The sequence below is a fragment of the Candidatus Mycobacterium wuenschmannii genome (genome assembly GCF_030252325.1).
GTDB classification, from domain to species: Bacteria; Actinomycetota; Actinomycetes; order Mycobacteriales; family Mycobacteriaceae; genus Mycobacterium; species Mycobacterium wuenschmannii.
In genome coordinates this window covers 1,309,973-1,540,658 of the sequence record NZ_CP126981.1, presented here as the reverse complement: position 1 = coordinate 1,540,658, position 230,686 = coordinate 1,309,973, and the positions used below count along the sequence as shown (strand labels likewise).

General features: G+C 68.1%; 217 protein-coding genes, 2 tRNA genes, 1 other RNA gene and 2 pseudogenes (1 of these 222 only partly in view). 145 read left to right on the top strand and 77 right to left on the bottom strand.

Features of this window, described 5'->3' with window-relative positions:
- Positions 1-23: 23 nt before the first annotated feature.
- The 5 genes from kasA to aceE form a co-directional block, all read right to left on the bottom strand.
- A complete protein-coding gene (gene kasA, locus PT015_RS07475; protein WP_285189995.1) occupies positions 24-1,274 on the bottom strand; it encodes a 3-oxoacyl-ACP synthase KasA in 1,251 nt (416 codons plus the stop codon).
- Positions 1,271-1,573 (bottom strand): meromycolate extension acyl carrier protein AcpM, encoded by a 303-nt coding sequence (acpM, locus tag PT015_RS07470; protein WP_285189994.1) that lies wholly within the window; start codon positions 1,571-1,573, stop codon positions 1,271-1,273. Before acpM ends, kasA begins: the two co-directional genes overlap by 4 nt.
- Before the next feature lie 100 nt (positions 1,574-1,673).
- On the bottom strand, positions 1,674-2,582 hold the full coding sequence (locus PT015_RS07465; protein ID WP_285189992.1) for an ACP S-malonyltransferase: 909 nt from the start codon (positions 2,580-2,582) through the stop codon (positions 1,674-1,676).
- A gap of 128 nt (positions 2,583-2,710) precedes the next feature.
- Positions 2,711-4,009, bottom strand: coding sequence for a PucR family transcriptional regulator (locus tag PT015_RS07460; RefSeq protein ID WP_285189990.1), 1,299 nt, complete (start codon positions 4,007-4,009; stop codon positions 2,711-2,713).
- 40 nt (positions 4,010-4,049) lie between these two features.
- Positions 4,050-6,839 (bottom strand): pyruvate dehydrogenase (acetyl-transferring), homodimeric type, encoded by a 2,790-nt coding sequence (gene aceE / locus PT015_RS07455; RefSeq protein ID WP_285189989.1) that lies wholly within the window; start codon positions 6,837-6,839, stop codon positions 4,050-4,052.
- Between the two features lie 218 nt (positions 6,840-7,057).
- Between aceE and PT015_RS07450 the strand changes: the two genes are divergently transcribed.
- The 6 genes from PT015_RS07450 to PT015_RS07425 all read left to right on the top strand — a co-directional run bounded on the left by PT015_RS07450 (position 7,058) and on the right by PT015_RS07425 (position 10,045).
- On the top strand, positions 7,058-7,627 hold the full coding sequence (locus tag PT015_RS07450) for a hypothetical protein (protein WP_285189987.1): 570 nt from the start codon (positions 7,058-7,060) through the stop codon (positions 7,625-7,627).
- A gap of 14 nt (positions 7,628-7,641) precedes the next feature.
- Complete coding sequence (locus PT015_RS07445; protein ID WP_285189985.1) at positions 7,642-8,121, top strand: hypothetical protein; 480 nt, start codon at positions 7,642-7,644, stop codon at positions 8,119-8,121.
- 110 nt (positions 8,122-8,231) lie between these two features.
- Entirely contained in the window at positions 8,232-8,657 is a 426-nt protein-coding gene (locus PT015_RS07440) for a DUF3052 domain-containing protein (RefSeq protein WP_285189983.1), read from the top strand.
- Positions 8,657-9,118, top strand: coding sequence for a peroxiredoxin (locus tag PT015_RS07435; RefSeq protein WP_285189981.1), 462 nt, complete (start codon positions 8,657-8,659; stop codon positions 9,116-9,118). Before PT015_RS07440 ends, PT015_RS07435 begins: the two co-directional genes overlap by 1 nt.
- 44 nt (positions 9,119-9,162) lie before the next feature.
- A tRNA-Val gene (locus PT015_RS07430) sits at positions 9,163-9,237 on the top strand.
- A 13-nt stretch (positions 9,238-9,250) separates the two neighbouring features.
- On the top strand, positions 9,251-10,045 hold the full coding sequence (locus PT015_RS07425; protein ID WP_285189980.1) for a thioesterase family protein: 795 nt from the start codon (positions 9,251-9,253) through the stop codon (positions 10,043-10,045).
- Here PT015_RS07425 and PT015_RS07420 read toward each other — a convergent pair.
- Positions 10,026-10,418 carry a lipocalin-like domain-containing protein gene (locus tag PT015_RS07420; RefSeq protein WP_285189978.1) on the bottom strand — a complete coding sequence of 131 codons (393 nt, stop codon included), beginning with the start codon at positions 10,416-10,418 and terminating at the stop codon, positions 10,026-10,028. The genes PT015_RS07425 and PT015_RS07420 overlap by 20 nt on opposite strands.
- 101 nt (positions 10,419-10,519) lie before the next feature.
- Between PT015_RS07420 and PT015_RS07415 the strand changes: the two genes are divergently transcribed.
- Positions 10,520-10,819 (top strand): hypothetical protein, encoded by a 300-nt coding sequence (locus PT015_RS07415; RefSeq protein WP_285189976.1) that lies wholly within the window; start codon positions 10,520-10,522, stop codon positions 10,817-10,819.
- Here the strand turns inward: PT015_RS07415 and PT015_RS07410 are convergent.
- Positions 10,808-11,812: a zinc-binding dehydrogenase gene (locus PT015_RS07410; protein WP_285189973.1), complete on the bottom strand. Its 1,005-nt coding sequence runs from the start codon at positions 11,810-11,812 to the stop codon at positions 10,808-10,810. The two genes, PT015_RS07415 and PT015_RS07410, sit on opposite strands and share 12 nt — an antisense overlap.
- Positions 11,813-11,818: 6 nt before the next feature.
- On the bottom strand, positions 11,819-12,217 hold the full coding sequence (locus PT015_RS07405; protein ID WP_285189972.1) for a VOC family protein: 399 nt from the start codon (positions 12,215-12,217) through the stop codon (positions 11,819-11,821).
- A 103-nt stretch (positions 12,218-12,320) separates the two neighbouring features.
- Here PT015_RS07405 and PT015_RS07400 point away from each other — a divergent pair, with 103 nt between their 5' ends.
- On the top strand, positions 12,321-12,464 hold the full coding sequence (locus PT015_RS07400) for a hypothetical protein (protein ID WP_285189970.1): 144 nt from the start codon (positions 12,321-12,323) through the stop codon (positions 12,462-12,464).
- Positions 12,465-12,467: 3 nt separating this feature from the next.
- Here PT015_RS07400 and PT015_RS07395 read toward each other — a convergent pair whose 3' ends face one another.
- Positions 12,468-13,283 carry an oxygenase MpaB family protein gene (locus PT015_RS07395; RefSeq protein ID WP_285189968.1) on the bottom strand — a complete coding sequence of 272 codons (816 nt, stop codon included), beginning with the start codon at positions 13,281-13,283 and terminating at the stop codon, positions 12,468-12,470.
- Between the two features lie 34 nt (positions 13,284-13,317).
- Between PT015_RS07395 and PT015_RS07390 the strand changes: the two genes are divergently transcribed.
- Positions 13,318-14,262, top strand: a complete 945-nt coding sequence (locus PT015_RS07390) for a cobalamin biosynthesis protein (protein WP_285189967.1) — start codon at positions 13,318-13,320, stop codon at positions 14,260-14,262.
- Here PT015_RS07390 and PT015_RS07385 read toward each other — a convergent pair.
- Genes PT015_RS07385 through PT015_RS07375 form a run of 3 tightly spaced genes read right to left on the bottom strand, consistent with a single transcriptional unit; the run spans position 14,234 to position 16,180 of the window.
- Positions 14,234-15,046 (bottom strand): SURF1 family cytochrome oxidase biogenesis protein, encoded by an 813-nt coding sequence (locus tag PT015_RS07385; RefSeq protein WP_285189965.1) that lies wholly within the window; start codon positions 15,044-15,046, stop codon positions 14,234-14,236. The genes PT015_RS07390 and PT015_RS07385 overlap by 29 nt on opposite strands.
- Positions 15,046-15,471: an arsenate reductase/protein-tyrosine-phosphatase family protein gene (locus tag PT015_RS07380; RefSeq protein WP_390888007.1), complete on the bottom strand. Its 426-nt coding sequence runs from the start codon at positions 15,469-15,471 to the stop codon at positions 15,046-15,048. The genes PT015_RS07385 and PT015_RS07380 overlap by 1 nt, the downstream gene beginning before the upstream one ends.
- A gap of 55 nt (positions 15,472-15,526) precedes the next feature.
- Entirely contained in the window at positions 15,527-16,180 is a 654-nt protein-coding gene (locus PT015_RS07375; protein WP_285189961.1) for an HAD-IA family hydrolase, read from the bottom strand.
- 60 nt (positions 16,181-16,240) lie between these two features.
- Between PT015_RS07375 and cobC the strand changes: the two genes are divergently transcribed.
- The 6 genes from cobC (at position 16,241) to PT015_RS07345 (ending at position 21,956) form a co-directional block, all read left to right on the top strand.
- Positions 16,241-17,260, top strand: coding sequence for an Rv2231c family pyridoxal phosphate-dependent protein CobC (gene cobC / locus PT015_RS07370; protein ID WP_285189960.1), 1,020 nt, complete (start codon positions 16,241-16,243; stop codon positions 17,258-17,260).
- Positions 17,257-18,387 carry a Nif3-like dinuclear metal center hexameric protein gene (locus PT015_RS07365; RefSeq protein ID WP_285189958.1) on the top strand — a complete coding sequence of 377 codons (1,131 nt, stop codon included), beginning with the start codon at positions 17,257-17,259 and terminating at the stop codon, positions 18,385-18,387. The genes cobC and PT015_RS07365 overlap by 4 nt, the downstream gene beginning before the upstream one ends.
- Positions 18,384-19,118, top strand: coding sequence for a zinc ribbon domain-containing protein (locus tag PT015_RS07360; protein ID WP_285189954.1), 735 nt, complete (start codon positions 18,384-18,386; stop codon positions 19,116-19,118). The genes PT015_RS07365 and PT015_RS07360 overlap by 4 nt, the downstream gene beginning before the upstream one ends.
- The gene (locus PT015_RS07355) at positions 19,115-20,194 is read left to right on the top strand and encodes a bifunctional RNase H/acid phosphatase (protein WP_285189952.1); all 1,080 of its coding nucleotides are present in this window, start codon (positions 19,115-19,117) and stop codon (positions 20,192-20,194) included. Before PT015_RS07360 ends, PT015_RS07355 begins: the two co-directional genes overlap by 4 nt.
- Before the next feature lie 31 nt (positions 20,195-20,225).
- Complete coding sequence (locus tag PT015_RS07350) at positions 20,226-21,131, top strand: DMT family transporter (protein WP_285189950.1); 906 nt, start codon at positions 20,226-20,228, stop codon at positions 21,129-21,131.
- 66 nt (positions 21,132-21,197) lie between these two features.
- Complete coding sequence (locus PT015_RS07345) at positions 21,198-21,956, top strand: STAS domain-containing protein (RefSeq protein WP_285189948.1); 759 nt, start codon at positions 21,198-21,200, stop codon at positions 21,954-21,956.
- Here PT015_RS07345 and PT015_RS07340 read toward each other — a convergent pair.
- Positions 21,953-22,669 carry a 2OG-Fe(II) oxygenase gene (locus tag PT015_RS07340; protein ID WP_285189945.1) on the bottom strand — a complete coding sequence of 239 codons (717 nt, stop codon included), beginning with the start codon at positions 22,667-22,669 and terminating at the stop codon, positions 21,953-21,955. The genes PT015_RS07345 and PT015_RS07340 overlap by 4 nt on opposite strands.
- 78 nt (positions 22,670-22,747) lie before the next feature.
- On the opposite strand from PT015_RS07340, the gene rnpB reads away from it, so the two are divergent.
- An RNA gene (rnpB, locus tag PT015_RS07335) (RNase P RNA component class A) lies at positions 22,748-23,138 on the top strand.
- Between the two features lie 5 nt (positions 23,139-23,143).
- Here rnpB and PT015_RS07330 read toward each other — a convergent pair.
- Complete coding sequence (locus PT015_RS07330) at positions 23,144-24,601, bottom strand: CYTH and CHAD domain-containing protein (RefSeq protein WP_285189944.1); 1,458 nt, start codon at positions 24,599-24,601, stop codon at positions 23,144-23,146.
- 42 nt (positions 24,602-24,643) lie between these two features.
- A complete protein-coding gene (gene panB / locus PT015_RS07325) occupies positions 24,644-25,492 on the bottom strand; it encodes a 3-methyl-2-oxobutanoate hydroxymethyltransferase (RefSeq protein ID WP_285189927.1) in 849 nt (282 codons plus the stop codon).
- A 183-nt stretch (positions 25,493-25,675) separates the two neighbouring features.
- Here panB and PT015_RS07320 point away from each other — a divergent pair, with 183 nt between their 5' ends.
- From PT015_RS07320 to PT015_RS07285, 8 genes are all read left to right on the top strand, one after another.
- Entirely contained in the window at positions 25,676-27,067 is a 1,392-nt protein-coding gene (locus PT015_RS07320; RefSeq protein WP_285189924.1) for a WS/DGAT/MGAT family O-acyltransferase, read from the top strand.
- A 49-nt stretch (positions 27,068-27,116) separates the two neighbouring features.
- Complete coding sequence (locus PT015_RS07315; RefSeq protein WP_285189922.1) at positions 27,117-28,682, top strand: alpha/beta hydrolase; 1,566 nt, start codon at positions 27,117-27,119, stop codon at positions 28,680-28,682.
- 81 nt (positions 28,683-28,763) lie between these two features.
- On the top strand, positions 28,764-30,275 hold the full coding sequence (locus PT015_RS07310) for an alpha/beta hydrolase (protein ID WP_285189920.1): 1,512 nt from the start codon (positions 28,764-28,766) through the stop codon (positions 30,273-30,275).
- 48 nt (positions 30,276-30,323) lie between these two features.
- A complete protein-coding gene (gene glnA / locus PT015_RS07305; protein WP_285189916.1) occupies positions 30,324-31,661 on the top strand; it encodes a type I glutamate--ammonia ligase in 1,338 nt (445 codons plus the stop codon).
- 59 nt (positions 31,662-31,720) lie between these two features.
- Positions 31,721-34,693, top strand: coding sequence for a bifunctional [glutamine synthetase] adenylyltransferase/[glutamine synthetase]-adenylyl-L-tyrosine phosphorylase (locus PT015_RS07300; protein WP_285189914.1), 2,973 nt, complete (start codon positions 31,721-31,723; stop codon positions 34,691-34,693).
- 64 nt (positions 34,694-34,757) lie between these two features.
- A complete protein-coding gene (locus tag PT015_RS07295; protein WP_285189912.1) occupies positions 34,758-35,426 on the top strand; it encodes a PaaI family thioesterase in 669 nt (222 codons plus the stop codon).
- Complete coding sequence (locus PT015_RS07290; RefSeq protein ID WP_285189910.1) at positions 35,423-36,283, top strand: TIGR03619 family F420-dependent LLM class oxidoreductase; 861 nt, start codon at positions 35,423-35,425, stop codon at positions 36,281-36,283. Before PT015_RS07295 ends, PT015_RS07290 begins: the two co-directional genes overlap by 4 nt.
- A 33-nt stretch (positions 36,284-36,316) precedes the next feature.
- The gene (locus tag PT015_RS07285; RefSeq protein WP_390888006.1) at positions 36,317-37,429 is read left to right on the top strand and encodes an epoxide hydrolase family protein; all 1,113 of its coding nucleotides are present in this window, start codon (positions 36,317-36,319) and stop codon (positions 37,427-37,429) included.
- A 3-nt stretch (positions 37,430-37,432) separates the two neighbouring features.
- On the opposite strand, the gene PT015_RS07280 is transcribed toward PT015_RS07285, so the two are convergent.
- Together PT015_RS07280 and PT015_RS07275 are read right to left on the bottom strand one after the other, a co-directional pair.
- Positions 37,433-37,846 carry a DoxX family protein gene (locus tag PT015_RS07280; protein WP_285189907.1) on the bottom strand — a complete coding sequence of 138 codons (414 nt, stop codon included), beginning with the start codon at positions 37,844-37,846 and terminating at the stop codon, positions 37,433-37,435.
- Positions 37,847-37,862: 16 nt separating this feature from the next.
- A complete protein-coding gene (locus tag PT015_RS07275; protein WP_285189905.1) occupies positions 37,863-39,317 on the bottom strand; it encodes an aldehyde dehydrogenase family protein in 1,455 nt (484 codons plus the stop codon).
- A gap of 171 nt (positions 39,318-39,488) precedes the next feature.
- On the opposite strand from PT015_RS07275, the gene PT015_RS07270 reads away from it, so the two are divergent.
- Positions 39,489-39,929, top strand: a complete 441-nt coding sequence (locus PT015_RS07270; protein WP_285189904.1) for an NADAR family protein — start codon at positions 39,489-39,491, stop codon at positions 39,927-39,929.
- A gap of 181 nt (positions 39,930-40,110) precedes the next feature.
- Positions 40,111-40,452: a hypothetical protein gene (locus PT015_RS07265; protein WP_285189903.1), complete on the top strand. Its 342-nt coding sequence runs from the start codon at positions 40,111-40,113 to the stop codon at positions 40,450-40,452.
- A 69-nt stretch (positions 40,453-40,521) separates the two neighbouring features.
- Here PT015_RS07265 and glnA (PT015_RS07260) read toward each other — a convergent pair whose 3' ends face one another.
- Positions 40,522-41,958 (bottom strand): type I glutamate--ammonia ligase, encoded by a 1,437-nt coding sequence (gene glnA / locus PT015_RS07260; protein ID WP_285189901.1) that lies wholly within the window; start codon positions 41,956-41,958, stop codon positions 40,522-40,524.
- Between the two features lie 196 nt (positions 41,959-42,154).
- Between glnA (PT015_RS07260) and PT015_RS07255 the strand changes: the two genes are divergently transcribed.
- A complete protein-coding gene (locus PT015_RS07255; RefSeq protein WP_285189900.1) occupies positions 42,155-42,625 on the top strand; it encodes an RDD family protein in 471 nt (156 codons plus the stop codon).
- Positions 42,626-42,689: 64 nt separating this feature from the next.
- Here PT015_RS07255 and PT015_RS07250 read toward each other — a convergent pair whose 3' ends face one another.
- The 5 genes from PT015_RS07250 to sucB form a co-directional block, all read right to left on the bottom strand.
- Positions 42,690-43,445: a DUF4191 domain-containing protein gene (locus tag PT015_RS07250; protein ID WP_285189898.1), complete on the bottom strand. Its 756-nt coding sequence runs from the start codon at positions 43,443-43,445 to the stop codon at positions 42,690-42,692.
- 26 nt (positions 43,446-43,471) lie between these two features.
- Positions 43,472-44,419 (bottom strand): lipoyl synthase, encoded by a 948-nt coding sequence (gene lipA, locus PT015_RS07245; protein WP_285189895.1) that lies wholly within the window; start codon positions 44,417-44,419, stop codon positions 43,472-43,474.
- A 29-nt stretch (positions 44,420-44,448) separates the two neighbouring features.
- On the bottom strand, positions 44,449-45,123 hold the full coding sequence (gene lipB, locus PT015_RS07240; RefSeq protein WP_285190985.1) for a lipoyl(octanoyl) transferase LipB: 675 nt from the start codon (positions 45,121-45,123) through the stop codon (positions 44,449-44,451).
- A gap of 89 nt (positions 45,124-45,212) precedes the next feature.
- On the bottom strand, positions 45,213-46,121 hold the full coding sequence (locus tag PT015_RS07235; protein ID WP_285189893.1) for a TIGR01777 family oxidoreductase: 909 nt from the start codon (positions 46,119-46,121) through the stop codon (positions 45,213-45,215).
- A 12-nt stretch (positions 46,122-46,133) separates the two neighbouring features.
- Positions 46,134-47,936 (bottom strand): 2-oxoglutarate dehydrogenase, E2 component, dihydrolipoamide succinyltransferase, encoded by a 1,803-nt coding sequence (sucB, locus tag PT015_RS07230; RefSeq protein ID WP_285189892.1) that lies wholly within the window; start codon positions 47,934-47,936, stop codon positions 46,134-46,136.
- 382 nt (positions 47,937-48,318) lie between these two features.
- On the opposite strand from sucB, the gene PT015_RS07225 reads away from it, so the two are divergent.
- Both PT015_RS07225 and PT015_RS07220 read left to right on the top strand, forming a co-directional pair.
- A complete protein-coding gene (locus PT015_RS07225; RefSeq protein WP_285189890.1) occupies positions 48,319-48,684 on the top strand; it encodes a hypothetical protein in 366 nt (121 codons plus the stop codon).
- A 27-nt stretch (positions 48,685-48,711) separates the two neighbouring features.
- Positions 48,712-49,446, top strand: a complete 735-nt coding sequence (locus PT015_RS07220; RefSeq protein WP_285189888.1) for a hypothetical protein — start codon at positions 48,712-48,714, stop codon at positions 49,444-49,446.
- On the opposite strand, the gene PT015_RS07215 is transcribed toward PT015_RS07220, so the two are convergent.
- Positions 49,443-50,999, bottom strand: coding sequence for a leucyl aminopeptidase (locus PT015_RS07215; RefSeq protein WP_285189885.1), 1,557 nt, complete (start codon positions 50,997-50,999; stop codon positions 49,443-49,445). The two genes, PT015_RS07220 and PT015_RS07215, sit on opposite strands and share 4 nt — an antisense overlap.
- An 89-nt stretch (positions 51,000-51,088) precedes the next feature.
- On the opposite strand from PT015_RS07215, the gene PT015_RS07210 reads away from it, so the two are divergent.
- Positions 51,089-51,982 carry a hypothetical protein gene (locus tag PT015_RS07210; protein WP_285189882.1) on the top strand — a complete coding sequence of 298 codons (894 nt, stop codon included), beginning with the start codon at positions 51,089-51,091 and terminating at the stop codon, positions 51,980-51,982.
- On the opposite strand, the gene PT015_RS07205 is transcribed toward PT015_RS07210, so the two are convergent.
- A complete protein-coding gene (locus PT015_RS07205) occupies positions 51,955-53,052 on the bottom strand; it encodes an adenylate/guanylate cyclase domain-containing protein (RefSeq protein ID WP_285189880.1) in 1,098 nt (365 codons plus the stop codon). The genes PT015_RS07210 and PT015_RS07205 overlap by 28 nt on opposite strands.
- A gap of 55 nt (positions 53,053-53,107) precedes the next feature.
- Between PT015_RS07205 and gcvT the strand changes: the two genes are divergently transcribed.
- Positions 53,108-54,202, top strand: coding sequence for a glycine cleavage system aminomethyltransferase GcvT (gene gcvT / locus PT015_RS07200; protein ID WP_285189877.1), 1,095 nt, complete (start codon positions 53,108-53,110; stop codon positions 54,200-54,202).
- 22 nt (positions 54,203-54,224) lie between these two features.
- Complete coding sequence (locus PT015_RS07195; protein WP_285189875.1) at positions 54,225-55,331, top strand: branched-chain amino acid aminotransferase; 1,107 nt, start codon at positions 54,225-54,227, stop codon at positions 55,329-55,331.
- Position 55,332: 1 nt separating this feature from the next.
- Here the strand turns inward: PT015_RS07195 and PT015_RS07190 are convergent, their stop codons facing one another.
- From PT015_RS07190 to PT015_RS07175, 4 genes are read right to left on the bottom strand one after another with little or no spacing between them, the layout of a single operon-like run.
- Entirely contained in the window at positions 55,333-56,061 is a 729-nt protein-coding gene (locus PT015_RS07190; RefSeq protein ID WP_285189874.1) for an adenosylcobinamide-GDP ribazoletransferase, read from the bottom strand.
- Positions 56,058-57,104: a nicotinate-nucleotide--dimethylbenzimidazole phosphoribosyltransferase gene (cobT, locus tag PT015_RS07185; protein WP_285189873.1), complete on the bottom strand. Its 1,047-nt coding sequence runs from the start codon at positions 57,102-57,104 to the stop codon at positions 56,058-56,060. The genes PT015_RS07190 and cobT overlap by 4 nt, the downstream gene beginning before the upstream one ends.
- Positions 57,101-57,640, bottom strand: coding sequence for a bifunctional adenosylcobinamide kinase/adenosylcobinamide-phosphate guanylyltransferase (locus tag PT015_RS07180; protein ID WP_285189871.1), 540 nt, complete (start codon positions 57,638-57,640; stop codon positions 57,101-57,103). The genes cobT and PT015_RS07180 overlap by 4 nt, the downstream gene beginning before the upstream one ends.
- Positions 57,640-58,245, bottom strand: a complete 606-nt coding sequence (locus PT015_RS07175) for a DUF3043 domain-containing protein (protein ID WP_285190984.1) — start codon at positions 58,243-58,245, stop codon at positions 57,640-57,642. The genes PT015_RS07180 and PT015_RS07175 overlap by 1 nt, the downstream gene beginning before the upstream one ends.
- Before the next feature lie 157 nt (positions 58,246-58,402).
- On the opposite strand from PT015_RS07175, the gene PT015_RS07170 reads away from it, so the two are divergent.
- Together PT015_RS07170 and PT015_RS07165 are read left to right on the top strand one after the other, a co-directional pair.
- Positions 58,403-59,470: a glycerate kinase family protein gene (locus PT015_RS07170; protein WP_390888005.1), complete on the top strand. Its 1,068-nt coding sequence runs from the start codon at positions 58,403-58,405 to the stop codon at positions 59,468-59,470.
- 61 nt (positions 59,471-59,531) lie between these two features.
- The gene (locus PT015_RS07165) at positions 59,532-59,888 is read left to right on the top strand and encodes a HesB/IscA family protein (RefSeq protein ID WP_285189867.1); all 357 of its coding nucleotides are present in this window, start codon (positions 59,532-59,534) and stop codon (positions 59,886-59,888) included.
- Positions 59,889-59,892: 4 nt separating this feature from the next.
- On the opposite strand, the gene PT015_RS07160 is transcribed toward PT015_RS07165, so the two are convergent.
- On the bottom strand, positions 59,893-60,531 hold the full coding sequence (locus PT015_RS07160) for an Rv0361 family membrane protein (RefSeq protein WP_285189866.1): 639 nt from the start codon (positions 60,529-60,531) through the stop codon (positions 59,893-59,895).
- A gap of 131 nt (positions 60,532-60,662) precedes the next feature.
- Here PT015_RS07160 and PT015_RS07155 point away from each other — a divergent pair, with 131 nt between their 5' ends.
- A complete protein-coding gene (locus tag PT015_RS07155; RefSeq protein WP_285189865.1) occupies positions 60,663-61,640 on the top strand; it encodes a carbohydrate kinase family protein in 978 nt (325 codons plus the stop codon).
- Positions 61,641-61,646: 6 nt separating this feature from the next.
- Here PT015_RS07155 and asnB read toward each other — a convergent pair whose 3' ends face one another.
- Complete coding sequence (gene asnB, locus PT015_RS07150) at positions 61,647-63,596, bottom strand: asparagine synthase (glutamine-hydrolyzing) (protein WP_285189863.1); 1,950 nt, start codon at positions 63,594-63,596, stop codon at positions 61,647-61,649.
- Positions 63,597-63,836: 240 nt separating this feature from the next.
- Between asnB and ctaC the strand changes: the two genes are divergently transcribed.
- The 4 genes and pseudogenes from ctaC (at position 63,837) to PT015_RS07130 (ending at position 66,968) form a co-directional block, all read left to right on the top strand.
- On the top strand, positions 63,837-64,829 hold the full coding sequence (ctaC, locus tag PT015_RS07145) for an aa3-type cytochrome oxidase subunit II (RefSeq protein WP_285189862.1): 993 nt from the start codon (positions 63,837-63,839) through the stop codon (positions 64,827-64,829).
- 9 nt (positions 64,830-64,838) lie between these two features.
- Entirely contained in the window at positions 64,839-65,258 is a 420-nt protein-coding gene (locus PT015_RS07140) for a cytochrome c oxidase subunit 4 (RefSeq protein WP_285189860.1), read from the top strand.
- Between the two features lie 197 nt (positions 65,259-65,455).
- Positions 65,456-66,354 (top strand): annotated as a pseudogene (locus tag PT015_RS07135) (MmpS family transport accessory protein).
- Complete coding sequence (locus tag PT015_RS07130) at positions 66,354-66,968, top strand: DUF2561 family protein (protein ID WP_285189859.1); 615 nt, start codon at positions 66,354-66,356, stop codon at positions 66,966-66,968. The pseudogene PT015_RS07135 and the gene PT015_RS07130 overlap by 1 nt, the downstream one beginning before the upstream one ends.
- Positions 66,969-67,054: 86 nt before the next feature.
- On the opposite strand, the gene qcrB is transcribed toward PT015_RS07130, so the two are convergent.
- Genes qcrB through ctaE form a run of 4 tightly spaced genes read right to left on the bottom strand, consistent with a single transcriptional unit; the run spans position 67,055 to position 71,404 of the window.
- Positions 67,055-68,758, bottom strand: a complete 1,704-nt coding sequence (gene qcrB / locus PT015_RS07125) for a cytochrome bc1 complex cytochrome b subunit (RefSeq protein WP_285189857.1) — start codon at positions 68,756-68,758, stop codon at positions 67,055-67,057.
- A complete protein-coding gene (qcrA, locus tag PT015_RS07120; protein WP_285189855.1) occupies positions 68,755-69,933 on the bottom strand; it encodes a cytochrome bc1 complex Rieske iron-sulfur subunit in 1,179 nt (392 codons plus the stop codon). The genes qcrB and qcrA overlap by 4 nt, the downstream gene beginning before the upstream one ends.
- Positions 69,930-70,763: a cytochrome bc1 complex diheme cytochrome c subunit gene (qcrC, locus tag PT015_RS07115; protein ID WP_390888004.1), complete on the bottom strand. Its 834-nt coding sequence runs from the start codon at positions 70,761-70,763 to the stop codon at positions 69,930-69,932. The genes qcrA and qcrC overlap by 4 nt, the downstream gene beginning before the upstream one ends.
- A gap of 29 nt (positions 70,764-70,792) precedes the next feature.
- Positions 70,793-71,404, bottom strand: a complete 612-nt coding sequence (gene ctaE, locus PT015_RS07110; RefSeq protein WP_285189851.1) for an aa3-type cytochrome oxidase subunit III — start codon at positions 71,402-71,404, stop codon at positions 70,793-70,795.
- 131 nt (positions 71,405-71,535) lie between these two features.
- Between ctaE and trpD the strand changes: the two genes are divergently transcribed.
- Positions 71,536-72,612, top strand: coding sequence for an anthranilate phosphoribosyltransferase (trpD, locus tag PT015_RS07105; protein WP_285189849.1), 1,077 nt, complete (start codon positions 71,536-71,538; stop codon positions 72,610-72,612).
- On the opposite strand, the pseudogene PT015_RS07100 reads toward trpD, so the two are convergent.
- A pseudogene (locus tag PT015_RS07100) lies at positions 72,550-74,367 on the bottom strand (DEDD exonuclease domain-containing protein); the annotation flags it as partial. The gene trpD and the pseudogene PT015_RS07100 sit on opposite strands and share 63 nt — an antisense overlap.
- 106 nt (positions 74,368-74,473) lie before the next feature.
- Between PT015_RS07100 and PT015_RS07095 the strand changes: the two are divergent.
- From PT015_RS07095 to PT015_RS07080, 4 genes are all read left to right on the top strand, one after another.
- On the top strand, positions 74,474-74,725 hold the full coding sequence (locus tag PT015_RS07095; protein WP_285189847.1) for a hypothetical protein: 252 nt from the start codon (positions 74,474-74,476) through the stop codon (positions 74,723-74,725).
- 131 nt (positions 74,726-74,856) lie between these two features.
- Positions 74,857-75,978, top strand: coding sequence for a peptidoglycan hydrolase RipC (gene ripC, locus PT015_RS07090; RefSeq protein ID WP_390887949.1), 1,122 nt, complete (start codon positions 74,857-74,859; stop codon positions 75,976-75,978).
- A gap of 37 nt (positions 75,979-76,015) precedes the next feature.
- Positions 76,016-76,774 (top strand): hypothetical protein, encoded by a 759-nt coding sequence (locus PT015_RS07085; RefSeq protein ID WP_390887948.1) that lies wholly within the window; start codon positions 76,016-76,018, stop codon positions 76,772-76,774.
- A gap of 9 nt (positions 76,775-76,783) precedes the next feature.
- Positions 76,784-77,917, top strand: coding sequence for a glycosyltransferase family 4 protein (locus PT015_RS07080; RefSeq protein WP_285189846.1), 1,134 nt, complete (start codon positions 76,784-76,786; stop codon positions 77,915-77,917).
- On the opposite strand, the gene PT015_RS07075 is transcribed toward PT015_RS07080, so the two are convergent.
- On the bottom strand, positions 77,914-79,716 hold the full coding sequence (locus PT015_RS07075) for an AMP-dependent synthetase/ligase (RefSeq protein ID WP_285189845.1): 1,803 nt from the start codon (positions 79,714-79,716) through the stop codon (positions 77,914-77,916). The two genes, PT015_RS07080 and PT015_RS07075, sit on opposite strands and share 4 nt — an antisense overlap.
- Before the next feature lie 146 nt (positions 79,717-79,862).
- Between PT015_RS07075 and PT015_RS07070 the strand changes: the two genes are divergently transcribed.
- The 5 genes from PT015_RS07070 (at position 79,863) to PT015_RS07050 (ending at position 83,314) form a co-directional block, all read left to right on the top strand.
- Positions 79,863-80,261 carry a polyketide cyclase / dehydrase and lipid transport gene (locus PT015_RS07070; RefSeq protein WP_285190981.1) on the top strand — a complete coding sequence of 133 codons (399 nt, stop codon included), beginning with the start codon at positions 79,863-79,865 and terminating at the stop codon, positions 80,259-80,261.
- A gap of 114 nt (positions 80,262-80,375) precedes the next feature.
- A complete protein-coding gene (locus tag PT015_RS07065) occupies positions 80,376-80,813 on the top strand; it encodes an SRPBCC family protein (RefSeq protein ID WP_285189843.1) in 438 nt (145 codons plus the stop codon).
- A 2-nt stretch (positions 80,814-80,815) separates the two neighbouring features.
- Positions 80,816-82,069 (top strand): ArsA family ATPase, encoded by a 1,254-nt coding sequence (locus tag PT015_RS07060; protein WP_285190980.1) that lies wholly within the window; start codon positions 80,816-80,818, stop codon positions 82,067-82,069.
- Positions 82,066-82,443, top strand: a complete 378-nt coding sequence (locus PT015_RS07055) for a hypothetical protein (RefSeq protein ID WP_390887947.1) — start codon at positions 82,066-82,068, stop codon at positions 82,441-82,443. The genes PT015_RS07060 and PT015_RS07055 overlap by 4 nt, the downstream gene beginning before the upstream one ends.
- A gap of 130 nt (positions 82,444-82,573) precedes the next feature.
- A complete protein-coding gene (locus tag PT015_RS07050) occupies positions 82,574-83,314 on the top strand; it encodes a lysophospholipid acyltransferase family protein (RefSeq protein ID WP_285189840.1) in 741 nt (246 codons plus the stop codon).
- A gap of 4 nt (positions 83,315-83,318) precedes the next feature.
- On the opposite strand, the gene PT015_RS07045 is transcribed toward PT015_RS07050, so the two are convergent.
- On the bottom strand, positions 83,319-84,632 hold the full coding sequence (locus PT015_RS07045) for a glycosyltransferase 87 family protein (RefSeq protein ID WP_285189839.1): 1,314 nt from the start codon (positions 84,630-84,632) through the stop codon (positions 83,319-83,321).
- A 77-nt stretch (positions 84,633-84,709) separates the two neighbouring features.
- Here PT015_RS07045 and PT015_RS07040 point away from each other — a divergent pair, with 77 nt between their 5' ends.
- From PT015_RS07040 to PT015_RS07030, 3 genes are read left to right on the top strand one after another with little or no spacing between them, the layout of a single operon-like run.
- Complete coding sequence (locus PT015_RS07040) at positions 84,710-85,597, top strand: hypothetical protein (RefSeq protein WP_285189837.1); 888 nt, start codon at positions 84,710-84,712, stop codon at positions 85,595-85,597.
- 6 nt (positions 85,598-85,603) lie between these two features.
- Complete coding sequence (locus PT015_RS07035) at positions 85,604-86,116, top strand: polyadenylate-specific 3'-exoribonuclease AS (RefSeq protein WP_285189835.1); 513 nt, start codon at positions 85,604-85,606, stop codon at positions 86,114-86,116.
- 45 nt (positions 86,117-86,161) lie between these two features.
- Complete coding sequence (locus PT015_RS07030) at positions 86,162-87,550, top strand: class II 3-deoxy-7-phosphoheptulonate synthase (RefSeq protein WP_285189834.1); 1,389 nt, start codon at positions 86,162-86,164, stop codon at positions 87,548-87,550.
- A 51-nt stretch (positions 87,551-87,601) separates the two neighbouring features.
- Here PT015_RS07030 and PT015_RS07025 read toward each other — a convergent pair whose 3' ends face one another.
- Positions 87,602-88,813, bottom strand: coding sequence for a protein kinase domain-containing protein (locus tag PT015_RS07025; protein ID WP_285189832.1), 1,212 nt, complete (start codon positions 88,811-88,813; stop codon positions 87,602-87,604).
- A 79-nt stretch (positions 88,814-88,892) separates the two neighbouring features.
- Between PT015_RS07025 and PT015_RS07020 the strand changes: the two genes are divergently transcribed.
- Positions 88,893-89,297: an Rv2175c family DNA-binding protein gene (locus tag PT015_RS07020; protein ID WP_285189831.1), complete on the top strand. Its 405-nt coding sequence runs from the start codon at positions 88,893-88,895 to the stop codon at positions 89,295-89,297.
- Here PT015_RS07020 and PT015_RS07015 read toward each other — a convergent pair.
- Positions 89,291-90,805 carry an alpha-(1->6)-mannopyranosyltransferase A gene (locus PT015_RS07015; protein WP_285189829.1) on the bottom strand — a complete coding sequence of 505 codons (1,515 nt, stop codon included), beginning with the start codon at positions 90,803-90,805 and terminating at the stop codon, positions 89,291-89,293. The genes PT015_RS07020 and PT015_RS07015 overlap by 7 nt on opposite strands.
- A gap of 5 nt (positions 90,806-90,810) precedes the next feature.
- Positions 90,811-91,860, bottom strand: a complete 1,050-nt coding sequence (gene idsA2, locus PT015_RS07010) for a bifunctional (2E,6E)-farnesyl/geranyl diphosphate synthase (protein WP_285190979.1) — start codon at positions 91,858-91,860, stop codon at positions 90,811-90,813.
- A gap of 221 nt (positions 91,861-92,081) precedes the next feature.
- On the opposite strand from idsA2, the gene PT015_RS07005 reads away from it, so the two are divergent.
- Positions 92,082-92,972 (top strand): mycobacterial-type methylenetetrahydrofolate reductase, encoded by an 891-nt coding sequence (locus PT015_RS07005; protein ID WP_285189828.1) that lies wholly within the window; start codon positions 92,082-92,084, stop codon positions 92,970-92,972.
- 2 nt (positions 92,973-92,974) lie between these two features.
- Here the strand turns inward: PT015_RS07005 and PT015_RS07000 are convergent, their stop codons facing one another.
- Positions 92,975-93,607, bottom strand: coding sequence for an LppM family (lipo)protein (locus tag PT015_RS07000; protein WP_285190978.1), 633 nt, complete (start codon positions 93,605-93,607; stop codon positions 92,975-92,977).
- 127 nt (positions 93,608-93,734) lie between these two features.
- Entirely contained in the window at positions 93,735-94,334 is a 600-nt protein-coding gene (locus PT015_RS06995) for a GNAT family N-acetyltransferase (protein WP_285189826.1), read from the bottom strand.
- 214 nt (positions 94,335-94,548) lie between these two features.
- Here PT015_RS06995 and PT015_RS06990 point away from each other — a divergent pair, with 214 nt between their 5' ends.
- The 25 genes from PT015_RS06990 to PT015_RS06870 all read left to right on the top strand — a co-directional run bounded on the left by PT015_RS06990 (position 94,549) and on the right by PT015_RS06870 (position 123,150).
- A complete protein-coding gene (locus tag PT015_RS06990) occupies positions 94,549-94,950 on the top strand; it encodes a DUF3040 domain-containing protein (RefSeq protein ID WP_285189825.1) in 402 nt (133 codons plus the stop codon).
- Positions 94,951-95,248: 298 nt separating this feature from the next.
- Positions 95,249-95,680: a division/cell wall cluster transcriptional repressor MraZ gene (gene mraZ, locus PT015_RS06985; RefSeq protein ID WP_285190977.1), complete on the top strand. Its 432-nt coding sequence runs from the start codon at positions 95,249-95,251 to the stop codon at positions 95,678-95,680.
- Positions 95,655-96,857, top strand: coding sequence for a 16S rRNA (cytosine(1402)-N(4))-methyltransferase RsmH (gene rsmH, locus PT015_RS06980; protein WP_390887946.1), 1,203 nt, complete (start codon positions 95,655-95,657; stop codon positions 96,855-96,857). The genes mraZ and rsmH overlap by 26 nt, the downstream gene beginning before the upstream one ends.
- Positions 96,854-98,044, top strand: a complete 1,191-nt coding sequence (locus PT015_RS06975) for a hypothetical protein (RefSeq protein ID WP_285189822.1) — start codon at positions 96,854-96,856, stop codon at positions 98,042-98,044. Before rsmH ends, PT015_RS06975 begins: the two co-directional genes overlap by 4 nt.
- Positions 98,041-99,948: a peptidoglycan D,D-transpeptidase FtsI family protein gene (locus PT015_RS06970; protein WP_285189821.1), complete on the top strand. Its 1,908-nt coding sequence runs from the start codon at positions 98,041-98,043 to the stop codon at positions 99,946-99,948. The genes PT015_RS06975 and PT015_RS06970 overlap by 4 nt, the downstream gene beginning before the upstream one ends.
- A 72-nt stretch (positions 99,949-100,020) precedes the next feature.
- Entirely contained in the window at positions 100,021-100,167 is a 147-nt protein-coding gene (locus PT015_RS06965; RefSeq protein WP_285189820.1) for a hypothetical protein, read from the top strand.
- The gene (locus tag PT015_RS06960) at positions 100,164-101,771 is read left to right on the top strand and encodes an alpha/beta hydrolase (RefSeq protein WP_285189818.1); all 1,608 of its coding nucleotides are present in this window, start codon (positions 100,164-100,166) and stop codon (positions 101,769-101,771) included. The genes PT015_RS06965 and PT015_RS06960 overlap by 4 nt, the downstream gene beginning before the upstream one ends.
- Positions 101,768-102,082, top strand: coding sequence for a hypothetical protein (locus PT015_RS06955; RefSeq protein WP_285189815.1), 315 nt, complete (start codon positions 101,768-101,770; stop codon positions 102,080-102,082). Before PT015_RS06960 ends, PT015_RS06955 begins: the two co-directional genes overlap by 4 nt.
- On the top strand, positions 102,048-103,667 hold the full coding sequence (locus tag PT015_RS06950; protein WP_390887945.1) for a UDP-N-acetylmuramoyl-L-alanyl-D-glutamate--2,6-diaminopimelate ligase: 1,620 nt from the start codon (positions 102,048-102,050) through the stop codon (positions 103,665-103,667). The genes PT015_RS06955 and PT015_RS06950 overlap by 35 nt, the downstream gene beginning before the upstream one ends.
- Positions 103,664-105,175 carry a UDP-N-acetylmuramoyl-tripeptide--D-alanyl-D-alanine ligase gene (locus PT015_RS06945; protein ID WP_285189812.1) on the top strand — a complete coding sequence of 504 codons (1,512 nt, stop codon included), beginning with the start codon at positions 103,664-103,666 and terminating at the stop codon, positions 105,173-105,175. Before PT015_RS06950 ends, PT015_RS06945 begins: the two co-directional genes overlap by 4 nt.
- Positions 105,172-106,254, top strand: a complete 1,083-nt coding sequence (gene mraY / locus PT015_RS06940) for a phospho-N-acetylmuramoyl-pentapeptide-transferase (RefSeq protein WP_285189811.1) — start codon at positions 105,172-105,174, stop codon at positions 106,252-106,254. Before PT015_RS06945 ends, mraY begins: the two co-directional genes overlap by 4 nt.
- Positions 106,251-107,708, top strand: a complete 1,458-nt coding sequence (gene murD / locus PT015_RS06935) for a UDP-N-acetylmuramoyl-L-alanine--D-glutamate ligase (protein ID WP_285189809.1) — start codon at positions 106,251-106,253, stop codon at positions 107,706-107,708. Before mraY ends, murD begins: the two co-directional genes overlap by 4 nt.
- Positions 107,709-107,714: 6 nt before the next feature.
- Positions 107,715-109,247: a putative lipid II flippase FtsW gene (gene ftsW / locus PT015_RS06930; protein WP_285189807.1), complete on the top strand. Its 1,533-nt coding sequence runs from the start codon at positions 107,715-107,717 to the stop codon at positions 109,245-109,247.
- Positions 109,244-110,476, top strand: coding sequence for an undecaprenyldiphospho-muramoylpentapeptide beta-N-acetylglucosaminyltransferase (gene murG, locus PT015_RS06925; RefSeq protein WP_285189806.1), 1,233 nt, complete (start codon positions 109,244-109,246; stop codon positions 110,474-110,476). The genes ftsW and murG overlap by 4 nt, the downstream gene beginning before the upstream one ends.
- Positions 110,473-111,912: a UDP-N-acetylmuramate--L-alanine ligase gene (gene murC / locus PT015_RS06920; RefSeq protein WP_285189804.1), complete on the top strand. Its 1,440-nt coding sequence runs from the start codon at positions 110,473-110,475 to the stop codon at positions 111,910-111,912. The genes murG and murC overlap by 4 nt, the downstream gene beginning before the upstream one ends.
- Complete coding sequence (locus PT015_RS06915; RefSeq protein WP_285189801.1) at positions 111,909-112,859, top strand: cell division protein FtsQ/DivIB; 951 nt, start codon at positions 111,909-111,911, stop codon at positions 112,857-112,859. The genes murC and PT015_RS06915 overlap by 4 nt, the downstream gene beginning before the upstream one ends.
- A gap of 41 nt (positions 112,860-112,900) precedes the next feature.
- Positions 112,901-113,251 (top strand): hypothetical protein, encoded by a 351-nt coding sequence (locus tag PT015_RS06910; protein ID WP_285189800.1) that lies wholly within the window; start codon positions 112,901-112,903, stop codon positions 113,249-113,251.
- Between the two features lie 266 nt (positions 113,252-113,517).
- Positions 113,518-114,666, top strand: a complete 1,149-nt coding sequence (gene ftsZ / locus PT015_RS06905; RefSeq protein ID WP_285190976.1) for a cell division protein FtsZ — start codon at positions 113,518-113,520, stop codon at positions 114,664-114,666.
- A 45-nt stretch (positions 114,667-114,711) separates the two neighbouring features.
- The gene (gene pgeF / locus PT015_RS06900; RefSeq protein ID WP_285189799.1) at positions 114,712-115,419 is read left to right on the top strand and encodes a peptidoglycan editing factor PgeF; all 708 of its coding nucleotides are present in this window, start codon (positions 114,712-114,714) and stop codon (positions 115,417-115,419) included.
- Positions 115,416-116,258 (top strand): YggS family pyridoxal phosphate enzyme, encoded by an 843-nt coding sequence (locus PT015_RS06895; protein ID WP_285189798.1) that lies wholly within the window; start codon positions 115,416-115,418, stop codon positions 116,256-116,258. The genes pgeF and PT015_RS06895 overlap by 4 nt, the downstream gene beginning before the upstream one ends.
- A gap of 12 nt (positions 116,259-116,270) precedes the next feature.
- Positions 116,271-116,912: a cell division protein SepF gene (locus PT015_RS06890; RefSeq protein ID WP_285189797.1), complete on the top strand. Its 642-nt coding sequence runs from the start codon at positions 116,271-116,273 to the stop codon at positions 116,910-116,912.
- A 106-nt stretch (positions 116,913-117,018) separates the two neighbouring features.
- Positions 117,019-117,312 (top strand): YggT family protein, encoded by a 294-nt coding sequence (locus PT015_RS06885; protein ID WP_285189795.1) that lies wholly within the window; start codon positions 117,019-117,021, stop codon positions 117,310-117,312.
- Positions 117,313-117,562: 250 nt separating this feature from the next.
- Positions 117,563-118,381 (top strand): DivIVA-like cell division protein Wag31, encoded by an 819-nt coding sequence (gene wag31, locus PT015_RS06880; RefSeq protein ID WP_285189793.1) that lies wholly within the window; start codon positions 117,563-117,565, stop codon positions 118,379-118,381.
- Positions 118,382-118,459: 78 nt separating this feature from the next.
- Entirely contained in the window at positions 118,460-118,771 is a 312-nt protein-coding gene (locus tag PT015_RS06875) for a hypothetical protein (protein ID WP_285189791.1), read from the top strand.
- A 302-nt stretch (positions 118,772-119,073) separates the two neighbouring features.
- Positions 119,074-123,150, top strand: a complete 4,077-nt coding sequence (locus tag PT015_RS06870; protein WP_285189790.1) for a cation-translocating P-type ATPase — start codon at positions 119,074-119,076, stop codon at positions 123,148-123,150.
- On the opposite strand, the gene PT015_RS06865 is transcribed toward PT015_RS06870, so the two are convergent.
- The 3 genes from PT015_RS06865 to PT015_RS06855 form a co-directional block, all read right to left on the bottom strand.
- Positions 123,099-123,755 (bottom strand): phosphoribosyltransferase, encoded by a 657-nt coding sequence (locus PT015_RS06865; protein ID WP_285189789.1) that lies wholly within the window; start codon positions 123,753-123,755, stop codon positions 123,099-123,101. The genes PT015_RS06870 and PT015_RS06865 overlap by 52 nt on opposite strands.
- A 68-nt stretch (positions 123,756-123,823) precedes the next feature.
- Positions 123,824-124,048, bottom strand: coding sequence for a ribosome modulation factor (locus tag PT015_RS06860; protein WP_285189788.1), 225 nt, complete (start codon positions 124,046-124,048; stop codon positions 123,824-123,826).
- A 357-nt stretch (positions 124,049-124,405) separates the two neighbouring features.
- Positions 124,406-124,491 (bottom strand) — tRNA-Leu (locus PT015_RS06855).
- Positions 124,492-124,585: 94 nt separating this feature from the next.
- Here PT015_RS06855 and PT015_RS06850 point away from each other — a divergent pair.
- The 3 genes from PT015_RS06850 to PT015_RS06840 are packed head-to-tail and all read left to right on the top strand — an operon-like array spanning position 124,586 to position 127,105.
- Positions 124,586-125,941 (top strand): M20/M25/M40 family metallo-hydrolase, encoded by a 1,356-nt coding sequence (locus PT015_RS06850; RefSeq protein ID WP_285190975.1) that lies wholly within the window; start codon positions 124,586-124,588, stop codon positions 125,939-125,941.
- Between the two features lie 25 nt (positions 125,942-125,966).
- Positions 125,967-126,497, top strand: coding sequence for a YbhB/YbcL family Raf kinase inhibitor-like protein (locus tag PT015_RS06845; RefSeq protein WP_285189787.1), 531 nt, complete (start codon positions 125,967-125,969; stop codon positions 126,495-126,497).
- Positions 126,498-126,511: 14 nt separating this feature from the next.
- Entirely contained in the window at positions 126,512-127,105 is a 594-nt protein-coding gene (locus PT015_RS06840) for an alpha/beta hydrolase (protein WP_285189785.1), read from the top strand.
- Here PT015_RS06840 and PT015_RS06835 read toward each other — a convergent pair whose 3' ends face one another.
- Genes PT015_RS06835 through PT015_RS06825 form a run of 3 tightly spaced genes read right to left on the bottom strand, consistent with a single transcriptional unit; the run spans position 127,106 to position 129,479 of the window.
- On the bottom strand, positions 127,106-128,173 hold the full coding sequence (locus tag PT015_RS06835) for a quinone-dependent dihydroorotate dehydrogenase (protein WP_285189783.1): 1,068 nt from the start codon (positions 128,171-128,173) through the stop codon (positions 127,106-127,108).
- On the bottom strand, positions 128,170-128,436 hold the full coding sequence (locus PT015_RS06830) for a DUF5703 family protein (protein WP_285189780.1): 267 nt from the start codon (positions 128,434-128,436) through the stop codon (positions 128,170-128,172). The genes PT015_RS06835 and PT015_RS06830 overlap by 4 nt, the downstream gene beginning before the upstream one ends.
- Entirely contained in the window at positions 128,433-129,479 is a 1,047-nt protein-coding gene (locus PT015_RS06825) for a YncE family protein (protein ID WP_285189778.1), read from the bottom strand. Before PT015_RS06825 ends, PT015_RS06830 begins: the two co-directional genes overlap by 4 nt.
- A 138-nt stretch (positions 129,480-129,617) precedes the next feature.
- On the opposite strand from PT015_RS06825, the gene PT015_RS06820 reads away from it, so the two are divergent.
- The 10 genes from PT015_RS06820 to PT015_RS06775 all read left to right on the top strand — a co-directional run bounded on the left by PT015_RS06820 (position 129,618) and on the right by PT015_RS06775 (position 137,025).
- Entirely contained in the window at positions 129,618-129,932 is a 315-nt protein-coding gene (locus tag PT015_RS06820; protein ID WP_285189776.1) for a hypothetical protein, read from the top strand.
- 73 nt (positions 129,933-130,005) lie between these two features.
- Complete coding sequence (locus tag PT015_RS06815) at positions 130,006-130,836, top strand: undecaprenyl-diphosphate phosphatase (protein ID WP_285190974.1); 831 nt, start codon at positions 130,006-130,008, stop codon at positions 130,834-130,836.
- Between the two features lie 43 nt (positions 130,837-130,879).
- Positions 130,880-131,572: a histidine phosphatase family protein gene (locus PT015_RS06810; protein ID WP_285189775.1), complete on the top strand. Its 693-nt coding sequence runs from the start codon at positions 130,880-130,882 to the stop codon at positions 131,570-131,572.
- Between the two features lie 61 nt (positions 131,573-131,633).
- The gene (locus tag PT015_RS06805) at positions 131,634-132,221 is read left to right on the top strand and encodes a DUF3090 domain-containing protein (protein ID WP_285189774.1); all 588 of its coding nucleotides are present in this window, start codon (positions 131,634-131,636) and stop codon (positions 132,219-132,221) included.
- Positions 132,205-133,020, top strand: a complete 816-nt coding sequence (locus tag PT015_RS06800) for an SCO1664 family protein (RefSeq protein WP_285189772.1) — start codon at positions 132,205-132,207, stop codon at positions 133,018-133,020. Before PT015_RS06805 ends, PT015_RS06800 begins: the two co-directional genes overlap by 17 nt.
- 3 nt (positions 133,021-133,023) lie before the next feature.
- On the top strand, positions 133,024-133,530 hold the full coding sequence (locus PT015_RS06795) for a DUF2505 domain-containing protein (protein WP_285189771.1): 507 nt from the start codon (positions 133,024-133,026) through the stop codon (positions 133,528-133,530).
- Between the two features lie 22 nt (positions 133,531-133,552).
- Entirely contained in the window at positions 133,553-134,323 is a 771-nt protein-coding gene (locus PT015_RS06790) for a 3'(2'),5'-bisphosphate nucleotidase CysQ (protein ID WP_285189769.1), read from the top strand.
- Positions 134,324-134,444: 121 nt separating this feature from the next.
- Entirely contained in the window at positions 134,445-135,698 is a 1,254-nt protein-coding gene (gene mshC, locus PT015_RS06785; RefSeq protein WP_285189767.1) for a cysteine--1-D-myo-inosityl 2-amino-2-deoxy-alpha-D-glucopyranoside ligase, read from the top strand.
- Positions 135,699-135,714: 16 nt separating this feature from the next.
- Positions 135,715-136,593 carry an SDR family oxidoreductase gene (locus tag PT015_RS06780; RefSeq protein WP_285189765.1) on the top strand — a complete coding sequence of 293 codons (879 nt, stop codon included), beginning with the start codon at positions 135,715-135,717 and terminating at the stop codon, positions 136,591-136,593.
- Positions 136,594-136,623: 30 nt separating this feature from the next.
- On the top strand, positions 136,624-137,025 hold the full coding sequence (locus PT015_RS06775; protein WP_285189763.1) for a hypothetical protein: 402 nt from the start codon (positions 136,624-136,626) through the stop codon (positions 137,023-137,025).
- On the opposite strand, the gene PT015_RS06770 is transcribed toward PT015_RS06775, so the two are convergent.
- Positions 137,022-137,900 carry a PAC2 family protein gene (locus PT015_RS06770; RefSeq protein ID WP_285189761.1) on the bottom strand — a complete coding sequence of 293 codons (879 nt, stop codon included), beginning with the start codon at positions 137,898-137,900 and terminating at the stop codon, positions 137,022-137,024. The genes PT015_RS06775 and PT015_RS06770 overlap by 4 nt on opposite strands.
- A gap of 278 nt (positions 137,901-138,178) precedes the next feature.
- Here PT015_RS06770 and metH point away from each other — a divergent pair, with 278 nt between their 5' ends.
- The 6 genes from metH to PT015_RS06740 all read left to right on the top strand — a co-directional run bounded on the left by metH (position 138,179) and on the right by PT015_RS06740 (position 146,543).
- Entirely contained in the window at positions 138,179-141,928 is a 3,750-nt protein-coding gene (metH, locus tag PT015_RS06765) for a methionine synthase (protein WP_390887944.1), read from the top strand.
- Positions 141,929-141,987: 59 nt separating this feature from the next.
- Positions 141,988-143,412 (top strand): sugar porter family MFS transporter, encoded by a 1,425-nt coding sequence (locus PT015_RS06760; RefSeq protein WP_285190973.1) that lies wholly within the window; start codon positions 141,988-141,990, stop codon positions 143,410-143,412.
- A gap of 27 nt (positions 143,413-143,439) precedes the next feature.
- The gene (locus PT015_RS06755) at positions 143,440-143,721 is read left to right on the top strand and encodes a phosphoribosyl-ATP diphosphatase (protein WP_285189759.1); all 282 of its coding nucleotides are present in this window, start codon (positions 143,440-143,442) and stop codon (positions 143,719-143,721) included.
- Positions 143,721-144,602 (top strand): ATP phosphoribosyltransferase, encoded by an 882-nt coding sequence (hisG, locus tag PT015_RS06750; protein ID WP_285189758.1) that lies wholly within the window; start codon positions 143,721-143,723, stop codon positions 144,600-144,602. Before PT015_RS06755 ends, hisG begins: the two co-directional genes overlap by 1 nt.
- Before the next feature lie 94 nt (positions 144,603-144,696).
- Positions 144,697-145,176 (top strand): DUF4126 family protein, encoded by a 480-nt coding sequence (locus tag PT015_RS06745; RefSeq protein WP_285190972.1) that lies wholly within the window; start codon positions 144,697-144,699, stop codon positions 145,174-145,176.
- Positions 145,173-146,543: an FAD-containing oxidoreductase gene (locus PT015_RS06740; protein WP_285189757.1), complete on the top strand. Its 1,371-nt coding sequence runs from the start codon at positions 145,173-145,175 to the stop codon at positions 146,541-146,543. The genes PT015_RS06745 and PT015_RS06740 overlap by 4 nt, the downstream gene beginning before the upstream one ends.
- 4 nt (positions 146,544-146,547) lie before the next feature.
- Here the strand turns inward: PT015_RS06740 and PT015_RS06735 are convergent, their stop codons facing one another.
- A complete protein-coding gene (locus tag PT015_RS06735; protein WP_285189756.1) occupies positions 146,548-147,432 on the bottom strand; it encodes a RecB family exonuclease in 885 nt (294 codons plus the stop codon).
- Positions 147,433-147,507: 75 nt separating this feature from the next.
- Between PT015_RS06735 and trmI the strand changes: the two genes are divergently transcribed.
- Positions 147,508-148,392, top strand: coding sequence for a tRNA (adenine(58)-N(1))-methyltransferase TrmI (gene trmI / locus PT015_RS06730; protein ID WP_285189755.1), 885 nt, complete (start codon positions 147,508-147,510; stop codon positions 148,390-148,392).
- Here trmI and PT015_RS06725 read toward each other — a convergent pair.
- From PT015_RS06725 to PT015_RS06715, 3 genes are read right to left on the bottom strand one after another with little or no spacing between them, the layout of a single operon-like run.
- Positions 148,351-148,644 (bottom strand): DUF503 domain-containing protein, encoded by a 294-nt coding sequence (locus PT015_RS06725; protein WP_285189753.1) that lies wholly within the window; start codon positions 148,642-148,644, stop codon positions 148,351-148,353. The two genes, trmI and PT015_RS06725, sit on opposite strands and share 42 nt — an antisense overlap.
- A gap of 6 nt (positions 148,645-148,650) precedes the next feature.
- Complete coding sequence (locus PT015_RS06720) at positions 148,651-149,190, bottom strand: hypothetical protein (protein WP_285189752.1); 540 nt, start codon at positions 149,188-149,190, stop codon at positions 148,651-148,653.
- 10 nt (positions 149,191-149,200) lie between these two features.
- Positions 149,201-149,680, bottom strand: a complete 480-nt coding sequence (locus tag PT015_RS06715; protein WP_285190971.1) for a hypothetical protein — start codon at positions 149,678-149,680, stop codon at positions 149,201-149,203.
- A 174-nt stretch (positions 149,681-149,854) separates the two neighbouring features.
- On the opposite strand from PT015_RS06715, the gene arc reads away from it, so the two are divergent.
- Positions 149,855-151,681, top strand: a complete 1,827-nt coding sequence (gene arc, locus PT015_RS06710; RefSeq protein ID WP_285189750.1) for a proteasome ATPase — start codon at positions 149,855-149,857, stop codon at positions 151,679-151,681.
- Positions 151,682-151,743: 62 nt separating this feature from the next.
- On the opposite strand, the gene PT015_RS06705 is transcribed toward arc, so the two are convergent.
- Positions 151,744-152,367: a hypothetical protein gene (locus PT015_RS06705; RefSeq protein WP_285190970.1), complete on the bottom strand. Its 624-nt coding sequence runs from the start codon at positions 152,365-152,367 to the stop codon at positions 151,744-151,746.
- A gap of 239 nt (positions 152,368-152,606) precedes the next feature.
- On the opposite strand from PT015_RS06705, the gene dop reads away from it, so the two are divergent.
- The 6 genes from dop to pafA all read left to right on the top strand — a co-directional run bounded on the left by dop (position 152,607) and on the right by pafA (position 158,343).
- Positions 152,607-154,115, top strand: coding sequence for a pup deamidase/depupylase (gene dop / locus PT015_RS06700; RefSeq protein WP_285189748.1), 1,509 nt, complete (start codon positions 152,607-152,609; stop codon positions 154,113-154,115).
- Between the two features lie 103 nt (positions 154,116-154,218).
- Positions 154,219-154,413: a ubiquitin-like protein Pup gene (locus PT015_RS06695; protein WP_068917438.1), complete on the top strand. Its 195-nt coding sequence runs from the start codon at positions 154,219-154,221 to the stop codon at positions 154,411-154,413.
- Complete coding sequence (prcB, locus tag PT015_RS06690) at positions 154,410-155,297, top strand: proteasome subunit beta (RefSeq protein WP_285189746.1); 888 nt, start codon at positions 154,410-154,412, stop codon at positions 155,295-155,297. Before PT015_RS06695 ends, prcB begins: the two co-directional genes overlap by 4 nt.
- A complete protein-coding gene (prcA, locus tag PT015_RS06685) occupies positions 155,294-156,052 on the top strand; it encodes a proteasome subunit alpha (protein ID WP_285189745.1) in 759 nt (252 codons plus the stop codon). The genes prcB and prcA overlap by 4 nt, the downstream gene beginning before the upstream one ends.
- A gap of 10 nt (positions 156,053-156,062) precedes the next feature.
- Positions 156,063-156,914 carry a DMT family transporter gene (locus PT015_RS06680; protein ID WP_285189743.1) on the top strand — a complete coding sequence of 284 codons (852 nt, stop codon included), beginning with the start codon at positions 156,063-156,065 and terminating at the stop codon, positions 156,912-156,914.
- 70 nt (positions 156,915-156,984) lie between these two features.
- Positions 156,985-158,343, top strand: a complete 1,359-nt coding sequence (gene pafA, locus PT015_RS06675; RefSeq protein ID WP_285189741.1) for a Pup--protein ligase — start codon at positions 156,985-156,987, stop codon at positions 158,341-158,343.
- Positions 158,344-158,352: 9 nt separating this feature from the next.
- Here pafA and PT015_RS06670 read toward each other — a convergent pair whose 3' ends face one another.
- Positions 158,353-158,793, bottom strand: a complete 441-nt coding sequence (locus PT015_RS06670) for a TetR/AcrR family transcriptional regulator (RefSeq protein ID WP_390887943.1) — start codon at positions 158,791-158,793, stop codon at positions 158,353-158,355.
- A 336-nt stretch (positions 158,794-159,129) separates the two neighbouring features.
- Between PT015_RS06670 and PT015_RS06665 the strand changes: the two genes are divergently transcribed.
- The 7 genes from PT015_RS06665 (at position 159,130) to PT015_RS06635 (ending at position 166,326) form a co-directional block, all read left to right on the top strand.
- Positions 159,130-159,405: a WhiB family transcriptional regulator gene (locus PT015_RS06665; protein WP_285190968.1), complete on the top strand. Its 276-nt coding sequence runs from the start codon at positions 159,130-159,132 to the stop codon at positions 159,403-159,405.
- Positions 159,406-159,467: 62 nt separating this feature from the next.
- A complete protein-coding gene (locus PT015_RS06660; RefSeq protein WP_285189739.1) occupies positions 159,468-160,463 on the top strand; it encodes a helix-turn-helix transcriptional regulator in 996 nt (331 codons plus the stop codon).
- Entirely contained in the window at positions 160,460-161,434 is a 975-nt protein-coding gene (locus PT015_RS06655) for a helix-turn-helix transcriptional regulator (RefSeq protein WP_285189737.1), read from the top strand. Before PT015_RS06660 ends, PT015_RS06655 begins: the two co-directional genes overlap by 4 nt.
- Positions 161,435-161,481: 47 nt before the next feature.
- Positions 161,482-161,715, top strand: a complete 234-nt coding sequence (gene tatA / locus PT015_RS06650) for a Sec-independent protein translocase subunit TatA (RefSeq protein ID WP_285189735.1) — start codon at positions 161,482-161,484, stop codon at positions 161,713-161,715.
- Between the two features lie 39 nt (positions 161,716-161,754).
- Positions 161,755-162,693, top strand: a complete 939-nt coding sequence (gene tatC, locus PT015_RS06645; RefSeq protein WP_285189733.1) for a twin-arginine translocase subunit TatC — start codon at positions 161,755-161,757, stop codon at positions 162,691-162,693.
- Positions 162,694-162,700: 7 nt separating this feature from the next.
- A complete protein-coding gene (locus tag PT015_RS06640) occupies positions 162,701-165,454 on the top strand; it encodes a DEAD/DEAH box helicase (RefSeq protein ID WP_390888003.1) in 2,754 nt (917 codons plus the stop codon).
- A 68-nt stretch (positions 165,455-165,522) separates the two neighbouring features.
- Positions 165,523-166,326 (top strand): DUF4333 domain-containing protein, encoded by an 804-nt coding sequence (locus PT015_RS06635; RefSeq protein ID WP_285189730.1) that lies wholly within the window; start codon positions 165,523-165,525, stop codon positions 166,324-166,326.
- Position 166,327: 1 nt separating this feature from the next.
- Here PT015_RS06635 and PT015_RS06630 read toward each other — a convergent pair whose 3' ends face one another.
- Positions 166,328-167,278 (bottom strand): 5'-3' exonuclease, encoded by a 951-nt coding sequence (locus PT015_RS06630; protein ID WP_285189728.1) that lies wholly within the window; start codon positions 167,276-167,278, stop codon positions 166,328-166,330.
- Between the two features lie 250 nt (positions 167,279-167,528).
- On the opposite strand from PT015_RS06630, the gene PT015_RS06625 reads away from it, so the two are divergent.
- Genes PT015_RS06625 through PT015_RS06615 form a run of 3 tightly spaced genes read left to right on the top strand, consistent with a single transcriptional unit; the run spans position 167,529 to position 170,414 of the window.
- The gene (locus PT015_RS06625) at positions 167,529-168,596 is read left to right on the top strand and encodes an IS110 family transposase (RefSeq protein ID WP_449247814.1); all 1,068 of its coding nucleotides are present in this window, start codon (positions 167,529-167,531) and stop codon (positions 168,594-168,596) included.
- 14 nt (positions 168,597-168,610) lie between these two features.
- On the top strand, positions 168,611-169,732 hold the full coding sequence (locus PT015_RS06620; RefSeq protein ID WP_285189727.1) for a M24 family metallopeptidase: 1,122 nt from the start codon (positions 168,611-168,613) through the stop codon (positions 169,730-169,732).
- 16 nt (positions 169,733-169,748) lie between these two features.
- Positions 169,749-170,414 (top strand): GNAT family N-acetyltransferase, encoded by a 666-nt coding sequence (locus tag PT015_RS06615; RefSeq protein ID WP_285189726.1) that lies wholly within the window; start codon positions 169,749-169,751, stop codon positions 170,412-170,414.
- Positions 170,415-170,418: 4 nt separating this feature from the next.
- On the opposite strand, the gene PT015_RS06610 is transcribed toward PT015_RS06615, so the two are convergent.
- The gene (locus tag PT015_RS06610) at positions 170,419-170,832 is read right to left on the bottom strand and encodes a F420-dependent biliverdin reductase (protein ID WP_285189725.1); all 414 of its coding nucleotides are present in this window, start codon (positions 170,830-170,832) and stop codon (positions 170,419-170,421) included.
- 35 nt (positions 170,833-170,867) lie between these two features.
- On the opposite strand from PT015_RS06610, the gene PT015_RS06605 reads away from it, so the two are divergent.
- Positions 170,868-171,617: an SDR family NAD(P)-dependent oxidoreductase gene (locus tag PT015_RS06605; RefSeq protein WP_285189724.1), complete on the top strand. Its 750-nt coding sequence runs from the start codon at positions 170,868-170,870 to the stop codon at positions 171,615-171,617.
- Between the two features lie 3 nt (positions 171,618-171,620).
- Here PT015_RS06605 and PT015_RS06600 read toward each other — a convergent pair whose 3' ends face one another.
- On the bottom strand, positions 171,621-173,111 hold the full coding sequence (locus PT015_RS06600) for an HNH endonuclease signature motif containing protein (RefSeq protein WP_390888002.1): 1,491 nt from the start codon (positions 173,109-173,111) through the stop codon (positions 171,621-171,623).
- 52 nt (positions 173,112-173,163) lie between these two features.
- Here PT015_RS06600 and PT015_RS06595 point away from each other — a divergent pair, with 52 nt between their 5' ends.
- Positions 173,164-173,544: a PPOX class F420-dependent oxidoreductase gene (locus PT015_RS06595; RefSeq protein WP_285189721.1), complete on the top strand. Its 381-nt coding sequence runs from the start codon at positions 173,164-173,166 to the stop codon at positions 173,542-173,544.
- On the opposite strand, the gene PT015_RS06590 is transcribed toward PT015_RS06595, so the two are convergent.
- Entirely contained in the window at positions 173,541-174,233 is a 693-nt protein-coding gene (locus PT015_RS06590) for a dienelactone hydrolase family protein (RefSeq protein ID WP_285189720.1), read from the bottom strand. The two genes, PT015_RS06595 and PT015_RS06590, sit on opposite strands and share 4 nt — an antisense overlap.
- Before the next feature lie 66 nt (positions 174,234-174,299).
- Between PT015_RS06590 and PT015_RS06585 the strand changes: the two genes are divergently transcribed.
- From PT015_RS06585 to PT015_RS06565, 5 genes are all read left to right on the top strand, one after another.
- Positions 174,300-174,776 carry an FxsA family protein gene (locus tag PT015_RS06585; RefSeq protein ID WP_285189719.1) on the top strand — a complete coding sequence of 159 codons (477 nt, stop codon included), beginning with the start codon at positions 174,300-174,302 and terminating at the stop codon, positions 174,774-174,776.
- Between the two features lie 83 nt (positions 174,777-174,859).
- Positions 174,860-176,389 (top strand): amidohydrolase, encoded by a 1,530-nt coding sequence (locus PT015_RS06580; RefSeq protein ID WP_390888001.1) that lies wholly within the window; start codon positions 174,860-174,862, stop codon positions 176,387-176,389.
- The gene (lnt, locus tag PT015_RS06575) at positions 176,382-178,490 is read left to right on the top strand and encodes an apolipoprotein N-acyltransferase (protein WP_285189716.1); all 2,109 of its coding nucleotides are present in this window, start codon (positions 176,382-176,384) and stop codon (positions 178,488-178,490) included. Before PT015_RS06580 ends, lnt begins: the two co-directional genes overlap by 8 nt.
- The gene (locus PT015_RS06570; RefSeq protein WP_285189713.1) at positions 178,487-179,272 is read left to right on the top strand and encodes a polyprenol monophosphomannose synthase; all 786 of its coding nucleotides are present in this window, start codon (positions 178,487-178,489) and stop codon (positions 179,270-179,272) included. The genes lnt and PT015_RS06570 overlap by 4 nt, the downstream gene beginning before the upstream one ends.
- A gap of 96 nt (positions 179,273-179,368) precedes the next feature.
- Entirely contained in the window at positions 179,369-180,538 is a 1,170-nt protein-coding gene (locus tag PT015_RS06565; RefSeq protein WP_285189712.1) for a hypothetical protein, read from the top strand.
- A gap of 1 nt (position 180,539) precedes the next feature.
- Here the strand turns inward: PT015_RS06565 and rbpA are convergent, their stop codons facing one another.
- Positions 180,540-180,884: an RNA polymerase-binding protein RbpA gene (rbpA, locus tag PT015_RS06560; protein ID WP_285189710.1), complete on the bottom strand. Its 345-nt coding sequence runs from the start codon at positions 180,882-180,884 to the stop codon at positions 180,540-180,542.
- A 142-nt stretch (positions 180,885-181,026) separates the two neighbouring features.
- Between rbpA and PT015_RS06555 the strand changes: the two genes are divergently transcribed.
- From PT015_RS06555 to PT015_RS06530, 6 genes are all read left to right on the top strand, one after another.
- Positions 181,027-181,365 carry a hypothetical protein gene (locus PT015_RS06555; RefSeq protein WP_285189708.1) on the top strand — a complete coding sequence of 113 codons (339 nt, stop codon included), beginning with the start codon at positions 181,027-181,029 and terminating at the stop codon, positions 181,363-181,365.
- Positions 181,366-181,598: 233 nt separating this feature from the next.
- Positions 181,599-194,000: a type I polyketide synthase gene (locus PT015_RS06550; protein ID WP_285189705.1), complete on the top strand. Its 12,402-nt coding sequence runs from the start codon at positions 181,599-181,601 to the stop codon at positions 193,998-194,000.
- 3 nt (positions 194,001-194,003) lie between these two features.
- Positions 194,004-196,622: an NAD-dependent epimerase/dehydratase family protein gene (locus PT015_RS06545; RefSeq protein WP_285189704.1), complete on the top strand. Its 2,619-nt coding sequence runs from the start codon at positions 194,004-194,006 to the stop codon at positions 196,620-196,622.
- A 19-nt stretch (positions 196,623-196,641) separates the two neighbouring features.
- Positions 196,642-198,147: a carboxylesterase/lipase family protein gene (locus PT015_RS06540; protein WP_285189702.1), complete on the top strand. Its 1,506-nt coding sequence runs from the start codon at positions 196,642-196,644 to the stop codon at positions 198,145-198,147.
- Between the two features lie 27 nt (positions 198,148-198,174).
- Complete coding sequence (locus tag PT015_RS06535; protein ID WP_285189701.1) at positions 198,175-200,184, top strand: DUF7064 domain-containing protein; 2,010 nt, start codon at positions 198,175-198,177, stop codon at positions 200,182-200,184.
- Positions 200,185-200,221: 37 nt separating this feature from the next.
- Entirely contained in the window at positions 200,222-200,695 is a 474-nt protein-coding gene (locus PT015_RS06530) for a gluconokinase (RefSeq protein ID WP_285190967.1), read from the top strand.
- Here the strand turns inward: PT015_RS06530 and PT015_RS06525 are convergent.
- The 4 genes from PT015_RS06525 to PT015_RS06510 form a co-directional block, all read right to left on the bottom strand.
- Positions 200,685-201,161, bottom strand: a complete 477-nt coding sequence (locus PT015_RS06525; protein ID WP_285189700.1) for an RDD family protein — start codon at positions 201,159-201,161, stop codon at positions 200,685-200,687. The genes PT015_RS06530 and PT015_RS06525 overlap by 11 nt on opposite strands.
- A gap of 64 nt (positions 201,162-201,225) precedes the next feature.
- Positions 201,226-202,263 (bottom strand): DoxX family protein, encoded by a 1,038-nt coding sequence (locus tag PT015_RS06520; RefSeq protein WP_285189699.1) that lies wholly within the window; start codon positions 202,261-202,263, stop codon positions 201,226-201,228.
- A gap of 67 nt (positions 202,264-202,330) precedes the next feature.
- Positions 202,331-202,843, bottom strand: a complete 513-nt coding sequence (locus PT015_RS06515; protein WP_285189698.1) for a DUF6328 family protein — start codon at positions 202,841-202,843, stop codon at positions 202,331-202,333.
- A 32-nt stretch (positions 202,844-202,875) separates the two neighbouring features.
- Positions 202,876-203,457 carry a TetR/AcrR family transcriptional regulator gene (locus tag PT015_RS06510; protein ID WP_390887942.1) on the bottom strand — a complete coding sequence of 194 codons (582 nt, stop codon included), beginning with the start codon at positions 203,455-203,457 and terminating at the stop codon, positions 202,876-202,878.
- A gap of 71 nt (positions 203,458-203,528) precedes the next feature.
- Here PT015_RS06510 and PT015_RS06505 point away from each other — a divergent pair, with 71 nt between their 5' ends.
- A complete protein-coding gene (locus PT015_RS06505; RefSeq protein WP_285189697.1) occupies positions 203,529-204,206 on the top strand; it encodes a class I SAM-dependent methyltransferase in 678 nt (225 codons plus the stop codon).
- Here PT015_RS06505 and PT015_RS06500 read toward each other — a convergent pair.
- Genes PT015_RS06500 through PT015_RS06490 form a run of 3 tightly spaced genes read right to left on the bottom strand, consistent with a single transcriptional unit; the run spans position 204,203 to position 207,262 of the window.
- Positions 204,203-205,279, bottom strand: coding sequence for a prenyltransferase (locus tag PT015_RS06500; protein WP_285189695.1), 1,077 nt, complete (start codon positions 205,277-205,279; stop codon positions 204,203-204,205). The genes PT015_RS06505 and PT015_RS06500 overlap by 4 nt on opposite strands.
- Positions 205,266-205,997 (bottom strand): class I SAM-dependent methyltransferase, encoded by a 732-nt coding sequence (locus tag PT015_RS06495; protein ID WP_285189694.1) that lies wholly within the window; start codon positions 205,995-205,997, stop codon positions 205,266-205,268. The genes PT015_RS06500 and PT015_RS06495 overlap by 14 nt, the downstream gene beginning before the upstream one ends.
- Positions 205,991-207,262 carry a glycosyltransferase family 4 protein gene (locus PT015_RS06490; protein WP_285190965.1) on the bottom strand — a complete coding sequence of 424 codons (1,272 nt, stop codon included), beginning with the start codon at positions 207,260-207,262 and terminating at the stop codon, positions 205,991-205,993. Before PT015_RS06490 ends, PT015_RS06495 begins: the two co-directional genes overlap by 7 nt.
- Positions 207,263-207,474: 212 nt before the next feature.
- Here PT015_RS06490 and PT015_RS06485 point away from each other — a divergent pair, with 212 nt between their 5' ends.
- From PT015_RS06485 to PT015_RS06460, 6 genes are all read left to right on the top strand, one after another.
- A complete protein-coding gene (locus tag PT015_RS06485; protein WP_285189693.1) occupies positions 207,475-208,035 on the top strand; it encodes an isochorismatase family protein in 561 nt (186 codons plus the stop codon).
- Positions 208,032-208,829, top strand: coding sequence for a ketosteroid isomerase family protein (locus PT015_RS06480; RefSeq protein WP_285189692.1), 798 nt, complete (start codon positions 208,032-208,034; stop codon positions 208,827-208,829). The genes PT015_RS06485 and PT015_RS06480 overlap by 4 nt, the downstream gene beginning before the upstream one ends.
- Positions 208,830-208,995: 166 nt before the next feature.
- The gene (locus PT015_RS06475) at positions 208,996-210,249 is read left to right on the top strand and encodes an ABC transporter substrate-binding protein (RefSeq protein ID WP_285190964.1); all 1,254 of its coding nucleotides are present in this window, start codon (positions 208,996-208,998) and stop codon (positions 210,247-210,249) included.
- 26 nt (positions 210,250-210,275) lie between these two features.
- On the top strand, positions 210,276-211,187 hold the full coding sequence (locus tag PT015_RS06470) for a carbohydrate ABC transporter permease (RefSeq protein ID WP_285190963.1): 912 nt from the start codon (positions 210,276-210,278) through the stop codon (positions 211,185-211,187).
- A complete protein-coding gene (locus tag PT015_RS06465) occupies positions 211,178-212,020 on the top strand; it encodes a carbohydrate ABC transporter permease (RefSeq protein ID WP_285189691.1) in 843 nt (280 codons plus the stop codon). Before PT015_RS06470 ends, PT015_RS06465 begins: the two co-directional genes overlap by 10 nt.
- A gap of 3 nt (positions 212,021-212,023) precedes the next feature.
- A complete protein-coding gene (locus tag PT015_RS06460; RefSeq protein WP_285189690.1) occupies positions 212,024-213,106 on the top strand; it encodes an ABC transporter ATP-binding protein in 1,083 nt (360 codons plus the stop codon).
- A 9-nt stretch (positions 213,107-213,115) separates the two neighbouring features.
- On the opposite strand, the gene PT015_RS06455 is transcribed toward PT015_RS06460, so the two are convergent.
- The 3 genes from PT015_RS06455 to PT015_RS06445 are packed head-to-tail and all read right to left on the bottom strand — an operon-like array spanning position 213,116 to position 216,231.
- Positions 213,116-213,910 (bottom strand): sensor domain-containing protein, encoded by a 795-nt coding sequence (locus PT015_RS06455; protein WP_285189689.1) that lies wholly within the window; start codon positions 213,908-213,910, stop codon positions 213,116-213,118.
- Positions 213,911-213,966: 56 nt separating this feature from the next.
- Positions 213,967-214,629 (bottom strand): sensor domain-containing protein, encoded by a 663-nt coding sequence (locus PT015_RS06450; RefSeq protein WP_285189688.1) that lies wholly within the window; start codon positions 214,627-214,629, stop codon positions 213,967-213,969.
- Positions 214,630-214,680: 51 nt separating this feature from the next.
- Entirely contained in the window at positions 214,681-216,231 is a 1,551-nt protein-coding gene (locus PT015_RS06445; RefSeq protein WP_285189686.1) for a sensor domain-containing protein, read from the bottom strand.
- A gap of 82 nt (positions 216,232-216,313) precedes the next feature.
- Between PT015_RS06445 and PT015_RS06440 the strand changes: the two genes are divergently transcribed.
- The 5 genes from PT015_RS06440 to PT015_RS06420 all read left to right on the top strand — a co-directional run bounded on the left by PT015_RS06440 (position 216,314) and on the right by PT015_RS06420 (position 221,887).
- On the top strand, positions 216,314-217,894 hold the full coding sequence (locus PT015_RS06440) for a S53 family peptidase (RefSeq protein ID WP_285189685.1): 1,581 nt from the start codon (positions 216,314-216,316) through the stop codon (positions 217,892-217,894).
- On the top strand, positions 217,891-219,846 hold the full coding sequence (locus PT015_RS06435) for a zinc ribbon domain-containing protein (RefSeq protein WP_285189683.1): 1,956 nt from the start codon (positions 217,891-217,893) through the stop codon (positions 219,844-219,846). Before PT015_RS06440 ends, PT015_RS06435 begins: the two co-directional genes overlap by 4 nt.
- An 86-nt stretch (positions 219,847-219,932) precedes the next feature.
- Positions 219,933-220,571 (top strand): DUF5642 family protein, encoded by a 639-nt coding sequence (locus PT015_RS06430; RefSeq protein WP_285189681.1) that lies wholly within the window; start codon positions 219,933-219,935, stop codon positions 220,569-220,571.
- Between the two features lie 14 nt (positions 220,572-220,585).
- A complete protein-coding gene (locus tag PT015_RS06425) occupies positions 220,586-221,392 on the top strand; it encodes an acyl-CoA thioesterase domain-containing protein (RefSeq protein ID WP_285189679.1) in 807 nt (268 codons plus the stop codon).
- Between the two features lie 27 nt (positions 221,393-221,419).
- Positions 221,420-221,887: a VOC family protein gene (locus PT015_RS06420; protein ID WP_285189677.1), complete on the top strand. Its 468-nt coding sequence runs from the start codon at positions 221,420-221,422 to the stop codon at positions 221,885-221,887.
- On the opposite strand, the gene PT015_RS06415 is transcribed toward PT015_RS06420, so the two are convergent.
- From PT015_RS06415 to PT015_RS06405, 3 genes are all read right to left on the bottom strand, one after another.
- A complete protein-coding gene (locus PT015_RS06415) occupies positions 221,868-223,562 on the bottom strand; it encodes a hypothetical protein (protein WP_285189675.1) in 1,695 nt (564 codons plus the stop codon). The genes PT015_RS06420 and PT015_RS06415 overlap by 20 nt on opposite strands.
- 189 nt (positions 223,563-223,751) lie before the next feature.
- Positions 223,752-224,195: a nuclear transport factor 2 family protein gene (locus tag PT015_RS06410; protein WP_285189673.1), complete on the bottom strand. Its 444-nt coding sequence runs from the start codon at positions 224,193-224,195 to the stop codon at positions 223,752-223,754.
- Between the two features lie 495 nt (positions 224,196-224,690).
- Positions 224,691-224,927, bottom strand: coding sequence for a hypothetical protein (locus tag PT015_RS06405; RefSeq protein ID WP_285189671.1), 237 nt, complete (start codon positions 224,925-224,927; stop codon positions 224,691-224,693).
- Positions 224,928-225,084: 157 nt separating this feature from the next.
- Here PT015_RS06405 and PT015_RS06400 point away from each other — a divergent pair, with 157 nt between their 5' ends.
- The 3 genes from PT015_RS06400 (at position 225,085) to PT015_RS06390 (ending at position 228,021) form a co-directional block, all read left to right on the top strand.
- Positions 225,085-225,225: a DUF2256 domain-containing protein gene (locus PT015_RS06400; protein WP_313825838.1), complete on the top strand. Its 141-nt coding sequence runs from the start codon at positions 225,085-225,087 to the stop codon at positions 225,223-225,225.
- Positions 225,226-225,388: 163 nt separating this feature from the next.
- Entirely contained in the window at positions 225,389-227,074 is a 1,686-nt protein-coding gene (locus PT015_RS06395) for a GMC family oxidoreductase (RefSeq protein WP_285189669.1), read from the top strand.
- Positions 227,075-227,145: 71 nt separating this feature from the next.
- Complete coding sequence (locus tag PT015_RS06390) at positions 227,146-228,021, top strand: alpha/beta fold hydrolase (RefSeq protein WP_285189667.1); 876 nt, start codon at positions 227,146-227,148, stop codon at positions 228,019-228,021.
- Here the strand turns inward: PT015_RS06390 and PT015_RS06385 are convergent.
- Positions 228,002-228,373: a DUF1761 domain-containing protein gene (locus PT015_RS06385; protein WP_285189666.1), complete on the bottom strand. Its 372-nt coding sequence runs from the start codon at positions 228,371-228,373 to the stop codon at positions 228,002-228,004. The two genes, PT015_RS06390 and PT015_RS06385, sit on opposite strands and share 20 nt — an antisense overlap.
- Positions 228,374-228,434: 61 nt before the next feature.
- Positions 228,435-229,046, bottom strand: coding sequence for an LGFP repeat-containing protein (locus PT015_RS06380; protein ID WP_285189665.1), 612 nt, complete (start codon positions 229,044-229,046; stop codon positions 228,435-228,437).
- Between the two features lie 123 nt (positions 229,047-229,169).
- On the opposite strand from PT015_RS06380, the gene PT015_RS06375 reads away from it, so the two are divergent.
- Entirely contained in the window at positions 229,170-229,607 is a 438-nt protein-coding gene (locus PT015_RS06375) for a GNAT family N-acetyltransferase (protein ID WP_285189663.1), read from the top strand.
- Positions 229,608-229,632: 25 nt separating this feature from the next.
- Here PT015_RS06375 and PT015_RS06370 read toward each other — a convergent pair whose 3' ends face one another.
- On the bottom strand, positions 229,633-230,686 hold the 3' portion of the coding sequence (locus PT015_RS06370; protein ID WP_285190961.1) for a PPE family protein. It continues 545 nt past the right edge of the window; the window shows 1,054 of its 1,599 coding nt (coding positions 546-1,599); the start codon falls outside the window, past its right edge; it ends in the stop codon at positions 229,633-229,635.

Genomic DNA, 230,686 nt, shown 5'->3' with positions numbered 1-230,686 from the left:
CGAACGCGCCTTTCGTGAAATTGTCAGTACCGCCCGAAGGCCAAAGCGACGTTGTGTCCGCCGAAGCCGAACGAGTTGTTGATGGCGTACTGGTATTCGCCATAACGCGGCTCGCCCGCAACGACGTCCAGGTCGATCTCGGGGTCGGGGGTGGTGTAGTTAAGTGTCGGCGGAATGACGCCATCGCGCAGTGCGAGAACCGTCAGGATCGACTCCAGTGCGCCGACGGCGCCGATGGAGTGACCGAGCGCGCCCTTGGGTGCGTAGACCGCGGCCTGCTCGACACCCGCGACGCGGATGGCGTTGGCCTCGGCGGTGTCACCGATCGGGGTGGCCGTGGCGTGCGCGTTGATGTGGTCGACGTCCTTGGGGGACAAGCCCGCCAATTCCAGCGACCGCGCCATCGCACGTCCGGCGCGAACACCGTCGGCGGCCGGAGCCACCATGTGGAACGCGTCCGACGTGATGCCGGCACCCATCAACCGGGCCAGCGGCTTGGCGCCACGGGCCTTGGCGTGCTCCTCGGTCTCGATGATCATCATCGCGCCGGCCTCGCCGAACACGAAGCCGTCACGGTTCTTGTCGAACGGACGAGACGCGCCCTCGGGGTTCTCGTTGTTCGTCGACATCGCGCGCATCATCGAGAACGCCGCGATCGGCAGTGCCTCGATGTTGCCCTCGACGCCACCGCAGACCGCGAAATCGGCGTCGCCCATGACGATCTGGCGCCATGCGTGTGCGATGGCCTCCGAGCCCGACGAACAGGCCGATACCGGCGTGACCACCCCGGCGCGGGCGCCGAGTTGCAGGCCGACGACGGCGGCGGCGCCGTTGGGCATGATCATCTGAACCGCGAGCGGGGACACCTTGCGGGGCCCGCCCTCGTTCATGAGGTCGTAGGTCTCGACGATCTTCTCGGCGCCACCCAGCCCGGTGCCGATCACGACCGCGAAGCGGTCGGGGTCGACCTCGGGGCTGCCGGCCGACTCCCACAGCTGTCCGCTGAGGTGCTTGGCCAGCCGCTGGACGTAGGACATGCGTCGCAGGTCCAGTCGGCCCATGTGGTCGTCGACGGCCTCTTTGAGGTGCCCGCCGATTTTCACCGGCAGGTCCCACTTCGTGACGAACTCGTCTTCGAGCACGCGGATGCCGGATTCTCCGGCGAGCAGACCCTTCCACGTGCCTTCGATGTCCGGCGCGATCGATGTCGTCGCCTCGACGGCGGTTACCACAACATTGGGGTAACCGCCGTTAGCAGTGGAAGGCTTCGTCACTTGCTGTCAGCCTCGAACTTGGCCCGCAGCGCCTGAGCGGCCTCGGGGTTCTCTTCTTCCAGCTTCTGGATGTAGTTGACGACGTCACCGACGGTGCGCAGACCGGCAAGGTCCTCGTCCGGGATCTTCACGCCGTACTTGTCCTCGGTCTGCACGGCGATCTCCACCATCGACAGCGAGTCGATGTCCAGGTCGTCGACGAACGACTTCTCCGGGGTGATCTCCGAGGGCTCGATACCGGTGACCTCTTCGATGATCTCGGCGATACCGGCGATGATTTCTTCCTGGCTGACGGACACGTTGTGTTTCCCTTCGTAATGTGTTGTGTACTGCTGATTTACCTGTTGTATGCGGTTGTGATGGCGGACGGATTGTGAATTGGCTTGGTAGCCAAAGGGTTTAGAGCTGGGCCAAACCGTCCAGGTCTGCGGGGGTCTTGACGGCGTGCGTCGGTGTCCCACGAAGTTCCCGCTTGGCGATGCCGGATAGAGCTCCCGCCGGTGGGAACTCGACAATCGCCGTCACGCTGCGCTGACGCAGCGTCTCGGAGCACAGGTCCCAGCGCACGGGCCGGGTCAGTTGTGCGACAAGCTTTTCCATCGCGTCGGCGGCCGAGCTCACCGGCTGGCCGTCGCGGTTCGACAGCAGGACGGCTGTCGGCTCGGAGGTCGAGATGTTCTGCGCCGCAGCGCTGTAACCCTCGAGGGCCGAAGCCATGAACTCGGTGTGGAACGCGCCGGCGACGCCCAACGCGCGCACGCGGGCCTTCTCGGGCGGGTCTTCGGCGAGCTTGTCCAGCGCGCTCAGCCGGCCGGCGGCCACGATCTGGCCGGCGGCGTTGCGGTTGGCCGGGACCAGGTCGAGCTGTTCGAGACGGGCGAGTACCGCGGTCTCGTCGCCGCCGAGCACCGCCGACATGCCGGTGGGCTCGTTGGCGCACGCCTTGGCCATCTCGGCGCCGCGGGTCGCGGCCAGCGCGACGGCGTCGTCTGCGGACAGCACGCCGGCGATCGCGTAGGCGGCGATCTCACCGACCGAGTGGCCGGCGACGATCACTTCGTTGTCCGCGGGCAGGCCGCGCGACGTCAGCTCCTGGTACGCGAGCAGCGTGGCGGCCACGATCAGGGGCTGGGCGATCGCGGTGTTGGTGATCTCCTCGGTCGAGGCGGTGGTGCCGAGGCGCACCAGGTCCAGGCCGCTGGCCGTCGACCACGACGCCAGGCGGTCTGCGGCGCCCGGCAATTCCAGCCACGGCGACAGCATCCCCTCGGTCTGCGACCCTTGTCCGGGCGCGAGCAACGCAATCACGTTATTAAGGGAACACTGTGAAGACGTCTTTGCGCCGTGTAAAGGATTATGAACCTTGTCTTATGTTTTTGTGGAAACTCCACAAAAAGGCACGCGATGCGACGTGTTCGATATCCCGCCGCAATCTGTTACCCGGCTTCGGCCGTGCCCGACGGCGCGACCAGGTCCTTTTCGATTCGACGCGTGACGGGCGTCACGATGTTGCCGGCAGTGCTGGACTGCTGTGCCTGGTAGGCGAGGTGTCCGACGGTCGCGGCAACCCGGAGGACGTAGGCGTCGCGCGGCAGCGTCGGATCGCGCCCGGTGAAGTCGGCGATGCGGCGCAGTCGGTAGCGGACGGTGTTTGGATGAACGAACAACTTGCGGGCACAAGCCTCGATCGCGCCGCCACAATCCAGGTAGGCGTCCAGGGTCTCGGTGAGGGTCGGACCGGCGTCGCCGAGCGGTCGCATCACGTCGGTGTGCAGCGCCGCGATCGCCGCCGCGTCGCCCATCAGCGCCCGTTCGGGGAGCAATTCGCGCGCCAACACGGGCCGTGGCGCTCCCCGCCAACCGGCCACCGCGTTCATGCCGGAGATGGCTTCGCTGGCGCTGTGGTAGGCCGCCGTCAGCATCGGCGCCGTCGGCCCTATCACCACCGGCCCATCGGAAAAGGCATCCAGCAGGGCACCGAAGACCTTCTCGGTCGGCGTCAGCTGACCGGACACGATGGCAACCAGGTAGGTCCCGTGCACATCGGTGAGCGCGGCGCGACCGTGCCGGGCGGCGATGTCCCGGACGTCCTGGCTGGCGTGGGTTTCACGGCCCGGCGCCGGCGTCCCCACCACGACAGTCGCCGGCGCGGTGGTGTCCCAGTTCAGCGCCGCGGCGCGGGACAACAGCTCCGGTCCGGTGTCGCCGCGCACCACCGCGTCGACGACGGTCGCCTCCATTCGGCTGTCCCACGTGCCGCGCGCCTCGGCGGCGTCGGCGTACGCCGTCGCGGCGCTGAAGGCCAGGTCGCGGCTGTACTTGAGGATCCCGACCGTCAACGCGGTCAACTGCTCGTCGGACCGGGCCAGCAGCGGGGCGACCTCCTCGAAGAACTCCAGGGTCACGCGGATCATGTCGACCGAGTGCCGCAGCGGCATGCGCTGCGTCAGGTCCTGCGGCATCAGCTCGAACGCCTTGGCGGTGTAGTTGACATTGCTGCTCGGGTCGGTCATCCACTCGACGAAGTTCGCGACGGCGGTCTGCACCACCAGCGCCAGGCTGGCCCGCTGCGAGGCCTCGAGTTCCGCGAAGAACGGCAGCCGGTCCTGCATGGCGCTGACCGCCTCGGTGGAGAATCGGCCGGAATACTGCTTCAACCTGCGCAGCAGCGACTCCGGGACGCTGTCCAGCAGGTCCAGCGTCGTGCGGGGCGTCGGAAACTGCTTGTCAGCCATCCCTAAAAGCTACGCCGCTTTTATGGATGATTTCGCCAACTCAGGCGCTGCCGGTGTCGACGTAGGACACCTGCGCGGCTTGGACGTCGTCGATGCGGTACTGCCGCGCGGCCGCGACCGGCACCGATGGGTCGATCTCCCCGTCGCGGGCCAGCGCCTCCAGCACCGCGACGACCTGCGACTCGGCATCGGTGTTGAAGTAACGCCGGGCCGCCGGCCGGGTGTCGGAGAAGCCGAACCCGTCGGTGCCCAGCGTGACGTAGCTGCCCGGCACCCAGGGCCGGATCTGCTCGGGCACCGCGCGCATCCAGTCCGAGACCGCGACGAACGGGCCGGTCGCCTTGGATAGCGCCTGCGTCACATACGGTTCGGCGGCGGGCTGGTCCGGATGCCGCAGGCGCTGCTTCTGGATCGCGACGCCGTCGCGGTTGAGCTCACTCCAACTCGTCACCGACCACACGTCGGCGGCGACGTCCCATTCGGCGGCCAGCATCTCGGCGGCCTGCACCGCGGCGGGCATCGACACCCCCGACGCCAGGATGTTGGCGGAATTGGTCCGGCTCTGGCCGGCCCGCTGGTAGCGGTAGATGCCCCGCAGCACGCCCTCGGGGTCGAAGTTCTCCGGCTCCGCGGGCTGCAGGTACGGCTCGTTGTAGATCGTCAGGTAGTAGAAGACGTTCTCGGCGTTCTCGCCGTACATCCGCGCCAACCCGGCCTCGATGATGTGGGCGATCTCGTAGGCGAACGCCGGATCGTAGGACAGCACAGCGGGATTGGTGGCCGCGAGCAGCAGCGACTGACCGTCCGCGTGCTGCAGGCCCTCGCCGGTCAGGGTGGTGCGACCGGCGGTGGCGCCCAACAGGAAGCCGCGCGTCATCTGGTCGGCGGCGGCCCACAGGTTGTCGCCGGTGCGCTGGAACCCGAACATGGAATAGAAGATGTAGATCGGGATCATCGGCTCGTTGTGCGTCGCATACGACGTACCGGCCGCGATGAAACTGGCTGACGAGCCGGCCTCGTTGATGCCCTCGTGCAGGATCTGACCGACTTCAGATTCCTTGTAGGCCAACATGAGCTCGGCGTCGACAGCGGTGTAGAGCTGGCCGTTGCGGTTGTAGATCTTCAGCGACGGGAACCACGAGTCCATGCCGAACGTGCGGGCCTCGTCGGGGATGATCGGGACGATCCGATCACCAATTTCTTTGTCCCGCAACAGTTCCTTGAACGTGCGGACGGTCGCCATCGTGGTGGCGACCTCCTGGTGGCCCGACCCCTTCTTCAGCGGCGCATAGATGTCGCGGCCGGGCAGTCGCAGGGTCTTGGTCTTGGTACGCCGGTCGGGCACGAAACCGCCGAGCGCATGGCGACGTTCGAGCAGGTAGCGGATCTCCGGCGCCTCGGGGCCGGGGTGGTAGTACGGCGGCAGGTAGGGATCCTGCTCGAGTTGCTCATCGGTGATCGGAATCCGGATCGCATCGCGGAAGTCCTTGAGGTCTTGCAGCGCAAGCTTTTTCATCTGGTGGGTGGCGTTGCGGCCCTGGAAGTGGGCACCCAGCGAGTAGCCCTTGATGGTCTTGGCCAGGATCACCGTCGGCTGACCGTGATGATCGACGGCGGCGCGGTAGGCGGCGTACACCTTGCGGTAGTCGTGGCCGCCGCGCTTCAGATTCCAGATCTCGGCGTCGGTCATCGGCTCGACGAGCGCCTTGGTACGAGGGTCGCGGCCGAAGAAATGGTCGCGGACGTAGGCGCCGTCGTTGGCCTTATAGGTCTGATAGTCACCGTCGGGCGTGGTGTTCATCAGGTTCACCAGCGCGCCGTCCCGGTCGGCGTGCAGCAACGCGTCCCATTCGCGACCCCACACCACCTTGATGACGTTCCAGCCGGCGCCCCGGAAGAACGACTCCAGCTCCTGGATGATCTTGCCGTTGCCGCGCACCGGGCCATCAAGACGCTGCAGATTGCAGTTGATCACGAACGTCAGGTTGTCCAAGGCCTCGTTGGCGGCCACCTGGATGAGGCCGCGGCTCTCCGGCTCGTCCATCTCGCCGTCGCCGAGGAACGCCCACACGTGCTGGTCGGAGGTGTCCTTGAGGCCGCGGTCGTGCAGGTAGTGGTTGAACCGGGCCTGATAGATCGCGTTCATGGGGCCCAGGCCCATCGACACCGTCGGGAACTCCCAGAAGTTCGGCATCAACCGCGGGTGCGGATACGACGGCAGCCCGCCGCCGGGATGACTGTGCTCCTGCCGGAAGCCGTCCAACTGGTCGGCCGACAGTCGGCCCTCGAGGAACGCGCGGGCGTAAATGCCCGGGGAGGCGTGGCCCTGGATGAAGACCTGATCGCCACCACCGGGATGGCTCTTGCCGCGGAAAAAGTGGTTGAACCCGACCTCGTAGAGCGCCGCCGACGACGCGTAGGTCGAAATGTGGCCGCCCACACCGACTCCCGGACGCTGGGCGCGGTGCACCATGATCGCGGCGTTCCACCGGATCCAGGCCCGGAAGCGACGCTCGACGTCCTCGTCACCGGGGAACCAGGGCTCCATCTCGGTCGGGATCGTGTTGACGTAATCGGTCGACGTCAGCGACGGCAGCGCCACTCGCTGCTCGCCTGCGCGCTCCAGCAGCCTCAGCATCAGATACCGCGCCCGCGCCGGACCCTGGCGCTCGAGGAGTTCGTCGAAGGACTCCAGCCACTCGGCGGTTTCCTCCGGGTCGATGTCCGGCAGGTAGGACGCGACGCCCTCGCGGATCACCCGCACGCGGTCGGGTTCGCTTGTGCCGGTTGGATTCTTGGCCAGATCGTGGCGGACGAACTCGGTGGTCAACGCACTACTCCTTTGTAGGCGGCTGACCGGCTTGTGGCTGATCGAGCCGTCGCGGATTGACGTCTTCGGTGATGTCGTGATGCTGCGACCCCTGTGGGGGTTGCTCCTATCGTGCCGCACCCACCGCCGCGCCGCGTACCCCGTCGGCGAACACGCCCGGGACGCCCGCGGCACCGCGGGCACGACGCCCGTCCTGCTCACCCGGTAACGTCGAAATTGTGCTGTTCGGATGGCGTGCTGACCCGGTGTTCTCGCGGCGACTGCGGATCGGCAGCCGGGCGGCCGGCTGCGTCGCGACCGTGCTGATGGCCGTGGTCGGCTGCACGACCATCAGCGACGGCGCTCCGACCGCCGACACCGCGATGGCCCCGGCCTACCGGACCTCGGTGGCCCAGTCGATCTCGGCCTCGTCGGCGACATCGAAGGCCCGCGCGGCCAAGCGAGCGGGGAACAACGCCTGCATCTCGTTCGCGGAGGGCGCCAAGGACGCGACGGAGAAGTTGGAGAACTTCATCGACGTCCACAACAGCGGCGCCAGCGACGAGTCCGCCGAGTCGTCCGCCAGGGACGCCCTCAACCACAGCGTGGACCTGTTGGCCGGCAACATCGGCGACGACATGCTCTCGCCCGACCTCCGCGACTCGTTGAACGCCTACCTCGACGCCGCCCGCGATGTAGCGACCAAGCTTGTTCCCGACCCGGAGCCGTCGGTGCTCAACGATGCGATCCACGGGTTGCGCGACGCCGTCGACAAGGCGAAGCGGACCTGCATTCGGTCGTCGAGATAGGCGGACAGCCGTCGGTGGAAGGTGCTCCATCCCAGCGCCGCCGGGTTGCGATGGTCGCCGCGATCGTGGTCGCCGCCGTCGCGCTGGGTGTTGCGATCATGACGACCGTCCACCTGCAGAAGCGCCAGCAGGCCGCTAGGTCGGCGGCCGCGGCGCCGCCGTCGAGCAGCGCATGCGAGGCCTTCGCCGCCAGTTCGCGCGATGCGGTCGACCGGCTGAATGCCTACATCGAGGCGGTCAACCAGGGCCGCGACACCACAGCCGTCGAAGCTCCGGCCGTCGAGGTTCTCGAACGCAGCGCCGACGACACCGAGAACAAGGCCCGTGGGGCCCTTTCTCAGTCGGTCCGTGAGGGGCTCAACGCCTACACCGACGCGGCCCGCGACGTCGCGGGTGCCATCCGGACCCATGCCGGGCGCGATGAGTTCAACAAGCGGGCCGCTCAGCTCACCGACACCAAGAACGAAGCGGTCAAGCGTTGCCAGGCTTCATGACGAGTTGTCATGTGTGCGACGCTACGTACTGTGCGACGATGGATTCCGTCGCGCGGCGCGTCGACCATCGACCGCACCGACAGGTTTGGCACTGACAAGGAGGTCGCACGGTGGTGGCCGCGGATGACGCCCCGAGCTTTGCCCGCAAGCTGGGCATCCAACCAGGGCAGGTTGTCCAGGAGTGGGGTTGGGACGAGGACGTCGACGACGACATCCGTGCCGATGTCGAAGATGCGTGCGGCGGCGAGTTGCTCGACGAGGACACCGACGAGGTCGTGGACGTGGTCCTGCTGTGGTGGCGCGACGACGACGGCGACCTGGTGGACACCCTGATGGACGCGATCGCCTCGCTGGCCGACGACGGCGTGATCTGGGTGCTGACCCCGAAGACCGGCAAGCCCGGTCACGTGCAGCCCGCCGAGATCGCCGAGTCGGCGCCCACTGCCGGCCTGATGCCGACATCGTCGGTCAACCTCGGTGACTGGAGCGCGAGCCGTCTGGTGCAACCGAAGTCGAAAGCGGCCGGGCGCCGCTGATGCTGCCGGTGGGTAGCCCCGCACCGGACTTCACCCTGCACGACCAGAACCGGCAGCCGGTCACCCTCAGCGCCTTTCACGGCGCGAAGGACGTGCTGCTGGTTTTCTTCCCGCTGGCGTTCACCGGTATCTGCCAAGGCGAGCTGGACGAGATTCGCGACCATCTGCCCGATTACGAGAACGACAGCCGCGCGGTGCTGGCGATCTCGGTCGGCCCGGCCCCGACCCACAAGGTGTGGGCCACCCAGAGCGGCTTCCTCTTTCCGGTGCTGTCCGATTTCTGGCCGCACGGTGCCGTCAGCCAGGCCTACTGCGTCTTCAACGAGGACGCCGGCGTGTCCAATCGCGGCACGTTCGTCATCGACCGCTCCGGGACCGTCCGGTTCGCTGAGATGAAGCAACCCGGCGAAGCCCGTGACCAGCGGCTGTGGGTCGACGCGCTGGCGGCGCTGAACGCCTGATCGTTTTGGGGCCGGGGCCGACGGACGGTATCTTTGCCCGGCACGGGCGCGTAGCTCAGTGGTAGAGCTCTGGTTTTACACACCAGCGGTCGGCGGTTCGATACCGTCCGCGCCCACCAGGAAGTAGGTCCGATGCCCGCTTTAGCGCCGACGCCGTTCTTCGTCTCCGATGGCGACCGCTTCGTTCCCAACCAGGTTGCGCAGGGCGGCTGGGGTCCCACCCTCGGCGGGCACGTGGTCGGTGGGCTGCTGGCCAGAAGCATCGAAGGCGAGCGGGCCGACCCGGACCTGGTACCCGCGCGTCTCACCGTCGACATCCTGCGCCGGGTCGCTGCCGAACCCGTTGAGGTCACGGCGAATGTGCTGCGCACCGGCCGGCGCAATCAATCCATCGACGCGACCATGACGCAGGGCGGCGAGGTGGTGGCCCGGGCGTCGACGCTGTTCCTGCGGCGCAGTACGCAGCCCGCGGTCCTGCCGTGGACGACAGACATCGCCATGCCGCCGATTCCCGAGGAGCCCGTGGAGTTCGACGATTCCGCGCCGATCTTCATCGCACCGTTCGGTGGCGGCGACGGTCCCAACCCGTGGCAACACCTGGGCCCGCGCTTCGCCTGGATTCGGCACATCCACGCACTGGTCGACGGCGAGGAGCCGAGCCCGTTCGTCTGCGCGGCGATGGCGGTCGACGTCACCGCATCGTTGACCGGTTTCTCCGAGGACGGTCTGGGATTCATCAACGCCGACTACACGATGACGCTGAGCAGACTGCCCGACGGCCCTTTCATCGGACTGGCGGCGCTGACCCACTACAGCGACGCCGGCATCGGGACGGGAAGCGCCAGCCTGTTCGATGTTCACGGCCCGATCGGCTCCGGCCTGACGACGGCCGCGGCCAACCCGAATTTCATTGGGGCAGTGGGCTAGCGCGCTTCCACTGCAGCCGACTGTCGGTCGTCACGCCGGCGTCGTCGGTCCGGCTCGCCGACAGGGTCAGCACATCGCCGTCGATGGCGGCATGCCGAAACTGGGGCTGCGCCAACAACTCCGGCAGCATCGAGATCGTGACGTCGTGGTGCAGCGTCGAGGATTTTTCGTCGACCGAGAAGCGTCCGCCGTAAGAGATGTAGCCCGCCATGTCCGAGTCGGCGAGCTGAGCCGACATGTGCCCGTCGGCGGTGTAGAGAATCAATCCCCGCGGTGACATGCCGAGCGGGTGGCGGTCTTCGCCGGTGGTCGCGTCGCGCGCGACGAACGAGACCAGCTCCCATGCGCCCAACACCTCGTCACGCAACGTCACGGTCGTGACGATACTGACCGGCGATCTGAACTCGAGATGGCCTTCGGGTGACGTCCTGCGATTCGGAGTGCCGGCCGGCGCCGACCGGGTATGAATCAGGCGTGAGCAACCACCACGTGAACCTGACCCAGCAGGAGAACTCGCTGATCGCCGAGAGCCATCCCGATGCTTTGGAACGGATGGACGAGAAACAGTTGAGGGATCTGCAGGGTCGGCTGCGGACGGTCCGCGACAAGAACTTCAGCATGCTGCGACGGCAGGGTGCGGCCCGGGTGGAGGCTGAGGGTGCGCGCGGCGCGGCCCAGCCTGCCAACGAGCGGCGCAACGAGAAGGTCGAGGTCATCGACGAGGCGCTGGCCCGGGTGGAGCAGCGCCTCGCGCTCGCCGGCTCAGGGGACTAGCACGACCTTGCCGACGTTCTCGCGCGCCGCCAGAATCCGGTGTGCCTCAGCCGCTTCGGCGAATGGCACCGCCGCGTGCACGACCGGGGATGCGGTGCCGTCGGTCAGCGCGGCCGTCAGCGGTCCGATCCACGGCTCGAGCGTCCCGCGGTCGTCCCACAGCCGCAGCATGTTGATGCCGACGACGGTCTTGGAGTCGCTGATCTGGGAGACTAGGCTCAGCCCGCGCAGCATCGCCAGCGCCTGCGGGGCCGCGCGCAGCAGCGATCGCTTCTCGCCCTGCTGCAACGCCGAAAGCCCGTATGCGACAAGGCGTCCGCCCGGCCGCAGCAGGCCGAACGACCGCTTGAGTGATGTGCCGCCGAGGCCGTCGAGCACCATGTCGTACGGCCCCAGGCCCTTCCACCAGCCGTCGCGACGGTAATCGATCGTCTTGTCGACCCCGAGGGCCGTGAGCTGTGCGTGCTTGCCGGGCGACGCGGTGCCGTGCACCACCGCGCCCGACGCCTTGGCCAGTTGAACTGCCGCGATGCCCACGCCGCCGGCCGCGGCGTGTATCAGCACGTGCTCGCCCTCGCGCAGCGAGCCGTAGCCGACCAGAGCCGCCCACGCGGTGGCGTAGTTGACCGGCACCGCGGCGCCCTGCTCGAAGCTCATCGAATCCGGCAGCGGCACAGTGTCGTTGGCGCCGGCGTTGACGATCTCCGCGTAGCCGCCGAAGCGGGTTCCGGCCAGCACCCGCTGGCCCACTCGCGTGGGGTCGACACCGTCGCCGACCGCCTCGATCGTCCCGGCCACCTCGTAGCCGACGACGCACGGCAGTTTGGGCGCATCGGGGTAGAGGCCGACGCGGGCCAGATGGTCGGCGAAGTTCACCCCCGCCGCGCGCACCGCGATGCGCACCTGCCCGGCAGCGGGCGGCGGCGGATCGGGACGCTCCTGCACCCGGAGCACGGACGGTGGGCCGTGCTTGGTGATGACGACCGCGCGCATGGCTGCTTATTCTGCCGGGGGAGCGAAGAACTCGAGCGCGATGCCGTCGGGATCGCGAAAGCTAAGGCCCGAGCCGTAGGGGGCGTCGACGATCCCGCCGTGCTGAATCCGCAGTTCGCCCAGGCGATCCATCCAGGTCTCCAGTTCGGCTCGGCTGGCGCAGCCGAAGCCGACGTGGTCCAGGCCCACCCGGAATTCGCTGAAGCGCTCGTTGGGTGCAGGATGCTCATGCTGATGAATGCCGAACAGGGTGCCACCGTCGAGCAGCCACACCTGGTGCCGGAATCCGCCGGCGGTCCGCTCGTCGATGATCGGGTCGGCGTCGAACAGCTGCCGGTACCAGGGTCCGCTGACCGACATATCGCGGATGGTCAGCGCGACGTGATTGAGTGCCGGGAATGCCATGGAGCGAGTGTCCCCTCATAGTGTGTGGCCTAGATCACTTACTGGCCAGTAGGGTGGCGAGCGCCACATTTACTTCGTCCCTCTAATTAGTCATGCTTGATACATGACTTCGCAGCTGACTGAAGACCGCTCTGACGTCCTCCCCAAGGACTTCGACGTCAACACCGGCCCCGTGTGGTTGCAGCCGTGGTTTTGGCTGGCCGTCGTGGGCTTTATCGGCATGATCGCCCTAACCATCACCATCTAGGCGTCACACGATTCGCCGACCCAGGCGGGCGCGCAAGCGCATGTCCCACAGGTAGAGCCGATAGCCGAGAATCCACGCCTGATGTGGAATCAGGCGGTCGGCCACCCGCAGGGCCGTGAGCAACCACTCGAACCGTCGCTGCTGGGATTCTGACCACCCCAACCGCATCAAGCTGCGGAACTCCGGAGGCAGAAAGCCCGTCGTCGCGAACAGATTGAAGGGTCCGGCGAGCGCGCGCAGCGGCCAGGGCAGGAATTCCATCGCCGCCACTCCGCGTAGGTGGTCGCGTACCGGGGGATCGATGCGCAGATCCTCGAGCGAGCGTTTCCAGTAGTCGTCGAACGCCACCCGATCGGGCGGCCACATCGATTCGCGCACCTGCAGCGTCGTGCCCAGCGTGCGTGCGTCCTGATAGACGGCGTCGGCCGCCGCCTCCTCGAGCGGGCCGAACAGAGACTCGTGCTGGTCGACGAAGTAGCGATACAGGCAGGCCGCGACCCACAACTGCAGCTTTGGGTCGAAGGCGTTGTAGGACACCGGACTCGACGCCGTCGACCGCACCTGGCGGTGTGCGGTGTCGACGGCCGCGCGAATCAGGGCACGGTCCGATTCGGTGCCGATCGTCGCGACGGCCAGATACGTCCCGGTGGTGCGCGCCCGCTTGAACGGGTGCTGGTAGACGTTGCCGCTGTCCACCGGGCTTTCCAGGACGCCATAACCGACGCCGGGCAGCGACAGTTGCATGATCACGTTCGCGGCCGGCAGCAGAGTGGCCGCGGGGTTCAGCAGGTCGGCGACCCGCGTGACGTGACGCTTCATCAGCCGAGTAGACCACGTGTGAGACGCTGCCGGAGTGCTTGGCACCGCGCGGCGTACCCGACTCATAGGTGTGCTGCTGGGCTATCTGGCCGACGTGCTGCTGGCCGACCCACGCTCATGCCACCCCGTCGCCGGATTCGGCGCTGCGGCAAGCTCCTTGGAGCGGGCCACCTATCGCGACAACCGGATGGCGGGCGTCGTGCATGTCGGGGTGCTGGTGGGCGCCGTGAGCCTGGCCGGCGCCGCCGTCGAGCGACGTAGCCGGCGGGTGGGCGCGGCGATCGCGACCGCCGTGGCGACCTGGATCGCGCTGGGTGGAACCTCGTTGGCGCGCGTCGGGTCGCGGATGGGCGACCTGCTGGGCCGTGGCGATCTCGACGGCGCGCGCACGCTGCTGCCGTCGTTGTGTGGCCGCGATCCGGCGACGCTGGATGCCGACGGGTTGACCCGAGCCACGGTGGAGTCGTTGGCCGAGAACACCTCCGATGCGCAGGTGGCCCCGCTGCTGTGGGCCGCGGCCGGCGGTGTGCCCGGCGTGCTCGGGTATCGCGCCGTCAACACCCTCGATGCGATGGTCGGCCACCGATCGCCGCGCTACGCCCGATTCGGTTGGGCCGCCGCACGATTGGACGACGCGGCCAACTATCTCGCGGCCCGCGTCACCGCGGCGCTGACGGTCGTGTGCGCTCCGATCGTCGGCGGGTCGCCGCTGGGGGCGGTGACGGCGTGGCGGCGCGATGCGGGCCGACACCCCAGCCCCAACGCCGGCGTCGTCGAGGCGGCCTTCGCCGGGGCGCTGGGTGTGCGACTCGGCGGCCCGACCCAGTACGACTACGAGTTGCAGATCCGGCCGGTCCTCGGCGACGGCCGGGCGCCGACGGTGGCCGATCTGTCGCGCGCCGTTCGCCTTTCGCGCGCGGTGCAGATGGGCGCGCTGGCAGTGGCAGCGGTCAGCGTCGCCGCCCGTAGCGGTCGGTGAGCTTTTCCTCGACGGTCGTCGGCTTCGTCACCGGCTGCCCGGCCTTCTCGGCGCGGCGGGCCCGCACCTCGGCATAGACGAAGTAGCCCAACAGGATCGGCGCGATTACGCCGAATGTGATCCATTGGATGCCGTACGACAGGAACGGGCCCGCGTCCAGGTGCGGCAGCGCGAGCACGCCGAGCCCGCCGGGTTGGTCGTCGACGAGTTGCAGATATTGCTTGGTCAACGAGGTGCCGGTTAGCGTGCCGATCTGGTCGGTGCTGATCGAATAGACCTGTCGCACACCGTCGCTGACGAATGACTGCTTGTCCAGCACCGGCCCCTCGGAATCGCGCAGCCGCCCGGTGATGTGCACCGTCCCGGGCGGCGGCGCGGGAATCGGCGGCACCCGCGAGCCGGGCAGCGGCCGCACGTAGCCGCGGTCGACGAGCACGGTCGGGCCGTCGTCGACGACGAACGGCAGCAGCACCTCCATCACCTGATCGCCCTCGGCGACCCGCAACCGGGCCACCACCTGCTTATCCGGCTCGTAGTGCCCGGACGCCGTGACCCGGCGCCATTGGCCGTCGGGGGCCGTCGAATCCTGATGTGGCAGAAGCGTTGTCAGCGCTATCGGGTCGGTCGTCAGCGAATGCTGGATCTGGTCGTTCTCCCGCGACGTCTTGGCGTTCTTGCCGAGTTGCCACGGCGCAAGCACGCTGAAGCACAAGTAGGTGAACGCGACCACGACCACGGCCAGCGCGATCCAGCCCGGCCGCAGCACGAAGGCCAGGCGCCGCATCAGCCGCTCCCGAATTGCTCGTCGACCCAGGTGTGCAGGCCGGGCAGCGACGCCTCGATCGCGGCGAAGGTGATCTCGAAGTCGCGGTTGTCGCCGTAGTACGGATCGTCGACATCGAGAACGTAAGCGCCGGAACGGGGGTCGAAGGACCGCAGCATCCGGATCCGCTCGGCGTCGACGCCCATCTGCTGCAGTAGTGGAACGTGATTGCGGGCCAACGCGATCACCATGTCGGCGTTGATGTGGTCGATGTCCACCTGCGCGGCGCTGTGGTCGGTGGGGTAGCCGTGCGCGCGCAGCACCCGGTTGGCCCGCTCGTCGGCGCCTTTGCCGATGTGCCAGCCCGCCGTTCCCGCGCTGGTGACCCGCACGGCGCCGTCGAGTCCCCGCTCGCTGATCTGGTGGGCGAACATCTTCTCCGCCATCGGCGAGCGGCAGATGTTGCCGGTGCAGACGAAGGTGACGTGCAGCTTTGGCAGTTCAGACACCCAACGCCTTTCGCAGTTCGTCGATCGTCTCTACGTGCACGGCACCGCTGGGCCCGTCATCGAAATCATCGCGGCCGTAACCCCACCCGACCACCACCGCGTCGAGGCCGTGCGCGGCCGCGCCCTCGACATCGTGGCGGCGGTCGCCGACCATCAGCACCCGTTCGGGCAGCGGCCGCAGTTGCGTCAGGGCGTGCGCCAGCACGTCGGCCTTGGCGGCCCGGGTGCCGTCGACGCTGGCGCCGGCGATGACGTCGAAATGCCCGTCGAGGCCGAAGTGTTCCAGGATGCGTTGCGCGGTGGGCTCAGCCTTGGAGGTGGCCACCGCCAGTCGCACGCCGGCGGCGCGCAGGTCGGCCAGCAGCGGGGCGATCCCGTCGAACAGGCTGTTGATCGCCCACCCGCGGGTGGTGTAGTCGGCGCGGTAGGCGGCGATCGCCGCATCCGCATGCTCGCCGAGGCCCATGGCCTCGAAGGTGTGGTGCATCGGCGGTCCGACGATCCGGCTGGCCAGATCGCCGTCGGGAACGGCGGCGCCGATCTCGCCGAGCGCGTGGCAGAAGCTGGACACGATGCCGTCAGCGGAGTCGGTGAGTGTGCCGTCGAGATCGAAGATCACCAACGTTGCCGAAACGGTGCCTGTCACGTCGCTATTGTCCTCGATCCCGATACCCGGCCGCGCCGCGAGGTCGTTACTGTTTCCAATGTGGCGATTTCCGGGGCGCGCTATCACGGCGATCAGGCCGCCGAACCCGGCATGCTCGATTTCGCGGTCAACGTCCGGCGTGCACGGCCGCCGGAATGGCTGACCGCACGGCTCGCTGCCCGGTTACCTGACCTGGGCCGATACCCCTCCGCCGGCGACGAGCGCGCCGCCGTGGCGGCCGTCGCGGCCCGGCACGGCCGTGCGCCCGACGAGGTCGTGCTGCTGGCCGGGGCCGCCGAGGGCTTCGCGCTGCTGGCCAACCTGCGGCCGCGCCTTGCCGCGCTGATCGCGCCGTCGTTCACCGAACCCGACGCGGCGTTGACGGCGGCCGGCGTGCCGGTGCGCCACGTCGTGCTCGACCCGCCGTTCGGACTGGCCGGCGCACACGTGCCCGCGGAGGCCGACCTCGTCGTCGTCGGCAACCCGACCAACCCGACCGGGGTGCTGCACACCCGCGCGCAGATTCTCGCGCTGCGCCGGCCCGGACGGATCGTCGTGGTGGACGAGGCGTTCGCCGACGCGATCCCGGGCGAGCCCGAATCGCTGGCCGCCGAGTCGCTCCCGGACGTCGTGGTGCTGCGCAGCCTGACCAAGACCTGGGCGCTGGCCGGTCTTCGCGTCGGCTACGCGATGGGCGCCACGGACGTGCTCGCCCGGCTGACCGCCACCCGGCCGCACTGGCCGCTGGGCACGCTGCCGCTGACCGCCGTCGCCGCGTGCTGTGCTCCCGCCGCGGTTGCCGAAGCCGAGACCGGCGCGCGGGAACTGGCCGCCGTGCGTACCGAGATGGTGGCCGGATTGCGGTCGGCCGGCGTCGAGGTTGTCGACGGCGTGGCGCCATTCGTGCTGTTCACTGTCGCGGATGCGGCATTGATGCGAAAACATCTGCACGGCAAGGGAATCGCCGTGCGACGCTGTGACACGTTCGTCGGCCTGGACGGGGAGTATCTGCGCGCCGCGGTCCGGCCGGAATGGCCGGTGCTGGTCGAGGCGATCGCCGAGAGTGGGGTGGCGCGATGACAGTGCGGTTGGGCGCGGTGATCGAGGCGCTGGACGCCGCGTACCCGCCCGCGCTGGCACAGTCGTGGGATTCGGTCGGCCTGGTCTGCGGCGACCCCGACGACACGCTGAGTTCGGTCACGATCGCCGTCGATGCGACCGCCGCGGTGGTCGACGCGGTGCCCGATGGCGGATTGCTGCTGGCCCACCACCCGCTGCTGTTGCGCGGCGTCGACACGGTGGCCGCCGACACGGCGAAAGGCTCGTTGATCCACCGCCTGATCCGTTCCGGGCGTTCGCTTTTCACGGCGCACACCAATGCGGACTCGGCGTCGCCGGGCGTATCCGACGCGCTGGCCGCCGCACTCGGGCTGACCGTCGAGGACGTCCTGGAGCCCGCACCCGCGCGTCAGGAACTGGACAAATGGGTGATCTTCGTGCCGCCGGAGAACGCGGATGCGTTGCGGGCGGCCATCTTTGCCGCCGGCGCCGGGCACATCGGCGACTATTCGCATTGTGGGTGGAGCGTGCAGGGCGTCGGGCAGTTCCTGCCGCACGACGGGGCCAACCCGGCGATCGGCCGCGTCGGCGCGGTGGAACAGGTGGTGGAGGACCGGATCGAGGCGGTCGCATCGGTGCGGGTGCGCCATCAGGTGCTGGCTGCGATGCGCGCGGCGCATCCCTACGAAGAGCCGGCATTCGACGTGGTGGCGCTGCAACCGCTACCCAGTGGCACCGGGCTGGGCCGCATCGGCTCATTGGATCGACCGGAGCCGTTGCACGCGTTCGTGTCTCGCGTCTCGTCCGGTCTGCCGCAGACGTCGTGGGGGGTGCGTGCCGCGGGTGACCCGGAGGCGACTGTGTCGCGCGTTGCGGTGTGCGGCGGTGCAGGCGACTCGCTGCTGGAGGCGGCGGCCGCTGCCGACGTGCAGGCCTACGTCACCGCGGATCTGCGCCATCATCCGGCCGACGAGCATCGTCGCGCCTCCGACGTCGCGCTGATCGATGTCGCGCATTGGGCCAGCGAATTCCCGTGGTGCGAGCAGGCCGCCGACGTGCTGCGCACGGCGTTCGGCGCCGCCCTCGCGGTCGATGTGTGCCGGATTCGCACCGACCCATGGAACGTCTGCGGGGGAGAGGGAGCATGAAAGCCGAAGTCGCACAGCAGCGCTCGCTGCTCGAAGTCGTAGAGCTGGACGCGGAGCTGGCCAAGATGAACCACCGCGCCGGCCACCTGCCGGAGCGCGCCCAGATCGAGCGCATCCAGGCCGAGCAGATCGCCGCCGGCGACCGGTTGGGTGCGCTGCAGATTGCGTTGGCGGACTTGGACACTCAGGTCTCGCGATTCGAGTCGGAGATCGACGGCGTGCGCCAGCGCGAGGATCGGGATCGCGGGTTGCTGCAGACGATCGCCGACTCCAAGCAGCTGTCCGAGCTACAGCACGAGTTGGACACCTTGCAGCGCCGCCAGTCCAGCCTGGAGGACTCGCTGATCGAGGTGATGGAGCATCGCGAGCAGTTGCAGAACCAGCAGGCCGCCGAGCAGTCCGTGATCGAAGGTCTGCAGTCCGATCTGGGCGCCGCTCAGCAGGCGGTCGACACCACGCTGGCCGACATCGACCATCACCGCCGCATGCATGCGTCGCGGCGCGACGAACTCACGTCCGCGCTGGCCCCGGATCTGTTGGCGCTCTACGAGCGGCAACGCTCGGGCGGCGGGCCCGGGGCGGGGCTGCTGCAGGGCGGTCGCTGCGGGGCGTGCCGGATCGAGATCGACCGCGGCGAACTGTCGCGAATCTCAGCGGCCGCCGAAGACGAGGTGCTGCGCTGTCCGGAGTGCAGCGCAATCCTGTTGCGCATCAAGGGCATCAACCGGTGAAGGTGATCGTCGAGGCCGACGGTGGATCGCGGGGCAACCCGGGGCCGGCCGGCTACGGATCGGTGGTGTGGAGCGCCGACCGGTCAGTCGTGCTGGCCGAGAGCAAGCAGGCGATCGGGGAGGCCACCAACAACGTCGCCGAATACCGGGGCCTGATAGCGGGTTTGGCAGAGGCCGCGAAACTGCATGCCACCGAGGTCGCGGTGGCGATGGACTCCAAGCTCGTCGTCGAGCAGATGTCCGGGCGCTGGAAGGTCAAGCATCCCGACCTGGCCGCGTTGCACGCCGAAGCCCGCGGCCTGGCGGCCGGATTCGACCGGATCAGCTACGCGTGGATTCCGCGGGCCGAGAACGCGCACGCCGACCGGTTGGCCAACGAGGCGATGGACGCCGCGGCCGGCACCTCAGCCCCGGCCGTAGGTGACAAGGCATCCGGCGCCCCGGGTTGGACCGGCGCGCAGGGCGCCGCCACCCGGTTGCTGTTGCTGCGCCACGGCCAGACCGAATTGTCCGTGCAGCGGCGCTATTCCGGCCGGGGCAACCCCGCGCTGACCGCCCTGGGCCGTCAGCAGGCCGACGCGGCGGCGGCGTACCTGGGGTCGCGCGGCGGCGTCACGGCGGTGATCAGTTCGCCGCTGCAGCGCTGCCAGGAGACCGCGGCCGCGGCCGCCAAGCGTTTGGGCCTGGACGTCGCGACCGACGACGACCTGATCGAGACCGATTTCGGTGGGTGGGAGGGCCTGACCTTCGCCGAGGCCGCCGAGCGTGATCCGGAGTTGCATCGACAGTGGTTGCGCGACACCAGCACGGAACCTCCGGGCGGCGAAAGCTTCGACCGTGTCGACGAACGGGTCGCGCGGGTCCGCGATCGGATCGTCGCCGAGCACGGCGGGCACACGGTGGTGGTGGTGTCGCATGTCACCCCGATCAAGATGCTGCTGCGCGAGGCGCTCGACGCCGGGCCGAGCATCCTGTACCGGCTGCACCTGGATCTCGCATCGCTGAGCATCGCGGAGTTCTATCCCGACGGCGCCTCGTCGGTCCGGCTGGTCAACCAGACCGGGTATTTGGGTTAGAGATCTACGGCATCCGGGTAGTGGGGCAGGCGTGGACTGGTTAGCGTCGCACGCCCTGGCCATCGGATCGGCTTTACTGGCAGCCCTTTTCGCCGCGGTCGGCATCGTCGTGCGGCAGCGCGCCATCCAGACGGGAGCCGACAACCAAGCGGAGGCGGGCGCGATCGTCACGTCGTGGGTGCGGCAACCGTCGTGGTGGCTGGGCACCGTTGGGGCGATCGGCGGATACGTGTTCCAGGCGCTGGCGCTCGCGCACGGATCGCTGTTGCTGGTGCAACCATTGCTGGTGTCGTCGTTGTTGTTCGTGCTGCCGCTGGGCGCGCGGTTCTCCCATCAGCATGTGCGGGCGCGTGATTGGGGTTGGGCGGTGCTGCTGACGGCCGCGCTGACGGTCTTCGTTCTGGTCGGTCAGCCACGCGAGGGGCACTACCGGGCACCGGTGCCGGCCTGGAGCGTCGCGCTCGGCACCTCGGTCCCGGTGGTGCTTGTCTGCGTCCTGCTCGCGCGCCGCGCGACCGGTCGACGCCGGGCCACGCTGCTGGCCGGCGCTGTCGCGGTGCTGCTCGGCATGGTCGCGGTGTTGACCAAGGTCAGCACGCATCGCCTGGCCGCGCATGGGTGGCACGGGTTGTTGACGGTGCCCGCGCCCTACCTCTTGGTGGCGCTGGCGGTCACGGTGACCGTCTTGCAGCAGTCGGCTTTTCACGCCGGTGCGTTGCAGGCGTCGGTGCCGATCATGTTGGTGGGTGAGCCCGTGGTGGCGGTGCTGCTCGGCGTCGTGATACTCGGCGAGTACCTGATCGTGCGAGGTCCGGCCGCGGTGATCCTCGTTCTGGCGGTCGCCGCAATGACGGCGGCGACGATCGCGCTGGGCCGGGATTCGGCGACGCCCGATTCGGCGGACGAATCATCTACCCGCCCGGAAATGGCCCGGTAGAAACACAATCCGCGAGTATGCTCTCGCGTCACAGTCTTCCTTGTGTCAAGTAACCGGCGAGGGACGATGTTCACTAGTACGGTCGACGCGCAATCCGATGCCGCAGTCATGCGGCTGTCCGGAATCCTGAATGCGCGTACGTATCAGGAAATCCGGGACTCTGTCGTCAAGGTCGCTGTCGACGAGGCGAGAGCCGTGATTGTCGACGTCAACAACCTCGACGTCCGGGACGGCGAAAGCTGGGCGGTGTTCACCAGCGCTCGGTGGTGCGTCCAGCAATGGCCGGAGGTCCCGATTGTGTTGGTGTCGTCCGACCCCGCCGTCCGCGCGCGATTGACGGCTCTGTCGGTGGCCCGCTATGTCCCCGTCTATGACACGGTGGCCGCCGCGCACGAAGCGCTCGGTGACGGAACGTGCCGCTACCTGCACCGCGCCCGGGAATGGTTCGAGCCGAGTCCCTGCAGCGTGAATACCGCGTTGCTGTTCGTGCACGAGCACCTGCTGGCCTGGTCGATGCGGGACCGGGTGCCGGTCGCCAGCACGGTGGTCACCGTCTTCGCCGAGAACGCGCTGGCGCACACCCGCGCCGGCTTCGATATCCGACTCGAGGGCACGGATGACGAGGCGATCGTCGCGGTGTCCGACTCGAGTCACGCGCTGGCGGTTCGACAGGAACGGCCCCCTGGCAGCTGCCCCGCCAGTCTGGACATCGTGTCCTCGCTGTGCCGCCGCTGGGGCAACACGCCTACAACAACGGGAAAGACGGTCTGGGCGCGGATCGGTCCGAACGACACTTTCGCCGGAATCACCCGGCCGCGGCGCTAGGCCGCGTCGTGAAAGATCAACCCGAGCGCATGCCGCTGCCCGGATCGCACGACGGAGATGCCGTGCCGCACCGCCGCGGCCGACCAACCCCGCACCGACCGCACCGGGCGGTCGCGGGTGGTGAACAGGTAACCGTGACCCTGCGGTAATTGCGTTGCGGTACCGCGTGATTGGGCCCGCGCCCGCTGCTCGACGAGCATGAACTCACCGCCGGTGAACTCACTGTCCGGATCGCTGAGGTTGATCACCACCTGAAGCGGAAAAACCAAGTCGCCGTACAGGTCCCGGTGCAGTGCATTCCAGTCGTCGGTGCCGTAGCGCAACATCAGCGCAGTCGACCGGGTCTGGCCGGCGGCGTGGCAGGTCTGCAGCCAATCGTCGAGCGTGTCGGGCCAGGGCGCGTCGCGGCCCAGCTTGGTCCACCAATCCCGGGCGATCGGCAGCAGCCGCGGGTACAGCGCCTGCTTGAGTTGCTCGATCGGCTCCGGGTAGGGCGCGTGAAAGTAGCGGTACCGGCCCGACCCGTAGCGGCGTGGACCCATGTCGACGGTGGACCGGAACAGCCCGTCGTCATCGAAAAGGCCGCGCAGGCGTCGGGCCTCGGGCGCGGTGAGCAGCCGCGGCAGCAGTGCGCCACCGAAGTCGCTGACGGTGGCCGTGATTGCGTCCCAGTCGCCGGCCTCCACGCGCTTGGACCATCGATCAGACGCCATGACCTGTAGACGATAGAGACAACCGGAATGTGAGGTCCGGGTATCGGCGCCGGCCGTTGTGTACGGTGTTAGCGCGGACGAGTTGGCTGGGCGGCCGCGGCTCGGGCTCTTGCAGCGCCGAGTCGAGGAAAGTCCGGACTTCACAGAGCAGGGTGATTGCTAACGGCAATCCGAGGCGACTCGCGGGAAAGTGCCACAGAGAACAAACCGCCACCCTCGCGGTGGTAAGGGTGAAACGGTGCGGTAAGAGCGCACCAGCATTCCGGGTGACCGGGGTGGCTAGGCAAACCCCACCCGAAGCAAGGTCAAGAAGACCGCATTTCGGTGCGGTCGCGCAGGTGTCTGAGGGCGGCTCGCCCGAGCCTGCGGGTAGACCGCTCGAGGCACCCGGCAACGGTGTGTCCAGATGGATGGTCGCCGCCGCGTCCCCGACGCGGAACAGAATCCGGCTTACAGGCCAACTCGCCCGCCCCGTCAGAGCTTGCGCGCGGCCTTCAAGAGCCGGGTCAAGGTCGGCTCGAGTTGGCGACGACTCTCGACCGCGAGATCGGCTTCGCGTTGATAGAGCAGCCCGTAGGTGAAGGTGTCCTCGCCGGCGGCGTGCGCGGCTTCGGCCTGCTGGGCCAGGTGCTCGCGGCTGACGACGCTGTCCTGGTGGTCGCCGAGCAACGACTGCAGCTTCTTGGCCCGCTTGGACACCTTCTTCGCGCCGGTGGCGTCAGCGGTGTAGCGAAGACGCTTGGCGCGCTTGCGAATTCGGTGGATCGCCTCGTCACGGTCCGGGCCGGCGTGCGTATGCTCCGCTTTCTTGGCGGCCTTACGGACCTTCTTGCCGACGGTCGCGACGGTCGCCTGCGCCGGCTCCGAGTGCTCAACCGGTGCCCTGGCGACCAACGCATCGAGCAGGTCGAGCAGACGGAAGTAGCGCGGTAACCGCATGGCGGCCAACGCATGTCGTAGGCCGCTGCGGTAGCGCTGATCGGCGCCGTCGACCAGGCGGTGCCGGATCGGGCCGCGGACCAACTCCGGCGGCACCGCATCGAGCGCGTCGCGGTAGCGCTCGGCCAGCACCTCGGCGTCGCGCGCCACCCCCAGGACGGTGCCCAGTTCGCGAAGCTCGCCGATCACCGGCGCACTACCGTCGAGGCCGAAGGACTCTGGCGACGCCTGCAGCAGGCTGCGGATTTTGCGGGCCGTCACGCGCATCTGGTGCACCGCGTCGTCGGCCTCGGCGCGCACCGCGCGGTCCCACTCCAGCAGTTCGCCCGTCTGCTCGGCCAACGCACGGCGCAGCGGATCGGAGGGCAGGGCCGTGGGCGAGGTGTCGAGCACCCGGGCCAGCTTGGAGCCGTGGCCGGCCGGCTTCGCGCCGGCGCCCAGCAAGCGATCACACAGCCGGTCCAGTAGATCGGCGCTCGCGCCGTCGCCGACCAGTTCGAGCTCCCACTCCCGCCAGCGCTGCTGGGCGGTCTCCCCGTCGGGCCCGCGGCCCGCGGTCACCTGGTCGTCGCAGAACTCGGCGAGCACGGCGTCGTCGGCGCCGTGCAACCACGTCACCTGACGGGTTGTGCCGATCCGCGCCACCGGGCCGACCGGTTGGTCGCGCACGATGGCCAGCACCACATCCAGCAACTCGGCCGGGGGCTCGTCGCCGGCCAGCGGCGCCCGCACCTCGGTACGGGCGTCGGGGCCGGCCGGCAGCTTCAGATGCCAGCCCGCGTCGTGGCCACCGGTGCGACGCCGCAGCGTGACGCGATGCGACGCCAGCGCGCGCTCGGCCGTGTCGAAGTACACCGCGTCCAGCGTCTGCGTCTCGGCGCGCGCGACCCGTGCGACGCCGTGGACATCGTCGAACGACGGCGGCCGCGTGGACGCGTCGACGTCGAACTTGCGCTCGACCTCGAGGTAGCGCTGGGCGGCGTCGGCGGACATGGCGGTAAGCGTGCCACGCCTAGACGACGGCTAAACCAATAGCTAGAAGCTGTGCTCGTCGTCGGGGAATGCGCCCGATGCGACCTCATCCGCGTACTGCGTTGCCGCGCGGTGCAATTCGCCGCCGACATCACCGAAGCGCTTGACGAACTTGGCGGTCTTGCCGCTGGTGAGACCGGCCATGTCCTGCCAGACCAGCACCTGGGCGTCGCAGTTGCGGCCCGCGCCGATTCCCACCGTGGGAATGGTCAGCTTGCCGGTGATCTGGGTGGCCAGCTCGGCGGGCACCATCTCCATGACCACGGCGAACGCGCCGGCCTCGGCGACGGCGATCGCGTCGTGGATGGTCTGCTCGGCGGCGTCGCCGCGGCCCTGCACCCGGAAACCGCCGAGGGTGTTGACGCTCTGCGGGGTGAACCCGATGTGGGCCATCACCGGAATGCCGGCCGCGGACAGGGCGGCGATCTGCGGGGCAACCCGCTCGCCACCTTCCAGCTTCACCGCGTGCGCGCCCGCTTCCTTCATGAAGCGGATCGCCACCTCGAGTGCGGCAGCGGGGCCGGCCTCGTAGCTGCCGAACGGTAGGTCGGCGACCACCAGGGCGTGCGGGGCGCCGCGCACCACGCCGCGCACCAGGGGGATGAGTTCGTCGACCGAGACCGGCACGGTGGTGTCGTAGCCGTATACGACGTTGGCGGCGGAGTCGCCGACCAGCAGCACCGGGATGCCGGCGTCGTCGAAGACGCGGGCGGAGGAGTAGTCGTAGGCCGTGAGCATCGCCCACTTGTGGCCTTCGGCCTTCATTTTCTGCAGGTGGTGAATGCGGGTCTTGGCCCGTGGTGCATCGTTCTGCGACGAGGAGTGGGCACCATAAACAGTCTGTTCAGACATCATTGTCCCTAGTGGTGGTCGGTTCGATCCTCGAGGCCCATCCGGGTCCCCGGGTTCGTCTGACCTGACCAGTGTGCCACCTGCGGCCCTCCGCGTGGACCACCGGCCCAGTGGACTTCCTCACACCGGTCCCCATCGGCCGATTCGGGTACCGCCCCTCGGTGCCGGACATACCATCGGCCCATGCAGCGCCTCAGCGGACTCGACGCCAGCTTCCTGTATCTCGAAACCCCCGCCCAGCCGTTGCATGTCTGCTCGATCCTCGAGCTCGACACGTCGACGATGCCCGGTGGCTACACCTTTGACCGGCTCCGTGACGAATTGGCATTGCGTATCAAGGCAATGCCGGAATTCCGCGAGAAGCTGGCCGACAGCACCTTCAACCTGGATCACCCGGTGTGGGTGGAGGACAACGACTTTGACGTGAGCCGGCATCTGCACCGGATCGGCCTGCCGCCGCCGGGCGGCCGGATCGAGCTCGCCGAGATCGCCGGCCACATCGCCTCGTTGCCGTTGGACCGGACGCGGCCGCTGTGGGAGATGTGGGTCATCGAGGGCGTCGCGGGCACCGACGCCCAGCAGGGCGGCCGGCTGGCGGTCATGACGAAGGTGCACCACGCCGCGGTGGACGGCGTGACGGGCGCCAACCTGATGTCGCAGCTGTGCAGCACCGAGGCCGACGCGCCCGCCCCGGATCCGGTCGACGGCGTCGGTGGCGGCAACGAACTCGAGATCGCGCTGACGGGTGCGGTGAAGTTCGCGGCCCGGCCGCTGCGGTTCGCCAATGCGCTGACCGACACCGCGTCGACCGTGGTCAAGACGGTGCTGCGGGCCCGCAGCGGCCAGACCATGGCACCCCCGTTCGCGGCGCCGCGGACCGCGTTCAACGACACCATCACCTCGCACCGCAACATTGCCTACGCGCAGTTGGACCTCGAGGACATCAAGAAGGTCAAGGACTACTTCGACGTCAAGGTCAACGACGTGGTGATGGCGCTGGTGTCCGGCGTGCTGCGCCAGTTCCTGATCGACCGCGGCGAACTGCCCGAATCGTCGCTGGTGGCCATGGTCCCGGTCTCGGTGCACGGGAAGTCGGATCGGCCCGGGCGCAACCAGGTTTCGGGCATGTTCTCCAGCCTGCAGACCCACATCGCCGACCCGGTCGAGCGCATCAGGGCCATCGCTGACGCGAATTCGGTTGCCAAGCAACATAGTTCGGCGATCAAGGCCACGTTGTTGCAGGACTGGTCGCAGTTCGCCGCGCCCGCGGTGTTCGGGATGGCGATGCGGGCGTACGCGCGCACCAGCCTCACCAAGCGCATCCCGGTGCACAACCTGGTGATCTCCAACGTGCCCGGGCCGCAGGTGCCGCTGTACTTCCTCGGCAGCGAGGTCAAGGCCATGTATCCGCTGGGTCCGATCTTCCAGGGCTCGGGGCTCAATATCACCGTAATGTCGCTGACCGGCAAACTCGACGTCGGCATCATCGCCTGCCCCGAACTGCTGCCGGACCTGTGGGAGCTGGCCGACGACTTCGCGGTCGGAATGGAAGAACTGCTGCTCGCGACACGTTAGACGCCCCATCGCCCCGGGCACTTCGTCGGCTCATGGCAGCATGTGTGCCATGGGGACCCCTCGCCGCGGCAAGTTCGCGCGCACGATGCTGCTCTGGACCGTGCTTGCGGTGACGACCGTGACGCTGGCCAGCTGCACTCAGGTGGTCAAGGGCCGCGCGGTGATGTACGGGCCCAAGGTCGGCCAGCCGATCGAGTGGGGACCGTGCCGGGTCGCCGGTGGCAATGGTGCGCCCGCGAAGCTGCCCAGCGGCGTGCAGTGCGGCAAGCTCGCTGTGCCCGTCGACTACCGGCACCGCACCGGGGACGCGACGACGCTGGGGCTGGTCCGCTTCCCGGCGACGCGGGACAAGATCGGTTCGCTGGTGATCAACCCCGGCGGGCCGGGGGAGTCGGGCATCGAAGCCGCGGTGGGGCTGGTGGCCTCGTTGCCGCCGCAGATCCGGGAACGCTTCGACCTGGTCGGGTTCGACCCACGCGGGGTGGCGACGTCGCGGCCGGCGGTCTGGTGCAACTCCGACGCCGACAACGACCGGTTACGCAAGGAGACCGGCGTCGACTACAGCCCGGCCGGTGTCGCGCACATCGAGCAGGAAACCAAGGAGTACATCGACCGCTGCATCGCCAAGATGGGCAAGAAGTTCCTCGCCAACGTCGGAACCGACAACGTCGCGCGCGATTTGGATGCCATCCGGGAGGCGTTGGGCGACAGCAAGCTGACGTTCCTCGGCTACTCCTACGGCACCCGGATCGGCTCCGCGTACGCAGAGGCCTTCCCGAAGAACGTCCGCGCGATGATCCTGGACGGCGCGATCGACCCCAACGCCGATCCCGTCGAGGCGGATCTGCGGCAGGCCAAGGGTTTTCAGGACGCCTTCAACGACTACGCCAAGGACTGCGCCAAGTCGCCGACCTGCCCATTGGGCACCGATCCGGCGAAAGCCGTTGACGTGTACCACAATCTGGTGTTTCCGATGATCGACAAGAACAACCCGATGCGTGGCATCCCACTGAAGACCAAGGACGGCCGCGGGCTCAATTACAGCGACGCGATCATCGGCACCATCATGGCGCTCTATTCGCCGACGTTCTGGCATCACCTGACGACCGCGCTGACCGAGCTGTCCCGCCACCGCGGCGACGTCATGCTCGAGCTGGCCGACCTCTACATGCGGCGCGACAAGCACGGGCATTACAGCAACTCCACCGACGCCCGCGTCGCGGTCAACTGCGTCGACCAGCCACCGGTCAAGGACCGGGCCAAGGTCATCGACGAGGACCGCCGCTCGCGGGAGGTCGCGCCGTTCATGAACTACGGCACCTTCACCGGTCACGCCCCGCTCGGCACCTGCGCGTTTTGGCCGGTGCCGCCGACCAGCAAGCCGCACACCATCTCGGTGCCCGGCCTGACGCCGACGTTGGTCGTGTCGACCACGCACGACCCGGCAACGCCGTATCAAGCCGGCGTCGACCTGTCCAAGCAGCTCAACGGCGGACTGCTCACCTTCGACGGCACCCAGCACACGGTCGTCTTCCAGGGCAACAGCTGCATCGACGACTACGCGACGGCCTACCTCGTCAGCGGCACCGTGCCGTCCAAAGGGGCCAAGTGCTAACGGCACTGCGCCGATAACGAGACCAAGGTGTGACCAATACCGATCACGGCCCGTGGCCGACGCATGCCACGATTGACCCCCATGTGGCGCATGAGACCGATGAGCCCTGCGCTGTTTTCCCTCATGCTCACGACGGCGGTGGCCGCGATGCCGCCGGCCGGCGCGACGCCCGGGTTTGACACCGTTGCGCCGCAGCTGAATTGGGGGAGTTGCAGCCAGGTCATCAAAACCCCCGCAGACGTTCCCAGCGCGCAGTGCGGCGTTGTCGACGTCCCGGTCGACTACGCGAATCCCGCTGGCGCGCAAGTGCACATCGCGGTGATCCGGGTACCCGCGACCGGCCCGCGGTTGGGCGCGCTGCTGGTCAACCCCGGCGGCCCGGGCGCCTCGGCGGTCGACATGGTCGCCGCAATGGGCGGTCAGCTGACAGGCTCGGAAGTCAGCCGGCGCTTCGACCTGGTCGGCTTCGACCCCCGCGGCGTGGGCCACTCCACCCCGGGCGTGCACTGCCAGACCGACGCGGAATTCGACGCGTACCGCCGCGAGCCGATGGTCGACTACAGCCCCGCGGGTGTCGCGCACATCGAGCAGATCTACAAGCAGATCGCGCAGCGCTGCGTTGCCCGCAACGGCTCGGCGTTCCTCGAGAATGTCGGAACCGCTTCTGCCGCACGCGATATGGATGCGGTGCGCCAGGCGCTCGGTGACGACCAGATCAACTACCTGGGCTACAGCTACGGCACCGAACTCGGGACCGCCTATGTCGAGCGGTTCGGCGACCACGTCCGGGCGATGGTCCTCGACGGGGCGATCGACCCGAGCGTCGGCCCCATCGACGAGCTGATCCACCAGCAGGCCGGCTTTCAGACGGCATTCAACGACTACGCCGCCGACTGCGCCCGGTCGACCGACTGCCCCTTGGGCACCGACCCGAATCAGTTTGTCGCGCGCTATCACCAGCTGATCGACCCGCTGGTGACCCGGCCCGCACCGACGTCGGAGAACCGTCCCCTCGGCTACTCCGACGCCCTGACCGGAACCATCAACGCGCTGTACACGCCGCAGTTCTGGAAGTTCCTCACCAGCGGACTGCTGGGTCTGCGGCGCGGCTCCGATCCCGGCGACCTGCTGACGCTGGCCGACGAGTACTACGGCCGCGACGCGCACGGGCACTACAACAGCTCGCAGGACGCGTTCAACGCGATCCGCTGCGTCGACGCCCCCGAACCGACCGACCCGGCGGCCTGGGCCGACGTGGACCGCCAGATCCGGCAGGTCGCGCCGTTCTCGTCCTACGGCCACTTCACCGGTCACGCGCCGCGCGACCTGTGCGCGCTGTGGCCGGTCCCGCCCACGTCGTCACCACAGCCTGCCGCACCCGTGGCGCCGAACAAGACCGTCGTCGTCTCCACGACGCACGACCCCGCCACGCCGTATCAGGCCGGCGTCGATCTGGCCCGTCAACTCGGGGCCAACCTGATCACCTTCGAAGGCACCCAGCACACGGTGACCTTCACCGGAAACGACTGCGTCGACGGCGCCGTGACCCGCTATTTGGTGGACGGCATCGCGCCGGGAAACTTACGGTGTTAGGCCGCGCCGGTAACACAGATTTAACGCTGCATGCATACTGTTCCAGGTATGGATCGACAAAAGGAATTCGTGCTCCGCACGCTGGAAGAACGGGACATCCGATTCGTCCGGCTGTGGTTTACCGATGTGCTCGGTTTCCTCAAGTCTGTCGCGATCGCGCCCGCCGAGCTTGAGGGCGCCTTCGAAGAAGGCATCGGGTTCGACGGGTCGTCGATCGAGGGCTTCGCCCGCGTCTCGGAATCCGACACCGTCGCGCATCCGGACCCGTCGACCTTCCAGGTGTTGCCCTGGACCACCCGCAGCGGCCACCACCACTCGGCGCGGATGTTCTGCGACATCAAGATGCCCGACGGCTCGCCGTCGTGGGCCGACCCCCGCCACGTGCTGCGTCGTCAGCTAGGCAAGGCCAACGACCTCGGTTTCTCCTGCTACATCCACCCCGAGATCGAGTTCTTCCTGTTGGAAGCCGGCCCGGAGGACGGGTCCGAACCCGTCCCGGCTGACAACGCCGGCTATTTCGACCAGGCCGTGCACAGCGCGGGCAACTTCCGCCGGCACGCGATCGACGCGCTGGAATCCATGGGCATCTCGGTGGAATTCAGCCATCACGAAGGTGCTCCCGGCCAGCAGGAGATCGACCTGCGCTTCGCCGACGCGCTGTCGATGGCGGACAACGTGATGACGTTCCGCTACCTGATCAAAGAGGTCGCGCTGACCGAGCGGTCACGAGCGACCTTCATGCCCAAGCCTTTTGGCCAATACCCCGGCTCCGCGATGCACACCCACATGAGTCTGTTCGAGGGTGAGGTCAACGCCTTCCACAGCCCGGACGACCCGCTGCAACTGTCCGACGTCGCCAAGTCGTTCATCGCCGGCATCCTCGAACACGCCAGCGAGATCAGCGCCGTCACCAACCAGTGGGTGAACTCCTACAAACGGCTGGTGCTCGGCGGGGAGGCGCCGACCGCGGCGTCGTGGGGCGCGGCCAACCGCTCTGCGCTGGTGCGCATCCCGATGTACAGCCCGCACAAGACGTCGTCGCGCCGCATCGAGGTGCGCAGCCCCGACTCGGCCTGCAACCCGTATCTGGCGTTCGCCGTGCTGCTGGCCGCCGGGCTGCGCGGCGTCGAGAAGGGCTACGTGCTGGGCCCGCAGGCCGAGGACAACGTCTGGGACCTCACGCCGACCGAACGACGCGCGATGGGTTACCGCGAACTGCCGTCCAGCCTCGACGAGGCGCTGCGCGCGATGGAGGGCTCCGAACTCGTCGCAGAAGCGCTGGGGGAGCACGTGTTCGACTTCTTCCTGCGCAACAAGCGCACGGAGTGGGCGAACTACCGCCGCCACGTCACGCCGTACGAGTTGAAGACCTACATCTCGCTGTAGCCGATGCCGGTAATTAGGACCCAGCCAGATCGAAAGCCATCTGCGCTACCGTCGAAGACGTGAACCAGCCAGTGACAGATCGGCCCAAGGTCCCCAGCCTCGGCCGGCTCGGGTTGGTCGACGACCGGGCGAGCGCGAATGTGGCGCAGCTGGGTTGGAACACCGAAGAACACATCGACGTCCTGTGGTCGTTGTCGCGCGCGCCCGACGCTGACGCCGCGCTGTGTGCGACGGTCCGGCTCGCCGAGGCGCTCGGCGACGGCTGGGCTGAACTGAACGACGCGCTGGCCGCGGACCGTTGCCTGCGCGGCCGGCTGTTCGGCGTTCTCGGGTCGTCGCTGGCGCTGGGCGACCATCTGGTCGCGCACCCGTCTTCGTGGCACTTGTTGCAGGGCAACGTGAAGCTGCCGTCACCCGAGCGACTGCGGGCCGCCTTCGCCGAATGCGTCGCCGAACCGCCCAGCGCCACGGGCTCGGTGGTGTGGCGGCTGCGCGCGCTGTACCGCGACCGGCTGCTGGTGTTGGCGGCGCTGGATCTGGCGCCGACGGTCGAGAACGAGCCGGTGCTGTCGTTTCGCGAGGTGGGCGCCCATCTGGCCGACCTCGCCGACGCCGCGCTGGGTGCCGCGCTGTCGGTCGCGGAGACCACCGTCTGCGGTGACGACACCCCGCCCCGGCTGGCAATCATCGCGATGGGCAAATGCGGTGCGCGCGAACTGAATTACGTCAGCGACGTCGACGTCATCTTCGTCGCCGAGCCCGCCGACCCGACGTCCGCGCGGATCGCCGGCGAATTGATGCGGCTGGCGTCGGACGCCTTCTTCCAGGTGGACGCCGGGCTGCGGCCGGAGGGTCGACACGGCGAGCTGGTCCGCACCCTGGACTCGCACGTGGCTTACTACCAGCAGTGGGCCAAGACGTGGGAGTTCCAGGCGTTGCTGAAGGCCCGGCCCGCCGCCGGCGACGCGGAACTCGGCAAGCAATACATCGACACCTTGATGCCGATGGTCTGGAACGCCTGCGAGCGTGAGGATTTCGTGCCCGAGGTGCAGGCGATGCGCCGCCGGGTCGAGCAGCTGGTCCCCGCCGACGTCCGCGACCGCGAGCTCAAGCTCGGCCGCGGCGGGCTGCGCGACGTCGAGTTCGCGGTGCAACTGCTGCAGCTCGTCCACGGCCGCAACGACGATTCGCTGCACGTCGCTTCGACGGTCGACGCGCTGGCCGCGCTGGGCGCCGGGGGCTACGTCGGCCGTGACGACACCGCGAACCTGACCGCGTCCTACGAGTTCCTCCGGCTGCTCGAACACCGGCTACAGCTGCAGCGGCTCAAGCGCACCCACATGCTGCCGGCGCCGGAGGATGACGAGGCGCTGCGCTGGCTGGCCCGCGCCGCCCACGTCCGTCCCGACGGCAGTCATGATCGGCTGGGCGTGCTGCGCGACGAGCTGAAGCGCCACCACATGCGGGTGTCGAAGTTGCACGCGAAGCTGTTCTACCAGCCGCTGCTGGAATCGCTTGCGCCAGAAGGCCTGGAGTTCTCCCAGGGCATGACGCCGGCGGCCGCGGAGCGTCAGCTGGCCGCGCTGGGCTACGAGGCCCCGCACAGCGCCCTGACCCATCTGGCCGCCCTGATCAACCAGAGTGGTCGCCGCGGCCGGGTGCAGTCGGTGCTGCTGCCCCGCCTGCTGGACTGGCTGTCCGACAGCCCCGATCCCGACGGCGGGCTGCTGGCCTATCGCCGGATCAGCGAGGTGATGGTCTCGCAGCGCTGGTATCTGTCCACGCTGCGTGACAAGCCGGCGGTGGCCAAGCGTTTGATGCACGTGCTGGGCACCTCGGCTTACGTGCCGGAGTTGCTGATGCGTGCGCCGGAAGTCGTGCAGAACTACAGCGACGGGCCATCGGGTCCCAAGCTGCTCGAGGTCGAGCCGGGCGCGGTGGCCGGTGCGCTGGTGGCATCGGCGAGCCGACAGACCGACCCGGTGCGCGCGATCGCGATCGCACGTTCGCTGCGCCGTCGTGAGTTGGCCCGCGTCGCGTCGGCGGACCTGCTGGGCATGCTCGACGTCACCGACGTCTGCGCGCTGCTGACCGAGGTGTGGGTCGCGGTGCTGCAGGCCGCGCTGGACGCGGTCACGCGCGCCAACCTGCCGGACAGCGGCGTCGCCCCGGCCGCGATCGCGGTGATCGGGATGGGCCGACTCGGCGGTCGCGAACTCGGCTACGGGTCGGACGCCGACGTGCTCTTCGTCTGCGAGCCGGCCGACGGCGTGCAGGATTCCGACGCGGTGAAGTGGTCGGTAACGGTGGCCGAGCAGATCCGCGCGCTGCTGGGCACCCCCAGCGCCGACCCGCCGTTGGAGGTCGACGCCAACCTGCGGCCCGAGGGCCGCAGCGGGCCGCTGGTCCGCACCCTTGCTTCCTACGAGGCCTACTACGGGCAGTGGGCGCAGTCGTGGGAGATCCAGGCGTTGCTGCGGGCCGACGCGGTCGCCGGTGACGCGGATCTGGGGCAACGGTTCCTGCACATGGCCGACAAGATCCGCTACCCGTCCGGCGGAGTGTCGGCGGAAGCGGTGCTCGAGATCCGGCGGATGAAGGCCCGCGTCGACTCCGAGCGGCTGCCCCGCGGAGCCGACCCGAAGACCCACACCAAGCTGGGGCGCGGGGGACTGGCCGACATCGAATGGACCGTGCAGCTGCTGCAGTTGCGCTTCGCGAGCGAGATCGAGGCGCTGCACAACACCTCGACGCTGGAGAGCCTCGACGCCGCCGCGGAGGCGGGCCTGATCGCAGGCGAGGACGCCGACCTGCTGCGTGAGGCATGGCTGACCGCCACCCGGGCTCGCAACGCGCTGGTGCTGGTTCGCGGCAAGCCCACCGATCAGCTGCCCGGACCCGGCAAGCTGCTCAACACGGTCGCGGTCGCCGCCGGCTGGGCCAAGAACGGCGACGGCGGCGAATTCCTGGACAACTACCTGCGCGTGACCCGCCGCGCAAAAGCCGTGGTGCACAAGATCTTCGACGAGTGACACGGCCCCGGTCGCGCGCCTTCCCATGCCTCGGTGTTAGGAAAGACGTAACGGTCGGTTGCCGATGTCGGCCCGCCACAAGCGCCAGGAGGCGGGCTTGGACGCGAATATCCCCTACGAGGTGATGAGCGCCGACGAACACGATCGGCTCGCGGCGATCTACGGTCCGCTCACCGCGGAGGTACGGGATCTGATCGACGCGGCGCTGCGGACCGAAGCCGAACCCGAGCGCATCGACGCGGCGCGTGCGGCGATCCGGGCCGCGACCGAGGCCCTGCGCACCCGGCAGCGCGATGAGGTCCGAGTGGTCCGGCACGCCGTCGGGGGACGACCGGTGGTGTGGGGCAACGCGGTGATCGGGTTGCGCAACGCGATCGCACCCCCGCTGGTCATCCAGCACGACGACGACGGCTCGTGCTGGAGCGAATTCACGCTCAACACCGCCTACGAGGGCCCACCCGGCTGGGTGCACGGCGGCGTGTGCGCGCTGGTACTCGACCATGTGCTCGGCGAGGCGGCCAGTTCCGGGCTGACCAAGCCGCTGTTCACCGGCACGCTGACGCTGCGCTTCGTCCGCGGCACCCCGCTGGGCGCTCTGCGGGCCTGGGCGGCCGTCGAGCGCACCGAGGGCGTCAAATCCTTTGTCTCCGGCCATCTTTCCGACGCCGACGGGGTCACGGTCGAAGCGGAGGGCATCTTCATCACCCCGTCGTGGGCGCGGGCCGCCGAATGAAGTTCTACGTCAGCAGCGCGTTTCTGGACACCAAAGAGATCGTCGAGGTCGCCAAGGTAGCCGACGAACTCGGCTACGACGGCATGGCGATCCCGGACCACATCGTGAATCTGGAAACGCTCAACACCCCATACCCGTACACCAAGGACGGCCAGCGGCGCTGGCAACCGTTCACCGAATGGCCCGACCCGTGGGTGCTGGTCGGGTCGCTCGCACAGGTCACGACGCGGCTGCGATTCGTCACCACGGTCTACATCCCTGCGATGCGCAACGCCTATGCGGCCGCCAAAGCCATTGGCACGGCGGCATATCTGGCCGACGGCCGAGTCGAGTTGGGCATCGGTGTGGGCTGGTGCGAGGAAGAGTTCGACCTGATGGAGCAGCCCTTCGCCAAGCGGGGCAAGCGCACCGACGAGATGCTCGACCTGATGCGGAGGCTGTGGTCACCGGGCTGGACGGAATTCGACGGCGAGTTCTATCAGACGCCCAAGCTGGAGATGCAACCGACGCCGCCGCGAATCCCGATCTATGTCGGCGGGCTCAGCGAGATCGCGTTGCGCCGCGCGGCCCGCTACGACGGCTGGATCGGCGACCTGATCAACACCGAGCAGGCGCTCACCGCGGCCGCCCGGATTCGCGAGCTGCGGGCCGAAAAGAGCTTGGGCATGGACGATTTCACCATCCTGACCCCGCTCACCGATGCGTTCACCGCCGAGCACTACCAGCGGGCCGAGGACGCCGGCATCACCGGGATCCTGACCATGCCGTGGATGTTCTACTCGGGGCCGGACGCCACGCTGGCGCAGAAGGTGGACGGCATGAAGCGGTTCCGCAAGGACCTCGGCCTCGACGGCTGAACACCGGCCTGCATGATGAAGGCTATGTCGGACATCAGGCCATACCGCATCGACGTTCCCGCCGCCGTTCTCGAGGACCTGCAGCAGCGTCTGGCGCGCAGCCGCTGGCCGGAGGCCGAGACCGTCGACGACTGGTCCCAGGGCATCCCGCTGAGCTACACCCGCGAGCTGGCCTCGTACTGGGCCGACGGGTACGACTGGCGTTCGCGCGAGGCTGCGCTGAACACTTTCGACCAGTACGTCACCGAAATCGACGGTCTGGACCTCCATTTCATCCATCAACGCTCGCCGCACGAGTGCGCGCTGCCGTTGGTGCTGACGCACGGCTGGCCTGGCTCGGTGGTCGAGTTTCACAAAGTGATCGAGCCGCTGGTCAACCCGCCGTCCGGCCGCGCTGAGGACGCGTTCCATGTGATCTGTCCGTCGCTGCCCGGTTACGGTTTCTCGGGCAAGCCGACCGATACCGGGTGGGGCGTGGAGAAGATCGCCGAGGCGTGGGAGACGCTGGTCGGCCGCATCGGCTACGACCGGTACGGCGCCCAGGGCGGCGACTGGGGTGCGGCGGTGACGACGCAGATCGGCCGCAACGGCGGGCGCTGCGTGGGCATCCACCTGAACATGCCGATCGCGAAGCCGGTGAAAGACGCCGAGTTCAGCGAGGAAGACCAGCAGGCGTTGGCCGCGTACGTCGAGCACCGCAAGTGGGGCACCGGCTACTCCAAGCAGCAGTCCACCCGACCGCAGACGCTGGGCTACGGGCTGGTCGACTCGCCGGTGGGACAGATGGCGTGGGTCGTCGAGAAGTTCTGGGCGTGGGCGGACTGCGACGGGCATCCCGAAAAGGTGCTCACCAAGGACGAATTGCTCGACAACGTGATGATGTACTGGGTCACCGGAAGCGGCGCGTCGTCGGCCCGGCTGTACTGGGAGAGTTTCAACCGGTTCGTCAGCGACGGCCGTGTCGACTTGCCTACGGGCGTCGCGTCATTCCCGAAGGAGATCCTGCGCACCCCGCGAGCCTGGTGCGAGGCGGCCTACAACATCACGCGCTGGACGACGATGCCGCGCGGCGGGCACTTCGCCGCGTTCGAGCAACCCGATCTGTTCGTCGACGACGTCCGCGCGTTCTTCGCGACGCTGCGTTAAGTCCTAGCCCCGCAAGCGGCTTCGCCGTCGGCCCTCGAGTCCGTAGGGCCCGCCACCGGAAAACACCAGCAGCAGGAACGCGAAGCAGAACATCACCGACTCTTCGCCGTGGTTGTTGATGGGAAAAAAGCCCATCGGGAAGTGCGCGGTGAAGTAGGCGAACGCCATCTCCCCGGAGGCCAGGAACGCGGCGGGACGGGTGAACAGACCCAGGGTGATCAGCGCGCCGGTGACGAGTTCGATCCAGGCCGCGTAGAAGGCCGGCCACTCCCACATTGATGCGACGTGTCCCGCCGCCGGCCAACCGATCACCCCGGACAGGCCGTGGCAGAGGAACAGCAGCCCGAAGATGACCCGGAACACCGACAACACGATCGGCAGGTACCCGTTGAGCCGGGCCTCGAGGTTGTGCGCCATGCGCAGACGATAACGCCTACAACTGGATCCAGGCCGACTTCGTCTTCATGTACATGTCGATTCCTTCTTTGCCGAATTCGTGGCCCCAGCCGGACTGCTTGTGACCACCGAACGGCACGTCGTGGTCAAAGACCAACTGGCAGTTGACCTGTACGCTGCCGGCGTTGAGTCGCTTGAGCATCCGGTGGGACCGGCCGACGTTCTGCGTCCAGGCGGTCGCCGCCAGGCCGTAGGTGGTGTCGTTGGCCAGCGCAATGCCCTCGTCCTCGTCGTCGAACGGCAGGATGGTGACCACCGGCCCGAAGATCTCCTGCCGGTACAGGCGCGCGTTGGTGTCGACTCCTGTGAGCACCGTCGGGTGGACGAAGTAGCCCTTGCGGTCCAGTCGGTAGCCGCCGGTGACGACCTCGACGCCCTCTTTCTTGCCCTCGTCGATGAAACCCATCACCCGGGTGAGCTGCTTCTGGCTGATCAGGGGTCCACTGACACAGCCTTCCTCGCTGGGCGCGCCGAGCTTGAACGTGTTGGCCATCAGTGAAATGCCTTCTACCACACGGTCATACACGCCGCGCTGGGCGAAGATGCGTGATCCGCAGACGCAGCCCTGGCCCGAGTGCACGAAGATGCCCAACGAGGCCATCAGCAGGGCCTTGTCCATGTCGGCGTCGTCGAAGATCAGCACCGGCGACTTGCCGCCGAGTTCGAGGGTGACCTTTTTCAGGTTGCCGGCCGATGCCCGGACGATCTCCTTGCCGACCTCGGTCGAGCCCGTGAAGGCGACCTTCTCGACATCTGGGTGCGCGGTGATCGCCGCACCCGCCGTGTGGCCGTACCCGGTCAGCAGGTTGGCGACGCCTTCGGGCACGCCGGCCTCGTGGATCAGCCGGTCGAGCAGAAGTGCCGAAAGTGGCGTCTCCTCAGCGGGTTTCACGAGCACGCTGCAGCCCGCGGCCAGCGCCGGGGCCAGCTTGGCGCACGCGTTGAAGATCGGCCCGTTCCACGGAAAGATCAGTCCCACAACGCCGTACGGCTCCTTGAGCGTGTATGCGTGCATGTCGACGTAGGCGTCGGTGGCGATGCCGTCGGTCTTGACGTCATAGGCGACGCCGTTGATCTTCGAACACCAACCGGCGTAGTAGCGGAAGAACTCCGCACACGTCGACATCTGCAGCGTCGCTTGCAGCAGCGGCATGCCGGTGTTGAGCGAATCGAGTTGAGCGAACTCCTCGGCGTGCTGCTCGATCAGGTCGCCGATCTTCCACAGGACCTTGGCGCGTTCGCGGCCGGGAAGTTGCGACCACACGCCGGCCTGGAACGACGCCTTGGCCCGCGCGACGGCCTCGTCGACCGCATCTTGGCCGCAGTCGGTGAACTCGGTGATGGTCTCTTCGGTGGCGGGGTTGATGACGGGGATGACGTCCCCCGTGCCGGGCCGCTTGCGGATGTCGTCCAAAACTGTCTGCAGCGCCATCAGATCCCTTCCATACCGTGCACGTCGAATGCTGAGCACCTGCTTAGCATCGCTGACAATACCCGGTCAATACCGCGCCCGAGCGACGGCGTCCTGTCGGTGCCGGGAGCTATCCTGGACGCCGCAATCAGACGTCGCCCGACGCCGCCCCTACGACAGAGAGAGGAGAACTTGATTGATCAATTCCGTGGATCCACATACTTTCTCAGCAACTTCTACCGGCACCCCGTGCACATCGGTGACGACGTCTACCCGACCGCGGAGCACGCCTACCAGGCGCTGAAAGCCGACGACCCCGCCGATCGCGCCTGGGTGCTGGCGTCGGAGACCCCGCTGATCGCCAAGCGGCGCGGACGCAAAGTCCGCGTGGTCAGCTATTGGTCGGACATTCGCATTCTCGTCATGGAGCAGGTGCTCGCGGCGAAATTCAGCGATCGCGACCTCGCCGGTCAACTCATCGCCACCCATCCGCACACGCTCGTCGAGGGCAATACCTGGCACGACCAGTTCTGGGGCGACTGTCATTGCGGTCGCTGTCCCGGCGACGGCGAGAACATGCTCGGCGTCGTGTTGATGGAACTTCGCGACGAGCTGCGGCAAGGACCGGCCTAGGTTGCGCATCGTGGGCAGATTCCAGCATCCGGATGCCAGGGAAATCCCTGTATCTCTTCCCCGCTTAAGGCCGTACCCTCGCACAACATCACACCTACATACTTCATATGGCGGACCTACCGATTGTCGGCAGAACTGCCCATCGACACAGGGAGAAGCGATGCTCAACTCACATCGTTTTATGGCGGCGGCCGTGGCACTGATCGGGCCGGCAATCGGGCTCGCGACGACGGCTTCTGCGGCGCCGCCTCCCGACGGCGCCTACGTCCTAACCGTGACCGGGTCGACCAATCCCGCCAAGGCCAGCGTGGGTTCCTGGCTGGACATGAACCTGTCGTCCTGCGGCGAATCCTGCGTTCACGCCGACGGCGATGTAGGGCCGGTGGACCTGCACCCGCAAGGTTCGATGTGGAGTGGAACGTGGGGTCGGGGCGCCAAAGTCTGGTTCGACGAGAACTCCTTGGCCGGTGGCATAGACTCCGCGGACGGTGTGCATGTCGACACGCAGATGCGGCACGCCTGACTCTGAGCTCCCTCAACACAAAAGGCGCGGACGCTCGTCTGAGCGCCCGCGCCTTTTGAGACGTCTGATCTAGCAGTCGTAGTACAGCGAGAACTCGTACGGGTGCGGCCGAACCTGCACCGGCAAGATCTCGTTGTCGCGCTTGTAGCTGATCCACGTCTCGATCAAGTCGGGCGTGAAAACGCCTCCCTCGGTGAGGTATTCGTGGTCCTCTTCCAAGCGATCGATCACTGCCGACAGCTGGGTCGGAGCCTGCGGGATGTTCGCAGCCTCCTCCGGCGGCAGCTCGTAGAGGTCCTTGTCGACCGGCGTCTGCGGCTCGATCTTGTTCTTGATGCCGTCCAAGCCGGCCATCAGCATCGCCGAGAACGCCAGGTACGGGTTACCCGACGAGTCGGGGCAACGGAACTCGAGGCGCTTGGCCTTCGGGTTGGTGCCGGTGATCGGGATACGCACACAGGCCGAGCGGTTGCGCTGGCTGTACACCAGGTTGATCGGCGCCTCGTAACCCGGCACCAGACGCTTGTAGGAGTTCACCGTCGGGTTGGTGAACGCCAGCAGCGACGGGGCGTGGTGCAGCAGACCGCCGATGTAGTGGCGCGCGGTGTCCGACAGGCCGGCGTAACCGGTCTCGTCGTACATCAACGGGTTGCCGTCTTTCCACAGCGACTGGTGGGTGTGCATACCCGAGCCGTTGTCGCCGAACAGCGGCTTGGGCATGAACGTGACGGTCTTGCCCTCCTGCCACGCGGTGTTCTTGACGATGTACTTGTACAACTGCATGTCGTCGGCCGCGTGCAACAGCGTGTTGAACTTGTAGTTGATCTCCGCCTGGCCGCCGGTGCCCACCTCGTGGTGGCCCTTCTCCAGTGAGAAGCCGGCAGTGATCAGGTTCTGCAGCATTTTGGCGCGCAGGTCGACGTAGTGGTCGACGGGAGCGACCGGGAAGTAACCACCCTTGGGGCGCACCTTGTAGCCGCGGTTCGGGCTGCCGTCCCGCTCGGTCGGTTCGCCGGTGTTCCACCAACCGGAGATCGCGTCGACCTCATAGAAGGTGCCGTTGATGTTCGAGTCGAAGGCGACCGAGTCGAAGATGTAGAACTCGGCCTCGGCACCGAAGTACGCGGTGTCGGCGATGCCGGTGCTCTTCAAGTAGTTCTCCGCCTTGCGGGCGACGTTGCGCGGGTCGCGCGAGTACGGCTCGAGGGTGAACGGGTCGTGCACGAAGAAGTTCAGGTTCAGCGTCTTGGCCTGAGTGAACAGGTCGATATGCGCCGTTCCGGTGTCGGGGAGCAGCAGCATGTCGGATTCGTGGATCGACTGGAAGCCGCGGATCGAGGAGCCGTCGAACGCCAGGCCCTCCTCGAACACGCTCTCGTCGAAGAACGAAATCGGAATCGTGAAGTGCTGCATGATGCCGGGCAGGTCACAGAACCGAACGTCGACGAATTCGACCTTCTCGTCTCTGGCCAGTTTGATGATGTCGTCGGCCGATTTTTCGGACACCGAAGCGCTCTCCTTTGCTGCGTGCTTCGAACCACTTGTGGTCGTTTATGAGCTTTCCGTTACGTGGACGTAATTGAAAACCCGGTCAGACGCTATGGACGCAATGTTGCGTGAGTCAAACCTTGTGTTACATCTGCGTTAAGCCGCAGCCCATCGCGTTTGTGAGCCTGGCCAGACCTGACCTTATTGTGGGGTTATGACGGCCAGCAACCGCCCCCCGGGAATCGGCGACTCGGAATCTCCACAGGGCTATTCGGGCGAGTCGTTGGGTCTGCCGCAGAACGGGCCTGGGTCCATCGTCGGGATGGGTCGACGGCTGCTGGCGCTGTTCGTCGACTGGCTGATCGCGGTCGGTCTGGCCGGTCTCGCGGTTCCGTTCGGTCTCGCGCACAATCCGGCGTATTCGATCAGTGGTGCCTGGGTCAACATCGCGACCGTCATCTGGCTCGCGCTGGGCATCATCGGAGTGCGGCTATTTCAGTTCACTCCCGGGCAATTCGCGCTGGGGGTGCGGGTGGCCTCGGTCGACAAACGGCAACTGGTCGGGCTGGGCCGCGCGACGGTGCGCGGGCTGCTGATCGCGTTCGTCATTCCAGCGCTGTTCGTCGACACCGACGGACGGGGGATTCAGGACCGGGTGACGGCCACCGCCGTCGTGCGGCGCTGACTATGGCGCCGCTCCTCCTCAGGACCCCCTGCATCGTCGTGCGGCGCTGACTATGGCGCCGGCGCTAACTACGGCGCCGGGCCGTCCGCTGCACGCCCTTCATCTTCGCGCCCGCGGGCATCGGGCCCTTGGGCATCGCGGCGGTGCCGGCCCGTGAACCCAGCGCGGCCAGCCGCGACTCGAGCGAGTCCATCTGCTTGACGGTGATGTTGGCCGGCAGCTTGGTCAGGTGGCGTTCCAGCTTGGCCAGCGGCACCTCGCCGTCACCGTTGCCGACGATGAAGTCGTAGATCGGGACGTCGCCGACAAGTCGCGCAGTGCGCTTCTTCTCTTGGGCGAGAAGCGGTTTGACCCGCCCCGCCGAGCCTTCGCCGACCAGGATCACGCCCGGGCGACCGAGCACCCGGTGCACGGCGTCGAGGTGCCCGGTAGCGGCCACGCCGGGGGTGACGCGCCACTTGCCGCGCAGGTTGTCCAGCGCCCAGGCGGCCGCCCCGGCCTGACCCTCGGCCTTGCCGTACACCGACTTCTGTGCGCGGCGGCCGAAGATGATGAACGCCACCAGCACGCCCAGCACGACACCCAGTACGGGCAGCGAGACGATCGCTAATCCGCCGGACCACAGGCCGATCGCCACGGCGATGCCGACGATCAGCAGGAAAGCGCCGATCATGTACGGCAGCAGCCGCTTGTCCTCTTGTCGCTGGATGTTGAACGCCTGCCAGAGTTGGCTGCGGCGTTCTCTACTGGCGGCCTTGCGAGCGGCTTTCGCCTCGGCTCGGGCGGCCTTGGTCGGCTTGGCGCCGCGGGATCTGGCCATAATGGCCAAGAATACGGAAGGCCGCGTCAGCCCGGCTGTGCGGTGGGCGTCTGCTGCCGGCGCTGGCTGGCCTGCTGGTAGAGCCGGCCCGCCCGATACGACGAGCGCACCAGCGGTCCGGCCAGCACCCCGGCGAACCCGAGTTGCTCGGCGTAGCGCTCGTAGGTGACGAACTCGTCGGGGTGGACCCAGCGGTCGACCGGGTGATGCCGCGACGTCGGGCGCAGGTACTGGGTGATCGTCACGATGTCGCAGCCGGCCGCATGCAGGTCTTCGAGCGCCGACCGCACCTCGTCGGGGGTCTCGCCCATGCCGAGGATCAGGTTGCTCTTGGTGACCAGTCCGAAGTCGCGCGCCGCGGTCAGCACGTCGAGGCTGCGCTGATAGGTGAACGCCGGACGGATGCGCTTGAAAATGCGCGGCACGGTTTCAACGTTGTGCGCCAACACTTCTGGGCGCGATTCGAAGACCTCGCGCAACTGGTCGGCGTGGGCGTTGAAGTCGGGAATCAACAACTCCACCCCGGTCGACGGGTTGAGTTGTTTGATGGCGCGCACGGTCTCGGCGTAGAGCCAGGCGCCGCCATCCGGCAGGTCGTCGCGGGCCACCCCGGTGACCGTGGAGTAGCGCAGGCTCATCGCCTGCACGCTCTCGGCGACCCGGCGCGGTTCGTCGCGGTCGAGCGGCGCGGGCTTGCCCGTGTCGATCTGGCAGAAGTCGCAGCGGCGGCTGCAGACCCCGCCGCCGATCAGGAAGGTGGCCTCGCGGTCTTCCCAGCACTCGTAGATGTTGGGGCAGCCGGCTTCTTCGCACACGGTGTGCAGGCCCTCGCGGCGGACCAGCTTCTTGAGGTCGGTGTACTCGGGCCCCATCCGCAGCCGGGTCTTGATCCACGGCGGCTTGCGCTCGATCGGGGTTTCGGCGTTGCGCACTTCCAGGCGCAGCAGCTTCCGACCTTCGGGGGTGACGGTCACGGAGTCGATGCTACGCGGGCGGCGGTGTGTCAGCCCCGGGCGACGATGCGCGCCGGTACGGCGGGCTGAGGAACCGGACTGTTGGACGAGCCGACCGCAAGCAGGCCGTCCAGGGCGTCGCACACCGCGTCGGCGACCGCGGCCCGGACGTCGTCGACGCTGACCCGGCGCCCCAGTTCTGCCGAGAGCGACGTGACGCCGGCGTCGCTGATGCCGCACGGGACGATGTTCGCGAACGCGCCGAGGTCGCAGTCGCAGTTGAGCGCGAAGCCGTGCAGCGTGGTCGACCGCGACACCCGCACGCCGATCGCGGCGACCTTGCGGTCCGGCCGGCCGGCCTCGGCGGGCACCCACACGCCTGAGCGTCCGTCGACACGGCCGACGCGAAGGCCGGTGTCGCTACACACCTTGATCAGGGCTTCCTCGATGCGCCGGACGTAATTGACGACGTCGAGCGGCTCGGCCAGCCCGATGATCGGGTAGCCGACGAGTTGGCCCGGGCCATGCCAGGTGATTTTGCCGCCGCGGTCGGTGTCGACGACTGGGGTGTCATCGGCGGGTCGCTCCTCGGCGGCGGTGCGACGTCCCGCGGTGTAGACCGACGGGTGTTCGAGCAGCAGCAACGAGTCGGCGCCGCCCGCGATCCGGGCTTCGGCCAACTCCTGCTGCAGATCCCAGGCGACCCGGTAGTCGACGCTGTCCATCTGGCGGACATCGACGGGCGCCTCGCTCGAGCGGATCGAACTCACCTGCCCGACGGTACAACTCGAAGCTGGCGACAACCTGACAGGCGTCAGGCGACATCACGCGTCGCGGTGGCGTACCGCAACGCCTCGCCGACGGTGTTGTGGTGAAACTCGAAGCCCGCCCGCTCCAACGCGCCCGGGATGACCCGTTGCCCGCTCAGCAGCGCCTCGTCGGCGAACTCGCCGAGCGCCGCGCGCACCGCGAATGCGGGTGCCATCAGCGGGGTGGGTCGGCCGACCGTACGGCCCAGTGCCGCAGTGAATTCCGCGTTCGTCACCGGGGCGGGCCCGGTCAGGTTCACCGGCCCGGACAGGCCCGGTTCGGCGAGCGCGAACTGCAGCGCGCGCACGGTGTCGTCCAGGCTGATCCAGGACATGTACTGGCGGCCGCTGCCCAACCGGACGCCGAGGCCGACCGAGAACAGCGGCCGCAGTTGCCGCAGGGCACCGCCCGCCGCAGCCAGCACGACGCCGGTACGGGCCAGCACCACTCGCGCGCCGGCCGCAACGGCGGGCGCGGTGACCGCTTCCCAGTCCACACACAGCTGTGCGAGGAAACCTTTTCCCGGAGGAGCGGTTTCGTCGACCGCACGATCCTTGGTGTTGCCGTAGTAGCCGACCGCGCTGGCGTTGACGAGCACGCCGACGCCGGCTTCGGCGACGGCAGTGGACAGCACCTCGGTCGGGGTGATGCGGCTGTCGCGCAGATTCTGCTTGAACGCGCCCGACCAGCGCCGCCCGGCAACGTTGACGCCGCACATGTTCACTACGGCGTCGACGCCCTGCAACGCGGCGGTGTCGAGTTCACCGCTGTCGGGATCCCAGTGCAGTTCGCCGGCGTTGGCCGGGGCGCGGCGCACGATCCGCAGAACCTGGTAGTCCGCGCTGCGTAGCGCCGTGACCAGGGCCGAACCGATCAGGCCGGACGAGCCTGCGATGGCGACGGTGGCGGTCACGCGTCGAGCCCCCTACAACCCCAGATCGGCCTCGAATGAGCCTTCTTCGAGCCGATGTTTGATGGTGGTGACGAAGCGTCCGGCGTCGGCGCCGTCGATCAGCCGGTGGTCGTAGGTCAGCGGCAGCAGCGCGACCGACCGCACACCGATCGATTCGTTGCCGTTGTCGTCGACGACGACCCGGGGCCGCTTCACGATCGCCCCGGTGCCCAGCATCGCAGCCTGCGGCGGCACCAGAATCGGCGTGTCGGTGAGGGCGCCCTGGCTGCCGATGTTGGTGATCGTGAAGGTGCCACCGGACAACTCGTCGGGCTTGAGCCGGTTCGACCTGGCGCGCTCGGCGATGTCGGCAATCGCGCGGGCCAGGCCGGCCAGCGACAGGTCGCCGGCGTTGTGGATCACCGGCGAAAGCAGGCCCTGCTCGGTGTCGACCGCAAAGCCGAGGTGCTCGGCGTCGTAATAAGTGATCTCTTTGGTGCCCTCGTTGTAGCTGGCGTTGACGTTCGGGTGCGTCTTGAGCGCGTCGATGACGGCGCGCGCGATGAACGGCAGGTAGGTCAGGTTCACGCCCTCGCGCTCGGCGAAGGCGCTCTTCGCCTTGGCGCGCAGCGCCACGATGCGGGTCATGTCGACTTCGTGCACCTGCGTGAGTTGCGCCGTCGCCTGCAGCGACTCCCGCGTCTTGTTCGCGGTGATCTGGCGGATCCGGCTGGCCTTCTGCGTGGTTCCACGCAGATGCGCCAGCGCGGGCGCGGGCGTCGGGGCGCTCGGCTTCGGCGCGGCCGGCGCTGCCGCCGGACTTGCCGGGGCGGCCGGCGCCGCTGCGGGTTGCTTCTTCTGCTCGGCGGCGGCCAGCACATCCTGCTTGCGGATGCGTCCGCCGACGCCGGTGCCGTTCAGCGTGCCAAGGTCAATGTTGTTCTCGGCGGCCAGCTTTCGCACCAGGGGAGTGACGTAGGGGGCGCCGTCGCCCGATGCGGCCGGCTGCGGCGCGGGCTCGGGAGCCGGGGCCGGTGCGGGAGCCGGGGCGGGGCGGGCGCAGCGGCGGGTGCCGGAGGGGCGGGCGGTGCCGGAGGGGACGGCGGAGCGGGCGGTGCCGGCGGAGCGGGCGGTGCCGGGGAGCGGGGGTGCGGCTTGCGGCGCGGGCGCAGCGGGAGCGACGGCCGCGGTGGTGGCGCCGGTGCCGATCCGCGCCAGCTCGCCGCCGACCGCGACGGTGACGTCTTCCTCGGCGGTGATGCTGATCAACGTGCCCGCGACCGGCGACGGGATCTCGGTGTCGACCTTGTCGGTGGAGACCTCCACCAGCGGCTCGTCGACGTCGACAGAGTCGCCGACCTTCTTCAGCCAGCGGGTGACCGTGCCTTCGGTGACCGACTCGCCGAGTTCGGGCATCAGGACCGGCTTGGAGTCGCCGTCCGCGCCCTGACCGCCGGCCGCCGGTGCGGCGGGTGCGGGCGGCTCCGCCGCCGGCTGAGGCTCGGGAGCGGCCTGCGGCTCGGGTTCCGGCTGGGGCTGGGGCGCGGCCTGCGCAGCCGGCTGCTCCGCCGGCTGGTCGCCGCCCTGTGAGCCTTCCGAGGCGTCGCCGATCACGGCCAGTTCGCCGCCGACCTCCACGGTGTCGTCTTCGTGGGCGACGATCTTGGTCAGCACTCCCGCTGCGGGCGAAGGGATCTCGGTGTCGACCTTGTCGGTGGAGACCTCCAGCAGCGGTTCGTCGACCTCGACGGTGTCGCCTTCTTGCTTCAGCCAGCGGGTAACAGTTCCCTCGGTCACGCTCTCACCGAGTGCCGGCATCTGCACTGAGAAGGCCATCTGACGTCGACTCCTCGATTGGTGGGTCGGTGGGCGCGGGTCGACCTCTGGCTTACCACAGCGCGGTAGACCGGAGCTGCACCCGTGATTACCGAAACCATCCTGTCACTGCGGTGGCGTCGGCACACACCCAGGGCAAGCTGGTGACGCCCGAATTCCGCGAGCGCAAGCAGTGGAGAAAGCCATCTCGGCGTTATGTGAGCTACATCTCATTCGAACCTACTCTGAGAACAACTCACATGGTCAGCTCGTGGGACTGTGTCCAATTTGTTGGACTTTAATTCCATATCCGCGGAAGTGTGTCGGCCAGAAAACGCGAAATAATCGGCATTTAACGAGAATGGGATTCCGGAAAGCCGAAAACTTGGATATCTTGTTTCTCGTGTATCCCGATGACAGCGGCAAGGAACTTGCCACCGTGCTCTCGTATCTGGCAGGTCGCTCCCTGAGTAGGGAAGAGATCTGGACCGCGATGGAACTTCCCCGTTCCACGTATTACGACCAGTTGGACAAAGGCACTCTGATCACCGCCGACAATCTACGGGTCGCCGCGGCGAACCTCGGCATCAATCGTGCCGAGCTGCTGACGCGCTATCGGTTCATCGAGCCCGACGAGGTCACCGCTCTCGCCGAGGAGATTCGGGGTGGCTCGCAGATGCACGCCGTGGCCGGCGGAAACGTCAAGACGCTCACGGCACCGACCAAGATCGCGGAGTGGCGTCCCCGCTCCGACGCGCCGCCGCTGTAAAGCTTTCTCTTCGTACGAGGTACTGCCGTGGCACTTAGCGCTCTCATCTTCATCACCCTGGCCTGCATCGGGTGGAGTCTCTGGATTCGACGTCTCACGTGGCATTCCCGTTGGGAGGTCGCGGCGACGATCAACATCGCCCTGCAGGGACTCACCGTTCTGCTGATGTCGCCGTTCACCGCTGAAACGCTCGGGGTCGCGTTGCACGACCTGACCGGCGTTTGGAATCTGCAGAACTACCTGGGTCACGACTGCTACATCGTCGCGGCGTCGGCCATCGTCTACAACGCGCTCGGCCGGATCACCGATGACCACACGCTGCAGAAGTCCTTCAAGCAGTACGTGGAACGTCCTGCCACACTGTGCATTCCGCTACTGCTGGCGACGTTCACTCTCAGCCGCGGCAGCAAGACCTATGCGCGCGATTTCTTCGCGTTGCCCACCGACTTCTGGCTGAGCGTCTACTGGATCCTGCTCTGCGGGACCCTGATCTACCTGCTCGGGTTCGGCTTCCGCGCAATGCTGGTGCTGCGCAAGGACCCGCGCTCGACCAACATCGCCACCCTGTACCTGCTCGCCTGCGGCAGCGGTATCGCGGCCTGTTCGGTCCGCATCATCACCGCGTTGGTGCCGGCGGTGCAGGGCCCGGTGGACGCGGCGCTGGTCTGGTTCTTCGCCTGCGCCTGTGGCGCAGGCTTCGCGGTCACCTCCGCCTACTCGTGGAAGCAGAAGGTGCGCTGGTTCAGTAACGCCGCGGGCTAGCCGTTCGCGGCGATGTCCTCGAGCACCGCGAACATGGTGCGCGTCGGAACTCCCGTGCCGCCCTTGGGCGTGTAACCCCACGGGCCACCGGTGTTGTAGGCCGGAGCGGCGACGTCGATGTGCGCCCAGTCGACGCCCTCGGCGACGAACTCGCGCAGGAACACTCCCGCCACCAGCATCCCGGCGAAGCGCTGCCCGCTGATGTTGGCCAGGTCGGCCACCGTCGACTTCAGGTCGTCCTTCAGTTCATCGGGAAGTGGCATCGCCCAACCGTTTTCGCCGACCTGCCGGGACAGGTCCGCGACCCGGTCGCGAAACTCGTCGCTGCCCATCACGCCGGGCGTGCGCGCGCCAAGTGCGACGGTCTGTGCGCCGGTCAGCGTCGACGTCTCGATCAGGTAGTCGGGATTGTCCTCGCACGCCCGCACGATGGCGTCGGCCAGGATCAGCCGCCCCTCGGCGTCGGTGTTGAGCACCTCGACGGTGGTGCCGCCGTACTGCGTCAGCACGTCGCCGGGGCGCTGAGCCGTCGCCGAGGGCATGTTCTCGGCCATCGGCACCGTGGCGATCACGTCGATCGGAAGTTCGAGTTGGGCGGCGAGCGCGACCGTCGCGATCACCGCGGCGGCACCGCCCATGTCGGACGTCATATGGTGCATCGACGCCGCGGGCTTGATCGAGATGCCGCCGGTGTCGAACGTGACGCCCTTGCCGACCAGCGCGACCTTCCGGGCCTGCTTGGGCTTCTTGGCCAGCCGCGACCCGCGGTGGGACAGTCGCACCAGGCGCGGCAGCCGCGACGAGCCCTGCCCGACGCCGACGATGCCGCCGTACCCGTTCTTCTGCAGAGCCTTATCGTCGAGGATCTCCACCTCGAGGCCCACTGACTCACCCAAAGCCTTTGCCCGACTGGCGAATTCGGCGGGGAAGAGATGGCTCGGCGGGGTGTTGACGAAGTCGCGGGCGGTGGCCACGGCGGTCGCGACCGCCGCAGCGTGCGTCGCCTGCGCCTTCGCGGCCTTGTCGCCGGACAGCGCCGTGATGGTGCGCAGTCCGGGGTCCTTGGGCGCCGTCTTGTCGGTGCGGAACGCGGTGAACCGGTAGCTGCCCAGCACCAACCCTTCGATCGTGGCCTCAAGGGCCCCGTCGCCGGGCAGCGCACCCAGCGTGGTGATCGCGGCGTCGGCGCCGCCCAAGGCCCGTGCCGCCGATCCGGCCGCCCGGCGGATCAGGTCCGCGGGATATTCGTCACGCTGCTTGCCGAGCCCGATCGTGAGCACGCTGCCGAGCGGCAACGACTTCACCACCAAGCGATGCACCTGCTCGACCGCGCCGGTGGCGTTCAAAGCCTTGAGAGCATCCTCGATTTCGGTGATCGCGTCCTTCGGCAGGAACCCGTCGGCACCGGCGGTCGCGGCGCCGGGTTCGTCGTTGACATCCTCGGGACCCGATGACACCACCGGGACGATCAGCACGGCCGACTTGGCGCCGCGACGGGGCAGCGCGGACGCGACGGAGACAGCGGGGGCCAGGTATCCGGGTTGAGTGCTCACGAATTCAACCCTAACGACCGCCGCATTCGGTCGCCCGCCGCCCGTGTTTCGACCCTGCTCACGGCGTCGTTACGACTATTATTTCGGCGATGCCGACGGGACAACTTGCCGATTCGTGCGTGCTGTGGACTGGCTTCGACATATCGATCGTGGCAAGGAATTATGCGCAATTGGCCGGTGTGCTGGCCGGGTTCGCGTTCGTGGTCATCAACCTCGTGCTCGACCGCGGCTACCGGCGTCGCGGCGACGGAAAGCCCCGCGGAGTCCACGAGATCGAGCACGAGACGCTGACGGGCGTAGCGCTGATGAGTGCGTTCCTGGGCCTGTTTCTGTCGGCCATTCAATACAGCCTGCTGGCCGGTGAGAATGGCTGCTCGCTGACCGGGGGCCGGGCATCGTCGGCGGAATTGTTGGGCGCCATTTCTTTTGTGGCGTCGGTCTACATGCTGCTGTACGCGGTCGTGCAATTCGTCTCGGGTGCGGCCGGCGCGCTCGCCAAACACTGCGTCTTCATTGTCGCCGTGCTGGTTCCGCCGATCGGGGTGTTCTTCATCGAGGCGACGCTGTCGGACCTGGCGCTCGCGCTGGCCGACCAGAAGACTCGCGAGCCCATCGAACCGTTGTGGAGCGACGCCAACAACCTCGGGGTGCCGATCGCACTGACGGTGCTGGTGGTGTGCGCGACGACGTGGTGGATCGGACGCGCCCGAAGGGCCTCGGAGACACCGTCGAGCCCGCGCGTGCAGAAGTTCCGGACCGTCCTGCCCTACATCACCGTGATCGTGGTGGTTGCGGATGTGATGTGCGCATTGACGGTGCTGCCGGTGCGAAACCCCGCCGCCCATCTGGCACCGGCGCAGGCCTGGCTGTGGGTGGGTATTTTCGCGGCCCTGCTGATGACCCAGAGCGTGGCGCTGTCGCTGCAGACCGGCGTCGAGGTCGCCTACCGGGAGCCTCAACCCGCGGAGCGGCCCAGCTCGTAGGCGACGACCGGTGCGTCAAAACCCTTGAGTTGCAACGGTTCCTGCTCCACGACCGGCCAATCGGGGATGCGCTTGTAGACGTCTTCGGTGATCAGGATCTGTCCCGGCGCCGCGGCGGCGACCAGACGCGCGGCCAGGTTCACCGCGTTGCCGAAGTAGTCGCCGCTCAGCGTCAGGATCTCGCCGAAGCCGAGACCCGCCCGAACCTGCAGTCCCTCCTCGCGGGCCCGCGGGTGGTCGACGAGGTCCAACGCCGCGCGTGCCAGCCGCTCCGGATCGGAGCTGACCCACATCACCGCGTCGCCGATGAACTTCACGATCCGGCCGCCGTCGGCGTGCACGATGTCGCTGACCGTCGCGCCGAATTCGTTGAGCAGGGCCGACAATTCGGCGGGAGTGAGCGCCTGCGTCAGCGCGGTGAAGCCGGACAGATCGGCAAAGCCGACGCCGCATTCCAGGCCGGCCGTCGGGCCGCGGGCCATGCCCTCGATGAAGGTGCGGGTGCTGACCAGATGGTGGCGGTGGATCGCATCGATCATGGCCCCGATCCGGGGGACGAACGCGGCGGCGCCCCGATAGGCCTGCGCCGTCGCGCGCTCGTCACCGCTGTAGCCGAGCCACATCTCCGGGGTGCTGGTCCGGATCATCGAGGACGCGGCCTCGGCCAGCCGGGCAACCGACGCACCGAGCACCCGCAGGAATCCGTCGGCGGCGTCGTCGCCCATGTCGCGCCGCATGGCGATCCAGGTGGCGAGGCTGTCGACGTCGGCCTGGCTCAGCATCGGCGTGTCCGGGTCGGCGACGGTCAGGCCGAGCATCGACCAGCCGTAGACGACGTCCTGCACGCTCACGCCGATCGACTCCGCGGCGTCGCGCAGCGAGTAGTCCGGTGGGCCGGACCGCAGCAGCACGTCGCCGGCCAGCCCGAAGAGGCGGCCGTTGCGTTCGGCCTCGGCCATCTCGGCGACCGAGAATCCGAGGCCTGCCAGGTATTCGAGCAGGTCGGCCCGTTCGCGTGGCTCGGCGATGCCGGCAGCCTCGATGGCCTCGAAGTCCAGCGATTCGACCACCGGCCCAGTGTGCCAGTGCGGGCAGTCGGCAGGGCTCGCATTAGGGTGAAATGTCGTGAGCGACCTGTTGCATGGACCCCTGGCCGACCGCCACCGCGAACTCGGCGCCAGCTTCGCCGAATTCGGGGGATGGCTGATGCCGGTCTCGTACGCCGGGACCGTCGCCGAACACACCGCCACCCGCGACGCCGTCGGCCTCTTCGACGTCAGCCACCTGGGCAAGGCATTGGTGAAGGGACCCGGCGCCGCGGCGTTCGTCAACTCCGCGCTGACCAACGACCTCGATCGCATCAGGCCGGGTAAGGCGCAATACACGTTGTGCTGCAACGAATCCGGCGGTGTCATCGACGATCTGATCGCCTACTACGTCAGCTCCGACGAAATCTTCCTTGTGCCCAACGCCGCCAATACCGCCGCGGTGGTCGCTGCGCTGAAAGCCGTTGCGCCACCGGAGCTGACCATCACCGACGAGCATCGGTCCTACGCGGTGCTGGCGGTGCAGGGCCCGCGCTCGAGTGAGGTGCTGACCGGTCTGGGACTGCCCACCGACATGGACTACATGGGCTACGCCGACGCCGATTTGGCGGGCGTGCCGGTGCGGGTGTGCCGCAGTGGCTACACCGGCGAGCACGGCTACGAGTTGTTGCCGCCGTGGGACTCCGCCGGTGTGGTGTTCGACGCGCTGCTGGCGGCCGTGCAGAAGGCCGACGGGCAGCCGGCCGGCCTGGGAGCGCGCGACACGCTGCGCACCGAGATGGGCTATCCGCTACACGGGCACGAACTCTCGGCGGACATCTCGCCGCTGCAGGCCCGCTGCGGCTGGGCGATCGGCTGGAAGAAGGACGCGTTCTTCGGCCGCGACGCGCTGCTGGCCGAAAAGGAGTCCGGCCCACCGCGATTGCTGCGCGGCCTGCGCGCAGTCGGTCGCGGGGTGCTGCGGCCCGACCTCAACGTGCTCGACGGCGACACGGTCGTCGGCGTCACCACCTCGGGGACTTTCTCGCCGTCGCTCAAGGTCGGGATCGCGCTGGCGCTGGTCGACGTCGGGGCGGGCATCGAGGACGGTCAGCACGTCACGGTCGACGTGCGAGGCCGCGGCCTGGAGTGCGAGGTCGTCAAGCCGCCGTTCATCGACGCAAAAACCCGCTAGCGCCCGGTTATACAATCGCGTGATGACCAGCGGAGTGCTCGAGTTCACGGTGTCGCCCGCCGCCAACCCGGCCACCGACGACGCCCGGCGTGCGATCCTCGCCGACCCCGGATTCGGCAAGCACCACACCGACCACATGGTCTCGATCGACTACGACGAGGACCGGGGCTGGCATGACGCTCGAGTCACCGGGTACGGCCCGATCGAACTGGACCCGTCGGCGATCGTCTTGCACTATGCACAGGAAATTTTCGAGGGGCTCAAGGCCTACCGTTGGGCCGACGGCTCGATCGTGTCCTTCCGCGCCGAGGCGAACGCCGCGCGGTTGCGCTCCTCGGCGCAGCGCATCGCGATTCCCGAACTGCCCGACGAGCTGTTCCTGGAGTCGCTGCGCCAACTGATCGCCGTCGACAACGACTGGGTGCCGCCGGCCGGCGGCGAGGAGTCGCTGTACCTGCGCCCGTTCGTGTTCGCCACCGAACCCGGCCTGGGTGTCCGCCCCGCTAAGCAGTACCGCTACCTGGTGATCGGCTCGCCGGCGGGCGCGTACTTCAAAAACGGGATCAAGCCGGTAACCGTTTGGGTGTCAACGGATTACGTGCGCGCCAGCCCGGGCGGTACCGGGGCGGCGAAGTTCGGCGGCAACTACGCCGCGTCGCTGGTGGCCCAGGCCGAGGCCGCCGACAAGGGCTGCGAGCAGGTGGTCTGGCTCGACGCCGTCGAGCGCCGCTACATCGAAGAGATGGGCGGGATGAACCTGTTCTTCGTGTTCGGCAGTGGCGGCTCGGCGCGGTTGGTCACCCCAGAGCTGTCCGGTTCCCTACTGCCCGGCATCACGCGAGACTCGTTGCTGCAGTTGGCAACCGACGCGGGGTTTGCCATCGAGGAACGCAAGATCGATATGGAAGAGTGGCAGAAGAAGGCCGCCGAGGGTGAGATCACCGAGGTGTTCGCCTGCGGCACCGCCGCGGTCATCACCCCGGTGTCGCATGTGAAGTACGGCGATGAGGAATTCACCATCGGCGACGGCGAATCCGGCGAAGTGACCATGGCCCTGCGCGACACGCTCACCGGCATCCAGCGCGGGACCTTCGCCGACACCCACGGCTGGATGTCGAAGCTCGGCTGATTCAGGCCCGCACCGCCAGCAGCACCGCGGCCAGCATCGTCGTCAGTTCGATTGCGGCGCCCAGCACGTCGCCGTTGACGCCGCCGAACCGGCGCACGCAGTGCCGGACCAGCAGCACCGACGCGAGGACGGCCACCAGCACCGCCGCCGGACCGTGCCATAGCTGGCGGCCCGCCACCGCCGACGCGGCCAGCAACGCGACAATCCACGCCCCGGCCACCACCGTCGGCTGGCCGCCGACCACACCGGCACCGAGCGCGCTACCCGACGCGGCGGGCAGTCCGCGGCGGCAGGCCAGCACCGCCGCGGACCGGCCCGCCGTCACCGCGACTGCGATCTCGGCCGGGCGGAGCGCCGAAAACGCCAGTCCCTGAACGGCGATCACGACCACGATGGCGGCGACGCCGAACGGACCCGTCGACCCGTCGCGCATCACCTGCAGTGCGCGTTCGGGTGGTCCGTAACAGCCCAGGCCGTCGGCGGTGTCGGCGAGCCCGTCGATATGCAGGCCGCGGGTCGCGATCAACAGCACGGCCACCGCGAGCAGGCCGGCCAACGGACTGCCCGCACCGAACGCCCACCAGCCGGCCGCCGCGACGGCGGCGGCAAGCCCGCCGAGTGCCACGCCGACCACCGGTAGCGCCGTCATCGCGCCGCGGCCGAACGGGTGATGGCCGGGCATCGGCGCGACCGTTTCGAACGCGAAAGCCGCTGCCAGCGAACGGATCACGGCAGGCGGTCGGTGACGTTGGCGGCGTCGAAGGTGGCCATCGACGCCAAGGTGGCCACCGCCGCCCGCAGCACCGGCACTGCGACCGCGGCGCCAGTGCCTTCGCCCAATCGCATCTTCAGGTCGACGATCGGGTCCAGGCCGAGTTGCGCCAGCGCGAGCGTATGCGCGGGTTCGGTGGAGCGATGGCCGGCCTGCCACCACAGCCGCGCGCCCGGCGCCAGCTGCTCGGCGATCAACGCGGCAGCGGTTACCACCATGCCGTCCAGCAGCACGGGTGTGCGCCGCACCGCGGCCTGCGCGCAGAACCCGGCGATGGCCGCCAGATCGGCTCCGCCGCAACACTGCAACGTCGCAACCGGGTTGGCCAGCACATGCTCGGCCCGAAACAGGGCGTCGCGAACGGCCGCGGTCTTACGGGCCCAGCCGGCGTCGTCGATCCCGGTCCCGTAGCCGACCGCGGCGACGGGTTCGACACCCGTCAGCGCTGCCACCAGAACCGTTGCCGCCGTGGTGTTTCCGATGCCCATGTCGCCGGCGATCAGGAGGTCGGCGCCGGCGTCGACCTCCTGATCGGCGATCTGGCGGCCGGCGTCGATCGCGTCTCGGGCCTCTCGTTCGGTGAGGGCGTCCTGCACGCTGATGTCGCCGCTGCCGCGGCGGACCTTGAACGCGCCGATCTGGGGCGTCAACGGCTCGGCGTCCACCGCAACGTCGACGACCCGCACGCCTGCCCCGGCGATGTCGGCCAGCACGTTGATGGCCGCGCCGCCGGCATCGATATTGGCGACCATCTGCGCGGTGACCTCGGGGGGATAGGCCGACACCCCGGACGCCGCGACGCCGTGATCGCCGGCGAACACCACGATCCTGGGGCGCTCGAATTGCGCTGGCGGGCACTGCCCTTGGCAGGAGGACACCCAGATCGACAGGTCCTCCAGTCGGCCCAGTGCGCCGCGCGGTTTGGTCAGCGTGTCCTGGCGGGCGCGCGCGGCCGCGGCCGCGGCGGTGTCGGGCGGAGCCACCGGTGCGAACATCGTCATGCTCCGGGGTTCTTGATCGGCAGTGGCTGGCCGGCGACGACCAGAACCACCCGCTCGCAGAGCGCCCCGAGTCGCTGGTTGAGGGTGCCCAATTCGTCGGCGAACCGGCGGCCTGATGCGGTCGCGGGATGGACGGTGAGCCCCACCTCCGGGCTGACCAGCACCAGCGGTGCGGTGAAATCCGCTACGGCCGTGGTCAATTCGTCGACATCGGCCGAGATCGACCCGCCCTCCCAGGCCTGGCGGCGGTCCAGCACCGCCGTCAGCCAGCCGCCGATGTCGTCGATCAGCGTCGCGGTATCCGGCGAACGCGTCAATTGGTCTGTCACGTCACCGGTTTCGATCGTCGACCAGTGTGACGGTCGCCGCTCGCGATGAGCGGCCACCCGGTCCCGCCAGGACCCGTCCGACGAGTCGGTCGCGAGACCGGTGGCCACGTAGTGCACGGGCCGGCCCGCGTCCAGCGATTCGACGATGGCGGCTTCGGCCCACCGCGATTTTCCTGACCTGATTCCGCCCAGCACCAGGGTTCGCACTAGTCGACGGTGGCGCCGTGCTTGACCTGGGGTCGCGGCGCCCGCATCCGGCGCAGCTGCGAGGCCCGGCTGGTCGCGTAGAGGCCGAGCTTCCAACGGCTTTCGGTGTCTTCCGGGAACTTCTCGTCGACCAGCCGGGACACCTTGCGGCCCAGAATGATTCCGTCCAGCGCCATCACGGTCATCAGGACCAGCATCGCGGGAGAAACCCAGAACTGGAGCTGGGGAACGGCGAACATGAAAAACATCAGCCCGAGCGCCGAAGGCATGAACAGGCCCAGCACATTGCGCCGCGAGTCGACGATGTCGCGAATGTAGCGCCGCACGGGTCCCTGGTCGCGGGAGAGCAGATAGCGCTCGTCACCGTTCATCATCCGTTCGCGGCGCTCGTTCATGGCGGCACGGCGCACGGTGCTCTGCTCTTTGCGTTCCCGGCGGCTGAGTTTGGGGCCGGCCAGTGACTTACGCCGAGCCCGGGCCTCCGATGAGGTCATCGGCGCCGGCGCTACCGGACCCTTACGCCCGGCGTCGCGCCGTGGCGTGGGCCGGCCCTTGGGCGCGGTGGTCTGCGACGTGCGGGCCGCGGGCGGGTCGACGGCTTCCACCGTCGGCGAGACCTCGCCACGGTCCTCGTCCTTGTTACGACCCAGCAGCTTCACGCCCGCCAGGTTACTTCGCGGCGGGGCGGTCAGGAAAACGGTGGGGCCTGGCCCAGGCCTTACTGTTGCTGGCATGACCGGGCCGGCACACCCCGCGCCGGCCCTGCGGCTGCTGATCGCCCCGGACAGCTTCGGTGACACGCTGACGGCGGTGCAGGCCGCCGCGGCGATCGCGGCAGGGTGGAACCGGGTGCGTCCCGGCGACCGGATCATCGTCGCGCCACAGTCCGATGGCGGGCCGGGCTTCGTCGACGTCCTGGCCGGCCGGCTCGGGGAGCGCCGCCAGACCCGAGTGCGCGGCCCGCTTGCCGACGACGTCTCCGCCGAGTGGGTGCTGGACCCCGCGTCGCGGACCGCCTACCTGGAGGTTGCGCAGGCCTGCGGCCTGGACCTGCTCGGCGGGCCAGCGACGCCGCAGACCGCGCTCGCGGCGCACAGCCGCGGTGTCGGCCAGCTCATCGCTGCCGCGCTGGAAGCGGGCGCGGCCCGCATCGTCGTCGGGCTGGGCGGCTCGGCCTGCACCGACGGCGGTCGCGGCCTAATCGACGCGCTCGGCGGCCTGCCGGCGGCACGTCAACTTCTCGACGGAGTCGAGCTGATCGCCGCCTGCGACGTGGAGCACCCGCTGTTGGGCCCGTGGGGCGCGGCCCGGGTGTTCGGGCCGCAGAAGGGCGCGGACGCCGCAACGGTGGCCGCGCTCGACGAGGGTCTCGAGCGGTGGGCCGCCGAACTGGACGCCGCCGCCGGGCGGCCGATCAGCATCGAAAAGGGTGCCGGGGCGGCCGGTGGGATCGGCGCGGCGCTGCTCACGCTGGGCGGCCGCTGCGAGTCGGGCGCGTCGATCATCGCCGCGCACACCGGCCTGGCCGCGGACCTGGCCGCGGTCGACCTGGTGATCACGGGGGAGGGCAAGTTCGACGAGCAGTCCCTGCGCGGCAAGGTGGTCGGCGCCTTGGCGCGGTCGTCGCCGGTGCCGGTCGTCGTGCTGGCCGGGCAGGTCGAGTTGGACGAGGCGACGTTCCAGGCCGCCGGCATTCTGGGCGCCGCGGGTGTTTCCGATCACGCCGGATCGGTGCGGCTGGCCCAGGCCGACGCCGCCAACCAGCTGATGGGACTGGCCTCCGACGTCGCGGCAAGGCTCGGGAATAGCGGCGCGACAAGGTACCTTTGAGGAGGTGGGTTGCGACGCGAGAGCGCACCCATCCGAATACGAGGACTTACAGGGAGAAGCAATGACTGTTCAGGACGAGTCAACCGCCACCACCCATGGTGTGATCCTGACCGACGCCGCCGCCACCAAGGCCAAGTCACTGCTGGACCAGGAAGGGCGCGACGACCTGTCGCTGCGGATCGCGGTCCAGCCCGGGGGATGCGCCGGCCTGCGCTACAACTTGTTCTTCGACGACCGGGCGCTCGATGGCGACCTCACCGCCGATTTCGGCGGCGTGACGCTGACCGTCGACCGGATGAGCGCGCCGTACGTCCAGGGCGCCTCGATCGACTTCGTCGACACCATCGAGAAGCAGGGCTTCACGATCGACAACCCGAACGCCACCGGCTCGTGCGCCTGCGGCGACTCGTTCAACTGACGTCTCAGTACATACCCGCGCTGTGCAGCACGTAGGAGCACACCAGTATCTGGCCGTGCTGGCTCAGTAGCTGCGCTATGCCCTGCACCTCGCTGCGGGCGCTACTGCCGGTCGACGGCTGCACCCGCATGCTGAACAGCACCTGGGCCTGATAGTCCGACCAGTAGACGATCTTGTCGATCGACGACACCTTGGCCTCGGAGAACTGCTTGCGGAACGCGTCACTGCTGAGTTTGGCGACGGCCTGATCGGATCTGCGGTCGCGGACCGCGTCGTAGATGCCGCACAGGGAGTGCCGGGCGACCGTCTCGACGTCTCGGTTCTCCAACGCGTCCAGGTAGCCCTGAATCGCCGTCTTCGCCGTCGCCTCGGAGAACGCCGCCGACGGTGCCGCCGGCGGTCGGTGCGAGGCGTAGAGAACGCCCGCGGTGGCCACGGCGATCACCAGCAGCACCACCAGCAACCCGACGAGCAGCCATCGCCGCCGGGGCTTCGGGTAGGGCAGTGGCGGTGGGCCCGGGTAGAGCGCGGCGGGCGGCGGCGCGAAGGCCGGCGGCGCGGGAATCGGCTCGCTCGGATGGCTGTCGGAAAACGGCGGTCCATCGGAGCCCGCGCGGCGGTCCGAAGAGTACGGGCCGGGCATAACGGGCTCTCCTCTGACGGCGGAGGTTGTCCTACGGAGGCTAGCGGGCGTCGGCCCACGGTGCAGAGGCGACCATAGCCCCAGGTACGCTCAGCTAGCCGAATTTTGGACTTTGAAGGGGTGGGATTTTCGTGACGATCGCGGTAACCGGTTCTATTGCCACTGACAATTTGATGCGGTTCCCGGGCAAGTTCTCCGAACACCTGCTGGCCGAACACCTGGAGAAGGTGTCGCTGAGCTTCCTGGTCGACGACCTGGTGATCCACCGGGGAGGCGTCGCCGGAAACATCGCCTTCGCGATCGGCGTGCTGGGCGGCGACGTGGCCCTGGTCGGCGCCGCCGGCGACGATTTCGTCGGCGACTACGGCAAGTGGCTGCAGTCGCACGGTGTGAACACCGACCACGTGCTGATCTCGAAATCCGCTCACACCGCGCGATTCGTCTGCACCACCGACGAGGACATGGCGCAGATCGCCTCGTTCTACCCGGGCGCGATGTCCGAAGCCAGCAACATCAAACTCGCCGACCTGGTGTCGTCGCTCGGCAAGCCGGACCTGGTGATCATCGGCGCCAACGACCCGGCCGCGATGGTCGTGCACACCGACGAATGCCGCTCGCTCGGCCTGCCGTTCGCCGCCGACCCGTCGCAGCAGCTGCCGCGGCTGTCCGGCGAGGAGATCGACAAGCTCGTCGACGGAGCCGAGTACCTGTTCACCAATGACTACGAATGGGAACTGCTGCAGTCCAAGACCGGCTGGACCGAGGCCGACGTGGCCAAGAAGGTCGGCCTGCGGGTGACCACGCTGGGCGCCAAGGGCGTCGACATCGTCGACAAGGATGGCGGCACGCTGCACGTCGACGTCATCCCCGACGCCAACCCGGTCGACCCGACCGGCGGCGGCGACGTGTTCCGCGCCGGCTTCCTGACGGGTCGCAGCGCGGGCCTGAGCCTGGAGCGCTCTGCGCAGCTGGGTTCGTTGGTTGCCGTGCTGGTGCTCGAGTCGACCGGCACCCAGGAGTGGAAGTGGGACGCGGCGGCCGCCAAGACCCGGCTGGCCAAGGCCTACGGCGACGACGCCGCGAACGAGATCTCGGCCATCCTGAAGTAGCGAGCGCTACAGCTCGACGGGGTACACCGGCTCGCTGATCTGCGGCACCACCCGGTGCTCGACGAAGATCGCGTGCCACAGCATGAAGATCAGCACGGTCCACAGTCGACGGCTGTGATCGGTTGTGCCAGTGCGGTGTTCATCGAGCATCCGGAGCACGGCCGCGCGGTCGATCAGATGGTCGGTGCCCGACGCGTCGACGGTCTCGTGCGCCCACTCCAGTAGCGGGCCGGCCCGCAGCCAGTGCCGGATCGGCACCGGGAAGCCGAGTTTCGGGCGGTTCAGCACATGCGGCGGGACGATCGGCTCCAACGCCCGGCGCAGCGCGTACTTCGTGGTGGTGCGAGTGATCTTGGCGTCCACCGGCAGCCGGGACGCGACGGCGAACACCTCGGGATCCAGGAACGGCACCCGCAGTTCCAGCGAGTTGGCCATGGTCATCTTGTCGGCCTTGACCAGGATGTCGCCGCGCAGCCAAGTGAACAGGTCGATGTGCTGCATCCGCGCGACCGGGTCCCAGTCGGCCGAATCGGCGTACACCGATGCCGTGATGTCGGTGTGCGTCCACTCCGGCCGAAAACCGGCCAGCACGTCGCGCAGTTGCGCATCGGAGAAGCTGCGGGCGTTGCCGTAATAGCGCTCCTCGAGCGTCAGCGATCCGCGGTGCAGCAGGCTCTTGCCGCGCATGCCCTCCGGCAGCGGCTTGGACACCCTGCCCATCGACCGCCGGAGCGGGCGGGGAAGATAGTCGAAAGGCTTGAGCGACAACGGTTCCCGGTAGATCGTGTACCCGCCGAACAACTCGTCGGCGCCTTCGCCGGACAGCACCACCTTGACGTGCTTGCGCGCTTCTCGGGCCACGAAGAACAACGGAACCAGCGCCGGGTCGGCCACCGGTTCGTCGAGATACCAGACGATTTCGGGCAGCGCCCCGACGAACTCGTCGGGGGAGACCACCTTGGCGATGTGCCGGGCGCCGATCGCCTCGGCCGACGCCACCGCGACGTCGACCTCGGAAAAACCCTCGCGCTCGAAGCCGGTGGTGAAGGTGATCAGGCGCGGGTTGTGCCGGATCGCCAGCGCCGCGATCGCCGTGGAGTCGATGCCTCCGGACAGGAACGCGCCGACGGTGACGTCCGCCCGCATGTGCTTGGCGACCGAGTCCTCCAGAACCGCGGTGATCTCGTCGTATCGGGCCTGCTCGGACCCCTTGGTGAAGGGCACCGAGGCGAATCGCGGGGCGAAGTAACGGGTGGTCACCGGCGCCTGGCCGGGTCGGATCCGGGCGTAGCAGCCCGATTCCAAGCGGCGCACGCCCCGATGCAGCGTCTCGGGTTCGGGCACGTATTGCAGCACCGTGTAGTGCTGGACGGCGCGCTCATCGATGCTGGTGTCGAAGCCCACCAGGTCGGCCAGGTCCAGCAGGCATTTCTTCTCGCTGGCCACCGCGGTGCCGCCAGTGCCGGTCGCCACGAACAGCGGCTTGATGCCGAAAGGGTCGCGCGCACAGAATAATTCGCCGGTGGCGGTGTCCCACAGCGCGAAGGCGAACATGCCCCGCAGTCGCGGCAGGGCGTCGGCGCCCCAGTAGTGGTAGGCCGCGACGACGGCTTCGCCGTCGCCGTCGGTGGCGAACACGGCCCCGTGCTGCTCGGCGAGTTCGGCGCGCAATTCCAGGTAGTTGTAGATCTCGCCGTTGAACACCAACTCGTAGCGGTCGGGGCTGTCCGGTGGGCCCCAGCGCAGCGGCTGATGCGAGTGCGCGATGTCGATGATCGACAGGCGGTTGAAGCCGAATACGACGGTTCCGGCGGGGTCGTGCCAGGTGCCCGGCTCGTCCGGTCCGCGGTGCCGCATCAGGTGCGCTGCCTGCGCGATGGCCTCGGCCGCGGCGTGCGCGTCGGTGCCGGGCTCGGCGCCGGCCGGGGCAGCCACAAAGGCCAGCAGTCCACACATCGCGAATCAGTATGCCGCAAGCGCCGACCGCTCAGAGATGCCGCATAAAAAGCGGCGGGCCTGCACACGGGTCCGCTGCGTGCGTGGTCTACGCTGCGTAGTATTCGACGCGCGAGTCAGCCGACAGTCCCCAATGGTCGGGGACGTTCGACGTCGATCCAGCTTGTGATTCAGGGAGGCGCGACCGTGACATCTCGCGGGCCAGGTTGTTCGTCCCGTCGGCTTCGCCGGCCTGCCGTGATGGGCCTGCTCGGCCTGTTGGCGGTCAGCCTCAGCGGCTGCAGTTGGTCCCACGCCCTGGCGTTGGGCTGGCCGAACGGCATCACCGAGGAAGGCGCCTGGAACCGGCAGCTGTGGATCGGTTCCGTGATCGCGGCGCTGGTGGTCGGCGGCGTCGTCTTCGCGTTGATGTTCTGGGCGACGATTTTCCACCGCAAGAAGGCCACCGACACCGAGCTGCCCCGCCAGTTCGGCTACAACATGCCGCTGGAGCTGGTGCTCACCGTCACACCGTTCCTGATCATTTCGGTGCTCTTCTACTTCACCGTGGTGGTGCAGGAGAAGATGCTGCACCTCGACCCCAATCCTGAAGTCCGGATCGACGTCACCTCCTTCCAGTGGAACTGGAAGTTCGGCTACCAGTCGATCGACTTCAAGGACGGCACGTTCAAGTACGACGGCGCCGACGCGGCGAAGAAGGCCGCGATGGTTTCCAAGCCCGAGGGCAAGGACAAACACGGCGAAGAGCTGGTCGGTCCTGTTCGCGGGCTGAACACCGAGGACCGCACCTACCTCAACTTCGACAAGGTCGAGACGATCGGAACCAGCACCGAGATTCCGGTCCTGGTGCTGCCCGCCGGCAAGCGGATCGAATTCGAATTGGCCTCGGCCGACGTGATCCACGGCTTCTGGGTGCCGGAGTTCCTGTTCAAGCGCGACGTGATGCCCGATCCGGCGGCCAACCACTCGGTCAACCGCTTCCAGGTCGAGAAGATCGAGCGGACCGGCGCGTTCGTCGGTCGCTGTACCGAAATGTGCGGCACCTATCACTCGATGATGAACTTCGAGGTCCGGGTGGTTCAGCCCAACGACTTCAAGGCCTACCTGCAGCAGCGGATCGCCGGGAAGACCAACGCCCAGGCGTTGCAGGCCATCGCGCAGTCTCCGGTCGCCGTCACCACCCACCCGTTCGACACCCGTCGCGGCGAGATGGCGCCGCAGGCGAGTAAGTAGGGATAGCCCATGCACATCGAAGCCCGGTTGTTCGAGTTCATCGCCGCGTTCTTCATCTTCTGCACGGTGCTCTACGGGGTACTGACCAGCGTGTTCGCCACCGGCGGCATCGAGTGGGCCGGAACCACCGCGTTGGCCCTGACCAGCGGACTGGCGCTGATCATCGCGACCTTCTTCCGCTTCGTCGCCCGGCGGCTCGACACCCGCCCCGAGGACTACGAGGGCGCCGAGATCAGCGACGGAGCAGGCGAACTGGGCTTCTTCAGCCCGCACAGCTGGTGGCCGATCCTGATCGCGCTGTCCGGTTCGGTGGCGGCAGTCGGCATCGCCCTGTGGCTGCCCTGGCTGATCGGCGCCGGCGTGGTCTTCATCCTGAGCTCAGCGGCCGGTCTGGTCTTCGAGTACTACGTGGGCCCCGAGAAGCACTAGGGACGCACCTGACGGCTGTGGCGGTTAGGTCACAATCCGGGCATCAGTTGATCGGCGACCAGGTCGCCCGGAATGTCGTACGGGATCGGGTTGGGTAGGGTTTTCCGAGGCACATTGAGGAACATCGGAGTGCGCACCCGAAGACAGCACCGCGGTGCCGTGACGACCGATGCAGTAGTCGAACAGGACAGACGATCATGAGCGGGCCGAATCCACCTGGACCGGAGTCCGAAGAGCTGGAGCCCGGCGTCGAAGCCAGCCACGAGGGCGGCGAATTCGACGGTGGCGACGGCGATTTCGGTGCGGGCTCGGCGGGGGAGTCCGAGCCGGGCAGCGAGACCGGCCAGACCGACGTCTACTCGCGGGCCTACTCGGCGCCGGAGTCCGAGCACATCAGCAGCGGGCCGTATGTGCCGGCCAACCTCGACCTCTACGACTACGACCACTACGACGACGCGGCGCCGCACGAGGCGGAGGAGAAGACCGCGCGCTGGCCGTGGATCGTCGGCGTCGCCGCGATCGTCTCGGCGATAGCTCTGGTCGTCTCCGTGTCATTGCTGTTCGCGCGCAACGACACCACGAAGCTGGCCACCCCCAGCACGCCGTCGTCGTCGATCCCGCCGATTCAGGACGAGATCCCCAGCTCGAAGACCCGACCCGCGCCGCCGCCGTCGTCGTCGTCCAGTGAGGCGGCGCCCCCACCGCCGCCGTCGAGTGAGCAGTCTCCGCCGCCACCGCCTCCGGCTTCATCGCCGGAACCGGCACCCGCTCCCGCGCCCGCCCCGGCACCCGCCCCGGCCCCGGCGCGGCCCCAGCGCCGGCCGGACCCAAGCAGTACACGTACTCGGTGACCGGCACCAAGGCGCCGTTCGACCAGATCACGATCACCTACACCGACGCGTCGGGGATGCGGCGCACGCTGTCCAACGTCTACATCCCGTGGACCATTACGCTCACTCCGATTTCGGCTTCCGACGTCGGCTCGATCGAGGCGTCCAGTCTGCTGCGGCTGAGCAAGCTCAACTGCAAGGTCACCGCCGGCGACGGAACGGTGTTGTCGTCCAACGAGAACAACCAGCCGCAGGTCAACTGCTGATGGTCGACCGGTATACGCAAGCTTGGGGCGGCCGGGGCAAGGTCGACGCCGTCACCTCCGACCGCATCCTGGTCGGCGGCTGCGCGGCCGTCTGGCTGGCACTGGTGGGGATGAGCGTCGCGGCGTTGGTCGCGCTCATGGACCTGGGTCGCGGCTTTCACGCCGCCAAGGGCAACCCGCACACCTCGTCGGTGCTCTACGCGATCATCGTAATCTCCGCGCTGGTCATCCTGGCCGCGATCCCGATGCTGTTGCGGGCGCGCCGGATCAGCCGGGAGGCACCCGTCGCCCGGCCGGCCAGCCGCACGGTGAGCGCCCGTTCGATCCGGTCCGGACCGATGGCCGGGGTGAACCACGGCGCCACCGAGCGCCTCACCACCCAGCGGCCGGCGCTGGCGGATGCCGAGCTGGACCGGTTCTGGTTGCGTGGCACGGCCTCGCTGATGGCCGCCATGGGTGGGGCTCTGCTTGCGGTCGCGACGGCGACGTACGCGATGGCGATCGGCCACGACGCGTTCTCATGGACCGGCTACGCGATCGCTGGTGTCGTCACGCTGGCGATGCCGCTGGTGCCCTGGCGGCAGGTGCGTCACCTGCGCGATCTGCTCGGCTGATCATCTGCGCTCCGGTCACCCGGCCGGACCCCACAAACGACTGATCCCCGCTCCGTTTCCGAAGCGGGGATCAGCTGTAAGTCGTTCTAGTGGTGACCGTTGGTGGAGCCGTGGCCGTTCGTCGAACCATTGCCGTTGCTGCCACCCTGGCGGTCGCGCAGAGCGGTCAGCGAGCGCTGGTGCGACGCGTGGGCGGCCTCGGTCAGCGCGTCGGCCTCTGCCGGCGGATCGGCGTAGAGGAAGCTGCCCGATCCCGGAGCGCCGCCGGAGCCGAGCTTGTTCATCTTCACCGGTAGCGCGGCGCCCTGGTACTCCAGCGGGATGGGGTGGCCGTGGTCGTCGACCGGGCCCAGCGGCTGGTGCAGCTCGATGTAGGCACCGTGCGGCAGTCGCTTGATGATGCCGGTCTCGATGCCGTGCTCGAGGATGGCCCGGTCGCTGCGCTGCAACGCGACGCACCACCGATAGGTGACGAAGTAGACGATCGGCGGTAGCGCGACCATGCCGATGCGGCCGATCCAGGTCGTCGCGTTCAGCGAGATGTCGAACTTCAGCGCGATGATGTCGTTGATCGACGACAGCGTCAACACCATGTAGAACGCGATGGCCATGGCGCCGATCGAGGTCCGCACGGGGACGTCCCGCGGCCGCTGCAACAGGTTGTGGTGGGCGCGGTCACCGCTGAACCGTTTCTCCAGGAACGGATAGACAATCAGCAGCGCGAAGATCCCCAACATGAGCGTCCCGACCGCAACCGTCGCGGGGATGGTGTGGTGGAAGAAGTAGAACTCCCACGCCGGCCAGAGCCTGGCCAACCCGTCGGGCCACATCATGTAGAAGTCCGGTTGCGAACCGGCCGACACCTGAGAAGGCTTGTAGGGACCCAAGTTCCAGATCGGGTTGATCTGCAGCAGGCCGCCCATCAGGCCGAGGATGCCGGTGGTGAAGGCGAAGAAAGCACCCGACTTGACCGCGAACACCGGCATGACGCGCACGCCGACGACGTTGTTCTCGGTCCGGCCGGGACCGGGGAACTGGGTGTGCTTCTGGAACCACACGAACGCGAGGTGTAGGCCGATCAGCGCCAGGATGATGCCCGGCAGCAGCAGGATGTGGAGGCCGTACATCCGGGGCACGATGTAGCCCGCCGTTGCGCAATCGTTGCCGGCGCCACCGCAGGGGAAGTCGCCGCCGAACAGCGCCCAGTGCAACCAGGTGCCGACCACCGGCATACCCAAGGTGATCGACGAGAGCGCCGCGCGCAGGCCGATGCCGGACAGCAGGTCGTCGGGCAGCGAGTAGCCGAAGTAGCCCTCGAACATGGCCAGGATCAGCAGCAGCGAGCCGATCACCCAGTTCGCCTCACGGGGTCGGCGGAACGCGCCGGTGAAGAAGACCCGGGCCAGGTGCACCATGATCGACGCGGCGAACAGCAGCGCGGCCCAGTGGTGGACCTGACGGACGAACAGGCCGCCCCGAACCTCGAAGCTGATGTCGAGGGCCGACGCGAACGCCTTCGACATCTCCACACCACGCAGCGGCTGATAGACGCCGTTGTAGGTGACTTCCTGCATCGAGGGGTCGAAGAACAGCGTCAGGTACACGCCGGTGAGCAGCAGCACGATGAAGCTGTACATGGCGATCTCACCGAGCAGGAAAGACCAGTGCGTGGGGAAGACCTTGTTGAGCTGGCGCCGCGTCGCGGCCGCCAAGTGGTATCGCGAGTCGACGGCATTGCCCTGACCGGCCAACACGTCGGCGACTTTCGGTGGTCTCAGTTGTGGACTCATGTTGTGGTGCGCTCCCAAAATGCCGGACCGACGGGCTCGATGAAGTCGCCGTTGGCTACTAAATACCCATCGGCGTCGATTGTTATGGGTAGTTGGGCCAGAGCACGCGCGGCCGGGCCGAAAATCGGCTTCGCGTAGTGCAGGGCGTCGAACTGCGACTGGTGGCACGGGCACAGGATTCGATAATCCTGCTGCTCGTACAGCGACGCGGGACAGCCCAGGTGCGAGCACACCTTCGTGTAAGCGAACAGCTCACCGAAGTTGAAGCTCTCCTGGCCCTTGCGCTTGACCACCTTCGGCAGGTCGGCGGACTTGATGCGGATCAGCATCACCGGATTGCGGACGGCGGACAAGATCAGGGTCATCTTCTCGTGCGACTCCACCGTGGTGCCGTCGCCGTCGGATTCGCGCCACGGAAAGACCGTCTCCATGCCGCCTGCGTCCAGGTCCTCGGGACGCATCTTGATGAACGGCGATCCCGAGCCCTGACCGGTGGCGCGGGCCAGGAAGATCGTCTCGCCGTGGAAACGAGGCGTCCAGCCCGAGGTCCACAACACGGCTTTCTTGCCGTCGGCGGTCTGCACCACCGGTTTCCACGGGTTCTTGATCAACCCGCCGGCAAACGCGACGAGGGTGCCCAACCCGAAGGCGCCGAGGCCCGCACCGAGCGACAGCCCGATCAGCTTGCGCCGACGCAGCGTCGAACCCTGGAACGCGTCGTCCAGGTTCGCGGCGGCCGTCTTGCGGTCGATCTCGTCCGACCCGGCCTCGCCGAAGTGACGGTCCTGGATCGAAATCTCTTCGGGGATGAACTTTTTCTGGAACAGCACCGCACCGATCGCGATGCACAGCACCGACCCACCGAAGGTCAAGCCGTACAACGGAGTCGCCAGCGAGTAGGCCAGGTTTCCCGCGGACCCTTCCGGCTGGTATTCCCACGGCCAGAACAGGAAGACCAGCAGCAGGGCCAGGCCCAGCAAACCGCCGAGCAGCAGCCAGACGGCCACCTGACGCTCGGCGCGCTTCTCGGCCTTGGTGCCCTCGACCGGCCAGCGCGGCTCCTTGAAGACGGTTTCGACACCGTCGAGGCGCCCGCCGAGCGCGACGAGTTCTTCCCGCGACATCGCGTTCAGTTCGGCCTCGGTGGGCCGAGTGCTCTTCTGCTCATCCGTCATGATCGCGCCCCAATCCACAGCGCCGCGCCGATGAGCACGACCATCCCGACGATCCACGCCACCATGCCCTCGGGCGCGGGTCCGAAGCCGCCCAGGCCGCTACCGCCCTGCGGCAGGGTCTCGGTCATGTTCTTCACGTAGGCGATGATGTCCTTCTTGGCGTCAAACGAGAGTTGCCGGTCGGAGAATTTAGGCATGTTCTGCGGCCCGGTGCGCATCGCGGACAGGATCTGCTGCTCGTTGGCCGGTTCCAGCGGGGGCGCGAACTTGCCGGAGGACAGCGCGCCGCCCTTACCCGTGAAGTTGTGGCATGACGCGCAGTTGAGCCGGAAGAGGTCACCGCCGCGGCCCAGGTCGTCGCCGCGCAGCGACTTCATTTCGAGGCTGCCGTCGGCGTTGCGCTCGACGGTCGGTCCGCCGCCGTTGGCCTGCACGTAGGCGCCGAGCGCGTCGACCTGCGCCTCGTCGAAGATCGGCTGCTTGCGCTGGGCTTGCGCCTCGCCGCGCATCGCGGGCATCCGACCGCTGGAGACCTGGAAGTAGATCGCGGCCTCGCCGACGCCGATCAGGCTGGGCCCGCGGTCCGGCACGCCCTGCAGGTTGGCGCCGTGGCAGGTCACGCACGAGGTGTCGAAAAGCTGCTTGCCCGTGCGCAACAGCGCCGAGGACGACTCGTCGGCGACCGCCACCTGCGGGCTGGGGGTCAAGACGGCCGCGAGTCCACCGGCGACCACCAGGGCCAGCACCAGCAGCAGTCCGGCCGACAACCGGCGACGCAGGCGGCGCCGCGCCCGGTCACTCAGCGACCGGTTCATCCCCAGTTTCTTCAACCGAGCACTCCTGTTCTTTCCGCTGCTGGTCATCGGATGAAATAGATCGTGGCGAACAGCGCGATCCAGACGATGTCGACGAAGTGCCAGTAGTAGGAGACGACGATCGACGCGGTGGCCTGGGCTGGGGTGAACTTGCTCATGGTGGTGCGCGCCAACAGGAAGATGAACGCGATCAAACCGCCGATGACGTGTAGCCCGTGGAATCCGGTGGCCAGATAGAACACGCTGCCGTAGGCGCTGCCCGGAATGGTGGTCCCGTGGGTCATCAGGTGGTGGTATTCGTAGGCCTGCCCGAGGACGAAGAACAACCCCATCCCGAAGGTGAGCAGGTACCAGCGGCGCAGCCCGAACACGTCGCCGCGTTCGGCCGCGAACACCCCCATCTGGCAGGTGAACGACGACGCGATCAGCACCAGCGTCACCGGCACCGCCTGGTACAGGTTCAGCTCGGTCGGCTTCGGTGGCCACACGCCGGCGGCCTGGGCCCGCGCGGTGAAGTAAAAAGCGAACAGCCCAGCAAAGAACATCAGCTCGCTGGAAAGCCACACTATGGTGCCAACACTGACCATGTTCGGGCGATTGAGCGAATGCACTCGCGCCGTGATTGCTGTACCCGAGGTCCCTACCGCACTCGTCACATCCGCAAGTATGACGCTTTGTAGTTGTCGGTCTCTACCCGGGGCCGCAATTTGGCGTGCGAAATTCACGTCTATTCGGCGTCCACGCCCGGTTGTCCCTGCCGGCGGGTCACCGTGGGACGATTTTCGGTGTGGCGGCGTCATCATCCGGGCCCTCTGAGCAGTCGCTCTCATGGCCGCTCGTCCTCGAATCCCTGACCGCCGGGCGGGATCTGCCGCGCGGCCAGGCCGGCTGGGCGATGGAGCAGATCATGTCCGGCGCGGCGACGCCGGCGCAGCTGGCGGCCTTCGCCGTCGCGATCACGATGAAGGCGCCGACGTCGGCCGAGGTCGGCGAGCTGGCCGACACGATGCTGCAGCACGGCCGTCGGCTGCCCACCGAGACGATCGGGACCGACGCGGTCGATGTGGTCGGTACCGGCGGTGACGGCGTCAGCACGGTCAACCTGTCCACGATGGCGGCGATCGTGGTGGCGGCCAGCGGAATCCCGGTGGTCAAGCACGGCAACCGGGCGGCGTCGTCGCTGGCCGGCGGGGCCGACACCCTCGAAGCCCTCGGCGTACGCATCGACCTCAGCCCCGACCAGGTCGCGCGCAGCGTCACCGAGCTCGGCATCGGGTTCTGCTTCGCACCGCAGTTCCACCCGTCGTACCGGCACGCGTCGGTGGTCCGCCGTGAGATCGGTGTGCCGACCGTCTTCAATCTGCTTGGGCCGCTTACCAATCCGGGCCAGCCGCGCGCCGGGCTGATCGGCTGCGCGTTCGCCGACCTGGCCGAGGTGATGGCCGGGGTGTTCGCCGCGCGGCAGTCCAGCGTGCTGGTGGTGCACGGCGACGATGGGCTCGACGAGCTGACGACGACCACCACCAGCACCATCTGGCGCGTGCAGGCGGGCACGGTGGACACGCTGAAGTTCGACCCCGCCGGATTCGGGTTCGCACGCGCCGACATCGACGAACTCAAGGGCGGCGACGCGACGGCCAACGCGGCCTCGGCGCGCTCGGTGCTGGCCGGCACGGCCGGCCCGATGCGCGATGCCGTGATCCTGAACGCGGCGGGCGCGATCGTGGCTCATGCCGGGCTATCCAGCCGCGCCGAGTGGCTGCCGGCGTGGGAGGACGGGCTCGGCCGCGCCGCCGAGGCGATCGACAGCGGGGCGGCCGAACAGCTGCTCGCGCGTTGGGTGCGGTTCGGTCAGCAGCTCTGAGTCGTACTCGGTGACGGCCTGTTCCGCCGCCACCCGCGCCGACCGGGCCGCCGCGGCCCACTGGGCCCACGGGCCCGCCGAGTGCAACGGCGAACACCACCCCCGCTCGCCGGCCGTCCGGACGACCCGCACGCCCTCGCCCGCCAGCCAGCGCGCGATCAACGCCGTCTCCTCGACCAGCGCACCGCCCAGCGGCGCGTCCTGCGGCAGGATCACCTGCGCGCCGGCCGTGATCGCCTCGACAACCGGCATCGGCGGCACGCCGCGGCGCGCGAGGCCGGCCGCCGCGAGCTGCCCGTGCCGGACGACGGCGAGCTGCCAGCCGCCCTGCCCGTCGGGCGCGGCGGCCACCAGCTCCGGCACCGCGGCCAGCGCGCGCAGTCGCTGACCGCGCCACAGCACCTGCGCGGCGTCGACGGTGTGATCGCGCAACCGGGCGGCGCTCTCGTAACGCTGGCGGCCGGCCAGCTCGGCGATCCGCGCGGCGGCCGCCGCCAGCGCCGAGTTCTGCAGCCCGTCGACCAGCGCTGCGGCGGCGTCCACCACCGGGCGGTACCGCGTCGCGTCGACATCACGGGTGGCGGGGCACGGCGACACCTCGTGCAGCGGGCAGGCCGGCCCGTGCAGCGCCGCTCGGGCCAGCCGCCGGGTGCAGGTGCGCACGCCGGTGAAACGGGCCAGCAGAGCGGCGGTGTCGACGGCGTCGGCGCGCGAGCGGAACGGGCCGATCGCCCGGTCGTGCCGCGGCGTGCGCACCACCGAGAAGCGCGGGAACGCCTCGTCGCTCAACACCACCCACCACCAGCGCTGCGGGAATTTCGAGCGCCGGTTGTAGGGCGGCGCATGCGCGCTGAGCATCCGCAACTCCCGCACGCCGGCCTCGAGCGCGTGTGCACACTCGACATGCTCGACCCGGGTGGCCAGCGCGACCATCTCCTTCATCCGGGTCCGCTGATCCGAGCCGTTGAAGTACTGACTCACCCTGCGCCGCAAGTCGATTGCGGTGCCGACGTAGAGCACCTCGTCGGACGGGCCGTGGAACAGGTAGATCCCGGGCCGGCGGGGAAGCCGCTCGGCGAACACCCGCTTACGGCGTTGCGCCGGAGGCACATTCGGCAGATAGGACCGCAGCTCGGCGTAGCTGTGCACGCCCTGGTTGCCGACCCGTTCGATCAACGCGTGCAGCACCTCGACTGTGGCCCGCGCGTCGTCGAGTGCGCGGTGGGTCGGCTCGTTGGCCACCGCGAACAACCGCGCCAGCGCCGCCAGTCGCACGCTGGGCGCCTCTTCGCGGGTCAGGACGCGGCGGGCCAACTGCACGGTGCACAGCGTCTGCGGCCGCGCCCACCGGATGCCGCACCGATCGGCGGCGGCGCGCAGAAAGCCCATGTCGAAACGGGCGTTGTGCGCGACCAGCACTGCGCCCCGGGCGAACTCCAGGAACATCGGCAGCACCCCGGCGATCGTCGGTGCATCGCACACCATCGCCGTGGTGATGCCGGTCAGCTGGACGATCTGCGGGGGGATGCTGCGCTGCGGATCGACCAGGGTGGCGAACTCGCCGAGGACGACGCCGCCGCGGACCTTCACCGCGCCGATCTCGGTGATGGCATCGGCCACCTTGCCGTCCCGGCCGTTCATGCGGCCGCCAGTGGTCTCCAGGTCGACGACGACGAAAGTCGTTTCGCGCAGCGATATTTCGGTAGCAGCGTCCAGGTCGGGGAGGCTAAGTTGCTCTGCTGTGGGCGCGCCCATGGCGGCGACGTTAACCGCCCGCACCGACACCGTGCCGGCGGCGAGCCGGAAAACTTGTCGGTGCCCGCGGTTAGCGTCCCGGACATGAAAGAAAGGAGCAGCCAAGATGGCGCTCAACAGCGAGCCTGACTGGGCGGCGGTGGCTCCGCCCGCGTCGACAGAACCCGTGGTCATCGACTGCGACGACTGCGCGGTCCGCGGTCCCGGCTGCCACGACTGTGTCGTCAGCGTGATACTCGGGGTACCGGAAACTTTGCTGGAGGACGAGCGGGCTGCGCTCGACGTGCTTGCCGAGGCAGGGATGGCGCCGCGCCTGCGGTTGGTGCCCATTCACCGGCACCGTCCGGGCGTGGCCTAACGGCGTTAGCACCAAATCTTGCTGTTTTCTTAATAACTGACAGTTGGACAACCCCGGAGCCGTTTCGTAACCTATCTGAGACCTAAAGCAGATCCGGCCGTCGCGCCGACGCGTTTTAAGGATTCAAGGTTTTGCGAAAAAGGCTCAGCGGTGAACGCGTTTCTTTGCGCGTCGCTCAGCGCTTGTCCATCGGAGCGCTAGCCGGACTCGTGGCTCTGTCTGCGGTAACCGCCAGTGACGTGGCGGCCGACCCGGCCAACGACGCCATGGCCAAGCTCAACGAGCTGTCCCGGCAGGCCGAGCAGACCACCGAGGCGATGCACAGCGCCCAGTTGGACCTCAACAACAAGCTGGCCGCGCAGAAGACCGCCGACACGAAGCACACGGACGCCGTCGCCGCGGCCGACGCCGCCAAGACGCGGCTGGCTACCTTCCAGACCGGTGTCGACAAGTTCGCCGCAGCGATGTACATGGGCGGCCGCACCGACGGCATGAACGCGATCATGACCGCCGAGTCCCCGCAGCAGCTGATTGGCAAGCTGGCCGTGTCGCGGGTGATCTCCACCGCGATGCTGGCGCAGATGGCCACCTACCGCGCCACCCGCGAGGAAGCCGCCAAGGCCGAGCAGGAGTCCTCGAAGTCCGCCGCCGAGGCTAAGACCGCGGCCGAGCAGGCCGCCTCCGTTCGCGCGAACCTCCAGTCCAAGCAGAGCCGCCTGCAGCTGCAGATCGGCATCGTCAAGTCGCAGTACCTGGCGCTCAGCCCCCACGACCGCACCGCGCTGGCCGCTCCCGGGCCGCCTCCGCCGCCCGCCGCCCTGGCCGCCGCCGCGGCCCCAGCTCCGGAGGCGTTGCCGCCGGGTGGTGGGCAGGGTGCGCCCGGACCGGGCGCCGGGCCGGGCAGTGGCCAGGGCCAGATCGCGGTCCAGGCCGCGCTGACGCGGGTCGGCGACCCCTACTCGTGGGGTGGCGCATCGCCCGGCGGCTTCGACTGTTCGGGCCTGGTGATGTGGGCGTTCCAGCAGGCCGGCATCGCGCTGCCGCACTCCAGCCAGGCGCTGGCGCACGGAGGACAACCGGTGTCGCTGTCCGACCTGCAGCCCGGCGACGTGCTGACTTTCTACTCCGACGCCTCCCACGCGGGCCTCTACATCGGCGACGGCATGATGATCCACTCGTCCACCTACGGTGTGCCGGTGCGGGTGGTCCCGATGAACTCCTCCGGCCCGATCTACGACGCCCGCCGCTACTAGGGCGGGCCGCTGGCTGCTGGCCGTTCTGCTGGCCGAGTTGGTCGGCGGCTCCCTTGCGGCCACCGGGCCGCGCCATGACGCCCCGCCGATCCGCGGCACCGCCGTCGGCGACCGCACGCTGCGGGTCACCAACCTCGGCGGACCCCGCGAGCAGGCCCTACTGACGCGCATCACCGCCGACCTCGGCCCGGCCGTCGAGGCCGTCGACACGTTCTGGGGGGCCGACTGGCCGCGCGACATCGACATCGTGGCGACCGGCTCTCAGCAGCAGTTCGAGGCGAGCGCCGGTGGCGGGCCGTCGGCTCAGTGGGCCGACATCGCCGCGATCGCCGTCGCCGACCGGGTCGACCCGGCCACCCGGACCGCGCGCGGTCAGCGGATCGTCTTCGCCCCCGGGGCCGCCGACATGACGACACGCTCGCTACGAATTGTGTTGACCCACGAGCTTTTTCACTACGCCGCCCGGGCTGACACCGCGGTCGACGCACCCCGCTGGCTGACCGAGGGGGTGGCCGACTACGTCGCACGCCCGCACGCCCCGCCACCCGACGGCACGCCGCCCACCGCGCTGCCGTCCGACGCCGACCTCGACGACCCGGGGCCGCGGCGCTCGCAGGCCTACGACCGGGCCTGGCTGTTCGCGCTGTTCGTTGCCGACACCCGCGGCGCGCCCGCGCTGCGGAAGCTCTACGTCGCCGCCTGTGGCCACCGGCACACCAGCCTGCCGGTGGCACTGCGCGACGTGCTCGGGGCGGAAGACATCCTCGCCGCCTGGCAGCGCTGGCTTACCCGCTAGCCTTCCTACGTGTCTCGGGTCCTGCTGGTAACCAACGACTTTCCGCCGCGTCGCGGCGGGATCCAGTCGTATCTGGTCGATCTGGTGACCCGGTTGGCCGAGGCGGGAGAGCACACGTTGACCGTGTACGCGCCGCAATGGAAGGACGCCGATGCCTTCGATGCGAAGGCCGGATACCGCGTCGTGCGTCATCCCGGGACGCTGATGCTGCCCGTGCCGACCGTCGACGGCCGGATGCGCCGCCTGATCGCCGAGCACGACGTCGACACGGTCTGGTTCGGTGCCGCCGCGCCGTTGGCTCTGCTGGCCGGGCGGGCCCGGCAGGCCGGTGCTCGGCGGGTGCTGGCCAGCACGCACGGCCACGAGGTGGGCTGGTCGATGCTGCCGGGCGCACGGTCGGTGCTGCGCCGCATCGGCGACGACTGCGACGTCGTCACCTACGTCAGCGACTACACGCGTGGCCGGTTCGCCTCGGCGTTCGGGCCCACGGCCGCCCTCGAACACCTGCCGCCCGGCGTCGACACCGAACGCTTCCGGCCCGACCCGGCCCGCCGCACCGAGATGCGCACCCGCTTCGGGCTGGGTGAACGACCGACGGTGGTCTGCCTGTCCCGGTTGGTCCCGCGTAAGGGGCAGGACATGTTGATCCGGGCCCTGCCGGAGATCAGGAAGCGGGTGGACGGCGCCGCGCTCGTCATCGCCGGCGGCGGCCCCTACCTGGACACGCTGCGCGGGCTCGCCGATCAGGTGGGCGTCAGCGAGCATGTGACGTTCACCGGCGGGGTGCCGTCCGCCGAGCTGCCCGCGTATCACGCGATGGCCGACGTGTTCGCGATGCCGTGTCGCACCCGCGGCGCCGGGCTCGACGTCGAGGGGCTCGGCATCGTGTTCCTGGAAGCCTCGGCCACCGGGGTTCCGGTGATCGCCGGGTCATCCGGGGGAGCCCCGGAAACGGTGCAGCACAACAAGACTGGACTGGTGGTGGACGGCCGGAAGGTGGCGCAGATCGCCGACGCCGTCAGCGATTTGCTGGCCGACCGGGACCGCGCTGCGAAGATGGGCGCCGCGGGACGGGAATGGATCACCGCACAGTGGCGGTGGGACGATCTGGCCGGCCGGTTGTCCGGCCTGATCCGCGGCTAATCCTTGGCGTAGATCGCCTCGATGTCGCCGGCGAACTTCTCGGCGACCACCTTGCGCTTCACCTTCATCGTCGGGGTCAACTCGCCGGTGTCCTCGGTGAAGTCGACGGGCAGGATGCGGAACTTGCGGATCGACTCCGCATGCGACACAGCCAGATTCGCCTGTTTGACAGCCGTGTCCACCTCGGCGAGCAGATCGGGGTCTCCTGCCAGATCGCCGACCGACGCACCCGCGGGCTTGCCGTTGCGCTGCTTCCAGCCCTCGATGGCCTCGGGGTCGATGGTGATCAGGGCGCCGACGAACGGCTTCGCGTCGCCGACCACCATCGCCTGGCTGATCAACGGGTGCGCGCGCAGCTGGTCCTCCAAAACCGCTGGGGCGACGTTCTTTCCGCCCGCGGTGACGATGATCTCCTTCTTACGACCGGTAATCGACAGGAAACCGTCCGCGTCGACCGCGCCCAGATCGCCGGTCTTGAACCAGCCGTCCTCGAAGGACTCGGCGGTGGCCTGGTCGTTGTGCCAATAGCCGTGGAACACCACCCCGCCGCGCAACAGCAACTCGCCGTCGTCGGCAATCCGCATACTGTTGCCCGGCACCAACTTTCCGACCGTGCCGATCTTCAGCGCCCCCACCTGGTTGACGGTGATCGCCGCGCTGGTCTCGGTCAGGCCGTAGCCCTCGTAGACGGTCAGGCCGACGCCGCGGTAGAAGTGACCCAGCCGCGCACCCAACGGCGCGCCACCGGAGACCGAGGCGTGGCAGTTGCCGCCCAGGGCGGCGCGCAGCTTGTGGTAGACGAGCTTGTCGAACAGTGCGTGCTTGGCGCGCAGCAACAGACCCGGGCCGCCCTTGTCCTGGGCCTCGCTCCAGTCGACTGCGGTCTGGGCGGCGGCCTCGAAGATCCGGCCCTTGCCGTCGCTGGCCGCGTTCTGCGCGGCGGTGTTGTAGACCTTCTCGAACACGCGGGGGACCGACACTACGACCGTCGGCTTGAACACCCCGAACATCGGCACGAGATTCTTGATGTCACTGGTGAATCCGACGACGACCTTGTTGTGGAACGCGCACAGCGTCAGCGCGCGGGCCAGCACGTGAGCCAGCGGCAAGAAGATCAGCAGCCGCTCGCCCTTCTTCAGCAGCGTCGGCAGCACCTCCTTGGTGCCGCGCGTCTCGTAGACCAGGTTTGCGTGCGTCAGCTGGCAGCCCTTCGGCCGGCCGGTGGTGCCCGAGGTGTAGATCAGGGTGGCGGGGTCGCTGCTGCGCAACGCCTCGACGCGCGCGGTGAGTTCGGCCGGGTCGACCGACGCGCCGTCCTGCTCGAGTTGCTCGAGGGCCTTCGGGCCCGCGCCGTCGATGTGCAGGACGCGTTTGAGTTCGGGCAGCTCGCCGGCGAGTTCGGAGATGATCGTTGCGTGCGCGTCGGTTTCGGCGAACGCGAGCACGGCGGCGGAGTCGCTGAGTACCCAGCGCACCTGCTCGGCCGACGACGTCTCGTAGATCGGGACGGTGACGGCGCCCGTCGCCAGGATGGCCTGGTCGAGGATCGCCCACTCGTAGCGGGTGGCCGAGAAGATCGCCACCCGGTCGCCGGAGCGCACCCCCTGCGCGATCAAACCCAGTGCGGTCGAGCGGATTTGGGCCGCCGCCTGGGCGCAGGTGACGTCGGTCCACACACCGTCGACCTCGCGTTGATAGATCACCGCGCTCGGGTCGTCGCGCTCGTGCTCGAAAACCGTGGACACGATGTTGTCGTGCTCGCCGACCGTGAACTCGGCGGGAACGGATAATTCGCGCACTCTGGCGACCTCGCTTCGGTGGGTTTCGGCAAACAAGCGACAACTAGCCTAGTCCGACCACGGCGTATGTTCGCGGCCACGGCTGTGAGCAGCCGATGACCAGCGGCGATACGCGACCGGCGGACCCATGTGTGAAGCTAGTGCCCGTGCACAGCGTTCAGATTGCCGACGAGACGTACGTCGCCGCCGATCCGGCGCGCATCGGCGCCGCGGTTGGCGATCCGTCGCAGTGGCGGCGCTGGTGGCCGGACCTGCTGCTGGAGGTCACCGAAAACCGCGGTTCCCAGGGCATTCGGTGGACGGTGGCCGGACCGCTCACCGGCACCATGGAGATCTGGCTCGAGCCGATGCTGGGCGGTGCCCTGCTGCACTACTTCCTGCACGCCGAGCCGACCGGGGTGTCACCGGCCCGACTGGCCAAGCTCAACCTCGCCAAGCTGACGCATCGACGTCGGGTCGCGGGGAAGAAGATGGCCTTCGAAGTGAAGACGACGCTGGAAAGCTCCCGCCCGGTCGGGGTTTCTCCGGTGCTTGACCAGGCCTGAGTTCCGTCGGGGAGTAGCGTTTCTGCCGTGGGCGCGGGCGACGGCCGCTGACCACGCAGATATCCGGCGGGCAGGGGAGCACAACCCGCGCAACGCGGAGAAGGAAGCGATCAGGTGGCGGAGAAGACGGCCCAGACGATCTACATCGACGCGGACCCGGGCACGGTCATGGACGTGATCGCCGACATCGGCTCCTACCCCGACTGGGTGTCGGAGTACAAGGAGGCCGCGGTCCTCGAAACCGACGCCACCGGCAACCCGAAGGTCGCGCGACTGGTGCTGGACACCAGCGTCCTCAAAGACACCATGGTGCTCGCCTACACGTGGCCCAAGGACCGTAAGTCGGTCAGCTGGTCGCTGGTGTCCAGCTCGCTGCTGAAGTCACTCGACGGGGTATATCGGTTGGCGGGCAAGGGATCTGGCACCGAGGTGACCTACGAGCTCACGGTGGACCTGGCCATTCCGATGATCGGGTTGCTCAAGCGCAAAGCCGAGCGCAGGCTGACCGACACCGCATTGAAGGATCTGAAGAAACGAGTCGAGGCTGAGTGAGTCTGGGTGATTCAGTAACGCCCCGCTCCTCCCGGATCAGTCTGTTCGTCGGCAAGGGCGGGGTAGGGAAGTCCACCTTGGCGGCCGCGACGGCCGTGCATGAGGCGCGCGCGGGTCAGCGCGTGCTGCTGGTCTCCACCGACCAGGCGCACTCGCTGGGCGACGTGCTCGGCGTGACGGTCGCGCCGAACGGCGACCGCGACGCGGTGCGGGTACTGGCCGACCTCGAGACCGGGTCGCTCGACGCGCTGGCGATGGACACGTTGGCGCTGCTGGCGGCGCGGTGGCGCACGGTGGTCGAGACGGTCGGCCGGCGATTTCCCGAGTCGGAGCTGGAAGACATTGCGCCGGAAGAACTTTCGGCGCTCCCGGGTGTCCAGGAAGTGCTGGGGCTGCACGAGGTCGGCGAGTTGGCCCGGTGCGGCGAATGGGATCACGTCGTGGTCGACTGCGCATCGACCGCCGACGCGTTGCGGATGTTGACCCTGCCCGCGACGTTCGCGCTCTACGTCGAACGGGCCTGGCCGCGACATCGCCGGTTGTCCACCGGTGCGGACGACATGCGGTCCACCGCGGTGGTGGAACTCCTGGAGCGGATCAGCGGCAGCGTCGAAAAGCTCAGCGCGCTGCTCACCGACGGCACCCGGGTGGGCGCGCATCTGGTGCTCACCGCCGAACGGGTGGTGGCGGCCGAGGCGATTCGCACGCTCGGGTCGCTGGCCTTGATGGGGGTGCGCATCGAGGAACTAATCGTCAACCAGATTCTGATGCAAGACGATTCGTACGAGTACCGCAACCTGCCGGCTCATCCCGCATTCGACTGGTACTCCGAGCGGATCAGCGAGCAGCGCGCGGTGCTCAAGGAACTCGACGCCGCGATCGGCGACGTGGCGCTGGTGCTCACGCCGCATCTGGCCGGTGAACCGATCGGTGCCAAGGCGCTCGCGGAACTGCTCGACAGTGCACGCCGTCGCGACGGATCGGCGCCGCCGGGACCGCTGCGCCCGGTGGTCGACCTGGAATCGGGCTCCGGACTCCAATCGGTCTACCGACTGCGGCTAGAGTTGCCGCAGATCGAGTCCGGCGCGCTGAGCCTGGGCCGGGTCGGTGACGACCTGATCGTCGGCGCGGGCGGCATGCGGCGCCGGGTTCGACTGGCGTCCGTCCTGCGTCGATGCACGGTGTTGGACGCGCATCTTCGCGGCAGCGAATTGACGGTGCGATTTCAACCCGATCCGGAGGTGTGGCCGAAGTGACCACCCACCCCGACATCGGCCCCGAACTCCGCAGGCTCGCCCAGAAAATCCTCGACCAGATCGACCCCGCGATCCGGCTGGCGGCCGCGCGGGCCGTCGGCGACGGCGTCGGCAGCGGCAACTGCCAGCAGGTGTGGTGCCCGGTATGCGCCCTGGCCGCGGTGGTCACCGGCGACGAGCATCCGCTGCTGACCGTGATCGCCGAACACAGCGTCGCGCTGCTGGCGGTGATCCGGGCCATCGTCGATCCCGTCGGCCAGCCGACGCCGCCACCCCCGGACAAGCCGTCGTCCGGCCCGGCGCCGGACGGCGCTGCCGATGATGCGGCGCCGACGAGTCGTTACCAGCCGATCACGGTCACCGTCGAGGAATAGCCACACTCGGCAAACAACTGCCAACGCGGCACCGAAGAATCAAGATGTCGTAAACGTCATGTGGTCGCACACACACTCGATCGGTACTCTTGGCGCTGAACACGGTTGGTGCGGCTGAGGAGGAGGCCCTATGTGGTACTGGATTTTCAAGTACATCCTCATGGGCCCGCTGCTCTCACTGCTCGGACGGCCGAAAATCGAAGGGCTGGAACATGTCCCGTCGTCCGGCCCGGCCATTCTGGCCAGTAACCATCTCGCCGTCGCCGACAGCTTCTATCTGCCGCTCGTTGTCCGTCGCCGGATCACGTTCCTGGCCAAGTCGGAATACTTCACCGGAACCGGTCTGAAGGGCTGGTTCAACCGCTGGTTCTACACCGTCGCCGGGCAGGTGCCGATCGACCGCAGTAGCGCCGACGCCGCACAGGCCGCGCTGGACACCGCCGGACGAGTGCTCGACCAGGGCAAGTTGCTCGGCATGTACCCCGAGGGCACCCGCTCACCGGATGGCCGGCTGTACAAGGGCAAGACCGGCCTGGCCCGGTTGGCGCTGGAGACCGGCGTCCCGGTGATCCCCGTCGCGATGATCGGCACCAACGTCGTCAACCCACCCGGCAGCAAGATGTGGCGCTTCGGCCGCGTCACCGTGCGGTTCGGCAAGCCGATGGACTTCTCCCGCTTCGACGGCCTGGCCGGCAACCGCTTCATCGAGCGCGCCGTCATCGACGAGGTGATCTACGAGCTGATGGGCCTCTCGGGCCAGGAGTACGTCGACATCTACGCCGCGTCGCTCAAGAACGGCTCCACCGGCGAGGGGGCCGAACCCTCGGGAAAAGCACAGCCGTCTCGGATTCCTGAGACGGCGGCGGGCTAGCGAATCAAGCGGAGACCGGCGCAGGCGCGCTCGAGGCCCGCGGTTCGGTCGAGTCGGCGGTACGCACGGTGATGGTCGCGCCGACCGCGATGATGATCGCCAGCGCCCACCACAGATACGACCCCCCCACCAGTTGACGCCACCACGACGCGGTGGTCTCGTGGTGCTTGGGCATCAGGTCGATCGGCGTCCACACCATCAGTGCCACCCCGGCGGTACTGAGGAACCCGAGCGCGAGGTTGCGTCGTCGCCAGGCCACCACGGCGGTCACGATCACCACCTCCAACATCCACACCCAGTGATGCGACCAGGACACCGGCGACACCGCCAGCCCGAACAAGGCGATGCAGATCACCGCCAGCACCGGCTCGTCGGCGCGCAACGCCCGCCGGGCCGCCCATACCGTCAGACCGAGCACCAGGAAGCAGGCCGCCACCCACGGCAGGAAGCGCTGGTGGTCGTCGAGACCCAGCCGGGCCAGCGTGCCGGCGATGTTCTGGTTGGTGTTCAAGCTGGCCGAGCCGATCCGGTCGGTATTGCGCACGGTGTGGGTCCAGTACTCCCACGAGTCCTGCCAGGCCAGCGCGAACCCGGCGGCGAGCGCCGCCACCACGGACGCCAGCGAGGTCAGCACGGCGCGGCGGTCCCGGTTCAGCACGAAGTACAGCAGGAACACCGCGGGCGTCAGCTTCAGGGCGATGCCCAGACCCAGCAGCAGGCCGCGCGGCCACGGCGTGTGGCGCGGCACGCATTCGGCGATCACCAGCGTCATCAGCACGACGTTGATCTGCCCGAACGCGAAATTCGCCGCGATCGGCTCCCAGTAGAGCGTCGCCCATGCCACCACGAGGGCCGTCAGCCACCAGCGGCGCCCCCACGCCGGCCCGGGCACCACGCTGGACTCGGCCCAGACATCGAGGCGGGTCAGCACGATCATCGTGGACACCAGCAGCAGCACCAGCGTGATCAGCGTGATCGTGACGCTGGCCGCCGGCATGCCCAGCCATGCGAACGGCGCGAAGATCACCGCGGCCAGCGGGGGATACGTGAACGGCAGATTCAGCCCGATCGGGGTGTGGAACTTGACGTCGTGGCTGTACAACGGCTGGCCGTCCAACCAGGCTTGGCCGCCCATCCGGTACACGTCGATGTCGATGCGGTAGACGGTGCTGCCGAGCACCCGCCAAGCGGCGTAGCCCAGCGCGGCGAGTGCCAGTAGCTGCAGCAGCAGCCAGCAGGCGTTTCGCCAGCTACTGGGCCGTACCGTGGCGACCTGCCCGCGCGAATCGCCCGCGTCGGGCAAGCGCCATCTAGTCATGTCGGGGAACAGCCTATCGGTGTCGGCGCGTCGATCGGTGTCGTGGACGGCCAACAGCGGCAACTGCGCGTAGCTTTTTGAGGGTGCTGCACTGGTTCGAAGACGACATCATCGGGCGCGGCCGACTCCCGCTGCTGTGTTGTCTGGTCGCCTTCATCACCACCTTCTTCGTGACGCGAACCTTCGTCCGGCTGATCCGGCGCCGCAAGGGCGACGGCCGGCCGCCGCGCTGGTGGGAACCACGCAACATCCACATCGGGACCAAGCACATCCACCACGTGGTGATCGGCGTCGTGCTGGTGATGATTTCCGGGGTGACGTTGGTGACGATGTCCGTCAACGGGACCGAGCCCCAATTCACCGCGGTGGCAATTGTTTTCGGGATCGGCGCCGCGCTGGTGCTCGACGAGTACGCGCTGATCCTGCATCTGTCCGACGTCTACTGGGAGGAGGATGGCCGCACCTCGGTGGACGCCGTCTTCGCCGCGGTCGCGGTCGGCGGACTGCTGGTGCTGGGCCTGCATCCGCTGATGTTCTTCATCAGCCTGTGGCAGGACACCACCCATTCGACGTTGATGCGGGCGGGCGTGGTGTTCGCGATGGTTTTGACGTTGCCGTTGGCGGTTCTGGTCGTGCTCAAGGGCAAGGTGTGGACCGGCCTGATCGGCATGTTCTTCGTCCCGCTGCTGGTCATCGGCGCCATCCGGCTGTCGCGGCCGCAGGCGCCGTGGGCCCGCTACCTCTACATGAGGCGGCTCAGCAAGATGAGCCGCGCGTTGCAACGCGAGCGCAAGCTGCGCCGGCCGGTGGTGCGGGCAAAGCTGTGGCTGCAGTACACCATCGCCGGAACGCCACGGGTACCGTCGCACCGCATGGTCAACGCGCAACTGGATCGCGAGGTGCATCCCGCGCCCCCGCCCGAGCAGGTGCCGAGCGTGCTCGCCGGCGGGCTCGGGATGGGGTAGCCGGCGGTGCGCTATTTCTACGACACCGAATTCATCGACGACGGCTACACCATCGAGCTGATCTCGATCGGCGTGGTCGCCGAGGACGGCCGCGAATACTACGGTGTGTCAACCGAATTCAATCCCGACCGGGCCGGGAGTTGGGTGCGCGCCAACGTGCTGCCCAAGCTGCCGTCGCCGGCGTCGCAGCTGTGGCGGTCGCGTGCCCAGATCCGAAACGACCTCGAGACGTTCTTCGACATCGACGGGCCGGAGCCGATCGAGTTGTGGGCCTGGGTCGGCGCCTACGACCACGTCGCGCTCTGTCAGCTGTGGGGTCCGATGACCCACCTGCCGCCGCAGATCCCGCGGTTCACTCGTGAGCTGCGCCAACTCTGGGAGGAGCACGGCAGCCCCCAGATGCCGAAGCGATCGGCGAACGTGCATGACGCGCTGGTCGACGCCCGCGATCAGCTCACCCGGTATCAGGTGATCACCTCGACCGGCGGCAAAGAGCCCGGCCATTCGCATCGCCGCTGATAGCGGCAGAATTCAGGGCGTCCGCAACCCGGTTACCATAGACGGGTGAATTCGACCGTCGATCTTCCCATCGAGCAGCTGCCGTCGCTGCCGCCGTTACCGGCGGACCTGCGGGCCCGGCTGGACGCCGCGCTGGCCAAGCCCGCCGCTCAGCAGCCCAGCTGGACCCGCGAGGAGGTCGAGCCCTGGCGCACGGTGCTGGAGAGCGTTCCGCCGGTGACGGTGCCGTCGGAGATCGTGCGGCTGCAGGACATGCTGGCTCAGGTCGCCCGTGGTGAGGCCTTTTTGCTGCAGGGTGGCGACTGCGCCGAGACCTTCGTCGACAACACCGAGCCGCACATCAAGGGCAACATCCGGACGCTGCTGCAGATGGCGGTGGTGCTGACCTACGGCGCCAGCGTGCCGGTGCTCAAGGTGGCCCGCATCGCGGGCCAGTACGCCAAGCCACGCTCGGCCGACACCGATGCCCTGGGCTTGCGGTCCTACCGCGGCGACATGGTCAACGGGTTCGCCCCCGACGCTGCGGCGCGTGAGCACGACCCGTCGCGGCTGGTGCGCGCCTACGCCAACGCCGCGGCCGCGATGAACCTCGTGCGCGCGTTGACCTCATCGGGCCTGGCATCGCTGCACGGTGTGCACGACTGGAACCGCGAGTTCGTGCGGACTTCGCCGGCGGGTGCCCGGTACGAGGCGCTGGCCTCCGAGATCGACCGCGGGCTCAAGTTCATGAGTGCCTGCGGGGTGGCCGACCGCAATCTGCAGACCGCCGAGATCTACTCCAGTCACGAGGCTTTGGTGCTCGACTACGAACGGGCGATGCTGCGGCTCTCGACCGAGGAACACGACGAACCGCAGCTTTTCGACATGTCGGCACACTTCCTGTGGATCGGCGACCGCACCCGGCAACTCGACGGCGCGCACATCGCGTTCGCCGAGGTGATCGGCAACCCGATCGGCGTCAAGATCGGGCCGTCGACCACGCCGGACCAGGTGGTCGAATACGTGGAGCGTCTCGACCCACACAACAAGGCGGGCCGGCTGACCCTGGTGAGCCGGATGGGCAACAACAAGGTGCGCGACCTGCTGCCGCCGATCATCGAAAAGGTCCAGGCGACGGGGCATCAGGTGATCTGGCAGTGCGACCCGATGCACGGCAACACCCACGAGTCGTCTACCGGCTACAAGACCCGGCACTTCGACCGGATCGTCGACGAGGTGCAGGGGTTCTTCGAGGTGCACCGCGCGCTGGGCACCTGGCCCGGCGGCATCCACGTCGAGATCACCGGCGAGAACGTCACCGAGTGTCTCGGTGGCGCGCAAGACATTTCGGACAGCGACCTGGCCGGGCGCTACGAGACGGCATGTGACCCGCGGCTGAACACCCAGCAGTCGCTGGAGCTGGCGTTCCTGGTCGCGGAGATGCTGCGCGACTAGCGCAGCAGGCTCCGCGTAGGACGGGGCGGAGATGCTGCGCGACTAGCGCGTCTAGAGCAGGCCGCCGATGTTGCTGCCGACCGTCCACGCCGCGGCGGCCGCTAATCCGGTGACCGAGAGCACGATCGCGATCCAGATCAGCATCATCCGCCGGGAGCGTTCGCGTTCGAACGCGAACTCGGTCAGGTCGATACCCGCGAATTGACCTGCCACTGCGGTCTTTTCCCGCCCGGCGTCGCCAGCGCCCCGGTCTCGCGGATCCCGGGTGAACTGACGCGTCGGCTGGTGCCGCGGCGCTGGGGGCTGACGTAGGTCGGCGGTCCGGTTCTGGTCGGTGGTGGCCTGGCCGCCCGTGTGGGCCGTGGCCGAGCGGTGCTGCGCGGAGTTGCGCGGCGCGGGCACCCGAAAATCGGGCAGCCCTAACTCGCCGACGATCGCCTCCAATTCCGCGGCCATGTCCTGGGCGTCGGCGTATCGCCCGGCGGGGTCGCGGCTGGTCGCGCGCAGCACGAGTTCGTCGAATTGTGCTGGCACGCCACCGATTACGCTGCTCGGCGCCGGCACGTCGGTGTCCAACCGCTGATAGGCCACCGACAGCGAGGTGTCTCCGGAGAACGGCGTCTGGCCGGTGAGCAGCTCGTAGGCGACGATCCCGGCGCCGTAGACGTCGCTTCGCGGGCTCGCGTTGCCGTCTTTGACTTGTTCGGGCGACAGGTACGCCGCGGTGCCGAGAATGACGCTGGTGGACGTGATTCCGGCCTCGGCGACGGCGCGCACCAGGCCGAAGTCGACGATCTTGACCTCGCCGTCGTCGGAGATCAGCACGTTCTCGGGTTTGACGTCGCGGTGCACCAGGCCGGCGCGATGCGCGGCGGCCAGCCCGCCCAGCACCGGGCGCAGCACCGCGGCGACGGCGTGTGGCGGCATTGGCCCGCGCTCGGCGAGCAGTTCGCGCAGTGTCCCGCCTTCGATCAGCTCCATCACCAGGAACGGATGCCGGGCGTCGAGGCCCTGGTCGTAGACCGCGACCAGCCCCGGATCTTTCAACCGGGCCACGCTGCGGGCTTCGAGCTGAAACCGGGTCAGGAATTGCCGGTCGCCGGCGTAGCGGGTGTCCATCACCTTCAGCGCTACCGGGCGGTCCAACCGGGTGTCCAGCCCGCGGTACACCGTCGAAGTGCCGCCGGTCGCGATTCTGGCCGCAACGCGGTAGCGCCCGTCGAGCAATGCGCCTTCGAGATCGTCGCTCGTCGCTGCGGTCACGCGCTCATCGTAGGCGTCGGCGGACCCCAGACCTGGAAACCGAGGCCGCACGAACCCGCGTCGGTCGTACACTGATCGGGTGAGCAGGATTCCGGCCGGGGACGATGTCATCGACCCCGAAGAACCGACCTACGATCTCCGCAACGTCGCCGATCTGCTCGGTGTATCGGTGAGCAAAGTGCAGCAACATCTCAAGGACGGTCACCTCGTCGCGGTGCGGCGCGACGGCGATGTGTTGGTGCCGCAGATCTTTTTCACCAGCAGCGGGGAAGTGGTCAAGAGTCTGGCGGGGCTGCTGGTCGTCCTGCGCGACGGCGGGTATCACGACACCGAGATCGTGCGCTGGCTGTTCACTCCCGACCCGTCGCTGACGGTGACGCGGGACGGCTCGCGCGACGCGCTCAGCAACGCGCGTCCGGTGGACGCACTGCACGCGCATCAGGCCCGCGAAGTCCTGCGCCGCGCGCAGGCGATGGCCTACTGAGGCCAGGGTGTCTGCGCCCGGTTGATGGTGCGCCATGCGAAGGCCGCGACCGCTGTCGCCAGTAGTACGTGCGGCCACGAGTACATGCCATGGGCCCCATCGGGTTTGAAGATCACCATGATCCAGGTGGAGAACGCCGCGATGGCAGACACCGCTCGTCGTGACTGGGCGAGCGGGGCCACCACGGCTAGCGGCCAGGAGTAGTACCAGGGCAGCGCGGCCGGCGCGAACAGCACCACGAACAGCATCGCCAGCGCAATGCCGACCAGCGCCTGGCGGTCGTCGTGACGGAACCGCCACCACAACAGGGGCAGGGCGAACGCGAGGATCACGATTCCGATTGCACGCGTAACCTGCAGCACGCCATAAAAATTCACCGCGAAGAACACTCCGCCGATCGCATGCACCAGGTTCGCCGTCGCGGTCGGGATGCTCAGCCAGTTGATGATCTTCACCGAGCCGGCAAGCGCTGTCAGCCAGCCCAGGCCGACCCCGGCCGCCGCCGACAGCACCGCGAACACCGCGACGAAGATCAGCACCGATATACCCGCGGCCACGAAAAATGCTCGCAGCGGCCGGTATCCGCGCCGATCACGCAGATGGCGCATCCACACCCACACCAGGAACGGCAGCGCGAGGCCGGCGGTCGCCTTGACCGCGGTGCCGACGGCGACGACCGCGATGCCGGCGAGATGGCGTCGCTCGAACGTCAGCGCGATGCTGGCGGACATCAGCCCGACCATCAGCATCTCGTTGTGCACGCCGCCCATCAGATGGATGATCACCAGCGGGTTGAGCGCGCACACCCACAGTGCGATCGGCACGTTCGCGTCTACGTGCCGCGCAATGCGCGGCGTCGCCCAGATCAGCAGCGCCAAACCGGGCAGCATGCACAGCCGCAGCAGCATGGTCCCGGCGATCACGTGGTTGCCGACCAGCATCGTCACCAACCGGGCGATCATGATGAACGCCGGACCATACGGCGCGGTGGTGATCGTCCAGATCGGACTGACGTTGTCCAGCAACGGATTCGGGTTGTCGATCGGCCCGACGGCGTAGGGGTCCAGCCCGTCGCGCAGCAGCGCGCCCTGCGCGAGGTAGGAATAGGTGTCGCGACTGAATACCGGCACCGACAGCAGCAGCGGCGCCAGCCAGAACCCGGTCGTGGCCACCATCGTGAATTGGTCCGCTGCACCGGCAAGTGCGCGTCGGCCCAGCCACAGCCACGCGCCGAGCATCAGCGCCACGCCGATCCACAACATGACCGAGGACAGCACCAGACCGTGGCCATAGCGCAGCCAGGACAGGTGCAACGTCTCCAACAACGGATCGTGCTGTTTGGTGCTGCCCGCCCCGAGGCCACCCGTCGTGATCAGCACCGCGCCCAGGCAGCCGAGCAGCGCGGGCCGGGCGTCCGTGGTTCTCGCGAACTGCCGCACGCGGGAAAGCAGCTGCGGCGCAGCGGTTGTCGAGGCGGGGGCCGGCGGGACAGGCGTCGGAAGGGACATGCGCGTCAGGCCGACCGGTTAGCGGACAGGGCGGCCAATTCGGCGAGCCCGGACTTTGCGGCGTCGTAAATCGGTGCATCGCCGACCAATTCCAGGGCCCGGTTGGTCAGCGTCGTGATCTGGTCTTCGACCGCCGCCAGCGCGCCGACCCGCTCGATCACGTCGCACAGGTCGCGGGCCTGCGCGTCGCTCATGTCGGTTCCAACGTGCGCGCGTAGCAGCTTGGCGGCGGCCACATCCGACGCATCGGCCAGCTGCAGCGCGGTGGCCAGCAGCACCGTGCGCTTGCCGGAACGGAGGTCGTCGCCGGACGGCTTGCCGGTGACCGCCGGATCGCCGAACACACCGAGCACGTCGTCGCGCAGTTGAAAGGCGACGCCCAGTTGGTTGCCGACGTCGTGGAACAACGCCTGCACGTCCGGCCGATCGGCGGCCGCGGCGCCGCCCAGTTGCAGCGGGCGCGACACCGTGTAGGACGCCGTCTTGTAGGTGTTGACGGCCATCGCCGAGGCGATGGACTCCGCAGCGCTTGCCTCGGCCACGATGTCGAGGTACTGCCCGCCGAGCACTTCGGTCCGGATGTCGGCCCAGACCCGGCGCACCCGTTTGCGAGCCGCGCGCGGCAGATCGATGTCGGCGACGATGTCGTCGGCCCACGCCAGCGCCAGGTCCCCGAGCAGGATCGCCGCCGACAGGCCGAACTGACCGGCGGGCCCGCGCCAGCCGCGTTCGCGATGCAGCGCGGCGAACCGGACGTGGGTGGTTGGGCGGCCGCGTCGCGTCGCCGAGCTGTCGATCACGTCGTCGTGCACCAGCGCCGAGGCGTGCAGCAGTTCCAGCGCGGCGAACAGCAGCAGCGCCTCGTCGTCGGCGTCGTCGGTGGTCACGGCCCGCCAGCCCCAATACGCGAAGGCCGGGCGCAGTCGCTTGCCGCCGCCCAGGACGAAGTCCTCCAGGCCGGCCGTCAACCCGTCGTAGTCGCTGCCGATGTGGGCGGACGCGGTTCGGCGCTCGCGCAGATACCTGCGCAGCTGGTCGGTGACGGCGTCGGCCAGCTCGACAGTTGCGGCTGCTCCTGCGCTCAGCGCGACACCTCTTCCCGGTCCCTGGACGTCATGGCCCGCCAAGTCTATTCGGCGTCGCGCTGCCCAGCGGGTTTCGCCCGCCTCAGGTCGGCGCGCGGGCGCGTCGAACGGGCCTCACTATGCTGTCGTGGAGCAAGGTGCCGGGTGGCCGCATGCGGCGGGGGACCAGTCGTTGATTGAGGAGCAGCTCGTTGACTTTGAACACCGTTGCGCTTGAGCTGGTGCCGCCAAACGTCGATCGCGGCACCGCGCAGGCGCTCGAGGACGCGCAGAAGGTGGTGCAGCTGGCGGCCAAGTCCGGGATCGAGGGCCGGATCGGGCACGTGATGATGCCGGGTCTGATCGAGGAGGACGACGACCGGCCGATCGAGATGAAGCCCAAGCTGGACGTGCTGGACTTCTGGTCGACGATCCGCCCCGAGCTGCCCGGCGTGCGCGGATTGTGCTCTCAGGTCACGGCTTTCATGGACGAGCCCGCGCTTCGCGAGCGGCTGGGCACGCTGGTCGGCGCGGGCATCGACGGCATCGTGTTCGTCGGGGTGCCGCGCACGATGGCCGACGGCGAGGGGTCCGGTGTGGCGCCGACCGACGCGCTGTCGATGTACCAGGAGCTGGTGCACAACCGGGGCGTGATCCTGATTCCGACCCGCGAGGGTGAGACGGGCCGGCTGAACTTCAAGTGCAACCAGGGTGCGACGTTCGCGCAGACGCAGCTGTTGTATTCCGATGCGATCGTGGGCTTTTTGACCGATTTCGCCAAGGAGACCGATCACCGGCCCGAGGTGTTGCTGGGATTCGGCTTCGTGCCGAAGCTCGAGGAGAAGATCGGCTTCATCAACTGGCTGATCCAGGATCCGGGCAACGCGGCCGTGGCCGAGGAACAGGCCTTCGTGACGACGTTGGCGAATACCGAACCGGTGCAACGCCGCAAGCTGATTCTCGACCTCTACAAGCGGGTCGTCGACGGTGTCGCCGATCTGGGCTTCCCGCTGAGCATCCACCTGGAAGCCACCTACGGCAATTCCGCGCCGGCGTTCGAGACGTTCGCCGAGATGCTGGACTACTGGTCGCCGACCCGCTGAAGTCAGCTGGCCGACGAGTCGCTCGGCTCGGAGAACCGCGGCGAGCGGTCGCGGGCGTACCAGGCCAGGCCACCTACCGCGGCGGCCGTCCCGAGTGAGGCGAGCAGCAGCCACAGCGCCGCGCCCTGGAACGAGCGGGTGCTCGGATCGGTGTAGCGGGCCTGCGCGCTGAGAATGCTGACCACGCCGGGCTTCAACTTCCACTGCACGGTCTGCTCGTCGACCCGATCGCCGTTGGTGGAGGTCACCGAACCAGGGAAGGCCACCGACAACTCGACGTCGGCGTCAGGATCGGTCAGCGACGTCAGGTCCGCGCGCCCCTCGAGGATGACCAGGTCGCCGGCCCGGCGCAGCGACAGGTTCACGCCTTGGGCATCGGAGTTCATCCGGGCGAGCTCGGGCAACTCGGCGAATGTCAGGTCGGAGAAGCTGGCCTGCGACCCCACGTAGCCGTCACGGTCGTACTTGGACACCGCCACCTTCTGGCCGAAGGTCAGGTTGGGATCGAGCTGGGGGCCGTTGTCCTTATCGTTCTTCGGCTTGGACGCCGCGACGATGTCGCCGGACACCAGGTCGTCGGGTGAGATGGTGATCGACGCCTTGATCCGCACGCACCCGGCCAGCGCCGGGATCATCAGCAGCAGCAGCGCCCACGCGACCAGGCGGCGACCGCCCGGCCGAGCCGTCGGAACCCGGGACGAAAGCTGTATACCGCTGGCGCGCACCAGGTCATCGTGCCAGACCGCGATCGCGCCGGTGCCACTACAGCGGCAGCGCGCGCCCCAGAATCGCGAAAGCCCGTGGGTCGCCGGTGAAGTGGTAGCCGCGGATTACGTCGAAGAACCCCAGCCGCCGGTACAGCCGCCAGGCCCGGTTCCCCTCGCCGTTGGTCTCCGGCGTCGAGAGCAGCACGTTGGACTCGCTGCGCTCCGAGAGCAGCCGACGGGCCAGCGCCTCGCCGAGGCCTTGGCCCTGGGCGCGGGGAGCGATGTGCAACTCGGTCAGCTCGAAGTAGCTGGCCATCAGCTTGCTGATTTCGGGGTCGGGATAACCGCTGCGCTGCAGGCCGGCCACCACCTGCTGCTGCCACCACTGGTCCGGGGCCCCGCAGTAGCCGTAGGCGACCCCGAGCAGCGGCGCGTCGCTCAGCTCGTTTGACGACGGCTCGGCGCCCGCGGGGGCGTCCACCTCGACCGCCGCCACGGCCTGCCAGCCGCGGCGTCGAGTGTGCTCGAGCCACATCGCCGCGCGCTGATTCTCTGTGCCGGGCGGGTAGTGCATGGCATCGACATACACACCCAGGGCCTCGGAGAGCCGTCGCTGCATGTCCTGCGGCGGCAGGTTGATGAGGAACGTCACCAATGTGCGATCTCCTCTTCGATGGTCCAGTGCGGGGCGCCATCCCATTATCGGGGCGACCGCGAAACGTCGAACGCCGACCGGGGCTATTACAATCGGCAGGCGAAGCGGTGGTAACGCGCAGATTGACCTCGTATCATTCTTATTAGTTGTCCCCGCGGCGGACACCAGCGTGCTATCGGTAGTGACGTGACAGATTTTCGGCAAGGAGGGACGAATGCCACTCTCCGATCATGAGCAGCGGATGCTCGACCAGATCGAGAGCGCTCTCTATGCCGAGGACCCCAAATTCGCCTCGAGCGTTCGTGGCGGCGGATTGCGCGCGCCGACAACCAGGCGACGCTTCCAGGGAGCTCTGCTGTTCGTCGCGGGCATCGCGCTGCTGATCGGTGGCATTCCGTCGAAAACGGTCTGGATCGGCTCGTTTCCGGTCCTGTCGCTGCTCGGCTTCGTGGTCATGTTCGGCGGCGTCGTCTTCGCCATCACCGGCCCGCGGGTCGCCGGCCGGGGCGAGCGTCCGGGGCCTGCGGCGGCGGCGCGCCAGCGGCGCAGCAAGAATGCCGGCGGGTCGTTCACCAGCCGGATGGAAGACCGGTTCCGCCGCCGCTTCGAGGAGTAGCGGAGGAGAACACACGAAGGGCAGCCAGGCGGCTGCCCTTTTTTTGTGCCCCACTGACAGCTCTGCTGGCGGGCCCAAGCATAGGTGGCGACCCACTTCGCCCCACCATCGTTGATATCCGCAGTTCAACGCCCTGATTTCGGCACCACTCGGGGCGTCGGTGGCCGCACCTTTCGCCGTGCAGTGGCTGGAAACCTGCAGAAACGACACCGTTCGGTGACATTCGTGTCGTTAAATGGAGCGAAGTGGGGGATTGTGGGGTATCGTGGGCGAAGTCGAAAGGCATGGAGGTAGCCAGATGTTTCTCGGCACCTACACGCCAAAACTCGACGACAAAGGGCGGCTCACGTTGCCCGCCAAATTCCGCGACGCACTGGCAGGGGGGTTGATGGTCACCAAGAGCCAAGACCACAGCCTCGCCGTCTACCCGCGGGCCGCCTTCGAGGACCTCGCCCGCAAAGCCAGCCAGACGTCGCGAAGCAATCCCGAAGCGCGGGCGTTCCTGCGGAACCTCGCCGCCGGAACCGACGAACAGCACCCCGATGCGCAAGGCCGAATCACCTTGTCGGCCGACCACCGCCGCTATGCAAGCCTTTCCAAGGACTGCGTCGTCATCGGATCCATTGACTACCTGGAGATCTGGGACGCAGCGGCCTGGCAGCAGTACCAAGAGACCCACGAAGAGAACTTCTCCGCAGCCAGCGATGAAGCACTCGGCGACATTATCTGAGGCGCGTGCCCGTGCACCGTGGCCTCTGCCCGAACCGACCCTGACGTACTTCCCCAACGCCAGGTTCGTGCCGTCGGACAGGGACCTCGATGCAGCGGCCGGCCGCATCGGTCACCGCCCATGCCGAGCCGCCCACCAATTCTCTCGTCGGGAAGGTATCGACATGCCTGACGCCACAGGTGGTTTCGGCCATGTGCCCGTTCTGCTCGACCGCTGCTTCGATCTGCTGCGCCCGGCCCTGACCCGCCGGGCCGCCGACGGATCGGGCGCGGTGCTCGTCGACGGCACACTCGGAGCCGGCGGGCACGCCGAACGCTTCCTCACCGAACTCCCCGGTCTGCGACTGATCGGTGTCGACCGCGACCCCACCGCTCTCGACATCGCGCGCGACCGGTTGTCCCGATTCGCCGATCGGCTCACCCTGGTGCAGGCCCGGTATGACGACGTCGAGATGGCGTTGGCCGAATCCGGCTACGAATCAATCGAATCCGTCGACGGCATGCTGTTCGACCTCGGCGTCTCGTCCATGCAACTGGACCGGGTCGAGCGCGGCTTCTCCTACGCGCAGGACGCCCCGCTGGACATGCGGATGGACCCGACCTCGCCGCTGACCGCCGCCGAAATCCTCAACACCTACGACGAGCGCGAGATCAGCGACATCCTGCGCCGTTTCGGCGAGGAGAAGCTGGCCCGCCGCATCGCCGCGCACGTCGTCCGACGGCGCGAGCGCACACCGTTCGTCACCACCGCGGAGCTGGTTGAGGTTATCTACCAAGCGGTTCCGGCGCCGGCCCGCCGCACCGGGGGCCACCCCGCAAAGCGGACCTTCCAGGCATTGCGGATCGCGGTCAACGGCGAACTGGACGCGTTGAGCGCCATGCTGCCCACGGCCATGGACGCCCTGGCAGTCGACGGGCGCATCGTGGTGATGGCCTATCAGTCGCTGGAAGACCGCATCGTGAAGCGGGTCTTCGCCGAGGCGACCACCTCGAGCACGCCCTCGGGCCTGCCGGTCGAATTGCCTGGACACGCAGCGCGATTCACGTTGCTGACCCGCGGCGCCGAACGCGCCGACGACCCGGAAGTCGAGCGAAATCCCCGCAGTGCGGCGGTGCGATTACGCGCCGTCCAACGGGCGCAATCGAATTCGAACGTAGCGAGGAAGGGAGGCTCATGAAAGCCAAGCGCCCAGCGCAACCGCCCCGCGCCGGCGAACGGCGTGGCGGACAGGCGAGCGCGTCCCGCAAGCCGGGCCAGCGCGCCGGTAAGCCCGCCGGAAAACCGACCGCGCCGGCCCGGGAGCCCCGCACGTCGCGGTCGGCCCCGCAGACCTCGCCGGTCGCCCGGCCGGTAGTCCGCCCGGCCCGGGCGAAGAGTGCCAACCAGGCCAAGGCCCGCGCCAAGGCGCGGAAGGCCAAGGCACCCAAGGTTATTCGTCCGCCACTGCGCGAGCGGCTGCTCAACCGACTGCTCGCGATCGACCTGCGACCGCGCACGCTGGCGGCCAAGGTTCCGTTCGTCGTGCTGGTCATCGGCTCACTCGGCGCCGGACTCGGGCTCACGCTATGGCTGTCCACCGACGCCGCCGAGCGCTCCTACCAACTGGGCAGTGCCCGGCAGCGCACCGAGTTGCTGCAGCAGGAGAAGGAAGCGCTCGAGCGTGACGTGCAGCAGGCACAGTCCGCACCGGCGCTGGCCGAGGCGGCCCGCGGCCTGGGCATGATCCCCACCCGCGACACCGCACACCTGGTGCAGGACCCCGCCGGCAACTGGGTGGTGGTCGGCACTCCCAAACCCGCGCAAGGTGTTCCGCCGCCACCGCTGAACAGCAAGCTGCCCGACGAGAAGCCGGCCGCGCCGCAGGCTCCGCCCGTCAACGCCGTCGAGGTCCCCGCACGGGTGCTGCCCGGCATCGGCGCTCCGGCCGTTCCGCTGGCGCCGGGTCCCGACGGCCTGGTCCGCAGCCCCGACGGTGCGACCACGTTGGGGCCCGAACACCTGCCGTCGCCCGACGGGCCGTTGCCGATGCCGGGTGCCGGACCGGGTCCCGTGCCGGGCATGCCGGTGCCGGGAGTGCCGCTGGCGCCGGGAACGCAGCCGCTGCCGACTGCGCCCGCTGCGCCGATCGTTCCGCTGGTGCAGGTGCCGGCGATCGCCCCCGTCGCGCCGGCACCGCTGGCCGGTCCGGTACTGCCGCCGGCCGCGCCGGTAGCACCGGTGCCCCCGGCCGGCGTGGCACCCCCGCCCGTGGCGTCCTCGCCGGCAGACTTACCAGGTATGCCGCATCATCTCGCGCCCGCCGGTCCGCTGGTCGGCGAACAGTTCGGTCCGCTGACGGTCACCCCGCCCGGCGCACCGCGATGAAGCGACCGGCCCAGCCCCACAAGCCAACTCGGCCCAAGGCTGGCGCTCCGCTCCGTTCGGCGCGCGAGCGCCGCACCCGCCAGGCGGTCGAAATCGGAAGCCGTGGAGCGTCTTTCGTCTTCCGGCACCGGGTCGGCAACGGCGTCATTTTCCTGGCTCTGGTAATCGCCGGGGCGCAGCTGTTTTACCTGCAGGTGCCCAAGGCCGCCGGGTTGCGGGCCGAGGCCGCGGGCCAGTTGAAGGTCACCGACGTCTCGAAGGCGGTTCGCGGCAGCATCGTCGACCGCAACAACAATCAACTCGCCTTCACCATCGAGGCCCGCGCGTTGACGTTCCAGCCGAAGCGCATCCTCAAACAGCTCACCGAGGCCAAGCAGAAGAACGCGAAGGCCCCCGATCCGCAAAAGCGGTTGAACGAGATCGCTAAGGACGTGGCGACCCGGCTCAACAACAAGCCGGACAAGGCCACCATCCTGAAGAAGCTGCGCAGCGACGAGACGTTCGTCTACCTCGCCCGCGCCGTCGACCCGGCGATCGCCACCACGATCACCCGCAAATTCCCCGAGGTCGGCGCGGAGCGCCAGGATCTGCGCCAGTATCCCGGGGGATCGCTGGCCGCCAACGTGGTCGGCGGAATCGATTGGGACGGGCACGGTTTGCTCGGCTTGGAAGATTCGATGGACGCCGAGCTGGCCGGCACCGACGGCTCGGTGACCTACGACCGCGGCTCGGACGGGGTCGTGATCCCGGGCAGCTACCGCAACCAGCACCACGCGGTCAACGGCGCGACGATCCAGCTGACCATCGACGACGACATCCAGTTCTACGTCCAGCAGCAGGTGCAGCAGGCCAAAAACCTGTCGGGCGCCCGCAACGTCTCGGCTGTCGTGATGGACTCGAAAACCGGTGAAGTGCTGGCGATGTCGAACGACAACACCTTCGACCCGTCCCAGGACATCGGGCGTCAGGGCGACAAGCAGCTGGGAAACCCCGCGGTGTCGTCGCCGTTCGAACCCGGGTCGGTGAACAAGATCATCACCGCCTCGTCGGTGATCGAGTACGGCCTGTCGAATCCCGATGAGGTGCTACAGGTTCCGGGCTCGATCAACATGGGCGGGGTGAACGTGCACGACGCCTGGGAGCACGGTGTCGCGCCCTACACCACCACCGGGGTGTTCGGTAAGTCGTCGAACGTGGGGACGCTGATGCTCGCGCAACGCGTCGGGCCGCAACGCTACTTCGACATGCTGGAGAAGTTCGGCCTCGGTCAGCGCACCGGCATCGGCCTGCCCGGCGAGAGCGCGGGTTTGGTGCCGCCGATCGGACAGTGGTCGGGCAGCTCGTTCTCCAACCTGCCGATCGGACAGGGCCTTTCGATGACGCTGGTGCAGATGGCCGGCATGTACCAGGCGATCGCCAACGACGGTGTGCGGATGCCACCGCGGATCATCAAGTCCACCGTCGGCGCGGACGGCACGCGCACCGACGAGCCGCGCCCCGAAGGCGTCCGGGTGGTGTCGCCGGAGACCGCGCGTACCGTGCGCAACATGCTGCGCGCCGTCGTGCAACGCGACCCGACGGGGGTGCAGCAGGGTACCGGGCCGGCCGCCGCGGTCGAGGGTTATCAGATCGCCGGCAAGACCGGCACCGCGCAGCAGATCAACCCGGCGTGCGGCTGCTACTACGACAACGTCTACTGGATCACCTTCGCGGGCATGGCGACCACCGACGACCCGCGCTATGTCATCGGCATCATGATGGACAACCCGGCCCGCAATGCCGATGGCACGCCGGGTCACTCGGCGGCGCCGCTGTTCCACAACATCGCCGGCTGGCTCCTGCAGCGCGGCAACGTTCCGCTGTCTGCCGACGCCGGTCCGCCGCTGACGCTGCAAGCTGGCTAGCCACCGCTGAGTTGCGCCCGGCCGCCCGCCGCTGTTATGGGGGACTCACATAGCAAGCGGGAGGCGACGGTCATGGTGTCAGGCAAGCAATTTCGGCTCGACTTCAAGCAGTTGGCGCTACGTGTGGCGTCGGATGCGTCGCGGCGATCGCTGACCGATGTTGGGGATCATGCGCTGACTCTGGACAACGACGCGGCGACGCGGGCGGCACACCGATGACGTTGACGGTGGCCGACATAGACCGGTGGAACTCAGCGGCCGTGCGCGAGGTGTTTCGGGCCGCGAGTGCGCGCGGGCAGGCCACGCTGGACGCGGCGCGTCAGCTCGGCACGCTCGCGGTGTTCGACACCTGGGAGGGCGCGACCGCCGAGGCCCGCAAGCACGCCAACGCCGGCCTCCGGGTCGACCTCGACGCCCACGGCAACGAGGCGCTGGCGGTGGCTCGCGCGGCCGAACAGGCCGCCGACGGTATCGATCGGGTGCAGTCGGAACTGCGCGCGCTGCGCCACGACGCCGCCGCGCTGCACATGGCGATCGACGTACACACCGACGCCTTGGTACCGGTTGTGAATTGCCTTGCCCTGGAGGCGGTTATCGCCGGAATGCAGCTGCAGCCGATGCTCGATGCCATCCTCGCCGCCGCCACCGCGATCGACGACGAGTTGGCGGCCGCTATCGACATGGCCGACGGTGACGCCGCGATCGTGGTCGACGACGCACCGCCGGTGGGCCCGCCGGGACTGACCCCCACCCAGCGGCAGGACGCCGCCAACCGGGACCGGCTGCGGGAAGATCGGGCCAGGTTGCAGGCACGCATCGACGACCTGACCCGCACTCTCGGCGGGCCGAACAGCCTGCGCGACATCCCCGTTCAGCTCGAGGCGGCCCGGTCCCGGCTCGTGGAGCTCGACGCCGTCGACACCGCTCTCGGCCGCGCGCCGCAGACCTACCTGACCGAACTCGACATCCCAGCCGATCCGCGCCGAAAGGTCACCGCCGCAGTGGCCGTGGGCAATCCCGACACCGCGACCGGTATCTCGGTGACGGTGCCCGGACTCGGTTCCAGCGCCAGGGATTCGCTGCCCGGCATGGTGGCCGAGGCGCGCATCCTGCGTAACACCGCGAATGGAGAACTGCGCCGCCTCGGGCGCGCGGGCTCGGTGGCGACCATCGCGTGGGTGGGCTACGACCCGCCGCCCGACCCGCTCGACACGAACAGCCCGCGCGACTACTGGCGCACACTCAGCGACGCCCAGGCGCGTTCCGGCGCAACGGCATTGGCGCCGTACTTGCAGCGGCTACACGCCGGCAACCCCGCCGCGCACCTGAGCCTGTTCGGTCACAGCTACGGATCGCTGACCGCGTCGCTGGCTCTGCAGCGACTGCACTCGCAGGGACTGCATCCGGTCGACGAGGCGGTGTTCTACGGGTCGCCGGGGCTGGGTCTGTCCGACCCCGGACGGCTCGGCTTGGCGAGCGGGCACGCGTTCGTCATGAAAGCCCCACCCGGCGGCGACTGGATCACCGAATTGGCGCCGCTGGCGCCGCTGCACGGCTGGGGCGCCGATCCGTATGCCGGGATGCTGCCCGAGCTGTCGTCGCAGTCCGGCACCAGTCCCGACGGCGTTCGGCGTGAAGGTGTGCACAACCATTCCGCCTATGTGCAGCCGACGATAAGACCGGGCGGCGAGCCGCTGCTGAGAATGTCGGGATACAACCTCGCGGTGATTGCCGCTGGGATTGCCGCCCTACCCGACGGGAGAGAGCAGTTGATGATGGCGCCGACGTTGCTCGCCCCCTATCCGCATCCGGGGCGACGTTGACGGCCCGGCCGCGCGCGATCCTGACCTGGATTTTGGCGGCGCTGACGGTGCCCGGCGCGGCGTTCGTGCTGCTGTTCGGCTTCGCGGCGGCGATGGGCACCGACCGCTGCGCCTACGAGGACTGCCCTCGGATGGGTCCGCCCGGCCCGGTGCTGACGCTGCTGGTGTTCGGCGCGCCGCTGGTCTCGGTGGCGACCATCGTCGCGACGGCCCGCTGTGCGCAACGCCGGTGGGGCTTCGCGATTCCGTTGGCGGCGTTCGCGCTGTTCGGCATCGATGTCGTGGTGCTCTACCAGTCGTTCAAGCCGTGACGGCGTTCGGCGCGGGCGTGCGCGCTCGATAGGGTGTCAGGGCTTGATCGGGCCCGACGGAGGTGAGTGCGTGCTGCGTCCTACTTCTGTCGTGGGTGTCCCGCTGTCGGAGTTGGCGGCCCAAGTGGGCGCGGTTTCCGCCGAAGGCGGCGCCGGGTCCGATCTGCAGATCACCGGTGTGACGCTGCGGGCCCAGGACGTGCAGCCCGGTGACCTGTTCGCGGCGCTACCGGGAGCGACGACGCACGGCGCCAGCTTCTACGGCGACGCGGTCGAACGCGGTGCCGTCGCGGTGCTCACCGACGCCGACGGGTTGGCGCAGATCAACCCTGACGCCGGATCGATGGCAGTACTGGTGCACCCGCAGCCCCGCGGCGTGCTGGGGGAGATCGCCGCCACCGTCTACGGCCACCCGTCCGAACGTGTCGCGGTCATCGGCGTCACCGGCACCTCGGGCAAGACCACGACGACCTACCTGATCGAGGCCGGCCTGCGCTCGGCCGGCCGCTCGGTGGGCCTGATCGGCACCGTCGGCCTGCGGATCAACGGCGAGGACATCCCCAGCGCCCTGACCACCCCCGAGGCGCCGGCGCTGCAGGCCCTGCTCGCGGCGATGGCCGAGCGTGGCGTCGACACCGTGGTGATGGAGGTGTCCAGCCATGCGCTGACCCTGGGCCGGGTGGACGGCATCGGATTCGCGGTCGGCGCCTTCACCAACCTGTCCCGCGACCACCTCGACTTCCACCCGACGATGGAGGACTACTTCGACGCCAAGGCGCGACTGTTCGACCCGGCATCACCGCTGCGCGCCCGCCGCGCGGTGGTGTGCGTCGACGACGACGCCGGCCGGGCGATGGCCCACCGCGCCGACGTCGCGGTCACCGTCAGCACCAAGGGCCGGCCCGCCGACTGGCGCGCCGAGTCCGTCGAGGCGCGGGCCGGCGCTCAAGAGTTCACCGCGGTCGATCCGGCCGGTGTTCAGCACCGGCTGGGTATCGCTTTGCCGGGCGACTACAACGTCGCCAATTGCCTTGTCGCCCTGGCGGTTCTGGATGCCGTCGGGGTATCGCCCGAACAGGCGTCGGCCGGACTGCGGCAGACCCAGGTCCCCGGCCGGCTCGAGCGGGTCGACCGCGGGCAGAACTTCCTCGCCCTGGTCGACTACGCGCACAAGCCCGGCGCGCTGCACGAGGTGCTGCGCACGCTGCGCCGCCCGGCTAGCCGGTTGGCCGTCGTGTTCGGCGCCGGCGGCGACCGCGACCCGGGCAAGCGGGCCGAAATGGGCCGCGTCGCAGCCGAATTGGCGGACCTGGTGGTGGTGACCGACGACAACCCGCGCAGCGAGGACCCGGCCGCGATCCGCCGCGAAATCCTCACCGGCGCAACCGAAGCCAACACCGGGGCCGATATCGTCGAAGTCGGCGACCGGCGCGACGCGATCGAGCGTGCGGTGGCCTGGGCTGGCGCCGACGACGTCGTGTTGATCGCCGGCAAGGGCCACGAGACCGGTCAGACCCGCAACGGCCAGACGCAGCCCTTCGACGACCGCGTCGAACTCGCCACCGCGCTCGAGGCCCTGGAATGATCGACCTCACGGTGGCGCAGATCGCCGAGATCGTCGGCGGTCAGCTGGCCGGCATCTCCGCCGAGGACGCCGCCACGCTGCACGTGACCGGGACCGTCGAATTCGACTCGCGCAAGGTCACTTCCGGCGGGCTGTTCCTCGCGCTGCCGGGTGCCCGAGTCGACGGCCACGACCATGCCGTCGCCGCTGTCGAGGCCGGCGCGGTCGCCGTGCTGGCCGCCCGCCCGGTCGGCGTCCCCGCGATTGTCGTCGCTTCGGCAGGTCGTCGGCCCGACGCCAGGGGCGCTGGCGTTCTCGAACACGACACCGACGGTTCGGGCGCGGCGGTGCTGGCCGCGCTGGCCACGCTCGCCGCGGCGGTCGCGGCCGAATTGGTCGCCGGCGGACTGACGATCATCGGCATCACCGGCTCGTCGGGCAAGACGTCCACCAAAGACCTGCTGGCGGCGGTGCTCGCGCCGCTCGGTGAGGTGATCGCGCCACCCGGCTCGTTCAACAACGAACTCGGCCATCCGTGGACGGTGCTGCGTGCGACGCCCGCCACCGACTACCTGATCCTCGAGTTGTCGGCTCGTCACCCCGGCAACATCGCCGCGCTCGCCGCGATCGCGCCGCCCGCCATCGGGGTGGTGCTCAACGTCGGCACCGCTCACCTCGGCGAGTTCGGCTCGCGGGAAGTCATAGCCCAAACCAAAAGTGAACTGCCACAAGCTGTTCCGGCATCCGGAGTCGTGGTGCTCAACGCCGACGACCCGGCTGTCGCCGCGATGGCCGACGTCACCGCCGCCCGCGTGGTGCGGGTCAGTCGAAACTTCGAGGCCGACGTGTGGGCCGGGCCGGTCACGCTCGACGAGCTGGCCAGGCCGCAGTTCACCCTGCACGCGGGTGACGCCAGCGTCGAGATCCAGCTGGCCGTGCACGGCGACCACCACGTCAGCAACGCGTTGCAAGCCGCGGCCGTCGCGCTGGAGTGCGGCGCGACCCCCGCGCAGGTTGCGGCCGCGCTGGCCGGCGCCGGGCCGGTGTCGGGTCATCGGATGCGGGTCAGCACCCGCGCCGACGGGGTCACCGTGATCGACGACGCCTACAACGCCAACCCGGATTCGATGCGCGCCGGGCTGCAGGCGCTGGCCTGGATTTCGTCCGGGCCCGGGGCGAACGTCGCCGAAAAACGGAGAAGCTGGGCGGTGCTGGGGGAGATGGGCGAGCTCGGCGACGACGCGATATCCGAGCATGACCGCATCGGCCGGTTGGCGGTGCGATTAGATGTGTCTCGACTCATTGTCGTCGGAACGGGGAGGTCTATGAGCGCCATGCACCAGGGGGCGGTCATGGAGGGCTCGTTCGGTGACGAGGCCGCGCTGGTGGCCGACGCCGACGCGGCCCTGGCCGTCCTGCGGGCTGAGCTGCGGCCCGGCGACGTGGTGCTGGTCAAGGCCTCCAACGCGGCGGGGCTCGGCGCGCTTGCCGATGCGCTGACATCCGACGGCGCGGGCGATACCCGATGATCGACATCCTGCTCGCCGTCGCGATCTCGCTGACGGTGTCGATTCTGCTGACCCCGATGCTGATCCGGCTGTTCAACCGGCAGGGCTTCGGCCACGAAGTCCGCGAAGACGGCCCGCCGAGTCACAAGACCAAGCGCGGCACCCCCTCGATGGGTGGGGTCGCGATCCTGGCCGGCATCTGGGCCGGTTACCTCGGCACCCACCTGGCCGGCCTGGCCTTCAACGGCAACGGCCCGTCGGCCTCGGGGCTATTGGTGCTGTTCCTTTCCACCACGCTGGGTGTTGTCGGGTTCATCGACGACCTGATCAAGGTCCGCCGATCGCGCAACCTGGGCCTGAACAAGACGGCCAAGACCATCGGGCAGATCACGGCCGCGGTCCTGGTCGGCATCCTCGTCCTGCAGTTCCGCAACGAGGCCGGCCTCACCCCTGGCACGTCGGACCTGTCCTACGTGCGCGAAATCGCCACCGTCACGTTGGCTCCCGCGCTGTTCGTGCTGTTCTGCGTGATCGTCGTCAGCGCGTGGTCCAACGCAGTCAACTTCACCGACGGGCTCGACGGCCTGGCCGCCGGCTCGATGGCGATGGTGACCGCCGCCTACGTGCTGATCACGTTCTGGCAGTACCGCAATGCGTGCGCGACGGCGCCCGGACTGGGCTGCTACAACGTCCGCGACCCGCTGGACCTGGCGATCATCGCCGCCGCGACCGCGGGCGCGTGTATCGGGTTCCTGTGGTGGAACGCGGCGCCCGCCAAGATCTTCATGGGCGACACCGGCTCACTGGCGCTGGGCGGGATCATCGCCGGCATCTCGGTGACCAGCCGCACCGAGATCCTCGCCGTGGTGCTCGGCTCGCTGTTCGTCGCCGAGATCGTCTCGGTGGTCGTGCAGATTCTGGCCTTCCGCACTACCGGACGCCGGGTGTTCCGGATGGCGCCCTTCCATCATCACTTCGAGTTGGTCGGCTGGGCCGAGACGACGGTGATCATCCGGTTCTGGCTGCTCACCGCGATCAGCTGCGGGCTGGGCGTCGCGCTGTTCTACAGCGAGTGGCTCGCGGCCACCGGCGGCGGATGAGCCTCTCGCTCGACGACCTGTCGGCCGGCGCGCGGGTACTGGTCGCGGGTGGCAGGGTGACCGGCCGTGCGGTGCTCGCCGCGCTCGCCGAGTTCGGTGCGGCACCAACGGTTTTCGACGACGATCCGGCGATCCGCCAGCAGGTCGAGCAGACCGGCACGCCGACCGTCGACTCCGTGACCGCCGCCGAGTGCATCGCCGACTACGCGCTGGTGGTCGTCAGCCCGGGCTTCGCGCCGACCGCGCCGATACCCACGGCCGCGGCGGCCGCCGGCGTCCCGGTGTGGGGGGACGTCGAGCTGGCGTGGCGGCTCGACCAGGCCGGCCACTACGGCCCGCCGCGGCGCTGGCTGACCGTCACCGGCACCAACGGCAAGACCACGACCACATCGATGCTGCAGGCGATGCTCGTCGCCGCCGGCGTGCAGAGTCGACTGTGCGGCAACATCGGCAACCCGGTGCTGGATGAACTGCACGAACCCGCCGACGTGCTGGCCGTCGAGCTGTCCAGCTTCCAACTGCACTGGGCGCCGTCGCTGCGACCCGAGGCCGGGGTGGTGCTTAACATCGCCGAGGACCACCTCGACTGGCACGGCACCCTGGCCGACTACGCCGCCGCGAAGTCCGGTGTGCTGCGCGGCCGAGTCGCGGTCGCCGGCCTCGACGACCCGGCCGCGACCGCGCTGCTGTCCCAGGCACCCGCTCCGATCCGGGTCGGCTTCAGGCTGGGTGAGCCCGCGGCCGGTGAACTCGGCGTCCGCGACGGCATGCTGGTCGACCGCGCGTTCGCCGACGGCGAGCCGCTGGCGCCGGTGGCGACCATCCCCGTGCCGGGCCCGGTGGGCGTGCTCGACGCCCTGGCTGCCGCGGCGCTGGCCCGCAGCATCGGGGTGCGCGCGGACGCGATCGCCGCGGCGTTGTCGACGTTCCAGGTCGGACGGCATCGCGCCGAGCTGGTCGCCGTCATCGATCAGGTGAGCTACGTCGACGACTCCAAGGCGACCAACCCGCACGCCGCCGAGGCGTCGCTGCTGGCCTACCCGCGGGCGGTGTGGATCGCGGGCGGATTGCTCAAAGGCGCCTCGGTCGACGAGACCGTGCGCAGGGTCGCGTCGCGGCTGGTCGGAGCGGTGCTGATCGGCCGCGACCGGGCGATGGTTGCGGAGGCGTTATCGCGACACGCACCGGATGTGCCCGTCGTACAGGTTGTGGCAGACGAGAATGCTGATATGCATGCGCCCGCTGAGTCTCCTGTTACGTATGTGACACCTCCATCGTCGGACGAGACTGTCGGCACTCGCGTGATGGCGGCCGCCGTGGCCGCCGCGCGCGACCTTGCCGGCCCGGGCGATGCGGTGGTGCTGGCCCCGGCCGGCGCCTCGTTCGACCAGTTCACCGGCTATGGCGAGCGCGGTGACGCGTTCGCGGCCGCGGTCCGCGCGACGCAGCGGTAGCGGCGGGTGAAAATCGCACTCGCCCGGTTCCTGCACCGGGGTAGCAAGGGCGACCAGGCGGCCGATGCCGCCGCGGAGGAGACGGCGAAGGACAAGCCCGCCAAGTCGACCCGCCTGTTCGCCGGCGAGTCGGGCACCCGCTTCGGGGCCTGGCTGAACCGGCCGATGACGTCGTTCCACCTGATCATCGCGGTGTCCGCGCTGCTGACCACGCTCGGCCTGATCATGGTGCTGTCGGCGTCGGGCGTCCGCTCCTACGACGACGACGGCTCGGCGTGGACGATCTTCGGCCGCCAGGTGCTCTGGACGATCGTCGGGCTTGGCGCCTTCTATCTCGCCCTGCGACTGCCGGTGTGGTTGATGCGCAAGATGGCGTTCACCGGCTTCGCCGTGACGATCGTCATGCTGGTGCTGGTGCTCATCCCCGGAATCGGTAAGGAAGCCAACGGATCCCGCGGCTGGTTCGTCATCGCCGGCTTTTCGATGCAACCTTCCGAGCTGACCAAGATCGCCCTGGCGATCTGGGGAGCGCACCTGCTGGCGGCGCGGCGGATGGAGCGGGCCTCGCTGCGCGAGATGCTGATACCGCTGGTGCCGGCCGCCGTCATCGCGCTGGCGCTGATCCTCGCCCAGCCCGACCTCGGGCAGACGGTGTCGATGCTCATCATCCTGCTGGGCCTGTTCTGGTATGTGGGCCTGCCGCTGCGGGTGTTCCTGAGTTCGCTGTTCGCGGCGGTCGTCGCGGCGGGGGTGCTGGCCGTGTCGGCCGGTTACCGCTCCGACCGGGTGCGCTCGTGGCTGGATCCGGGTCAGGACCCCCAGGACTCCGGCTATCAGGCCCGCCAGGCGAAGTTCGCGCTGGCCAACGGTGGAGTCTTCGGCGACGGCCTGGGTCAGGGCACCGCTAAGTGGAACTACCTGCCCAACGCCCACAACGACTTCATCTTCGCGATCATCGGCGAGGAGCTGGGTCTGGTGGGGGCGCTCGGACTGCTGGCGCTGTTCGGCCTCTTCGCCTACACCGGCATGCGGATCGCACGCCGGTCGGCCGACCCGTTCCTGCGACTGCTGACCGCCACGACCACGCTGTGGGTGATCGGCCAGTCGTTCATCAACGTCGGCTACGTGATCGGCCTGCTGCCCGTCACCGGCATCCAGCTGCCGCTGATCTCGGCGGGTGGAACCTCCACGGCGACAACGTTGTTGATGATCGGGATGATGGCCAACGCGGCCCGGCACGAACCCGAGGCGGTCGCCGCGCTGCGGGCCGGCCGCGACGACCGGATGACCCGCATCCTGCGGCTGCCGCTGCCGGAGCCCTACGCGCCGACCCGGGTCGAGGCGCTACGTGACCGGCTGCGCAGCAAGCCGCAGCCGAGCAAGCCGCCGCGTGCCGCCAACCGCAAGCCCGCCCGACCCCAAGCCGTGGATCGACGGGGTCAGCGGGCAGGGCATCATGTAGGCGGACAGCGGTACACCGGCCAGCGCCCACGTCAGGCGCACGGCCGCCGGGCATTGGAAGGTCAGCGCTACGGGTGAGCGACTCGGTCACAGGGTCATCGGCCATTGGGCCAACCGGGCAGGCGTCGTTGTCGGTTGTGCTCGCGGGCGGCGGCACAGCCGGCCATGTTGAGCCCGCAATGGCCGTCGCCGACGCTCTGGTCGGCCTCGATCCCAACGTCCGCATCACCGCACTCGGCACCGCCCGGGGCCTGGAGACGCGGCTGGTTCCCGAACGCGGTTACTCGCTCGAACTGATCACCCCGGTCCCGCTGCCGCGCAAGCCCACCGGCGACCTGGCCCGGCTACCGGCCCGGGTGCTGCGCGCGGTGCGGCAGACCCGCGCGGTGCTGAACAAGGTCGACGCCGACGTCGTGATCGGGTTCGGCGGCTACGTGTCGCTGCCCGCCTACCTGGCCGCTCGCGGCTCCGCCCGGCGCGGGAGGCGGGTTCCGGTCGTCATTCACGAGGCCAATGCCAGCGCCGGGCTGGCCAACCGGGTCGGGGCGCGCAGCGCGCAGCGGGTGCTGTCGGCGGTCCCCGATCCCGGCCTGCGGCACGCCGAGGTGGTCGGCGTGCCTGTGCGGGAGGCGATCACGTCGCTGGACCGCGCCGCGCTGCGGGCGGAGGCCAGGGCGCATTTCGGCTTCGCCGACGACGCCCGGGTGCTGCTGGTGTTCGGCGGGTCGCAGGGCGCCGCCTCGATCAACCGCGCGGTCGCCGCCGCGGCCGGTGAGCTGGCGGCGGCCGGCGTCGCGGTGCTGCACGCGCACGGCGCCAAGAACACCATCGATCTGCGCGACCCCGCGCCGGGTGACCCGCCCTACGTCGCGGTGCCGTACCTGAGCCGGATGGACCTGGCCTACGCCGCGGCCGACCTGGCGATCTGCCGCTCCGGGGCGATGACCGTCGCGGAGGTCACCGCCGTCGGCCTGCCCGCGGTGTACGTGCCGCTGCCGATCGGCAATGGCGAGCAGCGGCTCAATGCGTTGCCAGTGGTCAACGCGGGCGGCGGCATGCTGATCGCCGACGCGGACCTGACGCCGGGCTTCGTCGCCGACACGGTCGCCGGACTGCTCACCGACGACGAACAGTTGGCGGCGATGACGACCGCGGCGGTGCTGGTCGGCCACCCGGAGGCAGCCAGGCAGGTGGCACGCGTCGCGCTGGACGTCGCGCGCGCAGCGCGGGACGGGAGGCGCGCGAAAAGGGGCCGGAGTGCGCTGGACGTCGCGCGCGCAGCGCGGGACGGGAGAGCGCGCCGATGAGCCAGCCGCTGCCCCCCGAACTGCAGCGCGTGCACATGGTCGGAATCGGGGGAGCGGGCATGTCGGGCATCGCCCGCATCCTGCTCGACCGGGGCGGCCAGGTTTCGGGGTCCGACGCCAAGGAATCGCGCGGGGTGCGCGCACTCGAAGCGCGCGGTGCGCTGATCCGCATCGGCCACGACGCGTCGTCGCTCGACCTGCTGCCCGGTGGTCCGACGGCGGTGATCACCACCCATGCCGCGATCCCGAAGACCAACCCCGAACTCGTCGAGGCCCGGCGCCGCGGCATTCCGGTGGTGCTGCGCCCCGCCGTGCTGGCCAAGTTGATGGCCGGCCGGACCACGCTGATGGTCACCGGGACGCACGGCAAGACGACCACGACGTCGATGTTGATTGTGGCGCTGCAACATTGCGGTCGCGACCCGTCCTTCGCGGTCGGCGGTGAACTCGGTGAGGCCGGCACCAACGCCCACCACGGCAGCGGCGACTGCTTCGTCGCCGAGGCGGACGAGAGTGACGGATCGCTGCTGGAATACACCCCGAATGTCGCGGTGGTCACCAACATCGAGGCCGATCACCTCGACTTCTTCGGCAGCGCCGACGCCTATATCGCAGTATTCGACTCCTTCGCGGAGCGGATCGCCCCGGGCGGCGCGCTGGTGGTGTGCGTCGACGACCCGGGAGCGGCGGCACTAGCGGAACGCGTTGCGGCACTGGGCATTCGGGTTCTGCCGTACGGCTCGGCTGGTGACGGGCTGGCCGGGACGCTGCTGTCGTGGGAGCAGCACGGCACCGAGGCCGTCGCCCACATCAAGCTCGACGGCCAGGTTTTGGCGATGCGGCTGTCGGTGCCGGGCCGGCACATGGCGCTCAACGCGCTGGGTGCGCTGCTGGCCGCCGTCGAAATCGGTGCCCCCGTCGACGACGTGCTTGATGGGCTGGCCGGCTTCGAAGGCGTACGCCGCCGTTTCGAACTGATCGGAAACTCGGCTGCGGTACGGGTTTTCGATGACTATGCGCATCACCCGACGGAAGTCACCGCGACGCTCGCCGCGGTGCGGACGCTGCTGGAACAGGCCGGCACCGGACGGTCGCTGGTGGTGTTCCAGCCGCACTTGTATTCGCGCACACAAGCTTTCGCGACCGAGTTCGGTGCGGCGCTGAACGGCGCCGACCAGGTGTTCGTGCTCGATGTCTACGGCGCCCGCGAGCAGCCCATCGCCGGGGTGAGCGGTGCCAGCATCGCCGAGCACGTCCGCGTGCCGGTGCAGTACCTGCCCGACCTGTCTGCGGTGGCCGAGGCGGTCGCCGCGGCTGCCGAACCCGGCGACGTCGTCGTCACCATGGGCGCCGGTGACGTCACGATGCTCGCGCCCGAGATCGTCACCGCGCTGCGGGTACGGGCCAACCGCAGTGCGCCGGGGGCGTCGCGATGAGCGAGACGGACGACCCGACGCCCGACGAGGTGGCCGACGACGTCACCGGCGGCGAGCCGGTCATCGAGGCCGATCCCGACGCCGCGAACACCCCCGCTGCCGAGGCCGAGCCGGGGCAGGCCGACGAGCCCGTCGAGGGCCCACGGCGCCGCGAGCGTCGCGAACGCGCCGAGCGCCGCGAGGCCCAGGCTCGGGCCACCGCGATCGAGCAGGCCCGTCGCGAAGCCAAGCGGGCGGCTCGCGGCAAAGGGCCCGCCAGTGCCAAACCCGTTGCGCGCGGCCGGGTCCGGGGCCTGAAGCTGTTCCTGGTGTCGCTGCTGCTGACCGTGGCGGTCACCGGCATCGGCCTGCTCCTCTACTTCACGCCGGTGATGGCGGCGCGCGGCATCATCGTCAACGGCCTCGGCGCCGTGACCCGCGAGGAGGTGCTCGACGCCGCGCACGTCAAGCTCGGCACCCCGCTGCTGCAGATCAACACCGACGGCATCGCCGATCGGGTCGCCGCGATCCGGCGGGTGGCCAGTGCACACGTCCAGCGCGACTACCCGTCGGCGCTACTGATCACTGTGGTCGAGCGAATTCCGGTGGTGGTCAAGGACTTTCCCGACGGGCCGCATCTGTTCGATCGTGACGGCGTCGACTTCGCCACCGCGCCGCCGCCGCCGGCGTTGCCGTATCTCGATGTCGCGAACCCGGGCCCGGCGGACGCCACGACCAAGGCCGCGCTCGCGGTGCTGACCGCGCTGCGGCCCGAGGTGGTGGCCCAGGTCAGCCGCATCGCGGCCCCCTCGGTCGCGTCGATCACGCTGACCTTGGCCGACGGGCGCACGGTGATCTGGGGGACCAACGAGCGCACCGAGGAGAAGGCGCAGAAGTTGGCGGCCCTGCTGACCCGTCCGGGGCGCACCTATGACGTCTCCAGTCCGGACCTGCCGACGATCAGATAATTCCGTGTGGAGGGCGCTCCGCAACGCTTTAAGTTCAAGAGGTGAAAAACGTCCCGGCGGTCGCCGCCGCGCTCAGCCTCGCCGCCACCACCGCTCTGATGCCGGCGGCGCACGCCGATTCCGGTCCGCAGATCGGTACCGCGAAGATCCAGGTGATCGGCGGAGCCGGCCCGGTGACGCTGCGCTACCAGATCAACGGCGCGCCGGAACAGACCGAAACCGGCGTCACGCTGCCGTGGGAGAAGGACTACCCGGTCTACAACGAAATTTCCTCCTCGGTCACCGCCGACGCCGGCGACACGGCCCTCACGTGCACGATCACGATGGACGGCAAGCTGCTGTCCTTCAAGACGGAGCCGCGACCCACCTGCAGCTTCGCCTACTACGGCTAGCAGGGCGGGCCCACGGCCGGACAACGACCGCTTCACCGAGTGTGCGGCTGGCCGCACACTCGGCCGAGCGCAACACACGCCGTCGCGGAAATTCGCCGAAATTCGCCCGCCGCGCGTCGGCGCGCCTGCATCGATCAGATACGCGACGGCCATACCGTTCTGTTTGCGCGAATCAACTTGACATAACTCTAACTCTTTACTTGAGGTTTAGGTTTGCCGAGGGCGATCCGCTATCGAGCAGTCCCACCAGGGAGGAAGACAGCATGATGACCCCGCCGCACAACTACTTGGCCGTCATCAAAGTCGTCGGGATAGGCGGCGGCGGTGTGAACGCCGTCAACCGCATGATCGAGCAAGGGCTCAAGGGCGTGGAGTTCATCGCCATCAACACCGACGCTCAGGCGTTGTTGATGAGCGATGCCGACGTCAAGCTCGACGTCGGTCGCGACTCCACCCGTGGACTGGGTGCCGGCGCCGACCCCGAGGTCGGCCGCAAGGCCGCCGAGGACGCCAAGGACGAGATCGAAGAACTGCTGCGCGGGGCCGACATGGTGTTCGTCACCGCAGGTGAGGGCGGTGGCACCGGCACCGGTGGCGCGCCCGTCGTCGCCAGCATCGCCCGCAAGCTGGGTGCCCTGACCGTCGGCGTGGTGACCCGGCCGTTCTCCTTCGAGGGCAAGCGCCGCAGCAACCAGGCCGAGAACGGCATCGCGGCGCTGCGGGAGAGCTGCGACACCCTGATCGTCATCCCCAACGACCGCCTGCTGCAGATGGGCGACGCCGCGGTGTCGCTGATGGACGCGTTCCGCAGCGCCGACGAGGTGCTGCTGAACGGCGTGCAGGGGATCACCGACCTGATCACCACCCCGGGCCTGATCAACGTCGACTTCGCCGACGTCAAGGGCGTCATGAGCGGGGCGGGCACGGCGCTGATGGGCATCGGCTCGGCCCGCGGCGACGGTCGCGCGCTGAAGGCGGCCGAGATCGCGATCAACTCGCCGCTGCTCGAGGCGTCGATGGAGGGTGCCCAGGGCGTGCTGTTGTCGGTGGCCGGGGGTAGCGATCTGGGGTTGTTCGAGATCAACGAGGCGGCCTCGCTGGTGCAGGACGCCGCCCACCAGGACGCCAACATCATCTTCGGAACGGTGATCGACGACTCGCTCGGCGACGAGGTGCGCGTGACGGTGATCGCGGCGGGCTTCGACGCCGCGGGCCCCGGCCGCAAGCCGGTCGTCAGCAACGCCACCGCGGCCGCGGCGCCGACGACGGTGGCATCCGGCAAGCACGGCAAGGTGAGCTCCAGCCTGTTCGAACCGGCCGACGCGGTGAGCGTGTCGGTGCCGACCAACGGCGCGACCTTCGACATCGGCGGCGAGGACGACGACGTCGACGTGCCGCCGTTCATGCGGCGCTAGCCCGACGGCGCCATGGCGGCCTTGCTCCCGCCGGATACTGGACGGGTGAGCGTTCGCATCCGGCGGGTCAGCACGACCCGGGCTGGCGGTGTCTCGATACCGCCCTTCGACAGCTTCAACCTCGGCGACCATGTCGGCGACGATCCAGTCGCGGTGGCGGCCAACCGAAAGCGGTTGGGCAAGGCCATCGGGCTGGGTGCCGATCGGGTGGTGTGGATGAACCAGGTGCACGGTGACCGCGTCGAGGTGGTCGACGGCCCGCGCCGCAGCCCGTTCGCCAAGACCGACGGATTAGTCACGCGCACAACGCGATTGGCGCTTGCGGTGGTGACCGCCGACTGCGTGCCGGTACTACTGGCCGATGCCCGGGCGGGTGTGGTCGGCGCCGTGCACGCGGGTCGGGTCGGAGCGCGCGACGGCGTGGTGGCCCGCGCGGTCGAGGTAATGGTGGGTTTGGGCGCCCACGAGTCGGACATCTCGGTGCTGCTGGGCCCGGCGGTCAGCGGCCGCAATTACGAGGTGCCCGCCGCGATGGCCGACGAGGTCGAGGCGGCGCTGCCGGGCAGTCGCACCACCACGTCGGCAGGTACCCCGGGACTCGACCTGCGGGCCGGAATCGCCTGCCAGCTCAAGGCTTTGGGGATCGACGCCATCGATATCGACCCGCGCTGCACGGTCGACGACACCGACTTGTTCAGCCATCGCCGCGGAGCGCCGACCGGTCGGCTGGCATCGGTGGTGTGGATGGAATGAGTGTGGCGCTAAACGCTTCACCCCAACCCGAGCGGGGAATGGAATTGGCCGATTCTTTGGCGGCGTTACGTTCCCGGCTTGCCGCGGCCGCCGAAGCGGCCGGCCGCAAACTCGACGACATTCAACTCCTGCCTATTACCAAATTCTTTCCGGCAACCGATGTGGCGATTTTGTCGCGATTGGGATGCACCGCCTTCGGTGAATCCCGCGACCAGGAAGCGGCCGCAAAGGTCGGCGACGTCGATCGGTTGCTGGACGCCTCGGCCGACGGCGATCCCGGCGCCGGCCGACGCCGCTGGCACATGGTCGGCAAGATCCAACGCAATAAGGCCCGCTCGCTGGCGCACTGGGCGCACACCGCGCATTCGGTCAGCAGCGCCCGCGTTGTGACCGCGCTCGACCGGGCCGTCGACGGCGCGCTCGGCGACGGTCACCGCACCGATCCGCTCCGGGTCTACGTGCAGATCAGCCTCGACGGCGACGTCTCCCGGGGTGGGGTCGACGTGTCCGACGCCGGGGCGGTCGACGAGATCTGTGCGCAGGTAGCTGCGTCGCAATCCCTGGAACTGGTTGGTCTGATGGGCATTCCGCCGCTCGACTGGGAGCCCGACCGGGCCTTCGCGCGGCTGCAGTCCGAGCACCAGCGGGTACGCCGGGCCCACCCGGCCGCGGCGGGATTGTCGGCCGGGATGTCGAACGACCTTGAAACCGCGGTCAAACATGGTTCGACGTGTGTGCGTGTCGGTACCGCACTGTTGGGCCCGCGCCCGCTACCGTCACCGTCAATAGTCACTCCAGTCACATCTTCATCACAGACACCGAAATCTCGAGAGCTGTAGAAGGGTCAAGCGATGAGCACACTTCACAAGGTCAAGGCTTACTTCGGCATGGCCCCGATGGAGGACTACGACGACGAGTACTACGACGACCAGGCGCCTGCCCGGACCGGCGGCTACCCGCGGCAGCGGTTCGCCGACGACGGGTACGGCAGCCGCTACGAGGGTCGCGACTACGACGACCCGCGTAGCGACGCAGGCGATTACGCCCCCGGCTACCGGGGTGGCTACGCCGACGAGCCGCGATTCCGCGGACCCGACTACGACCGCGGCGGCGATCTGGGTCGGCCGCGCTTCGGATCGCTGCGCGGCTCCACCCGCGGCGCGCTGGCGATGGACCCGCGCCGGATGGCGATGCTGTTCGACGAGAGCAGCCCGCTGTCGAAGATCACCACGTTGCGTCCCAAGGATTACAGCGAGGCCCGCACCATCGGAGAGCGTTTTCGCGACGGCACCCCGGTGATCATGGACCTGGTGTCGATGGACAACGCAGATGCCAAGCGCCTGGTCGACTTCGCCGCCGGCCTGGCATTCGCGCTACGTGGCTCATTCGACAAAGTAGCCACCAAGGTGTTCTTACTCTCACCCGCTGACGTCGACGTCTCTCCTGAAGAGCGCCGACGCATCGCCGAGACCGGCTTTTACGCCTACCAGTAGCCGTAAGGCGCATCCAGAGGCGAGCCGGTAGGCTGACTTTGCCCTGCTGGAATGCAGCCTGGGCAGTTGGCATGGTCACATCTTCATTACTAAGGTCGGGCGCTCGTTGAAGCTGTTCATCTACCTCATCGGGATTGCGCTGTTCGTTTTCTGGCTCCTGCTGATCGCGCGCGTGGTGATCGAGTTCGTCCGTTCCTTCAGCCGGGACTGGCACCCCAAAGGCGTGACCGTGGTGATCCTGGAGGTCATCCTCTCGATCACCGATCCGCCGGTGAACCTGCTGCGACGGCTGATACCGCAGCTCACCGTTGGTGCCGTGCGGTTCGACCTTTCGATCATGGTGCTGCTGCTGGTCGCGTTCATCGGCATGACCATGGCGTTCGACCACGCGGGTCCCTAACGCCAACCACCGGCCTTCGGCCGCGCGAATTACCGCCCGCGGGAGTTTGCTGGCTCACCGATAAAGGTCACGTACCGGGCCGTTTTGTTACCTCTTAATCTTTGAAATTCGGTCTTATTTATTGACCGATTCGGCAACCGGCGGGTCTGGTGTGACAGGATGGGCGGCAGTTGCACCATGGCTACGACAGCGTTGATCCCGAACTACACTTTCCTGGTCGGTTAACCGTCCACACTCAAGGGGGCTAAGAATGCCGCTGACACCCGCAGACGTCCACAATGTGGCGTTCAGCAAGCCGCCGATCGGCAAGCGTGGTTACAACGAGGACGAGGTCGATGCCTTCCTCGATCTGGTCGAGAACGAGCTGACCCGCCTCATCGAGGAGAACTCGGACCTGCGTCAGCGGGTGTCCGAATTGGACCAGGAATTGGCCGGAGCACGGGCTGGCGGGGGAGCCAGTGTGCAAGCCACGCAAACGATTCCGGTGTACGAGCCCGAGCCCGAGCCGGTCAAGCCGACGCCGCAGCCCGCGCCCGTCGCGGCCCCGGTCGCCTCTCAGCCCCTGGGCGAAGAGGCCGCCATCAAGGCCGCCCGTGTGCTCAGCCTGGCGCAGGACACCGCGGACCGCTTGACCAGCCAGGCGCAGTCCGAGTCGGACAAGTTGCTCTCCGACGCCCGGGCGAACGCCGACCAGATCGTCGGCGACGCTCGCCGCGAGGCCGAGACCACGGTTTCCGAGGCGCGCCAGCGTGCCGACTCCCTGCTGTCGGACGCGCAGACCCGGTCCGAGACCCAACTGCGTCAGGCGCAGGAGAAGGCCGACGCACTGCAGGCCGATGCCGAGCGCAAGCACTCCGAGATCATGGGCACGATCAACCAGCAGCGGACTGTGCTGGAAGGCCGCCTCGAGCAACTGCGCACCTTTGAGCGCGAATACCGCACCCGGCTCAAGACCTACCTGGAATCGCAGCTCGAGGAGCTGGGCCAGCGCGGTTCGGCGGCGCCGGTGGATTCCAGCGCGACCAACGACTCGGCGGGATTCAACCAGTTCAATCGCGGTAACAACTAGGTCGGTCGGCGACACTGGCGCCAACTGTCGCTATCCTGCACAGTTGGCAGTGTCGCCCCGTCGGCTGGAGGTTAACCGGTGCTGATTGTCTCGCTGGTACTAGCGGTGATCGGTCTTGCCGCGCTCGTCTTCGCGGTCATTACCAGCAATGAGTTGGTCGCCTGGGTCTGCATCGGGGCCAGCGTCCTCGGCGTGGTGCTGCTGATCGTCGACGCGCTGCAGGAACGGCAACGCCGCGGCGGTCCGGCGCGTCAGGACGCCGATCCGGCGGCCGGCGCCCACGACGGCGACGTCGCCGACTACCCGGCGGACAGCATCGAAGACTCCGAAGACGTTGGCGCTCAGTCTGATTCAGAAGGCAGCGTCAGCGACGACCACAACACACGCTAGAGCGGTAACCCCCTATCGGCTGGCTGCGACGCCGGCAAAGACCACGGATGCGGGTGCGTTCCTGACGGGTTGCTGGCAGTCGGCAACGGTCGCTATTGTCGGTCGCGCGAAGGGGAGTAGTTCCATGTAGCCACGGAGACGTGGTGCATGCGGATGGTCGTCATACGCGGTGGGTTGATCCCACCCGGTCATCCACCGGAGCCTCGGCATCCGGCGAGCGAGACCTTCGGAAGACATCGTGTCGACCGAATGCCCCCGCGTCCCATTCGGTCGGCACCCACCGGGGTGACAGGAGACCGACCGTGAAAGCTACTCAGCCGCTGCGCTTTGCGGCTATGTGCGTAGGCACTACGACGGCGCTGGCCGAGGAATCGGCGCGGCTTGTGGGGTCGGCAGCGTCAACATTGAGCGGTGGCGGCCGCACCGGTGGGGACAACCGAGCGGGAGCCGATGCTTCCGACCGACCGGTGCGCTCGCCCGGCCGACCCGGTGACGGGTTGTTGTTCGCCGGTACGGCGGTGGTCGTGGCCGCGAACGCGGCCGGATTCGGGCTGGCCTTGGCCGGCCGCACGCTCCGGCTGCCGAGCCTGCCCAGCAGCGTGGAGGCCGCCGTTGCGATCGTCGACTACCAACCAAGGTTGCGTCGCGTCCTGGCGGACCGCATCGGCATCGCCGGGGCGGAGACCGTGTTGGGGCTCGCCAACGCCACCGCCCACACGATCGCGATGGCGCCGGCATCCCTGGCGGTCGATCTCGCGTTAGGAGTCTTTAGACTCGGCGAAGCCCGGGCCGGAGCGGGCGCGTGGTATCGGCGCGAACCCGAACTGGACCAGCTCATCGGCGTCACGGCCGGCCACGACGACACGATCGGGGCGGCGCGTCGGGACCTGCGATCGTCCTCGGAGGCAGGACGCCACGCCCGGCGCAGCGCCTGGATACAGGGAATCGGTGCCGCGGTGATTGCAGCGCTCGGCCGCGATCTCAACCTGGCCGGCAACGCAGCTCTCGTCGCGGCGCCCAAGCCGTCCCGAACCGCGCGCGAGGCATTCTCAGCGACGCTTGGCCGCGGGTTGGCCCGCCGCCACGCGGTCTTGCCGCTGCAGCCCGACAGCCTGCGCCGACTGGAGGCCGTCGACGTCGTGATCGTCGATCCGCGGGTGCTGCGCGGCGACCGGTTACGCCTCGCGGGTGTGCGCGGCACCGGCGAGAGCGACCTGGAGACCTGGAACCGCGCCCAGGCCATGTTGTCCGACGGCGGCCTCAAGCCCGGCTGGCATCCGGTTCCCGGTCAGCGCGGCCGTCGCGCCGGCGGCACGGAGGCATTGTTCGAGCCGGCCCCGCATCCGCTGGCGGTCGCTCTGGTGGCCGAACCGCAGCGGGCCGACGTGCAGGTGGTGACCGTCGACGACCCGGTCAGTCTGGGTGCGCTGCGTCCGGCGTTCGACGAGATCGCGCCGCTTTCAACCGATTCTATCGATGACGCGCTGGCCGACGCGCTGAAGTCCCATCAGGGTGACGGCCGCGCCGTGGCGGTGGTGTCCGCGTCCGGGGCGCAGGCGCTCGCGTCAGCCGATGTCACGCTGGGCGTGTGGCCCCGCGGTGACAGTGAAGCCGGTGCCGCGCTGACGAGGTGGGCGGATCTTGTGGTGGAGGATCTGGCCGGGGCGTGGCGGATACTGCACGCGCTCTCGGCCGCCAAAGCCGTCAGCCGCCAGGGCGTCGCGATTTCGGTCGGCGCGTCGGCCCTGGGTGCGTTGCTGCTCATTCCCACCGTCCGCGGTCAAGGCCCCGAGCCGGTCACCGCCGGTGCCGCGCTGGGCGTCCTGCTGGGATTCCGGTCGGCCCGAAACGTGATCAACGCCGCGGTGCCGCGACCGGCCCCGGTCGACGAATGGCACGCGATGTCGGTCGACCAGGTCCGCGCGACCCTGGCGTCCCACGAGGTCGACACGGAAACGGGTGGTGCGAACAGCGAAGAGCCGCACGTAATCTCGCAGTTCGTCGGCGCCGTGCGCGAGGAGTTGTCCGACCCGCTCACGCCGTTGATGGGGCTGGGTGCTGCGGCCAGCGCGATACTGGGCTCGCCGGTGGATGCGCTGCTCTTCGGTACGGTGCTGACCGCGAACGCGATGCTCGCCGCCGGGCAGCGGCTACAAGCCGAGCGAAGGCTCAATTCGCTTCTCGCCGAACAGAATCCGCCCGCCTGGCGGGTGACGGTGCGCGCCGACGGGACGCGGGAACGCGCCAAGGTGCGGGCCGAAGACTTGCGGCCCGGCGATGTGATCGACATCGGACCCAACGACGTGGTGCCGGCCGACGCCCGCCTTGTCGAGCAGACGGAGCTGGAAATCGACGAGGCCTCGCTGACCGGTGAGTCGCTGCCGGTGGCCAAGCAGACGGCCGCCACTCCGTTCGCCGACATCGCCGAACGTCGCTGCATGGTCTTCGCCGGGACGACCGTGGTGACCGGCATCGCCTCCGCGCTGGTGACCGCGGTCGGGCCGGACACCGAGGTGCGCCGCGCCGCCGACCTGGTCACCAGCGGGCACGAGGACATCGGGCTGGGTCACCAACTCGCCCAGATCACCAATCGCGCTTGGCCGCTGAGCATGGCCGCCGGTGCCGTGGTCGCCGCGTTCGGCGTGCTGCGCGGGACTCCGCTGCAACGAGCTGTCGGCAATGCGGTGTCGGTCGCCGTCGCGGCGATCCCCGAGGGCATGCCGGTGGTCGCGACCCTGGCGCAGCACGCGTCAGCGCAGCGGTTGACCAAAACCGGTGTGCTGGTCAGGGTTCCGCGTTCGGTCGAGGCTCTGGGCCGGGTCGACGTGGTGTGTTTCGACAAGACCGGGACGCTGAGCGAAAACCGGTTGCAGGTGACGCAGATTGAACCGGTGCCCGGGGGGTCACGCGACGAGGTGCTGCGCTGCGCCGGCAACGCCACGCCTGCGCCGAAGGGCCAGGGCCACGCCCACGCCACCGACGCCGCCGTCGCCCAAGCGGCCCTTGACGTCGTCGGCTCGCGAAGTCAGGCCGACATCCACCTGCCGTTCCGCTCCGGGCGACCGTTCGCCGCGTCGCTCACCGGTACCGAGCTGAGCCTCAAGGGCGCTCCGGAGGTCGTCATGGCCGCGTGCGACGACGTCCCGGACGGCGTCCACCGATTGGTCGAACAGCTGGCCGAGGACGGTTTGCGGGTGCTGGCGGTGGCCCGCCGCCGACTCGACCCGCATCAGTTGCACGCGCTCTCCGCGGACGGTGACCGCGGTGAAGCAATCGCGGATCTGTGCACCAGCGGCCTCACCCTGGTCGGCCTGCTCGGCCTGTCCGACACACCGCGCGCCGGAGCAGCGGACCTGCTGGCCGAATTGCAGCGGCGCGCCATCCCGATGCGGCTGATCACCGGTGACCACCCGGTGACCGCCGCCGCGATCGCCGGCAAGATGGGTGTACCGGTCACCGCGAACCAGGTCATCACCGGCGCGCAGTGGGCGATGCTGTCCCGCGCCGAACAGGAAACCGCCGTCGCCGAGCGCGTCGTGTTCGCCCGGATGTCGCCGGCGAACAAGGTGCAGGTCGTCCAGATGCTCGAGCGCACCGGGAGGGTGTGCGCCATGGTCGGCGACGGCGCCAACGACGCAGCCGCGATCCGGGCCGCCACCGTCGGTATCGGTGTCGTGGCGCACGGCAGCGACGCCGCGCACACCGCCGCGGACGTCGTACTGCTCGACGGTCGAATCGAGTCTCTTCTGGACGCGCTCGACGAAGGCAACGAGTTGTGGCAGCGGGTGCAATCGGCGGTGGCGGTGCTGCTGGGTGGCAACGCCAGTGGGGCGGTCTTCGCCATCATCGGCAGCGCACTGACAGGTCAGGCTCCGCTGAACACCCGCCAGCTTTTGCTGGTCAACATCGTCACCGATGCGCTACCCGCGACCGCGCTGGCGATCAGCCGACCCAGTCATGCGATGCCGTTCCGGGGCCACGGACCCGACGAGCGTGCGCTGATGCGCGCCGTGGCGGTCCGAGGAACCGTGACGGCCAGCGCGACGACGGCGGCCTGGCTGCTGGCCAGGGCCACCGGGCTTCCGCGGCGGGCATCCACCGTCGCCCTCGTCGCGTTGGTCACGACCCAACTCGGTCAGACGCTCCTGGAGTCACGCGCCCCCATGGTGGTGCTCACCGCGGGTGGCTCGCTGGCGGTGCTGGCAGCGTTGATCAGCACCCCGGGGATTAGTCAGCTGTTCGGGTGCACCCCGTTGGGTCCCGTCGGCTGGGCGCAGGCGCTCGGACCGGCCGGTGCCGCGATCACCGCAGCAGCGTTGGTGGGGCGTCAGACGGTCGGCGAAACGAGCAGTTCTCGCACCTCGTCATCGCTGACCTGATGGAAGTCGACGAACACCTGGCCGACGGCCTCGAAATCGTCGGGCATCATGGCGCACACCACGGCGTCAGCCTCGTCGGCCACTTGTTGGCAGACCGACTTCGGACCCACCGGCACGGCGACGACGACTGCCGTGGGTCCGCCGGCCCGCAGAGCGCGAACCGCCACCAGAATGCTTGCGCCGGTGGCGATCCCATCGTCGACGACGATGACGATCCGACCCCGGGGATCAGCCGGCGGGCGGTCACCGCGGTAGAGATGTTCGCGGCGGCGCAGCTCAGCGGTCTCGCGTTCGACAACGCCGCGCACTTGCTCGTCGTCGATCTGCAGACTCGACACCACCCGGTGATTCATCACGACACCGCCGCCGCTGGCCAGTGCCCCCATCGCCAACTCCGGCCATCGCGGCACACCGAGCTTGCGCACCAGGAACACGTCCAGTTCCGCCCCGAGCGCGGCGGCGATCTCCCAGCCGACCGGCACCCCGCCGCGGGCCAAACCCAGCACCAACAATCCGGGCGTGCCGCGGTAGGCGTCGAGTTTCGCGGCGAGCGCGCGCCCGGCTTCCTTGCGGTCGCGGTATGCGCGCGGAGGGGGACGGTCCATGCTTCGAGTCTGAACCCACGTAGCTCGCGCCGTCGCCGTTCGGCGCCTCGTCACCGGTCTTCGACGGTTCAGTTCGTGTCGGGCTTTCGCCTTCGCAGTTCTTCGGCGGCGCGCGCCCGCCGGAATCTCTGCATCGCCGGCCCCGTCTCGCGCCGGACACGCAGCATCCGCATGTAGCCGCGCATCCAGAGCTTCGCGAGGACCAGCGACTGGCCGGCGTACGGGTTGCTGTCGCCGGGATCGGCGACAGAACCCGCGTACAACGCGTAGGTGTATTCCGCGCGCTTCGTCATCGAACAAGCATGACGGCACAGCGGCCAGCGCGGCGGAACCCACGCCGACAGTGCGCGGCCGCTCGGTCTACGCCTACTCGCAGGTGCCGGCGTTCGGATCGATCTTCGCCGGCCACTTCTGCGACTGTTCCCGCATCGCCCCGCCTTTGCCCCGTTTCTCGTGATGTTCGCCGCGCTGAGCCTGTCGTACTTCGCGGTGTACGGCGGCGGATTCCTTTACCATCCGGGCCGCGGAGCTGGCGACGGTCGTGGCCACGGGGCCCGTACTGGCCGGGCGCTGCGGCCCGGCCACGATTGACCACCACCGCACCGATGCGTAAAGGGATAGGGAGAACAGATTTCGTCTGCTCAATTGGGTGTCCGAGGGGGGACTTGAACCCCCACGCCCATTAGTAGGGCACTAGCACCTCAAGCTAGCGCGTCTGCCATTCCGCCACTCGGACCGATGCCAATGAATTGGCAGCTAAGGCTATCGGATCGGCAGCCCGCGCCCAAACCAGCCCGGCGACAGCGCGCCGCGCGGCAAGTTCGGTGGCAATGGTAGGAAAGGTGACTGTGACGGTGCCCGCGGAGAGTCCCACCGACGACGTCGTCGACGTGGTCAGCAGGCTCATCCAGTTCGACACCACCAACACCGGCGATCTTGAAACCACCAGGGGCGAGGCCGAATGCGCGCGCTGGGTGGCCGCGCAACTCGAGGAAGTCGGCTACGAGGTCGAGTACCTCGAATCCGGCGCCCCCGGCCGCGGCAACGTGTTCGCCCGCCTGACGGGCGCGGACAACTCACGCGGCGCGCTGCTGATCCACGGACATCTCGACGTCGTGCCCGCCGAGCCGGCCGAGTGGAGCGTGCACCCGTTCTCCGGCGCGATCGAGGACGGCTACGTCTGGGGCCGCGGCGCGGTCGACATGAAGGACATGGTCGGCATGATGATCGTGCTGGCCCGCCACTTCCGGCGTGCCGGCATCGTCCCGCCCCGCGACCTGGTGTTCGCGTTCGTTGCCGACGAAGAGAACGGCGGCAAATGGGGGTCGCAGTGGCTGGTGGACAACCGGCCCGACCTGTTCGAGGGCATCACCGAGGCGGTCGGGGAGGTCGGCGGGTTCTCGCTGACCGTGCCGCGACGCGGCGGCGGCGAGCGGCGGCTCTATCTGATCGAGACGGCCGAGAAGAGCATGCACTGGATGCGGCTGACCGCGCACGGCCGGCCGGGCCACGGGTCGATGGTCCACGACCACAACGCGGTCACCACGTTGGCCGAGGCGGTCGCGCGGCTGGGGCGGCATCGCTTTCCCGTCGTGCCGACCGACAGCGTCGTGCAATTCCTGACCGCCGTCGGCGAAGAGACCGGATTCACGTTCGACACCGATTCACCCGACCTGGACGGCGTTGTCGAAAAACTCGGCCCGATGGCCCGCATTCTGAAGGCCACGTTGCGCGATACCGCCAATCCCACGATGCTCAAGGCCGGCTACAAAACCAACGTCGTGCCGGCCACGGCGGAGGCCATTGTCGACTGCCGGGTGCTGCCCGGGCGGTTGGCGGCTTTCGAGGCCGAGGTCGACGAGCTGATCGGGCCCGACGTGACGCGCGAGTGGATCACCACGCTGCCGTCGTACGAGACGACGTTCGACGGCGAGTTGGTCGACGCGATGAACGCCGCGCTGCTCGCCGTCGACCCGGACGCTCGCACCGTGCCGTACATGCTGTCCGGCGGAACGGACGCAAAAGCATTCGAGCGCTTGGGTATTCGCTGCTTCGGCTTCGCGCCGCTGCGGCTGCCGCCGGAACTCGACTTCGCGGCGTTGTTCCACGGCATCGACGAACGGGTACCCGTCGACGCATTGAGGTTCGGCACCGAGGTGCTCGCACACTTTCTGACGCATTGCTAGCCGACAACACGAGAGGGGATCGACCATGACCACCACGCCCGACCCGTACGCCGCACTGCCGCAACTGCCCTCGTTTCAGCTGGAGTCGTCGTCGTTCGCCGACGGTGCCGCGCTGACCAACGCCCAAGTCAGCGGAATCATGGGGGCCGGCGGTGAGGACGTCAGCCCGCAGCTGTCCTGGTCCGGATTCCCGGACGGCACAAAGAGTTTCGCGGTGACGGTTTACGACCCCGATGCCCCGACGGCTTCCGGGTTCTGGCACTGGGCGGTGGCCGACCTGCCCGCCTCGGTCACCGAGTTGGCCGCCGGGGCCGGCGACGGCAGCAACCTGCCCGGTGACGCGCTGACCCTGGTCAACGACGCCGGCCAGCGGCGCTACATCGGTGCGGCCCCGCCCGCCGGACACGGGCCGCACCGCTACTACGTCGCCGTGCACGCGGTCGGCGTGGACAAGCTGGACCTGCCGGAGGATGCCAGCCCAGCCTTCCTGGGCTTCAACCTCTTTCAGCATGCGATTGCGCGCGCCGTCATTCACGCAACCTACGAACAGAAGTAGATCGACCGACTCCAGTGGCTGAGGACGTACCGCGCGGGTGTGTGCTGGTGCTGCCGGGCGGCAGGGTGCGCAGCGACGAGGCTTCCCGGCGGCGACAGTTGGCCAATGTCCGGATGGAGTTCCTCGCGAGCGCGCTGCGGCGCCGTCTGGGCCCCGGGGTGGACGTCCGGCAGGTGCGGTATCGGCTTCGTGGCTGGAACGGGCCGCGTCGCGACCCAGTGGTCGACACCGAGCGCGTCCTCGAGGAGGTTGCGCGCCGCTGGGAGCCGGGCCGCGTTGTGGCTGTGGGCCATTCGATGGGTGGCCGGGTCGCCGCGCACCTGGCCGCCGGTGGTGGCTTGGGCGCGGTGGTGGCGCTGGCGCCGTGGTGGGAGCACGACGACGGCGACCTGATCCCGGATGCCACCCGATTGCTGGCCGTCCACGGCACCGCGGACACCATCACCGACCCCGCCCAGTCGCGTGCTCAGACCGAACGGGCGCGGGCCCGCGGACTCGATGCCCGGTGGGTGGGTATCGAGGGGGTCGGTCATCACATGGTGCGGCACTGGAATGAATGGCACCGCTTGACAACGGATTTCGTTGCCGATCAGTTGTCGCGCCGGTGACTACCGGTTCGCCGACCCGACGGCGTCGCTCAGCGACGCGAACCCGCCGTCGTGCAGCCGAGCGGCCAGGCCGTCGTGAATGTGCTTGGCCCACAGACCACCGCCGTAGATGAAACCGGTGTATCCCTGCAGCAACGACGCGCCTGAGGTGATGCGGTCCCAGGCGTCGTCGACGGTCTCAATGCCGCCGACACTGACAATCGTCAGCCGGTCGCCGACACGGACGTACAGCCGGCGCAGAACCTCGCCGGCGCGGGCGCGTACCGGCGGACCGGAGATGCCGCCGCTGCCGAGATGCTCGACACCGGGCGTGCGAAGGCCGTCGCGGGAAATGGTGGTGTTGGTGGCGACGATGCCGGCCAGGCCGAGTTCGACTGCCAGGTCGGCGATCTCGTCGATGTCGGGGTCGGCGAGATCCGGAGCGATCTTCACCAGCACCGGTGCCGACGCCACGGACAACACCGCAGTCAGGATGCCGCGCAGCGACTGGACGGTCTGCAAGTCACGTAGCCCGGGGGTGTTCGGCGAGCTCACATTGACCACTAGATACGCGGCGCGCGGACCGACCAGGCGGGCGCTGGCCCGGTAGTCCTCGGCGGCATTTTCGGCGGCCGTGATCTTGGTCTTGCCGATGTTCACGCCGATCGGCACGTCGGCCCGATGCTCGGCCAACCGGGACGCGAGCGCCGCGGCACCGCGGTTGTTGAAGCCCATGCGGTTGAGCAGCGCACGGTCGTCGGGGAGCCGGAACAGGCGTGGCGTCGGATTGCCGGGCTGCGCCTGCGCGGTGACGGTACCGACCTCTGCGTAGCCGAAACCCAGTGCGCCCCATGCTTTGAGCCCGAGGCCGTCCTTGTCGAAACCAGCGGCCAGGCCCAGCGGGCCGGGGAAGTGCACGCCGAACACCGTGCTCGCCAGTACCGGGTCGAGCGGCGCCAGCCGGCGGCTCAATTGTCGCCGGACGGGTGCGGCCGCAGTGACACCGCGCAGCCCGGTGAAGACGATGTGGTGGATGCGCTCGGCGGGAACCAGGAACAGCAGGCGGCGCAGCGCCGCGTAGGCCGTCACAGGTCCGGCTGGTCGGGCCGGACGCTCGCGGCGGCATTTTCGGCTCGGATTTTCTTGCGGCGCAACAACACCCGCCTGCTGCCGTCGGTGTAAAGCCTTACCCGGGTGAGTTCCCAGCCGCGGTACTCCGCTTCGATGGACAGTCGGGTAGACGCGCTGATCCGGGTGACCTCGGGCGGCAAACGCAAAGGCGCCCACTCATATTCGTCCGAGAGTTCGGCTTCCCACCCCACCGGCATCCTGCCGCGCCGCGCCGCCGTCAACGCGGACCCGCAGCGTGCTCGATGACCTGGACGCCCTCGCCGGCGCCCGAGATCACGTACAACGTGCCCGCGGCATCGTCGTAGGCCAGCGCGTTGGGTTGCCGCACGGATGGGTACCGTACCTTTTCCAGTGGTATTCCGGTTGACAGATCGTAACCAACGACAGTATTCGTCGCGGTCTGCGACACCCATGCCCACCCGCGCGAACCGGTGACGCCGTACGGCGAGTCCGCAACCGGATAGGCCTGGCGCAGGATCAACGGGTCGACCCCGAAGACCAGCAGCTGGCCACCACGGGTGTCGCTGACCAGCAGTCGGCCCGCCGGATCGGCCACCATGGTGGTCGCCCCCTGACCCGCGCGCAACGACTGACCGACCCGGCCGTCGGCGTCCACCGTGGTGACCGACGTCAGTGCCCGATCCAACACCGCGACGGTATTTCCCTGCGCGACAAGCGAATCGACGTGAACATGCACCGGCGTCAGGCTTGCGCCCGGTACCGCGGGCTTGAGGGAGTACAGCATCCCGTCCTCGGTGCCGAGCACCACCGTGCCGTCGGGGCGGCGGGTGATCGCGCTGAAGTCCACGTGCTCGGCGCCGTGAACACCTACCCGGGTGACATGCCCGGCCGACAGATCGACCTCGAGATATCCACCGCGGGTAGACAACAGGGCGGTTCCGGCGTTGTCGCCCACCAGTCCGGTCGCCGGCCCGGGTAGCGGGATCGTCCGCGGCGACGTTTGCTGACCGGCAATGGTGATGAGGCTTGCCGGGGCGGTCGGATCGACCCCCGGTGACAGCAGCGCGAGCTGCCCGGTGCGTCCGTCGAACACCGCCGCCGTGGCCCGCCGGTCCAGCGGGTGGACCATCCCGGCGGCGGCCCGCGTTACCGGGGGAGATGGCGCCGCCTGCGCCGGTGGAAAGCCGGCCGGCAGGTCGTCGAGGGCCTTCTTCGAGCAACCGGTCGCAAGCAGTAGCGAAATCAGCAGGCCGACAACGGTAATACGGCGGCGCCGCGCGTCGTGTGTGCTGTTTGCTGGCACGGGTGATTCTCCGCTACTCAAGGGACTCGCCGGGGTGACGGGGATGGTCCGATCGGAGTTCGATCCTAGGGAAAATTGTCCGACACGGCGCGGGTCCGCCCGGGTTGCCCGCGCCGGACGGCGGGGTATGGTCGGCCTATGAGCGTTGCCGAACATGGCCAATTCTCAGACGGAGAGTTTGCTATCGAGGACATGTGGCTCGGGGTCTTCTCCACCAAGATCCTGGCCAGCGGCTTCGGGCAGGTTGGCGACGGCCGCACTTTCGCATTCAGCATCGAAGGTCAGAAGTTGCTGGTCGAGGTCTACCGCCCGCGCCTGAAAGGCCCGGTACCGCAACCCGAGGACATCGTCGCCACTGCGCAACGAAATGTGGTCGACGTCGACATCGCCGACGAGCGCAGCCTGGGCGCCGCCGTGCGTGACGCCGTTGCCGTGGCCGAGGCATTGCGATAATCCCTGGCCACAGGGCTGTCCCGGGCGCCCGCGGCCACCCGGTACGGTCGTCGTCGTGCATGCGGTCCAAGCGATGTCGTGGTTGCAGGTGGTGGTGTTGTCCGTCGTGCAGGGCCTCACCGAGTTCCTGCCGGTGTCGTCCTCGGGCCACCTGGCGATCGTGTCGCGGGTGTTTTTCGCCGACGATGCGGGCGCGTCCTTCACCGCCGTCACCCAACTAGGCACTGAGGCAGCGGTTTTGGTGTACTTCGCCCGCGACATCGGCCGGATCCTGGTGGCCTGGTTCGCTGGACTGGGCAACGCGGAGCGTCGCACCGCCGACTACCGGCTGGGCTGGTACGTCATCATCGGCACGATCCCGATCTGCGTGCTGGGCCTGCTGTTCAAGGACCAGATTCGCTCGGGCGTGCGCAATCTGTGGGTGATCGCGACGGCCCTGGTGGTGTTCTCGGCGGTGATCGCGCTGGCCGAGCGGATCGGCAAGCAGAACCGCGACGTCGAGCAGTTGACCTGGCGTGACGCCGTCACCGTCGGCGTCGCGCAGACGCTGGCGCTGATCCCCGGCGTCTCCCGGTCGGGTTCGACGATCAGCGCCGGATTGTTCCTTGGCCAGCAGCGCGAGTTGTCCGCGCGTTTCGGCTTCCTGCTGGCGATCCCGGCGGTGTTCGCTTCCGGCTTGTTCTCGCTGCCCGACGCGTTTCATCCGGTGCTCGAGGGCATGAGTGCGACCGGCCCGCAGTTGCTGGTGGCGACGGCGATCGCGTTCGTCGTCGGGTTGGCCGCGGTGGCGTGGTTCCTGCGATTCCTGGTGCGGCACAGCATGTATTGGTTCGTCGGCTACCGCGTGCTGGCCGGCGTAGTCGTGCTGGTCTTGCTGGCGACGGGAGCGGTGAGCGCCATATGACCGCCGACGACGATGCGGGCGGTCCCGCTGAGGAGTGGCGCATATGACCGTCATTCTGCTGCGGCACGGCCGCTCGACCTCCAACACCGCCCACACGCTCGCGGGCCGCTCCGAAGGCGTCGAGCTCGACGACAAGGGCCAACAGCAGGCCGCCGAGCTCGTCGACCGGATCGGCGAGCTGCCGATCCGTGCGGTGGTCAGCTCGCCGTTGCTGCGTTGCCGTCAGACCGTCGAGCCTCTCGTGACCGCACTCGGCCTCGAAGTTACGGTCGATGACCGGCTGGCCGAGGTGGACTACGGCGAATGGACCGGCCGCAAGCTCGGCGAGCTGATGAAAGAGCCGCTCTGGGCCGTGGTGCAGGCGCACCCCAGCGCCGCGGTGTTCCCGGGCGGTGAGGGCCTGGCCGACGTCCAGACCCGGGCCGTCGCGGCCATCCGCGACCACGACGCGCGTCTGGCCGAGGAGCACAAGGCCGACGTGCTGTGGCTGGCTTGCACGCACGGCGATGTCATCAAAGCCGTGGTCGCCGACGCGCTGGGCCTGCACCTGGATGGATTCCAGCGGGTTTCCGCCGACCCGGCGTCGGTGAGTGTGATCCGTTACACGCGACTGCGCCCGTTCGTGCTGCACTCCAACCACACCGGCGCCCGCCTGACGTCCGCGTTGACCCCGCCACCGGCCCCGGAGGGCGACGCTTCAGCCGATGACGCGGTCGTCGGTGGCTCGACCGACTGAGCCGTCGACCACGGCCTGGGATTACTACGCCGCTGCAACAGCCGGTATTTTGGAAAGTGCCATGTCTCGTGCGATCCACGTCTTCCGCTCACCCGACCGATTCGTCGCCGGGACCGTTGGGCAGCCCGGAAACCGCACGTTCTACCTGCAGGCCGTGCACGACGCCCGGGTGGTGTCGGTGATCCTGGAGAAGCAGCAAGTGGCGGTGCTCGCCGAGCGGATCGACGCGCTGCTGGTCGAAGTCAACCGCCGGTTCGGCACACCCGTGCCGCCCGAGACCGACAAGGTCGAGGACCTGAGCCCACTCGTCACACCCGTCGACGCCGAATTCCGGGTCGGCACCATGGGTTTGGGCTGGGACTCCGAGGCGCAGACGGTGGTGGTGGAGCTGCTTGCCGTCAGCGACACCGAGTTCGACGCCTCCGTCGTGCTGGACGACACCGACGAGGGTCCCGACGCGGTGCGGGTCTTCCTCTCGCCGCAGTCGGCCCGCGAGTTCGCCACCCGATCGAATGCCGTGATCTCCGCCGGCCGCCCGCCCTGCCCGCTCTGCGAGGAACCATTGGACTCGGACGGGCACATCTGCGCCCGGACCAATGGCTACCGGCGCAGCGCGATGCTCGGTCCGGACGATGACGCCGAGGCCTGACGATCGCGAGGTCCTGCGCACCGGCGAACTGACGGTCCTGGGACGGATTCGCTCCGCGAGCAACGCCACCTTCTTGTGCGAAGCGACCCTGGACGGGCGCACCGTGCACTGCGTGTACAAGCCGATCTCCGGCGAACAGCCGCTGTGGGACTTCCCCGACGGCACGCTGGCCGGCCGCGAACTCGGCGCCTATCTGGTGTCGGCGCATCTGGGCTGGAACATCGTGCCCTACACCATCATTCGGCACGGCCCCGCGGGCCCCGGCATGCTTCAACTCTGGGTCGACCAGCCCGGCGACACCGCGGAGTCCGAACCCGGACCCGAGCTCGACCTCGTCGACCTGGTGCCCGCCGACCAGTGCCCGCGCGGCTACCTGCCGGTGCTGCGCGCCTACGACTACGCCGGCGACCCGGTCGAGCTGGTGCACGCCGACGATGTCCGGTTGTGGCGAATGGCGGTGTTCGACGTACTGGTCAACAACGCCGACCGCAAAGGCGGTCACGTACTGCGCGGGCTCAACGGCGACGTCTACGGCGTCGACCACGGGGTGAGCCTGCACGTCGAGGACAAACTGCGCACGGTCTTGTGGGGGTGGGCCGGCAAGAAGATCGACGCCAAGACCCTGGAGACGGTGTCGTGTCTGGTGGACGGCCTGGGTGAGGCGCTCGGCGAGGCGCTGTCCGAGCACATCACCAGCGCGGAAGTCGCCGCGCTGCGGATGCGTGCGCAGGTGCTGCTCGCCCACCCGGTGATGCCCGGCCCGGACCGGCACCGCCCGATTCCCTGGCCCGCGTTCTAGCCGATGTCCCGCTCTCTGACGCTGTCGCTCGACGCCCCCGTCCGCGTCGACGAGATCCTTGCCGCGTTCGCCGACGCGGACTACTGGCAGGCGCGGCTGGCCGCGTTCGACAGCGGCACCGCGACGCTGGACTCGCTGCGCACCGATACCGACGGCGGCGTGACGGCGGCACTGACCGTGAGCCTGTTCGCCAACCGGCTGCCGAAGGTCGTCACCGCCCTGGTGCCGGGCGAATTCACGATGGCCCGCACCGAGACCTGGCGTCCGGTCGGCGACGGTACGGCGCGCGCGACGATCGACGTCACGGTTCCCGGCGCGCCGGTCTCCGCGGTCGGAAAGGTGTCGTTGGTCCCAGTGGACAGCGGCTCGCGGCTGGACTTCAGCACCACCGTTCGGGTGAACATTCCGCTGGTCGGCGGGCAGGTGGAGAGCTTCATCGTGAGTCGGCTGGGCGACGAGATCGGCGCCGTGCAGCGCTTCACCAACGCCTGGATCGTCACGAACCGCTGACGCCGTCGGTGATACTGGAGCGGTGACACCCGAGCCCCTCAGCGACGCCGCGCTGGCCGCCGACCTCGCCGAAGAGGCGGGCAAGCTGCTGCTCAAGGTGCGCGATCGGGTCGGCTTCGACCACCCGTGGCTGCTCGGCGACGAGGGCGACAGCCAGGCCAACGCGTTGCTGCTCAAGCGACTGCGCGCCGAGCGCCCGGGCGACGCGGTGCTCAGCGAAGAGGCCTACGACGACCTGAACCGGCTGCAGTCCGACCGGGTCTGGATCGTCGACCCGCTGGACGGCACCCGCGAATTCTCCTGGGAGGGCCGCGACGACTGGGCCGTGCACGTCGCGCTCTGGCAACGCCACGGCGGCCCCAACGGCGCGATCACCGACGCCGCCGTCGCACTGCCCGCGATGGGGGAGGTGCATCGCAGCGACACCGTAATCGCGCCCACCACAGAGCTTTCGGGACCGATCAGGATCACCGCCAGCTCCAATCGGCCTCCCGCTGTGCTGTACTACCTGGCCCGCCAGCTCGACGTCGAATTCGTCCGGATCGGCTCGGCCGGCGCCAAGGCGATGTCGGTGATCCGCGGCGACGCCGACGCCTACATCCATGCCGGCGGGCAGTGGGAATGGGACTCGGCCGCGCCCGCGGGCGTCATCCTGGCGGCCGGCATGCACGCGTCGCGCCTCGACGGCTCGGAGATGATCTACAACCGGCCCGACCCATATCTGCCCGACTTCTTGATGTGTCGCGCGGAGCTGGCCGACCTGTTGCTGGGCGCGATCCGGGTCGCGAGCTAGCGACTGCGGAATTCCATTCGGCGGTCAGCCGTTGCCGGTGGACATGGCGACTCTCGCGCAGCCTGGGATTTTCACGGACCGTCGTACGGCGGGCATTGGCGGCGCGCCTAAAGTCGTCGGCATGCAATCCTGGCCGGCCGCACCCGTACCAGTGCTGCCGGGACGCGGCCCGGAGTTGCGGCTCTACGACACCTCCGACCGTCAGGTGACGCCGGTGTCGGCGGGATCGACCGCCACGATGTACGTCTGCGGCATCACGCCCTACGACGCCACCCATCTCGGCCACGCCGCGACTTACCTGACCTTCGACCTGATCCACCGGATCTGGCTCGACCTCGGCCACGACGTGCACTACGTGCAGAACGTCACCGACGTCGACGACCCGCTGTTCGAGCGCGCCGACCGCGACGGCATCGACTGGCGCGATCTGGCCGCCCGCGAAACTCAGCTGTACCGCGACGACATGACCGCGCTGCGGGTGCTGCCGCCCCGCGAGTACGTCGCGGCCACCGGCGCGGTGGCCGAGGTCGTCGAACTCGTCGAGAAGATGCTGGCGTCCGGCGCCGCCTACGTCGTCGAGGACGCCGAGTATCCCGACGTGTACTTCCGCGCCGACGCCACCGCGCAGTTCGGCTACGAGTCCGGCTACGACCGTGACACCATGCTCGCCCTGTTCGCCGAGCGCGGCGGCGACCCGGACCGCGCAGGCAAGAGCGACAAACTCGACGCGCTGCTGTGGCGAGCCGAGCGGCCCGGCGAGCCGAGCTGGCCCTCGCCCTTCGGCCGCGGCCGGCCGGGCTGGCACGTCGAGTGCGCGGCGATTGCGCTCAGCCGCATCGGCAGCGGCCTCGACATCCAGGGCGGCGGCAGCGACCTGATCTTCCCGCACCACGAATTCACCGCGGCGCACGCCGAATCCGTCACCGGCGAAAGGCGATTCGCCGGCCATTACGTGCACGCCGGGATGATCGGCTGGGACGGCCACAAGATGTCCAAGAGCCGCGGCAACCTGGTGCTGGTGTCCGGCCTGCGTGCCGAGGGTGTCGATCCGGCCGCCATCCGGCTGGGGCTACTGGCCGGGCACTACCGCGCCGATCGCGAGTGGACGCCGCAGGTGCTTGACGACGCCCACGCCCGGCTGCAGCGCTGGCGGTCCGCGGTTGCGCTGCCCGCCGGCCCGGACGCCACCGATGTCCTCGCCAGGGTTCGCCAGTATCTCGCCGACGATCTCGACTCGCCCAAAGCGCTTGCCGCACTGGATGGTTGGAGCACCGACGCGTTGGAGTACGGCGGCCACGACGCCGACGCGCCGCGCGCGGTGGCCGCGCTGACGGATGCGTTACTCGGGGTGGAATTGTCCCCGGCGCCGCGCTAGCGGGTAGGTTGCCGCCATGACGTCAGTTAACTCGCAAGTCGTATTCATCACCGGCGGCGGCCACGGCATCGGGGCCGAGGTGGCCCGTCGCCTACACGCCAAGGGCGCCAAGCTGGTTCTGACCGACCTGGATCCCGATGCGCTTGCGACGATCACCGCCGAACTGGGCAGCGAGCGAGTGCTGACGGTCGTTGCCGACGTGTGCGACCTGGCCGCCATGCAGACCGCCGCCGAGAGTGCCGTCAACACGTTCGGCGGCATCGACGTCGTGCTGGCCAACGCCGGCATCGCCAGCTACGGATCGGTGCTGCAGGTCGATCCCAAGGCATTCCAGCGGGTGATCGACGTCAACCTGGTGGGCGTCTTCAACACCGTGCGCGCCACCCTGCCCTCGGTGATCGGGACCAAGGGCTACGTGCTGATCGTCTCCTCGTTGGCCGCCTTCGCCGCCGCTCCCGGGATGAGCCCCTACGACGCCTCCAAGGCCGGCGTCGAGCACCTGGCCAACGCGCTGCGCCTGGAGGCCGTCGGCCACGGCGTCACCGTCGGCTCGGCGCACATGTCCTGGATCGACACGGCACTGGTCCGCGACAGCAAGGCCGACCTGCCGTCGTTCACCGAGCTGCTGTCCAAGCTGCCGTGGCCGCTGAACAAGACGACCTCGGTCGACGACTGTGCCAACGCGTTCGTCAAGGGCATCGAGCAGCGCAAGAAGCGGGTCTACTGCCCGGGTTGGGTGGGCTTCTTCCGCTGGCTCAAGCCGGTGCTGTCGACTGCGATCGGCGAGAACGCGGTGTCCAAGACCGCCAAGGAGCTGCTGCCCCGGATGGATGCCGAAGTGGCCGCGCTCGGCCGCTCGACGAGTTCCTTCAACGCGAAGTTCGACAAGGCGTAGGTCCCGCCCGCCCGACTAATCTTGAGTCCCATGAGCGCCCCCGAACTGGTCGCGATCGATCTCACCGACGACGAGCGCCTGTTGTTGATGCACGGCCTCAACGAGTACTTCGGCGCCGCGAAGCGGAGTTGGCCGCTGCTGCTGCCGCTACTGGGCCTGTCGACCACCGACGAATTCCGTGCCCTCACCAGTCGGCTGATGGAGACCATCGAGGACAAGCGTCGCCTGTCCGAACTGGACTGGGCCCGCGCACTGTTACTCACCGAGATCTGTTGGGGAAGTGAGCTGTTGGGTGCCGGGCTGGATTTCGCGAGCAACATCTACGACGAGAAGGCGATGCCGCTGCTGCGCGCGATCCAGCGCAAAGTGAGCAACCACGATCGTTTCGCGCTGCTGCGGGACAACGCAGGGGTGGCCGCGGACGGCGGCTAGCGTCCGAAACCGGGCCGGCGGCGGCGCAGGTAGCGCTCGAACTCGGCGGCCAGCGCGTCGCCGTCGATCTTGCCCAGCGCCTCGGTCATGTCGACCTCGGCGTCGCCGCGCTGCTCCAAAGACTGCACGTACTCGGCAATCTCGTCGTCGTCGGTAGTCATCTCGGTGACCGCCTGCTCCCATTCCTCGGCCTGCGCGGGCAGGTCGGCCAACGGCACCTCGATGTCGAGTACTTCCTCGACGCGGCGCAACAGCGCAACGGTCGCCTTCGGGTTGGGCGGCTGAGAGACGTAGTGCGGCACCGCCGCCCAGAACGTGACGGCGGGAATCCCGGCCATGACGCAGGCATCCTGGAACACCCCGGCGATGCCGGTCGGCCCCTCGTAGCGGGTTTCCTGCAGGCCGAACCGGTGCGCCGACTCGGGGGAGTAGGCCGCGCCGGACACCGGCACCGGGCGGGTGTGCGGGGTGTCGGCCAGCAGCGCGCCCAGGATCACCACGGTGTCGACGTTCAGCTTGTCGGCGACGGCCAGCAGTTCGGCGCAGAAGGTGCGCCACCGCATGTTCGGCTCGACCCCGTGCATCAACACGATGTCGCGGTCGGCGCCCAGCGGTCGGCAGTGCGAGATCCGCATCGACGGCCACACCAATTCCCGCGTGACGCCGTCCACCTGGCGGATCACCGGGCGGTTGACCTGGTAGTCGTAGTACGCCTCGTCGTCGATCTCGACGATCGGATCGGCCTCCCAGATGGCGTCCAGGTGCTCGAGTGCGTCGCTGGCCGCGTCGCCGGCGTCGTTCCAACCCTCGAACGCAGCCACGACGATCGTGTTGTGCAATTCGGGGAACGAGGTGCTGACGTCCGACGAGGTCACGCAAATAGGGTACGGCGTGATCAAGGCCGTGGCTGACAGTGCGGCGGCGAATTTGCATAGCCGAGCTATGCTTGTCTCGAGGAATGCGCCGAATGTCGGCCGCGAGACGAAATACGTTCGGCGGCAGTCTCGTTAACGTTGTTAACTACGACATGGCGTGAGCTGGGCGTCCAGACGTCAAACGAGGACGTAGACTTTTCTGGTCGAGAGGCGTTGCAACGGCTCCGGGTGACCGCCGGAGGCCGCCACGCTCGGCAGAGTCAAGGACGCCTTCCGTAATGGAAGGAACGCGCGTGAGCGACTTTGAGCCGAAGATCCGGCCCGACTGCACAGAAGAACTGACGGCCGCACTCGGCGAACGGATCATGGTGATCGACGGCGCGATGGGCACCGCGATTCAGCGGGACCGGCCCGACGAGGCCGGCTACCGCGGCGACCGGTTCACCGAGTGGCCGACCGCGTTGCAGGGCAACAACGATCTGCTCACCCTGACCCAGCCCGCGATCATCGAAGGCATCCACAAGGAGTACCTCGAGGCGGGCGCCGACATCCTCGAGACCAACACCTTCAACGCGAACGCGATTTCGCTGGCCGACTACGACATGGCGGATCTGAGCTACGAGCTCAACTACGCCGGCGCCGCGCTGGCCCGCAGCGCCGCCGACGAATACAGCACGGCCGAGAAGCCCCGGTACGTCGCCGGTGCCATCGGGCCCACCACGCGCACCGCGTCGATCTCGCCGGACGTCAACGACCCCGGTGCGCGCAACGTCTCCTATGACCAGCTGGTCGCCGCGTATCTCGAATCCGTCAACGGGCTTGTCGACGGCGGTGCCGACCTGATCATCATCGAGACGATCTTCGACTCACTGAACGCCAAGGCGGCGGTGTTCGCCGTCGAGACGCTGTTCGAGGAGCGCGGACGCCGCTGGCCGTTGATCATCTCGGGCACCATCACCGACGCCTCCGGCCGCACCTTGTCCGGACAGGTCACCGAGGCGTTCTGGAACTCGATCAGGCACGCCAAGCCGATCGCGGTGGGCCTCAACTGCGCCCTGGGCGCGCCGGAGATGCGGCCCTATATCGCCGAGGTGTCGCGCATCGCGGACACCTTCGTCTCCTGCTACCCGAATGCCGGTCTGCCCAACGCCTTTGGTGAGTACGACGAGTCGCCGGAGCGGCAGGCCTCCTACATCGCCGACTTCGCCGAGGCCGGCCTGGTCAACATGGTCGGTGGCTGCTGCGGAACCGCGCCGCCGCACATCGCCGAGATCGCCAAGGTGGTCGAGGGCAAGGCGCCGCGCGCCCTGCCGCACATCGACCAGGCCACCCGCTTGTCGGGTCTGGAACCGCTCAACATCAACGACGACTCGCTGTTCGTCAACATCGGTGAACGCACCAACATCACCGGGTCCGCGCGGTTCCGCAACCTGATCAAGGCCGAGGACTACGACACCGCGCTATCGGTCGCCCTGCAGCAGGTCGAGGTCGGCGCGCAGGTCATCGACATCAACATGGACGAGGGCATGATCGACGGCGTCGCCGCGATGGACCGGTTCACCAAGTTGATCGCGGCCGAGCCGGACATCAGCCGGGTGCCGGTGATGATCGACTCCTCCAAGTGGGAGGTCATCGAGGCGGGCCTGAAGAACGTGCAAGGCAAGCCGATCGTCAACTCGATCTCCATGAAGGAGGGCGAGGAGAAATTCGTCCGCGAGGCGCGGCTGTGCCGCAAGTACGGCGCCGCGGTGGTGGTGATGGCCTTCGACGAGCAGGGGCAGGCCGACAACCTGGAGCGCCGCAAGGAGATCTGCGGGCGCGCCTACCGGATCCTGACCGAAGAGGTCGGCTTCCCGCCCGAGGACATCATCTTCGACCCGAACTGCTTCGCGCTCGCGACCGGCATCGAGGAGCACGCGACCTACGGCATCGACTTCATCGAGGCGTGCGCCTGGATCAAGGAGAACCTGCCCGGAGTGCACATCTCCGGCGGTATCTCGAACGTGTCGTTCTCGTTCCGCGGCAACAACCCCGTGCGCGAAGCCATCCACGCGGTGTTCCTGTTCCACGCCATCAAGGCGGGCCTGGACATGGGCATCGTCAACGCCGGAGCGCTGGTGCCCTACGACTCGATCGACCCCGAGCTGCGGGACCGCATCGAAGACGTCGTGCTGAACCGTCGCGAGGACGCGGCCGAGCGGCTGCTCGAGATCGCCGAACGGTTCAACAGCTCGGAGCAGAAAGAGGATCCGAAGGCCGCCGAGTGGCGCAGTCTGCCTGTGCGCGAACGGATTACGCACGCCCTGGTCAAGGGCATCGACGCCCACGTCAACGACGACACCGAGGAGTTGCGGGCCGAGATTGCCGACGCGGGTGGCCGCCCGATCGAAGTGATCGAGGGTCCGCTGATGGACGGCATGAACGTCGTCGGCGACCTGTTCGGGTCCGGCAAGATGTTCCTACCCCAGGTGGTGAAGTCGGCCCGGGTGATGAAGAAGGCCGTGGCCTACCTGCTGCCGTTCATCGAGAAGGAGAAGGAGGAGTCCGGCGCCACCTCCGCCAAGGACACCAACGGCACGATCGTGATGGCGACCGTCAAGGGCGACGTCCACGACATCGGCAAGAACATCGTCGGGGTTGTGTTGCAGTGCAACAACTTCGAAGTCATCGACCTCGGTGTGATGGTGCCCGCGGAGAAGATCCTGGCCGCGGCCAAGGAGCACGACGCCGACATCATCGGGCTGTCCGGACTCATCACCCCGTCGCTGGACGAGATGGTCAATTTCGCCGTTGAAATGGAGCGCGAGGGTCTGGAGATCCCGCTGCTGATCGGTGGTGCGACCACCTCGCGCGCGCACACCGCGGTGAAGGTGTCGCCGCGCCGCAAGGGCCCGGTGGTGTGGGTCAAAGATGCATCGCGTTCCGTTCCCGTCGCCGCGGCGCTGCTGGACGACAAGCAGCGGCCGGGCCTGCTGGAGGCCACCGAGAAGGACTACGCGTCGCTGCGGGAACGGCACGCGCAGAAGAACGAGCGGCCGACGCTGACGCTGGAGAAGGCCCGCGCCAACCGGACGCCGATCGAGTGGGACGGCTACACGCCGCCGGAGCCCGCCCAGGGTCTCGGCGTGCGCGAGTTTCTCGACTACGACCTTGCCGAGTTGCGCGAATACATCGACTGGCAGCCGTTCTTCAACGCCTGGGAGATGAAGGGCCGCTTCCCGGACATCCTCAACAACCCGGCCACCGGCGAGGCCGCCCGCAAGCTCTACGACGACGCCCAGCAGATGCTCGACACCCTGATCAAGGAGAAGTGGCTGACGGCCAACGGGGTCATCGGCTTCTTCCCGGCGAACGCGGTCGGCGACGACATCGAGGTCTACACCGACGACAGCCGCGGCGAGGTGTTGACCACGCTGTACAACCTGCGTCAGCAGGGTGAGCACCGGGAAGGCATCCCGAACCGGTCGCTGGGCGATTTCATCGCGCCCAAAGACACCGGGCTGGCCGACTACGTCGGCGCCTTCGCCGTCACCTCGGGCCTGGGCAGCCACGACAAGATCGTGGAGTTCAAGGCGGATCTCGACGACTACAGCGCGATCCTGCTGGAGTCGGTCGCGGACCGGTTGGCCGAGGCCTTCGCCGAGCGGATGCACCAGCGGGTCCGCAAGGAGTTCTGGGGATTCCAGCCCGACGAAACGCTGGACAACGAGGCGCTCATCGGTGAGAAGTACCGCGGCATCCGCCCGGCGCCGGGCTACCCGGCCTGCCCCGAGCACACCGAGAAGACGACGCTGTTCAACCTGATGGACGTCACCAAGCGCACCGGCATCGAGCTGACCGAGTCGATGGCGATGTGGCCCGGCGCCGCCGTCAGCGGCTGGTACTTCTCGCACCCGCAGTCGCAGTACTTCGTGGTCGGGCGGCTGGCCCAGGACCAGGTCGCCGACTACGCCAAGCGCAAGGGCTGGACGCTGCAGGAGGCTGAGCGCTGGCTGGCCCCTAACCTCGGCTACAACCCGGAGGACTGAGGCCGGCGTTGGTTGCTGACGATCCCGGCGGCCAGCCGCAGCCGGCGCCGCACGAAGACCTGCCCGACGACCCGCGCGCCGCGCGCGCCGCTTTTCGTTCCGCGGTGCGGTTCGTGTCGGTGGCCGCGATCGGCGGGTTCCTGTTCGGCTTCGACATCTCGACGACCAACCGCGCGGTGAAGGCGCTGCAGGCGACGTTCCACATCGGCAACGGTCTGCTGGGTTTCGCGACGGCGTCGGGTGTTCTCGGCGCGGCGATCGGAGCGGTGTGGGCGGGCCGGATCGGCGATCGGATCGGCCGGCTGTCGATGATGAAGCTGTCGGCCGCTTCGTTTTTCGTGTGCGGACTCGGCGCCGGCCTGGCGGCCGATATCTGGACGTTCATCGTCTTCCACCTCATCGGTGGCATCGGCATCGGCTTCTCCTCGGTGGCCGCGCCGGCGTACATCGCCGAGGTCTCGCCGCCGCGCTTCCGCGGTCGGCTCGGGTCGCTGCAGCAGCTCGCCATCGTGTGCGGGCTATTTGGGGCGCTGGCCTGGACCTGGGTCCCGTTCCACCTGGCGGGCGGGGCGACCGGGTCGCTCTGGTTGGGCCTGGCGGCCTGGCGCTGGACCTTTTTCAGCGAGTTACTGCTCGCGCTGCTCTACTTCGCGCTGCTGTTCGCCATCCCCGAGTCGCCGCGTTATCTGGTTGCGCGACAGCGTATTTCGCAGGCCGACCGAGTGCTCTCGATGCTGCTCAGTAAGGCCGACGCTCGGCACACCATCGCCCGCATCGCCGACAGTCTCGAGGAGGAGACGAAGCAGTCGTGGCGCGATCTGCGCAAGCCGACGGGTGGGCTGTACGGCATCGTCTGGGTCGGCTTGGGCTTGGCGGTCTTCCAGCAGTTCGTCGGCATCAACGTCATCTTCAACTACTCCGACATGCTCTGGGAGACGGTCGGATTCGGTGAGGAGTCATCGTTCACGATCGGCTTGGTGACCACCGGTGTCAACGTGCTGATCACATTGGTGGCGATCGCTTTGATCGACCGGTTGGGCCGCAGGCCCCTGCTGCTGTCGGGTTCGGCGGGCATGTCGCTGATGCTGATCACCATGACGGTCGTGTTCGCGGGCGCGTCGGTCCGCAACGGCGAGCCGCAACTCGACGGTCCGTCCGGGATCGTCGCACTGGTGGCCGCCGATCTGTTCGTGGTCGCGTTCGCGGTGTCCTGGGGGCCGGCGCTGTGGGTGCTGCTGGGCGAGATGTTCCCCAACCGGATCCGGTCGGCCGCGCTCGGCCTGGCCTCCGGTGTCCAGTGGATGGCCAACTGGATCATCGCGGTGTCGTTTCCAGCGCTACGGCATGTGCTTCCGGTCGCCTACGGCTGCTATGCGTTGTGTGCCGTGCTGTCGCTGGTTTTCGTGTGGCGCTGGGTGCGCGAGACCAACGGGGTGTCGTTGGAGGACATGCCCGATGAGGTGGCTCAGGTCGGTACCACCTGAAACCGCCGTGACTTTGCGCAGCTACGCATGACAGAATCGCTGGCCGTGAAGACCTTCGAGGATTTGTTTGCCGAACTCGGCGAACGCGCCCGCACCCGCCCGGCCGGCAGCGGCACGGTCGCCGCGCTGGACAGCGGCGTGCACACGCTGGGCAAGAAGATCCTCGAAGAGGCCGGCGAAGTGTGGCTGGCCGCCGAGCACGAGTCTGACGAGGCGCTAGCCGAAGAGATCAGCCAATTGCTGTATTGGGCTCAGGTGCTGATGATCGCCCGTGGGCTCACCCTCGACGACGTCTACCGGAAACTCTGATGACGGCGCACGGGTCCACCAACCTGCGGGTGGCCGTTCCCAACAAGGGGGCGCTCAGCGAAACGGCCGTCGAAATCCTGTCCGAGGCCGGCTACCGGCGTCGCACCGACCCCAAAGACCTGACCGTCATCGACCCGCACAACCACGTCGAATTCTTCTTCCTGCGCCCCAAGGACATCGCGATCTACGTCGGTTCCGGCGAACTCGACTTCGGTATCACCGGAAGGGATTTGGCCCTCGAGTCCCGTGCCCCGGTGCACGAACGGCTGGCGCTCGGCTTCGGTGCGTCCTCCTTTCGTTACGCCGCGCCCCGGGGGCGCGACTGGACCGTCGAGGACCTGGCCGGCAAGCGTATCGCCACGGCGTATCCGAACATCGTGCGAGAAGACTTGAGGGCCAGAGGGATTGACGCACGGGTGATCCGTCTCGACGGCGCTGTGGAGATCTCGATTCAGCTCGGCGTTGCCGACGCGATCGCCGACGTCGTCGGATCCGGCCGCACGTTGAACCTGCACAACCTCGCGGCCTTCGGCGACACCCTGTGCGATTCAGAGGCAGTGCTCATCGAACAAACGGACGCACACGCCGCCGAACGGCCCGATGTCGCAGCACGCGATCAACTGGTGGCGCGTGTGCAGGGCGTGGTGTTCGGCCAGCAGTACCTGATGCTGGATTACGACTGTCCGCGTGCGGTTCTCGACCAGGCGACCGCGATCACGCCCGGACTGGAATCGCCGACCATCTCGCCGCTGGCCGATCCGGATTGGGTGGCGATCCGCGCCTTGGTCCCACGTCGCGGCGTCAACGCGCTCATGGACCAGTTGGCGGCCATCGGGGCGAAAGCGATTCTGGCATCCAGCGTCCGGTTCTTCCGCTTCTGATTGGCATGTCTCCCTCATCGGGCCGCGCTGTGTTAGCGTCCGGCTGACGCCGCGGTTGTTTGCCGAACCCTGAGGAGGGGTAGCAATGTCGCACATGACGCACTTCTACGTTCTGCTTGTCGCTCTCGGAATCGGCGCGATCGCCGGTTTGCGGACATTCACCGCCCCGGCCGTCGTCGCCTGGGCCGCAGTGTTGCACTGGATCAACCTCAATGGCACCTGGGCATCCTGGGTGGGCAACCTGATCACCGCCATCGTTTTCAGCGTGCTGGCGCTCGGCGAGCTGTTCCTAGACAAGCAGCCCAAGACGCTGGCGCGAACCTCCCCGCCGGCGTTCATCGGGCGCATTCTCTCCGGTGGCTTTGCCGGCGCCGTGATCGGCACGGTCTGGGGCGTCACCTGGAGCGCGTTGGGCGCGGGCGTGGTCGGCGCCGTGCTCGGCACCATGGCCGGCTACCAGGGCCGCGCCACGTTCTCCGCCAAGCTCGGCCGCGACCTGCCGGTTGCGCTCGTCGAAGACGTGATCGCGGTCGGCGGCGGGTTTGCACTGGCTGCCGTCACCGCCGCTCTGTGACAACACGTTTCGACGCGATCATCGTGGGCGCCGGCCAAGCCGGGCCCCCGCTGGCGGGACGGTTGACGGCCGCCGGTCAGACGGTTGCGATGGTGGAGCGCAAACTCTTCGGCGGCACGTGCGTCAACAACGGCTGCATCCCGACCAAGACGTTGGTTGCCAGCGCCTACGCCGCACACCTGGCCCGCCGCGGTGCCGACTTCGGCGTCAGCACCGGACCGGTCAGCATCGACATGTCAAAAGTCAAGGCGCGCAAGGACGGCATCGTGCTCGACGACCGTCAGGGGGTCGAGGGCTGGCTGGATGACATGGACGGCTGCACCGTCTTTCGCGGTCACGCGCGGTTCACCGATCCGCACACGTTGCGGATCGGTGACGACACACTTCAGGCCGACCGCATCTTCCTCAACCTCGGCGGCCGCGCGGTGGTGCCCGACATTCCCGGCCTCGCCGACATCGAGTACCTCACCAACGTGTCGATCCTCGAACTCGACACGGTGCCAGAGCATCTCGTCGTCGTCGGCGGTAGCTACATCGCGCTCGAGTTCGCGCAGATGTATTGCCGCTTCGGCGCGCGGGTGACCGTGGTCGAACGGGGCGATCGGCTCGCATCCCGCGAAGACCACGACGTCTCCGACGCCATCCGTTCGATCCTGGAGAACGAGGGCATCGACATCATCACCGGTGCCGACGACATTCGGGTTGCCAAGCGCACCAATGGCTTCGAGCTGACCCCGCGGTCCGGTGCCGAACCGATCGCCGGCAGCCACCTGCTACTCGCGGTGGGGCGCCGCCCCAACACCGACGACCTCGAACTCGACCGGGCCGGGGTGGAGATCGACGACCGTGGTTACATCGTCGTCGACGACCAACTGCGCACCAGCGTCGACCACATCTGGGCGATGGGGGACTGCAACGGCAAGGGTGCGTTCACCCACACTTCCTACAACGACTTCGAGATCGTCGCCGCCAATCTGCTCGATGACGACCCGCGGCGCGTGAGCGATCGCGTCACCGCCTACGCCCTTTACATCGACCCGCCGCTTGGTCGCGTGGGCCTGACCGTCGAGCAGGTTCGCAAGTCCGGCCGACCCGCGCTGGTCGGCGAGCGGCCGATGACCCGCGTCGGCCGAGCGGTCGAAAAGGGTGAGACGCAAGGCTTTATGAAGGTCGTGGTCGACGCCGAGACCAAGCAGATACTCGGGGCGGCCATTCTCGGTGTCGGCGGGGACGAGGCAATCCACGGCATTCTCGACACGATGTCGGCCAAGGCGCCGTACACGACTCTGGCCCGCACGATGCACATCCACCCGACCGTCAGCGAGCTGATCCCCACCATGCTGCAGGACATGTCTCCGCTGGACTAGTCGCCTAGGCGGCCGGCTCGGCTCCGTGCTGCAGGACGGTGTCGGCGTTGCCCTCGTCGGGAACCTGCGGCCAACCCGGGTAGGGCGGCGGCGTGCCACCGAAGGCGGGGCAATGCGAGTGGTGTGCGCACCAGTCGCAGAGCCGCGATGGCCTGGGCCGGAAATCGCCTGTGGCGCCAGCGGATTGGATCGCATTCCAGATCGCCATCAGCGTCTTCTCAAAACGCAGCAGCTCGTCTTCGTCGGGGGAGTAGTCCAGCAGCTGCCCGTCAGACAGATAGATCAGCCGCAACCGGGTCGGCAGCACCCCACGCGAGCGCAGCAGCGCGACCGCATAGAACTTCATCTGGAACATCGCTTTGAACTCGGCGAGCGCACGCGCCGCCGGCGGCGCTTTGCCGGTCTTGTAGTCGACTACTCGCAGCTCGCCGGTGGGCGCGACGTCGATGCGGTCGATGATCCCGCGCAGCAGGGTGCCGTCGGCCAGCTCGACCTCGATGCGCTGCTCGCAGCTCTGCGGGTCGAATCGGGTCGGGTCTTCCAGGCTGTAGTAACCGGACAGCAGTTTGCGCGCCTCGTCGAGCAGGTGGGTCTGCTGTTCGGTGTCCAGCTGCTCGGCGAGCGCCGGTTCGGCCGAGAGCACCTGCTCCCACGCCGGTCCGACCAGCGCGTCGACGGTCTGCGGGCCGCGCTGCTCGGCGGGTAAACCGTAGAGCTGCTCGAGCGCGGCGTGCACGACCGAACCGCGCACCTGGGCCGTCGACGACGGTTCGGGGAGCCGATCGATCGCCCGGAACCGGTAGAGCAGCGGGCACTGCTTGAAGTCGGCCGCCCGCGACGGAGACAGGGCAGGCCTGCGCCTGGCACGCTGTTCCGCTTCGTCGTTCATGTCCCGCAGCCTAGAAGCCAGGTCGGACAACCCCGCGCACCTCGGGCGGCGCGTCTGCTGGCAGGCTAGGCGGCTGTGTCCACCACCGGCCCGTTCGTCATCGGCGATCGTGTTCAACTCACCGACGCCAAGGGCCGGCACTACACGATGGTGCTCAGCCCCGGCAGTGAGTTCCACACTCATCGCGGGGCGATCCTGCACGACGCGGTGATCGGGCAGCCGGAGGGCAGCGTGGTCAAGTCGGCCAACGGCGACCAGTTTCTGGTGCTGCGCCCGCTGCTGGTCGACTATGTCCTGTCGATGCCGCGCGGCGCGCAGGTGGTCTACCCGAAGGACGCCGCACAGATCGTGCACGAGGGTGACATCTTTCCCGGCGCGCGGGTGCTGGAGGCGGGTGCGGGGTCTGGGGCGCTGACCTGTTCGCTGCTGCGCGCGGTCGGTCCGGGGGGACAGGTGATCTCCTACGACGTCCGCGCCGACCACGCCGAGCACGCGCGCCGCAACGTCGAGACGTTCTTCGGCGAGCTCCCGGAGAACTGGCGACTGGTGATCTCCGACGTCGTCGACGCCGACCTGCCCGACGGCTCGATCGACCGGGTGGTGCTGGACATGCTGGCGCCGTGGGACGTGCTCGACCGGGTATCGCAAGTCCTGGTCGCGGGTGGCGTGCTGATGATCTACGTGGCGACCGTGACGCAACTGTCCAGGGCGGTGGAAGCCCTTCGCGCGCAACAGTGCTGGACCGAGCCGCGCGCGTGGGAGACGATGCAACGTGGCTGGAATGTTGTGGGTTTGGCGGTGCGCCCCCAACACAACATGCGCGGGCACACAGCGTTTTTGGTCTTCGCCCGCAAGCTGGCGCCGGGTGCGGTGACGCCCACGCCGCTGCGCCGCAAGCAACGGCCCACCGAGCCGTCGTCAGTCGTCGCTGCGGCGCAGATCCCTTCGGACGGAGAGTAATTCGAACTCCGGATGCGCGGCGACCAGTCGCTCGGCGGCGTCGAGCACCTCGACGGCATGGGCTCGGTCACCCGAGGTCATCGCCACGCCGATACCCGCCCGGCGGTGCAGATCCTGCGAACCCGTCTCGGCAGCCGAGACGTTGAATTTCCTGCGCAGCTCGGCGATTACGGGCCGCAGTAGCGAACGCTTCTGCTTGAGCGAGTGCACGTCACCAAGCAGCAGATCGAACTCCAGCCAGCCGATCCACACGCCAGGTCAGCGTCCCGGTGTCGTCGGCGGCTCGGCGGTGTCGGTCCGGAACGCCAGCAGCACATCGGCGGTCCGCGCCGAGAGCTGCCAACCGCCTTGGTAGGGCTTGAATTCCATCGGAAAGCCGAAATGCGGACCGTGCGCGTTGGTCGAGGTGATGTCGACGTTGGCCACCACGTCGGCCGGATCGCGGTCGGACCACCTGATGTCGCGCACGTCGACTTTCAACGGAGTGAAGCCGCCGTTGTTCAACGCGCCGGCGAATTGGTCGAAGACTCCGGCACTTTCAGGTGTGGCGCCCTCGACCAGGTTGAGCTTCTGCGCGCCGGGGACGGCGGCGTCGCCCAACCGGCCCAACACGCCGGCCAGCGCCTCGGGAGCCGGCAGGGGAGCGACCGGCGCGGCCGCCGCCTCGGTCGGCGACGCGGTAGCCGACGGCGTCGCGGTCTGCGGTGTCGCCTCGTCCTCGTCGTTCGAGCACCCCGGAAGACCGAGCACCGCCGCAATTGCGGCGGTGCTCAGGGCTGCGGTGAGGCGTCGGGGCATCCAGCGGCCGTCAGTGCTTCGAACGCACAGCCGCGATCAGCGTGTTCGCCGAGTCGTGCGAGAGCTTCCAGCCGCCCTGGTTGACGAACCGGAGGTATTCCGGGGTGGGCGTCAGGTGCGGGCCCGAAGCCGTGAGGGTGGCCGTCGCGGCGCCGGGCCCGGCCGGCGCGATGTTGGTGATGTTGAACGTCAGCGGCAGGCTGCCCTTGTCGGCCGCTTTCTTCAATTCGTGGTCGGCGATGCCGATCGGCACCGGAATGCCGCCTTCGACGAGATTGCCCTTCTGCGCGAACGACAGGCTCGGGTCCTGGAGCGTGTTCAGCACGGTCGTCAGCTGGTCGACGGTGGGAACGTCCATTGCGGCTTGAACAGGGTCCAACGGCAGTGGCGCGCCGAAGACGACGGGCTGAACGCCCGGCGACACAGCGGTAACCGATGCAATACAGGTCACACCCGCGGCGGCCGCACCGATAGCGGCGAATGCCGCCATGCCTGTGGCTAGGGTTTTCACGGTCACTAGGGTCCTCTCGGTAAAGCTGACTAAACAAGATGTTAACGCTGTTGCCAGTGTGCCCCATTTCGAGTTCCCGCATGAAACGGAAATCGCCGGTAGCGTTGAGGTATCCACCGCACCACCGTCCCGTGGGCGGGAAAGGAGCGCACCATGGCCGAGTTTGAGCGCGAACCGTTCGGTAGCTCCCGCGAACCAGACCTCTCCGGCGAAGACGCCGCGGAGTTGGAGGAGCTCCGGCGGGAAGCCGCGATTCTGCGCGAGCAACTCGACAACGCGGCCGGCTCGCATGGCGCCGGACGCAGTCCGCGCGATGTTCACCAGCTAGAGGCACGCATCGACTCGCTGGCGTCGCGCAACTCCAAGCTGATGGAGACGCTCAAGGAGGCCCGCCAACAGCTGCTGGCGCTGCGCGAGGAGGTCGACAGGCTCGGGCAGCCGCCCAGCGGGTACGGCGTGCTGCTGTCCACTCACGAGGACGACACCATCGACGTGTTCACCTCCGGCCGCAAGATGCGCCTGACGTGCTCGCCCAACATCGACGTCAGTGCCCTGCGCAAGGGCCAGACCGTTCGCCTCAATGAGGCTTTAACTGTCGTCGAGGCCGGCACGTATGAATCCGTCGGCGAGATTTCAAGTCTGCGCGAGGTTCTGGCCGACGGCCATCGCGCTCTGGTGGTCGGTCACGCCGACGAGGAGCGCATCGTCTGGCTGGCCGAGCCGTTGGTCGCCGAGGATCTGCCGGAGGGCCACCCCGACGCGCTCAACGACGACACCCGCCCGCGCCGGTTGCGGCCCGGCGACTCGCTGCTGGTCGACACCAAGGCCGGCTACGCCTTCGAGCGCATCCCCAAGGCCGAGGTCGAGGACCTGGTCCTGGAAGAGGTTCCCGACGTCACCTACCACGACATCGGTGGGCTGAGCCGGCAGATCGAGCAGATCCGCGACGCCGTCGAGCTGCCGTTCCTGCACAAGGACCTCTACCGCGAATACGCGCTACGGCCGCCCAAGGGTGTCCTGCTCTACGGCCCGCCCGGATGCGGAAAGACGTTGATCGCCAAGGCCGTTGCCAACTCGCTGGCCAAGAAGATGGCTGAGGTTCGTGGCGACGACGCGCGCGAGGCCAAGTCGTACTTCCTCAACATCAAGGGCCCCGAACTACTCAACAAGTTCGTCGGTGAGACCGAGCGGCACATCCGGCTGATCTTCCAGCGGGCGCGCGAAAAGGCGTCCGAGGGCACGCCGGTGATCGTCTTCTTCGACGAGATGGACTCGATCTTCCGTACCCGCGGCACCGGGGTTTCCTCCGACGTGGAGACAACGGTCGTCCCGCAGTTGCTCAGCGAGATCGACGGTGTCGAGGGTCTGGAGAACGTCATCGTCATCGGCGCCTCCAACCGTGAAGACATGATCGACCCCGCGATCCTGCGACCCGGACGCCTCGACGTCAAGATCAAGATCGAGCGTCCGGACGCCGAGTCCGCGCAGGACATCTTCTCGAAGTACCTGACCGACGAATTGCCGGTCAACGCCGATGATTTGGCGGAATTCAATGGCGACCGGTCGCTGTGCATCAAGGCGATGATCGAGAAGGTCGTCGACCGGATGTACGCGGAGATCGATGACAACCGGTTCCTCGAGGTCACCTACGCCAACGGCGACAAAGAGGTGATGTACTTCAAGGACTTCAACTCTGGCGCGATGATCCAGAACGTCGTCGACCGCGCGAAGAAGAACGCGATCAAGGCGGTCCTGGAGAGCGGTCAGAAGGGTCTGCGGATTCAGCACCTGCTCGACTCGATCGTCGACGAGTTCGCCGAGAACGAGGACCTGCCCAACACCACCAACCCTGATGACTGGGCGCGGATTTCGGGCAAGAAGGGCGAGCGGATCGTCTACATCCGCACGCTGGTCACGGGCAAGAGTTCGAGCGCCTCGCGGGCGATCGACACCGAGTCCAACCTCGGCCAGTACCTCTAGCGGCAGCGGCGGTCGCAAGCGCGGCGAAGCCGGGTGCCGCGGGCCGGCGCCATTAGTTGGCCTCAGCCGGCCAGCAGCGAATAGCTGTTGGTCAGGTCGTCCTGCAGGACCTGCGCGGCGTGCGTCGTCGTGTCGATCCGCAGCGGGCTCGTCAGCGTTCGGGGCTGGAACGTCCAGCCGTTGGGCAAGTCCAGTCGCTCACCGAGCCGGGGCAGGTCCGCCCTCGACAGTTTCGGGTCGACGATCTGGCTCCAGGTCTGCATGACCCAGCGCCGAAGTGCGGGATCGAGCAATTCGTACACCTCTTCGCCGGTGTCGAACGTCGACACGCTGTGCCGGTGAACCTGATTCGCGGTGTACGGCGACGGCTTCAGCCCCTGCAGCAGGGTTTGGGACTGCAGGGCCATGTCGATGCCGCCGAAGTTCTTGACGAGTTTCATGCCCTGAGCGGGCCTCTCGATCTCGTTCATCAGCCAGTATCGCGGGCCGTCGAGTAGGGCTGTGGCAGCGCCGTTTTCGGTCGCGATGGTCTTCGCGTCGAGCGCCGACCACAGTTCGGCTGGCAGGTCGTTGAGGCCGAAGCTGCTGTAGACCGCGGCCTGTGGTCCCGCCTCGCCGGGCGTCACCAGAAGGACTTCGCCGTAGCGCTTACCGGACAGGCCCGTCATGGGTTCGGCAGACACCAGGGTGAAGGTAATGACTTCCGTCACCTGCGTCAATGGGATGTCGGCCGATGTCTTCGCTCCGTTCACCGACCGGCCACGCCCCCGCGCAGTGGGCCGAATCGTCGTCACGCCTCTTTGGATTGCGTGACTCCTCAGCGCCCCGCTGCGCGGGGCGCATCGTCGTCACGCCTCTTTGGATTGCGTAACTCCTCAGCGCCCCGCTGCGCGGGGCGCATCGTCGTCACGCCTAAGCTCGGGGGATGCAACGAATTATCGGAACGGAGGTCGAATACGGCATCTCGTCGCCGTCTGACCCGACCGCCAACCCGATCCTGACTTCGACGCAGGCGGTGCTCGCCTACGCCGCCGCCGCCGGAATCCAGCGCGCCAAGCGCACTCGCTGGGACTACGAAGTGGAATCCCCGTTGCGGGATGCCCGCGGTTTCGACCTGAGCCGGTCGGCGGGCCCACCACCGGTGGTGGACGCCGACGAGGTCGGCGCGGCGAACATGATCCTGACCAACGGCGCCCGGCTCTATGTCGACCACGCTCACCCGGAGTACTCCGCGCCGGAGTGCACCGATCCGCTGGACGCGGTGATCTGGGACAAGGCCGGCGAGCGCGTGATGGAGGCCGCCGCACGGCACGTCGCCAGCGTCCCGGGCGCAGCCAAGCTGCAGCTCTACAAGAACAACATCGACAACAAGGGCGCCTCCTACGGGTCGCACGAGAACTACCTGATGAGTCGCCAGACGCCGTTCTCGGCGGTGATCGCCGGGCTGACGCCGTTCCTGGTGTCCCGCCAGGTCGTCACGGGATCCGGCCGCGTCGGCATCGGCCCGTCCGGCGACGAAGCGGGATTCCAGCTCTCGCAGCGCTCCGACTACATCGAGGTCGAGGTCGGCCTGGAGACCACGCTCAAGCGCGGCATCATCAACACCCGCGACGAGCCGCACGCCGATGCCGACCGTTACCGCCGGCTGCACGTGATCATCGGCGACGCGAACCTCTCCGAGACGTCGACCTATCTGAAGCTGGGCACCACCGCGTTGGCGCTCGATCTGATCGAGGACGGCCCCGCACACGGAATCGACCTCAGCGACCTGGCGCTGGCCCGTCCGGTGCACGCCGTGCACGCGGTCAGCCGCGACCCGTCGCTGCGCGCCACCGTCGCCCTGGCCGACGGCCGCGAGCTGACCGCCCTTGCGCTGCAACGGATTTACCTCGAACGGGTGGCGAAGCTGATCGATGCCCGCGACCCAGACCCGCGCGCGAGCGATGTCGTCGAGACCTGGGCGCACGTGCTCGACCTGCTCGAGCGCGACCCGATGGAATGCGCCGATCTGCTGGATTGGCCGGCCAAGCTGCGCCTGCTCGAGGGATTCCGGCACCGGGAGAACCTGAGCTGGTCGGCACCGCGACTGCACCTGGTCGACCTGCAGTACTCCGACGTCCGGCTGGACAAGGGTCTGTACAACAGGCTGGTGGCGCGGGGTTCGATGAAGCGTCTTGTCACCGAGCAGCAGGTGATCGACGCCGTCGAGAACCCGCCAACCGACACCCGGGCCTATTTCCGCGGGGAGTGCCTGCGCCGGTTCGGCGCCGACATTGCCGCGGCCAGTTGGGACTCCGTGATTTTCGATCTCGGTGGTGATTCACTGGTCCGCATTCCGACCCTGGAACCGCTGCGCGGGAGCAAAGCGCACGTCGGGGCGCTGCTGGACTCGGTGGACAGCGCCGTCGAGCTGGTCGAACAACTCACCACCTAAAGCTCCCGACTTGTGTTTTGAGCCTGAGCAATAACCCCACAGACCGGTAGGGTGGAGAAACGACGGACGTGTTTCACGTCCGATGACTATGCAGGAGGCAGCGATGGCCCAGGAGCAGACCAAGCGCGGTGGTGGTGGCGGCGATGACGACGACCTCACTGGCAGCACGGCCGCGGGCCAAGAGCGTCGCGAAAAGCTGACCGAAGAGACCGACGACCTGCTGGATGAGATCGACGATGTTCTGGAAGAGAACGCCGAAGACTTCGTTCGCGCATACGTCCAAAAGGGCGGACAGTGACCTGGCCTAACCGCGATCGCCTGGCCACAAATTCTGCCCTTCCCGGATCCGCCTCTGGCGGCCTGTCCTCCTTTTCCGACTACCTGCGCCGCGAGGCGCCGGAGTTGTTGCCCGCGAGCTTCGGCGGCGAGGGAGTCACGCCGAGTTCCGCGCTGCCGCACGGCACCACGATTGTCGCGCTGAAATACCCGGGCGGGGTTCTGCTCGCCGGTGACCGGCGCTCGACACAAGGCAACATGATCGCCGGGCGCGACGTGCAGAAGGTGTACATCACCGACGATTACACCGCGACCGGGATCGCCGGCACCGCGGCCATCGCGGTCGAATTCGCGCGCCTTTACGCCGTCGAACTCGAGCATTACGAAAAGCTCGAAGGGGTGCCGCTGACCTTCGCCGGTAAGGTGAACCGGCTCGCAATCATGGTGCGCGGCAACCTCGCTGCGGCGATGCAGGGTCTGGTGGCGCTGCCACTGCTGGTCGGATTCGACATCGACGACCCCGAACCGGAGAAGGCGGGCCGCATCGTGTCCTTCGACGCGGCCGGCGGATGGAACCTCGAAGAGGAGGGCTACCAGTCGGTGGGCTCGGGTTCGCTGTTCGCCAAGTCGTCGGTTAAGAAGCTGTATTCGCAAGTGCGGGACGCCGATTCGGCGCTGCGCGTCGCGGTGGAGGCGCTCTACGATGCGGCCGACGACGACTCGGCCACCGGTGGGCCGGACCTGGTGCGGGGGATCTTCCCGACCGCGGTCACGATCGGTGTCGACGGCGCCATCAATGTCGCCGAACAGCGGATCGCTGAGCTGGCCCGGGAAGTCATCCAAACACGCTCCCGCGCCGACACTTTCGGGCCGGACGCCGCCGACCACCCGGGAATTGACTCATGAGCTTTCCGTACTTCATCTCGCCCGAACAGGCGATGCGGGAGCGCAGCGAACTCGCCCGTAAGGGCATCGCGCGCGGCCGTAGTGTGGTCGCGCTGGTCTACTCCGGGGGCGTGCTGTTCGTCGCCGAGAACCCTTCGCGCTCACTGCAGAAGATCAGCGAACTGTACGACCGCGTCGGCTTCGCAGCAGCCGGCAAGTTCAACGAATTCGACAACCTGCGCCGCGGCGGAATCCAATTCGCCGACACCCGCGGCTACGCCTACGACCGCCGCGACGTGACCGGCCGCCAGCTAGCCAACGTCTACGCGCAGACGCTCGGCACGATCTTCACCGAGCAGGCCAAGCCATATGAGGTCGAGCTGTGCGTCGCCGAGGTTGCACATTACGGCGAGACGAAAGCACCTGAGCTGTACCGGATTACCTACGACGGGTCGATCGCCGACGAGCCGCATTACGTGGTGATGGGCGGTACGACCGAGCCGGTGACCAATGCGCTCAAGGACTCCTACGCCGAGAACGCCAACCTGGCCGACGCCGTGCACATCGCGGTCAACGCGCTCGAGGTCGGACGGGCCGAGGGGTCCGGCAACGACCAGCCGCCGCTGGGGGTGTCGAATCTCGAGGTCGCCATCCTCGACGCCAACCGCCCGCGGCGCGCGTTTCGTCGCATCACCGGGGCGGCGCTGGAGCGTCTGGTGCCCGAACGGAACGGCTCTGGGTCGTCGGACGACTCAGCGGAGAAGACGTCGTCATAGGCGCGGCCCGATGCTGATCGGCTTGCTGCTCGCGCTCGGCTGCTCGGTCTGCTACGGCACCGCGACGGTTTTGCAGGCAGCGGCGACCCGCGAAGTCGACTCTGGCACAAGCGATTCCGGAGTCGACGCGGCACTGCTGCTGCGCGCGCTGCGACAGTGGCGCTATCTGCTCGGCGTCGCGCTCGACGGCCTGGGCTTCCTGCTGCAGGTAGCGGCGCTGCGGCTGGTCCCGATCTACGTCGTCGCGGCGGCCATCGCCGCGTCGCTCGCCGTCACCGCGATCGTGGCCGCCTGGCTGCTGTCCGCCCGGTTGTCGTCGACGGAGTGGGCCGCGGTGGCGGTGGTATGCGCAAGCCTGGCGATGCTCGGCATCGCCGCCGGGCCGGAGGGCACCGGGCACGGCCCGGCCGGGCTCGGCTGGGCATTACTGGCAATCGCCGGCGTCGTGTTCGCCGCCGGTGCGGCCGCGGGCCGATTGAGTGACCGCAACCGCGCGCTGGTGCTGGGCTTCGGTGCCGGCGCGGGCTTCGGCGTGGACGAAATCGCGGTCCGGCTGATCGATTCGGTCGACCTGACCGAGGCCTCGTTCTGGGCCAACCCGGCGATCTACGCCCTGGTGGCCGGCGGGGCGGCCGGATTCCTGCTCCTCACCTCGGCGCTGAGTCGCGGGTCGGTGACGACCGCGGTGGCCGGGATGGTGATCGGCGAGACCGTCGGCCCGGCGCTGGTCGGGGTGGCCTGGCTGGGCGATCGCACCCGCCCGGGTCTGGGCTGGATGGTCGAGGCGGGTTTCGTGATCGCCGTCGTCGCGGCCCTGGCTCTGAGCCGGTTCGGCGAGGCACCCGAGCCGGCCGAGTCCTGAAGCCGCGGACAAGGCGACCCGTCGGCGGGGGCTCCGCACCAGTTTCGCCTCCAACAAGTACGCTCGAATTGTGCAGCGTCGAATCATGGGCATCGAAACCGAATTCGGTGTCACCTGCACCTTTCACGGACACCGGCGCCTTTCGCCCGACGAAGTGGCTCGTTACCTGTTCCGCCGGGTGGTCTCGTGGGGCCGCAGCTCCAACGTTTTCCTGCGCAACGGCGCCCGTCTGTACCTCGACGTGGGTAGTCACCCCGAGTACGCCACCGCCGAATGCGACAGCCTGATCCAGCTGGTCACCCATGACCGCGCCGGCGAGCGGGTGCTCGAAGACCTGCTGATCGACGCCGAGCAGCGGCTCGCCGACGAGGGCATCGGCGGGGACATCTACCTGTTCAAGAACAACACCGACTCCGCAGGCAACTCCTACGGCTGCCACGAGAACTACCTGATCGTGCGGGCCGGCGAGTTTTCGCGGATCTCCGACGTGCTGCTGCCGTTCCTGGTCACCCGCCAGCTCATCTGCGGCGCCGGCAAGGTCCTGCAGACGCCGAAGGCCGCCACCTTCTGCCTGTCGCAGCGCGCCGAACACATCTGGGAGGGCGTCTCGAGCGCCACCACCCGCAGCCGACCGATCATCAACACCCGCGACGAGCCGCACGCCGACGCCGAGAAGTACCGGCGCCTGCACGTGATCGTCGGCGACTCCAACATGTGCGAGTCGACCACCATGCTCAAGGTGGGCACCGCGGCGCTGGTGCTGGAGATGATCGAGGCCGGCGTGGCCTTCCGCGACTTCTCCCTGGACAATCCGATCCGGGCAATCCGCGAGGTCAGCCACGACGTCACCGGCCGACGCCCGGTGCGGCTGGCCGGCGGGCGTCAGGCCAGCGCGCTGGACATCCAGCGCGAGTACTACGCCCGCGCCGTCGAACACCTGCAGACCCGCGAGCCCAACGCCCAGATCGAGCAGGTCGTCGACCTGTGGGGCCGCCAGCTCGACGCCGTCGAAAGCCAGGACTTCGCCAAGGTCGACACCGAGATCGACTGGGTGATCAAGCGCAAGCTGTTCCAGCGCTACCAGGACCGCTACGACATGGAGCTGTCCGACCCGAAAATCGCCCAGCTCGACCTCGCCTACCACGACATCAAACGTGGCCGCGGCGTCTTCGACCTGCTGCAGCGCAAGGGCCTGGCGGCGCGCATCACCACCGACGAGGAGATCGACGCCGCCGTCGACCAGCCGCCTCAGACCACCCGCGCCCGGCTGCGCGGTGAGTTCATCAGCGCCGCCCAGGCGGCCGGGCGCGACTTCACCGTCGACTGGGTGCACCTCAAGCTCAACGACCAGGCTCAGCGCACGGTGTTGTGCAAGGACCCGTTCCGGTCCGTCGACGAGCGGGTCAAGCGGCTGATCGCCTCGATGTAGCCCAGCCGGTCAGTCGGATTGCTTCTCGCCCGCGTCGGTGTGCATGTGAGGCAGGAACTGACCCTGTCGAATCAGCGTCGTCACGGCGTCGTCCCAGCGTGTGAGCTCGGCTGCGGTATTGAACTTCTCGGGTAGATGGCGCTCGATGTGCGAACGCAGAATCACGGGCCCGAGCCGTAGCAGCAATACATTCAGCGCGGACCAGAGCGGGTCCAAGTCCTGCCTCGCCTGCCCTCGCTCGACGAGCCGGTCGCGCTGAGCCGCACTCACTTTCAGGAGTCCGTCGAAAATCTCGGCACCGATGGAGTCACCTTCCACCAGCGCGCGGCCGATATAGGCGACGACGACGTCTTGTTCCGCGATGAGCGCCGTCACTCGGCGGCCCATGACGAGCAGTGGATCCTCGGGCGGCAGCGGAAGCGGCTGCCCCTGCAGGGCGTCGCCGATCACCCGAACCGCATAGTCATCGACCGCTTCGACCAGTGCGGCCTTCGTGCCGTAGTAGTGCTGTACCAGCCCGACTGACGTGCCGGCGGCTTCGGCGACCGCGCGCAGCGAAGTGGCGGCGATACCGGCTTCGGCAAAGCACCGCAGCGCGGCATCGCGAAGCCGCTCCTTGCTGGACGGCTCGGCCGGCCGGGCGGGGCGCGGCGTGAAGTACTGCGTGGGGGCTGTCTCGGTGATGAGAGAAATTTACCAGTGTCCTGTGGCAATATAGGCGTATTGCCATTCCGATACGCACATACCGTCGGACGCCACGAAGGAAAGGATTTTCTCGTGCCAGTGATGCTCGACTTGTCGCGCACTCTGACATCCGCGCCGTGCCTCGACGACGCGGACCGCTGGCTTGACGGGGGAGACGACCCCGAGCTGAAGGCGCTCTGCCGCGCATGTCCGCGGCGCTGGCGCTGTGCCAAGGAGGCGGTGGACACGCCCGGAGCGCAGGGCATGTGGTCCGGTGTGCACATTCCGGAGTACGGGCGCGGTCGCACCTTCGCGATGCGGCAATTGCGCTCGCTGGCCGCGCACGGCAAGCGGGAGGCCTGGGCTCAGTCCGGGTGATCGCCACGCGATCTGTGATCCGATGACGTTGCCTCGCAACCCTTTGTCCTAATCTCGTACGGGTGGCGGTTTCCAAAGTCGAGCGGTTGATGAATCTGGTCATCGCGCTGCTGTCCACCAACAGCTACATCACCGCGGAGAAGATCCGCTCCAGCGTGTATGGGTATGCGGACAGCGCCAGCGATGAAGCCTTCTCGCGAATGTTCGAGCGTGACAAGAACGAGCTGCGTGATCTCGGCATCCCACTCGAGACCGGCCGGGTGTCGTCCCACGACCCGGTCGAGGGCTACCGGATCAACCGCGACGCCTACGCGCTGCCCGCGGTCGAGCTGACCGGCGACGAGGCCGCTGCGGTCGCCGTCGCCACCCAGCTGTGGGAGTCGCCCGAGCTGATCACCGCCACCCAGGGCGCGCTGCTGAAGCTGCGGGCCGCCGGCGTCGACGTCGATCCGGACGCGCCAATCGCGATCGCATCGCCCGCCGGCAGCGTCGGGCTGCGCGGCTCCGAGGGGGTGCTCAACGCACTGCTGGCCGCGTGCACGGCGAGGCAGGCCGTGCAGTTCCCGCACCGGCCGTCGCGCACCGAGCCCTACACCGTGCGCAACCTCGAGCCGTGGGGCGTCATCACCGAGAAAGGTCGGTGGTACGTCGTCGGGCACGACCTCGACCGCGACGCCACGCGCACCTTCCGGCTGTCCCGCATCGGGGCCGAGGTGACGCCGGTCGGACCCCCGGGAGCCGTCAACGCTCCCACCGACGTCGACCTGCGCGAAATCGTCGCCAAGGCCGTCGGCGACGCGCCGACCGGCGTGCGGGCCCAGGTCTGGGTTGCCGACGGGCGGGCGACCGCGCTGCGCCGCGCGGGCACATCGGTGGGGTCCCGGCAGGTCAACGGCCGCGGCGGGGATGTCATCGAGCTCGATATCGGCTCGACCGGACGCCTGACCCGCGACATCGCGGGGTACGCCGCTGACGCCGTTGTCCTCGAACCCGAATCGCTGCGCGACGACGTGCTGGCGTTGTTGCGCGGCCACACCGAGGAGGAGCGGCGCCGATGACACCCGTGTCGACCCGGCTGGTCCGGCTGCTGAACATGGTGCCGTACTTCCAGGCCAATCCGCGCGTCACCCGCTCGCAGGCCGCGACCGACCTCGGTGTTTCGGTCAAGCAGCTCGGGGAGGACCTCGACCAGCTGTGGCTGTGTGGCCTGCCCGGTTATGGCCCGGGCGACCTGATCGATTTCGAGTTCACCGGCGACACCATCGAGGTGACGTTCTCCGCCGGTATGGACACCCCGCTGCAGCTCACCTCGCCGGAAGCGACCAGCCTGCTGGTCGCGCTGCGTGCGCTCGCCGACATCCCCGGCGTGCTCGATCCCGAGGCCGCCCGCAGCGCCATTGCCAAGATCGAGGCGGCCGCGGGCGCGGCCGGCCACGGCAACGACGTCGCCGCGGTGGACGAGCCGGCGCCGGTAGAGAGCGCGGCATCATCCGCGGTGCGGGCCGCGGTCCGCGACGGCCGGGCGCTGAGCATCGACTACTACGCCGCCTCGCACGACACGCTGTCCACCCGCATCGTCGACCCCATCCGGATCGTGCTGGTCGGCGATCAGAGCTACCTGGAGGCGTGGTCGCGCGAAGCCGAGGGCGTGCGGCTGTTCCGGTTCGACCGCATCGTCGAGGCCGTGGTTCTCGACGAGCCCTCTGCGCCACCGGAACCCGCGCGTGCGGCGGCGCCGGACACCTCACTGTTCGACGCCGATCCCGCGCTGCCGTCGGCCACCCTGCGGCTGTCGCCCGCGGCGTCCTGGATGTTCGAGTACTACCCGATGCGGCTGCTGGCGGAGCTGCCGGACGGCCACTGCGAGGCAGCGATGACGTACGCGTCCGAAGACTGGATGGCGCGGCAGGTGCTCGGCATGGGGGCGTCGGTTCGCGTGCTCGGGCCCGACTCGCTGGCCGCCCGGGTGGCCAGGGATGCCGCGGCCGCGGTGGAGGCATACCAGGCCGCGGCGCGCTCCGGCTCATGAGCGTCGGCCTGCGGTAGCATCGTGGAGACATCTGGAGGTAAACAAAAGTGAATGCTCTGACTCCGGGTCACTTGGCTATCATCGCGGTCCTGGTGATTGTTTTGTTCGGCGCCAAGAGGCTTCCCGACGCCGCACGCTCACTCGGCAAATCACTGCGGATCTTCAAGTCCGAGGTCCGCGAATTGAACAGCGACAACAAGTCCGAGGCGTCCGCCGCGCCGGCCCAGCCGGTGCACTCCGAGCGGGTCGAGCCGCCGGCGGCTGACGGTCGCTCGGCCTAGCCTGGCCCCGCCGCTTCGGCGCCCGAGCGCCTATTCACTGTGCGCACCACCGGTTTATTCAGGCGGTTAGATCCGCGCTCCCGTCGCAGCCGTACCAACCCCGACGCGACCATGTCGCTCGTCGGTCATCTCACCGAACTCCGCACGCGACTGCTCGTCTCGATGGCCACCATCGCGCTGACCACGGCGGTCGGATTTGTCTGGTATTCGCACTCGCTGTTCGGTCTGGAGAGTTTGGGTGAGTGGCTGCGTCATCCCTACTGCGCGCTGCCGCCGTCCGCGCGCGCCGACATCGCCAACGGTCAATGCCGGCTACTGGCGACCGCGCCGTTCGAGCAGTTCATGCTGCGGCTCAAGGTCGCGCTGACCGCCGGCGTGGTGATGGCCTGCCCGATGTGGCTGTACCAACTCTGGGCGTTCATCACCCCGGGGCTGTACAAGAAGGAGAAGCGTTTCGCGGTGGCGTTCGTGGTGCCCGCGGCGCTGTTGTTCGTCACCGGCGCTCTGCTGGCCTACCTGGTGCTGGCCAAGGCGCTGCAGTTTTTGCTCACCGTCGGCAGCGACGTGCAGGTCACCGCGCTGTCCGGTGATCGCTACTTCGGCTTCCTGATCAACCTGCTGCTCGTGTTCGGGGTGAGTTTCGAATTCCCGCTGCTGGTCGTGATGCTCAACTTCGTCGGCGTGCTGACCTACGAGCGGCTCAAGTCGTGGCGGCGTGGCCTGATCTTCGCGATGTTCGTGTTCGCGGCGATATTCACCCCGGGCTCAGACCCGTTCTCGATGACCGCGCTGGGTCTGGCCCTGACGCTGCTGCTCGAGTTGGCCATTCAGATCGCGCGCGTGCACGACAAGCGCAAGGCCCGGCGTGCAGCGCTCAGCGCCGCTGAAGCCCCGGCCGACGACGAAGCCTCGGTCATCGAGCCGCCGTCGGCGGTCGGGGCGCCGTCGAGCATTGGACCTCATGACGACATCACCTGACGCCGACATGAGCGAATTGACCTCATTTGCAGGCGAAGTCGAGTTCGCGCTCGACCCGTTCCAGCGTCGGGCCTGCGCGGCGCTGGAGAGCGGCCATGGGGTGTTGGTGTGCGCGCCGACCGGGGCGGGCAAGACCATCGTCGGCGAGTTCGCGGTGCACCTGGCGTTGGCGTCCGGGGGTAAGTGCTTCTACACCACGCCGATCAAGGCGCTGAGCAACCAGAAGCACAACGACTTCGTTGCCCGCTACGGCAAGGAGCGGATCGGCCTGCTCACCGGCGACCTGTCGGTCAACGCCGACGCGCCGGTGGTGGTGATGACCACCGAGGTGCTGCGCAACATGCTCTACGCGGATTCGCCTGCACTGCGCGGACTTTCGTATGTGGTGATGGACGAGGTGCACTTTCTGGCCGACCGGATGCGGGGCGCGGTGTGGGAAGAGGTCATCCTTCACCTGCCCGACGACGTGCGACTGGTCAGCCTGTCGGCGACGGTGAGCAACGCCGAGGAATTCGGTGGCTGGATCCAGACCGTCCGCGGCGACACGACGGTGGTGGTCGACGACCACCGGCCGGTCCCGTTGTGGCAGCACATGCTCGTCGGCAAGCGACTGTTCGACCTCTTCGACTACGACGCGCACGAGCCGGGAGATCGGCGGCACGCGATCGTCGATCCAAATCTGTTGCGCCACATCGCCCATCGTCGCGAGGCCGACCGGCTTACCGACTGGCGTGGCCCACGCCGCGGCGGGCGGGGAGGCCAGGGCCGCTCCGATCACCGCGGTTTCTACCGCCCGCCGTCGCGGCCCGACGTGATCAAGATGCTCGACGCCGACGGCCTGCTGCCGGCGATCACGTTCATCTTCTCCCGCGTCGGCTGCGACGCCGCGGTGCAGCAATGCCTGCGGTCGTCGCTGCGGCTCACCACCGAGGAGGAGCGCGCGCAGATCGCCGAGGTGATCGAGCACCGCTGCGGCGACCTCGACGACTCCGACCTCGACGTGCTCGGCTATTACGAATGGCGTGAGGCGCTGATGCGCGGCATCGCAGCCCACCATGCCGGCCTGCTGCCGGTGTTCCGGCACACCGTCGAGGAGCTCTTCACCGCCGGGCTGATCCGGGCCGTATTCGCCACCGAGACACTGGCTTTGGGTATCAACATGCCCGCCCGCACTGTGGTCCTGGAGCGGCTGGTGAAGTACAACGGCGAGCAGCACATGCCGCTGACGCCCGGCGAATACACCCAACTCACCGGCCGGGCGGGGCGCCGTGGCATCGACGTCGAGGGTCACGCCGTGGTGCTGTGGCATCCGAGCGAGGAGACCACCGAACCGGCCGAGGTCGCGGGCCTGGCGTCGACGCGTACCTTTCCGCTGCGCAGTTCGTTCGCGCCGTCCTACAACATGACGATCAACCTGGTGAACCGCGTCGGCACCGAGCAGGCGCACGCGCTGCTGGAGCAGTCCTTCGCGCAGTTCCAGGCCGACCGCTCGGTGGTGAGCCTGGTCCGCGGCGTCGAACGCGGACAGCAGATGCTCGACGACGTCGCCGCCGAACTGGGCGGCAAGGATGCGCCGATCCTCGAATACGCCCGACTGCGTGAGCAGATCAGCCAACAGGAACGGGCGCAAGCTCGGGCGTCGCGGCTGCAGCGCCGCCAGGCAACCAATGACGCGCTCTCGGCCCTGCGCAAGGGCGACATCATCACGATCACCCACGGTCGACGCGGCGGCCTGGCCGTCGTCCTCGAGGCGGCGCGCGACGAGTCCGACCCGCGGCCGCTGGTGCTGACCGAAAACCGTTGGGCCGGAAGGATTTCCTCGGCCGATTATTCCGGTGAATCGGCGCCCGTCGGGTCGATGACGTTGCCCAAGCGCATCGAACACCGGCAGCCGCGGGTTCGTCGCGACCTGGCATCGGCGCTGCGCTCGGCCGCCGCAGGCATCGCCGCACCAGGCGACCGCCGCGGCAAGCACGCCGAAAGCCGGGACGCCGACCCGGAATTGGCCGCGCTGCGCGAGAAGATGCGACGGCACCCGGCTCACCGCGACGGCGATCGGGAGACCCGGGTCCGCGTCGCCGAGCGCTACCTACGGATGGAGCGCGAGAACGCCGCCCTGGAGAAGAAGGTGGCCGCCGCGACCAATTCGCTGGCCCGGACCTTCGACCGGATCGTCGGCCTGCTCACCGAGCGCGGCTTCATCGCTCTCGAGGCGGGCGTGCCCACGGTGACCGACGACGGTCGGCTGTTGGCCCGCATCTACAGCGAGAGCGACCTGCTGGTCGCCGAATGCCTGCGCACCGACGCGTGGACCGGGCTCAAGGACGCCGAACTCGCCGCGGTGTTGTCGGCGGTGCTCTTCGAGACGCGCGGCGGAGACGGGCCCGGCGCGCCGCGCCACGAGCAGATTCCGACGCCCAAGCTGCGGCAGGCGCTCAACCAGACCCGACGGCTGTCGTCGCAGCTGCGTGCCGACGAGCACCGCCACCGCATCACGCCGACCCGCGAACCCGACGACGGCTTCGTCGCCGCCATCTACCGCTGGGCCAGCAGCGGCGACCTGGTCACCGCGCTGGCGGCCGCCGACAACGAGGGCACCGGGTCGACGCTGTCACCCGGGGATTTCGTCCGCTGGTGCCGACAGGTCCTCGACCTGCTCGACCAGGTCCGCAACGCCGCGCCGCAGCCCGAGCTGCGGGCCGCCGCCAAGCGGGCGATCGACGCCATTCGGCGCGGCGTCGTGGCAGTTGATGCCGGGTAGGCTGAGCCGAGGTTACGGTTGCCTACGGCGACCGACGCGAGGACTGCGATCAGGAGGACTGAGACACGATGAGCGGACCGCAGGGATCCGACCCGACCCAGGGCTGGCAGCCGACTCAGGGCGAAGGTCAGCAATCCGGCGAGGACCACACCCAGCAGGCCTCACCGTGGCAGCAGCAACCGGGTAGCGGCGAGCAGAACTGGCCGGCCACCGGCGAGCAGCAGACGTGGCACGCACCGGCCTACACGCCCACCGAATACGGGCAGTACCAGCAGCCGCCCTCCCAGTACTACCCGCCGTCGCAGCCCTACCAGCAGGGCTACCCGCAGCAGGGCCAGTACCCGGACCAGACCGCGGCCTACGGGCAGCAGCCGGGTCAGTACGGCCAGCCCGGCCAGTACGGTCAGCCGGGACAGCCCGGTCAGCCGGGACATTCCGGACAAACGGGTCAGTATGGCCAGCCCGGTCAGTACCCGCAGCCCGGCCCGTACGGCCAGTACGCGGGGCCCTACGGGCAGCCGCAGGGTGGGCCCGCTCGCTCGAAGAAGACGGTCGGCATCGTCGCCGGTGTGCTGGGTGCCGTTGCCGTCGCGGTGATTCTGGTGCTGGGCTTCTGGGCCCCGGGCTTCTTCGTGACCACCAAGCTCGACGTCGGCAAAGCCGAGGCCGGTGTGCAGCAGATCCTCACCGACGCCACCAACGGCTACGGCGCGAAGAACGTCAAGGACGTCAAGTGCAACAACGGCCAGGACCCGACCGTGAAGAAGGGCCAGACCTTCGACTGCGACGTCAGCATCGACGGCACCAAGCGATCGGTGACCGTGACGTTCCAGGACAACAAGGGCACCTACGAGGTCGGCCGGCCCAAGTAGGTCAGAGCGCGTCGAGCGCCTTTTGCAGGCGGGCGATCGACGATCCCACGCCCAGCCGGGTCGCAAGCTCGGCAACCCGCGGCGGATCGGCCGCCACCAACGGCAGCGCGTCGCTGTCCGTGGAGAAGCTGACCGGTGCGTCGGTGGCCACCGCGACCACCGGCCCGGCCACCTCGATGTAGTCGGCGGCCGCTCGCAGCTTGGCCCGAACGCCCTTGGCCAGTGCGGATTTCGGGTCGTCGACGGCCGTCAGGATTGCCTCCAGCGAGCCGTGCTGCGCCAGCAGCGTCGCGGCGGTCTTCTCGCCGACGCCGGGCACGCCGGGCAGGCCGTCGGACGGATCGCCGCGCAGCAACGCGAGTTCGGCGTACGCTGGCCCCGCCCGATCGACGGGAACGCCATATTTCTCGGCCACCTCGACCGGGCCCAGCAGCGTCGCGTTGGTCAGCCCGCGGCCCAGATAGAGCACCCGGATCTCGACGGGTTCGTCGCGCACCACCTGAAGCAGGTCGCGGTCGCCGCTGACGACCACCACCGGGTCGCCTCGCTCCCGGGCGGCCAGCGTGCCGATCACGTCGTCGGCTTCGAAGCCCTCGGCGCCGCCGGTGCAGATGCCGAACGCGTCGAGGATTTCGGCGATCATCTCGACCTGTGGCGACAGATCGTCGGGCACTTCCTCGACATCGGTTTGGCCGCTTGGGTTTTCCTCTTCCACCCGGTGCGCCTTGTACGACGGGATGGCGTCGACCCGGAACTGCGGGCGCCAGTCCAGATCCAGGCAGACGACCAACCGCCCGGGCTGGTGCCGGGTGATCACGGTGGCGACGGAGTCGATGAAGCCACGGACCGCGTTGACCGGCCTGCCGTCGGGGGAGGTGATCGACGACGGGACGCCGAAGAAGGAACGAAACCACATGGAGGCACCGTCGAGCAGCAGCACCGGTGCGGACATGCCCGTCATCCTGCCAGTCGCACCGCTAGCCTGGTGCTCAGTGTCAGGGTGAGGTGCCGCAGGAGGTTGCGGTGGTTGGATCCTGATCACCCGGTGTCTGGCTCATAGCCTGCCTGCCGCCTTTGGGTTGGCGTTCATGCGTTTTGTCGACGCCGGGTGTGAAGGACCGGCCGGCGTGACTTGATAGGAGCGTGGCACCGCCCCCACTGAGATGTGTCCGCCGACCGGCCCAACCGTCACCTCACAGTGAATGGAGGCAATCACCATGGTTGTTGTTGGAGCCGACGTACACAAGCACACGCACACGTTCGTCGCCGTCGATGAGGTGGGGCGCAAGCTTGGCGAGAAGACTGTTAGGGCTGTCACCGCCGGTCATGCCGAGGCAGTGATGTGGGTCCGCGAGCGCTTTGGCACCAAGGTGGTGTGGGCGATCGAGGATTGTCGGCATTTGTCGGCGCGGTTGGAACGGGATCTGCTCACCGCTGGCCAGCAGGTGGTGCGGGTACCGCCGAAGTTGATGGCTCAAGCCCGGGCCTCAGCGCGTACTCGTGGTAAGTCTGACCCGATTGATGCGCTGGCGGTTGCGCGGGCGTTTCTTCGCGAACCCGACCTACCTGTCGCATCTCACGATGAGGTGTCGCGCGAGTTGAAGCTGTTGGTGGATCGCCGGGAAGTCCTTGTGGCACAACGGACTGCGATGATCAACCGGTTGCGCTGGCGGGTTCACGAACTCGATCCCGAGCGTGCCCCGGTTCCGGCTTCGTTGGACCGCTCCAAACATCGCGTGCTGTTGGGCGCTTGGTTGGTGACGGTGCCCGGTCTGGTTGCCGAGTTGGCCCGCGATGAGCTCGCCGACATTACCCGGCTGACCGAAGCAATCGAGGCACTGGCTAACCGGATCGGTTCGCGAGTACGCGCGGTTGCGCCTGCGCTGCTGGCGATGCCCGGGTGCGGGGAATTGACCGCGGCCAAGCTGGTCGGTGAAACAGCCGGGGTAACTCGTTTCAAAAGTGAGGCCGCCTTCGCCCGCCATTCCGGGGTGGCGCCCATTCCGGTGTGGTCGGGCAATACCGCGGGGCGGGTTCGGATGACCCGTTCGGGCAACCGGCAACTCAACGCCGCCCTGCATCGCATAGCCGTCACTCAGATCCGCCTCGAGGGCTTGGGCCGCACTTACTACCGACACCGCCTTGCTATAGGCGACTCCAACTCCGAAGCCCTGCGTTGCCTCAAACGCCGCCTGGCCCGCGTCGTTTTCAGCCACCTCCACACCGACCAGCAACACCGAACTAAGCCCTGCCAACCGGCAGCGGCTTGACATAGGAGAAACGCATGGGTTCTGACCGCTTCGACGCAGACGTCTACCGCCGCCGGGTGGCTGCCGCGATCGCCGCGACCGAGCAGGCGGGCCTGGCCGGCCTGGTGATCACCCCGGGGTACGACCTGCGCTATTTGATCGGCTCGCGGGCAGAAACCTTCGAGCGCCTCACCGCGCTGGTGTTGCCGGTCACCGGCGACCCGACGATCGTCGTGCCGCGGCTGGAATTGGCGTCGCTGAAAGAGTCCGCGGCCGCGGATCTTGGCGTGGTGGTGCGAGATTGGGTCGACGGCGAGGACCCCTACCGGCTGGTCGCCGAGGCCGTGGGCGCACCGGCCGCGACGGCGGTCACCGATTCGATGCTGGCGCTGCACCTGCTGCCGCTGGCCGAGGTGCTCGGCACGTTGCCGGTGCTGGCCACCGGCGTGCTGCGCGAGTTGCGGATGGTCAAGGACGCCGCCGAGATCGACGCGCTGCGGAAAGCCGGCGCGGCGATCGACCGGGTGCACGCCCGGGTGCCGGAGTTCCTGGTGCCCGGCCGCACCGAGGCCGACGTCGCGGCCGACATCGCCGAAGCCATTGTCGCCGAAGGACATACGGCGGCGGCGTTCGTCATCGTCGGCTCCGGGCCGCACGGCGCCGACCCGCACCACGAATACTCCGACCGCGAGATCGAGGCCGGCGACATTGTCGTCGTCGACATCGGTGGCCCGTACGCGCCCGGCTACAACTCCGACTCGACCCGCACCTACAGCATCGGCGAGCCGAGTCCTGAAGTGGCGCAGCAGTATTCGGTGCTACAGCGGGCGCAGCAGGCCGCCGTCGACGCGGTCCGGCCCGGCGTCACCGCCGAGCAGATCGACGCCGCCGCACGCGATGTGCTGGCCGAAGCCGGGCTCGCCGACTACTTCGTGCACCGCACCGGCCACGGCATCGGCTTGTCGGTGCACGAGGAGCCCTACATCGTCGCCGGCAATGACCTGCCGCTGCGGGCTGGCATGGCGTTCTCCGTCGAACCGGGCATCTACTTCCCGGGTCAGTGGGGAGCCCGCATCGAAGACATCGTGGTGGTGAGCGACGACGGTGCGCAGTCGGTCAATCACCGTCCGCACGAACTGATCGTGATCGCGATTTAAGTATTAGGCTCAGACGATGACCGATCACGATCGCGCCGCCGCCCGCCGAGAGATCACCAAAGCGTTGATGAAAGCGCTGGAACGCCGACACGAAGTGCTCGACCTGATCGTCGAAGCCGACGACCGGCCGTCCGCGGTGGACGGCATCGTCGAGTTGCTGGACACCTCACGGCTGGGCGCCGAAGCAGTGATCGGCATGTCTTTCGACCAGCTGACCAAGGACTCGCGCGAGAAGATCATCGCCGAGCTCGAGGACCTCGACAACATCCTCAGCTTCACCTTCAAGGACCGGCCGGCCAGTTCCGGTGAAACGTTGGCGCTGCGTGCGTTTTCCGGCAAGGGCGACCACGACATCTTCGCCGCTCGCACCGAGGATATCGGCACTCACGGTGACGGATCAGCTGGGCCGGCTAGTGGGCTCGACGACGAAATCCGTTCCGCACAAGAGCGATTCGATGCCGAAGAGGCAGCCTGGTTCGTCGCGATCGACGGCGACGACAAGGTCGGCATGGTGTTCGGCGAACTCAACGGGCACGAGGTGCACGTCCGGATCTGGATCCACCCGGACTATCGGCACCGCGGCTATGGCACCGCCGCGCTGGCCAAGTCCCGTCCGGAGATGGCGGCGTACTTCCCGGCGGTCCCGCTGGTGATCCGCGCGCCCGGGGCAACCCTCGTCTAGCCGGCTATTCGCCCTTGCGGGTCAACAGATCTGACGATCCCAGCACCCGCTCGATGTGTACCTCGATGACCACCCGTCGCGGGTTCTCCCGCGGCGTGCGGTAGCGCTGCGCGTAGCGCAGCTCGGCGTCGCGGACGGCGTCGATGTCACCATTGACGCTCGCCTGCCCTTCCAGCGACAGCCAGCGAGCGCCGTCGACCTGGCTGAGCACCGCGACCCCGCCACGATCGGCGTTGACGGCCTTCTGCGAACCACCCGTGGTGATCACCCGGGCGATGTGCGTCTTGGGGTCGAAGGTGAAGCCGACCGCGACCACGTGCGGCGAATTGTCGGCCCGCAGCGTGGTCAGCATGGCGAGGTGGCGTTCGGTGAGAAACGCCAACGCGTCGTTGGTCAGCCGGGCTGTGGAGTTCGCCATCACCGCCCACGCTAGCGCAGGACATAATCGCAGCCGTGGATGACACGGGCGCGCGGACGGTGCTGATTCTCGGCGGCCGCAGTGAGATCGGAGTGGAACTCGCGGTGCGGCTCGCGCCGGGCGCCTCGATCGTGCTGGCGGCCCGCAACGCCGACCGCCTCGACGACGAGATCGCTGCGATCCTTGCGGCCGGAGCGGCGCGCGTGGCGAGCGTCGAGTTCGACGCCGACGACATCGACTCGCACGGTGCGCTGCTGGTGTCGGTCGCCGCCGAACACGGTCCACTCGACACCGCGGTGCTGGCGTTCGGAATCCTCGGCGACCAAGCCCGCGCCGAGGGCGACGCCGCACATGCCGTGGCCGTCGTTCACACCGACTACGTCGCGCAGGTCAGCCTGCTCACTCACCTGGCCTTGGCCATGCGCCAAGCCGGCCGTGGGCAACTCGTGGTGTTCTCGTCGATCGCCGGGAACCGGGTGCGCCGCGCCAACTACGTCTACGGCTCGGCCAAGGCCGGTCTCGACGGCTTCGCCAGCGGCCTGGCCGACGCCCTGCACGGCAGCGGCGTACAGCTGCTGATCTCACGGCCCGGATTTGTGATCGGTCGGATGACCGAGGGCATGCCGCCGGCGCCGCTGTCCAGCACCCCCGCGCAGGTCGCCGAGCGGACGGCCCGCGCTCTGGCCAAGGGTCGGCGGTCAGTGTGGATCCCGTGGGCCTTGGGCCCGGTCGCCGCCGTCATGCGGATCCTGCCGCAGTTCGTCTGGCGCCGAATGCCGCGCTGAAAGTCAGAAGGGCGGCGGCTCGTCGTTGTTGGCGGTTACGGGCGGATCGTTGGCTCGATGGGCCTGCCGCACTCGTCGGTTGTGTCGACGCTGGTCGGCCACATAGCGGGCGCGGTTCTGGGCGCGAGTGCGACGACGCTTCGGCATCATGGCGGCCCGGTCGCCGCATCGCGGTTTACTCGCGGCGACATCGAGTATGCCGGTGGGAGAACAGAATTGGGGGAACAGCATTGCGCTGCCGGGATCAGTCATGTAGGTGTGTCGGGTCGGTGACGTCCAGACCACCGTGCCGTCGGGCAGCTGCCGATCGGACCAGCCCCAGAACGTCTTGATCAAATGATGAAGGCGGCACAGGCATTTCAGATTGGACGCGTGTGTCGGCCCGCCGTCGGCGTGAGCGACCGTATGGTCGACGTCGCACCGGACCGCGGGCCGGTCGCAGCCCGGGAAGCGGCACGTCAGATCGCGACAGCGGACGAAATCGGCCAGCGCCTGGGACGGGACGTAACGCTTTTCCGGCGGTGCGTCGCCCGGATGCACCAGCGGACGAAGCTTCGCCGATCGCGCGAGCTCAGCAATCTGGTCGGCCGGTATGAGCGAGTCGCTGTTGAGCATCGATCCCGGCGAACTGCCGCGACCCTCCACCGTCGCCAGGTCGGCGACGACGTGGATGACGACGGGCGTGGGCAGCGGTCCACCGATCGCCGGACAGTCGGGGCGTCCGCAGAGACATAGCAACCGCTCGGCTCCACTCGTCAGCGCGGCCATCGAATCGGCGCGGCGCTGATTGCGAGTACGGGGATCGTCGGCACACACCGTCCCGGCAAGCGCATCGAGCCGCGCGTCCAGAGCGTGCGCATCGGGAGTCAGCAGCCTGCCGAAGATTTCCGTCAACCCGTGTCCGTCGTCGACCATCGACAGCTCGCGCTCAGCCTGGAGTTCGCGCCGCCGGCGTACGGCATCGCGATCGGCACGGGCCACGACGCGATCGACCGCGGCGCCCAGCGCGCCGCGGGTCATCGCGGGCCAGTGCTGGGCCTTGCCGGCCAACGTCGCATCCACGGCGACGATCACATCGGGATCGGTGATCAGATCTGTGCGATAGACGATCGTTTGAAAGCTGCGGTAATCGAGGTCACCGGCCTGCAGCAGGGCTCCGACCCGCGGCAACCGCAAGCGCATTGCGCGGGCGTAGTAAAGGTAGCTGGTCGCCAGGCTATGGCTGATGTTCAAGGCCGCGGCAATCTCGGCCGCCACGCCGTCCTGCGTGTCGGTACACCAGGTCTCCCGCTCACCTAGCAGGCGCAATCGCAACTTGTCCAGCTCACCAACGACCGCCAAGCGACGACCGGCGGCGATGTTCTCCGCGCGTCCGGCCGCCCGTAGGTCGTCCACCAGGGCTGTGGACATCACCGTCGGCGTGGGGTGCCTTCGCTCGTACATCGCGTCCATCCTCGCCACCGATTCGGGCGACGGCATCAGCGATTCGAACATACATTCGATTATGCCATCGCCGACCGACACGATCTGCCTCTAAGCTGACGTCATGGCTCCGACCTTCGCCGACGTCGCCAAGGCGCAATACGTCCTGCTGACCACTTTCACCAAGGACGGCCGGCCCAAGCCGACCGCGATCTGGGCGGCCAACGAGGGCGACCGGCTGCTGGTGATCACGCAGGCAAAGTCGTGGAAGGTCAAGCGAATTCGCAACACCCCGCGGGTCACGCTGGCGATCTGCGACATGCAGGGTCACCCCAAGAGCGAGGCCGTCGAGGCGACCGCGAGCATCCTGGACGCGTCGCAGACCGGCCTGGTCTACGACGCGATCGGACGCGAGTACGGCATCGTCGGCAAGGTCTTCAACCTGTTCAGCAAGTGGCGCGGCGGCATGAAGAACAACGTCGGCCTGGAGTTGCGCCCCGCCTAAGCGCGTAGGTGCTCGCCGAAGAACGAGAACACCCGCGCCCAGGCGTCCTCGGTGGCCTCCTCGTTGTAGCCGAACCCCGTGATGCGCAGGAGCGGCTGAGCCGGCAGCTTGTTGGCGAAGCTGTGCCCGGCCTTATAGGCCTTGACGTCGTTCGGGATCCCCTTGTGCTCGAGCACCCGCTGCAGCTTCTTGGGCGCGCCGATACCGATGGGGTCGCGGGCGCCATAACTGGCGACGATCGGGCAGGCCCCCTCTAGGGTGTCGTCGAGCTGACGGGGGAGCGGCGCGCCGTAGAACGGCGCCGAAGCATCAAAACCCTTGGGCGACATGACAAGTGCGAACCCGCCGCCCATGCAGAAGCCGGCGATGCCGACCTTGCCGGTGCAGTCGGGCAGCGCCTTGAGGTGATCGCGGGCGGCCAGAATGTCGTCGAGCGCCTGGCCTTTCTTGGTTTGCAGCTGCGCCATCACCTTGGTGACGCAGCGCGCCCACCCGCCACGCGAGAAGAGGTTCGGGGTCAGCGCGAGGTAGCCGGCCGAAGCGACATGGCGGTTGATCTCTTCCTTGTCCGCGGCGTAGCCGATCGCGTCGTGGATGATCACCACCCCGGGCCACGGGCCCTGGCCGGGCGGAATGTCGAGCAGCGCATCGATCGGTCCGGTCGGGGTGTCGAGCTCGATTGTCGTCACGACGTCATCTAACCGTCCGACGGCCGTCTGCGGAACTCTCGCGACGGTCTGCGTCGTTGGCATGTCATGGTGTCGCGACTGTTTCTGCTCTATGTCGTCGCCGAGCTCGCCGTTGTGGTGGCGCTGGCGTCGACGATCGGGCTCGGCTGGACCCTGCTGTTGCTGCTGGCCGCGTTCGCCGGCGGCCTGGCGATGGCGGGTTCGCAACTCAGGGTGCAGATGAGCCGGCTGTTCAACGGCGGCGGCCCGGCACCGGCCGCCGACAGCATGGCGGTCGCGCTGGGCACCCTGCTCGTCGTCACTCCCGGCCTGCTGACCAGCGTCGCCGGGCTGCTGCTGTTGCTGCCCCCGACCCGCGCCGTCGCACGCCCGCTGCTGAGCGCGCTGGCCGTCCGCGGACTCGGCCGCCGCATTCCGCTGATCACCGTCGTCGGCGGCACCCCCTACGCCCGCACGCCGCGGGCCAATTACATCGACGGCGAGGTAATCGACGTCACCGAGGTCGATCCACCCGCGCTCGGTCCGAATCGCCCCAACGCCTAGGTTCTATCGGCGTGACGGACGTCCCGACCACCCTGCTGCTGAACGGCAGGGTGCACAGTCCCAGCCATCCCGACGCCACCGCCATGGCGGTGCGCGGCGGCGCCGTGGCGTGGCTGGGCAGCGACGACGTCGGCCGCGACCAGTTCGCGGGCGCGCACATCGTCGACCTGGCCGGCGGTTACGTCGCCCCCGCCTTCGTCGACAGCCACATCCACCTCACCGCGACCGGCCTGACGCTCACCGGCCTCGACCTGCGGGCCTCGACATCCCTGCCGCACTGCCTGCGACTGATCGCCGACTATGCCGCCGCCCACCCCGGCGAGCCGGTCTGGGGTCACGGCTGGGACGAGACGGCGTGGCCGGAGAACGTCGCGCCCAGCACCGACGACCTCGACGCGGTGCTCGGCGACCGGCCGGCCTACCTGGCCCGCATCGACGTGCACTCGGCGCTGGCATCGACCGGCCTGCGGCAGCGCGTCGAGGGTCTGGCCGCGTCGGCCGGCCACGACGAGCTGCGGCCGCTCGTGGCCGACGCGCATCACCGGGTCCGCGCCGTCGCGCGTGACCTGCTCACCGACGCTCAGCGCCGCGAAGCCCGCCATGCCGCGCTGGATGCCGCCGCCGCGAATGGCGTTGTCGCCGTGCATGAATGCGCCGGCCCACAGATCGGCGGCCTGGACGACTGGCGGGAACTAAGCGCACTCGAGCACGGCGTCGAGGTGATCGGCTACTGGGGTGAGGCGGTCACCAGTCCCACCGCCGCCCGCGCGCTGATCGACGAGACCAACGCCGCCGGGTTGGCCGGCGACCTGTTCGTCGACGGCGCGGTCGGGTCCCGAACGGCCTGGTTGCACGACCCCTACGACGACGCCGAACACCGCGGCACCTGCTACCTCGACGACGACGCGGTCGGCGCACACCTGCGGGCCTGCACCGAAGCCGGCGTCACCGCGGGCTTTCACGTCATCGGCGATGCCGCGGTAGCGAGCGTCGTCAACGCCCTCGAGCGGGTGGTCGACGATCTCGGTGTGCCCGCCGTCGCCCGCTGCGGCCATCGCCTCGAACACCTCGAGATGGTCACCGGCGAGCAGGCGGCCAAGCTCGGCGCGTGGGGAGTGCTGGCCAGCATGCAGCCCAACTTCGACGCGCTCTGGGGTGGTGCGGACGGCATGTACGCCCGCCGTCTCGGTATCCATCGAGCCGGGCTGATGAACCCGTTTGCGCTGCTAGCATCCCAAGGCGTGGCCCTCGCGTTCGGATCCGACGCCCCGGTGACCGGCCTCGACCCGTGGGCGACGATCCGGGCGGCCACCCACCATCATTCGGCGGACAGTTCGATCTCCGCGCGCGCCGCCTTTGCCGCCTCGACGCGCGGAGGCTGGCGTGCCTGCGGCGCCGCCGACGAGCTGGCGGGCAGCCTGGTTCCGGGCGCCCCCGCGTCGTACGCGGTGTGGGATGTCGACGAATTCGACGACAGCGCGTCGAGCGACGCCGTCCGCCGCTGGTCGACCGACCCGCGATCGCGGGTGCCCGCGCTGCCGCGACTGGGTGCCACCGACTCCCTGCCGCGATGCCGGCAGACCGTGCACCGTGGCGCGGTGATCCATGCCTAGGGGACTGCGACGGTCCGATCGCCGGATCCGGCCGGCCGAGAACACCGACATCATCCCGCCCATCACTGACCCCATCAAGGACGACGAGGCCGTCACCGGCGAGATCCCGGCGCCCGTCGACGCCGAGGTGACGGGGGAGATCCCGCCGGTCGCGGACGACGACTTGCCGGACGACGACATCGATGATGCTGCAACCGATCTCGAGCTGCCCCCCGGCAACGACCGCGGGGCCGAGCTGCGCGCGCATGCCGGCCGGATCGGCAAGTACGTGTGGGCCCGGCTCGTGCTTCTGGCCGGGGCGCTGGCGGCCTGGCTGTTCCGGCAGACGCGGATCCGGGTGCCGCAGGCGGGCCGCTGGCTCCGGCCCCGGCTGACGCGACTGACCGCGACCATCGTCGCCGGATTGCTGCTCTGCGCCAGCTACCCGCGGTTCAACTGGTGGTGGGCGGCGATCCTCGCCTTCGCCGTGCTGGCCTGGGTGCTGACCCGACCGGCCACCACGCCATTCGGTGGATTCGGCTACGGAGCCCTGTTCGGCGTCGCGTTCTACCTACCGCTGATCCGCTGGATCAGCATCCTCGTCGGCGGCATCCCGTTGCTCGCGCTGGTCGCGCTGTGTGCGGCATTTCCGGGCCTCTTCGGCCTGGCGGCGGTCACAGCCCGACGGTTACCCGGCTGGCCGATCTGGTTCGCGCTGTTGTGGACGGCGCAGGAGTGGCTGAAATGCACCATCCCGTTCGGCGGCTTCCCGTGGGGCGTGGTAGCCGCCGGTCAGACTTCGGGGCCGTTCCTGCCGCTGGCCCGATTGGGCGGGGTCCCGCTGCTCTCACTGGCGATCGTGCTCACCGGCTGCGCCGCCGCCGCGCTGGTCATGGAGACCGTGACGTGGTGGTGGGCGGCGCGACGCCGGCACGGCTCCGACCAGCACAGCGCCGCCGACGCCCGGATTGCCGACGCCCCGCCCGCCGTCGTGCTGCCCGCGTTGTGCATCTGCCTGATGTTCTTTCTGGCCGCTGCGGTCTGGCCGCAGGTGCGCCATTCCGGCACCGGCGCCGGCAACGAGCCGACCGTCACCGCGGCGATCGTGCAGGGCAACGTGCCCAGGCTCGGGCTGGAGTTCAACGCCCAGCGGCTCGCGGTGCTGGGCAACGACGTACGGGAGACCCGCCACCTGGCCGACGACGTGCGGGCCGGTCGCGCGCCGCAGCCCGACTTCGTCGTCTGGCCGGAGGACGCCTCGGAAATCGACCCGACAGCAAATCCCGAAGCGGCACAAGAGATTTCGGTCGCTGTCGAGGCGATCGGCGCGCCGATCCTGGTCGGCACGGTGCTCGACCTGCCCAACCGGTCGATCGAGGACCCGGCACAGACGAACACGGTGATCGTCTGGAATCCGAAAACCGGGCCCGGCGACCGCCACGACAAGCGGATCGTCCAGCCCTTCGGCGAATACCTGCCGTGGCGGGGCTTCTTCCGGCACCTGTCCTCGATGGCCGATATGGCCGGCTACATCGTCCCCGGCAAGGGGACCGGTGTCGTGCGGGCCGGGAATACTCCGATCGGCATCGCGACCTGCTGGGAGGTCAGCTTCGACCGGGCGCTGCAGCATTCGGTCCGCAACGGCGCACAGGTGCTCGCGGTGCCCGCCAACAACGCCAACTTCAACCAGACGATGAGCGAGCAGCAGCTGGCGTTTTCCAAGCTGCGCGCGGTCGAACTCGACCGCTACGCGCTAGTCTCCAGCAACGTCGGAATCTCGGCCATCGTCACCCCGGATGGCCGTGAACTCCACCGGACACGGTTCTTCACGCCCGGTTATCTCGACAACCAGGTTCGCCTCAAGACGACGATGACGCCCGCCGCCAAGTGGGGTCCGATCGTGCAGGGCGCTCTGGTCGTAGCCGCTCTGGCGGTCCTGTTCGCCGCGATACTGCACAATGGATGGTTCGCGGATATCCACCGACGGCTGTCCGAGTTGGCAAACAGAGGCGCCCCGGCGCCAGACAATCCCGACGACGACCCAGTTGGTGACGACGCAGTGGTCGACGACGGCGACGAACTTCATCCCTCCCGGCAAGGGCCAGCAGAAGGAGACCTATGACCACCGGTGATTCGGTGCCCGGGGCTGCGGGCGAGCGCCCCAGCCAGCGCACCCTGGTGATCATCCCGACGTTCAACGAGCGGGAGAACCTGCCGCTGATCGTCCAGCGACTCCGCACCGCCCTGCCCGAGGTGCACCTACTCATCGTCGACGACAACAGCCCAGACGGCACCGGGAAGCTGGCCGAGGATCTGTCGGCCGCCAACCCGGGCGTGATCCACGTGATGCACCGGACCGTCAAGGACGGGTTGGGCGCGGCGTACCTGGCCGGCTTCGCCTGGGGTCTCGGCCGCGGCTACACCACGCTCGTCGAGATGGACGCCGACGGCAGCCACGCTCCCGAGCAGCTGCATCTGTTGCTGGCTGCGATCGACGGCGGCGCCGACCTGGTGATCGGTTCGCGCTACGTCGAGGGCGGCGACGTGAAGAACTGGCCGTGGCGACGCTGGGCGCTGTCCTGGACGGCCAACACCTACGCGCGCCTGGCGCTGGGCATCGGCATCCACGACATCACCGCCGGCTACCGCGCGTACCGCCGCGACGTGCTGGAGAAGATCGACCTCGACCACGTCGACTCCAAGGGCTACTGCTTCCAAATCGACCTGACCTGGCGCACGATCACCAATGGGTTCGTCGTCGCCGAGGTGCCGATCACGTTCACCGAACGCGAGTTGGGCGTCTCGAAGATGAGTGGTTCCAACATCCGCGAGGCCGTAGTGAAGGTGGCCCAGTGGGGTTTAGAAGGGCGAATGCAGCGCACACGGCGTACGCCGGTCGGCTGACATCTGAGATTCTCATAGAAATTTATCAGTTCATACCGTAATCTCAGTTTTTGCCTGGGTTGCGTACTTGCAGCCCGCAAATCGGGGAGGACCGTTATGAAGCGCCTGATCACGTCCGTTGTCCTTGGGGGTGCCGCGGCAGCAACGTCGTTGTCCATTGGCACTGCCTTCGCGGATGTCGGTGCAGAGGGCGTCACGGTGCCCGACCCGTTTGGTTTCAGCTTCGACCCCCTCGCCGGCTCCGACTTCAGCTACACGGCGGGCAATGCGCTCCAAAGCATCGCCTATGCCAATGACCAGACCATCGATTTCAACGCGGGATCACTTGCGGCGCCCGTCGAGCAGTTCTTTCAGCAGTACGTAACTGTCAACGGCCAGCCGATCGGGGACGATTTCACTGCGACTCTGCAAGGCGACATCATCAACAAGCTGCAGGACGGCCTCGGCAGTCAGCAGCAGATCTTGCTGCCTGCGATCGAGGGCACCAACATCGAGAGCGGCGTCATCGGCATCCACGACTTCGGCGGTGGCTACGGGTACGCCTACATCGACATGGTCGGCCCCGGTTTCACCTCGCTGAACAGCAACGGCGTCGACCACGCCGTCGGCGCGTTCTTGGTGACCCCGAGTGGGATCCTCGACGTGTCGCACGTCGAGAACGGGCAAGACTATGGCGGCCTGGCCTACCTGGAGAGCCAACTGTTCGACTTCTCCAACCCCCCCGAGAACCCGTTCGGCATTGCGGTGACCCCTGATACCGCCGACTTCACCTATCAGACAGCCGGTGTGTTCGGTAACACCGCCTACGGCACGCAGGATGTCACCTTTAACGCGGACAACCTGGAACCGTTCGCGCAGAAGTTCTTCGAGGACAACGTCCTCGTCGACGGACAGGCCTTTGGCCAGGACAGCGTGCTGGATGTGTCCAAGGCCAACATCATCGACACCCTGAGCTACACGGGTATCGGCAATGGCTTCTCGGCGCAGCAGCTGTTCCTGCCCGAAATCGACGGCACCAATATCGACAGCGGCGTGATCACCACACAACTCCTCGGCGGCGATTTCAGCTACAGCTCGATCGACCTCGACCTCACCGGGTCGTCGTCCGACGCGATTGGGGCGTGGCTGCAGACACCGTTCGGCGATTACGACGTGTCGCCGTGGGCGAGCCTGGCGGCCCAGATGTTCGACCCGAACTACTTCGACATCGGAGCAGCTTTCCCTGCGGACAACCTCATCCCGCCGACGTTCGACTTCCTGTTCTGATCTAGCTCCCGCTGCCGCGGCGGCGGGTCTTGATCAGCTCGAGGCGCTCCTTGAGCAGTTCTTCGAGTTCGTCGACGGAGCGACGCTCCAGCAGCATGTCCCAGTGGGTGCGGGGCGGCTTGACCTTCTTGGGCTCGGGCACGTCACCCTCGATCAGGGTGCCTTCCATGCCGTTGCGGCACAGCCAGGTGCCGGGGATCTCGGCGTCGTCGGCGAACGGCACTTCGAACTCTTCGCCGTTGTCGGTGCGGTAGCGCGCGAGCTGGCGCGGCGCCAGGTCGTGGTTGCGGTCGGTCTCGTAACTTACGGCTCCAAGGCGACTGCCTCGTAGGACGCGATCAGCCATTGGTCTGCACTCCTCTTAATGTCTTCTCAGCAGTTAGCGCCTTGATCAACGTCGCGGCGAGCGGGGTAGTTCCCGGGCCTGCAGGCAACCCGACGTTCCATGATACCGGGATCCGGGTTACACCCCGACTAAAGTCGGCCCCGTGACACGTCGCGCCCGCCCACAGCCGTGCCGCTGGTGCGGCCGCGACGTCACCGACAGCGGGCTCGGCCGGCGCCGTCAGTACTGCCGGCAGTCATGCCGCCAGCGGGCCTACGAGCAGCGCGCGTCGATCAACGGGACGAAGGGCGCGTCGCTGCCAGCTGATGCCGTGGTGCTGTCGGCCGACGAGGCCGCCGACCTCTCCGACCGCGTCTACCAGGTGCGATGCGCGGCGGAGGACGTGGCCACCGCGCTGGATGAAGGCGCCGGCACTCCCGAACTCCGTGAGCTGTGCGATGCCCTGATGCGAGCGGCCGCTGCCGCCGACGGGTGGCGCTGACCGGGTTTAGGCTCGGCTGACTTGTGCCGGGTACAGTCTCGCCATGGGTCGCTGGGCACCGGAAACAGTTGCGGAGCCAAGCCATCGGCGGGGTGGGCGAGTCGGCGCCCCCCGACGATGTTCTCGGGCCGACGAGCAGGTACGCCGCCATCCGCGCGGACAGTGACTCTGCTCCTCATCCAGGGCCACATCTCGGATTGAGCGACGACCGACGTTAGGCGAGGGGTTACGACATGGCTGACCAACTTCAGCATGCAACCGAGGCGTTGCGTAAGGCGCTGGTTCAGGTCGAGCGGCTGAAGAACAAGAACCGTGCGCTGCTGGAGCGCTCGGGTGAGCCGATCGCCATCGTCGGTATGTCGTGCCGTTTTCCGGGCGGCGTCGATTCGCCGGACAGCCTGTGGGAGATGGTCGCCGACAAGCGTGACGTCATGTCGGAATTCCCGACCGACCGCGGCTGGGACCTGGCCGACCTGTTTGATGACGACCCCGACGCCCCGCACAAGTGCTACGCCCGCTCGGGTGGATTCGTCGACGACGTCGCCGGTTTCGACGCCGGCTTCTTCGGCGTGGCCCCCAGCGAGGCGCTGGCGACCGATCCTCAGCACCGCATGCTGCTCGAGTTGTCGTGGGAGGCGTTGGAGCGGGCCGGAATTGACCCGACCTCGTTGCGTGGCAGCGCGACCGGAGTGTTCGCCGGGATCATCGTGCAGGGCTACGGCATGCTCGCCGAGGAGATCGAGGGCTACCGACTGACCGGCATGACGTCCAGCGTGGCGACCGGCCGGGTCGCGTACGTGCTGGGCCTGGAGGGCCCGGCGGTCTCGGTGGACACCGCGTGCTCGTCGTCGTTGGTGGCCCTGCACATGGCGGTGCAATCGCTGCGGTCGGGGGAGTGCGATCTGGCGCTGGCCGGCGGCGCGACCGTCAACGCCACTCCAACGGTTTTCGTGGAATTCAGCAGGCACCGCGGACTTTCGCCGGACGGCCGCTGCAAGCCCTTCTCGGGTGCGGCCGACGGTGTCGGCTGGTCCGAGGGTGGCGGAATGCTTGTGGTCGAACGCCTTTCGGACGCGCAGCGGTTGGGTCACCGGGTGCTCGCTGTGGTGCGTGGTACCGCGGTCAACCAGGACGGCGCCTCCAACGGGCTGACCGCGCCCAACGGGCCGTCGCAGCAGCGCGTGGTCCGCACCGCGCTCGCCAATGCCGGATTGACCCCGGGCGAGGTGGATGTGGTCGAAGGCCACGGCACCGGAACGACTTTGGGCGATCCGATCGAAGCGCAGGCTCTGCTCGCGACCTACGGCCAGGACCGGACCGACCAGCCGCTATGGCTGGGCTCGATCAAGTCGAACATGGGTCACACCCAGGCCGCGGCCGGTGTCGCCGGCGTGATCAAGATGGTGCAGGCCATGCGGCACGAGACGCTGCCCGCGTCCCTACACGTGGATGTGCCTAGCCCGCACGTGGATTGGACGGCGGGTTCGGTGTCGCTGCTAACGGAAGCGCAGCCATGGAAGGGCGCGTCCGCCAACGGCCACGCCCGCCGGGCCGCGGTGTCGTCGTTCGGTATCAGCGGCACCAACGCTCACGTGATCATCGAGGAGTCGCCGGCGGCCGAGGCGGTCGAGAGTGCGGACCCGCAGCCTTCGGTGGTGCCGTGGGTGCTATCGGCCAAGAGCTCTGCAGCGCTGGAGGCGCAGGCGCGACGCCTCAGCGAATTCGTCGGCGGCCGTGAGCAATTGAGTATCGCCGACGTGGGTTGGTCGCTGGCGGGCCGCTCGACGTTCGAGCACCGTGCGGTCGTGCTCGGTGACGACCGCGGCCAGTTGCTCACCGGGCTCGGCGAACTCGCGGAGGGACTGCCTGGCGGGTCGGTGATCACCGGCCACGCCTCGCCGGCGGGCAAGACCGTCCTCGTATTCCCCGGTCAGGGTTCGCAGTGGATTGGCATGGGCGTCGAATTACTGGACACCGCACCGGTTTTCGCTGAGCGGATGAACGCGTGCGCGGAGGCGTTCGCCGAGTTCGTCGACTGGTCGCTCATCGACGTATTGCGTGGCTCCCCGGGCGCCCCGGGCCTGGATCGGGTTGACGTGGTCCAGCCCGCGCTGTTCGCGGTGATGGTGTCGCTGGCCGAGTTGTGGCGTTCCATCGGGGTGCGCCCGGACGCCGTCATCGGGCATTCCCAGGGCGAGATCGCCGCGGCCTACGTCGCCGGGGCGCTGTCGTTGCGCGACGCCGCCCGCGTGGTCACGCTGCGCAGCAAGTTGCTGCTCGCGCTGTCCGGTCGCGGCGGCATGGCGTCGTTGGCTTGCGGGGCTGACCAGGCGCGAGAACTGTTGGCGCCCTACGGCGATCGGGTGAGTATCGCCGCCGTCAACGGTCGCTCCGCCGTCGTGCTGTCCGGCGAGGAAGTCGCCCTGGACGAGGTCGTCGCCTTGTGCGTCGAGCGCGAAACCCGCGCCCGCCGTATCGATGTCGGCTACGCATCGCATTCGGTGGCCGTCGACGAGATCCGCGACCAACTCGCCGAGGCGCTCGCCGGTATCGAACCGCAGTCGACGCGCACCGTGTTCTTCTCGACGGTCACCGGCGCAGTTCAAGACACCGCAGACCTGACTCCCGACTACTGGTTCCGCAACATCCGCCAGACCGTCGAATTCGACCAGGCGGTGCGGACCGCCGCCCAGAGCGGCTACCGGACCTTCATCGAATCCAGCCCACACCCGGCGCTGATCGCCGGCATCGAGGACACCGCGACCGACGGTGGTGCGGGTGCGGTCGTGGTGCCGACCCTGGGTCGCGAGGACGGCGGCCTGCAGCGCTTCCTCAGCTCGGCCGCCGCGGCCTTCGTTGCCGGCGTCAAGGTCGACTGGCGTGCCGCCGTACCGGCGGGCGGGTTCGTCGAGCTGCCCACGTATGCCTTTGAGCGCAAACGTTTTTGGCTCTCCGGCGACGGCGCCGCGGTGGACGCGGCCGGGTTGGGTCTCGGCGCCAGCGAACACCCCCTGCTGGGTGCGGTGGTCGAGCTGCCGGATTCGGGTGGCGTCGTGCTCACGGGTCGGTTGTCCTCGGCTACCCAGGGTTGGTTGACCGATCACGCCGTCGACGGCGTCGCAGTGTTCCCGGGCGCGGGCTTCGTCGAGTTGGCGATTCGCGCCGGCGACGAGGTTGGCTGCCCGGTGATCGACGAGCTGAATCTGCAATCGCCTCTGCTGTTGCCCGCGTCGGGTGCGGTCTCGGTGCAGGTAGTGGTCGGCGCCGCCGACGACGCGGGCCAGCGCAGCATCTCGGTGTTCTCCAGGGAGACTGCGGATTCCGCATGGAACTGCCACGCGACGGGCATTTTGTCGGCTGCCCCGGTCGAGCCGATCGCGGACCTCTCGGTCTGGCCGCCCGAGGGCGCCGTTGCCGTCGACGTGCGCGACGGCTACCAGCGGCTCGCTGAGCGCGGATACCAGTACGGTCCGGCGTTCCAAGGTCTGACCGCACTGTGGCGGCGCGGCGAGGAATTCTTCGCCGAGGTGACGCTGCCTCAACCGGCCGGTGGCGTCGGCGGATTCGGCGTACACCCGGTGCTGCTTGACGCAGCCCTGCACGCGGCCGCGGTCACACACGTGGGTGATGGTGTGGCACTGCCCTTCTCGTGGCAGGGCGTCTCGCTACACGCGGCGGGAGCGTCGTCGGTGCGGGCGCGAATCGCGCCGTCGGGCCCCTCGGCGGTTTCGGTCGAACTTGCCGACGGGCTGGGCCTGCCGGTGCTGACGGTGTCGTCGATGGTGGCGCGCCCGATTTCCCAACAGCAGCTGGCGGCCGCCGTGGCCGGTGCCACCGGGGATCGGCTGTTCGAGCTCGCGTGGACGCTGGCTTCCCCGGTATCCCACGCCGAGACCCCGGCTTACGACGTCTTCGAATCCGCTTCCACCGCAAGCGATCCGGTCGCCGCGAGCTACGAGCGGGTGCACACCGCGCTGACGGCATTGCAGTCCTGGTTGTCCGAACACGAGTCGGGCGTGCTGGTCGTGTCGACGCACGGCGCGGTCGCACTGTCGGGCGAGGACGTCACGGACCTGGCCGGTGCGGCCGTGTGGGGCCTGGTGCGCTCAGCGCAGACCGAGAATCCCGGCCGCATCGTGCTGGTGGATTCCGATGCACCGCTGACTGATTCGACGATCGCCGACGTGCTGGCGGTCGGGGAGCCGCAGGTGCTGGTCCGCGGCGAGGCGATTCACACCGCGCGGGTGCGCGGCAGCCGGGCGGTCGACAGCCTGCTGGTGCCGCCGGCCGAGGGCCCGTGGCGACTGGGCCTGTCGACGGCGGGCACCTTCGAAAATCTGCAACTGGAGCCGGTGCCCAACGCGGCTGCGGCGCTGGAGCCCGGCCAGGTCCGCGTCGCGCTGCGATCCATCTCCACCAACTTCCGCGACATCATGATCACGCTGGGCATGTTCACCCACGACGCGCTGATCGGCGGTGAGGGCGCGGGCGTCGTCGTCGAGGTCGGGCCCGGCGTCACCGAGTACGCCGTCGGCGACGACGTCTACGGCTTCTTCCCGGACGGCAGCGGCACCCTGGTCGCCGGCGACACCCGGCTGCTGCTGCCGATGCCGTCGGACTGGTCGTACCCCGAAGCCGCGGCCATCTCCGCGGTGTTCACCACCGCGTATTACGCGTTCGTCCATCTCGCCGACGTCAAACCGGGCCAGCGCCTGCTGCTGCACGCCGGAACCGGCGGTGTGGGTATGGCCGCCGCGCAACTCGCCCGCCACTTCGGCCTCGAAGTCTTTGCCACCGCCAGCCGTCCCAAGTGGGACACGTTGTTGGCGATGGGCTTCGACGACGACCACATCGGCGATTCCCGGACCCTGGAGTTCGAGGACAAGTTCCGCGCCATCGTCGGCGACCGCGGCTTCGACGTCGTGCTCGACTCGCTGGCCGGTGAATTCGTCGACGCCTCACTGCGACTCGTCAAACCGGGCGGGGTCTTCCTCGAGATGGGCAAGACCGACATCCGCGACCCGGGGAAGATCGCCGAGGAATACCCGGGCGTCCGCTACCGCGCCTTCGACCTGTTCGAACCCGGCCGCAACCGGATGCACCAGTACCTTCTCGAACTCGCCGAACTCTTCGACTCCGGCGTGCTGCGGCCGTTGCCGGTGACGACCTTCGACATTCGCCGCGCACCCGCGGCCCTGCGCTACCTGAGCCAGGCCCGCCACACCGGCAAGGTCGTGCTCACCATGCCTGACGTGTGGGCGCAGGGCACCGTGCTGATCACCGGCGGAACCGGCATGGCCGGTTCTGCGCTGGCCCGCCACCTGGTGGCCAATCACGGTGCGCGGCATCTTCTTCTGCTCGGTCGCCGCGGCCCCAACGCCCCAGGCGCCGCGGAATTGACGGCCGAACTCACCGCGGCCGGCGCCGAGGTGTCGATCGTCGCGTGCGATGCGGCGGACCGCGCCGCGCTGGCCAAGGTCATCGCCGACATCCCCGTGCAGCATCCGCTGTCCGCGGTCATCCACGCCGCCGGTGTGCTCGACGACGCAGTGCTAACGTCGCTGACACCCGAGCGGGTGGATCCGGTGCTGCGAGCCAAGATCGACGCGGCCTGGAATCTGCATGAGCTGAGCCAGGATTCGAGCGTCTCGGCCTTCGTGTTGTTCTCGTCGATGGCCGGCCTGGTCGGGTCGTCGGGCCAGGCCAACTACGCGGCGGCCAACAGCTACCTCGACGCCCTGGCCGCCCACCGGCGGGCGCACAAGCTGCCGGCAATCTCTCTCGGCTGGGGTCTGTGGGATCAGGCGAGCGAGATGACGGGTGGCCTCGACGACGCCGGCCGGGCGCGGTTGGCCCGCACCGGCGTCAAGGCGTTGGCGTCCGCCGACGCGTTGCAGTTGTTCGACACCGCAATGGCGGTCGACGAGCCGTTCCTGCTGCCCGCGCACATCGACGCCGCCGCGCTGCGGGCCAACACCGCCGTCGTGCCGCCGATGTTCGTCGACCTGATCAACGCGCCGACCCGCCGCCGGGTCGACGACTCACTGGCCGCGAGCAAGTCGAAGTCGGCTCTGGCGCAACGCATTCACGGCCTGCCGGAGGCCGAGCAGCACGCGGTGCTGCTGGACCTGGTCCGCTCGCACATCGCCACGGTGCTGGGCACCACCACGCCGGAGGCGATCGACCCGGACAAGGCGTTCCAGGAACTGGGCTTCGACTCGTTGACCGCTGTCGAGATGCGCAACCGGCTCAAGGCCGCCACCGGTCTGGCGCTGTCGCCGACGCTGATCTTCGACTACCCGACCCCGAGCCGGCTGGCGGACTACTTCCGCACCGAACTCGCCGGTGTGCCGCAGGAAGTCAAGACCGTTCCCGCCGTGCGCGTCGCCGGCGACGAACAGATTGCGATCGTCGGCATGTCGTGCCGATACCCCGGCAACGTCAACTCGCCGGAAGACCTGTGGGACATGGTCATTGAGGGCCGCGACGTCATCAGCGAGTTCCCGAGCGATCGCGGCTGGGACCTGGCCAATCTGTACAACCCCGACCCGGACGTGGCCGAGACCTGCTACACCCGCGTGGGCGGATTCGTCGAGGACGTCGGCGATTTCGACCCGGCCTTCTTCGGCATCGGGCCGTCCGAGGCGCTGGCGATGGACCCACAGCAGCGGATGTTCCTGGAATTGACTTGGGAAGCGTTGGAGCGGGCCGGAATTGACCCGACCACGCTGCGCGGCAGCGCCACCGGCGTCTTCGCCGGCCTGATGACCCAGGGCTACGGAATGTTCTCCGCCAAGCCGGTGGAGGGCTTCCGCCTCACCGGTCAGCTCTCGAGCGTCGCGTCCGGCCGGGTGTCTTACGTTCTCGGTCTGGAGGGCCCCGCGGTGTCGGTGGACACCGCGTGCTCGACGTCGCTGGTGACCCTGCACATGGCTGCGCAGTCGCTGCGGTCGGGGGAGTCCGACCTCGCGCTGGCCGGCGGCGTCACGATCAACGCCACTCCCGACATCTATGTCGAATTCAGCCGCTGGCGGGGGCTGTCCACCGACGGCCGTTGCAAGGCCTTCGCCGGGGCGGCCGACGGTACCGGGTTCTCCGAGGGCGGCGGAATGCTGGTGCTGGAGCGGCTTTCCGACGCCCGGCGCAACGGCCACCCGGTGCTCGCCCTGGTCAGCGGATCGGCGATCAACCAGGACGGTGCCTCCAACGGGCTCACCGCCCCGAACGGGCCCTCGCAGCAGCGGGTCGTCCGCTCGGCGTTGGCCAGTGCGGGACTCAGCGGTGCCGACGTCGACGTGGTCGAAGGCCACGGCACCGGCACCACCCTGGGCGATCCCATTGAGGCGCAGGCGATTCTGGCGACCTACGGGCAAGACCGGCCGACGCCGCTGTGGCTGGGATCGATCAAGTCCAACATGGGCCACACCCAGGCCGCCGCAGGTGTGGCCGGGGTGATGAAGATGATCCTGGCGATGCGCCACGAGGTGCTGCCGGCCACCCTGCACGTGGATGCGCCGAGCCCGCACGTCGACTGGACGATGGGCTCGGTCCAACTGCTGACCGACCAGCAGCCCTGGCCTGCCAACGGCCATCCACGCCGCGCCGGGGTGTCGTCGTTCGGCATCAGCGGCACCAACGCGCACGTCATCATCGAATCGGCACCGCCGATCGAGACACCCGCGGAGGTGTCGCCGGTCGCGCCGCCACCGGTCGTCCCGTGGGCGATCACGGCGAAGTCCACCTCAGCGCTGGCCGCCCAGGCCGCGCGCCTGGCCGAATTCGTCGGCACTCGAACAGAATTGGCTGCCACAGATGTCGGCTGGTCGCTGGCCGGCCGCGCCGCGTTCGAGCACCGCGCGGTGGCGCTGGGCGCCGACCGGGACCAGTTGCTCGCCGGCCTGACCGAATTGGCCGACGACGCACCGGTTTCGGTCATCACCGGCAGCGCGCTGCCAGGCAAGACCGTCTTCGTGTTTCCCGGTCAGGGCTCGCAGTGGCTCGGCATGGGCATGGGTCTGCACGCCACCCACCCGGTGTTCGCCGAGGCATTCAACACCGTCGTCGGGGAGTTGGACCGCCACCTGCTGCGCCCGCTGCGCGAGGTGATGTGGGGCCACGATGAAGACCTGTTGAACACCACCGAGTTCGCCCAGCCGGCGTTGTTCGCCGTCGAGGTCGCGCTGTACCGGCTGCTGGAATCCTGGGGCGTGCGGCCCGATTTCGTGATGGGTCACTCGATCGGCGAATTGACCGCGGCGCACGTCGCGGGTGCGCTGTCGCTGGAGAACGCCGCGTTGCTGGTGGTCGCGCGAGGCCGGTTCATGCAGGCGCTGCCCGCCGGCGGGGCCATGGTCGCGGTGCAGGCCACCGAGGATGAGGTTCGTCCCCTGCTGACCGACACGGTCGGCATTGCCGCGGTCAACGGCCCGGCGTCGGTGGTGGTCTCCGGCGACGAGTCGGCTGTCGACGCCATCGCCGAGCAACTACGGGCACAGGGCCGCCGCGTGCACCGGCTCGCGGTGTCGCATGCATTCCACTCACCGTTGATGGAACCGATGATCGACGAGTTCAAAGCGGCGGCCCGGGAATTGACCGTCAACCCGGTCACCATTCCGGTGATCTCCAACGTCACCGGAGAGCTGGTCGGCGACGATTTCGCTTCCGCCGACTACTGGATCGGGCACATTCGCGCCGCGGTCCGGTTCGCCGACAGCATCCGGCACGCTAATTCGCTTGGTGCGAGCCGATTCCTGGAGGTCGGACCGAGTGGCGGCCTCACCTCGTCCATCGAGGAGTCGCTCGCCGAGGCCACCCTGGCGGCGGTGCCATTGCTGCGCAAGGACCGCCCCGAGCCCACCAGCCTGGTGACCGGTGTGGCCCACGCGTTCGTTTCGGGCGTTGGCGTCGACTGGCGGGCCACGCTGCCCGGCGCCGGCTTCATCGAGCTGCCGACGTATGCCTTTGAGCGGCGGCGCTTCTGGCTGTCCGCCGACGACGCAGCGGTCGACGCCGAAGGACTCGGCCTGTCGCCGAGCGAGCACGCGCTGCTGGGCGCGGTCATAGACCTACCGACCTCGGGCGGTGTCGTACTGACCGGTCGGCTCGCAGCGGGAACGCAGGGTTGGCTGTCCGACCATGCGGTCGGCGGCGTGGTGATCCTGCCTGGCACCGGATTCGTCGAGATGGTCATCCGAGCGGGGGACGAGGTCGGCTGCTCGGTGGTCGACGAGTTGACGTTGGCGGCGCCGTTGGTGATCCCGGCGACCGGGTCGGTGGCGGTGCAGGTAGTCGTGGACGGCGCCGACGAATCGGGAAGCCGTGCGGTCTCGGTGTTTTCGCGCGCCGACGCACACTCGGGCTGGACGCTGCACGCCGAGGGCATCGTGTCGCCCGGCACGCCGGGGTCGGGTACCGACCTGTCCGCGTGGCCCCCGGCCGGCGCAACGGCGGTCGACATCGACGGTCTCTACGACCGGTTGGCGGCGAACGGCTACGGCTACGGCCCGGCGTTCCAGGGGCTGACCGCGATGTGGCGCCGCGGCGACGAGATCTTCGCCGACGTGACGCTGCCCAGCGACGCTGGTGTATCCCCGGCCGGATTCGGTGTGCACCCCGCCGTCCTCGACGCGACGCTGCACGCGGTGATCGTCGCGACCGAGGCCGAGCACGACGGCAAGGACGGTGTCCTGGTGCCGTTCTCATGGCAAGGCGTGTCGTTGCACGCCGCGGGCGCATCGTCGGTGCGAGCCCGCATCGCACCGTCCGGCCCCTCGTCGGTGTCGCTGGAACTCGCTGACGCACTGGGACTTCCGGTGTTGTCGGTCGCCTCCATGGTGGCCCGTCCGGTGTCCCGGCAGCAGTTGATGGCCGCCGTTTCGGGGTCCGGTCCGGACCGGATCTTCGAAGTGGTGTGGACGCCGGCGGCGTCCGGATCGCATGCGGACACACCGGCGTACGACGTCTTCGAGTCGCTGGCTGCTGACGACGACGCGCTCGCCGCGACCTACAACCGCACTCACGAGGCGCTCGCCGCGCTGCAGACGTGGCTGACCGAGCACGACTCGGGAACGCTGGTGGTGTCCACCCGCGGAGCGGTGGGACGGGCGGGGGAGGCCGTCACCGATCTGGCCGGCGCCGCGGTGTGGGGCCTGGTGCGGTCGGCGCAGACCGAACATCCCGGCCGCATCGTGCTGGCGGATTCCGATGCGCCCCTGAGCGATACGACGATCGCCGCCGTCTTGGCCGCCGGCGAGCCGCAGGTCCTGGTGCGCGCGGAGACGGTGTACACCGGCCGGGTGCACGGCAGCCGCGCAGTCGACGCGCTACTGGTTCCGCCCGGTGGCGATGCCTGGCGGCTCGGCATGTCGAGCAAGGGCACCTTCGAAAACCTGGTGCTCGAGCCGATTCCGGACGCCGATGCGCCGCTGGGCGCCGGGCAGGTTCGGGTCGCGGTGCGCACGATGCCGGCCAACTTCCGCGACGTGATGATCGCGCTCGGCCTGTACCCCGACGAGGACGCCGTCATGGGCGTCGAGGCGTCCGGCGTCGTGATCGAAACCGCGCCGGACGTAACCCGTTTCGCGGTGGGCGACCGGGTCACCGGGCTGTTCCCCGAAGGCACCGGCACCCAGGCCATCACCGATGGGCGCCTGCTGATGGACATCCCGTCGGGATGGTCGTACACCGAAGCGGCGACCGCGCCGGTGGTGTTCGCCACCGCCTACTACGCACTCACCGCGCTCGCCGATGTCAAGGCGGGCCAGCGGATCCTGATCCACGCCGCCGCCGGCGGCGTGGGCATGGCCGCTGTGCAGTTGGCCCGTCACTTCGGTCTCGAGGTGTTCGCCACGGCCAGCCGCGGCAAGTGGGACACGTTGCGGTCGATGGGCTTTGACGACACCCACATCGGCGACTCCCGCACCGTGGAGTTCGAGGACAAGTTCCGGGCCGCCACCGGCGGCCGCGGGGTGGACGTCGTGCTGGACTCGCTGTCCGGCGAATTCGTCGATGCCTCACTGCGGCTCGTCACGCCCGGCGGGATCTTCCTCGAAATGGGTAAGACCGACATCCGCGACCCCGGTGAGGTCGCTTCCGAACACAGTGGGGTGCGCTACCGGGCTTTCGACCTGTTCGAGGCGGGCGCCGACCACATCGCGCGCATGCTGTCCGACCTCACCGCGCTGTTCGAGGACGCGACGCTGCGACCGCTGCCCGTCACCACGTTCGACGTACGACGTGCACCGGCCGCGCTGCGTTACCTCAGCCAGGCCCGGCACACCGGCAAGGTCGTGCTGACGATGCCCGACGCCTGGGCGTTGGGCACCGTGGTTATCACCGGCGGTACCGGGATGGCCGGGTCCGCGCTGGCCCGCCACGTCGTCGCGAACCACGGGGTGCGCAACCTGGTGCTGATCGGCCGCCGCGGCCCGGACGCACCCGGCGCCACCGACCTGGCCGCGGAGTTGTCCGCGGGCGGCGCGGAGGTATCGATCGTCGCGTGCGACGCCTCCGACCGTGCGGCTCTGGCGAAGGTGCTGGCCGACATTCCGGTGCAGCATCCGCTGTCCGCGGTGATCCACACCGCGGGTGTGCTGGACGACGCGGTGGTGACGTCGCTGACCCCGGAGCGGGTCGACGAGGTGTTGCGGGCCAAGGTCGACACGGCGTGGAATCTGCATGAGCTGACCAAGGATTCGAACCTGTCGGCGTTCGTGATGTTCTCGTCGATGGCGGGATTGGTGGGCTCTTCGGGTCAGGCGAACTACGCCGCGGCCAACAGCTTCCTGGACGGACTGGCGTCGTACCGGCGGGACCGCGGCCTGCCGGCGATCTCGCTGGGCTGGGGGCTGTGGGACCAGACCAGCAGCATGACCGGCGAACTCGGTGCGGTCGACTTCGCGCGGTTCGCCCGCGACGGAATCGTGGCGATGACCTCCACCCAGGCTTTGCAGCTGCTCGACACCGCGATGGTCATCGACGAGCCGTTCCTGCTACCCGCGCACATCGACACCGCCGCCCTGCGGACCAAGTTCGACGGTGGCACCCTGCCGCCGATGTTCGTCGACCTGATCAACGCGCCGGCCCGGCGCCAGGTCGATGACTCGCTTGCCGCGGCCAAGTCGAAATCGGCCCTGCTGCAACGCCTGGACGGGCTGCCGGAGGACGAGCAGCAGGCCGTGTTGCTGGACCTGGTGCGCTCGCACATCGCGACCGTGCTGGGCAACAGCACCCCGGAGGCGATCGACCCGGACAAGGCATTCCAGGAGTTGGGTTTCGACTCGCTGACCGCCGTCGAGATGCGGAATCGGCTCAAGGCGGCCACCGGCTTGCCGCTGTCGCCGACGCTGATCTTCGACTACCCGAACTCGGCTGCGCTGGCCGGCTACTTCCGGCAGGAATTGGTGGGCGCGTCGGCAGAGGTCGCGCCCAAGGCCGCACCGGGCGAGGCGGAGATCCAGCGTGTGGTGGCGTCCATCCCGGTCAAGCGCCTACGGCAGGCCGGCGTGCTCGACCTGCTGCTGGGCCTGGCCAACGAGGCCGACGGCCCCGACTCCGAGCAGAACAAGGAAAAAGACCTCGCGACAATGGATCTCGACGACTTGGTCAACGCCGCGTTCCTCGACGACGACGATTAGCCGATGAGGATTGCCGTCACCGGGGCCAGCGGGGTAGTCGGCCGCGGCGTCGTCGTGCGACTGCTCAGCGCCGGACACGACGTGGTCGGAGTGGGTCGTCGTCAGCCCGAAAGCTGGCCAAGCCAAGCCGCTTTCGTCTCGGCCGACATTCGCGACGCCGCAGCCGTGGCGCGCGCGCTGTCGGGCGCCGAGGTCGTGGTGCACTGCGCGTGGTCGACCGATCCCGCGGCGAATGGGCCGGCGGACCGTGACGTCAACATCGGTGGCACCAGCAACGTCCTCGACGCGGTCGACCGCGGAGGGATCCGGCGCGTGGTGTTCGCCTCGTCGGCCCACGTGTACGGACCCGACCCTCGCGTCCGGACGGAAGACGCTGCACTGCAGCCGAATTCGTCGTTTGGCCGAGACAAGGTTCGCGCCGAAGAAATGGTCGCCGCGTCCGGCGTGGAATGGGTGTCGATTCGCGCCGCCGCGATCCTCGGTCGCGGCGTCGACAACTGGGTGCGGCGGGCGCTGGCGTCGGCGGTGTTCCCCGATGCGGGGCGCCGCACGCTGCCGGTCGTGCACAGCGACGATGCGCACCGAATTTTCGTTCGCGCTGCCGTCGACCCGGATCTGACGAACGGGCCGGTGAACCTCGCGGCTGAGGGGGAGCTCACCCTGGGGGAGATCGCCGACGCTCTCGGTCGGCCGCGTGCACCCCGGCTGCTGCGCGCGATCAGCCCAGCAGCCGAACTCGATCTGCTGCTCGACACCCCGTCGATGGACACCGCGCTGCTGCGCGACACCTGGCGCGTCGAGACGGCGTGGACCGCACGGGATTGCCTGCACGACATGGCGTTGGCGGTGCGCGGACATCTGAGCGTCGGTCGCTGGTCGACGTCGCTGCCGTGGCGCCTGACCCATGTGCAGGACATCCCCGCGGTCGACATCCCGGCCGCCGACGGACAGGCGACCGAGCTGGCGGGTCCCGACGGCGGCAACGGCGAGTTCGACACCCCGATCGATCCGCGGTTTCCGATGTATCTCGCCACCAACCTGTCCGAGGCCCTGCCGGGGCCGTTTTCGCCCTCGTCGGCATCGGCGACGGTCAAGGGATTGCGCGCCTCCGGCGCGGTCATCGCGAACCGGCTGCGGCCCGGTGGGTTGATCCAGCGCGAAATGGCCACCCGCACAGTCGGAGTGTTCGCGCACCGGCTGTACGGCGCCATCACCACCGCGCACTACATGGCCGAAGTCGTGCCTTTCGTCAAGCCCGAGATGGTGGTGCGGCAGAGCCAATTCTTCGGCCCCAGTGTGGCGTCCATGCCGATCCACGGCGAGCAGCAGCTGCCACCCGAATCTCGCAGCGCCGCAGGACCGTTGCGCACGATCCGCAACCTGGGAGTGTTCGGGGTCAACCTGGCCGGCCTGATCGTCGGGGCGGACCGCGACACCAAGTGTTTCGTCGACGACATCGAGTGGCTGGAAGCGAGTGCCGCGGGTGACCTTTCGCGCCTGTCGGAGCCGAGGCTGCAGAGCCTGATCCTGCTGGCCCGCGACCACGTCATCGACGGCTGGGTGCTGGCGTCCGGATCGTTCATGGCCTTCGCCGCGCTCAGCACGATCCTGCGCGCCCTGAACGGACGCGACATGGTGTTGCCGGTCGGTCAGGAGTTGGCCAGCGCCAGCCTGCTCAGCGCGGTGTACCGCATCGCCGAAACCGCCCGGCGCGATCCCACCGTTCTGCGCATTCTGTCCGGCCCCGGCGATCATCTCGGCGAACTGGCCGCCCAGGCGCCGGAGTTTCACCAAAACCTGCTCGCGGAACTGGCGGCGTGCGGACACCGCGGGCCCGCGGAGCTGGAGATGCGCTCGTCCAGCTACGCCGACAACCCGGAGTTGTTACTCCGCATCGTGTCGAAAGCCCTTGACACACCGCTACGTTCGGAGAACCACGCACCCACGATCCCGTTGCGGGCCCGGCCGGTGGCGCTGCTCGCCGCCCACCAGGTCCGCGACCGTGAAACCCGCCGGGACCGTCTGGTTCGGGCAAACTGGTTGCTGCGCAAGCTCCTTCGCGAACTCGGCCGACGATTGGTCGACACGGGGGTGCTCGAGACCGTCGACGACGTGTTCTATCTGCTCGTCGACGAGTTGGACGCACTGCCCGCCGACACCGCCGCGCTGGTGCGCCGCCGCCGCGCCGATCAGGCGAGCCTCGCTGACACCGTGCCGCCGGCGGTGTTCAGCGGCGGATGGCGACCCACCGCCATAGCCGCGTCCGTGCTGTCGCCCGGTCAGGAGCTGACCGGGGCCGGCGTCAGCGCCGGCCAGGTTCGCGGCCGGGTTCGGATCGTGCGCCCGGACACCATCGATGACCTGCAGGCCGGGGAGATCCTCGTTGCCGAGGTCACCGACGTCGGCTATACGGCCGCTTTCTCCTACGCCGGGGCCGTCGTCACAGAACTCGGCGGACCGATGTCACACGCGGCCGTGGTGGCGCGCGAATTCGGTATCCCCTGCGTGGTCGATGTGCACGACGCGACTCGACGGCTGGCGCCCGGGGCGCTGATCGAGGTCGACGGCACCACCGGCACGATCCGGGTCGTCGATCCGGACCTGCCGAGCGTCCGCCCCTGACGTTCGCTACCGTCGATTGATGCACGAACACACGGTCCGCGTGACGACCACCGCGGGCACCGTCGAAGGTTTCACCCGTGACGGCGTTCACCGCTGGCGATCCATCCCGTACGCCAAGCCCCCGGTGGGCGCGCTGCGCTACCGGGCGCCGGAGCCGGCCCAGCCCTGGCGGGGTGTGCGGTATTGCCACGGCTTCACCAAGTGCTCCCCGCAGGAGCACCGCTACGCCATGCTCGGGGTGGGCAAGTACCAGGCCATGGGGGAGGACTGCCTCACCCTGAACGTCACCGCGCCCGCGGCGTCGCCGCCCCAGCCGCTGCCGGTGATGGTCTTCATCCACGGCGGCGGCTACATCATGGGCAGCTCGGCCACGCCGATCTACGACGGGGTGGCGCTGGCCAAGCGGGGCTGCATCTACGTCTCGGTGAACTACCGCCTCGGTGCGCTCGGCTGCCTCGACCTGTCGTCGCTGTCGACGTCGGACATCACGATCGACAGCAATCTGTTCCTGCGTGACTTGATCCTGTCGCTGCGCTGGGTGCGTGACAACGTCGCGGCGTTCGGGGGCGACCCGGCCAATGTGACGATCTTCGGCGAAAGCGCCGGTGCCCACGCCGTCGGCGCGCTGTTGACCGCACCCGACGCCGAAGGCCTGTTCGCCCAGGCGATTTCAGAAAGCCCGGCCAGCGGGATGACCCGGCCCACCGCCGTCGCGGCGGAGTTCGCCGCGCGGTTCGCGACTCTGCTCGGCACCCGCAAGCAGGATGCCGCACACGCATTGCTGACGGCGTCGCCCGCAGACCTGGTGGCCGCGCAGAACCGTCTGATCAATGATGGTGTGCGAGACATGTTGGGCGCGTTCCCCATTGGCCCGGTGTTCGGCGACGACGTGCTACCGCTCGATCCGGTCGACGCGATGCAGCAGGGCAAGGCGCACCGGGTGCCGTTGATCGTGGGCACCAACGCCGACGAGGGAAAGCTGTTCACCCGCTTCCTGCAACTGCTGCCGACCAACGAACCGATGATCGAAGCGCTGCTGGCCGAGGTCGAACCGGCGGAGCGGGAGCGCATCACCGGGGCCTACCCCGATTACCCGCAGCGGTCAGCGTGCATCCGGCTGGGCGGCGATTTCGCCTTCGGTTCGGCGGCGTGGGGGATGGCCGAAGCCCACGGCAGATACGCGCCGACGTACCTGTACCGCTACGACTACGCGCCCCGCGCGCTGCGCTGGTCCGGGCTCGGTGCCACCCACGCCACCGAGTTGCTCGCGGTGTTCGGCTTCTACCGCACCAGAGTCGGCGCCCTGCTCACCGCGCCGGTCGATCGGCGGTCGGCGCTGCGGGTCACCCGCGAAGTGCAAAGGCGTTGGCGATCATTCAGCCGGACGGGCAATCCCGGCGACGACTGGCCCGCCTACACCGACACCGACCGCGCGGTGATGGTGTTCGATCGCAAGACCCACCTCGAGTTCGACCCGCACCCCGAACGGCGGCGAGCCTGGGAGGGCTTTTCGCTAGCGAGATGACGGTGGATGTGGTTTCGTGAACGAGCCATGACACCGCACCCCGACAACGTCGTCGAACGCCCGGCCGACCTCACCGCTGCCTGGCTCAGCGAGGCGATCGGTGCGGGAACCGTCGCCGATTTCAGCACCGAGCGAATCGGCACCGGCCAGATGAGCGAGTGCTACCGCGTCCAGTTGACCTACGCCGATGCCTCGTCAGCAGCCGACCGGCCGGACTCGGTGGTGCTGAAGGTCGCGGCCACCGACCCGATGAGCCGGCAGACCGGAATGACGCTGGAGCTCTACGAGCGAGAGGTGTCCTTCTACCGCGACATCGCCCCGCGGCTGCACGGTCCCGTCGCGCCTTGCTACCACAACGCGTTCGACGCCTCGTCGGGAATTTTCGATGTGCTGCTCGGTGACGCCAACCCGGCGTTGGTGGGCGACGAAATCCGCGGTGCCACAACGGCGCAAGCACGCACCGCCGTGACCGAACTGGGCCGGCTACAGGGGCCGCTGCTGGGAGACACCACCCTCGCCGATGCGGCGTGGCTCAACCGTGACGCGCCGATCAACCAGGGTTTGATCACCGCACTCTTCGCCGGCTTCGTCGACCGCTATGGCGACCAGATCTCACCGCAGCACCGGACGGTGTGCGAGCGGCTGGTCGGCGGCTTCGATGCCTATCTCGCCGAGGAGGCCACCGACGAGCGGATGCACGGATTGATCCACGGCGACTACCGCCTGGACAATATGTTGTTCGGCGCCGACGGCGCGGAACGCCCACTGACCGTGGTGGATTGGCAGACGGTGACGTGGGGTCCGGCAATGACCGACCTGGCCTACTTCCTCGGCTGCGCCCTACCGATCGAGGACCGTCGCGCGCACTACGACGACTTGCTGGACGGCTATCACCGCGCGCTCGGCCCGGGCGCGCCGATCAGCCTCGCCGACGTTCGCGATGGCGTGCGACGGCAGAGCTTTTTCGGGGTGATGATGGCCATCGTGTCGTCGATGCTGGTCGAGCGCACCGAACGTGGCGACACGATGTTCATGACGATGCTGCAGCGGCACTGCGAGCACGTGCTCGACACCGACGCGTTGGCCATCTTGCCGGCACCGGCCTCCACCGAACCGCTGCGCCCGTCGTCCGATGACGAGTCGGCGCACCCGCCCACCGACGAGCCGCTGTGGAACGAGAGCTGGTACGCCGACTTCATCGACGCCGCACAGGGATTCGGCGGCTGGATCCGGCTCGGCTTGATTCCCAACCAGCAAACGGCCTGGCTGCACGGGCTGCTGTGCGGTCCGGGGCTGCCGACCGTCGCGCTGGTCGACTTCGAGGTGCCGCTGCCCGCCGATCCATGGGCGGTGAGCACCGACGCGCTCGACTTCACGCACTCCGCCGCCGATCCGCTGCGCACCTATCGCGTCACGCTGCGTGGCCGGGGGCAGTCGTTTCTCGATCCGGCCGGCCTGCTGCGAGGCGAGCAGGGCGATCCGGCCGAGGTGGCCATCGAACTCGAATGGGCCACCGACGGCACGCCGTATCAGTACCGGGTGGCAACGCGTTATGAGATCCCCTGCACGGTAACGGGATCCGTCACGGTCGACGGGCGCCGCTACACGCTGGACGCGGTCCCCGGGCAACGGGATCACTCGTGGGGAGTGCGCGACTGGTGGAGCATGGACTGGCTCTGGAGCGCATTGCACTTCGACGACGGCACTCACGTGCACGGGGTCGACCTCAAGATTCCGGGCGTTCCGCCGATGAGCGTCGGCTACGTCCAGGATCGCGCGGGGACCGTCACCGAACTGGAAACCATCTCCCCGATACAGACATTCGATGCCGACGGCCTGCCCGTCACCGCGACATTGGCGGTCAACCCCGGCGGTATCGCGGCGACCATCGACGTGCTCGGACACGCGCCGCTGCGCCTGGTCGCCAAGGACGGTCGGGCGAGCCAATTCCCGCGCGCCTGGGCGACGGTGAGCACCGCCGACGGCCGGGCGGGTGTGGGCTGGCTGGAGTGGAACCGCAACCTGCCCGGTGCCTGACGAAAAGCGCTCTCCGCCAGGCACATCGATCGTGGTGATGGGTGTGTCGGGGTCGGGCAAGTCAAGCGTCGGGGCGGCGCTGGCCCGTCGCCTCGACATTCCGTTCGCGGACGCCGACACGCTGCACCCGGCGACCAACGTCGCGAAAATGTCCGCGGGCACGCCACTCGACGACGACGACCGTCGGCCCTGGCTGGCCGCGGTGGGGCGGTGGCTGGCCGATCACGACAGCGGGGTGATGAGCTGCTCGGCGCTCAAGCGCCGGTATCGGGACCAATTGCGTTCGTACCGAACGACTGTCGAATTCCTGCATCTCACCGGTCCGCCCGACATCGTCGGCCGCCGGCAAGCAGACCGGCCCGGTCACTTCATGCCCTCGTCGTTGGTGCGGTCCCAGTACGACGCGCTCGAGCCCCTGCAGCCCGGCGAACGGGGCATGGCCGTCGACATCGCACAGAGCGTCGACACGATCGTCGACGCATTCGTGCGGTACCTGTCCGCTAGACCTTGAGCACCTGTGTGCCGCCGGCCAACTCGTCGTGCTTGCCCTGCTTGGTGGGGCTGCCGCTGATCGTCACCGCGATCACGATGTAGGCGATGAACGCCAGCAGCGGACCCAGGTAGGGCACCACCGACAGCAGCGTGAACGAGTTGCGGATGGCCGACTGCCCGGCAGTGGGTCGCGGCGATCCGCCGGGACCATGCACGCTCAGACCCAGCAGGCGCTTGCCCGGGCTGGCGCCCTGACTGACTTCGAACAAGACGAAATAGCCGAACATCAGAACGCCGGAGAACAACCCGGTGACCAGCCACCAGTAGTCCTGGTCGAACAGGAACAGCGACACCAGAAACACCACGACGTTGACCAGGATGCCGTCGATCAGCCGCGCGAAGAACCGCGTGCCCAGGCCGCCGGGCCGACCGCTCGGACCGTGCGGCGCGTATCCGTAACTCGGGTCGAAGTCAGCTGATGTCATGCGGGGCTCCTAGCGGCGGTGGCCGCCAATGTACCCGCGCCAAAAAGCTCCGTCGACGGTCTGATCAGTGCCAGTGGCGCGCTGTGGCCCGCCCGCGGTGGGCCAGCTCCTCGCCGCGATCGCGGGCCAGTTCCGCTAGCTCACTGCCGCGTTCGTAGGCGCGCTCGCTCAGCTCGCTGCCCCGGTCCCGTGCAATCTCCGCCCATTCACTGCCGCGGTCCCAGGCGATGTCGGCCCACTCGCTGCCCCGGTCGCGGGCGACGTCGGCGAGTTCAGCGCCGCGTTTGCGCGCCTTTTTCACGACGGGCTTGCTCTTCTTGGCGGCATCATGCGCCCATTCGCTACCGCGATCACGGGCGGTCTCGGCCAGGTCGGCACCACGTTCGCGCACCGTCTCGGCGAGTTCGGCACCGCGCTTGCGTGCCTTCTTGCGCGCCTTCTTCACCACGGGCTTGCTCTTCTTGGCGGCGTCGTGCGCGAGTTCTTCGCCTCGCTTGCGGGCCGCCTCGACGACTGGCGCGCTGCGTTCGGCGGCGGCGCTGGCGAGTTCGCGACTGCGCTCGGCCCCCGCGTGCAGGCCTTGCGCGATGCGTTCGGCGAGCTCGGAGTCGAGCAACGAGTCGTCCGAGCCCGTCAGGGGGAGTGCGGAAGAAAGTCGTTCCGCCGCTTGCCTTCCGCGCCATCCCAACGATGGCTTACCGGCTGTGTCGGCCGCGGCGATGATGAGTCCACCCAGCAGGCTCAGATCGGTCAGCAGGTCGCGCCGCTTCTGCGCCTTGCGCTGCGGATCGCTTTCGGTCCAGAACAAGTGTCCGCCAAGGCTTCCCGGGATCACCGTGAATGCCAGTGCGGCGGAGGCGATTCGAGGAGCCTTGCCGGTGGCCAGCAGCACCCCGCCGGCGACCTGAACGGCAGCGTTGATCCGGGCGGCCGTCTCGGGGTTGGACGGCACCTTGTCGCCGTAGGGCTCGGGCAGCTGACGCAGCGCCGCGACGGTGGGCTCCGTCGCCTCGAGCGTGACCGCGGGGTTGCGCAGCGCCTCGACACCTTGGCCGATGAATGCTGCAGACAGCAGGGGACGAGCGATTCGCCGAATCAACATGGCGGGGGTGTTCCCACGTTGTCCGCGATGCAAACCGCGCGGGCAAACTCGCATCGGTGTGCCGGGATCAGTCGGGCGGCGGCGCGGCGCGGCGCACCCACATGGGCAGCAGCACCCAGAAGCCGAGTTGTGCGGCGATCGCGCAGGATCCGGCGACAACGCTCGCGGTGGGTCCGGCGACTGCGCCGAAGATGATCACCGTGACGCCGGTCAGCGCTAGACCCATCAACAGCAGGCCGGAGTAGGCAAACCGGTGCGCCGCCGATACGAGGAACTGGGTGCGATGGCGTCGAAACAGAAGCCGGTGCATCCCGACCGGGGCCTCCAACAATACCGTCGCGCCCACCGAGCACCCCACCGTCGCCAGGTAGATCGCGCGCATGGTGGTGTTCAGGCCGTCGAAGCGGGGCTGAAACGGAAGCGTCAACAAGAAGCCGGTGAGCAACTGAACGCCGGTCTGGACGACCCGCAACTCCTGCAGCAGGCTGAGCCAATTGCGGTCCAAGCGTTGGGTTTCGGTCTCCGATCGCGCCGTGGTGTCCCACGCCTGATCGCGTTCGGGATGGTCGACGACGTCCATGGGCGTTGATCATGCCAGCCCGCGTCGAGTGGCTAGGCCTTCTCGTCCAGGAGCAGTCGCGCCGACGTCTCCAGCCGGTCCGCGATCTCGGTGTAGGACGCGTAGCCCATACCGGCGCGCACCAGGGCGCCCGCATACAGCAACTCCAGGGATTCGACCAGGTCAGGGTTGTGCCCGTTGCCCAGCGCGGTGGCCAGCCGCTGATGTATCTCGTGGCCGACGCGCAACCGCAGGTGCTCGACTTCGGGATCGGCGCTGAGCAGCGCGTTGGTGACCGCGCCCGCCAGCGCGGGCTCGTCGGCGACCAGCAACGCGATCTGGCGCAGCACAGCGATTACACGGTCGACCGGATGCGGCGAGGCGATCGGCTCGACCGGGCTGGACGCGAGTCGTCGCCAGAACACCTCGGCCACGAGATGCTCTTTGGACGAGAAGTAGGTGTACGCGGTGGCTGCGCCGACGCCTGCTTCCGCGGCAACCATACGAATCGTCAACCCGGAGAAGCCTTCTCGGCTCAGCACGCCGATCGCCGCGTTGCCCAGCCGGTCAACCGTGTCGGCCTGCTTGGCGCTCAGGCGCCGTCTCGTCGATTCCCGAACTATCGGGTTGGACACGTGTCCGGACACTACTACACCACCTCGGGTGCGGCAACAGGATCGCGACCCCCGTGCACTACGTTCAGGGGATGGTGTCCTCCGCAGATCGCACTGTCGACGACGAGCTGACCAGCCGGTTATTCGCGTTGGCGGAGCGTGTCACCGGCTTCATGCCCGCCGATGAGGGTCGCGCCCTGTACGACGTCGCGATGAGCTACCTGGACCACGGTGTCGGCGTCGAGATCGGGACCTACTGCGGCAAGTCGACCGTGCTGCTGGGAGCGGCGGCGGGAGCGCGCGACAGCGTGCTCTACACGGTCGACCACCACCACGGTTCCGAGGAACACCAGGCCGGTTGGGAGTACCACGACACCTCGCTGGTCGACCCGGTCACCGGACTGTTCGACACCCTGCCCACCCTGCGTCACACGCTCGACGAGGCCGGTCTCGACGACAACGTGGTGGCCGTGGTCGGCAAGTCGGCGGTGGTGGCCCGGGGTTGGCGCACGCCGCTGCAACTGCTGTTCATCGACGGCGGCCACAGCGCGGAGGCCGCCCGCCGGGACTACGAGGGTTGGGCGGCCTGGGTGCAGGCCGGCGGTGCACTCGTCATCCACGACGTCTTTCCCGATCCACGCGACGGCGGGCGACCGCCATACGAAATCTACTGTCGCGCATTGGAAAGCGGTGCCTTCACGGAGAAGTCGGCGACGGGGTCGATGCGGGTGCTGGAACGAATCGGCGGCGCTGCGGGCGAAGCGGTCTAGCGATCCGATCGGCTGGTCACGCACTCGCAGTCGTAGTCGCTTTCCAGGCCGCGCGGCAGGTCGGTGCCGCGGAAGATGCCGTTGCCCGCGGTGGTGCGTGAGAGTGCGTCCGCCGCGAGGATCACCGCTGCCCCGGTCCACGTGGTGCGCTCGACGGGCCACCGCTTACCGTCGCTGAACACCAGCCCGGTCCAGTACGAACCGTCCTTCTCGCGGAGATGCTGCATGGCCGCGAACTGGGTGAGCGCCGCCTGCCGGTCGCCCATCGCGTCGAGCGCCAGCACCAGCTCACATGTCTCCGCGCCGGTCACCCACGGCCGGTCGTCGACGCAGCGGATGCCCAGACCGTCGACCACGAAATCGCTCCAGCGTTCCGCGATTCGGGCCGTTGCGGCCTCGCCGCGCAGCGCGCCACCCAAGATCGGGTAGTACCAGTCCATCGAATGATGAGGCTTCTCGGTGAACGCCGCGGGATGCACCGCTATCGCGTGGCCCAGCCGGCCCAGGGCGAGTTCCCATTCGGGCTGTGGCTCGTCGACCAGATTCGCCAACGCCAGTGCGCACCGGATGCTGTGGAAGATACTGGCGCAGCCGGTCAACAGCGCCTCAGTCAGCGGGCCGGAAGGGCTTCGCGCCCAACAGATTTCGCCACCCTCAAGCTGCAGGTCCACCACGAAGTCGATGGCCGCGCGCACGGTGGGCCACATCGCGTCGGCGAAGTCGCGGTCGCCGGTGACCAGCACGTGGTGCCAGACGCCGACCGCGACGTAGGCGCAGAAGTTGCTGTCGCTGTTGGCGTCCTCGATGACACCGGCGCGCAGCTGGATCGGCCAGGAGCCATCGGCCCGCTGCGCACGGCGACACCATTCGTAGGCGCGCCGCGCGGGTTCGATCAGCCCAGCCACCGTCAACGCCATCGCGCATTCGACATGGTCCCAGGGGTCGGTGTGACCACCGTCGGACCACGGGATCTCGCCGGACGGAAACTGTGTCGCCGCAATCGATTCCGCCGTCTGGCGGCACTGTTCGGGGGACAGGACGCCGACGACGCCCGGTGCGTTAGACCAGCTCAACGGCGGGTACCGGTTTCTCGAAGTACAGCGCGACGCTCTTGCCGATCAGCGGGTTCAGCGCCGACTCGGCGACTCGGGTCAGCAGCGGGCGCCGCATCATGTCCCATACCAGCAGCTTGTGGTAGGCGGTGACTGCGGGGTGATCCGGCTTGTCCACGCCCACAGCGCATTTCAGCCACCAGAACGGTGAGTGCAGCGCATGCGAGTGATGCGCGTGGGTGAAGTCCATTCCCCGATCGGCGATCTTGCCGCGCAGCTCGTTGGCGCGGTAGATGCGGATGTGGCCACCCTCGTTGCTGTGGTAGTCGTCGGACAGCAGCCAGCACAGCTGTTCGGGGAGCCACCGCGGCACCGAGACGGCCAGCTGCCCGCCCACTTTCAGCACCCGGATCAACTCGGAGATCACGGCGTCGTCGGCCGGAATGTGCTCGAGAATTTCGGAGGCGATGACGCAGTCGAAGGTCTCATCCGGATAGGGCAGCGCCCGCGCGTCGCCGGTGACGGCCTCCGCGCGGGCGGATTCGGGTGCCTCGCCCGCGTCCGCCATGCCGCGGAACATCGTGCCGACATCGCTGATCTCCCCGGCATTCTGATCGAACGCGACGATGTCAGCGCCGCGCCGGTACGCCTCGAAGCTGTGCCGTCCGGCGCCGCAGCCGACGTCGATGACCTTGCTGCCCGGGCCGATGTGGAGCCGGTCGAAATCGACGGTCAGCACAGTTCGCCCACCGCCGGGCTGGGGTCACGTGCCACGCCGGTTCGTGCGATGGCCTGCTCGTACACGCGCACCGTCTGCGCGGCCACCGACTCCCAGCTGAACACCTCGACGGCGCGGCGGCGTCCCGCGGCCCCCAGGCGTTTGAGCTCGCCCGGGGAGTCCAGCAACTGGCCCACCACCCGGGTCAACTCGGCGACATCGCCAGGCGGCACCAGCCTGGCGCACTGGCCGTCCTCACCCAGGACCTCGGGCAGCGCGCCGGCCCGGCTGGCGACGATCGGCGTGCCGCTCGCCATGGCTTCGACGGCGGGCAATGAGAAACCTTCGTACAGCGAAGGGATGCAAGCGATTTCGGCAGAAGCGAAGAGCCGGGCCAATTCCTCGTCGGACAGACCGCTGGAGATGTGCACGATGTCGGAGATGCCGAGCTCGGCGATCAGCTTCTCGGTCGGCCCATTCGGCTCCAGCTTGGCGACCAGCTGCAGCTCGAGGTCGTAGTGGTGGCGGAGTTTGGCGATCGCCTGCAGCAGGTGTCCGACGCCCTTGAGCGGAACGTCCGCGCTGGCAATTGCCATGATGCGGCCTGGAATTCGCGGTTCCGCGGACGGCGCGAACATGTCGGTGTCGACGCCCAACGGTACGACGTGCAGCTGATCCGGGTGTACGCCGAAATCGGCGATGATGTCGGTCGCCGAGGACGACGAGACGGTGAGCAACTCGGGGATGCGGCGGGCCACCCGCTGCTGCATCGCCAGAAATCCGTACCACCGGCGCACCGAGGGTTTGCGCCACCAACGTGCGGCGGCGAGATCCACCAGCCGGTCACGGGTGATCGGGTGGTGCACGGTCGCGACCACGGGTAGGACGTCGGCGGCGATGTCCAGGAGGCCGACGCCCAGGCTCTGGTTGTCGTGCACGACGTCGAAGTCATCCCGCCGGCCGGCGAGCAGCCGAGCCGCCCGCAGGCTGAAGGTCCGTGGTTCGGGAAAGCCCGCGCTCCACACGCCGGCCAGTTCGAGCACATCGATGCGGTCCCGGATCTCCCGGGGGTGCGGGATGCGGAAGGGGTCCGGCTCGCGGTACATGTCCAGGCTGGGCACCTCGGTCAGCACCACCCGCGGGTCGAGCTCCTCGGGGTAGGGCTGACCGGAGAACACCTCGACGTGGTGGCCCAGGTCGACCAGGCTTCGGCTGAGGTGCCGAACATAAACTCCCTGGCCACCGCAGTGCGGCTTGCTGCGATACGACAACAGCGCAATCCGCATACTCACGCCCGATCTGATGTTGAGGTGCCGAGAATCAGCACGGTGAAAGGTCCGGACGAGGCGTCGACGAACTTTCTGGACACGTGTCTGGACTATAGTTTGACGAACTACCTGATGCAACGCGCAGCTAGTGGCATCGACTTTGCCGATCCTACCCAGCGGAATGCCCGCGGTGACTCGGGTACCGGCCCGGTCGGCGATAACGTGGTGTCATGCGCGCGCTGGTCGTCGTCGACGTTCAGAGAGATTTCTGCGAGGGCGGCCCGGTTGCCGTGACCGGTGGAGCGGATCTGGCGGCCGCCATCCGCGACTACCTCGCCGACGGCGCCGGATACCGCCACGTGATCGCCACCCAGGATGCGCACATCGACCCCGGCGGGCACTTCTCCGATCAGCCGGATTACATCTCGTCGTGGCCGCCGCACTGCCGCGCCGACAGCGTCGGTGCGCAGTTCCACCCCGACATCGATCCCGCCCGGTTCGAGGCAATCTTCCGCAAGGGCGCGTACGACGCCGGATACAGCGGGTTCAGCGGCCGCGACGACCGCGGTACGTCGCTGGGGGATTGGCTGCGGCAGCGCCGGATCGATGCGGTCGACGTGGTGGGCATCGCGACGGATCACTGTGTGCGCTGGACGGCGCGTGACGCCGCGCGTCAAGGCCTGGCCACCCGGGTGCTGGTGAACCTGACCGTCGGCGTCGAGGAGGAATCCACCGCCGCGGCACTGGAGGACCTGCGGGCGGTCGGCGTCGAGATCGCGATGAGCCGATGACGGGTGCGACGTCGTCGGCATTGCTGGCTGCGGTCGAGCAATCGCCGGCGGCCGCCGCGGCACACGATCGCGACGGGTGGGTGGGCCTGTTCACCAGCGACGGCAGTGTCGAAGACCCGGTGGGGTCGTGGCCACACACCGGTCGTGCCGAGATCGGTCGCTTCTACGACACCTTCATCGGCCCGCGCGAGATCGGCTTCCACCGCGATCTCGACATCGTCCGTGGCTCAACGGTGATCCGCGACCTCGAGCTGGAGGTGGTGATGGGTTCGGCTGTGACCATGAGGATTCCGGCGTTCCTGCGCTACGACCTGCGCCAGGTCGACGGCGACTGGAAGATCGCGACGTTGCGCGCGTACTGGGAATTACCCGCGATGATGCTGCGGTTCCTAGGCAACGGCGCATCGGCGCTGCCCGCCGGCGTCGCGCTGACCCGGGGCCTACTGCGCAATCAGCGCCTGCGCGGCACGGCCGGATTCGCCGCGGGCTTCCGCCGCGCGGGCCCCCGGCAGAAAACATTGATCGACACGTTCGTGAACGCCGTGGGACGCGGCGACAGATTCACCGCGCTGCAGGCATTGTCATCCGGTGCGGAAATCACTTTCGGTGACGACGAGACCGCCGATGTCGCGGCGTTGATCGCGCGCAGTCCCGGCGCGACGGTGACGAAGCTGATCGCCGCGGGCACGACCGTCGCGGCTTCGGTCGTGGCGGGCCAACAGCGCGGAGTGTTGTTTGCCGATGTGGCGAAGCGGGGCACTGGAATTCGGCAGGTGCGTTACTTCCCGCAGTGACACCCCCGTCGCCGCCACCCAGCAACACCACAGCCGAATCGACTACCAAAGAACCACATCCACCACAGCAAGCCGGAGAGACGACACGAACACCAGCCCTGGTCGCGGTCGACCGTTCGATCGACGCGCATTGTTGCGCGGTGCCGGCGCACTCGGTGCCGCGTCGATGGCGCTGTGGCCCACCGCGTGCAGTTCCGATGACGACGCGCTGACGTTCTTCTTCGCGGCCAACCCTGAGGAGGCCGACGCCCGACTGCGGGTCGTCGACGCTTTCCAGCGCCGGCATCCCGACATCAGGGTGCGAACGCTGTTGTCGGGCCCCGACGCTCTGCAGCACGTGTCGATATATTGCGCCGGCGGCAAATGCCCGGACGTGCTGATGGCATGGGAATTCACCTATTCCGGGTTGGCCGAGCGTGGGGTGCTGCTCGATCTCAACACCATGCTGGCGCACGACAAACTGTTCGCCACCGAACTCAAGGCGGACAGCGTGCCGTCGTTGTACGAAACGTTCGGCTACAACGGCGGGCAGTACGCGTTTCCCGAGCAGTGGTCGGGAAACTTCCTGTTCTACAACAAGACTCTGTTCGCCGAGGGCGGCGTGCATCCGCCACCGGGACGCTGGGACGAGCCGTGGAGCTTCGCCGAGTTTCTCGACGCGGCCCAGGCGTTGACCAAGCGGGACGATTCGGGTCGCGTCACGCAGTGGGGATTCGTCGACACCTGGGCGCCGTACTACTCGGCGATGTTGTTCGGGATGAACAACGGTGTGCCGTGGTCGAATCCGCGCCTCAACCCGACGCACCTCAACTTCGACGACCCGGCGTTCATCGAGGGCATACAGTTCTACGCCGATCTGGCCAACCGGCACCGAGTGGCGCCGAATGCCTCGGAGGCGCAGTCGATGGCGACGACGGATCTCTTCACCTCGGGGCACGCGGCGCTGGCGCTCGGCGGGCACTGGCGATACCAGACATTGGACCGCGCGCGGGGTCTCGACTTCGACATCACCCCCCTGCCGCTCGGGCCGAAAGGGCACGGGGTGCACTCGAACATCGGCACCACGGGTCTGGCGATCGCGGCGAGCAGCCCGCGCAAGAAGCAGGCGTGGGAGTTCGTAAAATTCGCCGCCGGCCCGGTGGGGCAGGCCGTGATCGCCGAGTCCGGGCTATTCGTGCCGGTGCTCAAATCGGCGATCCACTCGGCCGGTTTTGCCAAGGCGCACAGCCGGATCGGCAACCTTGCCGTGCTCACCGGTGGACCCGGGCACGCCGAAGGATTGCCCGTCACGCCGGACTGGCCCAAGATCGCCGCGCTGCTGGATCGCAACCTCGGGCCGGTGCTGCGTGGCGCGCGTCCCGCGACGACGTTGGCCGACACACTGTCGCACCACGTCGACGAGGTGCTGCGAGCGCCGTGACTCCCGTCGACATCGCCGCCGCACCCGTGGCCCGCCGTCGCGGCCCGTCGAAACGGCGTGCGCGGGCGGGACGGCTGTTCGTCGCGCCGAATCTGGCGGCGGTGGCCGTGTTCATGCTGTTCCCGCTCGGCTTCTCGTTGTACATGAGCCTGCACAACTGGGACGTGTTCACCCCGGCCAGATTCGTCGGGATGGCGAACTATCGCAGCCTGTTCACCCAGGACCCGCTGTTCAGCATCGCCATGCGCAACACGGTGGTCTACGTGGTGGGCACGGTCGTACCCACCGTTCTGATCAGCCTCGCGGTGGCCGGTGTGCTAAACCGAAAGATCAAGGGCATAGCCATCTTCCGGACGATCATCTTCGTACCGCTCGCGGTGTCGTCAGTCGTTATCGCCGTCGTATGGCAGTTCGTGTTCAACACCGATAACGGTCTGCTCAACATCGTCCTGGGCTGGGTCGGCATCGACCCGATCCCATGGCTGGTGGATCCGAAGTGGGCCATGACGTCGCTGTGCATGGTCAGCGTGTGGCGCAGCGTGCCGTTTGCCACCGTCATCCTGCTGGCCGCGATGCAAGGTGTGCCGGAAACGCTCTATGAGGCCGCCCGACTCGACGGGGCGGGTGAGTTGCGGCAGTTCTTCGCGATCACGGTGCCGTTGGTCCGGTCGGCCGTGTCGTTCGTCGTGGTCATCTCGATCATCCACGCGTTTCAGGCTTTCGACCTGTTCTACGTGCTCACCGGACGCAACGGGGGACCCGAGACCTCGACGTATGTTCTCGGCATCATGCTGTTCCAGCACGCGTTCGCCTTCCTCGAGTTCGGATACGCCTCCGCCCTGGCCTGGGTGATGTTCGCAATCCTGCTGGTGCTGACCGTGATTCAGTTGCGGCTCGGGCGCCGTCGTGCGGCGCAGGAGGAGAAGTCGTGGGCGTGACGACCCGGGCGATCCGGCCGAGCGTGCTTCGGGGGGTCGCGGTGTACGCCGCCCTGACGGTGATCGCCACCTGCGCGCTGTTCCCGATCCTGTGGGGCCTGTCGGGGTCGCTGAAACGCGCGGGCGAGATCACCACGCCGACACTGTTTCCCGCGCACCCCCAGTGGTCGAACTACCGCGAGGTCTTCGCGGTGATGCCGTTCTGGCGGATGTTCTTCAACTCGGTGCTGTATGCCGGCTGTATCAGCGTCGGACAGGTCTTCTTCTGCTCACTTGCCGGTTATGCGTTCGCCCGGTTGCGATTTCGCGGACGCGACACGCTGTTCGTGCTGTATCTGGGCACCTTGATGGTGCCGTTGACGGTCACGGTGGTCCCGCAGTTCATCCTGATGCGGACGGCCGGGCTGACCGACACACCCTGGGCCATGATCGTTCCGGGCTTGTTCGGCAGCGCCTTCGGCACCTACCTGATGCGTCAGTTCTTTCGGAACATGCCTGACGAACTCGAAGAGGCGGCGATCCTTGACGGCTGCACCCCATGGCAAATCTATTGGCGGATACTTCTTCCGCACGCGAAGCCGGCGGTGATGGTGCTCGCGGTGCTCACCTGGGTCAACGTCTGGAACGATTTCCTGTGGCCGTTGTTGATGATCCAACGCAACAGCATCGCCACGCTCACGCTGGGGCTGGTGCGGATGCAGGGCGAGTACGTGTCGCGCTGGCCCGTGCTTATGGCCGCTTCGATGCTCATTCTGCTGCCGCTGCTGGTCGTGTACGCGATCGCGCAGCGTGCCTTCATTCGGGGGATAGCCGTGACCGGGCTGGGTGGATAACTCATGGCCCCAGTGACTTTCGAGCAGGCGACGCGGCGCTATGCGGGCGCGGAGCGTCCCGCCGTCGACCGCCTGGACCTCAGCGTCGGCGATGGCGAGTTCGTGGTGCTGGTCGGGCCTTCCGGATGCGGCAAGACCACGTCGCTGCGCATGATCGCCGGGTTGGAATCGGTCGACTCGGGGCGCATCCTGATCGGGAACCGCGACGTCACCGACGACGATCCGAAGGACCGCGACGTCGCCATGGTCTTCCAGAACTACGCGTTGTATCCGCACATGACGGTTACGCAGAATATGGGATTCGCGCTCAAGATCGGCGGTCTGCCGAAAAGCGAGATCCGGCAACGAGTCCTGGACGCCGCGCGCCTGCTGGACCTCGAGCCGTACCTGGACCGCAAGCCGAAGGACTTGTCCGGCGGTCAGCGGCAGCGCGTCGCGATGGGCCGCGCGATCGTGCGTCGGCCGCAGGTCTTCCTGATGGACGAACCATTGTCCAATCTGGACGCGAAACTGCGGGTGCAGACCCGCAATCAGATCGCCGGACTACAGCGCAGGTTGGGCACCACCACCGTCTACGTCACCCACGACCAGGTCGAGGCCATGACGATGGGCGACCGTGTTGCGGTGTTACGTGACGGCGTCCTGCAGCAGTGCGCGGCACCGCGCGAGTTGTACCGCAATCCGGTGAACGTATTCGTCGCGGAGTTCATCGGTTCGCCGGCAATGAACCTGCTCGCCGTTCCGGTCGTCGACCACCACGTCATGCTGGGCGACTGGTCGATGCCGCTGCCGCGGGACATCGCTCCTCCCACAAACGAACTCGTGATCGGCATCCGGCCCGAACACCTCGAGGTCGGTGCGACCGGCATCGAGATGCAGATCGACGTCGTGGAAGAACTCGGCGCAGACGCCTATCTGTACGGGCGCATCCTCGGGCCGGACAGCCAATCCGGGCATCCCGTCGTCGCCCGCACCGACGGGGTCGATCCACCGTCGCGGGGGTCGCGGGTGCGCCTACACCCACAACCGGGACACCTACATTTCTTCGGCGTCGACGGCGGCAGGCTGCGGCGAGCCCGCGACTAGCGTGATCGCTTACGCCGGAATGGAATTCCCGAGCCGGTCGAGGATCGTGGGCACCGCGGCACCGCTGTCACCCCGCTGACACACCCGGACAGCGAAGATCACGTTGTTCTTCACCCGTGCACCGTGGGCGCATCCCCAGCCGTCGGCGTTGTTGTTGGTCAACTCGGTGTTGTGCCAGTACGCGCTGGCCGGATCGCCGGGTTGCACCTGGAACTGCCACGACGTGCCGGCATTGTCGGTGGGCCGGTGCACCGTCACGTTGTTGCACTGATCGACCGACTTGAACGCGTTCTGGAAGGCAGTGGTCGCGCTCGCGGCGTCGGCGTAAGAGGCGACCTCTTGCTCGACGACGTGCGAGTAGTTGTCCTTGCTCTCCTGCTGGCGCAAGGCGCGGAAGGTGGTGAAGTCCTTGCCCACCGCTGAGGTGTTGAGGCCGAACAGCACCGCGCACGCCGATTGGTTGCCCAGGGCGTAGGGCTGCAGCGGTGTCTTGAATTTCTGCTCGTAGTTCAATGTGCCGCTGATGATTCCGCTCACGTCGTCCAGTGACAGCAGCAGCCCGTCCACCTTGCCGGGCGCGACGACCGCGGGGGGAGGGGGCGTGGCCGGTGCTGCCGATGACGTCGGCGCAGCCGCCGGCGGGGCCGTCGGATCGCCCGCGGCGGCCTGCTGCGAGGTGGCAGTCGGTGCCGGCTTGTCGACCGCCGGGTTGAGGGTGTCTTCGTCGTTCTTGGGGTGCGAGCAGCCGACGGCCGCCACAGCGATCAGGCTCGCGCACGTTGCGATGAGGTGGAGCCGCTTCATGGAATTCGCCTTTCTGTCAATCAAATTCGGAGGTATGGCAATCGCTTCTACTGAATTCAGGACGGAAGACCGGCCACCATCTGATCCATCATTTGACTGACTGACGGGCCCGCGTTACCCATCTGGCACACCTGCGCCCGCATGATCGCGTTCTCGGCGGCGTGCAGGTCGACGTAGCAGTTCCAGCCGACCGGGTCACCCTGGTACAGCTGGGCTTGGTGCCACTTCGCGTCGTTGCCAGTGACTTTCGGCGCCGAGAGCTCCCACGACGGCTTGCTGTCGAGATCGGTGATCTGCACCGTCGCGTTGCACGATGACGTCGGCTCGATGCCCTTGGTGAAGACGTTCTGCGACGTCTGAGCGTCCGGGAACGTCGCGACCGTCTGGATCACGATGTAGTCCGGATCGTCCTTGTCGTCCTTGAACATGGTGATGCGAAACAGGTTCAGGTCCGACCCGTAGAACTTCGTCCCGGTCGACAACAACGGTGCGCACTCGGGATGCTTGTCGAGTTCCGCCTCGGGAAAGGGTCGTTTGCCCTTCGCCTGAATCGGCAGGTTGGTGCCGAGGATGTCGCCGACCGTGTCGGCCGACAGCAGCACCGCGTCGATGTTGGAGCCGGTGACCTGGGCGGCCGACGTATCCGCTGCCGCGGTGGGCGTCGCCGCCATGAGCACGGCCAGTCCTGCACAGCCAAGTGCGCGAAGTTTACGTTTCATCGAGATTCTTGCCTCCTCTGATCTGAACCGTTGACGACGAAAAATATTGGCTTACTTCGGAATTGAATTCGCCATCTGATCGGCGATCTGCCCGACCACGTCGGCGGGGTTGCCGTACTGGCAGACCTTCGCGGCGAAGACGACATTGCTCTGCGTGCGGAAATTGAAGACGCAGCGCCATGTACTGGGCTGGCCCTTGACCAGGTCGATGAAGGCCCACTGCGCACTGTTGCCATTGACGACAGGCGCTTGCAGCTGAAACTGCTCGTCCGGATCGGAACTCGCCGGTACCCGGGCGCCGTCGCAACCGCCGAGATTGCTCAGTGCGCTCTGGAAAGTGCGGGTAGCGGTGTCGGTGTCGGCGTAGGTGGCGACCAGTTGGGTGACGATGTGCTGGTAATTGTCTTTGTCTTCGCGCGAGTCGACCGAGCGAAATGCCGTGTAATCGACATTGGCGCCGAACGAATTCGAGTCGGGCCCGATCAGGGGACTGCAGTTCGGCTTGCCGTCGAGGTCGCGCGGGTCGGTGGGGTAGGGCAGCGAGGTGCTGACGCCGAGGTTCGCGCCGATGATCTGGCCGACCTGCGGAACGCCCAAGATGACGGACTTGATCTTGTTGGGCGCAACGAAATCGGACGGCGCCCGCGGCGCCGGCTTGTCCGGCGGGGGAATACGGGCGCTGATCTGATCCACCGCCGCTGCGGTCGCCGGACTTCCGTTTGCCCACCCACAGAAGTATGCCTCGACAATCACGTTGTTCTTTACACGAACTTCGTGACTGCAGCGCCAGCCCAGGATCTGCTGCTTATCGGTCAGCTGAAGTGAGGAGAATTTCGCGACATCACCGGTGAATGGTCCGGGCGCAATGATTTTCCACCCGGTCGTTTCCGATTTAGCGGAGATCGTGGTGGCGTTGCACTTACCGATGGAACCGTAAGCGTTATGGAAAAGCTCGCTCGCTTTGGCGGCCGTTTCGAAGGTGGCGACGGCTTGCTTGAACACCCCGACAAGACTGTCGCCTTTTGTCGCTCGGTTCGAAATTCCACGATAGGCGGTGAACTCGCCGTCGCCGAGCGCATCCTTGGTCAGGCCCATCGTCAACGCGCAGCTGGGGTGGTCGAAGTCGCTCGACGACACACTCGGTGAGGCGAGTTCGGTGCGGTCGTCAAGTGAGAGTCCGACGATCTCGTCGACGTCTTCGGTCGACAGACTGAGGTTTTTGATGCTGCTGGCGGACAACGGCTTTGGTGGTGGCGCGGGGCTGGTCGGCGCGCCGTCGGCGGCCGGAGCCGTCGTGGTTTTCTTCGCCTGCACCGGTACGCCGGCCGTCGTGTGAGTACCGCAGGCTGCGAGCGTCAACGCGATCGCGGCAGCACTTCCCGCTGCCAGAAATCGACGCCGTCGTCCTTGCATCATCAGTGCGGTCCTCTCGTCTTTCTGGTGCAGGCGGGGAGTAGGCAAGGTGATGTTAGCCTGCTGACCAATTTTGTGGGATTCATATGAGTGGGGTCGCGGTAGCGTAAACGGCGGCGCGTGAGCGAAATTCGCAGAATCGGCACAAGGGCGGTTTGGATGTGAAGTACTTTTGCCGGTGGCCGGCACGCATGATGAATCAGTCGAAGGAGCAGCGGTGATTCGACTGTGGCGCTCCCGGGGTGCCTTTGTCAATCGTTCAAGCGGCCGGGTGGGGCTGCGTCTGGTTGCGTTGTTCGCCGTCGCATACCTGGCCCTGGCCCTCGGGGCCGGACCGGGTCGGGCCGGGCATCAGACCTTGATCGGCGGACCGATGGCCTGGCTGCTCGGTGCGTCGAAGGACCTCGGCCCGGCGCATCAGGACCGCATTTCGTTGGCCGCTGCGCTGCACCGCGCGGACCGCCCGGACGCGCTGATCGGCTGGGCGCAGGGCCATCACCTGGGCCTGCAGTGGCAGCCGGGTGCTGACTGGGCCTACATCGACGGCACGCCGGCCGACCTGGGGTCGGCGTTCAGCGTGGCGATCCACGATTTCCGCAGCCGCAGCGGTCAGGTCTTCTACGCGGCCGCGCAGCAGCCGTCGATCCCGGCCGCGTTGACCGGCGAGGTCAGCGAGCTCGGCAGCATCCTGGGCTACCAGTTGATGCATCGCGCGCAACCGCCGAACATCCCGCTCGACGTTCCTCGCGGTGGCCTCCGGCCTCCGGCGCTGCTGCGCACGTACAACGCCGAGCCGCTCGCGCAGGCCGGTTTCACCGGCAAGGGACAAACGGTCGTGTTCTTCGAGATCGACGGCTTCAAGCAGGTCGACCTCGACCGCTGGGCAGACAAGCTGGGCTCGCCGCGCTTCACGCCGGAGCTCATCGGCGGCCAGCCGGGCAAGGTGCTGGGCGAGACCGAGATGGACCTCGAGGTCGTCCACGCGATCGCGCCCGACGCGCGGCTCGTGGTCGTCAACGCGCTCGCCTTCGGCGGCTCGACCAGCTACGCGCAGGCGGGCCAGATGTACCAGCTCGCCGACCGTCAGTTCCCCGGCGCGGTGTGGAGCACCTCGCTCGGCATCGGCTGCGACCGGATGGCGACCGCCGCCGATCTCGCCCCGGTGGAATCCGCGGTGCAGATCGCGGAGTCACACGGCACGTCGGCCTTCATGTCCAGCGGAGACTCCGGGGGCCTGGAATGCGCGGAGTTCAACGGTGATTGGTCGACACCGCCCGGGGAGAACGATCAAGGCGTGAACGCCGTCGGTTCGGTGCCGGCGATGACCGACGTCGGCGGAACGACCCTGAGCACCGACGCCAACGGCGTCTGGGTCTCGGAAGCCAGTTGGTTCGACTCGCCCATGTCCCAGGGCACCGGCGGGGGAGTCTCGCGACTGTTCTCCCGTCCGTCATGGCAGAGCACCGTGTCGTCGGCGTGGGACGCTACCCACCGCCTCACGCCCGACGTCGCCGCGGATGCCGACCCGTACAGCGGCGTCAGCATCCTGGTCGACGGGCAGTGGATGGCCGGGGGCGGCACGTCGCAGGCGGCGCCGATCTGGGCGGCGCTGACCGTGCTGGTCAACCAGTTCCTCACGACAAACGGTGGGCAGCCGGTCGGCAACATCAACCCGGTGCTCTATCAAGTGGCAGCGGGGGCGGCCAAGCCCGCCTTTCACGACGTGGTGATGGGCGGAAACGCGGTGCACATCGCGGTGCCCGGCTACGACCTCGTCACCGGACTGGGCACTCCCGACACCGACAACCTGGCCCATGACATCCTCGACATCCAGCAAGGGGTCCGGCGATGACGACGAGTAATGCTGTGGCTCAGCAGAATTCGGCGATCGTGCAATGCCGGGTGTGCCAGAGCGATGTGCCCAGCGGGGCATTCTGCGGCAACTGCGGTGCTCACCTGTACCAGCTGCCCGGCAGCGGACCCGACCGGTTGCGCTCCGATGCCTACGTGGCGGAGCCCAACGAGCAGTTGCTGCGACTCTCGTTGATCACCACACTGTTTCCGCATCTGCTGCCGCGGTCGCGGACGGCATTCCGGGTCGCGTTGGGGCTGCTGGTGGTGGCGTTGGTGGTCTTGGCGTTGCTGCGGTGGCAGGCGGCGCTGATCGCCATCAGCGTGTTCGGTGTGCCCGTGCTCTTCATTGGCTACCTCCGACAGGCCGGTGTGCGCAGCGATCTCGGGTTGCCGACGGTCGCATCGACGTCGCTGGCCGGGTTGGTGCTGGGGGCAGGCTGGGCGTACCTGACCGGTCCGGTGCTGGCCAACACCTACCTCAATGTGCTCGGCCCTGGACGCGGTGGGTTGCTGGTACAGGGGATCAGCATCCCGGTGCTCGGGGCGCTCTTGATGGTCGTGCCCGTGGTCGTGGCCCGCGTCGTTCAGCCCGCGAGTCAGGAGTCGCTCGACGGGTATGCGCTCGGCGCCCGGGCGGCCCTGTTCTTCACCGCGGCGGCCGTCGCGGTCCGCGCGACGCCTCAGCTGTCCAATGGGCTTGTCGCGCAGCATAAGCCGACCGCTGTCTTGCTGATGCAGGCCGGCGTGCAGGGCCTTGCCATGCCGGTGACGGCCGCGGCCGCCGGTGGTCTGACCGGCGTGGCGCTTTGGTTCACCCGGCGCGGGGCGCCCCAGCGTGGTCCGCGACATCGTGTGGTCGTCGCGGCGTTGGCGGCCGTCGTCGTCATCTACGCCGCCCTCGGCGCCGTCGACGCCGCAAATCTCACCCCTCAGGTTCAGCTCGGCCTGCACCTGATCGTCACCGCCATTGCCCTGCTGGGCTTGCGGATCTGTGTGCATCTCGGGCTGCTGCACGAGCTGCCCGATCCCGCGCGCGGTGATGCTGCGTTGTGCTTCCACTGCCGCCACGCGGTCCCGGACATGCCGTTCTGTCCGAACTGCGGGGCGGCCGCGCGAGCGTCGAGCCGGTTGGCCCGCGGCGCCAGACGTGCTGTCGCCGAGGACCCTTCGGGTTCTGGGCTGTTTCCCGGATACGGCGTGCCGCCCGGGTCGTACAGCGCGCCGCTGCCACGCAGAGCATCGCCGGCCGCGCTGGTCGGCACGATGGCCGCGGTGTTGGCGGTCGCGGTGGCGGTGGTGTCGGCCATCTCGGTCAAGGCGACGCCCGCTGCCGTGCACTACGCGTGCCCTCCGGATTGTGGAAGGCCGCCGATCGGCCCGCCGGTCGGCGCCGAACCCGGTCAGGCGCCGGTGGCCGAACCGCCCGCCGCCACACCGCCGGCCGAGAAGCCTGTCGCGGTCAAGACCTACCCACGGTTCACCTCCAAGGACGGCGCGTTCTCGGTCGCCTACCTCCCGGCGGCGAACGTCACGAAGAGCGATGACGGCATCACGCTGACCTTCGACCGGATGGACGGCGAGATAAGGCTCTTCGGTACGCCGGCGAACAATCGGACACCCCGGCAGATCGTGGAGCAGTACATCCAGAAGAACTACCGGACCGCCCAGACGGCATACCAAATTCCCAACGCCATGGTGGGTTACGAGCCCGGGTACGGGGAAGTGGACGATTTCTCGCTGGAGAACCCCAACGCGGCGTCTCGGCGCGGGCGGCTGCTCGTCATGACCGCGGTCAAGAACGGCCTGGCGTTGGTCGCGGTTGCGGAGGGCCCGATGATCAGATTCACCCCGCGCACCTCCGGGCATCCTTCGGCGGTGAATATGATGATCGCTCAGCTCATGGGTAACTCAGTCAACAGCTTCACCTGGAACAAGCCGGCGGGCCAGTGAGACGTTCCTCCCGTCGAGTAGTCGCATGCGTAGTGCTGGCGCTCGGTCTGCTGCCCGGATGCTCGCACTCCGTGGACGGGGCGCCGGTGAGCCCGCCGGACGTGACTGCGCTACCGCCCCCGTCCCTGCCGACGCCGAAGAACACCCCACCGCCCCAGACCACCTATTTCGACATCACCAAGATCAGCGAGCTCGAGGGCCAGTTCCCGCCCGGGTTCGACCGCGTGCAGAACACCACCATCGCGCCGCTGGGACCCGACGCGGACAAGTTCTTCGCCGTCGGTGTCGGCGACATCGTCAAGATCGATCCGCCCCTGTGCCGATCGGTGCTGCAACCGGTGCGACCGCCTCCGGAAGCGCAGTACACCATGATCGGTGGACTCGGTAAGGGCGCGATTCTGGTGGGCGCCGTGAATTCCCCCAAGCCGCTGGGGAAGGGGATTGTGCCGAAAGGCTGTGAGGAGGTCTCGGTCACCCAGCGAGTCGGCGGCCGACTGGCCGTGTCCAAGGTCACCCGCCAAGCCGGGCCGCCCATCGACGGCGTCGTCACCACCGAATCGATCTCGATGTCCGCCGAGGGTGCCACCAAGTCCTATGTCTTCGCGGCGTTCCTCAGCGACAACGTGGCGGTCACCGCCGAGGGTGTTCTTCCCGGGAATCCCGAGGCGGAAGATCTGCTCAGCGGCATGCTTGTCAAAGCCGTGAACGTCATCCGCTCGGGTTAGCGGAGGCGGCGGCTGTGAACCCGGCACACTTCACCCGGTCCGAAAACGGCGAATTCGAGCCGACCCAATTCGCGGGCAGCCACTGGGGCGACGATCATCTCAACGGGCCCGCCGTCGTCGGTCTGGCCGCTCAGGCGCTCGAAAGAGATTGCGGGTCACCGGATTTCATGGCGAGTCGGTTGACGGTCGATCTGTTTCGCGCCGCTCGCGGGCTTCCCACCGCGGTGAGTGTGCGGGTGATTCGCGACGGTCGGCGGGTCCGCAGCGCGGAGTGCGATATCGCGCAGGACGGGCGGTTGATCGCACGCGCCAGCTTGCTGCAATACCGGCGATCGACGGCACCGCCCGGCGAATTGTGGAGCGTGCCGATGGTGTTCCCGTTTCCGCCGCCGCTGGAGGACGGGGCGATGACCGCGGTGCACAGCGACGCGGTCGAATGGAGTCGCTCGCCGGGTGAACACCAGAACGCCTCTCGAAAGCGCTTCTACAACAGCGCCATCGACATTGTCGCGGGACAACCCAATTCACCGTTCGTCCGAGCCGTGATGGCCGCGGAGTCGACCAGCCTGGTGACAAACCTCGGCACCGAGGGCATCGGCTATATCAACGGCGATCTGACCGTCGGATTGGCGCGATTACCGATCGGGGAATGGATTGGTGTGCAGGCTGATTCGCATTGGGCCGAGGACGGGGTGGCGGTCGGAACCGCGACACTGTTCGATCGGTCAGGCGCTTTCGGCTCCGGCATGACGACGGCGGTCGCGAATCCGGCCGCCCAAATCGACTTCGCCAACAGCCCGTTCCCACTGAGGATCCCGTAGGGCGGAGCCCATCCGCAGGAGGTTGCAATGGCCGGTCAGCGAACGGTTTTCAATCACGTCGGCCTGTGTGTGTCCGACACCGCTCGATCGCGCCGCTTCTATGAGGGCCTGCTCGGCTTCGACTTCTGGTGGGAGCTCACGCCACCCGACGAGGGCACCGGCCAACTGTTGCAACTGAACGAGCCGATCGGACTGCACGCGACGTACCTCGTGCGCGACGGCCTGGTGCTCGAACTGCTGGCCTACTCGCACCGGGTGTTGCGGGCCGGGTCGGACCGCGTGATGGATCAGGCTGGGCTGACCCACATCTCGCTGTCGGTGTCCGATCTCGCCGGGGTCCTCTCGCGGGTCTCGGAATTCGGTGGCACCGTCGTCGACGACACCGTGTCCGAGCAGTCGGCGATGATTCGCGATCCCGATGGTCAGCTGCTCGAGTTGCTCCCGGATACGTGGCTGTCGGTGTTGCCGCCGCGCACTAGAGCGGATCGACGGTGAATTGCACCGTTCCGTGCAGCGTCGGTCCGCGCTCCATGTCGATGGCGGCGCTGACGGTGTATGTGCCCGCGTTGTAGAGCTTGATGTGAGCACCCCAGCCACCGCCACCCTGGCAGGCGTTGAAGCCGTCGTCGTCTTCCCGGTACACGGTGGCGCCGGAACTGTCGGTGACGGTGATGTGGCCCTTGCAGTAGCCCAAGTCGCTGTTTTCGGGCCGATCGATCGTCCATCGGTATGACAGATCGACGTAATACCCTTTCTTGTCATGGGATTTGGGGCTGAATTTGTAGTGGTTGGGCCCGATCATCAATCCGCCGCCGGCCTCGAGTCCTTTGGTCGACAGAGTCAACGTGGCGGGTCCGGATGCGACAGGTGTGGCGCGTTTGTCGGTGCGGACGTTGATGGTTTCGGTGTTCTGCCCGGTGAATTCGCCGAAAAAGCCGCTCAGGGTGGCGGCCAACTGGTTGGCGATATCGGGGCCCAGTGACAACACCGCATTCAGGCTCTTGGTCGCGATGTTGCCGGCCCAACGACCAGCGTCGGCAATGGGGTTGGTGGACACCGCGTCCGTGCCACTGGTGACGCAGTCGATCAGCGGCCGCATCCGGCCGCCGAGGTCGGCACCCGATGGAATCGTCTCGCCCGCGATGGTGGTGAAGGGCTTCAGACAGCTGACGACACCGGGAATGTCGAAAACCTTTGCGCCCGGGTACATTGCGTGCATTCCCAGCAGGAATCCGTTGATCAACGTGACACCCGGGTCGGCGCGAAGTCCGATCAGCTCGGGCGGGCTGGTCAGGCCGAATTGAAGATGCGTCGTACCGCCCGGCAGCAACACAGTGCCGTCGCCGACGCTCGGCGCGAACACCGTCTGGTAGAAAGCCGAGTCGATCCACTGGGAAACGTCGGGTGCGAACTCAGGTCCTTGATTCGTCGACACCGGCCGCGAGCGGACGACCCAGCCCAACGGCGAGTTGGACACCAGGTCGACACTGACGTCATTTCCGTTGCGCGACAGGCACGGCCACGCCGCCGGCACGGTCGTCGGATCCAGGGTGTACGTCGTGTCGTCGACGACGAGAGCCTTCCCGACGCATGCCGGTTGCGGTGACGAGAGCCCGAGATAGCCGTTCAGCGCTTGCGTTACCTGACGCCCCAAGGCGTTCACGTCGATGGTGAACGGAAAGAATCCACTCAGATGGGTCGTCTGAGCGGTCAGAATCTGTCGCTCCGAGTCCCAGTGCGACGGCAGTACTTCGGGTTCGGTTGTGCCCTCCGACAGCGCCACGACGGCCGGCAATTGTCCCGGCTTGAACGGCAGCGGCTTGCCGTGAAAGTCGTAAGTCAGCGTGAGCGGCCCCGAAGGTTGTTTGCCGCCGGGCAGTTCGACCGTGGCGCCGGGCGCCGCAATTGCCAAGTACGACTGCGCCTTCGGTGGATCTTGGGACGACGGCGCGATGGTGACGGAACCGGAAGCGTCATTGACAGTCAGCCTGTAGCTCTTGGTGTCCAGAGAGGTTTCGGTGCCCTTGGCGGTCGTGCTGGTGGCCGAGTGGTTGGCCGATGAACTGCCGTGCCCGCTGCAGCTGCACACCGCCGTAGCGATCAGCACTGCCGCCAAGATGTGGAATGCCTTGCTGCACTGACGGATGCGCGTCGAGCGGGCTGGTGGCATCGTCGCTCATTTCCCGTAGGAGAACCAGTCCGACGGTTCCCGTGTCGTCTGAGCTTAGCTGCCGCGGTCGATTACCGGTTAAAGGTGCTGTGCAGCAAGGCTTGTCATTGGCGGGGCAGTTGGGAGTGAAACGTCACTGTGACGTTTCACGAGTGGGGAGTGGCGGTTGGCACGGGGGAGACGGCTGGATCACGACTCGAGTTGATCGAACATCAGCAGCGGATCGATGCCGAGTTGCTTGGCGATGTGGGCGGTGTCCCAGTATTCGCGCCAGCAGGAGATGAGTCCGTCGCGAACCTCGAAGATGGCCGCCACGAAGAACTTCACCGGGGTTTCGCCGATCATGTTCACGTCGACTCGTTCCACGACGACCGTATCGCCCGTTGACACCACGGAGCGGATCTCGCTGCCGTCGACCATGCCGGACGACATGCCGGACTGCTGCGCCAGTGCCGCCTTAGCTGCCTCGCGGCCGTGCACGACTGGTGACAGCGGCACGTTCAGTTGCCACTCGAAATCCTCGTGCAGTAGGGCTGTCATTGCATCCACGTTCATCGCCTGCCCATAGGCGGCGTGGACGAAGTCCAGGACGAGTTGCTCGTTGGTGCTCAGCGGACGATCGATAGTTGTCACTGCTCATTACCTCCGAGACGACGGGTTCCTGGCCAGTCAAGCACTTTCGCGTCGATTAAATCAGCCAATTTAGAAATTGCTTCACGCAACCAGGCCGTGGGTGCGCCGATATGCCGAAGTCGCTTGTCCCGCAACTGATTTTGGCGCTGCTGCGACGCAGACGCGCACCATAAAAACGTCACTGTGACGTATTGATGGTGTAACGGGCCGCTCGCGAAGTTGGGGGTCGGAGGTTGCCGATCGGGGTCGGCCGGCGACAGGTCGGCACCTCGAGCGTGCGATCTGGTCGGATCGGCCGTGGGCCCTAGGCCGCCGGCGGGTTCACGGCTGCGGTTGAACCTGCGCAACCCGAAGAGGCGAGCGGAAGATGACCGAGGTCAGAGGGCATTCTGTCGGTGTTCACCGGCTTATCGCACGTCAGGATTGTGCCGATAAGCGACATTATGTCAAGTCAGGTATGCCGCGAAAGGTCGGCACCCGACCTACCCTCGCCCGCTACCAGCTGGTGCCGTCGAGCCCGGGAATCACGCACCGCCCGCTCGCCGCCACGCGGCCGATGACCATGCTGTCGTAGCCGGTGCAGGACGAGTTGAGCGGCTCGCAGGTATTGATCGATGTGATCACCTTGTCTTGGCCGCACGAAGATCCCGGAGCTGGGTCGGCTGCGGCGACGGCACTACAGAAGCCGAAGGCGAACATTGCAGCAGACGTGACAACGAGCGAGCGGGTCATGTAAGACCGCATCGGTACCTCCCCTGTTGATGGTTCCGATGTTACGCGCGAATCGTGCGACCGCAGCGGGGCCGGCACGCGGTCTGCATAGCGTCTTCACCTCCAAAGACGCTGACGGAATCGATACGAGAGCCGCGTCGGCGGGTATAACCAGGCGGTGCAACGCTCTTCGGAAACCAAGACGTGTGTCGTGTGTGGACGTCCGTTTGCCAACCGTAAGAAGTGGCGCAACCGCGGCCAATGGGATCAGGTCACGTATTGCTCAGAGCGATGCCGACGTTCGGCCAAACACGCGTAGTTAGTATTGCCCTGCGTTCACAGATCGAGGACGTGTGCAGTGCCGCGTCGACACGGCGCATTTCGTCGTGGTTTGAGAAGTCGGTACGTCCGATGAGAAATCTGCACGTTAGCCCTACATCCAAAGCCATCGCAGTCTTTAGCTGTGCCACAATCATTTTCAAATGAGCCCGGTGCCCGAATTCGACTTCATCATCGTGGGAGCAGGCAGCGCGGGCTGCCTGCTGGCGAACCGGCTGAGCGCCAACCCCGATCACCGCGTGCTCCTGATCGAGGCCGGCGGCAAGGACGACTGGTTCTGGATCAAAGTGCCGGTGGGTTACCTCTATACGATTGCCAACCCGCGCACCGACTGGTGCTTCACTACCGAGGCCGACCTCGGTCTGGCCGGTCGCAGCATTCACTACGCGCGTGGCCGGGTTATCGGCGGCAGCTCATCGATCAACGCGATGATCCACATGCGTGGCCAGGCAAGCGATTACGACATGTGGGCCCAGACGACCGGCGACGATCGCTGGCTCTGGGGCGGCCCGGACTCTCCCGGCGAAACCCTGGGGATCTATAAGGAGTTGGAAGACTACTTCGGTGGAGCCGACGAGTGGCACGGCGCCGGCGGTGAGATCCGGGTCGAGCGGCCGCGGGTGCGGTGGAAGATCCTGGATGCCTGGCAGGCCGCCGCCGCCCAGGTGGGCATCTCTCCGATCGAGGAATTCAACCGCGGCGACAACGCCGGCTCCGCGTACTTCCATGTCAACCAACGGCGTGGTCGGCGCTGGTCGATGGCCGACGCATTCTTGCATCCCATCGCCCACCGGCGGAATCTCACCGTGTACACGAAGGCGCAGGCATTGCGCCTTCTGATGGACGACCAGGTTCACGAAGACCAGCGCCGAGGGGCCTGGACCACGGCGCAGCACCGCGTCACCGGCGTTCGGTTACTCAAGGGCGGCAACACCATTGACGTCCACGCCCGCCGAGAGGTGGTCCTGAGCGCCGGCAGTATCGGATCGCCGCATCTGATGCAGGTGTCCGGTCTCGGCCCGGCCGGGCTGCTCGCCCAGCATCAGGTGCCGGTAGCCGTCGATCTGCCCGGTGTTGGCGAAAACCTCCAGGACCACTTGCAGATACGGACGATCTATCAAGTGCGGGGCGCCCGGACCGTCAACACGCTGTACCGGAACTTGATCACCCGCGGCGGCATGGGACTTCAGTACCTCACCATGCGATCCGGTCCTATGACCATGCCACCCTCAACGCTCGGGGCGTTCGCCAAGAGCGACCCCGCGTTGTCCAGCTCTGACATGGAGTGGCACGTTCAGCCCCTGTCATTGCCGAAGTTCGGCGAACCGCTGCATCATTTCGGCGCGATCACTCCCTCGGTCTGCAATCTGCGGCCCACTTCGCGGGGTCTCGTGCGGATGGCCAGCGCGGACCCGCAGGTCAGTCCGAAAATTTCCTGCAACTACCTGTCGACCGACGCCGACCTCCTCACCGCCGTGCGCGGCCTGCGGAAAACGCGGCAGATCATGGCGGCGCCGGCGCTCGCCCGCTATCGCCCGCAGGAGCTGCTCCCCGGTCCGCAGTTAACGAGCGACGACGAGTTGCAGAAGGCGGCCGGCGAACTGGGCACGACGATCTTCCACCCGGTGGGAACCTGCGCGATGGGAGCCTTCGACGCCCATGGCCGACCGCGGGCGTCCGCCACCGTGCTCGACACCGACTGCCGCGTCTATCGCGTCGCCGGTCTCCGCGTCGTCGACGCGTCGGCGATGCCCTCGATCACGTCGGGCAACACCAACGCGCCCGTGATGCTCATCGCCGAGCGCGCGGCGCGGGCGATCGTGGGCTAGATCGGCTGCTGGCAGTGTCTGGCACCTTTCGGGATCGCCATGGCAGCTGCCTAGCAGGCATTTTCGGAGACATGAATACGACTATCACCGAACAATTCCTCGCGCAGCCGCTGCAATTCGCCCAGGTCGACCGCGCTCAGATCGCCTACCGCAAATTCGGCGACGGGCCGGCGCTGCTATTGCTACACGGTTTCCCGTTGTCCAGCTTGAGCTATCGGCACCTCGTGCCGCACCTGGCGCGCCACTTCACCTGCTACGATCCTGACACTCCAGGCCTCGGCGCGTCCGAATGGCACAGCAATTTCGACTTTCATTTCCCGTCGCAAGCGCTCACGATTCGCCAGTTCGTCGACACACTCGGCGTTCGGTCCTACACGGTGTTGGGTCAGGACAGCGGTGGGACTCTCGCACGGCTGCTGTGCCTGAGCGATCCAGAGCGCGTCGAGCGGCTGATTCTGCTCAATACCGAAATGCCCGGCCACCGACCGCAGCTCATCCCCCTCTACACCGCGCTGGCGCGCATTCCCGGTTCGACGGAATTGCTGCGTCCCTTGACTCGTTGGCGACCGTTTCTGGTGTCCCGCGCGACGTTCGGTGACGTGTTCGCCGACCGGAAGTTGCTCGACGACGATTTCTTCCGGTGCGTCGTCGAGCCACTCGTCATGAACCGGCGACGACGAGAGGGCGTACGTCGATATCTGCTCGGTTTCGACTGGAATGTCGTCGACAATTTCCGGATTACCCACCGCGAGCTGTCGGCGCCGGTGCACATGATCTGGGGAGCCGACGACCCGTTCTTCCCCGTCGACCTGGCCCGCGAGATGGCAGAGCAGTTCTCCCCCGCCGCTGAACTGACCGTGATTCCGGACGCCAAATTGCTTGTGCACGAGGAACACCCAGGTCAAGTCGCCTCAGCCGTCCTGCAGTTCAGCCAATGCCGGGAGTGACCCCGATGGCGAGTGCCATCGCGAGGAACAGCGTGAGTTGGTACGCGCTGTTGAGGACGGTCAGTCGAGGTGGCTTCAATTCAAATGCGTTGTGCTGAAGCAACGTTGTGGCAGAAAACGCCAACCAGGCCGCAGCGCCCACAAGGACGGCGAGCCACACCGCGCGACTGCCGGTCGCCGTATGGGTGACCCCGATGGCGCTTCCCAGGCCGATGGCGGTGATGGTGTTGGCGATCAACAGTTGGGCCATATTCCGTCGCCTGAACGCCTCGGATTGCTCCGCCGTGATGCCGGTCAAGCGCGACCAGGTGGTTAGGAACAGCTTTCCGTACCACGCGCCCGCGACCGCCATCCCCACGACGATGGCGATGATGATGCCGAGCCAATTAATCTGCATTTCAAGGCTTTTCGCGTCACAGGCCCGAGGGCACGACCTTGTCGTTCACCGTCACTTCGACCGCACCGGTCGTCGGGGTGTACGCGATCTTGCCGTGCTCGAAAGTCGACACCAATTGATCGCCGACCGCGTTCACGTCGCTCGTCGGAAACCCCAACGGGCCTGCAGAGCCGTTTTCGCCCGTGACCGCCGGTGTACCGTCCGGGGCACGTTGGACGTTCCAGGCCTCGCGGACCTTGCCCGTCGTGATGTAGGCGGGCGTGCCGGGCTCGTCGTTCTTGGCGGTGATGGCGCCGCCCTCGAACTGCTGGAATATCAGGCCGCTCTGGCGTGTGCCCGCGTTGTGGTCACCCGTCAACGCCTTGCCGAGGGCATCTTTCTGGCTTTGGGTCGCCGATGAGTACTTGGCTGCGATCGGGCCGGTGAGCGTCACCTCTGCGCCACTCTCCCCGATCAGCTTCACCTCCGCGGGCTGCGCTTGCGATGTCGACGTCGACGTGGCGCTCGCCGCCGTGTGAGGCGGTGCGGAGGCGTCGACGCTCTTGTTGCTGCTGCTGCAACCTGCAGTGATCAGCGCGGCGGCGACCAGGCCGACGATTGACGCGTTGCGGTATCCGACCGTTCTCATGAGCTTCCTCTCGCGTATTGCTCTGCATAGCCTTCGTACCTCCGAACGACCTTACGACGTGGTCACAGGGCACGTGCAAGACGCAGGAGCCGAACCCGCAGTGCGCCGTGCTGCAATTGCTGAATGGTGACCGCGTTGCCCACCGTCGAGTTCTCGACAGATCCGGCACGGTTGGACCGCGACTGGCTGTGGACCGAATTGACCGAGCACACGTATTGGGCGAAGTACCGCACCCGCGAGATGTTCGACCGGCAACTCGACTGTGCCTGGCGGGTGGTCGGCGCATATCGAGCCGTCGATGGCGCCATGGTCGGGTTCTGCCGCGCGTTTTCGGACGGAGCGGCCATGGCCTACCTCGCCGATGTGTACGTGTCCCGCAACGAACGCGGTGGCGGAATCGGACAAGGGCTGCTGCGGGCAATGATCGACGACGGGCCGGGCCGCGACTTCCGATGGATGCTGCACACCGCCGACGCACACGGCCTCTACGAAAAATTTGGCTTCGCGGCGCCCGATTCCACGTATATGGAGCGGTCCACTGGCCTACCGAACGTCCGGTGACGAACGGAGGCGACGCTGAGCGGCCCTAGCGTTCAGTGTCGTCGGCCGGGTTCCAGCCGCTCGGGATCATCGGCATGCGAGGGCTGTCGCCGAACTCGTCGCCGGCAATGGTCGCCAAGCCCGCCGCCGTGGCAGCACTCTTGGTTGCTACACCACTGAAGCCCATTGTGCCGGAACCTCTTTCGGAGCCGGTGGGCGCAGGCCTCTCCCATTCCGGGGCGACGTCGACATTCATGTCCATGAACTCGTCGGCGTTGTCGTGGCGCCGCAGCTGTTGGCGTCGTCGCGTGCGCGCCGCTTTGCGTGCCGTCGTCGCCGCTGCCACCGCAGCCGAATCGGCTTCCGGTGCAGGTCGTTTCGCCCCGGCCGCAGCGGCTGCGCTGTTCTTGGCACCGAACCCGATAGCCGGTGGGGCGACGGCATAAGGCGGAAACGGTGGGGATGCATTCGCGGCCAGCGGCGCCGGTGACGCCGGGGCGGTCGCGGTGCTGGCCGGCGCGGGCGCCGTCGTCGGGCTAGCGCTCGAGAACGCAGTCGGGGCCGCACCCGGCAGTACCGTGGCCCCGGCCACCGCCAACACGGGCGGGGCGGGCTGTACAAGCACCGGCGCGGGGGGTGGCGGCGTCACGCCTGCCAGACCCGCAAGACCGCTCAGCGCGCCGAACGGAGCAACCGCAAGGACGAACGGCGCGACGAACAACTGTGGTTGCGCCGGGAGCCAACTCGTCAGCTGCGCGAGATGCGTCGGGTAGTCGAACAGCACGAGTTCGGAGACAAACTCGAAGGCGGCCGTCGGGTTCTCCGCGAGCAGGTTCCCGAATTGCTGGAAATCGGAGAACAATTCGAGTGATCGCGCGGTCCACCACAGCGGATCCGAGGGGCTGGCATAGTCCTCGAACGGCAATCCGTTGAGGGTCCCCTCGGCCGGATCCCAATTGATTCCACCAAGACGCAGGATCTCCGCGACGAACTGATTCAGTGGGCTGTCGAACCCATGCTCGTGGTCATGGTGATCGTCCTCGTCTCCGTGGTGTTCGCCGTCGTCGTGGTCGTCGTGGTCATGATCGTGCGGGTCGGTG

Bases quoted from the DNA above. Each gene is read 5' to 3' on its own strand.
- PT015_RS06630 (WP_285189728.1), bottom strand. From the start codon at position 167,278: ATGTCCGCACCGGTGCTGCTGCTCGACGGTGCCTCCATGTGGTTTCGT.
- cobT (WP_285189873.1), bottom strand. From the start codon at position 57,104: ATGACGATGTTCGCACCGGTGGCTCCGCCCGACACCGCCGCGGCCGCG.
- panB (WP_285189927.1), bottom strand. From the start codon at position 25,492: ATGTCTGAACAGACTGTTTATGGTGCCCACTCCTCGTCGCAGAACGAT.
- PT015_RS06380 (WP_285189665.1), bottom strand. From the start codon at position 229,046: ATGAGAACGGTCGGATACCGCAACGCGTCAATCGTCGGCCTGGTCGCC.
- PT015_RS07345 (WP_285189948.1), top strand. From the start codon at position 21,198: ATGTTCACTAGTACGGTCGACGCGCAATCCGATGCCGCAGTCATGCGG.
- murD (WP_285189809.1), top strand. From the start codon at position 106,251: ATGAGCCTCTCGCTCGACGACCTGTCGGCCGGCGCGCGGGTACTGGTC.
- PT015_RS07280 (WP_285189907.1), bottom strand. From the start codon at position 37,846: ATGGCGCACAACCTCGAGGCCCGGCTCAACGGGTACCTGCCGATCGTG.
- PT015_RS07265 (WP_285189903.1), top strand. From the start codon at position 40,111: ATGGCGGCGGCCGTGGCACTGATCGGGCCGGCAATCGGGCTCGCGACG.
- PT015_RS06385 (WP_285189666.1), bottom strand. From the start codon at position 228,373: ATGGCGGTCGCGGGCGCGTGGTACGGAAAGCTGTTCCTAACCACCTGG.
- PT015_RS06450 (WP_285189688.1), bottom strand. From the start codon at position 214,629: ATGAAACGTAAACTTCGCGCACTTGGCTGTGCAGGACTGGCCGTGCTC.
- PT015_RS06780 (WP_285189765.1), top strand. From the start codon at position 135,715: ATGACGTCAGTTAACTCGCAAGTCGTATTCATCACCGGCGGCGGCCAC.
- PT015_RS07290 (WP_285189910.1), top strand. From the start codon at position 35,423: ATGAAGTTCTACGTCAGCAGCGCGTTTCTGGACACCAAAGAGATCGTC.
- mshC (WP_285189767.1), top strand. From the start codon at position 134,445: ATGCAATCCTGGCCGGCCGCACCCGTACCAGTGCTGCCGGGACGCGGC.
- PT015_RS07165 (WP_285189867.1), top strand. From the start codon at position 59,532: ATGACTGTTCAGGACGAGTCAACCGCCACCACCCATGGTGTGATCCTG.
- PT015_RS07160 (WP_285189866.1), bottom strand. From the start codon at position 60,531: ATGCCCGGCCCGTACTCTTCGGACCGCCGCGCGGGCTCCGATGGACCG.
- PT015_RS06755 (WP_285189759.1), top strand. From the start codon at position 143,440: ATGACAGAATCGCTGGCCGTGAAGACCTTCGAGGATTTGTTTGCCGAA.
- PT015_RS07410 (WP_285189973.1), bottom strand. From the start codon at position 11,812: ATGCGCGCGGTCGTCATCACCAAGCACGGCCCACCGTCCGTGCTCCGG.
- PT015_RS06620 (WP_285189727.1), top strand. From the start codon at position 168,611: ATGGGTTCTGACCGCTTCGACGCAGACGTCTACCGCCGCCGGGTGGCT.
- PT015_RS07380 (WP_390888007.1), bottom strand. From the start codon at position 15,471: ATGGCGGAGAAGATGTTCGCCCACCAGATCAGCGAGCGGGGACTCGAC.
- PT015_RS06525 (WP_285189700.1), bottom strand. From the start codon at position 201,161: ATGACATCAGCTGACTTCGACCCGAGTTACGGATACGCGCCGCACGGT.
- PT015_RS06795 (WP_285189771.1), top strand. From the start codon at position 133,024: ATGTCCCGCTCTCTGACGCTGTCGCTCGACGCCCCCGTCCGCGTCGAC.
- PT015_RS06490 (WP_285190965.1), bottom strand. From the start codon at position 207,262: ATGCGGATTGCGCTGTTGTCGTATCGCAGCAAGCCGCACTGCGGTGGC.
- PT015_RS06860 (WP_285189788.1), bottom strand. From the start codon at position 124,048: ATGACGAAGCGCGCGGAATACACCTACGCGTTGTACGCGGGTTCTGTC.
- metH (WP_390887944.1), top strand. From the start codon at position 138,179: ATGGAAGGAACGCGCGTGAGCGACTTTGAGCCGAAGATCCGGCCCGAC.
- mraY (WP_285189811.1), top strand. From the start codon at position 105,172: ATGATCGACATCCTGCTCGCCGTCGCGATCTCGCTGACGGTGTCGATT.
- PT015_RS07295 (WP_285189912.1), top strand. From the start codon at position 34,758: ATGTCGGCCCGCCACAAGCGCCAGGAGGCGGGCTTGGACGCGAATATC.
- PT015_RS07360 (WP_285189954.1), top strand. From the start codon at position 18,384: ATGAAAGCCGAAGTCGCACAGCAGCGCTCGCTGCTCGAAGTCGTAGAG.
- PT015_RS06895 (WP_285189798.1), top strand. From the start codon at position 115,416: ATGAGTGTGGCGCTAAACGCTTCACCCCAACCCGAGCGGGGAATGGAA.
- PT015_RS06520 (WP_285189699.1), bottom strand. From the start codon at position 202,263: ATGTTGATTCGGCGAATCGCTCGTCCCCTGCTGTCTGCAGCATTCATC.
- PT015_RS06475 (WP_285190964.1), top strand. From the start codon at position 208,996: ATGGCGCTGTGGCCCACCGCGTGCAGTTCCGATGACGACGCGCTGACG.
- PT015_RS07250 (WP_285189898.1), bottom strand. From the start codon at position 43,445: ATGGCCAGATCCCGCGGCGCCAAGCCGACCAAGGCCGCCCGAGCCGAG.
- PT015_RS06565 (WP_285189712.1), top strand. From the start codon at position 179,369: ATGAAGCGCCTGATCACGTCCGTTGTCCTTGGGGGTGCCGCGGCAGCA.
- PT015_RS06395 (WP_285189669.1), top strand. From the start codon at position 225,389: ATGAGCCCGGTGCCCGAATTCGACTTCATCATCGTGGGAGCAGGCAGC.
- wag31 (WP_285189793.1), top strand. From the start codon at position 117,563: ATGCCGCTGACACCCGCAGACGTCCACAATGTGGCGTTCAGCAAGCCG.
- ctaC (WP_285189862.1), top strand. From the start codon at position 63,837: ATGGGCCTGCTCGGCCTGTTGGCGGTCAGCCTCAGCGGCTGCAGTTGG.
- PT015_RS06850 (WP_285190975.1), top strand. From the start codon at position 124,586: ATGGTAGGAAAGGTGACTGTGACGGTGCCCGCGGAGAGTCCCACCGAC.
- PT015_RS07140 (WP_285189860.1), top strand. From the start codon at position 64,839: ATGCACATCGAAGCCCGGTTGTTCGAGTTCATCGCCGCGTTCTTCATC.
- PT015_RS06890 (WP_285189797.1), top strand. From the start codon at position 116,271: ATGAGCACACTTCACAAGGTCAAGGCTTACTTCGGCATGGCCCCGATG.
- PT015_RS06600 (WP_390888002.1), bottom strand. From the start codon at position 173,111: ATGTTCGAATCGCTGATGCCGTCGCCCGAATCGGTGGCGAGGATGGAC.
- PT015_RS06405 (WP_285189671.1), bottom strand. From the start codon at position 224,927: ATGACCCGCTCGCTCGTTGTCACGTCTGCTGCAATGTTCGCCTTCGGC.
- PT015_RS06455 (WP_285189689.1), bottom strand. From the start codon at position 213,910: ATGAAGCGGCTCCACCTCATCGCAACGTGCGCGAGCCTGATCGCTGTG.
- PT015_RS06970 (WP_285189821.1), top strand. From the start codon at position 98,041: ATGAAGCGACCGGCCCAGCCCCACAAGCCAACTCGGCCCAAGGCTGGC.
- PT015_RS06610 (WP_285189725.1), bottom strand. From the start codon at position 170,832: ATGGCGAACTCCACAGCCCGGCTGACCAACGACGCGTTGGCGTTTCTC.
- PT015_RS06990 (WP_285189825.1), top strand. From the start codon at position 94,549: ATGCCACTCTCCGATCATGAGCAGCGGATGCTCGACCAGATCGAGAGC.
- PT015_RS07050 (WP_285189840.1), top strand. From the start codon at position 82,574: ATGTGGTACTGGATTTTCAAGTACATCCTCATGGGCCCGCTGCTCTCA.
- hisG (WP_285189758.1), top strand. From the start codon at position 143,721: ATGACGGCGCACGGGTCCACCAACCTGCGGGTGGCCGTTCCCAACAAG.
- PT015_RS06745 (WP_285190972.1), top strand. From the start codon at position 144,697: ATGACGCACTTCTACGTTCTGCTTGTCGCTCTCGGAATCGGCGCGATC.
- PT015_RS06615 (WP_285189726.1), top strand. From the start codon at position 169,749: ATGACCGATCACGATCGCGCCGCCGCCCGCCGAGAGATCACCAAAGCG.
- PT015_RS06950 (WP_390887945.1), top strand. From the start codon at position 102,048: ATGTCGTGGTGCTCTACCAGTCGTTCAAGCCGTGACGGCGTTCGGCGC.
- qcrB (WP_285189857.1), bottom strand. From the start codon at position 68,758: ATGAGTCCACAACTGAGACCACCGAAAGTCGCCGACGTGTTGGCCGGT.
- PT015_RS07395 (WP_285189968.1), bottom strand. From the start codon at position 13,283: ATGAAGCGTCACGTCACGCGGGTCGCCGACCTGCTGAACCCCGCGGCC.
- prcA (WP_285189745.1), top strand. From the start codon at position 155,294: ATGAGCTTTCCGTACTTCATCTCGCCCGAACAGGCGATGCGGGAGCGC.
- PT015_RS06485 (WP_285189693.1), top strand. From the start codon at position 207,475: ATGCGCGCGCTGGTCGTCGTCGACGTTCAGAGAGATTTCTGCGAGGGC.
- PT015_RS06800 (WP_285189772.1), top strand. From the start codon at position 132,205: ATGACGCCGAGGCCTGACGATCGCGAGGTCCTGCGCACCGGCGAACTG.
- PT015_RS06865 (WP_285189789.1), bottom strand. From the start codon at position 123,755: ATGGACCGTCCCCCTCCGCGCGCATACCGCGACCGCAAGGAAGCCGGG.
- ftsZ (WP_285190976.1), top strand. From the start codon at position 113,518: ATGACCCCGCCGCACAACTACTTGGCCGTCATCAAAGTCGTCGGGATA.
- PT015_RS06805 (WP_285189774.1), top strand. From the start codon at position 131,634: ATGTCTCGTGCGATCCACGTCTTCCGCTCACCCGACCGATTCGTCGCC.
- PT015_RS06735 (WP_285189756.1), bottom strand. From the start codon at position 147,432: ATGAACGACGAAGCGGAACAGCGTGCCAGGCGCAGGCCTGCCCTGTCT.
- PT015_RS06665 (WP_285190968.1), top strand. From the start codon at position 159,130: ATGCTCGACTTGTCGCGCACTCTGACATCCGCGCCGTGCCTCGACGAC.
- mraZ (WP_285190977.1), top strand. From the start codon at position 95,249: ATGTTTCTCGGCACCTACACGCCAAAACTCGACGACAAAGGGCGGCTC.
- PT015_RS06815 (WP_285190974.1), top strand. From the start codon at position 130,006: ATGTCGTGGTTGCAGGTGGTGGTGTTGTCCGTCGTGCAGGGCCTCACC.
- PT015_RS07095 (WP_285189847.1), top strand. From the start codon at position 74,474: ATGGCGCTCAACAGCGAGCCTGACTGGGCGGCGGTGGCTCCGCCCGCG.
- PT015_RS06415 (WP_285189675.1), bottom strand. From the start codon at position 223,562: ATGCCACCAGCCCGCTCGACGCGCATCCGTCAGTGCAGCAAGGCATTC.
- qcrA (WP_285189855.1), bottom strand. From the start codon at position 69,933: ATGACGGATGAGCAGAAGAGCACTCGGCCCACCGAGGCCGAACTGAAC.
- PT015_RS06535 (WP_285189701.1), top strand. From the start codon at position 198,175: ATGACACCGCACCCCGACAACGTCGTCGAACGCCCGGCCGACCTCACC.
- PT015_RS06585 (WP_285189719.1), top strand. From the start codon at position 174,300: ATGGTGTCGCGACTGTTTCTGCTCTATGTCGTCGCCGAGCTCGCCGTT.
- PT015_RS07315 (WP_285189922.1), top strand. From the start codon at position 27,117: ATGGGGACCCCTCGCCGCGGCAAGTTCGCGCGCACGATGCTGCTCTGG.
- PT015_RS07195 (WP_285189875.1), top strand. From the start codon at position 54,225: ATGACCAGCGGAGTGCTCGAGTTCACGGTGTCGCCCGCCGCCAACCCG.
- PT015_RS06695 (WP_068917438.1), top strand. From the start codon at position 154,219: ATGGCCCAGGAGCAGACCAAGCGCGGTGGTGGTGGCGGCGATGACGAC.
- PT015_RS06435 (WP_285189683.1), top strand. From the start codon at position 217,891: ATGACGACGAGTAATGCTGTGGCTCAGCAGAATTCGGCGATCGTGCAA.
- PT015_RS06845 (WP_285189787.1), top strand. From the start codon at position 125,967: ATGACCACCACGCCCGACCCGTACGCCGCACTGCCGCAACTGCCCTCG.
- PT015_RS06655 (WP_285189737.1), top strand. From the start codon at position 160,460: ATGACACCCGTGTCGACCCGGCTGGTCCGGCTGCTGAACATGGTGCCG.
- PT015_RS06480 (WP_285189692.1), top strand. From the start codon at position 208,032: ATGACGGGTGCGACGTCGTCGGCATTGCTGGCTGCGGTCGAGCAATCG.
- PT015_RS06625 (WP_449247814.1), top strand. From the start codon at position 167,529: ATGGAGGCAATCACCATGGTTGTTGTTGGAGCCGACGTACACAAGCAC.
- PT015_RS06915 (WP_285189801.1), top strand. From the start codon at position 111,909: ATGAGCGAGACGGACGACCCGACGCCCGACGAGGTGGCCGACGACGTC.
- PT015_RS07015 (WP_285189829.1), bottom strand. From the start codon at position 90,805: ATGTCCCTTCCGACGCCTGTCCCGCCGGCCCCCGCCTCGACAACCGCT.
- PT015_RS07330 (WP_285189944.1), bottom strand. From the start codon at position 24,601: ATGTCCGCCGACGCCGCCCAGCGCTACCTCGAGGTCGAGCGCAAGTTC.
- PT015_RS06960 (WP_285189818.1), top strand. From the start codon at position 100,164: ATGACGTTGACGGTGGCCGACATAGACCGGTGGAACTCAGCGGCCGTG.
- PT015_RS06635 (WP_285189730.1), top strand. From the start codon at position 165,523: ATGAGCGGACCGCAGGGATCCGACCCGACCCAGGGCTGGCAGCCGACT.
- PT015_RS06595 (WP_285189721.1), top strand. From the start codon at position 173,164: ATGGCTCCGACCTTCGCCGACGTCGCCAAGGCGCAATACGTCCTGCTG.
- PT015_RS07365 (WP_285189958.1), top strand. From the start codon at position 17,257: ATGACAGTGCGGTTGGGCGCGGTGATCGAGGCGCTGGACGCCGCGTAC.
- lnt (WP_285189716.1), top strand. From the start codon at position 176,382: ATGCCTAGGGGACTGCGACGGTCCGATCGCCGGATCCGGCCGGCCGAG.
- PT015_RS07320 (WP_285189924.1), top strand. From the start codon at position 25,676: ATGCAGCGCCTCAGCGGACTCGACGCCAGCTTCCTGTATCTCGAAACC.
- PT015_RS06420 (WP_285189677.1), top strand. From the start codon at position 221,420: ATGGCCGGTCAGCGAACGGTTTTCAATCACGTCGGCCTGTGTGTGTCC.
- PT015_RS06715 (WP_285190971.1), bottom strand. From the start codon at position 149,680: ATGGCGGCATTCGCCGCTATCGGTGCGGCCGCCGCGGGTGTGACCTGT.
- PT015_RS06375 (WP_285189663.1), top strand. From the start codon at position 229,170: ATGGTGACCGCGTTGCCCACCGTCGAGTTCTCGACAGATCCGGCACGG.
- PT015_RS07045 (WP_285189839.1), bottom strand. From the start codon at position 84,632: ATGACTAGATGGCGCTTGCCCGACGCGGGCGATTCGCGCGGGCAGGTC.
- PT015_RS07435 (WP_285189981.1), top strand. From the start codon at position 8,657: ATGCTGCCGGTGGGTAGCCCCGCACCGGACTTCACCCTGCACGACCAG.
- PT015_RS06530 (WP_285190967.1), top strand. From the start codon at position 200,222: ATGGGTGTGTCGGGGTCGGGCAAGTCAAGCGTCGGGGCGGCGCTGGCC.
- lipB (WP_285190985.1), bottom strand. From the start codon at position 45,123: ATGGACAGCGTCGACTACCGGGTCGCCTGGGATCTGCAGCAGGAGTTG.
- PT015_RS06460 (WP_285189690.1), top strand. From the start codon at position 212,024: ATGGCCCCAGTGACTTTCGAGCAGGCGACGCGGCGCTATGCGGGCGCG.
- arc (WP_285189750.1), top strand. From the start codon at position 149,855: ATGGCCGAGTTTGAGCGCGAACCGTTCGGTAGCTCCCGCGAACCAGAC.
- PT015_RS06545 (WP_285189704.1), top strand. From the start codon at position 194,004: ATGAGGATTGCCGTCACCGGGGCCAGCGGGGTAGTCGGCCGCGGCGTC.
- PT015_RS06515 (WP_285189698.1), bottom strand. From the start codon at position 202,843: ATGGACGTCGTCGACCATCCCGAACGCGATCAGGCGTGGGACACCACG.
- PT015_RS06820 (WP_285189776.1), top strand. From the start codon at position 129,618: ATGAGCGTTGCCGAACATGGCCAATTCTCAGACGGAGAGTTTGCTATC.
- PT015_RS07310 (WP_285189920.1), top strand. From the start codon at position 28,764: ATGTGGCGCATGAGACCGATGAGCCCTGCGCTGTTTTCCCTCATGCTC.
- PT015_RS07425 (WP_285189980.1), top strand. From the start codon at position 9,251: ATGCCCGCTTTAGCGCCGACGCCGTTCTTCGTCTCCGATGGCGACCGC.
- PT015_RS07275 (WP_285189905.1), bottom strand. From the start codon at position 39,317: ATGGCGCTGCAGACAGTTTTGGACGACATCCGCAAGCGGCCCGGCACG.
- PT015_RS06505 (WP_285189697.1), top strand. From the start codon at position 203,529: ATGGTGTCCTCCGCAGATCGCACTGTCGACGACGAGCTGACCAGCCGG.
- PT015_RS07340 (WP_285189945.1), bottom strand. From the start codon at position 22,669: ATGGCGTCTGATCGATGGTCCAAGCGCGTGGAGGCCGGCGACTGGGAC.
- glnA (WP_285189916.1), top strand. From the start codon at position 30,324: ATGGATCGACAAAAGGAATTCGTGCTCCGCACGCTGGAAGAACGGGAC.
- PT015_RS07385 (WP_285189965.1), bottom strand. From the start codon at position 15,046: ATGCGGCGCCTGGCCTTCGTGCTGCGGCCGGGCTGGATCGCGCTGGCC.
- murC (WP_285189804.1), top strand. From the start codon at position 110,473: ATGAGCCAGCCGCTGCCCCCCGAACTGCAGCGCGTGCACATGGTCGGA.
- PT015_RS06580 (WP_390888001.1), top strand. From the start codon at position 174,860: ATGGCGGTGCGCGGCGGCGCCGTGGCGTGGCTGGGCAGCGACGACGTC.
- PT015_RS06640 (WP_390888003.1), top strand. From the start codon at position 162,701: ATGAGCGAATTGACCTCATTTGCAGGCGAAGTCGAGTTCGCGCTCGAC.
- rsmH (WP_390887946.1), top strand. From the start codon at position 95,655: ATGAAGCACTCGGCGACATTATCTGAGGCGCGTGCCCGTGCACCGTGG.
- asnB (WP_285189863.1), bottom strand. From the start codon at position 63,596: ATGTGTGGACTGCTGGCCTTTGTGGCTGCCCCGGCCGGCGCCGAGCCC.
- PT015_RS07210 (WP_285189882.1), top strand. From the start codon at position 51,089: ATGCCGACGGGACAACTTGCCGATTCGTGCGTGCTGTGGACTGGCTTC.
- PT015_RS06680 (WP_285189743.1), top strand. From the start codon at position 156,063: ATGCTGATCGGCTTGCTGCTCGCGCTCGGCTGCTCGGTCTGCTACGGC.
- PT015_RS07255 (WP_285189900.1), top strand. From the start codon at position 42,155: ATGACGGCCAGCAACCGCCCCCCGGGAATCGGCGACTCGGAATCTCCA.
- PT015_RS06965 (WP_285189820.1), top strand. From the start codon at position 100,021: ATGGTGTCAGGCAAGCAATTTCGGCTCGACTTCAAGCAGTTGGCGCTA.
- PT015_RS06810 (WP_285189775.1), top strand. From the start codon at position 130,880: ATGACCGTCATTCTGCTGCGGCACGGCCGCTCGACCTCCAACACCGCC.
- PT015_RS06720 (WP_285189752.1), bottom strand. From the start codon at position 149,190: ATGCCCCGACGCCTCACCGCAGCCCTGAGCACCGCCGCAATTGCGGCG.
- rbpA (WP_285189710.1), bottom strand. From the start codon at position 180,884: ATGGCTGATCGCGTCCTACGAGGCAGTCGCCTTGGAGCCGTAAGTTAC.
- PT015_RS07460 (WP_285189990.1), bottom strand. From the start codon at position 4,009: ATGGCTGACAAGCAGTTTCCGACGCCCCGCACGACGCTGGACCTGCTG.
- PT015_RS07130 (WP_285189859.1), top strand. From the start codon at position 66,354: ATGGTCGACCGGTATACGCAAGCTTGGGGCGGCCGGGGCAAGGTCGAC.
- PT015_RS06570 (WP_285189713.1), top strand. From the start codon at position 178,487: ATGACCACCGGTGATTCGGTGCCCGGGGCTGCGGGCGAGCGCCCCAGC.
- dop (WP_285189748.1), top strand. From the start codon at position 152,607: ATGCAACGAATTATCGGAACGGAGGTCGAATACGGCATCTCGTCGCCG.
- sucB (WP_285189892.1), bottom strand. From the start codon at position 47,936: ATGGCCTTCTCAGTGCAGATGCCGGCACTCGGTGAGAGCGTGACCGAG.
- PT015_RS06540 (WP_285189702.1), top strand. From the start codon at position 196,642: ATGCACGAACACACGGTCCGCGTGACGACCACCGCGGGCACCGTCGAA.
- PT015_RS06550 (WP_285189705.1), top strand. From the start codon at position 181,599: ATGGCTGACCAACTTCAGCATGCAACCGAGGCGTTGCGTAAGGCGCTG.
- PT015_RS06945 (WP_285189812.1), top strand. From the start codon at position 103,664: ATGATCGACCTCACGGTGGCGCAGATCGCCGAGATCGTCGGCGGTCAG.
- PT015_RS06775 (WP_285189763.1), top strand. From the start codon at position 136,624: ATGAGCGCCCCCGAACTGGTCGCGATCGATCTCACCGACGACGAGCGC.
- PT015_RS07400 (WP_285189970.1), top strand. From the start codon at position 12,321: ATGACTTCGCAGCTGACTGAAGACCGCTCTGACGTCCTCCCCAAGGAC.
- PT015_RS07405 (WP_285189972.1), bottom strand. From the start codon at position 12,217: ATGGCATTCCCGGCACTCAATCACGTCGCGCTGACCATCCGCGATATG.
- PT015_RS06975 (WP_285189822.1), top strand. From the start codon at position 96,854: ATGAAAGCCAAGCGCCCAGCGCAACCGCCCCGCGCCGGCGAACGGCGT.
- PT015_RS06390 (WP_285189667.1), top strand. From the start codon at position 227,146: ATGAATACGACTATCACCGAACAATTCCTCGCGCAGCCGCTGCAATTC.
- PT015_RS07000 (WP_285190978.1), bottom strand. From the start codon at position 93,607: ATGATCCCGGCGCTGGCCGGGTGCGTGCGGATCAAGGCGTCGATCACC.